Consider the following 229,199-nt stretch of genomic DNA (forward strand, 5'->3'; position numbering starts at 1 on the left):
GCCTCGGCCTTGAAGCGGCGATCGCTGCGCTCCGGGGTGATCACCGGCTCGCTCGGCTGGCCTGCGCTTTTGAGCAGGGTGTGCTGCATCAGCTTGAGCTGATCCTGCCACCAGTTCATCTGGGCCTGGATCAGTTGCCAGGGTTGCTGGCTGCCCTGCTCCAGCACCTGGCCCAGATCGTCCAGATTGGTCTGCAGCAGCGCCTGGGCGGTGCGCTCTGTCTGGGCCTTGGCCATGGCCAGCAGCTTGTCATTGTAGTGGGCCAGGGCCTCGAACAGCGGGCCATAAGATGGTTGGCTCATGTGCTCTCCTTCACCCACACCCGAGGCGGGAGCTAGCCCGTACCGTCGAGTCGTGGGGAGATGTGGCTGCCCGAACGGGCAGCCAGGGGTTATCAGGCCTTGCCCGTGCTCTTCTTGATGCCGTCCGCGGTCAGGACATCCAGCTCTTCCTTGAACTGCTGGCCGAGGGCGCTCAGCTTCTGGATGTCATCCAGCATCTGGCGGGAGAGCTGGCTGGCGGTCTCCAGTTGCACCGTGCCCAGGGCTGCCAGGCTCTGGGTGTCCTGCACCTTGCTCACGGCCTGCAACTGGTTGAGGCCCAGTTCGGCGTAGGCGTTGGCGGAGGCCAGCTGCAACCGGGTCAGCTGTTCGATGTTGCTGGCCAGCAGCTGGTTGTAGCGGGTGAGGGGGGCGGCGAAGCCTTGCATCTGCTCGGTAAAGCTCTTGATCACGTCCATATTCATCATCGGTCTCCAGTTCGGCAGAACAGTGTTGTTGTGGGCCAATCGGCCCTTCTTACGGGTACTGCATGTCATCCCTGTCTACGTGTTGCTTGCTCTGTTCAAACACACGTTTGAGCATTCTGCAACCAAATGCGGTTTGGTGTAAATGACATAAATGTTAATTTCTGTTTGAATTTTTTGTCAGCGACACCCGTCGGGGAGGCGGATCAGACGAGAGGTGACGCACTGGGTCCGGCGCGCCCTCGCCGCACCGGCGCCGCGCTGATAGGCTGGCACGTCATTCAGACTGCCAAGGAATCCCGATGAAACCTCTCGCCCTGCTGCTCGGTTGCTCCGCGCTGGCCCTCGCCGGCGTGGCCCAGGCCAGCACCCCGGTCCAGATCTCCCTGCCCGGCATCAACCTGCCTTCCTCCCACCAGGTGGAAGGGGCGCGCGCCTCCTTCCTGTATGGCCGCACCGGTCAGGTGAAGGGCATAGATCTGCCGGTGTTCGCCCTCTCCGACGTGGATCAGTTCACCGGCTTGCAGCTTGGCATCTTCTTCGGCGCCGCCCGGGTGCGCCATCAGTTCGGCGGGGTCGCCATCAACGCCGTCAACTGGCACGAGGGGCAGGACACCGGGGTCAACCTGGGTTTCGTCAACCTGACCAACAACGTGCAGGGGCTGAACTGGGGGGCGGTCAACATCGCCAAGGGCAATGCCCTGGCCAACCTCGGCTTCGTCAACTATGCCGAGCGCACCACCTTCCAGCTTGGCTTCATCAATGCCACCAAGCACCTCGATGGCCTGCAGATAGGCCTCGCCAACTACGCCGAGAACGGCATCTTCCCCATCTTGCCGCTGATCAACTTCAAGAAATCCTTCTAGGAAGGGCGCCCGGCCTTGCTTTAGGGGGCGCAGCCATTACCCTGTGCTCCATCAATAGTGCGCAGAGGTGACAGGGGCATGACAACGGAACACTTGGATGCCATCGGCATCGGTTGGGATGTAAGGGGCTGGCAGGGCAATGCCCAGGCGGTGGCCGTGGTGGGCTGGCAGGCCCGCACGCAGCAGTTGCACTGGCTCGGGGTCTCCCCCCTGTTTAGGTTGAGCTCCCGGGTGGCGCCGGATCTGGACGCCTTGCTGCGCCCGGCGCTGCAAGACGAGATGGCGCTGATGCAGGTGCTGGCCTGCCCGCGATTGGCGCTCGGCATCGATGCCCCGCTGGCCTTTCCCCGAGCCCTTGGCGACTTGCTGGCTGGGAGGGGAGTCGAGTGCGCCGTGCCCCAGCGGGAGATAGACAACCCCTATGCCTATCGGGACTGCGAGCGCTGGCTGCATCAGCAATACGGCAAGAAGCCGCTGTCGGCCACCTTCGACAGGCTAGGCAACAACGCCACCCTGGCGCTCTCCATCTTGCCGCGCCTCGGGGATCTGCTGCTTGTGCCCAGGCAGCAGCCCCACGCCGATCGCGCCGTGCTGGAGGTCTATCCGGCTCTTGCCAAGGTAGCAGGCAAGGCCTCACCGGCTAGGGCGGAGATAGCCGCCTCCTTGCCAGCTGATGTGGTGGCCGGGACGGATCGTTACGACGCCGCCCTCTGCGCCCTGATGGCGCTGCAATACGCCGCCGGGGGGGCCGTCACCGCCCTGCCAAACCTTGTCTCTGCGCCCTCCGATTTCCCCCTGGACGAAGGCTGGGTCTATCACTTCGTCAGGCCTTAAGCCTTAAGTACGAAACCCGGGGCGTCGGCCCCGGCTTGCCTGCCGCCGCGCCTCGTTGTTCTTCCTCGACGCTTTCTCTCGCCATCCGCCACCTTGTATTAAAAATGCTCTCATATGCCATCAAACAAGAGTGTGAAGAGCCCATATCACACCGACGAGGCCGAGGCGGTCTTGATTCACCAGGTTGAGCAGGCGTGGGGGGAGGTTGGTGTAACACTCCATTGAATGGTCTTTTTGCCGCATAAATGGCGAGGATTGCCGGGAATCGCTGGCAGAGCCCGCTCTGCATCCGATATATTGCCCGCTTTCCTCATGCTTCTTCAGTGGTGGTGTCGATGAAACGCATTCTCTCTATCCAATCCCACGTGGTATTTGGCTGTGCCGGCAACAGCGCCGCCGTCTTCCCCATGCGCCGTCTCGGCATGGAGGTGTGGCCCGTCAATACGGTGCAGTTTTCCAATCACACCCAGTACGCGGCGGGATGGCAGGGGATGGCGATGCCCGCCGGTCATATCAGTGCCCTCTGTCAGGGGCTGATGGATATCGAGGTGCTGGGGCGCTGCGATGCGGTGCTGAGCGGCTACCTGGGATCGGCGGAGCAGGGGAACGAGATCCTGGCTGTGGTTGCGGCCGTCAAGGCGGCCAATCCGGCGGCCATCTATTTTTGCGATCCCGTCATGGGGCACCCGGAGAAGGGGTGCATAGTCGCCCCCGGCGTGACCCGCTTCCTCACCGAGCAGGCGCTGCCGGTGGCGGACATCATGGCCCCCAACCTGCTGGAGCTGGAGACCCTGTGCGGCGTCCACCTGACGACCCTGGCCCAGACTCGCGCAGCCGCTCACCAGCTGCTGGAAAGCGGCGTCAAGATGGTGCTGGTCAAGCACCTGGGGCGCGCCGCCAGTGATCCCGGCCGTTTCGAGATGCTGCTGGCCACCCCGCAGGGGGATTATCTCATCGCCCGGCCGCTCTACCCGTTTGCCCGCCAGCCGGTGGGGGTGGGGGATCTCATCAGCGCCCTGATGCTGGCCAACCTGCAGGCCGGGTTTGATGCGGTGGCCGCCTTCGAGCGCACCAACGCCGCTGTCGATGAAGTGCTGCGCCAGACCTGGCAGGCGGATGCCTACGAGTTGCAGCTGATCGCGGCCCAGGCCGACTTCGCCGAGCCGCGGATCGCACACAGGGCCGAGCGCCTGGCCGATGGTGTGGCGTGATGCCTCAACCCTGATCGGCCAAGTTCATCCTGGGCTGATCAAGGTTGTACGGCCTGAAAGTGCTCCACAGTGGGGAAGGGATCGTAGAAGTGATGGAGCAGTGTCTTCCACTGCTGGTACTGGGGGGAGCCGCGAAAGCCCTGGGTGTGATCCTCTAGCCGTTGCCAGTTGACCAGCAGCAGGTAGCGGTGTGAGTCGGTCAGTGAGCGTTGCAGCTGGTGGCCGGCGTAACCGGGCAGGGTGCTGATGATGCGCTGGGCCTGCTCGAATGCCTGCTCGAAGGCGGCAGCCTGGCCCGGGATGATCTGCAGCGGGGCGACTTCCAATATCATGATGGCTCCTTGCCGTCTCTGGATGAAGGGGCCATTTGAGCAGTGAACGCGCCAATAAACAAGGCCAGCCTGGGGGCTGGCCTTGTTGCGTTGGGCCCTTGGGCTCTCGCCCCTCAGAGCTGCTTGTAGAAGAACTGGGTCGCCGCCAGGGTGCCGTCCGCGTTGCGGGCGAAGTCCGGGATCTGGCCGGCCTCCTGGTAGCCCAGCTGGCGGTAGAGGGTGGAGGCGATGTCGCCGACCCGGGTGTCCAGCACCAGCAGGGTGCGCCCGGCCTCGCGGGCCCCTTGCTCCATGGCCTGCATGAGGGCGCGACCCACCCCCTTGCCGCGAGCCTGGCTGTGTACCATCAGCTTCTCCACCTCGGCCCTGTGACCGCCGTTGGCCTTGGTGCAGAGCGACAGCTGCAGGGCGCCCACCAGATGGTGCTGATCGAAGGCCACCCAGAGCCTGCGCACCCCGTCGGCCAGCTCCCCTTCGATGCCTTGCCAGTACTCCAATCCCCGCTCTTCCTGCAGGGGAGGCAGGAAGCCCACCGAGGCGCCGCTGGCCACGCAATCTTGCAGCAGTGTGATCAACGCAGGCTTGATGCCTCTGGTGCTATCGACCTCAAGGATCTCCATTGAAACTCCTCTTCTTGTATCCAATTGCCAATCCATTCGGGATTAACGGTTCAATCTCGCTCTGTCAGCCAGTCTCACTGCGGCGGAGCTGGAAGCCTGTCCACGAGCCATCTCTGTCAGCCGGTGTTCCTGGGGCGGAGCTGGAAGGCTGTTCACGAGTCAGCTTTCTAGCGGATCAGTCCCTGCTCAGCCAGCCACTGGAACAGCAGGCGGGAGACCGGAGAGATGTCATCCAGATGGCGGCTGTCCAGCCAGCGCAACTCGGCGATCTCCGCCGAGGCGGTGGGGCTGCCGTCAGCCTCCCCTGTGTAGCAGCGCAGCCTGACTTGCACCCCTTGCGGCTTGCCGTCGGCCTGGGCGCTGAACTCGCAGGCGAGGCGCAGTGTCTGTGGTTTGAGGCTGACCGCCAGCTCCTCCCCTATCTCCCGCACCAGGGCGGCCTCGTCGCTCTCCCCCGGCTCACGCTTGCCGCCGGGGATGTAGTAGAGGGCCTTGCCGTGGGAGCGGGCACAGAGCAGTTGCCCCTCCTTGAAGGTGAGCCAGGCGAGTTTGTCGATCATGGGGCTGATTCCTCTTGTTTCCTCTTTTCACAGGTTCGAAGGTGAGCTGACTGCTCGCACAGGGTGCGATAGGAGCGGGTCTCCCGCATCTCGGGGCAGAGCCCCAGCCGGGCGGCCAGCGCCAGCAACTGCTCCCGGTAAGCGGGCAGCGCGGCCTCCTCGTCGGTCATGATGGCGAGCTCGGCAAAATCCCCTATCCCGACCAGGCTATCCAGGGTCAGGTGGAAGGGGCCAAGGAAGTAGATGCTGCGGCGCTTATCGATGGTCAGCACCGGCTGGTAGCCCAGGGTGCGCACCATGCTGATGGCCTTGTCCGCATCCGTGATGTTGACCGCCTCGCAGCGATCGGGCCCCGGTCCCTTGACTATCCAGAGCCGGATGCCGGAGGGCGCCATGGTGCGGATCACCAGGCTCTTCTGCTCCCTCGCCAGGGCGCTGTCCGCCGTGTCGAAGTAGCAGTCCTGCTCATGATTTTCCGCCACCATCAGCTCGGGGCCGAGTGCCTCGAGGGCACGCAGGAAGGCCGCGCTATCCGCCAGGCGGTATTTGAACTCCACCTCGAAGCGACCCTGAAAATGTGTGGTCATGGCTCGGCACCGGCACCCAAACGGAAAATGAATAGGGCAGACTAGCAAAAGCGCGGGGCTCGCCCAAGCACCGGGATCACAGCTTGGCGCTGACTGCTCTCTTTATGACCATATGGTGAGGGAAAATCCGCCCTGGTGCACAGCTTGCGGCGGGGCGACTGGGCGCCGCCAGGGGGCTGTGCTCTAATAAGCTCCCTCTTTGGCGGTAGCCCTGCCGCCCTGAACATAGACAACGAGGCGGCGGCCCGGGCCGCGCCAATGGAGCCACAGATGCAGATCACTGAATTGAGCAACTTCATCGGATTGGGGGTGGCGGGCAACTTCGCCGGCCATCTGGAGCAGGCTGGCGAGGCGGCGGACTTCGTCGCCGTCAAGGTCGAGGACAAGGTTGCCCCCAAGGCGCTGTTCCCCTTCTATGTGCCAGGCCATCCGGGCCAGCTCGGCGTCTTCCCATTGAGCGGCGAGGCCATCTTCCTGCCAGAGGCGGCGGTGAGCGGCGACGAGAAGGTGCAAATCGAACCCGAGGTGGCGCTCTGGTGCGAGCTGGAGTACGCGGGGGAGCAGGTGGTGGCCATCCATCCCAAGGCGTTTGGCGCCTACAACGACTGCTCCATCCGTCGCCCCAATGCCAGGAAGATCAGCGAGAAGAAGAACTGGGGGGAGGAGAGCAAGGGGCTGGCGGCCACTCTGTTGCCCCTTAACCATTTTGCCCCGGGTTGCGAGCTCGACGACTATCGCATCGCCTGCTATCTGGAGCGCGATGGCGAGCTGCACCCCTATGGGGTCGACAGCGCGGCTGTGGATTACAGCTACTTCCATCAACAGCTGCTCGACTGGGCCATCGACAAGTTCAACCATCAGCAGGATGAAGGTCCGGCCGAGCATATCCAGGGGCTGCTGGCCCAGGCGGGGCGTCCGGCCCACGCCCTCATCAGCATAGGCGCCACCCGCTACACCCCCTTTGGCGAGACTCACTTCCTCGCGCCCGGCGACACCGCCTGCGTGGTGGTCTACCCGGCCAGCCGCTACGGCGAAGCGGATATTCGCGAGGCGATCCGCAGCCGCACCTTTGGCCCGGATGTCTCTGCCCTGCTCCAGGCAGTCAGGGTCCGCTGACCCCTCCCTTCCCCCGCACCCGTGGGGGAAGGTTTGCCCTCCCTTCCTCCTGGCCTGTTGCGCCGCCGTGCTTACATAACCCAATGCGTTGTTTTAACATTCAGCCTCTGTCACACCCTAGCTAGAGACCCATGATGCTGGAGTTCAAAACGATCGGGCTGTTCCTGATCACCGCGCTGGCCGAGATCGTCGGCTGCTATCTGCCCTACCTGTGGCTGACCCAGGGGCGGAGCGCCTGGTTGCTGTTGCCGGCGGGCCTGAGTCTCGCCCTCTTTGCCTGGCTGCTCTCCCTGCATCCGACCGCCGCCGGCCGTGTCTATGCCGCCTATGGGGGCGTCTACATCTTCGTGGCCATCCTCTGGCTCTGGGCGGTGGATGGCATCAGACCCACTGTGTGGGACTGGGTCGGTTCCGGGGTCGCCCTGACGGGCATGGCCATCATCATGTTTGCCCCCAGATCCGCATAGGGCGCCGGGGAGCACAGAAGATCAGGAGGGTTGCCATTGTGGTGATCAGAGAGTGCAAGGACGAGGATCTGGCGGGCCTGCTCAGTCTTTACGCCGAGCTCAGGCCCAATGATCCCGTGCTGGCGCCGTCGGTGGCCAGGGAGGCGCTGAGGCGACTGCTGGCCGAGCCCGGAGTACGACTCCTGGTGGCCGAGGTGGAGGGCCAGCTGGCCGCCACCTGCCAGCTCGGGGTGATCCCGACCCTGACCAACGGCGGCAGGCCCTTTGCCATCATAGAGCACGTGGTGACGGCCTCTGCGTTTCGGCGTCAGGGTTTGAGCCAGCAGCTATTGGCGCAGGCCCTGACCCTGGCCTGGGAGCTGGATTGCTACAAGGTGATGCTGCTGTCGGGGGAGGGGCGCGAAGGGGCCCATCGCCTGTACGAAAAGCTGGGCTTCAAGGCCGGCATAGAGAAGGGCTTTGTCATCAAGCAGGCCGAGGCCAGGGCAACCCCTGACGTGGCCCTTTCACCACAGATTGAGTCATGAATCATGAAGATTGAACAAGCGGACGCCGGGGATTACCAGGCTCTGATCGCCCTCTGGGAGGCCTCGGTGCGCGCCACCCATCACTTCCTGCAAGAGACGGACATTACCACCCTCAAGCCCCTGATCCTGGAGCACTATTTTGCGGCCGTGGATCTGGTCTGCGCCAGGGGAGAGGAGAGAGAGATAGCCGGTTTTTGCGGTGTGCACGATGGCAACATCGAGATGCTCTTCATCGCCCCCGAGGCGAGAGGAAGCGGGGTCGGCCGCCTGCTGGTGGCCCACGCCATCCAGCGGCAAGGGGCGAGACGGGTGGACGTCAACGAGCAGAATGCCCAGGCCCTCGGCTTCTATCAGCACCTGGGTTTCGGGGTGACGGGGCGCTCTCCCCTGGATGGCCAGGGCAAGCCCTATCCCCTGCTGCACATGGCCCTGGCCGCCGAGTAGGGGCGTCAGAGAGTAAAAAAAACCGCCCGAAGTGAAGTGGGCGGTTTTTTTGTGTCAGGTCGGCAACAGCTTGCCTTACTCCTCGCTGGAGTTGTCCTGATAGTCATCGCGCTGGGCCTTGGGCAGGCGGCGCATGGGGGTGAAGCCGATGTCTTCCCCCACGACCTCGCGCTTGCGGGCCGGGGCCGGCTTCTTGGGGCCGTCCCCTTTGGCCTTGCCTTTGGCCGCGTCAGGCTTGCCTTTGGCATTGTTGCTCTTGGCGTTGGCATGGCCGCGGTCACGGGGCGGGTTTTGCACCGGCTTGCTGCCTGGCAGGGTCTGGCGGCTCGGCTTGCCGCTCGGCTCGTAGCCTTCCAGGATCTCCACTGTCAGGGATTGGCCGATCAGGGCCTCGATATCCTTGAGCTGGCCCAGCTCGTCCTGGCTCACCAGGGAGATGGCCTCGCCACCACGGCCGGCGCGGCCGGTGCGGCCGATGCGGTGGATGTAATCCTCCGCCATCTGGGGCAGCTCGAAGTTGATCACGTGGGGCAGCTGATCGATGTCCAGGCCGCGAGCGGCGATATCGGTGGCGACCAGCACCCGCACCTTGCCCTCGCGGAAATCGGCCAGCGCCCGGTTGCGGGCACCCTGGCTCTTGTCGCCGTGAATGGCGACGGTATTGAGGCCATCCTTTTGCATCTGCTGGGCGAGGCGGTCGGCGATCTGTTTGGTTCGCACGAACACCAGCACCCGCTGCCAGTTGCCACGGCCGATCATGTGGGAGAGCATCTCGCGGCGGCGTTCCCGGTCGACCTGGATGACGCGCTGGGTCACCTGATCGGCGGCGGTGTTGCTGGGATCCACCTCGATCAGGGTGGGGTCATTGAGCAGATCGTCCGCCAGCGCCTTGATGTCATTCGAGAAGGTGGCGGAGAAGAGCAGGGTCTGCCGCTCATCCGGCAGCGCCTTCATGATGCGGCGAATGTCGGTGATGAAGCCCATGTCGAGCATTCTGTCCGCTTCATCCAGCACCAGCACTTCCAGGGAACTCAGGGTGAGAGCCCCCTGGGTCAGCAGATCCAGCAGGCGGCCCGGGGTGGCGACCAGGATGTCGACCCCGAGCTTGATGGCGTCCAGGTTTGGCTTGATGCTGACGCCGCCATAGGCGATCAGGGTGCGGAACGGCAGATGATGGGCGTACTTGATGATGCTCTCGCCCACCTGGGCGGCGAGCTCCCGGGTCGGGGTCAGCACCAGGGCGCGGACCTGGCGGCGACCGCCACGGCCGTGGTTGGCCAGCAGACGGTGCAACATGGGCAGGGTGAAACCGGCGGTCTTGCCTGTGCCTGTCTGGGCGCCGCCCAGCACGTCCTGACCGGCCAGAATGGCCGGGATGGCTTGCTGCTGTATGGGGGTGGGTTGTTCGTAACCCAGCTCCTTGACGGCCCGCAGTATGTGCGGTGACAGACCCAGTTCATTGAATGACATGTTCGAGAGAAACTCCGAGCCTTGGGCTCAACGGGTGACGACAGCCTGGGCCCGTCACGACATGGAAGAAGGTGGGTAGCGGGTCAGGGCAGGGCCTGATCCCTTCAGGCCCGTCCCGCGGGCGCTACGACACGAAAAAGATAATGGGCGCGTAATATAGCAGAAGTGACGCAGGCACGCAGTAACGGCGTCACGAATGAGGACCCGGAGCACAAAGGGGCTGCGCCGAGTCCGATGGGGGAGGGGCCATGGCCGTCTGTCGCCCGAGGTGCTTGGCTCACAGCAGCCCCTGGATGGCTCCCGCCAGATCCTCGGGTTTGGTCTGGGGAGCGAAGCGGTCCACCACCCGGCCCTCCCGATCGAGCAGGAACTTGGTGAAGTTCCACTTGATGGCCTCGCTCCCGAGCAGCCCGGGCTTTTGCTGCTTGAGCCAGCGATAGAAGGGGTGGGCCTGGTCGCCGTTGACCTCGCACTTGGCCATCAGGGGGAAGCTCACCGGGTAATCCAGCGAGCAGAAACGGGCTATCTCCTCGGCATCCCCGGGCTCCTGGTGGCCGAACTGATCGCAGGGGAAGCCCAGGACCACCAGGCCTTGCTCACCAAACTGGCGATGAAGCGCCTCCAGCCCAGTGTATTGGGGGGTGAAGCCGCAACGGCTGGCCACGTTGACCACCAGCAGGACCTTCCCTTGCAGGGCGTCACCGGGAAACTCGCTGCCATCGAGTCGTTGCAGGGGGATAGTGGGCAAGGGCATGGCGCTCTCCTGAGTCATGGATGCAGAGGGAGACCCGATTCGGGCCTTGTTTTCACGTTAGCGGGCCGGGGGCTGCGGGGCAAGGGGAAATCGGCGCCCGGGGCCGGGCCCTTATTGATGGCGGGACTTCTCAAGAGAAGCAATCCGGTTTGTGCCAAGGGGGGGAAGTCGCTACAAAGCGCACTCTCTCCACTCGCTGCGAGTCAATCTTGGACTATCAAGCCGTCATGGATGCCATTTACACCCGGGGATGGGTGATTGTGGATGATTTCTTAACCGCCTCCGAGGTGGATGCCTTGCGGGCCTGCCTGCCGGGGGAGTGGCAACCTGCGGGGATAGGGCGGGAGGGGCTGCATCAGGGCAATCCGGCGATCCGCCGTGATCAGATCCACTGGCTGGATCCCTCCCTGGGCGCCCCCGTGGCCGACTATCTGGCCCGCATGGAGTCCCTTCGTCTGGCGGCCAATCGCAACCTGATGCTGGGGCTGTTCGACTATGAGGCCCACTTCGCCCGATACCGCAGCGGCGACTTCTATGCGACTCACCGCGACGCCTTTGCCGGGCGCTCCAACCGCCGCCTCACCTCGGTGTTCTACTTGAACAACGGCTGGCGGCCCCAGGCAGGCGGCGTGTTGCGGGTCTATGACAACGACGAGCAGTTTCTGATGGATGTCTCCCCCAAGGGGGGGCGGCTGGTGCTCTTCCTGTCGGAGGAGTTTCCCCACGAGGTGCTGCCCGCGAGCGAGGAGCGCTACAGCATCGCCGGCTGGTTTCGGGTCAATGGCAATGGCGCCGGGCGGGTAGATCCCCCTCGCTGAGTCCGTTTCGTCCCGTTTTTGACACAGGCGCCTCTTTTTACGGGCCAGGATGGGGGGATGGCGGCCCCATCGGCTGACAAGGCTTCCTCTCCCTTGCTACACTGGCCGCACTTATGTTCGTATCTGGCTTCGCCCGTTGTTTGGTGCGCAGGTCGCGCAGCCGGATTTTCCCCGGCCATGACGAAGCCGCTTCTCCCAAGGGATCACATCTAATGAAGAACATGCATGTCTTGCTGCTGTGCGGCGGCGGTGGCGCCGAGCACGAAGTCTCTCTGCGCAGTGCCAATTTCCTCGAACAACAGCTCGGTCTCCTGCCTGGGGTCGAAGTGACCCGGGTCGAGATGTTCGCCGACCGCTGGCTCAGTGCCGACGGCCGCGAGTGCAAGCTGGGGTTGGACAAGCTGCTCTCCTTTGACAGCGTGGCCCGTCCGGTGGACTACGTGGTGCCCTGCATCCACGGCTATCCGGGTGAGACCGGCGATCTGCAATCCTTCCTCGAGCTGGCGGGCCTGCCCTATCTGGGGTGCGATGCCGAGGCGAGCAAGATCTGCTTCAACAAGATCAGCACCAAGCTGTGGCTCTCCGCCATCGGCATCCCCAATACCCCCTATCTGTTCCTGACCGAGCAGAATGACGAGGCGCTCGCCGAGGCGAGAGCCGCGCTGGCCAAGTGGGGCAAGGTGTTTATCAAGGCGGCCTCGCAAGGGTCATCCGTGGGCTGCTACTCCGCCAGCAACGAGGCCGAGCTGGTGCAGGGGATCAAGGATGCCTTCGGTTACTCCGAGCAGGTGCTGATCGAAAAAGCGGTCAAGCCCCGCGAGCTGGAAGTGGCGGTTTACCAGTACGGCGACGAGCTGGTGGCCACCTATCCCGGGGAGATCTGCGTGCCCCAGGACAAGTTCTACACCTATGAAGAGAAGTACAGCAGCGCCAGCCACACCGAGACGGCGCTCAAGGCTGAAGGCTTGACCCAGGCTCAGTCTGACGCCATCCATGCCTACTCCCTCAAGGCCTTCCGTCAGCTGAAGTTGACCCATCTGTCGCGTATCGACTTCTTCCTGACCGAGGATGGCGAGATACTGCTCAACGAGATCAACACCTTCCCGGGCATGACCTCCATCTCCATGTTCCCGAAACTGCTGGAGCATCACGGTCACAGCTTCGCTCGCTTCCTCGAGCAGAATCTGCGCCCCGTCTGAGGGCGCCGACAAGGCATAGCAACAAGCGAGGGGCCCAAGGGCCCCTCTGTCGTTGTTGCGCTGTCATCATGACCCTCAGGGTTGCTGGCAATCCCCGGGGAATAGAAGTGAACAGCCAGATGTGCGCCCCTTGGGGATTGGCAAAGAGCGCCTATCTAGCGCTGTCATCATGACCCTCAGGGTTGCTGGCAATCCCCGGGGAAGGGAGTGAACAGCCAGATGTGCGCCCCTTGCGGATCGGCGATGAGCGCCATGCGCCCGACTGTGGGGACGTCCATGGCGGGCACCACCAGGCTGCCGCCATGCTGGGCCACCCTGGCCAGCCTGGCATCGACGTCATCTACCGCTATGTAGGTCGCCCAGTGGGGCGGCACGCCAGCCATCTGGGGGTTGCCCCGGGTGGATTGCACCCCGGCCACCGGTCGGCCGTTGACCACCAGCATGGGGTAGTTGCCTCCCTCCATCTCCATGAGCTGACTCTCCCAGCCGAGCACCTCGGCGTAGAAGCGGATCCCGGCCTCGCCGTCGGGCACATAGAGCTCGTGCCAGGTAAAGGTGGATCCTTCGGCCAGGGCGTGCTCCCTGGCCATGTCTGGTTCTGCCATCTTCTCCTCCTGTGTCCCATCGGCCTTCCCGTGCGTGGGATGATGGGATGAGGACCAAGTATAGAGCGGCGCGTTGGGCCTGGGCGTCTGGCTGGGCAGATGCCGCGCACCTTGCCCCCGGCAGACCCGCTCGCTACAATCTGCCCCCTTTTTCCCGCAGACCCTGTCGCCGAGCCGCGCCCCATGAAGCCCATCCCTGATCATGCCGTCAACCGCCTGCGCATCTGGCGCAAGAGCATCTCTACTCGTCCCTTTCTCGCCCGTGGTGGCAGCGTGCCCCGCTGCGAGGCCTGCCAGTTGCGTCATGCCTGGTGTGCCTGCGAGTGGCGCCCCGAGCTAAAGGCCGAGGCGGGCTTCTGCCTCTTGATGTATGACAGCGAACCCATGAAGCCTTCCAACACCGGCCGTCTCATCGCCGACGTCTTGCCCCAGACGACCTGGGCCTTTCTCTGGAAGCGCACCCAGCCCCATCCCGAGCTGCTGGCCCTGCTGGCGGATCCCGCCTGGCAGCCCTATGTGGTGTTCCCCGCCTGCGAGAAGAACCCGGCCCGGGTGACCGAGCGGGTTGCCCTGGCCCCTGGCAAGAAGCCGCTCTTCATCCTGCTGGACGGCACCTGGCCCGAAGCGCGCAAGATGTTCAACATGAGCCCCTATCTGGATGGCTTCCCCGTGCTGTCGGTGCGGCCGGACGCGCTCTCCACCTATGGCATGCGGGTCGCCCACTGCGATGAGCACCTGTGCACCGCCGAGGTGGCGGCCTGCGTGCTGGAAGTAGCCGGTGAGCTGCAGGCAGGCCAGGCGTTGCAACATTGGTTCAATCTGTTCAGCAGCCGCTATATGGCGGGCAGAGTGAGTCGGGCGCCCGGTGAGGACGAGACCTCGCTGTTGCAGGCCCTGGAGGCGATCAAGGGGGAGGTTGCCGAGTCTGCCGCTGATCGGGGCGAGGCCAGGGTGGCAACCCTGGTTTAACCGGCTCGGCTGAATGGCGAAGGTAGGGGATGGGCATCATCGGACAAGCTGATCGCCCCAATTGCCGTGCCTGTGATCAGGAATGGATGGAATTGGATTCACCACCTGCCGCTGTTTCGTTCGCTTTGGCGGTCGATGCCAAGGTGGCGACCTCTTGATGAAAATCAGGAATTGAATCGATCGTCTGCCACTGTTTCGTTCGCTTTGGCAGACGATGGCAAGGCAGTGTCCACATTGATGAAAATAAGGAATCAGTTGGCTGCCATTGTTTCGTTAGCCTCATGAGCCCGCCCCCGTTAGGATAGCGACCTGCATTGTGCTCAAACAGGGCACCCGGGGTTGCCGCGGGTGGCCGCATCACACGAGGTTTATGGATGGAACTGGAACTGCTCACCCTGGTTGCCCTGTTCGGGGTCGCCCTTATCGCCGGCTTTATTGACGCCATCGCCGGAGGCGGCGGCCTGCTGACGGTGCCGGCCCTGCTTGCCACCGGCATGCCGCCCGCCCTGGTGCTCGGCACCAACAAGCTGCAGAGCAGTTTCGGCTCCTTCTCGGCCACCTGGTTCTATGCCCGCAAGGGGCTCCTTGAGTGGGCCATCATCTGGCCGGCGGTCATCTGCACCTTCATCGGGGCGGCCATCGGCACCCTGGCGGTGCAGACCATAGACGCCGCCATCCTGGAGCGCCTCCTGCCCTTCCTGCTGATGGCGTTCGCCTGCTACTTCTATTTCTCCCCCAGGGTGAGCGATGCGGAGAGCCAGCGCCGCCTCACCCCCATGCTGTTCGCTTTGCTGGTGGGGGGCGGGGTCGGTTTCTATGACGGCTTCTTCGGCCCCGGCACCGGCTCCTTCTTCGCCATCGGCTTCGTGGCCCTGGCAGGCTTTGGCATGGCCAGAGCCACTGCCCACACCAAGCTGCTCAACTTCACCTCCAACATCGCCTCCCTGCTGTTCTTTGCCCTCGGCGGCAAGGTGGTGTGGAGCGTGGGCTTCTGCATGGCGCTGGGCCAGTTCATCGGGGCCCGTTTCGGTTCCAAGCTGGTGTTGAAGAAGGGGGTGAAGCTCATCAAGCCGCTGCTGGTGACCGTCTCCCTGGTGATGTCCGCCAAGCTGGTGTGGAGTCAGTACCCCGAGCTGTTCAGCTGGCTCGTCTGAGTCATTTCTAGCCTTGGCTCACCCGGGCGAAGTGGGCCCGGATCCCCTCGACCAGGCGCTGGATCCGCGCCCGCTTGAGGCTGCTCGGGCGATAGACCAGGTGCAGCGGGCGCGCCAGCCCAGGCAGGGCGCGCGCCCGTTTCCCCTGATCCCCCACCAGGGCCAGCAGACCGGCCGGCAGCAGCACCGGGCCTATGCCCGCCTTGGCCAGCTCGATCAGCGCCAGGTAGGAGTCGAGCTCCATGGCCGGCACCAGCCCGAGCGCGGCCAGGGGATCCCGCAGATAGCGGTTGGAGGGGTTCTCCAGATCCATGGTCAGGATCTTGCGCACCTTCTCCTGCACCAGGGTTTCCTCACCCAGGTCTCTTTGTGTCAACGGCTTGCCACTCGCCCTGTCTGGCGAGGCAACCCTGTGATCCGGCTGCGCCGCCGTCTCCTGATCGTCCCCCACCAGATAGAAGGGCTCCTCCAGCAGCAGCTCGGCACAGAGGCCGTGGCCGGGGGGCAACCGGCCGGCGCAGATGCCGAGCAGGGCATCGCCACCGCGCACCCGCGTCAGGATCACCGGGGTGTGGTGAGTGGAGAGGGCAAGGTGAGGATCTTGCTCAAGGTAGTCGTGCATGAAACGGGCGAGGTAGCCCGCCAGCAGGGTCTCGGAGCAGGCGACGGGCAGGGGGGTCTGGTCGGTGAGGGTCTGGCTGTCCGCCAGCACCCCCTTCATCTCCGCCAGGCTCGGGGCCACCCGGGCGAGCAGCTCCCGGGCCTGGGGGGTGAGGCGAGTCTGGCGGCCATCCGGCTCGATGAGCCGCTTGCCAAGGCGCTGCTCCAGCTGGGTGATGCGCTTGCTCACCGCCGACTGGCTGATATAGAGGCGGCTCGCGACCTTGGCCATGGTGCCCTCGCTCGCCAGCAGGCAGAGTGTCTCCAGCCCTTCCAGTAACATGCTTCCTCCGTTCAACCTCTGTTGGGAGGGGTTACCTTAGGGGCTGCTGGCATCAGGGGCAAGTACCGTCTGTCACCCGTGACAGCGGCCAGCGCCACGTCTTGACGGGCGGGGCGAAGATCACCAGGTTGCCGATAAGGCTCACCACCACACCCAGGATGGAGACCGTCTGCCAGACGAAGCCCTCATACAGGGTGGAGAGGCTCAGCGCCACCAGGGGAAACAGCACAGTGGCATAGGCCGCCTTGCTGGCGCCGATGCGCCCCACCAGGGTGAGGTAGGCGGTGAAGGCGATGACGGAGCCGAAGATGGCCAGATAGACCATGGCCGCGAGGTAGCGGGGCTCGGTCGGCAGGGTCAGGGACTGACCCAGCACCATGACCCAGCCCAGCAGCAGCACTACCCCGTACACCATGCCCCAGGGCACCATCTGCAACACCTGATAGCCCTGGCGCTGGCCGCGAGCCGAGACAAGGTTCCCGAGGGAGAAGCAGAGGGTCCCCGCACAGGCAAACAGCAGCCCCTTCCAGCCGTTTGCACCCAGTTGCGCATCTGCCAGCACGGGCCAGAACAGCAGCAGTGTGCCCATGAGCCCCAGCAGCGACCCCTGCAACCAGCGCATGCCGGGGCGCTTGCCCTCGAACAGCCAGAGGTTGAGGCCGTTGAAGATGCTGGCGCTGGCGAAGATCACCGCCGACAGGCCGCTCGGGATGTAGAGGGTGGCGTGGTAGAAGCAGAGAAAGTTGGTGGAGAAGAGCAGGGCGCCAAGCAGGGCCGCATAACGCTGACCCGCCCAGGGCAGGCGCGGGAACTTGCCGCTTAACGTGAGCAGGGCAAAGAGCGCCAGCGCCGCCAGGGCGAAGCGGTAGAGCACAGAGACCTCGATGGGAATGGGGCCGAGCTGCCAGGCGATGGCGATCCAGGTACTGCCCCAGATGAGGACGGTGGAAACATACAGCAGGAGGTTCATAAACGGATCCAAGCAAAAGGGGAGTGACATGGGGATCAGCATGGGCCGGACGGCCCGCCCTGGCTTGCACCATCTTGCGGTTTTTTGTAGCAGGGCAGCAGCGCTTGGCGAGCCGCCGCGATAAGATGTCGGCACGGGAACAAGGATGAGGCAGACAGGTGCAGCAGAGGCGACAGGCGGGGGTGTTCGATGCCCTGGTCAGCACGGGGGCGCGGCTGGAGGACTCCTGCTGGCTGGAGCCCGGGCTCGGGGTGGCCAGCTGGCGCAACCGCTACGATCAGACCCGCTACCACAAGCCGGGTCACCACACCATCAGCGTCTATCTGCAGGGGGGCGAGCAGACCGAGCGCCTCGACGGTCCCGGCGGCCACGGTGGCACCGGCAAGGTGTGCATCATGCCGGATCACCACAGATCCGAATGGCTGGTGCGCGAGGAGTTTCGCTTCTTCCACCTCTACTTCACCCCTGAGCACCTCTGCCGCATCGCCGAACAGGTGTGCGACAAGGAGGGGCGCCATCTGGTGTTGCAGGACAAGACCTTCATCGAGGATCCCCAGGCCGCAGCCCTGGTGCAGGCACAGATGATGAAGCTGGACTGGCAGCACGGGGTCGATCGCATGGCGCTCTCCCACGGCGCCTGGATGCTGATGTTACACGCCTATCGTCACCATACCCGGGAGGCGCCTGGGCTCCCCGAGGTGCGGGGCGGCCTGGCCCCCGCGGTGATCCGGCGGGTGCAGGAGTATCTGCTGGCCCACCTGGCCGAGCCCGTCACCCTGAGCGAACTAGCCCGGGAGGCGGGCCTGAGCGAATATCACTTCGCCCGCATGTTCGGCCAGAGCCTGGGTTGCCCGCCCCATCGCTACCTGCAGGGGCTCAGACTCCAGCGGGCCAAGCAGTTGCTGGCGGGAAGCGATCCCCTGGCCAGCATCGCCGCCCAGTGCGGTTTCTCCTCCCAGGCCCATTTTGGCAATCGTTTTCGGGAGGCCTTCGGCCTGAGCCCGGGGCAGTGGCGCGCCCAATTGTCATTCTCTTGTCACAGATAACGCTGAGACTCTGGGCGAAAGAGGTGTACCCTCTACCACTTACCCATAAAAAGGAATGCCCATTGAATCATCGCAAACGTCAGACCCGCACCCGCCACCTCTGGTTCAGCCACTGGAATGCCCCTCAGGATCGCGCCTGCCTGCCCACCCCTCCCGAACCCGTAGTGCCTCACAGTTCCCGCTGAAAACCCCAAGACCCGATAGGATTTTCCCGGCAACTTTGCCACTATTGCGCCATCAGGATGGACTGGATATGGCCGCATGTTTCTGGAACGCATTGAAGTCAAAGGTTTTCGCGGGATAAATCGGCTCTCGCTCGGGCTGGATCACACCACTGTTCTCATCGGTGAGAACGCCTGGGGCAAGTCCAGCCTGCTGCGTGCCCTCTGGTGCCTGCTGGGGGATGCCGAACCCTATCAATTCAGTCGCGATGATTTCCATCAGCCCGAAGACCCTGAGCTGAGCCCATCGCGCACCCTGCAACTGGTGCTCACCTTCAGCGAGTACCGCCCCCAGATGTGCCAGCACTCCCGCCGATTGGCGCGCCTTGGCGCGGCCTGGATCCCCCACAGGGACAAGTTCCACCGTATCCACTATCGCGCCAGCGCCGAGCTGCTGGACGATGGCAGCGTGCAGAGCACCCATGACTTTCTCGACGGCATCGGCAAGAGCCTGGCCATCGACAACAACGCGGAGCTGGTGCGTCTGCTCATCACCATGAACCCGGTGTTCCGGCTGCGGGATGCCCGTACCGCCCGCGACGGCATAGAGCAGCTGCCCTGGGACGATCTCTCCGAGCAGCGGCTCGGGGAGCTCGCCGGCAAGCTGACCGACGAGCCCCAGCGCATCGGTGAGCCCGAGCTCAAGGAGGCGCTGCAGGCGGTGCAGCAGTTGATGGAGCACTACTTCAGCGCCCTGGCCCCCATCAAGCACAAGCCCCGCAGCCAGCGGGAGATAGTCAATCGCCCCATGACCCTGCGCAACCCCGGCAACTTGCAGGTGCTGCTGCGCAGCGCCGACAACCGGGCCCTGCAACTGGCCATGGCAGGCATGGCCGCCATGCTGCTCCATGCCCGCGGCAACCGGGAGCTGGAGGAGGGGGCCAGGCCCATACTGATGCTGGAAGATCCCGAGAGCCGCCTGCACCCCACCATGCTGGCGCTGGCCTGGGGCCTGCTCGAGCAGTTGCCCGGCCAGAAGCTGCTCACCACCAACTCGGGGGATCTGCTCTCTTCCCTGCCGCTCAACCAGGTGCGCCGCCTGGTGCGCCGCCAGCATGACATCCTCTGCCATCAGCTGGGGGGGGAGCGCTACAGCAGCGACGACTTGCGCAAAATCGCCTTTCACGTGCGGATCAACAGACCCATGTCGATGTTTGCCCGCTGCTGGTTGTTGGTGGAGGGGGAGACAGAGATCTGGCTGCTCTCCGAGCTCGCCCAGATCTGCGGCTACAGCCTGCGGGCGGAAGGGGTGCGCATCATAGAGTTCGCCCAGTGTGGCCAGGCCCCCCTCATCAAGGTGGCCCGCGACTTTGGCATTGAGTGGCACCTGCTCACCGACGGCGACGAGGCGGGCGCCAAGTACGCGAGCTCCGCCCGCTCCCTGCTCAAGGGGGAGCGGGAGCGGGACAGGATCACCCAGTTGCCCTCGGCGGACATAGAGCACTACCTCTACCACAACGGATTCGAGGCGGTGTTTCGGCGCGAGGCCGGGGTAGGGGGGCGATCCACCCTCAACGCCGGGCGCATCATCTCCAAGGCCATCCATCACCGCAGCAAGCCCGGCCTGGCCCTGGCCGTGGTGGAGGAGGCGGAGCGCCTTGGCAGCGAACACATCCCCCCCATGCTCAAGCAGATGTTCGCGCGGGTGGTCGCCCTGGCCCGAGGCCAGAGCTAGTCTCGCAGGCGTTGGGGATGGGGGCGGGTTTGGGTATACTCGCCCCTCGTTTTTTGTTGCCGGGGTCCTTGGGCCCTGTCCTCTGTTTGCTGCCGGAGACCCTATGTTCGTCCAACTTCCTTTTTGGCTCTTTTCCCTGACCGGCCTGATGGCCCTGGGGGCCCTGATCGCGCTCGGGATCGTCTTGTGGCGCGGGGATCTCTGCCCGGGCCAGCGCTCGCGGATCACCAATCAGCTCTTCTCCATCTGGGTGATCACCGGCCTTTCCCTGATGCTGGGGATCGAAGCCGGGGTAACCGGCTGGCTGATTTGGTGCGGGGGCGCCGCCCTTATCCTGGGGATAGCGCTGTCCCTGGCCCAGTCCCGCCTCGAGGGCAAGCGCGCCATTCCCGCCAGCCTGCTGTGGCTGCCTGCCATGCCGCTCGCCCTCTATGGCCTGGGTTTGCTGCAGATCCAGGGCTGGCTGAACGGGGCACTGCAGATGGTGCTGCTGGGCTCGGCCTTCGCACACCTGATGCTGCTGCGTGCCCGCCACCGTCTGCAAGCCTTCAACCTGCTGCTGCCGTTGGCGGGGCTGCTGGCCGCCATGCTGAGCCTGATCTGGCTGGCGGTGCTGGTGAGCGGGCAGGACAATGGCGCCGGGCTAGATGCCCTGATCCCCGGGGTGCTGACCCAGGCGGGTTTGCTCATCGCCGCCCTGCTGCTCTGGTTCAGCCCAATCTACCGGCAGCAGGAGACGGCCCCCGTGGTGCTGTCCGTGACCCTGTGCGGTCTCATCATCGCCCAGATAGCGGCAACCAGCGTATTGCACCAGCTGGCCTGAGCCACCCATGGCAAGTCAGGGAGTAAGCCCGCGTCTGTATAGGCGCGGGCTTTTTCATACATAGAGAGGGGGGGGAGTTGCACGCCGGATCCAGCAGCGCAACCTGGCAGGGGAGGGCCCTGAGCGGCAAGGTGATCACCTAGTTGACTGAAAAAGCTACGGTTTGTTGCAAAAGAACACAGCATCTGATGGTTTAATCCCCTGGTAAACTTTTTTTAGGATAATTACTTGCAATCTCAGCGTTGGAGCCTATTATTGGCCACCTCAGACGCGGGGTGGAGCAGCTCGGTAGCTCGTCGGGCTCATAACCCGAAGGTCGTCGGTTCAAATCCGGCCCCCGCAACCATCTGAGTGTCGACATCGACAACACCCACAAGGTGAGAAGTGATGAAGACGATTCGAACTGGCTACTGCTCGGCCACTTCGGAAAAAAATACGGACGCGGGGTGGAGCAGCTCGGTAGCTCGTCGGGCTCATAACCCGAAGGTCGTCAGTTCAAATCTGGCCCCCGCAACCAACTATTTGTCCTCATGGCACGGCTAAGGTCGCTGCGGTGAGACGAAGACGCAAGGTGCTACTGCTCGGTAGCTTGCGGGAAAGGTCCGGCAACGGACACACAATTCGGACGCGGGGTGGAGCAGCTCGGTAGCTCGTCGGGCTCATAACCCGAAGGTCGTCAGTTCAAATCTGGCCCCCGCAACCAACTATTTGTCCTCATGGCTCGGTCTTGCATCGCAGCGGTGAGACGAAGACGCAAGGTGCTACTGCTCGGCAGCTTGTGGGAAAGGTCCGGCAACGGACACACAATTCGGACGCGGGGTGGAGCAGCTCGGTAGCTCGTCGGGCTCATAACCCGAAGGTCGTCAGTTCAAATCTGGCCCCCGCAACCAACTATTTGTCCTCATGGCACGGCTCAGGTCGCTGCGGTGAGACGAAGACGCAAGGTGCCACTGCTCGGCAGCTTGCGGGAAAGGTCCGGCAACGGACACACAATTCGGACGCGGGGTGGAGCAGCTCGGTAGCTCGTCGGGCTCATAACCCGAAGGTCGTCAGTTCAAATCTGGCCCCCGCAACCAACTATTTGTCCTCATGGCTCGGTCTTGCACCGCAGCGGTGAGGCGAAGACGCAAGGTGCTACTGCTCGGCAGCTTGCGGGAAAGGTCCGGTAACGGACACACAATTCGGACGCGGGGTGGAGCAGCTCGGTAGCTCGTCGGGCTCATAACCCGAAGGTCGTCAGTTCAAATCTGGCCCCCGCAACCAACTATTTGTCCTCATGGCTCGGTGTTAGATCGCAGCGGTGAGACGAAGACGCAAGGTGCTACTGCTCGGCAGCTTGCGGGAAAGGTCCGGCAACGGACGCACAATTCGGACGCGGGGTGGAGCAGCTCGGTAGCTCGTCGGGCTCATAACCCGAAGGTCGTCAGTTCAAATCTGGCCCCCGCAACCAACTATTTGTCCTTATGGCACGGCTCAGGTCGCTGCGGTGAGGCGAAGACGCAAGGTGCTACTGCTCGGCAGCTTGCGGGAAAGGTCCGGCAACGGACACACAATTCGGACGCGGGGTGGAGCAGCTCGGTAGCTCGTCGGGCTCATAACCCGAAGGTCGTCGGTTCAAATCCGGCCCCCGCAACCAACTTATTATCTTTTCCCCTTCTCTATATCCATCTCGACTCTCCTGTCTATCACCCTGATCCAGCACATTAATTTATGTGGTGGCGATCCTTTGTCCCATTTGTTCGGTATCATTCTGGCTTCTGTTCATGGATGAGGCCTCTCCCTGTGATGCACGCTTTCAACTACCTTGCCCCCAAGATAACCATGCAGACCAGCACCCTGAACGAGGTGATGGCGAGCGACATTCCCGTCAAACTGCTGCTGGTCGCCGAGACCGGGCGCGACGCCCTGCTGGCGCAACCGGCCTTCGCCGGGGTGGCGGCCCAGATAGCCCTGGGTCTGCAGGCCCCTTACCGGCTGGCGGATGGCCAGGGCCTGCAGCTGGTGCTCTTCGTGGACTCGGCGCCGGTGCTGGATCACCGGCTCTACAAGCAGATCCGCACCTGGACAGCCCCCCTTGCGGGTCTCAAGGTGGCGCAGCTGGCGCTGCACCTGGAGGGCTTCGATGAGGCGCCCCGGGCGCTGCTGGCCGAGCTGGTGCTCGCCACCCTGCTGGCGGCCAATGTGCCGCTGCCCACCCAGAAACGCGCCGACGAGGCGCCCATCGGCTATCAGAGCCTGACCCTGTCTCCCCCCTGCATCCTGGATCTGGCCCGCATCGAGGCCGAGGCTCAGGGCAACGGCCTGGCCCGTCACCTGGCCGTGCTGCCCGCCTCCGAGCTGAGCGCCTGTAGCTACCGCGCCTTCGCGCGGCAGCTGGCGCAAGCGGAGGGGTGGCAATGGGAGGAGTTCGATGAGGCGGCCCTCGCCAAGCTCGGCGCCGGCGCCTTCCTGGCGGTGGCCAGGGGCTCTGAGGACAACCAGGCCGCCATCGTCAGGCTCAGCTATTGCCCGGCCAATCCGGTGCGCCGCATCGCGCTGGTGGGCAAGGGGATCTGTCACGACTCCGGGGGCTATAACCTGAAAGTCGGTGGCAGCATGTATGGCATGCACCTGGACATGGGGGGCAGCGCTGTGGCGCTCGGGACCCTGCATGCCATCAGCCGGGCCAAGTTGCCCTATGAGGTACACTGCTGGCTCGCCATCGCCGAGAACCACATAGGCCCCCGTGCCTACCGACCGGGGGAGGTGGTGACCGCCCTCAATGGCACCACCATAGAAGTGGTGGACACCGACGCCGAGGGGCGCATGGTGCTGGCGGATGCCCTGTCGCTCGCGGCCAAAGGGGAGCCCGATCTGCTGATTGACTACGCGACCCTGACCGGCGCCTGCAAGCGGGCGCTCGGCAGCCGTTACAGCGGCGCCTTCACCAATCGCCCCGACTGGCTTCCCGAGCTGATACGCCTGGGGCAGCAGAGCGGTGAACGCATCTGGCCCTTCCCGCTGGACGAGGATTTCGATGACAACCTCGATAGCGAGTGGGCCGATCTGTTACAGTGCGCGCCGGGAACCTCGCCGGATCACATCGACGCCGCCCGCTTCCTCAGCCGCTTCGTGCCCGGACAGACACCCTGGCTGCACCTCGACTTGAGCGGTTTTCGCAACAAGGGGGGCAACGGCGTGGTCGGCAGCGAAGTGACCGGGTTTGGCGTCAGGCTGTCGCTGATGCTGCTCGCCAGCCCGCTCGGGATGGCCGAGCCCGCCATATGAATCGCCAAGTACAACCAATGAGGACAAGCGTGAAACAAGCAAGCTATGACTGGGTGCTGTTCGATCTGGACGAGACCCTGCTCGATTTCCCGGTCGCGAAGGCACTGGAGCGCACCCTGCAGATCTATGGCGTGACGCCGACGCCCCCCAGGATGGCGGCCTATCACGAGCTGAACCACAGGCTGTGGCAGCAATACAACTCAGGCGAGATAGACGCCACCTGGCTGCAGCAGACCCGTTTTTCGATGTTTGCCGAGCAGGTGGACGTGGCACCCATGGCGATGAATGACACCTTCCTGCAGCAGATCATCGCCCTGAGCGTGCCGCTGGAGGGGGTGGAGGAGACCCTGCTGGCCCTGAAGAGCCGGGTCAGGATGGGGATCATCACCAATGGTTTCAGCCTGCCCCAGCGCGGTCGTCTCGACAAGCTGGGCTGGAATGAGTGGTTTGAGCCCCTCGTTATCTCCGACGAGGTGCAGGTGACCAAGCCGGCCGCCGCCATCTTCCAGCATGCCCTGGATCTGATGGGGCAACCGAGCCCGGCGCGGGTGCTGATGGTGGGGGACAACCCCAAGACCGACATCGCCGGTGCCGCCGCCCAGGGGCTGGCGACCTGCTGGTACAACCCCGCCCGCCAGCAGGGGCCCTGCGAGGCGACTCACGAGATCCATCACTTCGCCCACCTCTCTGACATAGTGCTGGGACGCTGAGCCAGGCGCTAAGCGGATCCGCAAAGACACAAAAGGCAGCCCTCGGGCTGCCTTTTTTCATCTGAGGCGTTCTCAGGTGCCGAGGCGGCTGAGCAGCCAGGCCTCGAGCAGGGCGACGCCGGGGGCCAGCACGGCCTCGTCGAAGTCGAACTCCGGATGGTGATGAGGCGCCGCCAGATTGGCCCCCAGGATCAGGTAGGCGGCCTGGCCGCCATTTTGCTGCACCCGCTCGATGAGAAAACCGGCATCCTCGCTGGCACCGAAACGGCGGCTGTGGATGGTCTCAAGCTTGAGCGCTTCGGCCAGGGGCACTATCTCCTCGAGCAGGGCCGGGCTGTTCTCTATGCCGATGGCTTCCCCCTGCTTGCGAATGAGGTAGCTGGCTCCCTGCATCATGGCGGCCCCTTCCACTATCTGCTGCACCTGGCCGAACATGTAGTCGTTGAGGGCCGGGGTGGCGCCCCGGGTCTCTCCCTGCAGGCGGGCGTGACCCGGGATCACGTTGCGACCACTGCCCCCATTGAGCTGGCCTATGTTGATGCGGGTCATACCGTCCCGGTGGCGGGCAATGCCGAGCATGGCAGTGGTGGCCGTGCAGGCCGCCGCCAGGGCGTTGCTGCCGGCGTTGGGCTCGAGCCCCGCGTGGGCGGCGCGCCCCATAAATTCCACGTCAAATTTTGTTGAACAGAGAAACTCGGTCGGATTGACCACCAGTTCGCCGCTGTTGGCATGAATGCCGATGTGCAGCGCCAGCAGGGCATCCACGTCGTCGAGCTGACCACCGGCCGCCAGCGCCTTGCCGCCGCGACACCCCTCTTCGGCAGGCTGAAAGAACAGCTTGATGCGGCCGTTGAGCCGCTCGGCCAGGGCGCTGATCCGCTCGGCCAGCACCAGCCCGATGGCGGTGTGGCCGTCGTGGGCGCAGGCGTGCATCCAGCCCGGGTTGGCGGAGTGCCACCCCTCCTGGCAGGGCTGGTGCGCCGGATCCCGGCTCTCTTCCACCTCTACCGCATCTATGTCGAAACGAAACCCCAGGGTGGGGCCGGGGCGGCCGCTGTCCCAGACCCCCATCACACCGGTGATCTCGTCGATGCGGGCCAGCCAGTCGGGGTGTGCCCCCTGACGCAGGGCTCGCTCCTTCTGGGCCGCGACGTCGATCTCCCGTCCCATGATGAGGTTGCTGGCCAGCAGCTTGTCCCCCAGCATGACGGAAAAACCGAGTTCGGACAGGTGGTGGGCGATGAGGGCACTGGTGCGAAATTCACACCAGGCGGCTTCGGGGAGACGGTGAAGGTCACGGCGCCAGTGGCGCAGAGCATCCTGAGTCATGGTGATTCCTGCATGGCAAATCCAGCGGACATTGTGACGGGCAGGGGGGCAAGAGTAAATCCCGCAGAGACAGATGCAGCAAGGGGAGCACTGAGGCTCCCCTTGCAAGAACGGCGATCATGACGCCCAGGTCGTTAAATGCTCACAGATAGCCAATAAGTGCTGACTGACATCCTGTTCTTGCGCAAGGCTTCAAAAACCCATCTTTGTGGGTGTTTTTGCGGCCTGATGACGCTATCAAGACCCAGGGCAAGCGGCTTCCTGACCGATTAACCGCCTTAGAGCTGTGCCAGCGAGGGCAGAGAGACGGCAACCAGAGTGAAAAACACGGTAAAAACGGCGGTAACAACGAACTCTTTCATTATTTTGTCTCCCTTGGCTGACTGATGATGAGACCAAGATACCACAATGACAGGGGATAACAATGAAAAATGTATTTATATGACCAATTTCACTTGGTGGCGATGTAGTGCCATGTTTTTGTAATTTTGTGGCTGTTTTATCGTCTTGTCATGGGGAGATCAATTTCATGCATGTCATGGATGCCATTATTCCCTTTATATACAGATAGTTACTGTTTATCGTTTGTGTTTTTTGATGGGTTTTGTACGAAGCTCTTTTAATGATCTTCAACTTTTGTGACGGAAAATGGCAGAGCTATGCGCCTGAAAGTGTCGCCAATGATGGGTTGGCTCGTTGGTAGTGCCATTTCCCTTGTCCCATCACTTTTATCTGCCCGCCATGGGATAAGCCCAGTGGGGGCGGTGCTTTATCGTCATCACCTCCCGGCGGAATTTCAATTCACAGAGGAAAACAGGGCAAAACAGCAGACATTCGGCAGGGGAATGACCCGCAGCAACGCCCGCCAAGCCGCTCTTTTTGGGCTGCGTCATGGTTGGGGGCATGAGCTTGCCTTTACAGGTGCAAAGATAAGCACGCAGAGACAGGCCCTCAGGCATGGGGCAGGGCGAGAGGCGCCCTGAGAAGCACTAAGGTCGGGGCGTACGGGTTCCAGGCCGAGCAAGCCCTATGGCCCAGGGGCAGGCAGAAGTGCAGGCAAGAGGGCGAGCAAGACGAGGGGAGTGAAGGGAGCAAGCGCCTGCTGAAGAGGGGTGAATGAGAGAGGTGAAAAGAGAAAGGGGAGAAAAGAGTGCGCGCCTATCTCGCCAACTTATCTGGCAGAAACGCAGCAGGGTGCGGATCGGCAGGCTGGCTTATGGACGGGGCAGGAAGAGCGGTGGCCTGTGTCTGCCATCAGGGGGCGCTGATGACAGCCGGCAGGCATGAAAAAACCCTCCGATGGAGGGTTTTTGTCACAACAACCTGCATGAAGCACCAGGGGGCTTAGAACAGGGTGGTGGAGAGATCATACAGCTCCTGATCGAAGGGGCGCTTGAGGTTCTCGATGCAGTCGATGATGTCATGGTGCACCATCTCGTTGCCCTGGATACCGACGCAGCGGCCACCCTGACCGGCCAGCAGCTGCTCGACGGCGAAGGCGCCCATGCGGCTGGACATGATGCGATCACGGGCGGTCGGCGAGCCGCCACGCTGGATGTGACCCAGAATGGTGGCGCGAGTTTCGCGGCCTGTCATGGCTTCGATGTCTTTGGCCAGGGCGTTGACGTCGGTGACGTGCTCACAGATGGTGATGATGGCGTGCTTCTTGCCTTTGGCTTCGCCTTCCTTGATCTGTTGCAGCAGCTTCTCTTTGTCAAAAGCCACTTCCGGCACTATCACGTACTCGGCGCCACCGGCAACGGCGGCAGACATGGCCAGATCGCCACAGTGGCGGCCCATGATCTCGACCACAGAGATGCGGTGGTGGGAGCTGCAGGTGTCACGCAGACGGTCGATGGCGTCGACCACCACGTTGAGGGCGGTGTCAAAGCCGATGGTGAAGTCGGTGCCGGCGATGTCGTTGTCTATGGTACCCGGCAGACCTATGCAGGGGAAACCCTCTTCGGTCAGCTTCTTGGCACCCATGTAGGAGCCGTCACCGCCGATCACCACCAAGGCGTCGATGCCGTGTTTTTTCAGGTTCTCGATCGCTTCGGCGCGAACTTTCGGGTCTTTGAAGGCGGGAAAACGGGCGGAACCCAGGAAGGTGCCGCCGCGGTTGACCACGTCGGAGACGCTGTGGCGCTCGAGCTTGACGATCCTGTCCTGATGCAGACCGAGGTAGCCATCATAGATGCCGTAGACTTCCAGGCCATGATGCAGACCGGCGCGCACCACGGCGCGAATGGCTGCGTTCATACCCGGTGCGTCACCACCACTGGTCAAAACACCAATACGTTTGATTTGTTTGGTCATGAGTGCCTCTGGATCTGAGTTGTCGAATATCAATATCTGAAAATGGGGCCAGCCGTTTTTACTATATCGGCTTTCCTATGGAAGAAGGGGACCCATAGGAAAGCGATATCAAGAGAGGGGCCAGGCCCCTCTCTTGCGTCACTTACTGGGCGGCGCCAGCGATGATCTGGGAGAAGTCGTCCACTTTCAGGGACGCACCACCCACCAGGCCACCGTCGATGTCCGGCTGACCGAACAGATCGGCAGCGGTCGCGCCAGTGACGGAGCCACCGTACAGGATCTGTACTTTGGCAGCGACGGCGGCGTCGAAACCGGCCAGGTACTGACGGATGTGAGCGTGAACGGATTGCGCGATTTCCGGGGTGGCAGTCTTGCCGGTGCCGATGGCCCATACCGGCTCGTAAGCCACGACGGCGTTCTCGAAGGAGGCGATGCCGCAACGGTCGATGACGGCTTTGAGCTGGGTCTCGACCACGTTCTTGGTCACGCCGGCTTCGAATTGCTCCAGGGTCTCACCGATGCACAGAACCGGCACCAGGCCGCCTTTCTGGATGGCTTCGTACTTGGCAGCTACTACGTCGTCGGTCTCTGCGTGCAGGGTGCGACGCTCGCTGTGGCCGACCAGGGAGTAGGTGCAACCGAAGGCTTTGAGCATGGAGGGGGCGTTCTCGCCGGTGAAGGCGCCAGACTCGTGAACGTCGGCGTTCTGGGCACCGTAAGCAATCTTGCTGCCAGCGGTCAGCTGTTCAACCAGACCCAAAAAGATAACCGGCGGGCAGACGGCGACTTGCACGGAAGGATGAGCGGCAGCAGCCGGGGTCAGTCCTTTGATCAGAGCTTCGACAGAAGCTTTGGTGCCGTTCAGTTTCCAGTTACCCATTACCAGGTGCTGTCTCATCTTCTCAATCTCCTAGGCATTTGATTGCGCAACATTATATGAATTGAACCGAGCCCAAGATAGCTGACCCGGCGGCAAATGACGTAATTTTTTTTCGCTTTCCTGATCCAAATCAGGAATGCAAGAACCGATCGCTCAATCGTTAACCTGCCCCCGCAAACGGGCCCACCATACCCCAATCCACTCGTGAATGGCAGCCTCGGAATACATCAGATAACGCCCCTTGGGCAGGTAGCTGTAGAGGGGCTGCGCCACCTGACTCTGCTTGGCGGTGTAGTCGGTGGGGGCCGGCACCGCATCGAGTCCCTGGCCGCGATAGAGCGCCATGGCCCTTGGCAGGTGGGTGGCCGAGCTCACCAGCGCCACCCGCTTGCCCTTGAGGTGGGCGCTGATGCTGACCGCCTCGTCGTGAGTGTCTTTGTTGTTTTCAAACAACGTCATTCGGGATCTGTCTACCCCTAAGCTCTGCGCCATGCGGGCGTTGACCTCGGCATTGGACAGCGGATCCCCGGACACATAACCGGAGAAGATTAGTTCGGCTTCTGGATAGGCCTGGGCCAGCCGCACTCCTTCCAGGGTGCGGGCCTGGGCTATGTTGTTCTGCCAACTGCGCATCGGCACCACCGGATCGCTCACATGGCCGTTGCCGAGCACCACTATGGCCTCGATATGGGGATGCTGGCTCACCTCGAAGGGCGGATAGGTCTGCTCCAGTGAACGGGCCAACTCATAGCTGACGGGTCTCATCCCCATCAGGGCGATGATCACCAAGGAGAGGGTCGCCAGCAGCTTGCCGCTCTTCTGAAAGCGGGTGAACCAGAGCAGCGCGAGCGCCAGCAGCAATAAGGAGAGGGAGAAGGGCAGCGGCATCAGCAACTGGCCTAACCATTTTTTAAGCTCAAACACTGTGGTGTCGTCCTTGAGTTTTCAGCGGATCCGGGATGTGACAGAATACCCCTCTTTTTTCCTGTGGCCCAATCCTGTGTGGTTCCTCCTGGGAGCCCCCACAGCGGGGCGGCCGAAGATGAGTGTGTCTTGAAGCAAGATCAGAGTTTTGACGGGCGCGCCGACAAGTTCGCCCGCAACATTTATGACTCCACCAAGGGGCGCATTCGCACCACCGTGGTGTGGAGCGACATCGAAGCCTGCCTGGCGCGCCTTGGCAACAGGCCGCTGCGCATCCTGGATGCCGGCGGCGGCTTTGGCTACTTCGCCCAGAAGCTGGCGGCCATGGGCCACCAGGTGGAGCTGTGCGATCTCTCGGCAGAAATGCTGGAACTGGCCCGCAGCCAGATCGCGGAGAAGGGGCTGGAAGACAGAATCCGTCTCATCCATTGCCCCATTCAGGATCTCAAGCAACATGTGACCGGCACCTTTGATCTGGTGCTCTGCCATGCGGTGCTGGAGTGGCTCGCCGAGCCCCGCCAGACCCTGCTCGGTCTGTTCCCTTTCGTCAATGCAGGGGGCATACTGTCGCTGCTTTTTTACAATCGTCATGGCCTGCTGTTCCAGAGCCTGGTGGTGGGCAATTTCGACTATGTGCGCCAGGGGCTGAACAAGAAGCGTCAGACCGCGCTTACGCCCACCAACCCCCAGTTGCCGGAACAGGTCTATGACTGGATAGGCCGGGGGGGCCTCAAGATCATCGGCAAGACAGGGGTGCGGGTCATTCACGACTACATGCGCCACAAGCAGGAGCAGGTCGAGAAATTCGACGATCTGCTGGCCATGGAGCAGCACTACTGTCGTCAGGAACCCTTTGTTTCCCTCGGGCGCTACATCCATGTGATGGCCCAGAAGCCGGTCGGCTGAGGGTGGTCATGGGGGCCTGAATGGTCGGGATGCAAGGGTTTATGCGGCCGGGATACCGCCGCCGGGGTTGCCCATCCCCGGGTCCAAATCACCACGAGGGGTCTTGTGCCCCCGTTTATAACAACGAGATGATAACGTCATGATGAGTACATCCCGTACCCTGCCAGAGACGGTGGGATGGGTCAGACAGGAGGGCCTCTCCTTGAATCTGCCCACCGACAGGCTGGCCTTTCTGATTGCGATCAAGACCCTGTCCGAGGACGAGTCTGATCTCTCGGAGGCCGCGCTGCACGACGCCTTTGGCTATGTGAGCAGCGCCTTCGGCCAGATGGACGAGACCCTCATCGGTCGCGCCAACAACGCCATCAACGATCTCATTCGCCAGCAGTTGCTGTCGCGCTTCACCACCGACATGGTGGCGGGGGAGAGCCTCTATCGCCTGTCGCGCCTTGGCATGAGCATCGTCGACTTCTTCATGGATCAGCGCCAGGTCGACTCCATCAAGCTCTCCATCCTGCTCGAACACCTGGCATCCGAGCTCGACACCGCCCGCAAGGCGGCGCTTGAGACCAATACCCGCGAACAGTGGGATGCAGAGGTGCTGCCGCGCCTCTCCTTCTCCCTGGAGGAGACGCTCGGGCGCATCGATCTCACCCAGCGCGCCATGGACGAGCAGCAGAATCAGGTCAAGAACGAGATAGCGGCCCTGCTGACCCAGAACTGGATCGACGCCATCCACAGCTGCGAGAAGCTGCTGCGCGAGACCGGCCAGACCCTGCGCGAGTTGCAGGATACCCTGGACGCCGCCGGCCACCGGCTGCAGGCGGGGCTGCTCAACATTCAGGAAGCGGCACAGGGACGTGAGGATCTGTTCCACGTCGAGGAGCTGACCCATGCCCTGCAGGGGCGGCTCGACGTCATCACCTCCTGGGGCCAGCAGTGCATCGAGCTCTGGTCCCGTTATGACAGGCACGTCCACAAGTTCATCCGCAACGCCATCGACATGGACAAGAACCGCGCCTTCAGCCAGCGGCTGCGGGAATCCATTCGCAACTTCGAGCAGCACAACTTCTTGCTCAGAGTCGCCGAGGAGCCGCGCCTGTTGGAGCTGCGGGACGAAACCATCGCCATCCACGACGAGGAGGTGACTGGCGAGGTGCCCCTCGAGATGGAATTCATGGAGATGGTGGACATCAACCAGGCGCTGGCGGAGCGCATCGAGCGCTATCTGGCTCGCTATCCCGAGCAGGGACAGCAGCTGGACCTGGCCGACGTGCTGCGGGAATACCTGCTCGATTTCCCGGCCCACGCCCACTTCGATGTGGCGCGTCTGCTGATAGACCAGGCCGTGCGCCTCGGCCATGCCAGCGGTGAGCGCGAGCTGCACCGCCAACCCGCATGGAAACCCATTAACCAAGCTGGATCCAAGGTTCAGGCCTATGTCATTGATCAATTCTGAGTTTCCCTTGCCCCTGCGGCTCGCAGAGGCCATCGCCAACCCCTTGTTTCCGCGCATCGACACCGCCCTGCGCTCGGGGCGCCACATCAGTGCCGACGATTTCGAACAGCATTCGGCCCTGGTGGAGTTCCATGGCGAGCTCGAGATCTTCTACGGCCGCTATCAGGTCGAACTCATCAAGGCGCCTGAGGGCTTCTTCTACCTGCGTCCACGCCCCAGCGCCGACATCGGCACGACCGTGCTCTCCGAGCTCGATATGCTGGTGGGCAAGGTGCTCTGTTACCTCTATTTGAGCCCGGACAGGCTCGCCTCCGAGGGGGTCTTCACCATGGGCGAGTTGCAGGAGGAGGTGCTCGGTCTGGCCGACGAGAAGCAGTTGCTGCGCATGGTCAACAGCCGCTCCGGCGGCACCGATCTGGACAAGAAGAAGCTGCTCGAGAAGATCCGCACCTCCATGCGCCGTCTCAAGCGCCTCGGGATGATCACCGCCCTTGGCAACAGCGACAAGTTCAGGGTCAACGAATCCGTGTTCCGCTTTGCCGCTGACGTGCGCTCCGACGAGGATCCCCGCGCCGTGCAGCTGCGGATGATCCAGGAAGGGGAGGCCATCTTCCACGACGACGAGATGCCGAGCAGCGATTCGCTGTTTGACGACATCGAGGGAGATTTGGATGAAGAGCAGCTGGAGCTGGAGGTGGAAGATGATCTGCAACGTTAATGTGCTGGCACAGATGGAGTTGGCCGGTTTGATGGAGAGTGCGGCGTGAGAGGCAAATTCAAATCCCTGACCATGGTCAACTGGAACGGCTTCTTCGCCCGAACCTTCGATCTCGACCAGCTGGTCACCACCCTGTCCGGCGGCAACGGGGCGGGCAAGTCCACCACAATGGCGGCCTTTATCGCGGCCCTGATCCCGGATCAGTCCCTGCTGCATTTTCGCAATACCACGGAAGCGGGCTCCAGCAGCGCGTCCCGTGACAAGGGGCTCTACGGCAAGCTGCAGCGCGGCCACTGCTATTCGCTGCTGGAAGTGATGAACAGCCGCGAGCAGCGGATCTGGGTCGGCGTCCACCTGGAGCAGGTGGCGAATCGCGACAACAAGGTCAACATCACCCCCTTCGCCCTGGTGGATGTGCCAGAAAACCTGCAACCCACGGATCTGCTGCTGGAAAAACTCCATGACGGCAAGGGCCGGGTACGCGCCTTCGCCGATCTGAAGGGGGCCGCCGCCGAGCTGGGGGCCATGAAGGTCGCCAAGTTCAATACGGTGACCGATTATCACAACTTCATGTTCGAGTTCGGCATCACCCCGAAAAAGCTGAGGGATCAAAAAGATCGCGGCAAGTTCTATCGCCTGATCGAGGCCTCCCTCTACGGCGGCATCTCTTCGTCCATCAGCCGTTCCTTGCGGGAATACCTGCTGCCGGAGAACTCCGGGGTGCGCAAGGCGTTCCAGGACATGGAGGCGGCCATCTACGAGAACCGCCGCACCCTGGAGGCCATCAAGGAGACCCAGGGCCAGCGGGATCTGTTCAAGAACCTCATTACCGAGACCACCCACTATGTGGCGGCCGAGTATGTGCGGGGCGCCGCCGAGAAGAGCCGTCTCTCCGAGCTGGCCCTGAAGGCGCGCGCCGAGCTGGCCGGCAAGCGTCGCCTGCTGGCGGAAGAGAAGCAGCGCGCCATCTATCTGGCGGACGAGGTGGATCAGCTCACCAACCGCGAGAAGCTGTTGACCGACGAGCTGGAGTCCGCCGCCGAGCACCTCTCGAAGGTGATGGCGGCCGTGGCGCTGCAAAAGAAGATAGAGCTGTATCGCGCCGATCTGCGGGAGCTCAACGACAAGCTCGAGCAGCAGCAGGCGGTGGTGGAAGAGATCCACAGCCAGTTGCTGGAGGTGGAGGAGCGCAAGGAGCTGGCCCAGGCAGAGGTAGACAGCCTCAAGACCCAGCTCGCCGACTATCAGCAGGCACTGGACATTCAGCAGACCCGCGCCATCCAGTACCGTCAGGCGGTGCAGGCGCTGGAGACGGCCCGCACGCAGTGCGAACTGCCGGGACTGACCGCCGAACAGGCGAGCGACACCCTGCATCAGTTCCGCGCCGCCGAGCAGAGCTTAACCAGTCGAGTACTGGGGGCCGAGCAGCAGCTGGCGCTGGCCAAGGCCGCGGTGGCCGAGCATCAGGCCGCCCTGACGCTGCTGCTCAGCATTGCCCCCGAGACCGCCCGCGAGGCCGCCTGGCCAACGGCGCAGGCGCTGCTCAAGCGTCATATCGAAGACAAGGCCCGCATTGCGCAGGGGCAGGGGCTGCGCGTGGCGCTGGCTCGCCTAGAGAAAGAGAGCGACAGCCAGAAGAATCTCTTCAAGTTGCGTGACGAGCTGCAGCAGGCCTCTGGCCAGCTGATCGCGAGCCAAGACGAGCTGGAGCTGTTTCTTGAGGCCCAGCGCAACCGTCAGGAAGAGCTCGCCGATCAGCAGGCGGAGGCGAACCAGCGCCGCGCCAGCCTCGAGCATCAGGGCGCCCAGCTCGGCCGCGATATCACCGAGCTGACCAGGCTGGCGCCGCGCTGGCTCAAGTCGTTCGAGAAGCTCGAACAACTGCGCGAGCAGAGCGGATTGCCGCTGGCCACCGCCGAGGAACTCTCGGCCGGTATGCAGAGCGTGCTCGACAAGGAGCGGGAGTTCGAGCAGGAGAGCAACCGCATCCAGGGCCAGAAGCAGGCCCTGGAGCTGCAAATTCGCAACCTGCAGCTGGGGGCCGGTGAGGCGGATCCGCGCCTGGCCCGCGTTGCCGAGCAGGTGGGGGGCGTGCTGCTCTCCGACGTCTATGACGACATCTCCATCGACGATGCCCCTTACTACTCCGCGCTCTACGGCCCGGCTCGCAGCGCCCTGGTGGTGCTCGACCTTGAGGGCGCCATAGAGCGACTGAAAAAGCTGGAAGATTGCCCGGAGGATATCTACCTCATTCAGGGCAACCCCGACTCCTTTGACGAGGATCTGGTGGAGGCCGACGAGCTGGGGGATGCCGTGCTGGTGCGCACCAGCAAGCGTCAGGTGCGCTTCTCCCGCTACCCCGAGCTGCCGCTCTTTGGCCGCGCTGCGCGGGAAAAACGCATCGAGCAGCTCGATCTCGAGCGCGAAGGTCTCATCGAGGGTTACGCCAAGGCCGCCTTCGAGCAACAGAAGTACCACCGCCTCTACGGGCATTTTCGCGACTTTATCGGCCAGCATCTGGATATCGCCTTCCTGCCGGACCCTGAAAATCAGGTGCAGACCAAACAGGCCGAGCTGCGTACCTTGCAAGGGGCCATGGCCGAGTGCGACAAGCAGCTGAGTGAGGCCAAGGCGGCCGCCGCCCAGCTGACTCGCCATATCCAGCTGGTGCAGGGGATGCTGCCCTTTGCCCATCTGTTTGCCGAGACTGATCTGGCGGCCCGCCTCGAGGCGGCCCACGCCGACGTCGAGGCCCTTAAAACAGCCGAAGCCTTTATCGCCCAGCACGGCAAGGGGCTCGAGAAGCTCGAGACCCTGGTGCAGGTGCTGCGCCAGGATCCCCAGGATCTCTCTGCCCTGCAGGCAGCCTTTGACGAGGCGAGCGAACAGCTGGCCGAGCAGAAGCGCCGTTGCTACGCGCTGGATCAGTTGGTGGCCCGTCTGCCGCACTTTGCCTATCAGGATGCGCAAGACCTGCTCGGCAAGGCCTCGGAGATGAGCGAGCGGCTCAAAGAGAAGCTCAAAGCCGCCGAGCTGGCGGCCCGCACCGCCGGTGAGCAGCACAAGCAGATTGCCCAGCGCCACACCGAAGCGCTGCAACTGCGCACCGCGCTCGATTCCAGCGCCTCGGCCAAGGGCCAGACCCTGGCGGAGTTCGAGCAGGAGCTGGGGGCCATGGGGCTCACCCTGTCCGACGACATGGAGGAGAAATCCCGCGCCCACAAGAAAGAGATCGAGGAGCTGCTCATTCGCACCCGCTCCCGTCGCACCAGCGCCGAGGCCCAGTTGCAGGTGACCAAGCGCGAGATTGAATCCCTCGGGGGGCGTCTCAAGCTGGAGGGCAAGGACTACTTCGGCGCCCGTAAATCCCTGGTGGGCCACAAGGCGAACTGGTCTCGGGTAGTGCGGCTGGCGCGGGAGACCGATGTCGAGAAGCGCCTCAACAAGCGCGAGCTGGCATACCTTGACAGCGACGAGCTGCGCTCCATGTCGGACAAGGCCCTCGGCGCCCTGCGGGTGGCGGTGGCCCACGACGAGGCTCTGCGCGATGCGCTGCGCCTCTCCGAAGGCAACCGCAGCACAGAGCAGAAGGTCGCCTTCTACGTGCAGGTCTACCGTTACCTCAAAGATCGCATCCGCAACGACATCATCCGCTCGGACGATCCGGTGGAGGCCATCGAGGAGATGGAGATCGAGCTGGCGCGGCTCGCCGACGAGCTCAAGCAGCGGGAGAACCATCTGTCCCTCTCCTCCCACGAGGTGGCGGCCAAGATCACCAACATCATCCGCCGGGAGCAGAACCGCATCCGGGTGCTCAACCAGGGCCTGCAGAACATCGCCTTCGGCCTGGTGCGCGGGGTGCGCCTCAACGTCAACATCCGTGAGGCTCACACCCGTCTGCTGACGGCGCTCGCCGATCAGAGCGCCATGCACAACGATCTGTTCGCCGACAAGGAGCTCAGCTTCTCCGAGGCCATGGCCAAGCTGTTCCAGCGCCTGAACCCGCAGATAGAGCAGGGGGAGCGCAACTATCAGGTGATGGGGGATGTGCTGCTGGACTATCGCAACTACCTGGAGCTCGAAATCGAGGTGCAGCGTGGTGCCGATGGCTGGCTGCGTGCCGAGAGCGGGGCCCTCTCCACCGGCGAGGCGATTGGTACAGGTCAGGCCATCCTGCTGATGGTGCTGATCAGCTGGGAGGAGGAGTCCCGCCGTCTGCGCGGCAAGGATATCGCCCCCTGCCGTCTCTTGTTCCTCGACGAAGCGGCGCGCCTGGACGGCAAGTCCATCGCCACCCTGTTCGAGCTGTGCGAGCGCCAGGACATGCAGCTGCTCATCGCTGCACCGGAGAACATCAGTCCCGAGAAGGGCACCACCTACAAGCTCATCCGCAAGGTGCAGGGCAAGCACGAGCACGTGCACGTGGTGGGGCTGCGGGGCTTCGGTTTCGCCGATGACAAGCTGATCGCCTGACCTCTTCCCCTGACAGGGGCTGACGGGTGAACACACAAACGGGAGGCTTGGGCCTCCCGTTTTCCATGGGAAATATGAGAGAGTAGGCGCCTGTTCGCGGGATCCAGACTGGCGATGCAGGGTAACGGCCATGGCACATCAACCTGACATCGCATCGAGGGAATAAAGCATGACGTGGAAATTACAAAAAGGGCTGCTGGCCTCCCTGTGCCTGCTGCTCGCGGCCTGCAGCAGCCAGCCTGATGCGGGCAGTGCGGGCAACTTGCGGGGTTATACCCAGACTGGGCTGGCCTCCTATTATGCCGATCGCTACCACAACAAGCGCACCGCAAGCGGCGAGCCCTACCAGAAGAGCGCCAACACCGCCGCCCATATGACGCTGCCCTTCGGCGCCATGGTGCGGGTGACCAACCTTGCCAACGGCAAGAGTGTGGTGGTGCGGGTCAATGACAGGGGCAACTTCCCGAGGGGGCGAGTGATCGATCTCTCAAGGGCCGCCTTCAGCAGCATAGGCAACACCCGATCCGGTCTTCTCAAGGTCAAGGTCGAGGTGTTGTAGAGGGTCATGAGCCCGGCCCATTGCACAGCGGGAAACGGCAAGGCCCCGGACATTGCATCTCAGCGTTGACAGCCTCCAGCCTCCAGTCGTATCTGTGTTATTGCATGACTGCCACTCAAGGCACTCGGCTTGTCTCTTGCTGCCCCTCGCCAGGGCGCCAATATGGAGGTTGTTGAGATGACGAACCGGACACCTATTCAGGCCATACAGATCCCGGAGAACAAGGCAAAGTCCCTCTATCCGGAGCCCTTCGCCTCCCTGGTCAAACACCGCACCAGACGCAGACTGGGGGACCACTTCGGTCTTGCCAATCTGGGGGTGAACCTGACGACCCTGGCGCCGGGCGCCATCTCGGCGCTCAAGCATCACCACAGCAGGCAGGATGAGTTCATCTATGTGCTCTCGGGCACCCCTATGCTGCGCTACGGGGAGGAGGAGTACCTGATGTCGCCGGGGGAGTGCATCGGCTTCAAGGGTGGCAACGGCCTGGCCCACCAGTTGCTCAACCCTGGGGAGGTGGAGGCGGTTTATCTCGAGCTGGGGGACAGGCTGGCGGGGGACACAGTCCAATACCCTGACGACGATCTGGCCCTGGTTCAGGGCGCCGATGGTGCCTGGGCTGCCAGACATAAGGACGGGACCCCCTATTAGGGGTCCATCACTCTTTGGGAAAGCATGATAAGCCTATGAAATTCATCCCCTTCGGTGAGGTGCGCGCAGAGGATTTTCTGCCCCTGGTCAACGACGAGACGCTGCGAAAGCACCTGATTGACCATCCCTCCTTCGAGCTGGCCACGGTGCGGCGCTGGATGGAGGAGAAGATGGCGATAGATGCGCTGCCCGGTTGCCGCGTGCGCGCCGTCCTCATCGATGGCCGACTTGCGGGGTGGTGCGGCCTCCAGCCCGATGAGGAGGGGATCGAGATAGCCATCGTCATCGCCAGGGCGGGTTGGGGCAGGGGTCTCGCCATCTTCAACGAGATGATGGGGTGGGCGCGCAGCATGGGCCATCAGGAGGTCGTCTTTCATCTGCTTGGCACCCGCCCCTTATACAAGTCCCTCGCCAGGCGCGCCACCAGGGTGACAAAGACGACACTGTCGGGGCACCCCTTCACCACCTATTACTTCAGCGTTTAGATCTGGAGCAGGCCCTGACGGCGAGCCGCGCGCCTGCCTCTGGCCGCGCTTATGTCCCTGCCGCCGTCCTGTTGTTCACCCGGGTGAACACTCTGTCCATCTTGCCCATCTATATCGACCTGGCCGCCATGTTGAGGGAGGCGGCTGCCATGAGAGGGCAGGCACCTCCCGGTCTCTTGATGATGTGACAGTGGAGAAGTAGGGATGAAGAGAGAGTCGGACAAGATAGTGTCGATCGCCGTGCTCAAGGCCAAAGCCGGCATGAGAGAGCGCCTGCGCCACGAGTTGCTCGCGCTGATAGCGCCCACCCGCCGGGAGCCTGGCAATCTCGATTATGTGCTGTTCGAGTTGAAGGACGAACCCGGCACCTTCTACATGCGAGAAGCCTTCGTCAGTCAGGCCGCCCTGGATGCCCACTGCGAGACGGACTATTTCCAGGCCTTCGCCCGCCAGGCGGACGACTTGCTGGCAGAGCCCCTTCGCCTCATCTTCATGGAAGAGGTGAGCCCGCCATCGGCCATGGGGCCGGGCTGAGCGCCTGCCGCTCGCTTGCTCCATGCTCCCACAGGGTGCGGCTTCGCTATGATTGAGATGGCGCAGTGACGGGGACTGAGGGCAGGCAAACCCCGGTTGTCACTAGCCAAAGGTGACACGGGTCCTATCGTCGGCCGTCACGGGAGGCGTCATGAAGAGAACCCTGATCCTGGTGCGTCACGGCAAGTCGAGCTGGGAAGAGCAGGGGCTGCCTGACAGAGCGCGGCCGCTCGCCGAGCGGGGCCTGCGCGACGCGCCCCTGATGGGCAGACGGCTGGCGCACGATAAGGTGCGACCCGATCTCATCCTCTCGAGCCCCGCCTGCCGGGCCTTGTCGACGGCGAACATCATCGCCGAGGTGCTCGGCTACCGGCCAGAGGAGATAATGACGGACGAGCGGCTCTATGGCGCAGATGTGAGGACCCTGATGGAGGTGATGGGTGAGCTTGGTGACGAGTTCAGGTGCGTCATGCTCTTTGGTCACGATCCCGAGTTCACCGACCTTGCCCACCGTTTATCCGGCAGGATCACCCGGATGCCGACCTGCGCCGTCGCCCGCTTCACCTTTGACGCCCCCTCCTGGTCGGCCGCCCTGTCGCAAACGCCGGTGACTGCCGCGCTCGACTATCCGAAAAAGGGGTAAGTGAATAGCAAGAGGAAGCGCAGGGTAGTCGCTCACCGGGGTCTGGTGAAGAAGCCGGCAAGAGATCAAACAAGAAGGGGAGCCTAGGCTCCCCTTCACATTTCCGTCATGTCGCTTATTTGGCGGCGATCGGCCCCTTGGTGCCCGCATCGTTATCGACCCAGCCATCTTCCCCCTTGATGCGACGATCCCCCTGTATGGTGTAGATGACCATGCCGTCCTTGAACACCAGGGCCCCGTCGGATTTCTTGGCACTGACCTTCTTGTCGTTGACCCACACCTGATCCTTGTCGTCGATGCGGATGGTGGCGACGGTGGCGCCCGTCTCGGGGAAGGTGGCGACCCAGTTGCCGGCGTAGGGGCTGGCGCTGGTGGCCGCCGCCGGAGCATCACCAAACCCGGCGGCCGCGTTCTCGGCCTTGGTCTTGTTGATGTCGCAACCACTGAGCTCGCTCACCTGGGTGCAGCCGGAGCGCTCCAGCTTCTGTTCATAGCTCATGTTCAGACCGCTGTCGGCGGCCGGGGCGGCAGCACCGAATCCCGCCTTGGCGTTCTCCGCCTTGGTCTTGTGAATGTCGCAGCCCTGGGCTTCGCTCACCTGGGTGCAACCGGAGCGCTCCAGCTGCTGGGCATATTTTGCGTTGATGGCGTGAGCCGGGGCCATGCCCAGCAGGGTCAGGGTCACGATCAGTGCAGCATTCCTGGACATAATTCATCCCTCAAAATGTGAGTCTTGCCGGTTCATCGCAGCCTTGACTGCCATGAGCAACAGCCTGGGTTCGCGGCAATATCCTGGGTGCGAGGTGGCAGGCCTGTTTCACGTTAGCACCAGGAACGGGACTCGCACAGGGGGGCGAAAAAATAGGTGCCATCCACGGGCTCCCTGAGCCCGCGGACTCAGCTTTGGGGCACTCTTATCCCCTTGTCGAGGTAGAGGCTGCTGTAGTGGGCGCGATGGGTGACGAACATCACCTGGTGGCGGCTGCCGTCAGAGAGGATGACGAAATCTCCGGCCTGGGCCGGGCTTTGCAAGAGGATCTCGTGTTCGGGGGCCGTCAGCTTGTCGACCTCTTCCCTGAAGATGAGGGTGTATGAATACATATGGCACTCCACTGCAGGCGCATATACAGACAGGTTTCCCAACTCTAGCCGCCAGTGCCCGGATCCGCGGCGCTCAAGCGGCACCTGTGCGGCCGTTAATTTTATGGGTAAGCTGACCCCCTAATGGGCTCCCCCGGAAGTGGCCGCAAGGATGAGCCTATGAACCCCATTTTTCGTGAAGCAAGAAGCCAAGGAGTTGTCATGACGGAGCTGGTCACTGAGCTGGTGCGGATCGCCGCCTTTTCCGAAGGATCCCGCGGGGGCAATCCCGCCGGTGTCTGGGTAGGGGCCCAACTGCCGACGGCGGAGGAGATGCAGCGGATCGCCGCCGAGGTTGGATTCTCGGAGACGGCCTTCGCCGCCCCGCTGCACAGGGAGGGGCAAGGCGCAGAGGTGCGCCAATGGCGGGTGCGCTACTTCTCTCCCGAGGCGGAGGTGCCGTTTTGCGGCCATGCCACCATAGCCCTAGGGGTGGCGCTGGCGCGCCGCTTCGGGGCAGGGGACCATGCCTTGCGCCTCAGCCAGACCCAGATTCGGGTCTCGGGCTGGCAGGATGATCAGGGGCAATGGCAGGCGGCGCTGCAATCCCCGCCGACCCACAGCAAACCGGCGCCGGCGGATCTGATGCGCGAAACCCTGGCGCTGTTTGGCTATGACGCGGCCAGCCTTGATCCCCGCATACCCCCGGCGATCATTCACGGTGGCGCCGATCATCTGGTGCTGGCGCTCAAGGATCGCGCAACGCTCTCGGCCATGCACTATTCACAGGCGCAGGGGCGCCTGCTGATGCGCCGCGAGGGCCTGGTGACCATTCTGCTGGTGCATGTGGCCGGGGAGAGGCTGTTCCACACCCGCAATGCCTTCGCCTACGGCGGCGTCTATGAGGACTCGGCCACCGGGGCCGCGACAGCCGCCTTCGCCGGCTACTTGCGCGACCTCCACTGGCCCCACGGGGGCGCCATCGACATAGTGCAGGGGGAAGACATGGGCATGCCGTCGCGGCTGCGCGCCGAGATCCCGGCGGAATCCGGCAGTTCAATTCGGGTGTCAGGCGGGGCACGTCTGATGTGATGGCTTGATGCGAGAGTGAGAGCCCGGCCGCCGTCTTGGCTGAGGAGTGAAGGGGAAGAGCCTCTTGGAGGGCAAGACAGGCCCCTGATCCTGCGCTGATCAGGGGCCTATGGATACGCTTAGGGTCGGCCGCTCAACAAGATGGCGCCGCCCAGAGAGATGAAGATACCCCCTGTGATGCGGCTGAATAGACGCTTGCCGCGCACCGGCTTGAAGTAGCTGCCGGCGCGTCTGGCCAGGGCCACATAGCAGAGGTGCACCAGGCTGACGATGACGCAGATGGTCAGGTACATGGTGAGGAACTGGATGGGTAGCGGGCTCTGGTGATCGAGAAACTGGGGCAGCAGCGCACAGAGGAAGATGATGGTCTTGGGGTTGCTGGCCGACACCAGAAAGGCTTCCCGCAGCAGGGAGCCCTTGCTCCTTGATGGAGGGCTGGCGCCAACCCGTTGCGCCTCCTGACTCCCCGCGTCGGTTGCCCGCAGTGCCTTGTAGCCGAGATAGATCAAGTAGCCACCGCCCGCCAGCTTGAGGGCGAGGAACAGAGGCGGCAAGGTCTGCAGCAGAGCCCCTACACCCATGGCAACCAGACAGATGAAGATGGCCTGACAGAACAGATTCGCGCCTATGGTGAGCAGGGCCGGACGCCAGCCGAGCTGCAAACCGTTCTTGATCACCAGCAGCACATTGGGCCCCGGGGTCAGGGTCGCCAGCAGATAGGCCAGCAGGAACAACATCCATGTATCCAGACTCATGATATCTCCTTCATAAAGAGCACATCATGCTCCGCCCCAGGGGCCGCGTCCAGTGACGACTGTTACCCAGATGTGGCTGTTTTTCAGGTGCTTAACTTAAGTGGTAGCTATAGGGAGAAGGGGCATTTGGGGACTTTGCTGCTTGGCACAATAAAAAACCGCCCTTATGACGTGGGCGGTTTTTTTATGGTGCCGACCCTTATTTCAGGGCTTTCTTCAGCTTCTTGATCTTGCCTTCGTGCTTGGCAATTTTATCCTTGCGGGCGGCGATTTTCTTCTTGATATCTTTCTTGCTGGCTTTGGCCATAGGTAGTGCTCCTTGTGTCAAGAGGACATCATGGGGTCATGATGTTCAGGATCTGTCCATGTCAAGAGCCCAGAGTGCCACATGAATTCCATCCGGGCCAGTGTTTCGCGGTTCCGGGAGCGGGTGCTCCCCTGACATAAACCCGGCGAAGAGGTGGCTCGCTCATCGGGACTGGTTTGCAGGATAGTCCAGTTTCCCGGCGGCGCCACTGTGGCAGCGCCGACATTGTCGGTGGCCAGACAACAAAAAAGCGCCCATGGGGGCGCTTCTTGCATCATCCGAACCACCAGCCAGGGGATCAGGCCTTCTTCAGGTAGGCCGCGACCAGCACTATCTGCACGCCGTTGACCTTGCCTTCGATGTGCAGCGGGTTGTTGGTCAGGCGAATGCCCTTGACCAGGGTGCCACGCTTGGCGGTGAAGCCGCCGCCCTTTACCTCGAGATCCTTGATCAGGGTGACGGAATCCCCCTCCTGCAGCACGGCGCCGTTGGAGTCGACGGTGGGCACGCTGTCGTCATCGTCGCTGGCGCTGCCCGCTTCGGCCCAGGCCTTGGTCTCTTCTTCCATGTACATCATGTCCAGCATGTCCTGGGCCCAGATCTCGCCCCGGGCGGACAGGTTTTTAAGCTGGCGCCATGCCATCACCTGCACTGCCGGCACCTGGCTCCACATGCTGTCACCCAGGCAGCGCCAGTGGTTGACCTCTGTGGTGTCCGGCTGCTCCAGCTGGCCACGGCAGGTGGTGCACAGCGCCACGCTGTGGTCATCGTCACTGGCGGGGGAGTGTGGCACCGGGAAGGCAGTCAGCGCATGTTCTGCTCCACACAGCTCACACTTGGCGTCCGCACGCGCTTGCAGGATGGCATTGATGGTCATGTTTTGGTTCCGTTCATATGGGTAAAACGACCCGCTTGGGCGAGTCGCGCTAATGAGGGGGCGGAATATAGCACAAATCCCTGCTTTTTGTCAGGCTACCAGCAAGGGCGGGGGGCAGGCGCGCTGGCGAGTGCTTTTTGATGGCAGATCGCTAGAATGAGCCTCCCTTTTGGATAGCAGGACAAGCTCACCGTGCTGGCTCACCGTTTTCGACAACTGGATCGCTTGCTGACCGAAGAGAGACGCTGGTGGCAATACCAGCCCTATCATCATCTGAGCCTGGCCTTCGCCGACCAGGCCCCCGAGCTTGCCGCCTGCCTGAGCGGCCTCAGCCTTGACGAGATAGCGCACCTCGACGGCGACATGGGGGCACTGTGCACCCTGCTTGCCCCCTGGATCCCGGCAGGGGCCGAGCTCCATGCCCTGAGCGAGATCGACGCCTTTGTCCCCGAACCCATTCACTGCGCCAGGGCCATGGCGATGTACATGCCGGGGCGCAAGCAGGCGCAGATAGAAGCCTTCACCGGTTGCCTGCCCGCCCATCAGGGCCCCTATCTGGAGTGGTGCGCCGGCAAGGGCCACCTGGGGCGCCTTGTCTCCCTGCATCGGGGGGCCGAGATCCTGAGCCTCGAATTGCAGCGCACGCTCTGCGAGGAGGGGCGGCAGCTTGCGGCGCGGGATGGTGCCCGCATGCAGTTTGTGGAGGCCGACGCCTTCGCCGCCGAGTCGGGGGCGCTCATCGCCCCGCACCATCACGCCATGGCGCTCCATGCCTGCGGCGAGCTGCATACCCATCTGCTGGAGCAGGTGGTCGAGCGCGGTGCCCGGGGCGTGACCCTCTCCCCCTGTTGCTATCACCTGATCCGCACCTCTCATTACCGCCCCCTGTCACAGGCCGCCAAGGCCAGCGCCCTGCACCTTGGCAAGAGTGACTTGAAGCTGCCGCTGCAGGAGACGGTGACCGGCGGTGCCCGCATCTCCCGCCTGCGCGAGCAGGAGGTGATCTGGCGTCTCGCCTTCGATTGCCTGCAACGGGAGGTGCGCGGGGTGGATCAGTACCTGCCGGTGCCCAACCTGCAAAAGAGCCTGCTGGCAGGCAGTTTCGAGGCCTTCTGTGATTGGGCCGCCGAGCGCAAGGGGATGCTGTTGCCTGGGGGGATAGACCATGGCGACTTCCTCGCCAGGGGGGAGCGACGCTTTGGGGACGTCGCCCGCATGGAGCTGGTGCGCCATCTGTTTCGCCGTCCGCTGGAGATCTGGCTCGCCCTAGATCGCGCCTTATTCCTCGAGGAGCAGGGCTATGAGGTAGAGCTGGGGGCGTTTTGCGACAAGCCCATGACCCCTCGCAATCTGCTGATCCGGGCGGTGCGCGTTCAGGTTGCATAAAAACGAGCGTTCCGGGATCAAAATGAGGCCATGGCGAGGTTTCATCTGAGTGCAGAGTGAAATGGCTCACAATTTCGCCAAACTCTTAATTCTTGTCGTGAATTTAGTTGTGGGGGCGCCTATGCTCGCCCTGAACTTCACATTGAGACAAGGATTGTTATCTATGTTCACACTCAAGCGCAGCGCCTGGCTCATCACCCTTGCCTGGGCCTTGCCAAGCCAGGGGGCCATGACGATACAGCCCGATCCGCAGACCAGCGGCGGCTATCTGATAGCGGCGCCGGATCTCGCCGCCGTGGAGCAGGCCAAGACGGCCAATCCCATGTACGGCATCTGGTCAAAGGCATTGGCCACCCGACCCAACACCCTGGTGGAGGCGATTGTGCCGAGGCGAGCCGACAACCCGGACAACGTCAAACGGGTCGAGCGGGTCTTTACCGAATCGGACTGGGATTTTTTGACCCAGATGGCTGCGCCTGAATATACCTATGAGCGCTTCCTGCGGGCGGTCGGCAAGTTCCCCGCCTTCTGCGGCGACTACACGGACGGGCGCAATGCGGACGCCATCTGCAAAAAGTCCATCGTCACCGCCTTCGCCCACTTCGCCCAGGAGACGGGCGGCCATATCGGCAAGGACAATGTGTCCGACAACCCGCTGGGGCTCGAGGAGTGGCAGCAGGCGCTGGTGCATGTGCGCGAGATGGGCTGGGCCGAGGGGCAACTCGGCTATACCACTGGCTGTGGCCAGAATGACTGGCAGAACAGGAAATGGCCCTGCAGCACGGGGCAGGGCTACTTTGGCCGTGGCGCTAAACAGCTCTCCTACCACTTCAACTACGGCGCCTTCTCCGAGGCGATGTTTGACGGCAACGCCTCTGTGCTGCTGAACAACCCCGGCCTGGTGGCCGACTCCTGGCTCAACCTCGCCTCCGCCATCTGGTTCTTCCTGACGCCGCAAGCCCCCAAACCCGCCATGTTGCACGTCATCGACAGAACCTGGGTGCCCTCCCAGCGCGAGATCGCGGCGGGCATCGGCTATGGCTTTGGCACCACCATCAATGTCATCAACGGCGGCATAGAGTGTGGCGAGCAGAACAAGAACAAGGGGCAGCCGGTCAACCGCATCCGCTACTGGGAAGGGCTGGCCGCCCACTACGGGATCCCGCTGCTCCCGGACGAGAAGAACACCTGCTGGCAGCAGACCCCCTATGGCAGCCTCAACCTGAACGGCGCCACCGACGTGCTTTACACCAACTGGGACGGCAACTGGAAATATTATGCCGACAGGCCTGGTGGCTACTCGTTCGAGTGCGAGCTGGTGGGATTCCAGACCGCCTATTCGGCCCTGGTGCCGGGGGATTACGAGAAGTGCGTGACCAACTTCTACGGCTCCCACGCCAACTGGCCCAAGGTGCGGGTGGTGGCCAAGCTCGATCCCGCGCCCGTTGACCCGACCGACCCGCCCGTGGGAGATGTGCCCGCCTGGGTAGCCAGCAAGGTCTACACCGCAGGCAATAAAGTCAGCCACAAGGGCGTGGTGTATCAGGCGAAGTGGTGGACCCAGGGCAACGAGCCGGGCAAGGGAGATCCCTGGGCGCCGGTGAACTGAGCCCGGCAGGGCGCGTCATCAGTCATGATGGGGAAGGGGGGGGATGGGCCTCTCTTCCCCTCTTTCATGGGGATCCGGCGCAAGGGGGCCTCTGATAGGCCCGGCGGGCACTTGCCTGCGCTCTTCATCTATTCGAGGGAGCTTGGGATCTCATCCCACACAGAGGAGTGACACATGAATATCGCCATCCATTTTGAAATTCCGGTGCAGGATCTGACGCGGGCCATCCGCTTCTATGAAGCGCTCTTCGAGATAGCCCTCGAGCGGGCGCAGATAGATGGCAACGAGATGGCGCTGTTTCCGCTCCTTGACGGCATGGCGGGCTGCTCCGGCGCCCTGGCAAAGGGGGAGAGCTATGTGCCGAGCCAGGACGGCACCCGGGTCTATCTGAAGGTCGCGGACATAGAGCGGGCCATGGCCCGGGCGCTGACAGCGGGAGGGGAGTGTCTCTATACCATCACCCGGGTGAGCGAGCACATCCGGGTGGCCGAGCTCAGGGATTGCGAAGGCAACCGCATCGCCCTGCAGGAGGGGCCCTGAGTGTTATTCATCCGGTGCATGGGGGTTATTGAATCATTCGCGTCATGAATGAAGGCGGCGAATGTCCCCTTTTGGAGGGAGGCCAGGGTCGTCAGCCCCGCGGTGTGGCCCCGGGATGGTCAGTTGCCGCCGCCCGGATCCCGTGCTACTTCATCTGGTGCGGCAAGGAGTCAAGATCCACTTAGCCCCGTCTGCCGCTCAGAGCTCAAGGAGGCATCATGGAAGGTCATTGTCTGTGTGGCGGGATCACCGTTTCAAGCGGCGATCACAAGGAGGTCAACCTGTGTCACTGCGCCATGTGCCGGCGCTGGTCCGGCGGGCCCATGTTCGCGGTGCATGGTGGCAAGGGGGTCAGTTTCAAGGGGCTCAGCCCTGTGGCCTACCGCTCGTCCGAGTGGGCGGAGCGCGGCTTCTGCCCCACCTGCGGCACCCACCTTTTCTACCATCTGTTGCCGACGGACGAGTACATCCTCTGTGCCGGGCTGTTTCAGGAACAGGGGTTCGAGCTCACCGGGCAGATCTTTATCGACGAGAAACCGGACTTCTACGAGCTGAAAAACGACACCCCGACCCTGACCGGGCAGCAGGTGTTCGAGCAGTTCGCCCCCAAACCCTGAGCCCGTCGCTGCGCCAGCAGTGTCGGCAAAACCCCAAGGAGACTGTCATGGATGAGCAACAGAAGGTGAGGGGGCCTGCCTCCTATTTTCCCTCCATCGAGAAAACCTATGGGCAGCCGATTGCCCACTGGCTGGCCCTGCTGGCAGGGCGGGAGGAGCGCAAACACATGGCGCTGGTGGCCTGGCTCAAGGCCGAGCACGGCCTGGGCCACGGCCATGCCAATGCCCTGGTGGCCCACCATCTGGCGCAGCACCCCACGCCCTGAAGGCGCAACAGGAGCCGATGCCGTGTCGTTGCGCAGGGGGTCTGCCTGCCGCCGCGCCGGATCAGCAGGTAAATAGAGGAGAAGAGGGATGAAGATAAGCGTCAGCGTCCGGGTCGAGCGGCCACTCGCTCTGGTATGGGAGGGGTGGAACACCCCCGCCAGCATCATGGCATGGAACGCCGCCTCCCCCGAGTGGCACTGCCCCGGCAGCCGGGTGGATCTGCGGGTCGGCGGGCTTTTTTGTCACCGTATGGCCGCCCGGGATGGCAGCATGGAGTTTGATTTCGAGGGCACCTTCACCGAGGTGGTGCCCCTAACCTCCCTGGGTTACGTCATGGACGACGGCCGCGCCGTCAGGGTGACGTTCGTGGAGGAGCAGGGAGGCACCCGGGTGCACGAGGAGTTCGACGCCGAATCCGAACACAGCGGCGAGCAGCAGCGCGCCGGCTGGCAGAGCATACTCGACAACTTCAAACGCTATATGGAAAGCGCGTCCTGAGACGCGCTTTTCGAGCAACCTTCTCCTGCCCGGCGCCGGGCTACTCCTCGATATCCAGCAGCACCAGGATGGCGCTCTCGCCCCCCCATTCCCGCGGGGCCTGATGGAAGGCGCGCACATTGGGGTGCTGGGCCAGCCAGCTCGGAATGCGCTGCTTGAGCACATGTTTGCCGATGCCGTGCATCACGGAGGCGACGTGAATGTTCTCTTTCTGGCACAGGGTGAGCAGGGCGGCCAGCTCCTGCTTGGCCTGGAGCTGACTCATGCCATGAAGATCCAGATAAATCTCCGGCGGATAGAGGCCGCGCTTGAGCTTTTTCAGCTCGAATTTTGACACGTCTTCACGCACAAAACGGGTCGGGCCCTCTTCGTCCAGATGAGGCTGGTACTCGTCGCTGAAAAAGTGGTCAACCCCAAGCTTTTCGCGGCTTTCGCGCAGTTCGCGTTTCTGCTTGACCGGGCTTGAGGAGGCCCTTATGGTATCTTGCTTAATTTTCCGGGTACCTTTGACAGCATCACGAAACAGCAGGCTTTCCTCGTCTGTGGGTGAGGGCGATTTTTTCATCAGGTACTCGTCTTGCTCGCTGTATAGAATTCTCGGGCCGGATATTACTCGACTTGGAGGTGGATTTGGACAAGATATTTATCGACGAGGTGGTTGCCGAGATGCACACCATCCAGGACATGTTGCGCTGGGCCATGAGTCGTTTCAACGACGCCGGGATCTTCTACGGACATGGTACCGACAACGCCTGGGATGAGGCCGTGCAACTGGTGCTGCCCGCGTTACATCTGCCGCCGGACGTGGATCCGGGTATGCGCCACTCCCGCCTGACCACCAGCGAGCGCCACCGCATCGCCGAGCTGATCATCCGCCGGGTACAGGAGCGGGTGCCTGCCGCCTACCTGACCAACAAGGCCTGGTACGCGGGTTGGGAGTTCTACGTGGACGAGCGGGTGCTGATCCCGCGCTCCCCCATCGCCGAGATGGTGGCCAACCGCTTCGCCCCCTTCCTCAAACATGAGCCGACCCGGATCATGGATCTCTGCACCGGCTCGGGTTGCATCGCCATCATCATGGCCCACGAGTTCCCCCATGCGGAAGTGGATGCCATCGACATCAGCGTCGATGCCCTCAACGTGGCCGAGCGCAACATCAACGACCATGGCCTCGAGCAGCAGGTCATCCCGATCCGCTCCGATCTGATGCGCGACCTGCCCGCCGGTGACAAGTACGATCTCATCGTCTCCAACCCGCCCTATGTGGACTCCGAGGACATGTCGGACTTGCCTGAGGAGTTTCGTCACGAGCCGGAGCTGGCGCTGGCATCGGGCTCCGACGGCCTCAAGCTCACCAAGCGCATCCTGGCCAATGCCGCGGACTTCCTCAAGGATGACGGCGTGCTGGTGGTCGAGGTGGGCAACAGCATGATCCACCTGGAAGCCCAATTCCCCGAGGTGCCCTTTACCTGGGTCGAGTTCGAGAACGGCGGTCACGGTGTCTTCGTGATGACCCGCGCCGAGCTGGTGCAGTACCAGGCCCATTTCGCGATTTACAAGAGCTAAGCAGCAAGGAGCACCCATGGCAGGGAACAGTTTTGGCCAACTCTTTCGGGTCACCACCTTTGGCGAGAGCCACGGCCTCGCGCTCGGCGCCGTGGTCGACGGCTGCCCCCCGGGGCTTGAGATAAGCGAAGCGGATCTGCAAATCGATCTGGACAGGCGCAAGCCCGGCACCTCCCGCTACACCACCCAGCGCCGCGAAGCGGACGAGGTGAAGATCCTGGCCGGGGTGTTCGAGGGACGCACCACGGGCACTTCCATAGGGCTCTTAATCGAGAACACCGATCAGCGCTCCAAGGACTACTCCGAGATCAAGGATCTGTTCCGTCCGGGCCACGCCGACTACACCTATCACCAGAAGTACGGCCAGCGTGACTACCGCGGCGGTGGCCGCTCCTCGGCGCGCGAGACCGCCATGCGGGTGGCGGCGGGGGCCATCGCCAAGAAGTACCTCAAGCAGATGCACGGCATCGAGATAGTGGGCTTTCTCTCCCAGCTCGGTCCCATCAAGGCCGAGGCCTTCGATGCGAGCCAGATCGAGCAGAACCCCTTCTTCTTCCCCGATGCGGGCAAGCTGGAGGCTCTCGACGAGTACATGCGGGCGCTCAAGAAAGAGGGCAACAGCATAGGCGCCAAGGTGGCTGTCATTGCGCGCAACGTGCCTGTGGGACTGGGTGAGCCGGTGTTCGACCGGCTCGACGCCGACATCGCCCACGCCATGATGGGCATCAATGCGGTGAAAGGGGTCGAGATAGGTGACGGTTTCGCCGTGGTGGAGCAAAAAGGCTCGGAGCATCGCGACGAGATGACCCCGGCAGGCTTTGCCAGCAACCATGCGGGCGGCATCCTCGGCGGCATCTCCTCCGGCCAGGACATAGTGGTGAGCATGGCGCTCAAGCCCACCTCCAGCATCACTGTGCCGGGCAAGACCATCAACACCAGCGGCGAGGCTACCGAGATGATCACCAAGGGGCGCCACGATCCTTGTGTCGGCATCCGTGCCGTGCCCATCGCCGAGGCCATGCTGGCCCTGGTGCTGATGGATCACCTGCTGCGCCACCGTGCCCAGAACCAGGGCGTGCATACCCAGACCCCGCTGCTGCGCTGATCTGCAAGCAGCGCTGTTAGCTGATCATCATGCTCTGCAAAAAAGGCGACCCCAGGGTCGCCTTTCTCGTTTGTGCGGTGTCGTCAGGGTCAGCCCTGAGTGCCTTCCTCCCGGGGCTGGCTGCCATCGAGGCGGCACACCGGCGGGGCAAACGCCGCGTCCGGCGCCGGGAGGTCGGCGATGACGGCATCGATGCGGGCGAGCTCTGCGTCGCTCACCGCCTGGCTGGCAAACATCAGGCTGACCGGCTGCTGGTGCAACAGCACCTGACACAGGGTGAACTCCTCTGCCCCCAGCTGGGCCAGCCGATGGCGGGCATATTGCCACTCTATGATGACCCCATCGAGTCGCCGCGCCAGCAGGAGGGCGATCAGCCTGTCATCCGAGTTGTATTCGCTCGCCTGCCGAAGGGAGGGGCAGGCGTCGCTGAGGGGGAGGGGACGGGTGCCTCGCAGCTTGCCAAGGCGTAGCCCCGTCTGCTGGCATAGATCCGCTAGGCCCCTTATCCCCTGCCAGCGATCTGGGTTCCCGGGGGCCGCCTTGTGGCTGAGCAGCACGAAGCTGGCACGTCTGTAGGGGGCCGAGAAGCGGGCGAAGCGCGCCCGCTCCGGGGTCTTCAGGGCTCCCATGGCGACATCCAGCTGCTGGCGCGCCATCAGGTGCAAGGCCCGGGCCCAGGGGAGGTTGCGAAACTCGGGCTCAAGATTGGCGCCGCGGAGGATCTGGCGGGTCAGGGTCACGTCCAGCCCGCCGAGCTCACCGTCGGCCTCGATCTCGCTGAAGGGGGGCCAGTGGCTCCAGGCCACCGACAGTGTCTCCCTGGCGCCCAGAGGCAGGCTCAGTGTGAGCAGCAGGCCCAGGCTCGATGCAGAGCGGATGGCGGCCTGGATATGTCTTCTGATCAAGCAGAACCTCCCTGTTCTGTGTCGTGAGTGTATGAATACGCACCCCAGGATGGGCATGGGCTAGCCCTGGCGAGCGTCATCATCGCCATTCTGCCCCGCCATAGCGGGCTTTTCCACCCGTGCTGGGAGGCATATCACATTTTCCTCGTCTAAGTGCGCCAACTCCGTTAGACTGCGCCTCTATTCTTTCCCCTTTGCTCTGCTCCCCGGGGAAATCGTTGTTTTCTCTATAGGCCCAGATCCTGTGAGATGGCATCGGCTCAGCAGAGGAGCCCCACCACAGATCCCCGGCGCCCCTATCCCTAGCAGGTAATTATGAGTTTTACTTCCCTCGGTCTGGCCGAACCCTTGTTGCGTGCCGTTGCCGAGCAAGGCTACGACACCCCGTCTCCCATCCAGCAACAAGCGATCCCGGCCGTCCTGGCTGGCCGTGACCTGATGGCCGCCGCCCAGACCGGGACCGGCAAGACCGCAGGCTTTACCCTGCCGATGCTGCAGCGCCTCACCGAGAGCAAGCGCAAAGTATCCCCGAACCGCATTCGTGCCCTGGTGCTGACTCCGACCCGCGAGCTGGCTGCCCAGGTGGGCGAGAGCGTGCGTAACTACGGCAAGCACCTGCCGATCCGCAGCCACGTCGTCTTCGGCGGCGTCAGCATCAACCCGCAGATGATGGCAACCCGCCGTGGTTTGGACGTGCTGGTGGCCTGCCCGGGCCGCCTGATGGATCTCTACAACCAGAACGCCGTGAAATTCGACGAAGTCGAGATCCTGGTGCTGGACGAAGCGGACCGCATGCTCGACATGGGCTTCATCCGCGACATCCGCAAGATCCTCGCCCTGATGCCGAAGAAGCGCCAGAACCTGCTCTTCTCCGCCACCTTCGCCGACGAGATCCGCGAGCTGGCCACCGGTCTGCTGGACAACCCGGCGGTGATCGAAGTAGCCCCGCGCAACAGCACCGCCGAGCGTATCGAGCAGCTGGTGCACCCCTGTGACAAGGCCAACAAGATCGCGCTCTTGAGCCACCTGGTCACCAGCAACGACTGGCAGCAGGTACTGGTGTTCACCCGTACCAAGCACATGGCCAACCGTGTTGCCGAGACCCTCGACAAGAATGGCGTCAGCGCCGCCGCCATCCACGGCAACAAGAGCCAGGGTGCCCGTACCCGTGCCCTGGCCGGTTTCAAGGAAGGCAGTGTCAAGGTGCTGGTGGCGACCGACATCGCCGCCCGTGGTCTGGACATCGACAAGTTGCCGCAAGTGGTCAACTTCGAGCTGCCCAACGTGGCGGAAGACTACGTGCACCGTATCGGCCGTACCGGCCGTGCCGGCGCCGCTGGTCACGCCATCTCTTTGGTGGCGGCCGATGAAGGCAAGCTCATCAAGGCGATCGAGCGTCTGACCAAGCAGAACATCAAGTGCGAGCAGGTAGCTGGCTTTGAAGCCTCCCGTGAGACGCTGGACAACATCGCCCGTGGCATTGGCGCGCCGCTGCGCAAAGAGCCGCGCGATCCGAGCGAAGAGCGCCGTGCGCCGCGCCCGCAGGGTCAGCGTCAGGGGGCCGGTCGCTCCGGCAATGCTGGCGGTGCGCGCACCGGTGGCAACGCGGGCAAGCCAAAGCCGCAAGGTGGCCAGCGTCCCGCCGAGGGTGCCGCCAAACCGGCCCAGGCCCGTCGTCCCCGCCGCGCCAGCCACAACCAGTAAGCGGCTCGGGAGCCAGGCTCCCCGGCTGTTCGGTTGCTAAAAAAGCCCGCACCATCTGGTGCGGGCTTTTTGTTTGTGGCCAGCAGTGAAATGGTCAGGGGATGAGCACGGTGATCAAGATATGGGCCGCGCTCACCAGGATCACGCTGAAGGTCAGTCCCATCCCCACCACCCGATAGCGGAAGTTCTCCGGCGTTCGGCTCATGCCAAAGGCGTGGCAGAGGCGGCCGCACAGCAAGCTGGCTCCCAGCAGATGAACAAGCCAGGGGGTCTGGCTGGAGGTTTCGACAAAATAGATGAGCAGCAGGGCCAGGGGAACATACTCGGCAAAGTTGGCGTGCACCCGCATGGCCCGCAGCATGGCGGGATCTTCCCCGTGCCCCAGCGCCACCCCGCGGCTGTGGCGGGTGCGAATGGTGCGCACGCTGAGCAAGACAAAGAGCAGGGCGAGCAGGGCTGCGTAGATGGGCGCTATGGTCATGGTATCTGGCTCTCGAGTGGATGTGTTTGCTTTGATATTGCTTGGCGCCTCAATGGCTTGCCTCTGAGGGTAGCAGCAAGATGTGGCGAATTGGCGAACCAGGGCGCAACCAGTGGCCGAGAGCGCCTGGACCCAAAGAATAAAAAGCCCCGCCAACTTATGCTGGCGGGGCTTTTCAATATGGGGCATTCAAAGCCGGTAGGATCAGAGCGCGGGCAACATGCCGAGGCTGACGCTCACCTGGACGCCAACGATCAGCACCCCCATGGCGCCGGCCAGGCCCAGGGCCAGCACGCCGCCCGGGACACGGTAGTGGTGCGCCTCGGCCTGCTTGCGGCTCTGCCACACCAGGGCCACCGGCAGCAGCACCGCCAGCACCGCCAGGGCAATGGCGGCGTAACCCAGCGCCATGATGAAGCCTTGCGGGAAGTAGAGGGCAAACAGCAGAGGAGGCACGAAGGTGATCATGCCGGTCTGGCTGCGGCCCTGCCAGTTGTCCTTGCGGCGGGTCACCTTGGCCATGAAGTCAAAGAGCCCGAGCGTCACCCCGAGGAAGGAGGTGGCGAGCGCCAGATCTGCGAACAGGTGCATCGCCTGATTGAAGGCGGGCCAGTTCACCAGGTTGCCGACGCTGGCGAGCAGGCTGTCGAGCGCCCCGCCGGTCTGGATCAAGGTCTGCTGACCGAGCAGGCCGAGGATGGCTACCTGCCACAGCACATAGAGGATGAGCGGCAGGGCAGAGCCCCACACAAACACCCTGCGCAGCTGCTTGGGGCAGTCGCCGAGATAGAGCATGACGCTCGGGATGGAGCCGTGGAAGCCGAACGAGGTGAAGATGACCGGCAGGCCCGCCAGCAGCAAGCCTTGACCGAGGGGCATGGAGAGCAGATGTTGCCCCTCGGCGCGGGGCAGCAGCAGTGCCAGCACCCCTACCATGATCACCAGTTTGACGGTGAACATCAGGCGGTTGAGGTAATCCACCTGTTTGGTGCCGACGCACACCATGCCGCCAAACAGCAGGGTGAAGGCCCAGGCCGCCTGCTCCTGGCTGACGGTGGTGCCCGCATCCGCCAGCGCCTGTGCCAACAGGCTGCTGCCGCCGCTGATGTAGGCGGAGGCCAGGGAGTAGAACAGCATCAGTATGCAGAAAGAGGCGATGCGCTTGCCCCAGGGGCCGAGCAGGTGATCCGCCAACTGGTGCAGGTACCACTTGCCGGTATTGAGGCTGGCCTCCACCTGCAGCATGGCGGTGAAGGCCATCAGGGCCCAGAGCCCGACCATCAGCAGCAGGGTGGCGGGGCCGCCCAGCGACGAGGAGGCCAGCGGCAGGGCCAGCATGCCGGCGCCTATGGTGGTGCCGGCAATCAACAGGGTGCAACCCAGAGTTTTGGTATTCATGGTGTCCATCCAGATAGAGAAACTGCGTATTCAAAAAAGCGTGTCAGTGGCGCTGTCGGCCGGGTGCCTCCGGGGGCGGGACCGGAGGCTAGCAATATCGGAGTGGACGCATCGTTACGAAAACCCTGTGGGTTGTAAAATATGGTTGCCACGTTAACGGATCAAAATAGTGGAAACAAGCCTGAAAAGGCGGATTTTGTACTGTGAGGTGGCAGTGAGTGGAAATAAAAGATGACAGCAAGCGGTCTTGACTGGTGGAAAAGCGCGCCGGTGTGGCAGGAGGCCGCCGGCGCGTGAGGGGGCGTCAGCGGCGACGCTTGAGGGTGCGGCTCACATAATGCAGACCAGAGCGGTAGTGGCCGTTGATGGCCTCGAAGGCGAGGGCAAGGGCCTGGGCAGCCAGGGCGTCGTGCTGCTGGGGCAGTGAGTTGATGCCAAAGGGGAGGAAGTCCAGCAGCCTATCGTCCCCGAAGGTGGCCATGGCAATCCGGCTCATGTCGGCTTCCTGCTCCAGCAGATAGTCGAGCACCCCCTCCATCAATATGTAGGAGGTGGCGACCAGCGCCTCGGGCAACTGGCCGAGCCGCTGGTGCAGCTCCTTGATCAGGCGATAGCCCTCGGCACGGGAGAAGTGGGCCCCCTCGCAGACATGGGGTGTCAGCAGGGCGGCGCTGGCGTGGCTGCTCAACGCCTGCTCGAAACCGGCGCGGCGCTCCTGGCTGATCGTGAGACCCGGCAGCGCTGTGATCAGGGCCACGTGGCGAAGGGCGGGGGTGAGCAGGGAGGCGGTGAGATCGCAGCTCGCCTTCTGGTTTTCACTCGCCACGGTAATGAAGTGATCGGCGGCCAGGGCCCGGTCTATGGCCAGGATCTGCACGCCATGGGTCTGCTGCTCCCGATAGAAAGGATCCGCCGGCGGCAGGCAGCTCGCCACCAGCAGCGCATCCACATGGCGGCTGACCAGCATCCGGGCCAGCTCCTTCTCGGTGTCCGGTTCGTCTTCCGAGCAGACGATCAGCAGCTGATAGCCCTGAGCCCGGGCGCCTTGCTCGAGACGCTTGGCGAGCTTGGCGTAACTGGCGTTCTCAAGGTCCGGCAGGATGAAGCCCAGGGTCCTGGTCTGGCCGCCGCGCAGGGAGGCGGCGCGGCTGTCCGGCTGATAGTTGTGGGCCAGGACCACGGCCATCACCTTGTCACGGGTGGCCTGGCTGATGCGATATTGATCCGCCTTGCCGTTGATCACATAGCTGGCGGTGGTACGCGAGACACCCGCCAGGGCGGCGATTTCATCCAGTTTCATCATATTGGCTCTGTTTGAGTTGCAAGGCCCGCGACGGTTTCAGGTGGGGGCACCGAAAAGTGTGCGCGGGATCATATCATTGAAAAGCACTCTCAGTGGGATCTTGAACAATTGGCTGAAACGATTCAGTCTGAGTGTAAGTGAAACGATTCAGCTTGTCAGTAAGCGATGAATGTTTGACCAGGAAATGCCGCAGCGGCCTACCTGGGGGAAGATTCCCGTCTATTGTCAGCAGGCAAATTACCCGAAATCCAAGTTGAGTTGAGCCGGTGTGCCGCGAGGCGAAGCCGGACCTGATGGAGAATCTCTATGTTGAAGTTGGCGCGACAGCAAATCCTGCTGGGACAATCGGTGGCGACCAAGGCGGACGCCATCGCCCTGCTGGCAGGCAAACTGACCGAAGCCGGTCTGGTGGAAGCAGGTTATGTGGACGGCATGCTGGCGCGGGAAGCCCAGCACGCCACCTACCTTGGCAGCGGCATCGCCATTCCTCACGGCACTACTGACACCCGCCATCTGGTCAAGAGCACAGGTGTCATGGTGGCCCAGTTCCCCCAGGGCATCGAGTGGGATGAGGGGCAGACTGCCTACGTCGCCATCGGCATCGCCGCCAAGTCCGACGAGCATCTGGGCATCTTGCGCCAGCTCACCCATGTACTGGGTGACGATCAGGCCGCCGGGCAATTGAGAGAGGCCACAGATGAAGAGACCATCATCAACATCCTCACCGGCGCGACAGCTGCCAAAGAGGTGCAATACCTGACCCTGGCGGACTTCCCGGCCGACGATCGCGACCAGCTGCTGCTGGGCGCTGCCGCCCGTGCCAAATCCGCCGGTTGGGGGGAGGCCGCCATGGTCACTTCACTGTTGGCAAGTGACCCTGCCTATCTGGGGGATGGCGTCTGGCTGGCCCGTACGCAAGCGGCCCAGACCGGCTGGGTGTTGGCTACCCCGAGCAGTGCGCTCAGCGCAGGGGATCTGCCCGTCAGCGCCCTCTTGCTGCTGTGCGCCGCAGACAGCAGCCATCTGCCCCAGCTAGAGAACCTGGCCAAGTTGGCTGCCGCAGGTCAGCTCGGGACGCTCGCGGGCAGCGACGGATTGGCCATGCTGCAGGCAGGTCCGGCGAGCGGTCTGTCCGAGACCTTCACCATCATCAACCCCCATGGCCTGCACGCCCGTCCGGGCGCCATGCTGGTCAAGGTGGCCAAGGAGTTTGCATCCGACATTCGGGTGGCGAATCTGGATGGCAGCGGCGAAGCCGTCTCCGCCAAGAGCCTGATGAAGGTCATCGGCCTTGGGGTCAAGTGTGGTCACCGTCTCGCCTTCCGTGCCGAAGGGGCGGATGCCGAGGCGGCCCTCAAGGGCATAGGCGAGGCCATTGCCGCCGGTCTGGGCGAGGGGGCACTCTCATGACACTAATGACCATCACCCTCAACCCAGCGCTGGATCTCACCGCCCGCCTCGAGGCCATGACCCTGGGCGAGGTGAACCTGGTGAGCGACGCCAATTTGCGCGCTGCGGGCAAGGGGATCAACGTCGCCATGGTCCTGAAAGATCTCGGCCGTGACGTGGGCCTGACCGGCTGGCTCGGCGAGGATAACCAGCAGAGCTTCGTCTCTCTGTTTGCCGAACGCTCACTGGCCGATCACTTCGTGCGCGTGCCGGGCAGTACCCGCATCAACGTCAAGATCTCCGAGCAATCGGGGCGGGTCACGGATCTCAATCTGCCGGGGCTTGACGTGCACCAGGCGGAAGTGGCCGCGCTGGAGGCCGAGATAGAGAAACTGGCGCCGCGCGCCGACTGGTTCGTGCTGGCGGGCAGCCTGCCCAAGGGGGTCGAGCCTGGCTACTGCGCCAAGCTTATCAGCCTGCTCAAGGCCAAGGGCAAGCAGGTGATCTTCGATTGCAGCGGCGCGGCCCTGAGCGAGGGCATCAAGGCGGCGCCGACCCTGGTCAAGCCCAACCTGGAAGAACTCAGCCAGTGGGCAGGTCGCCCCATCAAGACCCTGAGCGATCAGGCTGACTGTGCCCGCGCCCTGCAGGCCGCCGGTATCCCCCATGTGGTGATCTCCAATGGTGCCGACGGCCTCATCTGGTTTGGCCCCGATGCCGTCTGGCAGGCCATTCCGCCGCGCATGAATGTCGTCAGCACTGTGGGTGCCGGTGACTCCCTGGTGGCTGGGCTGGCCCATGGCTTGAGCCTTGGCTGGGCGCCGGAGCAGACCCTGCGCCTGGCCACCGCCGTCTCTGCCTTGGCGGTGAGTCAGGTGGCGGTCGGCTTTGACGATATCAAGGTACTCACCCCCTTACTCGAGCAGGTGCGCGTGCAGCGTCTGGATGACCTGGCACCGGCTCAATCCAATCCCCTTTCGATGACACACTCAGGAGATGCCCAATGAAAGCAATTCTGGTTACGGCTTGCCCGGCGGGCATTGCCACCAGCTTTCTCGCTGCAAAACGGATAGAACAGCAGGCCAAGCTGGCGGGCTGGGAGCTCACCCTCGACGTCGGCTCAAGCGTGCAGCCCCGCCAGGTTCCCTCGAAAGAGCAGATTGCCGCCGCCGACCTGGTGCTGGTAGTCGCTAGTGCCCCTGTGGATCTCGCCGCCTATGACGGCAAGCGCCTCTATCAGGGCAGCATGGATCTGGCGCTGCAGGATCCGGCCGCCCTGCTGGAAGCCGCCGCGAGCGGTGCCAGCCTCTATCGCCATCAGGCCGCGCCCGTGGTTGCCACTGCCGCTCTCAAGGCGACCACAGGTGCCAAGCGCATCGTTGCCGTCACCGCCTGCCCGACCGGCGTGGCCCACACCTTTATGTCGGCGGAAGCGCTGGAGACCATGGCAAAGCAGCTGGGCCATCAGATCCGTGTCGAGACCCAGGGCTCGGTCGGTGCCCAGAATGCCCTGACCGCCGATGAGATAGCCGCCGCCGATCTGGTGTTCCTCGCCACCGACATCGAGGTGGACATGGCCCGCTTCGATGGCAAGCCCGTCTATCGCACCAGCACGGGGGCGGCGCTCAAGAAGACCCGCGCCGAGCTCGACAAGGCGTGGACAGAGGCGAAGACCTATCGCCATAGCGGCGCCGCCGCGGCCAAGAAAGAGGAGAAGGCCGGCCCCTACAAGCACCTGCTGACCGGTGTATCCTTCATGCTGCCCATGGTGGTGGCCGGTGGCCTCATCATCGCGCTCTCCTTCATCTTCGGCATAGAGGCGTTCAAGGAAGAGGGTACCCTGGCGGCTGCCCTGATGAAGATTGGCGGCGGCTCCGCCTTCGCCCTGATGATCCCTGTACTGGCCGGTTACATCGCCTACTCCATCGCCGACCGTCCGGGTCTCGCCCCCGGCATGATTGGCGGTATGCTGGCCAGCTCCCTCGGTGCCGGTTTCCTCGGCGGCATAGTCGCCGGTTTCCTCGCCGGTTACAGTGCCAAGTACCTGAGTGACAAGGTGCGCCTGCCGGTGACCCTGGAAGCGCTCAAGCCCATCCTCATCATTCCGCTCTTTGCCAGCCTGTTCACCGGCCTCGTCATGATCTATGTGGTGGGCGGCCCGGTGGCCGGCATCATGAATGCCATGACAGAGTTCCTGAACAACATGGGCTCCGCCAACGCCGTGCTGCTGGGTGTCATCATAGGCGCCATGATGTGCTTCGACATGGGGGGGCCGGTCAACAAGGCGGCCTACGCCTTCGGGGTCGGCCTGCTCGCCTCCAAGACCTATGCCCCCATGGCTGCCGTGATGGCAGCCGGCATGGTGCCGGCCCTGGGGATGGGGATAGCCACCTTCCTGGCCAGCAAGAAGTTCATCAAGGCGGAGCAGGAAGCGGGCAAGGCCTCCTTCGTGCTGGGTCTGTGCTTCATCTCCGAGGGGGCCATTCCCTTCGCGGCCAAGGATCCGATGCGGGTCATCCCGGCCTGCATGGTGGGCGGCGCCCTGACAGGTGCGCTCTCCATGCTGTTCGGCTGCGAACTGGTGGCGCCCCACGGCGGCCTGTTCGTGCTCTTCATCCCGAACGCCATCAGCCACGTGATGATGTACATACTGGCCATCGCGGCAGGCTCGCTCCTGACCGGCGTCTCCTACGCCATGCTCAAGCGCGGCGAGGAACAGGCCAAGCTGGCAACGGCCTGACGGGCATCCCTCCGATGAATGACAAGGCGGCCTGCGGGCCGCCTTTTGTTTTGGTGGGCAGAAGGAGGGCAGGGAAGGGAAGGGGTCAGAAATCCCAGCCGGGTTGCGATGGCGGCTCGACGGGGTCACCCTCTCTGGCCTTGCGGCGGGCGGCGTCGACCCGCGCCTTGCGGTTACGGCACAGGCGCATCACCTCCTGCTGCTGGGTCGGGGTCATGACGAGCCAGTTGAATCGCTCTTCCCGGCTGCGCAGGCACCCCTTGCAATATCCCTTGTTGTTCACTTCGCAGACCCCGACGCAGGGGCTTGTCAGGGGGAAGATTTCGAGCTGTTCCATCCACGACCTCTCACATCTTGTCACCTTGTTATAACCCAGAAGATCCCCTTTGGAGAAATAGGGCGTCCGGGGGCGGATGGCGTTTGCTTTCCCCCGGCAAATTTGGCATCTTCCCCGCCGAACATGATGCTCGGTGTTATATGAGGACATATGAATAAACATGCGTACTGGCTGGCCGCCGCCGTCGTGGGGCTGGCCGGTTGTGCGGGCAACCCTGAACCCGCCAAGGTGCCCCAGAAGAAGGCGGAAACCAGATGTTTTCTGAACTGCGAGGTGCCGGAAAATCTGGGCAAGCAGTATCTGGATGGTGCCCTGCCCGGGGATCTGGTGCGGGTGGAGCGGGTCAACAGCCGTCAGGCGTCGGATTTTCGCAAGTTCGGCCCCCAGAGCCGCCTGGTGCTGGAGCGCTCCGGCAAGATGACCCGCCGCTATGGCGAGCTCTATCGCCAGCTCTCCCGCTGGGTGGCCAATGGCGGTGATCCTGCCCATATCACCCAGTACGGCATCAGCCTGGCCCAGCTCGGCGGCGCCGATCGCATGGGCAACGTGCTCTTCACCGGCTACTACTCGCCGGTGTTGGAGGTGCGCCACCGCCCGGATGCCAAGTACAAGTACCCCATCTATGCCATGCCCAAGTGCGGTGGCCGTTGCCCGAGTCGGGCCGAGATCCATCAAGGGGCCCTGGCCAACCGTGGGCTGGAGCTGGGTTATAGCAAGTCCCTCATCGACAACTTCCTGATGGACGTACAGGGCTCCGGCTTCGTGCACTACGGCGATGACGACAGGTTGCAATACCTCGGCTACAGCGGCAAGAACGGCCACGGCTATGTCAGCATCGGTCGGGTGCTGATCGATCGGGGCGAGGTGCCCAAGGAGCAGATGTCCATGAAGGCCATCAAGGAGTGGGCGAACCGCCAGCCGGAGGCGAACGTCAAGGAGCTGGTGGAGCAGAACCCCTCCTACGTCTTCTTCGAGCGTCGCCCCACCAACGACGTGGTGGGCGCCGCTGGCATTCCGCTGCTGCCCATGGCGGCAGTGGCCGCCGACAAGACGCTGCTGCCCATGGGGACACCTATCCTCGCGGAAGTGCCCTTGCTCGACAAAGCCGGCAACTGGACCGGCAAACACCAGCTGCGCCTGCTCATCGCGCTGGATGTGGGCGGCGCCGTGAAGAAGGGTCACCTCGATCTCTATCACGGCATGGGAGAGAAGGCCGGTGTGGCCGCCGGTCACTACAAGCACTTTGGCCGGGTCTGGAAGCTGGGCCTGCACCAGGGGCCGACCGCCGCTCCCTGGTTATGACCCTGTGAGGGTTCGGGCGCCTGCGCAGGGCGCCCTGATCAGATGACGCAACAAAAAGCCGCCGGATTGCTCCGGCGGCTTTTTGTTGGGTGCGATTCCACCTTGGGTGGGGTCAATCCTTCTGGATATCCAGCCGGATGGCACCGACCGGTTTGCAGCAGCAGGGCAGGCACTCCCCTGGGGAGACAAACGCCAGCGGCACGCTGGGGTAGTGCACTCTGCCTGCCAGCAGCGGGGTGCGGCAGGCGCCGCAATAGCCGCTGCGGCACTGGAACTCCACCCTGTGACCGTGGCGCTCCAGGGTATCCAACAGGCTCTCGCCGGGATGGGCGTGCAGGACGCCATCCTGGGTATGCACCCGTGGCGAACCCGCCTCGCTCTGCGCGGAGGCAGAGCAGGGGACCGGGGTCAGCATGTTGGTGGCGTCACTCACGGCGCTACGTCACCGAGGTCATCAGGGTAAACCTCATCACAGCTCGAAGTCACCGAGATCGTCTGCGTGCACTTCGCTGTCGATCTGGCCGACCAGGTAGGAGCTCACCTCCACTTCCTGGGGGGCGACCTGCACGTTGTCGGACGACAACCAGGTGTTGATCCAGGGGATGGGGTTTTGCTTGGCGCCGGCGAAGGCTGGCTGCAGACCGACCGCACTCATGCGCAGGTTGGTGATGTACTCCACGTACTGGCAGAGGATGTCCTTGTTCAGGCCTATCATGGAGCCATCCTGGAACAGGTACTCGGCCCACTCCTTCTCCTGAATGGCGGCTTCCTTGAAGATCTCGAAGCAAGCCTGTTCGCACTCGGCGGCGATCTCGGCCATCTCGGGGTCGTCCTGGCCGGTGCGCATCAGGTTCAGCATATGCTGCGTCCCCGTGAGATGAAGCGCCTCGTCGCGGGCGATCATCTTGATGATCTTGGCGTTGCCTTCCATCAGCTCGCGCTCGGCGAAGGCAAAGGAGCAGGCGAAGCTGACGTAGAAGCGGATCGCCTCCAGGGCATTGACGCTCATCAGGCACAGATAGAGCTTCTTCTTCAGCCCCCGCAGGGTGATGGTCAGCTCGCGCTCACCCACCCTGTGGGTGCCTTCACCGTGCAGGTGGTAGAGGGCGGTCGCCTCGATCAGATCGTCGTAGTAGTGGCTGATGGAGCCGGCACGCTTCAAGATCTGCTCGTTGGTGATGATGTCGTCGAACACCTGCCCCGGATTGTTGACGATGTTGCGGATGATGTGGGTATAGGAGCGAGAGTGGATGGTCTCGGAGAAGGCCCAGGTCTCGATCCAGGTCTCCAGCTCCGGGATGGAGACCAGCGGCAGCAGCGCCACGTTCGGGCTGCGACCCTGGATGGAATCCAGCAGGGTCTGGTACTTCAGGTTGGAGATGAAGATATGCTGCTCGTGGGGCGGCAGGGCCTGGTAGTCGATGCGATCGTGGGACACATCCACCTCTTCCGGACGCCAGAAGAAGGAGAGTTGCTTCTCGATCAGCCGCTCGAAGATGTCGTGCTTTTGCTGATCATAACGGGCCACGTTGACCGACTGGCCGAAGAACATCGGCTCCTTGAGCTGGTCGTTCTGGGTCTGGCAGAAAGTTGAATAAGCCATGGTGATTTGAATGTCTTGAATGAGAGGAAACAGGAGGGCGGGAGCTTCATGCTCCCGCCCGGTTCATCAGATCGTGCTGCGACTTATATTTTACAAGCCCCGCCGGCGCAACCGTCGTCTTGCAGATCGGTCTGGGCATCGTCCGCACCATCACGGGTGTTGTGATAGTAGAGGGTCTTGAGGCCGTATTTGTAGGCGGTCAGCAAGTCCTTGAGCAGCTGCTTCATCGGGACCTTGTTGCCTTCGAAACGGGCCGGGTCGTAGTTGGTGTTGGCGGAGATCGCCTGATCCACAAACTTCTGCATGATACCGACCAGCTGCAGGTAACCGTCGACGCTCGGCTGCTTCCACAGCAGTTCGTACTGATCCTTCAGGCGATGGTACTCGGGCACCACCTGCTTCAGGATACCGTCCTTGGAGGCCTTGACCGACACCAGGCCGCGCGGCGGCTCTATGCCGTTGGTGGCATTGGAGATCTGGCTGGAGGTCTCGCTCGGCATCAGGGCGGTCAGGGTGGAGTTGCGCAGACCCACCGTCTTTATCTCTTCACGCAAGGACTCCCAGTCCAGATGCAGCGGCTCGTTGCACAGCACATCCAGATCCTTTTTATAGGTATCTATGGGCAGGATACCCTGGGCGTAGGTGGTCTCGTTGAAGGCCGGGCAGGGGCCGAACTCGCGGGCCAGCTGCACGGATGCCTTCAGCAGGTAGTACTGGATCGCCTCGAAGGTGCGGTGAGTCAGGGCCAGACCTGAGCCGTCGGAGTAGCGGGCGCCGTTCTTGGCTAGGTAGTAGGCGTAGTTGATGACGCCTATCCCCAGGGTGCGGCGGTTCATGCTGCCCTTCATCGCGGCTTTGAGCGGGTAATCCTGATAGTCGAGCAGGGCATCCAGGGCGCGCACCGCCAGATCCGCCATCTCTTCCAGGTCTTCCAGCTTCTCGATGGCGCCGAGGTTGAAGGCCGACAGGGTGCACAGGGCAATCTCGCCCTCTTCGTCATCCACGTTGTTGAGCGGCTTGGTGGGCAGCGCAATCTCGAGACAGAGGTTGGACTGGCGCACCGGGGCCACGCTCGGATCGAAGGGGCTGTGGGTGTTGCAGTGATCCACGTTCTGGATGTAGATGCGACCGGTACCGGCGCGCTCCTGCATCATCAGGGAGAAGAGATCCACCGCCTTGAGGGTCTTCTTGCGAATGGACGGATCCTGCTCGTACTTGACGTAGAGCTGCTCGAACTTGTCCTGATCCGCGAAGAAGGCGTCGTACAGACCCGGCGCATCGGACGGGGAGAACAATGTGATGTCGCCGCCCTTGATGAGGCGCTGGTACATCAGCTTGTTGATCTGTACCCCGTAGTCCATGTGACGGACCCGGTTCTCTTCCACGCCGCGGTTGTTCTTCAGGACCAGCAGGCTCTCCACCTCGGTGTGCCACAGGGGGTAGAAGAGGGTGGCGGCACCGCCGCGCACGCCGCCCTGGGAGCAGCACTTCACGGCAGTCTGGAAGTACTTGTAGAAGGGGATGCAGCCGGTGTGGAAGGCTTCGCCGCCACGGATGGGGCTGCCCAGGCCACGGATGCGGCCGGCGTTGATGCCGATGCCCGCGCGCTGGGAGACGTAGCGGACTATGGCGCTGGCGGTGGCATTGATGGAATCCAGGCTGTCATCGCACTCGATCAGCACGCAGGAGCTGAACTGACGAGTCGGGGTGCGCACGCCGCTCATGATGGGGGTGGGCAGGGAGATCTTGAAGGTCGAGACCGCATCGTAGAAACGCTTGATGTAGTCCAGACGGGTATCTTTCGGATACTTGGAGAAGAGGCAGGCCGCCACCAGTATGTAGAGGAACTGCGGGCTCTCGTAGATCTCGCCGGTGACGCGGTTCTGCACCAGGTACTTGCCTTCGAGCTGCTTGACGGCAGCGTAGGAGAAGTCCATGTCACGCCAGTGGTCTAGGTAGCCGTTGAGCTCCTCGAATTCGGCCTGGGTATAGTCGGTCAGCAGGTGCTTGTCGTACTTGCCCATGTCTACCAGACGGGCGACGTGCTGGTAGAGGTGGGGCGGCTCGAACTGGCCGTAGGCCTTCTTGCGCAGGTGGAAGATGGCCAGGCGGGCGGCCATGTACTGGTAATCCGGGCTCTGTTCGGAGATCAGGTCAGCAGCGGCCTTGATGACGGTTTCGTGGATATCGGCGGTACGGATACCGTCATAGAACTGGATGTGGGACTTGAGCTCCACCTGGGAGACCGACACGTTGTCGAGCTTCTCGGCAGCCCAGTCGAGCACGCGGTGAATTTTATCCAGATCGATGGGTTCTTTGTGGCCGTTACGCTTCGTCACAAACAAGTTCATTGGCTGATGACCTTTAGTTGATTCCCGAAAAACCATGGCGCCACGCATCCAGGGTTCCCTTCTCTAGGGTGGCCTGGGGGCGAAGTGCGCCATGAATCACAAGATATAGTGTTATTTTAAATTCGAACTACAAGATAGTGAGGTCGGCACGGCATTGCAATCTGTGGATAACGCATTAGCTGTGGATAAATTGTGGGTGTTCGGGCTCGAGTTAGTGACTGCTCACAGTGAGTGGGTTTTCATCCGTCCGATCCGGCAAATGCAAGTCCGATGATCGAAGATGGAAAATTTAAATAACTTTTTTTGCTTGCGAAAAGAGGGTGTTTTTACTAGCAAATTCAGCCTGGTTATCCCTTGTGCAGCCAGGGTCAAAAGCTGTCCTGTCCCCGCAGGCACGCACTTGTCATCCCCTCAAAACAGGGGGCGCATCTGCGCCCCCTGTCATTGCCATTGTGCGGCTCGGTGAATGAGCTCGGTGCTCATCTGGGAACCCTCTGACGCTAAAGCTGCCCGGATGATCCATCTATAGCGTTATGTTGTGCTGGCTCAGCTCAGCTCGTAGCGCAGCCAATGGTGGAGGGCCTGCACGGTGTCGAACTGCAGATCGGCACCCCAGTCGGCGGTATCCTCGTCATCGCTCAGATAGCCCCAGCCCGCCACAGCGGTACGCATGCCGGCGTTGCGTCCCGCCTCTATATCACGCACATGATCCCCCACGTAGAGGCAGTGGCTCGCCTCGACCCCGAGCCGCTCGCAGGCATAGAACATGGGGGCGGGGTCGGGCTTGCGCACCGGCAGGGTATCGGCACTGACGGTGACGCCACAGCTGGCCAGCGCCGGCAGGGCCGCCAAGAGCGGCTCGGTGAGAAAGCCCGGCTTGTTGGTGACTATGCCCCAGGGCAGCTTCTTCTCATCGAGCCACTCGATGAGATCCAGCATCCCCTCATAGGGGCGGGTGCCGACGCAGAGGTTGGCCGCGTAATGGTCGAGCAGGGCGGTGCGAAGGCGCGTGGCCCCCAGCTCTTCCAGCAGTTCGTCGCCGAGGCCCGCCCTGAGCAGCCCGAGGGCCCCGTGGGAGGTGGTCTGGCGGATGATGGCCTCGGGCAGCGGGGCAAAGCCCTCGCTTATCAACACATGGTTGACGGCGGCACCCAGATCCGGGGCCGTGTCGAGCAGGGTGCCGTCGAGATCGAACAGCACGCAGCGCAGGGGCGCCTTGTCGGTGCTCATCAGATTGACTCCGGGCGCACGAAGGCCACCATGTAGTTGACGTCGACGTTCTTGCCGAGCTTGAAGCTGTTGGAGAGCGGTGCGTAGTGCACCCCGCTCATATCCCGCACCAAGAGGCCCGCGGCTTCACCCATGCGACACAGCTCGGCGGGAGTGATGAATTTTTTGTGGTCGTGGGTGCCCTTGGGGACCATCTTCAGCAGGTACTCGGCCCCCAGGATCATCATCAGGTAGGCTTTCGGGTTGCGATTGATGGTGGAGACGAACACCTTGCCCCCCGGGCGCACCAGGGTGGCGATGGCGCGCAGCACGGACGCGGGATCCGGCACGTGCTCCAGCATCTCCATGCAGGTGACCACATCATACTGGCCAGGGGCCTCGTCCGCGTGGGCCTCGGCGGTCATCTGGCGGTATTCGAGCTCCACCCCCTGTTCCAGGGCGTGCAGACGGGCGACCCCGAGGGGCTCCTTGCCCATGTCGATGCCGGTCACGCGAGCACCACGGCGGGCCATGCTCTCGGAGAGGATGCCGCCACCGCAGCCGATGTCGAGCACGCGTTTGCCAAACAGGCCGCCGCTCTTGTCGGTGATCCAGTCAAGGCGCACCGGGTTGATTTGATGCAGGGGTTTGAACTCGCCCTCCATGTCCCACCAGCGGGAGGCGATGGCTTCAAATTTGGCGATTTCTGTCAGATCGACATTGGCATCACTGTTCATTTTTTGATGATCCTGTGGCAGGGCGCGCAGCGGGCAGGGCGCGCGCAATCTATTGTCCTGGCGGGCATTATAACGGACGGACTTGGTCACACCAGCCCGACGTGTTACCCGGATTTGTGGCTTAAGGTATTTGGCTCAGTGTGTTACCATGTCGCGCTGTTTAAGCCAAAGAACAACTAATTAGGGATTAAGGCTTTCTATGAGCGATCTGGCCAGAGAGATCACGCCGGTCAACATCGAAGAAGAGCTCAAGAGTTCCTATCTGGATTACGCCATGAGCGTGATCGTAGGACGAGCTCTGCCGGATGTGCGTGATGGCTTGAAACCGGTTCACCGCCGCGTTCTGTTTGCTATGAACGAGTTGGGGAACGACTGGAACAAGCCCTATAAGAAATCGGCCCGTGTGGTCGGTGACGTAATCGGTAAATATCACCCGCACGGCGACAGCGCCGTGTATGACACCATTGTCCGGATGGCGCAGGATTTCTCCATGCGTTACATGCTGGTCGATGGTCAGGGCAACTTCGGCTCGGTCGATGGCGACAACGCTGCGGCCATGCGTTACACCGAAGTGCGGATGGCGCGCATCTCCCACGAGTTGCTGGCCGATCTGGACAAAGAGACTGTGGACTGGGTGCCGAACTACGACGGCACCGAGATGATCCCGGCTGTCATGCCCACCAAGGTACCCACCCTGTTGATCAACGGCTCCTCCGGTATCGCGGTGGGCATGGCGACCAACATTCCTCCTCATAACCTCACCGAGATAGTCAACGGCTGTCTGGCGTTGATCGAGAATGGCGCCCTCACCATTGACGAGCTGATGACCTATGTCACCGGGCCCGATTTCCCCACCGGCGGCATCATCAACGGGCGTTCCGGCATCATACAGGCCTACCGCACCGGTCGCGGCTCCGTCTATGTGCGGGCCAAGGCCGAGGTGGAAGTGGACGAGAAGACGAGTCGCGAGACCATCATCGTTCACGAGATCCCCTATCAGGTGAACAAGGCGCGGCTGATCGAGAAGATCGCCGAGCTGGTCAAAGAGAAAAAGGTCGAGGGCATCAGTGCCCTGCGCGATGAGTCTGACAAAGACGGCATGCGCATCGTTATCGAGATCAAACGCGGCGAGTCCGGCGAGATTGTGCTGAACAATCTCTACAAGCACACCCAGATGCAGACCACGTTCGGCATCAACATGGTGGCGCTCGATAACAACCAGCCCAAGGTGATGAATCTCAAAGAGATCCTGGATGCCTTCCTGCTGCACCGCCGTGAGGTGGTGACTCGCCGGACTGTGTTCGAACTGCGCAAGGCGCGGGATCGGGCCCACATCCTGGAAGGTCTGGCGGTGGCGCTGGCCAACATAGACCCTATCATCGAGCTGATCCGCCACAGTGCGACCCCGGCGGATGCGAAAGCGGGCCTGGTTGCCAAGGGCTGGGAACTCGGCAACGTGGCCGCCATGCTGGAAAAAGCGGGCGACGACGCGGCACGGCCGGAGTGGCTGGAGCCGGAATTCGGTATCCGTGAAGGGCAGTACTTCCTGACCGAGATCCAGGCACAGGCCATCCTTGACCTGCGTCTGCACAAGCTGACCGGCCTCGAGCACGAGAAGATCCTGGAAGAGTACCAATCTCTGCTGGATCTCATCGCCGAGCTGCTGTTCATCCTGGCAAGCCCGGAACGCCTGATGGAAGTGATCCGCGATGAACTGCTGGCCGTGCGCGAGCAGTATGGCGACGAGCGTCGCACCGAGATCAGCATGTCCAGTGCCGAGATCAACATCGAAGATCTGATCACCCCGGAAGACGTGGTAGTCACCCTGTCTCACCAGGGCTATGTGAAGTATCAGCCGCTCTCCGACTACGAGGCCCAGCGCCGCGGTGGTCGTGGCAAGTCGGCCACCCGGATCAAGGAAGAGGACTTTGTGGAGCGTCTGCTGGTGGCCAACACCCACGACACCATTCTGTGCTTCTCCACCCGTGGCAAGGTCTACTGGCTCAAGGTCTATCAGCTGCCGGAAGCGTCCCGTGGCGCCCGTGGTCGTCCCATCATCAACCTGCTGCCGCTGGAAGAGGGTGAGCGCATCACCGCCATACTGCCGGTGAAGGAATATGATGCCGACAAGTACGTCTTCTTCGCCACCGCCAACGGTACCGTGAAGAAGACCAGCCTGTCCGACTTCAGCCGTCCGCTCTCCTCCGGTATTCGCGCCATCAACCTCAAAGAGGGTGATGAGCTGATCGGGGTGGACATCACCGACGGCAGCAACGAGATCATGCTGTTCTCCGACGCGGGCAAGGTGGTTCGCTTCGCTGAAGGCAGCGGTCGCGCCGATGTAGCCGATGCGGATGCCAGCGATGACGTCGAGACCGACGACGACGCCGGCAACGACGATGATGGCAGCGACAACGGCGAAGGCACTGAAGGCACCGAAAGCAAGGGCACCTTCAAGGGCGTACGTCCCATGGGTCGTACCGCCGCCGGTGTCCGCGGCATCAAGCTGGCCGCTGGCGACAAGGTGGTTTCCCTTATCGTTCCGCGCGGGATCGGGGCCATCCTCACCGCCACCGAGAACGGTTACGGCAAGCGTACCGCACTCGAAGAGTACCCGACCAAGAGCCGTGGTACCCAGGGCGTTCGCTCCATCAAGGTGGACGAGCGCAACGGCAAGGTGATCGATGCGATCCAGGTCGAAGATACCGACCAGATCATGCTGATCACCAACGGCGGCACCCTGGTCCGTACTCGCGTTGCCGAGGTGAGCGTCATTGGCCGCAACACCGGCGGTGTCCGTCTGATCCGTACCGGTGAAGACGAGACAGTGGTCGGCCTGCAGCGCATCGCCGAGAGCGACGAGGAAGAAAACGACGCTCTGGTCACTGAGGGCATGGCCATCGACGGCGAGCAGGTGGAAGGGGCAGAGACTGCGCCAGACGCCGGTGCTGCCGAGGATGCTGGCTCCAGCGAAGAGGGTGTGGCTGACGACGAATAATCGTTACCTGCCTCGATAAAAAAGAGCGGCCCTTGGGTCGCTCTTTTTATTTGTCCTGCCCTTGTCGCCGTTCGCTCCCGCCGTGGCGATCCACCCGAATTCTTCCGAGCCACATCGACGTGAGGGCGCCACTCTGCCCAAGTCTGGGCGCCAGTTCATTCTCATACCCATACCCATACCCAATCCTTCATCCCGACGTCATCTGGCTGTCATCCCGGCGGGACAGACTGCGGCTGTTCAGGTGGGGGCATGACCATGCCCGAGCCCGGTATTGGCAATATCATCCAGAAGGAGCAGGGGATGACCAGTTGGAGCATGTGGGAGATCTGGTGGAGCCGGATGTGGGGAGAGGATGCCAAGGCATTGGCGCACAGCGAGCAGGAGGAGGTCGCTTATGAGCCATCGCGCCTGCCCGCCGAGCTGATAGCACAGGGCAAGCCGGTGCGCCCTCATCCGCCCAGGCCCAGGGGCTGATCAGAGATAGCCGCAACCATCAGAACAGGCGCAACTGCTCGTTGGGGCGCAAGAAGTGCTCCACATTGAGCTGCACGTGGCGCTTGCCCAAACCAAGGCGCTTGCTGATGAGGCGAAAGCGCTGGGCGAGCAAGTCGGCGAACTGCCCCTCTCCGCGCATGCGGGTACCGAAGGCGGGGCTGTTGAGCGTCCCCCCTCTGCTTGCCCGCAATTGGTTCAGGATGGCCTCCTTTTGGCCAGGGTAGTGCTCCTCCAGCCAGTCGCAAAACAAGGTGGTCAGCTCGTGGGGCAGTCTCAGCAGGATATAGTCGGCGCAGCCGGCGCCTGCCTCCACGGCGCCCTTGATGATCTGCTCCAGCTCGGGCTCGTTGAGCCTCGGGATCATGGGGGCCGCCAGCACCCCCACAGGTATCCCGGCCTGGGCCAGCTTCTCTATGACCTTGAGCCGACCCGCGCCCGTGCTGGCGCGGGGCTCCAGCTGTCGCCTCAGCGTCTCGTTCAGGGTGGTGACAGACACCATTACCTGGCACAGCCCCTCCCGGGCCAGCTCGGCCAGCAGATCGAGATCGCGCAATATCATGGCGCTCTTGGTGATGATCCCCACCGGGTGGCGATGGGCCAGCATCACCTCCAGCAGCTCGCGGGTGAGGCGATAGTGGTGCTCTATGGGCTGGTAGGGATCGGTATTGGCCCCGAGCACTATGGTCTGCGGTTGATAACTGGGCTTGGCAAACTCCCGGCGCAGCAGCGCGGCGGCATTGAGCTTGGCGAACAGCCGGGTCTCGAAATCCAGGCCGGGGGAGAGCTCGAGGTAGGCGTGGCTGGGTCTGGCATAGCAGTAGATGCAGCCGTGCTCGCACCCCTGATAGGGATTGATGGAGCGACCGAAGGGGACATCCGGCGAGAGGTTGTGGCTGATGATGCTCTTGGCCTGGATCTCCCGCACCTCGGTTCGGGGCTGGGACGCACGAAATGCCGCCTCCCATTCCACGGCTTGCCAGCCATCCTCGACGGCATCGATCTGCGGGCCGCTGAAACGGTGTTCGATATTGTGGGTGCTGCCTCGTCCTGCCATCTCATCACACCATGCACTGTTTATATATACAGTCATTCTGCTCGGGATAGTGCCAAACATCAAGTCCGGCCAGTCTTCCCTTATTTCACTCGGCCAAAGAACGGGATCTCTTGCTTGATCTGTCGCTACATTTCGTTTACATAAACAAAATGCGAACTGGATCACGGAAATCGTCATGAACCCCACCACTTACCGCTGGCTGTTTATCTGCGTCATTGCCCTAGTCGCCTGGCGTCTGCTCCCGCTCTCTACCGAGCAGGAGCTGGCAGCGGCCAACCGCGCCTGGCGGGTAGGTCACTTCGAGCAGGCGACCGGCATCTGGCAGCCATTGGCCGAGCAGGGTCAACCCAGGGCGCAGGCGCTGATGGGGTGGAGTCATGAGCTGGGGCAGGGGAGCGAACAGGATCTGGCGCAGGCCATCCGACTCTATCGTCAGTCCGCCGAGGCGGGGGATTCGTTTGGCCAGTACCGGCTGGCGGAGCTCTATCTGCGCGGGGTCGGTGTGCCACGGGATCTGCGTATCGCCTTTCACTGGATGGAGCGGGCTGCCCGCAACGGGGACGTACCCGCCATGCTCAAGGTGGGGGTGCTGCATCTGATGGGGGCCAACGGCCGGGTCGACATGGCCGAGGCCAAGCAGTGGCTCTATCAGACCTCGCAAAAGGGCAACAAGCTGGCGTTGACGGTATTGCAGGAGCTGGCGCTGGCCGAAGAGGGTCGCAGCGCCTTCGATTTCAATGGCCAGTCACTGCTGGGGGAGGGTTAGCCCCTCAGCGGCTGGCGGTGATCTTGCCCGGTGTTACGTCGGTGACATAGAGGGTACTGCGATCGGCGCTGTGCACTATGCTGCATACCTCTCGCTTGCTGCCATCGCTCAGGATCACCAGCTCCCCGAGATGGACGGGGCAGTGTGTCGTCAGCAGGTGGTCCGGGTGGACAATCTTCTCCGCATGCTCCGGAAACGAAATCTCATAGGTGTACATCATGCTCTCCTTGCTCAGGCAGACGCCTCACTGGAACCCTAGCACAGAGAGGGCGCCACGGGACCCGCATCGCATGTGCACCGTCCCGATTGCCTCTGTGACACCAGGCAAATCAGCTGATGACGGCGCACCTCGCTTTCCCCTTCCATGGTATACAAAATCGGCAAGGCAACTTGTCTGAGTCGTGACGTCTGATACAATCCTCCGCTGTACCTGTCAATTGATGGCCTTGCACACCCAAGAGGGTGTGTACCACTGCTGTGTACCAACCGTATTGTGAACGGTGAAACTCAGGAGTGAACTGCTTGAAATGAAAGGTTTTCTCCAACCTGCATGTGCCCTTTGGTAGGGGGCACCACTGTATAAGGAAACACCTAATGCCAATCATTACTCTGCCTGACGGCAGCCAACGTCAATTTCCCCACGCCGTTTCCGTCATGGACGTCGCCGCCGACATAGGTCCCGGTCTCGCCAAGGCGTGCATTGCCGGCCGGGTGAACGGTGAACTTGTGGATGCGTGCGAGCTGATCGAAGCCGATGCCTCCCTGGCCATCATCACCGCCAAAGACGAAGACGGTCTGGACATTCTGCGCCACTCCTGTGCCCACCTGCTGGGTCATGCCATCAAGCAACTCTGGCCCCAGACCAAGATGGCCATAGGTCCTGTGATCGACAACGGTTTTTACTACGACGTTGATCTCGACCGCACCCTGACCGATGAAGATCTGGCTGCCCTGGAAGAGCGCATGCTGGCGCTGGCCGCCAAGGATTACGACGTCGTCAAGAAGAAGGTCTCCTGGCAGGAGGCGCGCGACGTGTTCGAGGCCCGCGGCGAGACCTACAAGGTCGAGATCCTGGATCAGAACATCGCCCGTGATGACCAGCCCGGTCTCTATCACCACGAAGAGTACGTCGACATGTGTCGCGGCCCCCACGTGCCGAACATGCGTCACTGCCACCACTTCAAGCTGCAGAAGATGTCCGGCGCCTACTGGCGCGGCGACTCCAACAACAAGATGCTGCAGCGCATCTACGGCACCGCCTGGGCCGACAAGAAGCAGCTCAAGGCCTACCTTCAGCGTCTCGAAGAGGCCGCCAAGCGCGACCACCGCAAGATCGGCAAGCAGCTCGACCTGTACCACATGCAGGAAGAGGCCCCCGGCATGGTGTTCTGGCACAATGATGGCTGGACCATCTTCCGTGAGCTGGAAACCTTCATCCGCGGCAAGCTCAAGGAGTACGACTATCAGGAGGTGAAAGGCCCCTTCATGATGGATCGCGTGCTGTGGGAACGCTCCGGCCACTGGGAGAAGTATGCCCAGGCCATGTTCACCACCCAGTCCGAGAACCGCGAGTACGCCATCAAGCCGATGAACTGCCCGGGTCACGTGCAGATCTTCAACCAGGGTCTGAAGTCCTACCGGGACTTGCCCCTGCGCATGGCCGAGTTCGGCTCCTGCCACCGCAACGAACCCTCTGGCTCCCTGCATGGTCTGATGCGGGTGCGTGGCTTCACCCAGGATGACGCGCACATCTTCTGTACCGAAGATCAGATCATGGAAGAGGTCTCGGCCTGTATTCGCATGGTCTATGACGTCTACGGCACCTTTGGCTTCGAAAACATCGTGGTCAAGCTCTCCACCCGTCCGGAGCAGCGCATCGGTTCCGATGAAGCCTGGGATCGCGCGGAAGCCGCCCTGGCTGAAGCCCTGGTGCTAAACGGTCTGAAGTACGATCTGCAGCCGGGGGAGGGGGCGTTCTACGGTCCCAAGATCGAATTCACCCTGCACGATTGTCTTGATCGTGCGTGGCAGTGTGGTACCGTGCAGCTCGATTTTGCCTTGCCGGGCCGTCTTGGCGCCACTTATGTGGGCGAAGACAACGAACGTCACGTACCCGTGATGATCCACCGGGCCATTCTCGGGTCCCTCGAGCGTTTCATCGGTATCCTGACCGAAGAGTACGCCGGACTGTTCCCGACCTGGCTGGCACCGACTCAGGCCGTGGTCATGAATATCACGGATAATCAGGCCGATTATGCGGTGAAAGTTGCCAAGGCATTGAATGATGCGGGCCTTCGCGCAAAAGCGGACTTGAGAAATGAGAAGATTGGCTTTAAAATCCGCGAGCATACTTTGAAGCGAGTGCCTTTCATGCTGGTCTGCGGCGATAAAGAAGTAGAAGCCGGCAAGATTGCAGTACGGACTCGTAAAGGGGCTGACCTGGGTTCTTATCCTGTTGAAGAGCTGATAGCTCTGTTAACCCAGGAAGTTCAGACCCGCGGACAAAAGAAAGTGGAGGAATAAGCTATAAAAGGCGGAAAAAAACTGGGCAAGCAACCGCAAGCCCGCGCTCACCGGATCAATGAAGAGATCCGTCTGAAAGAAGTTCGTCTGACTGGTTTGGACGGTGAGGCCATTGGCATCACTACCATTCAGGATGCACTGAACTTGGCCCTTGAAGCCGGAGTGGATCTGGTCGAGATCAGTCCTAACGCTGAGCCGCCCGTTTGCCGAATCATGGATTACGGCAAATTCCTCTACGAAAAGAGCAAAACCACCAAAGAACAGAAGAAAAAGCAGAAAGTCGTCCAGGTAAAGGAAATCAAATTCCGTCCTGGCACTGACGAAGGCGACTATCAGGTAAAACTACGCAACCTGGTTCGCTTTCTGGAAGACGGGGACAAGGCGAAGGTCACCCTGCGCTTCCGTGGTCGTGAAATGGCCCACCAGGATCTTGGTATCAAGGTTCTGGAGCGAGTCAAGAACGATCTGGAAGAGTTGGCCGTAGTCGAGTCGTTCCCGAAAGTCGAAGGCCGTCAAGCTGTGATGGTCCTCGCACCCAAGAAGAAATCTTAAGGCCCACAAGAAATTGACTCATGGGTTCGCCCCATGAGTCGGTTCGCCTTGCGATTTTGTTGTCACTCACAATGCGGAGTATGAAATGCCGAAGATGAAAACCAACCGGGGTGCTGCAAAGCGCTTCAAGAAGACTGGCTCAGGTCGCTTCAAGTGCAAGCATAACCACCTGCGTCACATCCTGACCAAGAAGAGCAGTAAGCGTAAGCGTAAGCTGGGGCCGAAGTTCATGGTTTCTGCTGCCGACCACAAACGTGTTGTCGCTTGTCTGCCGTACGCATAAGGGGGATGTGAAAAATGCCAAGAGTTAAACGTGGTGTGACTGCTCGCGCTCGTCACAAGAAAGTAATGAAAGCCGCCAAGGGTTACTACGGCGCCCGTTCCCGTGTCTACCGCGTAGCGGTACAAGCGGTAACCAAAGCTGGTCAGTATGCCTACCGTGACCGTCGCCAGAAGAAGCGTCAGTTCCGTCAGCTGTGGATTGCGCGTATCAACGCTGCAGCCCGTCAGAACGGTCTGTCCTACAGCCGTCTGATCGACGGTCTGAAGAAGGCTTCTATCGAGATCGATCGCAAGATCCTGTCCGATATCGCCGTTCACGACAAGCTGGCTTTCACCGCCCTGGTTGAAAAGGCCAAAGCAGCTCTGGTTTAATCCGGTTCTGTTATGAAAGATAAAAGGAGGCTCAGGCCTCCTTTTTTGTTGCCCGTTTTTTGCTTTCAGGATGTTGTGCCGTATAGCGGCATCCGTCTTGGTGGCTGATGCGAAAATGTCTGATATGCCAACAAACCAAGGTCGAACATCAGAAATTGAAGCGGGCGGGGGAGAGCTTGAGACTCGCTTGATATAACAAAATGATTTATAGGGAGAAAAGCCCGCCATAACTATGGTCAGCCAAGGGGCTTTTTTTGTATTATTCCCCTCTTGACCTTATTTAGCCTAAAGGCTCCTGTATCGGGAGTGGTGACGAGGAAGACATGCAACAGCTTGAAGAAGTAGTCGGCCAGGCCAAGGCCGAAATTGAGGGCGTAAGCGACATCGCCGCCCTCGACGAAATCCGGGTCAAATATCTGGGTAAAAAGGGCTTTTTCACCGAGCAGATGAAGGGCCTCGGCGCCCTTTCGCCTGAGGAGCGTCCCGCCGCAGGCGCCGTGATCAACCAGGCCAAGCAGCTGGTTCAGGATGCCTTGAACGCGCGTCGTGAAGCCCTCGAAGTTGCCGTGCTGAACCAGAAGCTGGCCGCCGAGACCATCGACATCAGCCTGCCGGGTCGCCGCATCGAGAACGGTGGCCTGCACCCGGTGACCCGTACCATTGAACGCATCGAGCGCCTGTTTGGCGAGATGGGTTTCAAGGTCGAGCGCGGTCCCGAGATTGAAGATGGCTTCCACAACTTCGATGCGCTGAACATTCCGGCTCATCACCCGGCGCGGACCGATCACGATACCTTCTACTTCAATCCCGATCTGATGCTGCGTACCCACACCTCAGGTGTGCAGATCCGCACCATGCAGCAGCAACAGCCGCCAATTCGCATCATTGCGCCGGGTCGCGTCTATCGTAACGACTACGACATGACCCACACCCCGATGTTCCATCAGGTCGAAGGTCTGCTGGTGGACGAGAATGCCAGCTTTACCGAGCTGAAGGGCATACTGCACGACTTCCTGCGCAACTACTTCGAGGAAGACTTGACCATTCGCTTCCGTCCTTCCTACTTCCCGTTCACCGAGCCGAGTGCCGAAGTGGACGTGATGGGCAAGAACGGCAAGTGGCTGGAAGTGCTGGGCTGCGGCATGGTGCACCCGAACGTGCTGCGTTCGGTCGGCATAGATCCGGAAAAATACTCCGGTTTTGCCTTCGGCATGGGCGTCGAGCGCCTGACCATGCTGCGCTACGGGGTCAATGACCTGCGTGCCTTCTTCGAAAACGATCTGCGCTTCCTCAAGCAGTTCAAGTAAGGGCGAGAGAACATGAAATTCAGTAAATCCTGGGTGATGGAGTGGGTCCGCACCGAGTTGAGTGACAACGCACTGGCCGAGCAGATCACCATGGCCGGCCTGGAAGTGGACGCCGTGGAAGCGGTGGCTGGCCAGTTCAACAACGTGGTTGTGGGTGAAGTGGTCGAGTGTGCCCAGCATCCGGACGCCGACAAGCTGCGGGTGACCAAGGTCAACGTGGGCGAAAGCGATCTGCTGGACATCGTCTGCGGCGCGCCGAACTGCCGCACCGGCCTGAAAGTCTGCGTGGCCAAGGTGGGGGCGACCCTGCCGGGTGATTTCACCATCAAGAAAGCCAAGCTGCGTGGCCAGCCGTCTCACGGCATGCTCTGCTCCTTCAGCGAGCTGGGTATCGAGGTGGAAGCGGACGGCATCATAGAGCTGCCACTTGATGCCCCCATCGGCACCGACATTCGCGACTACCTCAATCTGAACGACGTCGCCATCGACGTGGATCTGACTCCGAACCGGGCCGATTGCCTGGGTATCGCCGGGCTTGCCCGCGAGATTGGCGTGCTCAACAGCGTGGACGTGGTCGAGCCGACCTGGGCGCCAGCTGTTGCCACTATCGACGCCAGCTTCCCGATCCGGGTTGAAGCGCCAGCCGATTGCCCGCGCTACCTCGGCCGCGTCATCAAGGGGCTGAACTTGCAAGCGCAGAGCCCGCTCTGGATGCAAGAGAAGCTGCGCCGTGGCGGCATTCGCTCCATCGACGCCATCGTCGACATCACCAACTTCCTGCTGCTGGAATTCGGTCAGCCGATGCACGCCTTCGATCTGGCCAAGCTGGAAGGGGAGCTGGTGGTGCGCCGCGCCAAGGCTGATGAGCCCATGACTCTGCTCGACGGTACCGAGGTGAAGCTCAAAGACAACACCCTGGTGATTGCCGATACACAAGGCCCTGCCTGCATGGCCGGTATCTTCGGCGGCGATCGCACCGGTGTGTCCGAGACCACCACCGACATCCTGCTGGAGTGCGCCTTCTTCGCGCCGCTCTCCATCACCGGTCGTGCCCGTGCCTACGGTCTGCACACCGACTCTTCCCACCGCTTCGAGCGCGGGGTCGATCCCGAGCTGCAAGCCAAGGTGATGGACAGAGCCACCCGCCTGCTGCTGGATATCTGCGGCGGCGAAGCGGGTCCGGTCATCGAAGTCAAATCCGATGCCCATCTGCCCAAGGCTGCCCCCATCAAGCTGCGCCGCACCAAGCTCGACAAGGTGATCGGCATCAGCGTGGCCGACGCCCAGGTGCTCGAGATCCTGACTCGCCTCGGCATGCAGGTGACGGTGGACGCCGACGGCTGGACCGCACTGGCCCCCTCCTGGCGTTTCGACATCGCCATCGAGGAAGATCTCATCGAGGAAGTGGCCCGCATCTACGGCTACAACAAGATCCCGAACCTGAAACCCGCCGCCTCCCTGGCGATGGTGGAGCAGGCCGAAGGCCAGGTGACCCTCAAGCGGGTGCGTGACCTGCTGGTCGACAGAGGCTTCCAGGAAGCGATCACCTACAGCTTCGTGGATCCCAAGGCCCAGCAGACCCTGTTCCCCCAGAGCGATGCCATCGTGCTGCCGAACCCCATCTCGGTCGAGATGTCCGCCATGCGGGTGTCGCTCTTCCCGGGTCTGGTGCAGGCTGTGGTCTACAACCAGAACCGCCAGCAGGGCCGTGTGCGTCTGTTCGAGCAGGGTCTGCGTTTCATCAAGGACGCGAGCGCCGAGAACGGCATCCGTCAGGAGCCCATGCTGGCCGGCATCATCACCGGCAACCAGAGCGACGAGCACTGGGACGTCAAGAGCCGTGGCAGCGACTTCTTTGATTTGAAAGGGGATCTGGAAGCAGTGCTGGATCTCACCGCCGAAGGGGCTACTTTCAGCTTCGAGCGCACCGAGCACAGCGCCCTGCATCCTGGTCAGAGCGCGGCCATACTGCGCAATGGCGCCGTCATCGGCCACATCGGCGTGATCCACCCGAGCCTCGAGAAGAAGCTGGGTCTCAAGAGCCGTGCCGTGATGTTCGAGCTGGAACTGGACAAGCTGACCCCTGCCAAGGTGCCGGTTGCGGCCGAAGTTTCCCGCTTCCCGGCCAATCGCCGTGACATCGCCGTGGTGGTCGACGTTGCGGTTCTGGCCGGTGACGTCCTGGCAGTAATTAAAAAAGTTGGCGGAAATCAGTTAGTTGGAATAAACTTGTTCGACGTATACCAGGGTGCTGGTATGGCAGAGGACAAGAAGAGCCTGGCCATCAGTCTAGTGTTGCAAGACACCCAGCGCACCCTGGAGGAGAAAGAGATTGCCGAGACCGTAGACAATGTCGTGCGGGCCCTTGGTGAAGAGTTGAATGCATCCTTGAGGGATTGATCTATGGCGCTTACCAAAGCCGACATTGCAGAGCACCTGTTCACCCAGCTCGGGATGAGCAAGCGTGAAGCCAAAGACATGGTGGAAGCCTTCTTTGAGGAAATCAGACAGGCGCTCGAGCGCGGTGAACAAGTCAAGATTTCAGGCTTCGGTAACTTTGATCTTCGTGAGAAGAACCAGCGTCCCGGACGTAACCCCAAGACGGGCGAGGATATTCCCATCAGCGCCCGTCGCGTGGTGACCTTCCGGCCTGGCCAGAAGCTCAAGGCCAGGGTAGAAAATGTTGAACCCAATGAGTGATGAAAAGCCAGGCAACCGCCTGGCTTTTGCGTTTCGATGATAAAGACCCTCTTCCTGTTTGGTGCGCTGCTGGCCTTGCCGCTGCGTGCCGCCACGCTTCCCCTGTCAGCCGAGACCCAGGCCTATGCCGATACGCTCACCGGGCTGACTTTCTGCTACCCGGCCCTGCAGCGCCCCCCCTATCTGGAAGCGCAGGGGGGCCTGCTCATCGATCAGATGAAACGACTGGCCCTGCAACTGCCGGTGCCGCTGCGTTTCGAAAAATTGCCCAACTGGGCGGCGACCCTGCAGGGTTTGCAGCGCGGGCAGTGCGATCTCATCCCCCATGTGGGCCCAACCCGGGAGACCATGCATGGCACGGCCTTGAGCCGGGCCATGCTGGAGGCGGAGTCCGCCATCCTCTATCGGGGGGAGCTCGAGCAGGCGACCTTCCTGGTCTCGCCCATCTGGCAGGCAGAGGAGACCCTGCGGCGGCTCTATCCCCACTCGTCCCAGCTGCTCCTGACCGATGCCGAAAACTGGTACGGGGCCCTGGTGGCGGGCAGGGGCAGCGCCTACCTCGGTGACTATCTGCAACTGCGTTACCTGATGCGGGAGTTCCCGGACGAGGGGCTTCGCCTGCGGCGGATGCGCAGCGACGATCTGGTGATCAGCTACCGGTTGATGATGGCTGACAAGCCGCAGTTGCAGGAGCTGATAGACACGGCGATCCGCTTCCTGCCGCCGGGCAGCCTCTATCGGGATCTGGGGCGCTATCTGCCCCAGAGCGAGCAGGACATCAACCCCTTGCACTTTACCGACAAGGAGCAGGCCTGGCTCGTTGGCAGCGCGCGCACCATCAAGCTGGTGGCGGATCCCGGCTTCATGCCCTATAGCGGCGTCAACCAGCAGGGTGAGCTCATCGGCTGGAGCGGCGATGTGCTGCGGGAGGTGAGCCGCCAGACGGGGCTGAATTTCGAACTTATCCCCGTTGCCAGCAAGGAGGAGGCGCTTGCCAGGCTGCGCAGCGGGGAGGCTGCCATGATGGCCGGTCTGCTGGAGTCCCCGACGCTGCACGAGGAGTTCGAGTTCACCCGTGCGGTGGCAACCAGTCGCTATGCCCTGGTCAGCCGCAAGGGGGGGGCTTATCACGCCCTTGCCGAGGTCAAGGGCAAGGTGGTCGTGCCCCGCATGCTGTACGACACCAGCCTGCTGGCCCGGTTCGGGCAACACGACTGGGGGGTGACCGACAACCTGCTGCAAGGGCTGGCGGCGGTGCAGAGCGGTGAGGCCGATGCCATGCTGGCCGAGCTCTATCAACTGCAATACCCGCTGCGCAACAACCAGCTGAGCGAGCTGAGCATCACGGAGCTGCCTGAGGTGTTTGGCCTCGGCTTTGCCATCAGGCGGGATCAGCCAAGGCTCGCCGGGGTGCTGGAGCAGAGCCTGACGACAATCAACGATCGCCAGGTGAGCGAACTGGTCCAGCGTTGGCGGCGCCTCGTCCTGAACCAGCAAGAGGGGGTCAGTTACGGCTTCTGGCTTGGCTCCATTTTGCTGGCACTCCTGATCAGCGCGGGGGTGATCTGGTCAATCTGGCGCTCCCGCCAGCAGCTGGCCCAGGAGGCGCGTGAGCGCCAGAAGGCGGAGCAGGCGCTGGCGCTGGAGAGCAAGTTCAGGGAGTCCCTGTTCCAGGCGCTGCCCGTGCCCGTGTTCTTGCGCAATGACAAGGGGGAGGTGATCAAGCGCAACAAGCGTGCCAAACGGATGGAGGCGCGCTACGCCACCGATCTCGTCCTGCCGTCCCCGCAGCTGCAAGGGGCTGAGGGGGAGATAGCCTTGCGGGATCAGGTCTACTCCTATGCCCAGATCCCGCTGCGCCTGGGGCCCCAGGCCCCGGCCGGGGATCTCATCGCCCTGTCAGACATCAGCGCCCTGCGCGAGCGCACCCGCTTGCTGCGCCAGGCGGAGCGACGCCTGCGGGCCCTCACTAATACGGTGCCCGGAGTGGTGCTGCAGTTCACCCTGCAAGGCGGCGCCATCACCCGGGTGGAGTTCGTCAGCCGCGGCAGCCATGAGCTGCTGGGGCTGGCCAGCCAGCAGATCCGTCTCAATCCCAACGAGACCCTCACCCGCATCTCGCACCAGGACAGGCGGGAGATGCGCGCCCCCATGCTGACCATGTTGCAGGCAGGACGCCCCTTCTCCCATCTGCTGCGCTACCAGCATCCGACCAAGGGCTCGCGCTGGCTGCAGTTCTCCGGCAGGGGGCGCCGTCAGGGGGAGGGGTGGCGCGTCTTTGGGGTGGTGCAAGATGTGACCAACCGGGTCGAGCAGGAGCACTCTCTGCAACTCTCCCACGAGCAGGCCCAGCAGGCCGTGCTCGCCAAGGGGCGCTTCCTCGCCGCCGTGAGCCACGAGATACGCACCCCCATGAACGCCATCCTGGGCTTGCTGGAGTGGCTGGATCAGACCGAACTCTCCGCGGAGCAGGCCTCGGTGCTGGCGCACGTCAGGCAGGCGGGCAACGAGTTGCTCGGGCTGCTCAACGACGTGCTCGATTTCAGCCGCAACGAGAACCGCCAGCTGCGGCTCACCCTGCAGCCGACCGATCTGGTGGAGCTGTGCGAGCATGTGGCGGCGGTGCACTGGTCCAAGGCGCGCTCCAAACACCTGCAGATGCGCCTCAACCTGGACCCGGCCCTGCCTGCCCTGATGGCGCTCGATCCCCACAGGGTGCAGCAGGTGTTGCACAACCTGCTCTCCAACGCCATCAAGTTCAGCGAGCATGGCGAGGTGGTGCTCTGGGCCCGCCGGCACGGGGACTGGGTCTGGTGCGGGGTGGACGATCAGGGGCCCGGCATCAGTGCCGAGCTGCTGCCCCGGTTGTTCCAGCCCTTCGAGCAAGGGGAGGAGCTGGGTCAGCTCAGGGCCCAGGGCACCGGCTTGGGGCTGGCCATCTGTCGCCAGCTGATGGAGCAGATGGGAGGGGAGATCCGGGTCGAGCCGGTGGCCACTGGCGGCAGCCGCTTCATCTGCGCATGGCCCCTCAAAGAGACGCAGGAGAAGGCGCCCTGGCAGCCAAGGTTCAAACAGATTTCCCTGCAGCTCCCCCCCGAGGAGCTGGCGTACGTGCGGGCCTGGCTCGCCGAGTTTGGCGTGACCGAGGAGGCGACGGCGCCCGGCCTTGCCGCCACCCAGGATGAACAGGGACTGCGTGCCTGGTCCTGGCAGGGGGAGCCCTGGATCCCGGGCGCCGTGGTGAGCCTGCTGCAACCCAGGCTGGTTCAGGGGAGCGGGGAGGTCGCTGATCTGCCGGGCACCGGCATGCGGGTCCTCCTGGTGGAAGATCACGAGGTGAACCGGGTGCTGATCAGTATGCAGCTGAGTCAGCTGGGCGCCCGGGTGCTGAGCGCCGCCAATGGCCGTCTGGCCCTCGAGATCCTGGGGCGGGAATCTGTCGATCTGGTGCTGACCGACCTGCAGATGCCGGTGATGGACGGTGCCGAGCTCTGCAAGCAGTTGCGGGCCTCGGCGCGCTGGCAGCAGTTGCCCGTCTATGTGATCACCGCCGATCTCAGTGAGCAGGCGGCCCAGCGTCTGGCCGACTGCGGCTGCCAGGGCCATCTGGACAAACCCGTCCTGCTGAAGGAGCTGGCCATCTTGCTGCGCTCCGTCTCCGGTCGCAGCAGTGCGCCCCTGGTGGAGACCTCGGTCAAGGCCAGCCCCATGACGACACTGCTCAACCCGGCGCTCATCAACCTCTATCTGGTGTCGGCTCGTCAGGATCTGGCCGACATTGAGGGGTGCGTCACGGCAGGGAATGAAGGTGCCCTCAATACGGCTTTACACAAGATGAAGGGGGCCGCCAAAATGGTGGGGGCCGCCGCCCTGGTACAGGTGATAGAGCGCTGGCAGCGCACCCCCGGGCACCCCTTGGTGGAAGAATTGCAGCAGGCCGTGGAAGACGTCTGCCGGCAACTGGGCGAGAGAGCATGAGATGATCATCACAGATGAAGAGTTGTTGGCCTTGCTGGAGTCAGATGTCAGCCAGGAACCCGTATTTCACCCCGTCAGCATCTATGCCCTGGACGCCGTCTCCCATCAGGCGGCAAAGGAGGCGGGCCTGCCGGCCTATGCCAGCCTGCACCGTACCCGGCCGGACACAAGCTGGCAGTGGGAGGGATTGTTCGCCGCCGGGGCCATTGCCCTGTTCGATCCCGCCTCCCACGGGGGGGCCGACTATCTGCCCCATCTGCAGACCCCGGGGGTGGGGATCTACCGCCTGACGGATCCCTGGCTTGAGGGGTTGCAGGCGCGGGAACAGGGGTGGCGGGACTGGCTAGCCCGGCTCCAGATCCTGCTGCTCGAGGATCACCCCTTCCAGGGGGCCTGCATCCAGCAGGAGATCCAGATGCTGGGACTTCCCTGCCACTGGGTGCAGGATGGCGACGGCTGCCTGCAGGCGCTGGAAGAGGGGGGCGTGGGGCTGCTGATCTGCGATCTCAGCCTGGCGGAACAGGATGCCATCAGTCTCCTGATGAGCCATCCCCAGTACCGTCACAGCGGCCTGCCCATCATACTGCTGTCCGCCCACGATCAGACCCTGATCGATGGCGCCAGACGCCTGCTGCACGACGCCGGCTTCAATGTGCTGGCTGCCCTGGCCAAGCCACTGCAGAGCGACGATCTGCTGCGCCTGCTCAAGGCGCTCTATCTGGGGCCGCAGCGCCAGCGCAGGCTGGGTGGCCTGAAACGCACCATTCGCAGCTGGCAGGGAGGGGCGCGGGGTCAGCTTGGCCTGCAGGCGGATGCGGCCTCCAGCCCCCTGCCAATCTGGCTGGCCGTGAGCAGCCTGACCCCTCACTGGGAGCCCCTCAAGGCATGGCTGGAGCAGCATGGCAGGCAGGCGAGCGAGCTGACCCTGGTCATCCATCGGCGGGATAACTTGCTGAACCAGGCGGATCGCTTCGCCCTGGTGCTGCAGGCGAGTCTTGCCGGGGCCAGGCTGGCCCTGCTGCTGGACAATGCCCAGCACCTGCCTTTCGATCAGCTGGAGCGGCTGCCGATCCAGAGCCTGCTGCTGGGGCAGCATCTGCTGCCGGAGCTGGAGGCCATGGCCGCCGACTCTCTGCTCGCCCGCTTCATCCAGCGTGCTCGCGAGCTCGGCATGGCCCTCTATCTCGACGATCCCTTCAACCTCCAGGATCCTGCCCAGTGGCAGGATCTCGGCATGGCGGGGCGCTGGTAGCCCGTGCCGCGCTACCTTTGCTGGCCTCCCGACGAGTCGCGTCTGCAACGGGCGCTGGCGGGCTGGGTACACCCCGACTCGCGGGCCTCTCTGCCCCTGATGATGGAGGTGGGTGGCATCCCCTGCCGACTGCAGGAGCTGGCAGGATCCGATCCCGAGCGGCTGAAGGCGGCCTACGAGGCGCTGAGCGAGCAGAGTGTCTACCTGCGATTCATGCGCGCCAAGCAGCCTGCCACCGCCGATCAGCTCGCCTTCTTTCTCGACTACCCCAGAGCGCCCCAGATAGGGCTGCTGCTCACCGACGAACAAGGGGCACCGCTGGCCATGGCTCAGTCCATCCGGCGGCGTCTGCACCCGGACAGGGCGGAGTTCTCCTGCATAGTTGCGGATCATTTTCAGCATAGGGGGGCCGGGCGCCGCATCCTGCTGGCGCTGGCATTGCTGGCGCACGGGGAGGGGATCCGCGAGTGGACCGCCGAGGTGCTCGGCCAGAATCGCCCCATGCTGGCCCTGCTGAAGGGGCTGGGGCTGCCGCTGACCCTGGTGACGGGGCGGGAGATGGTCTTTGTCAGGCTGGACTTGAGCATACTGGGCACCCTGGTGCCCCGGCATTCCTAAGACCAAGGGCGAATGTGCCGGGCCAGCCGGCTGTGCTAAGGTCAGCCTGTGATCCGTTGGAGGAAGTCAACCATGGTGCAGTCAGCCAAACATATCGTGATCCTCACAGGTGCCGGCATCTCGGCCGAATCCGGTATCAAGACCTTCAGGGCCTGCGACGGTCTGTGGGAGGAGCACAGGGTGGAAGACGTGGCCACTCCGGAGGGTTACGCCCGGGATCCCGAACTGGTTCAGCGCTTTTACAACGCGCGGCGCCATCAGTTGCAACGCGCCGAGATCCACCCCAATCCTGCCCACTATGCCCTGGCGCGCCTCGATCGCCTGTTGCCGGGGCGAGTGACCCTGGTCACCCAGAACATCGACAACCTGCACGAGAGTGCAGGCAGCAAGCACCTCATCCACATGCACGGCGAGCTGCTCAAGGCGCGCTGCCCGGGCTCGGGACAGGTGATCGAGTGGCGCGGGGATCTGCACCAGCACGAGCTCTGCTCCTGCTGCCAGTTGCCGCAGCCGCTGCGGCCTCATGTGGTCTGGTTTGGCGAGATGCCCCTCGGACTGGATCGCATCTACTCGGCCCTGGCGCAATGCGATCTCTTCATCTCCATAGGGACCTCGGGGGCCGTCTATCCCGCGGCAGGCTTCGTCCATGAGGCGGGCCTCAATGGTGCGCACACCGTCGAACTCAACCTGGAGCCAAGCGAAGTGGGTAGCCAGTTTGACGAGAAGCGCTATGGCCCGGCCTCCCTGCTGGTGCCCGCCTTCGTGGACGAATTGCTGCAAAGCTGCGGGGTGCATCAGCCCAAGCAGATAGACGGTCATAACTGGATGGAGATGCGTGGGCCATAACTATTGAGTAACAACATAGTTGCATTGACTCAATGAAGCCGCCAAACTGACCCGTAAAATAGAAGATGCAGCTGGCGCAAGGGATATGGACATTTTCAAGCATGGAATCGCGTTTCTTCTGCTGGTGCTGACGGCGTTCGGCACTCAGGCAACCGCTTCTTCACCACTGTTGCACTTGATCCTGCCAGACAAGCGGGAGATCCCCCTGGATGAGGCGGCGCTGGCCGCCTTGCCACAGACCGAGTTCGAGACCGCGACTCCCTGGACCGCCGGGGTTCATCGCTATCGTGGCCCGACCCTGAAGGCGATGCTGGCGGCGCAGGGGCTCAAGGATGTCACTCATGTCAGGGTGACTGGCCTCAATGGCTATCAGCAGCAGTTCGATCTCGCCCCGTTTGCCCAGGTGCCGCTGACCCTGGTGCGCTATCAGGATGACAAGCCGCTGACCCGTCGCAACAAGGGACCCGTCTGGCTGCTGATGCCCTTCTCCGAATACCCTGAATTCGATGTCTCCCCCATTCACAGCTTCATGGTGTGGCAACTGGTGCGCATCGAGGTCATCCCGTGACTCGTCGCCACCGTCATAACCTGCTGCTGGCGGCCATCTCCCTGCTGTTTCTGTTCTCCTCCGTCTGGGGGCTGCTGCTGCAGAGTCGGCACGAGCAGCTGGTCGATATCTTCTATCGCAACACCCACTGGAACATCAGCCAGGTCATGCTGGAGTCCCAGCGCTTCCTCTATGGCTTGCGCCTCTATCGGGCGGGGGGCCTCGAGATGGAGGCCCTGAGCCTGGATTACGATCTGCTGTGGAATCGACTGGATGTGTTCCTGATCAGCAGCGAGACCGCAGATGCCCGCGCCCGCCATGGCCTGGGGACTGTGCTGGCCGGGCTGTTTGACGAGATCAAGGCGCTCGAGCCCCAGATACAGGCCGGTGCGCTGCAGGAGGGGGAGGCCCTCGATCGTGCCCAGGCCCGGATTGCCGAGCTGACCCGCCAGGTGGAGCAGATAGGGGATCAGATCCTCTCCGGACAGGAGCGGGAAGCCTCGCTCAATCAGCTGCGCCAGAGCCTGTTCTGGATCCAGATCTGGCAACTCATCCTGCTGGTGATGGGGGGCGTGCTGGTGTTTGCCCTGATCCGCACCAATCTGCAGAATCGCCGTCTCTCCCTGCTCGACCCCATGACCCGGCTGGGCAATCGCCGCGCCTTGCAGGGCCAGCTCAGGCAATCCCTGCAGCGTGGCCGTGTCCAGGCCCTGGTGGTGCTGGATCTGAAGCGGTTCAAGCAGGTCAATGATCTGCTCGGCTACCAGGTCGGTGATCGCCTGCTGCAGGCGGTGGCCGCAAGGCTGCGGCAAGCCTATCCAGGTCGGGCCTACCGGCTGGGGGGAGATGAATTTGCCGTGGTCCTGGCCGGCGAGCAGCCCGGTCTCGAAGCCGAGATGGAGGCCATGGTGAGCCTGCTGCAGTTCGAGTTCGTGACCCGGGAGAGCAGCTTCGATCTGGCCTGCCGCTTCGGGGTGGCCAGGGCCATTGAGGGAGAGGATGCGGATCAGTTGCTGGAGCAGGCCATATTGGCGCTGAACCAGGCCAAGCGGGACAACGCAACCCTGATCTGGTACCAGCCGGCGATGAAGGCCTCCCTGAGCATGGGCCAGCGCCAGCTGCACCAGCTGCGGGAGTGGTTGGCGGGGGCGGCGCCCTCGCCACTGGAGACCATCTCAGAGACCCTGGAAGACGAGCGGGGGCAACAGGTGCTGGGCATCAGCCTGCGCTGGCGGGTGGGGCAGCAGGTGTGCGACATGGACTGGATGCAGGAGCGCGGTATCCTGGGCCCTGTGGTGGCGCGGCTGCTGACGGACGCCGAACAGCGGCTGCCGCTGCTCTTGATGCTCCATCAGCAGTCCCAGCTGGCCCATGTGCTGGCCTATCTGCCGCCCCTGGGAGAGCGAACGCTGATCCTGGCGCTGCCGACCCTGACGGAGGATGCCCTGCTGCTGGAGAAACTGAGCCAGCGCGGCTGCGTGCTGGCATTGCGTGAGCTGGGCAGTCGGGTCCCCGTACTCTTGCGAGCGGGCTGGCCGGTGCGCTACTGGTTGCCCGATCCCTCGGATCACGATGTCTTGCTGCAGCCCCTGGCGCAGCAACTGGGGCTGCTGCGGCTGGGCCGTCCGGCAGAGGTGCAGGAAGGGGAGATAAGAAGACAGGGGGAGCCCCGTTGACCTGGTAGTGACGGATAGAGAATGACAAGGGCGGCCTCGGCCGCCCTTGTCATTGTGCGAAAATCAATGCTGCTGGGGGCCGGTGGAGGACGACAAGGGGGCGCAGGAGTCTCTGATCACCAGGTCAGGGTCGACGGTGATCATGCGATTATCAATCTGCTCGCCATTGATCCGTGCCAGCAGCCGGGTGACGGCGAGGCGACCCAGCTCCTCCTTGGGTTGATTGATGGTGGTCAGCGGCGGGGACATATACTGGGCCAGTGCCACGTTGTCATAGCCGACCAGGGAGAGATCCCGCGGGATCTGAAGCCCGGCGCGATGGGCGGCGCTGATGACCCCCATGGCCATCATATCGTTGCACACAAACAGGGCGCTGGGGCGTGCAGGCAGGGCAAGCAGCCGCTCCATGGCGCTGAAACCACTGGCGCAATCGAAATCCCCCTCCTGGATCCAGCCGGGATTGACGGTGAGCCCCGCCTCCTGCATCGCCTGCTCGAAGCCCGCCAGGCGCTGGTTGGCGGGGGCGCGGCTGTGGGGCCCTGTGATGCAGCCGATATCGGTGTGGCCCAGCGCCAGCAGATGACGGGTAGCCAGATAGCCGCCGCGATGGGAGTTGTCGGCGATGAGATCCACCTCCTTGCTCTCCATGCCCCAGTCCATCACCACCACCGGCAGGCTCTTGAGCCAGTCGAGCTGGTTGAACACCTCCTGCTGCCCCTCGCTGCACATGATCAGCAGGCCATCCACTCGTTTTCTGAGCATCATCTTGAGGTAGGAGAGGGCGGTTTCGGCCTGCCCCTCTGTGTTGCCCAGCATCAGGTTGTAGCCCTGCTCGAAGCAGTAGCGTTCCACCCCGCGCACCACCTCGGCGAAGAAGGGGTTGCTGGAGGTGGTGACCAGCATGCCGATGCTGTTGGTCTCCTTCACCTTGAGGCTGCGGGCCACCAGGCTGGGGGCGTAGTTGAGATCGCGCATGGCACTGAAGACCCGCTCCCGGGTCTCTTCTGCGACGAAGCGGGTTTCGTTGATGACGTGGGAGACGGTAGTGGTAGAGACCCCCGCCCGCGCCGCCACTTCCTTGATGTTGGCCATCAGTGCCCCTGCGCCGTTTGGGACTGGAGGAAGGTGTCGACCTCCTGCTTGCCCGGGATCGAGCTCTGGGCCCCGAAACGAGTCACCGAGAGGGCCGCCGCCCCGTGGGCGAAGCGCACAGCACTGTGGAAATCGGCGCCAGCCAGCTCGGCGGCCAGCAGGGCGCCATTGAAGGTGTCGCCTGCGGCCGTGGTGTCCACCGCCTCGACCCGAAAGCCCGGAATGAGCGCCTGCTGCTTGGCGTTGCTGCAATAGACCCCCTGGGAGCCTAAGGTGATCATCACGTCCGCTATCCCCATCTGGTGGAAACGGGCCGACGCCTGCGCCGCGCTCGCCTCGTCGCTCACCTTGACCCCGGTCAGCAACTCGGCTTCGGTCTGGTTGGGGGTGATGAGATCCACCAGCGCCAGCAGATCGGCCGAGAGCGGCTGGGCGGGTGCCGGATTGAGCACCACCCGGGTGCCGTGGGCACGGGCCAGTCGGGCCGCCTCGAAGACGCTGTCGAGCGGCACTTCCAGTTGCAGCAGCAGGGTGTGGGCGCCCGCGATCATGGCCTCATGGCGTTTGACCATGGCGGTGTCGAGGGCGCCGTTGGCCTCGGTGGAGAGGCCTATGCTGTTCTCCCCCTCGTCGCTCACATAGATGATGGCGATGCCGGTGGGGAGCTTGTCATCGAGTTCGACGGCGCTGACGTCAATGCCGTCGTTGGCAAAACCGGTTTTCATCTGCTGGCCGATGGCGTCATCGCCGATGCGGGCGATAAAGGAGACGGCGGCTCCAAGGCGGGCGGCGGCCACCGCCTGGTTGGCCCCCTTGCCACCTGGGACCACCTGGTAACTGTGACCGGTCAGGGTTTCACCGGGACGGGGAAAGTGGGGGACGCGCAGCACATGATCCGCATTGACGCTGCCGAGAACTACGAGACGATTCATATCGATCACCCTTGATTGAGAACATCTTGGCTTGAGTGAGCCCAAGCCGGGAGGCTCTGCCTGCGCACAGGAGACAAAGGGGGAGGCGAACCTCCCCCGTCCTGCTTACTTGCTGACGATTTGCAGCGGTACCGGGATGGATTTCTCCACCGGCTGGCCCTTGAGCACCTTGTCGGCGGTTTCCACGCCGATGGCACCGATCAGCGCCGGCTGCTGAGCTACTGTGGCGGCCAGTTTACCCTTGGCTACCGCCGCCTTGCCATCGTCGGTGCCGTCGAAGCCGACTATCATCACCTCTTTGCCGGCCGCCTGCACGGCGCGGATGGCACCCAGCGCCATCTCGTCGTTCTGGGCGAACACCGCCTGCACGGTCGGGTGGGCCGCCAGCAGGTTCTCCATGACGTTCAGACCCTTGGTGCGGTCGAAGTCGGCGGGCTGGGAAGCCAGCACCTGCAGCTTGTTGGCGGCAACGGCCAGGGCAAACCCTTCGCCACGATCACGGGCGGCGGAGGTACCGGCTATCCCTTCGAGCTGGATCACCTTGGTGCCGGCCCCCAGCTTCTCGGTGATGAAGTCACCGGCCAGCTTGCCACCGGCCACGTTGTCGGAGGCGATGTGGGCCTTGACCTCACCCTGGGCCGCGCCGCGGTCCAGGGTCAGCACCGGGATATTGGCCTTGTTGGCCAGCCGGATGGCGTTGCCCACGGCTTCGGAGTCGGTGGGGTTGATCAGGATGGCATTGACCTTGCGCACGGTGAGATCTTCCACGTTGGAGAGCTCCTTGGCCGGGTCATTCTGGGAGTCCAGCACCACCAACTCGTAACCAAGCTCCTTGGCCTTGGCTTCGGCACCCTCCTTCATGGTGACGAAGAAGGGGTTGTTGAGGGTGGAGACCACCATGGCCAGTGTCTGATCGGCGGCCTGGGCGGTACCCAGCACGGACATGATGGCGGCAGCGAGCAGGGTATTGAGCTTTTTCATCATTTCATTCCTTGTGTGTGCATGGCTTACGTTATTAACGATTGCTTTTGTTATCGATCATCACGGCAAGCAAGATCACGCTGGCCTTGGCGATCATCTGGTAATAGGACGAGACGTCGAGCAGGTTGAGGGCGTTGTTGAGGAAACCTATGATGAGGGCCCCGATCAGGGTCCCCATGATGCGGCCCTTGCCCCCCATCAGGCTGGTGCCACCCAGTACCACGGCGGCGATGGCATCCAGCTCGTAACCCATGCCGGCGGTCGGCTGGGCCGAAGAGAGGCGGGAGGTGACGATGAGCCCGGCCAGGGCCGACAGCATGCCGCACAGGCCGTAGACAGCGAGCTTAACCCGGGCCACGTTGATGCCGGAGAGGCGGGTGGCCGACTCGTTGCCGCCCAGGGCATAGATATAACGGCCGAGGCGGGTGTGGTTGAGCAGGTACCAGGCCAGCAGGAAGACGATGGCCATCAGCCAGATGGGCACAGGCAGGCCGAACAGGTAGCCGGTCCCCAGCCAGGCGAAGTGATCGGCGCCGTCGCTGAAGCCGGTGGAGATGGGACGTCCCTCGGTGTAGACCATGGTCACGCCGCGCAGGGCCGTCATGGTCACCAGGGTGGCGATGAAGGCCTGCACCTTGCCCTTGGCGATGATGAGGCCGCTGACGCCGCCGAGCAGGGCGCCGGCACCCAGGGTGAGGGGCACCACCAGCCAGATCGGCAGCTCCATGGCCACCATGGTCGCCGCCAGGGCGCCGCACAGGGCCAGCACGGAGCCGACCGACAGATCGATGCCGGCGGTGAGGATGACCAGCGTCATGCCGACCGCCATGATGGCGTTGACCGAAGTCTGGCGCAGTATGTTGAGCAGGTTGTCGGCGGTGAAGAAGTTGGGGCTCAGGAAGGAGACCACGCCGATCAGCACCAGCAGCGCCACCAGGGATTTGTTCTCGATCCACCAGGCCTTGCTCATGACGCCACGGCGGGGAAGGGTTTGGGTTGTCATTGTGCTGCCTCTTGCTCTGCTTGCCACTGTTTGCCGACTGCCGCCGCCATCAGTTTCTCCTGATTGGCCTCGCGGGTGTTGAACTCTGCGCTGATGCGCCCTTCGTGCATCACCATGATGCGATCACTCATGCCGAGCACTTCCGGCATCTCGGAGGAGACCAGGATGATGCTCATCCCCTCCTTCTTGAACTGGTTGATGAGCTGGTAGATCTCCTTCTTGGCCCCCACGTCGACGCCCCGGGTCGGCTCGTCCAGGATCAGCACCTTGGGCCTTGTCAGCAGCCCCTTGGCGATGGCCACCTTCTGCTGGTTGCCGCCTGAGAGCAGCTTTATCAGCTGATCCTGACTCGGGGTCTTGATGTTGAACAGGCGCACATAGTCGCTCACCGCCTGGCGCTCGGCCTTGCCATCTATCTTGCCGTGACTGATGAACTCGCCGAGGGCGCAGAGGCTCATGTTTTCACGCACCGAGAGCTCCAGCACCAGGCCATCCCCCTTGCGATCCTCGGAGATATAGGCGATGCCGGCGGCCAATCCGTCGGCCGGGGTGCGCGGCACCAGCACCTTGCCATCGACCTTGACAGCGCCGCTGCTGATGGGGCTGGCGCCATAGATGAGCTTCATCAGCTCGGTGCGCCCGGACCCCATGAGGCCGCTGAAGCCGAGGATCTCCCCCTGACGCAGGGAGAAGCTCACCCCGCGCACGCCGGGACCGGCCAGATCTTTGACTTGCAGGCTGACGGGGCCAAGCTCGCGCACGAGGCGCGGGTACTGCTCCTCCAGCCGGCGGCCCACCATCATCTCGATGATCCTGTCTTCGTCCAGCTCGCTCACCGCCTGCTCGCCGATCCACTTGCCGTCCCGCAGCACGGTAACGCTGTCGCAGATCTGGAAGATCTCCTTGAGGCGGTGGGAGATGTAGACGATGCCGCAGCCCTGCTGGCGCAGCTCGCGGATGACCACGAACAGCTGCTCCGTCTCGGTGTCGGTCAGGGCATCGGTCGGCTCGTCCATGATGATGACGCTGGCATCGAACGACAGCGCCTTGGCGATCTCCACCATCTGCTGTTCGCCGATGGAGAGGTCCCCGAGCCGGGTGTCCGGTCCGTGCTTGACGCCGAGACGGGCCAGCAGGGTGCTTGCCCGCTCACGCAACTGCTTGTGATCTATGTTGCCAAAGCGGGTGCGCGGCTCGCGGCCGAGGAAGATGTTGGCGGCAATCGACAACTCCGGCAGCAGGTTCAGCTCCTGGTGGATGATGCTGATCCCCTGATCCTGGGAGTCGCGCGGGCCCTTGAAGTGGACCGGCTGGCCGCGATAGCTGATAGTGCCCGCATCGGCCTGATAGATGCCGGTCAGCACCTTCATCAGGGTGGATTTGCCGGCGCCATTTTCACCGAGCAGAGCCATCACCTGGCCCGGATAGACTCGCAGACCTGCTTCGTCGAGGGCGCGCACACCGGGGAAGGTCTTGACGATCCCGGTGAGCTCGAGAATGGGTGAGGGGGAGGAGGTTGTGCTCATTTGCAGCTTCCTTGAAGAGGCTTAAAACGCCACACCGGCGCAGAGAATAATGTTGGCGTAGGGAGTCACCTCGCCGCTGCGTACCACAGCCTTGCTCTGGCGGGAGCGGGTCTTGAACGCCTCGTGAAGGCAATATTCGATGGTGATGGGCTTGCCCTGGGCCAAGGCATGGGCCTCTAGCTGCGCAACCAGTGCCTGATGGGCATCCGGGCTGATCAATTTTATTTCGCTTGCCATGATCACCTTCTCCACCACCAGATCGGTGAGCAGGGCGGTCAGCACGGTTTCAAGGCTGGGAGTGCCCGCCATCAGCGCCAGATCGATCCGCTCAGGCCCTGTCGCAATGGGCAGGCCCGCATCGCAGACGGTGATCTCGTCGGTGTGGCCCATCTGTGCCACCAGGGCACTCAGGGGAGCATTGAGCAGCTTGCCTCGTTTCATACAACACCTCGGCGGCATGGGGACCGCATGTCGATATTTATCTGGGCAACCGGTTACGCAACCGGTTGCGTCGTTGAGGCGAAAGATAGGCGCTAACCGTTAACGGGTCTAGGAACAGATGACGAAAATGTGAAAACGATCTCAGTGATCCGGCCGTCGGAGGGAAAAACGGGTGCCAGAAGAGCACCCGTACCACGGAAAGAAGGGGTCAGAGGAGGAGGGCTTGCTGCACGGCGGGGCGCGCCTGCATGCGCCTGGTATGGGCCGCCACCTTGGGAAACTCGTCGATGGCGACCCCGTCGCTCTCGAGCCAGCTGGCCACCACGAACAGGTAGATGTCGGCCAGGCTGAAACGTTCCCCCAGCACCCAGGGACCGGCCAGATAGTGGTGCTCTATCTCGGCAAACCCTTCGCGCATGTTCTGCGGCATCCTGGCCTGCATGGCGGCGATGGCCTGTTCGTCGTCGGCCCAGCGACTGGCGCGCCGGCCGTGGGCATGAGAGACGTGTACCGTCGAGGCGAGGAAGCTGTTGACCTCCTGCATGCGGGCCAGCAGGAAGGGATCGTCCAGGGGGGCGAGCCCGGCATCGGGGAAACGCTGGGCCACGTAGAGCAGCAGGGCCGGGGTTTCGGTCAGCACGCCGCGCTCCGTCACCAGGGCCGGCACCCGCCCCTTGGGGTTGATGGCAAGGTAGGCGGGGGTACGTTGCTCCCCGGCGGCGAGATCGAGGCGCTTGATCTGGTGCGGGGCACCGGCTTCCACCAGGGCGATGCGCACCGCCATGGCACAGGTACCGGGGGCGAGATAGAGCGTCAGTTCGGACATTGCAGCTTTCCTTGTGTGGGTGATCCGGGATGAAGTGCGCGAGACTGTCGAGTCTTGGCCATCCATCCTACGCCCATGGCGGGCCAGGGCCAAGCCAGGCGACCGGGGCACAAACAGAGGGCAGGGTAACAGCGCGCTTGTCAGTGAAATCAATGGCTTTCTGAACGGAAGATAACAGGAAAAACGACTACGCATGCCCGGTCAAACCGCTATAATGTGCCACCTTGGAACAGTCGCTTTTGAATGTTGGATAGTCAATTGAGTAATAGAATGCGGATCGGTGGAACCCTCGAACAGTCCCTCAGCCAGGGATACCGTCTGGACCTGCAAGGGGTGTTGAAAGAGGCCTGGCAACAGACCCGCCGCACCGGTTTCGGTCTGACGCTTGCCATCGCCGGGGTCATGGCAATCTGGATCCTGCTGAGCAACACCCTGCTGGCCCCCTATGTCAGCCAGGAAGGGGGTGACATGGACATGGCCCTGATATTGAGCCTGCTTATCACCGTCATCATGTCTCCCATGACCTCTTCCCTCGACATGTTGGGGTTGCAGCAGTCGGTGGGCGTGCGGGCCCGCCCGAACCAGGTGTTCGACTTCTTCCGTCACTTCCTGCGTCTGGGCTCCCTGAGCCTGCTCGGCAGCCTCATCACCAGCCTGTTTGGCCCCCTGTTTGAGCTGCTGGGCTTGCCGGTGATGTTGGCCTTCATTCCTTCTGCCCTGGTGGGCATGGGGCTGGTGTTCACCGTGCCCCTGGTGCTGGAGCGCGGCCTGTCGCCGGCCCAGGCCATCCTGGTCTCCCTCAAGTTGTTCGCCCGCGGCTGGCCCAGCATAGTGCTGCTGCATGGCGTCATGCTGGCGCTGTTTTTCCTGGCCATCATCCCCATGGGCATAGGCCTTATCTGGGTGGCCCCCCTCTATTTCAACCTCAAAGGGATCCTCTATCGGGATCTGTGCGGGGTCGCCGTGGAGGTGACCGAAGTGGCGGACAATGCCGCCACCGGGCAAGGGCCCGATCATTTCAACGCGTGATGCAAAAGGATGGCATATGAAGCTGGTTCGACATGGCATGGCGGCAAGTCTGCTGATAGTGCCGGTGCTGTGCGCGGCGGCGCCCTCGCTGGATCTGCAATACAGCACCTTCTACAGCCAGATGAAGACCTTTGCCAAGGGCGAGTTTGGTGATGCCAGGTTGGGGTTTTATCTGACCGATCCGCAAAGTGGCCAGCGCTGCGGGCTCGCCTCGGCCCGGGTCTCGACCCTGGACAGGGACGTTGCCGCCGAGGTGACCATAGACAGCGAGCTGCGCCTGCCCTATGACGACGATCTCAATCTCGACAAGGCAACCGTAGTGGTGGAGCTGACCGAACCACACGCCGCCTGCGACATGTCGGTGCAGGTGATGGCCGATGCGCCCCCTGCGTCGGATGGCCCGGCGTTCAGGGTGAGCGAGGTGGTGGCACGTCAGCAAGAGATGCAGTCGCTGCTGGACAAGCTGGCAGGCATGGTCGGCAAGCACTTCCTGCCGGACATGGCGGGGGTACGGGTGACGCTGGTGCAGCCGAGCGGCACCGCCTACCTCATTGACGGTGCCCGTCAGCAGCCTCTCCCCTGGCAGGATGGTCAGCTGCTGCTTCGCAACGAGCAACTCGCGGACTTCGCGGCGGGCAAGTTGCAGCTTGAGGGAGATATACTGCGACTGACTCCCTGGTTGCACAAGGGCTGAAGACAGCAGCTGCCAGACAGATAAAGAAAAGGAGCGCATGGCGCTCCTTTTTCGTGGTGGCAGGCAGGGCGCTCAGCGCACTTCTATCACATCCAGCACGTCCATCTCATCGATGTTGAGCAGGGGCGCGGTCGGCAGTTGGGGGGGATCGAACGCCTTGTCGCCGCCATCTATGATGCCGGAGTCGCGGTTGATGCTCTTGAAGTCAAACAGCTTGTGATCCAGCAGGTGGCTCGGGATCACGTCCTGAATGGCGGTAAACATGGTCTCTATCCGGCCCGGGAAGCGGCGATCCCAGTCCTGCATCATCTGCTTGATGGCCTTGCGCTGCAGGTTCTCCTGCGAGCCACAGAGGTTGCACGGGATGATGGGGAAGGCCTTGACCTCCGCATAGCGCACCAGATCCTTCTCCTTGCAGTAGGCCAGCGGGCGGATCACCACGTTCTTGCCATCGTCGCTCACCAGCTTGGGGGGCATGGACTTTAGCTTGCCGCCGTAGAACATGTTGAGGAACAGGGTCTCGAGGATGTCATCCCTGTGGTGGCCGAGGGCAATCTTGGTGCAGCCCAGCTCCTGGGCGGTGCGGTAGAGAATGCCGCGGCGCAGGCGGGAGCAGAGGGCGCAGGTGGTCTTGCCTTCCGGTACCTTGTCCTTGACGATGGAGTAGGTGTCTTCCTCGACGATCTTGAAGTCGACGCCGAGGGCGGCCAGGTATTCCGGCAGCACGTGCTCGGGGAAGCCGGGTTGCTTCTGATCCAGGTTGACGGCCACGAGATCGAAATGGATGGGGGCGCTGGCCTTCAGGCTCATCAGGATGTCGAGCATGGCGAAGCTGTCTTTGCCGCCAGACAGGCACACCATGATCTTGTCACCCTCTTCAATCATGTTGAAGTCGGCGATGGCCTGACCCACGTTGCGCCGCAGGCGTTTCTGCAGCTTGTTGAAACTGTATTTCTCTTTGGCGTTAAGCTCTTCTAGCATGGCCTCAAACCCGGGACAAAAATAAGCGGCTTATTATAGCCATGTCCCGGGGGAGGGCAAGAAACGCTTATGCAGGATGACGCCTGTCATCTACTGGGCAGCTGTAATCATCGGGTTTGAGGATCAGGATGTCGCAGTTGAGCCTGTCCACCACATGTTCAGCCGTGTTGCCGAGCAGAGCGGCGGAGAGGCCGGTGCGACCGACGCACCCCATGATCATCAGGGTGGACTTGAGTTCGTCCGCCATGTCCGGCAACACTTCCTCCGGCAACCCTTCCGCCACCTTGGTCCACATGTGATTGATGCCGAATTGATCGGCATGCTCTCGCAGTAGATCTTCGTGATGCTTGCGGATGGCGTCGTTGTAGGCGTTAGGGTCGAACTCGGGCAGCTCGATGGCCACATTCACCGGCGTGCCGGGGTAGGTGTTGACCAGATAGAGGTTGGAGCCGAGCAGATCGGCGATGGCGACACCCTCGCGAGTGATGCGCTCATTGAGGACTTTTTGCTCCAGATCGTCGCTCGAGCAGTTGATGGCGGCAATGATGTTGCCGCCCCGCTGCCAATGACCCTCCTTGACCAGCAGGACGGGGCAGGGGCATTTGCGCAGCAGGTGCCAGTCGGTGGGGGTGAAGATGAAGGTTTGCAGGAAGGAGTGCTTGTGGGTCGCCTTGACCACCAGATCGTGGCGATGCTCCAGCACTTCCTGGATGACGCACTCAAAGGGGCGGTTGTGCCACAGCACCTTGATCTCGCACTCCAGCCCTCTGGCGCGATAGGGTTGCAGTATCTCGTCCAGCCACTCCCGGCGCTGGGCAATGACGCCGTGGCGCATCTCTTCCCGCTCATCCACGGACAGCATGGCGGTCATCTCGTACGAGAAGTCGTAAATCGTCAGGAGCAGGGTCAGCTGGGCGCCCTCGTCCAGCTCGGCGACCTTGACCGCGCGCTCGAGCGCGATCTGGCGCTCCTCTTCCGGGTTGATCACCACCAGAATGTTTCGGTACTTGACCATGTTCTCCTCCTTGGCAAAAACGCCAATGATGGCAACTCTTTAGCCATTACAGCTTAGTCCAAGGGGGGAGACGGGAAGGTGTGCCGGATCAAATTTCAGGGTGAACCGATCCGGCAACAGAGGGGAAAGGGGGTGATCAGCCGCAGGCAGGGCGAGTGGCACCGGCCATGACGCCGAGGGCCACGTGATCCAGCACTGTAATGTATTTGCCCTTGACGCTGATGAGGCCGGACTTCTGGAAACGACCGAGCAGGCGGCTGATGGTCTCGACGGTGAGGCCGAGGTAGTTGCCTATGTCACCCCGGGTCATGGAGAGACGGAACTCTTTGGCGGAGAAGCCGCGCTCGGAGAAGCGTACCGAGAGATTGTGCAGGAAGGCGGCGAGGCGCTCTTCCGCATTCTTCTTGGAGAGCAGCAGTATCATCTCCTGATCTCCCATGATCTCGTTGCTCATCAGGCGCATGATCTGCTGGCGGAGCTTGGGCATCTTGCCGGAGAGATCGTCGAGCACATCGAACGGGATCTCGCACACCATGGCGGTTTCCAGCGCCTGGGCGAAGGAGGGGTGTGCCTGCTTGTGGATGGCATCGAAACCGACCAGATCCCCCGCGAGGTGGAAGGCGGTGATCTGCTCGTCACCCTGTTCGGTGATGGTGTATGACTTGATGGTCCCGGAGCGGATGGCGTAGAGCGATTTCAGTTCATCGCCGGCCTTGAACAATTCCTCACCCTTCTGGATCGGCTTTTTGCGCTCTATGATGCTGTCCAGCTGATCGAGCTCACTGTCGTTCAGGGTGAAGGGAATGCAGAGCTGACTGATGCTGCAATCCTGGCAATGAATTGCACAGCCACCGCTCTGAATACGTCTGCCAGGTTTCTTGTCCGGGATCATAGGCTCATATGAATAATTGATTTATATCAAACAAGTTTACCACCAACTCATCCGTTTTGGATAGGGTTTCAAAAGGATGCCAGCCCGATCCAGAGGGTATGCAGGCCATAGGCAATGAGCAGCAGGGCACCGCCGAGGCGCAGGCTGCGCAGGGTCAACCAGTAGCGCAATCTGTCTGCCAGCCCCCCCAGGGCGAACAGTGTCGGCAGGGTGCCCAGACCAAAGCTCAGCATGATGAGCGCGCCGCCACTGGCGGAGCCTGCCGCCGCGCTCCAGGTCAACATGGAGTAGACCAGACCGCAGGGCAGCCAGCCCCACACCATGCCAAAGGGAAGCGCCTGCCAGGCCGAGGTGAAGGGGATGAACTTGCCGGCAAGCGGCTTGATGAGAGGCCAGAGCTTGGCGCCGAGCCGCTCCAGCAGCAGTATCCCCTGCCACCAGCCAGCGAGATAGAGGCCCAGCGCTATCATCAGCAGGGCCGCAAGAAGGCGCAAGCCAGCGATGGCGTGTTTGCCGGCCCCGAGCTCGCTGGTGGTGGCCAGCAATCCGCCCACCAGGGCGCCAGCCAGCACATAGCTCAGGATCCGCCCCAGGTTGTAGTTGAGCAGGTAACCGAGTCGCCCCCAGAAGTGCTGTTTCCCGGCGGGGATGGCCATGGAGAGGGCGGCGGAGACGCCACCGCACATGGCGATGCAGTGGCCTGAGCCTGCCAGTCCTACCAGCAGGGCGCCCATCAGATCAAGGCTGTTTGTCATCGCTCGGCTGAACCTTGCCCTTGGTGACGGGTTGCTCCTCGTCAAACAGTATGTTGGAGCCCTGGCGGTCGAGATCCTCGAACTGCTCCGAGCGAATGGCCCAGAAGAAGACGGCTCCCGCTATGATGACGAACAGGATGGCGATGGGGATCAGGACAAAAATGATGTTCATGGGAGCTACCTTGCATTCATCCGTGGCAATCGACCCCTATGGTAACCCTGTTCGGGCAGGGGGCCAGCCGCTATCAGCGAGAAATGTGGCCTGCATCGGAGGCAGGCCACATTTTCAGCTTATTTCCCAGCCTGCTCATCGATTGAGGCGCATGGAGTTGGTGACGACTATGAGTGAGCTCAGGGACATGCCCGCCGCCGCCAGATAGGGGGGCAGCCAGCCGCTGGCCGCGAGTGGCAACACCAGCAGGTTGTAACCGATGGACCAGGCGAAGTTCTCCTGGATGATCCTGCGGGTGCGCAGCGCCAGGGCGCGGGCAGTCAGCAGGCGGGAGAGATCGTCGGCCAGCAGAATGGCGTCGGCGCTGTTTTTCGCCAGATCCGTGCCGCCCGCCATGGCGAAGGAGGCGTGGGCTCCGGCCAGCACGGGGGCGTCGTTGATGCCATCCCCCACCATGATGCTGATGTCTCCCGCCGCTTCACGGGCCTTGAGGTAGGCCAGCTTGCCGTCGGGGGTGACCCCTTTCACCAGCTCATCGACCCCGAGTTCACGGGCCACGGCGTCGGCCTGAGGGGAGCTGTCGCCGGTGAGGATGGTGGTCTGCAGCCCGGCCGCCTTGAAGGCCTGGATCAGGGCACCGGCATCCGCCCGCACCGTATCGGCCAGGGTGAAGCGGGCGAGCGGTCCTGTCTCGTCGGCCAGATAGATGGCCAGCCCCTGGGTCGCCTCTTGTTCGTCAGCCAGCGCTAGCCAGCGGGGGCTGCCGATGCGGTAATGCTTGCCTGCGATCCTGCCCTGGATGCCGTGGCCGATGACGGGTGTCACCTCGCTTGCCGGCAGCATGGCATCCTCTGCCCCCTGGCTGCGAAACGCGCGGGCAATGGGGTGTTCGGAGTAGGCTTCCAGCGCGCGGGCGATTGCCAGGCACTCGTCTTTGCCAAGCCCCGCCAGGGGCTGGACGCCCACCAGGCTGATGTTGCCCGTGGTCAGGGTGCCTGTCTTGTCCATCACTATGCGGTTGGCCCGGGTCAGCACGTCCAGCACGTGGCCGCGGCGCAGCAGTATGCCGCTGCGGGTCAGGTGGGCGGTGGCCGAGGTGAGCGCCGTCGGGGTCGCCAGCGACAGGGCGCAGGGGCAGGTGGCCACCAGCACCGACAGGGTGACCCAGAAGGCCCGCTCCGGGTCATGGAAGTGCCAGAAGGTCCAGACCCCGGCGGCGATAAGCAGCAGTACCAGGATGAAATGGCGGGAGAGCACATCCGCCAGCTGGGCGATGGCGGGTTTGTCATCCAGCGCATGATCCTGCAACCGCATGATCTGGGCGAGGCGCGACTCTTCGATGGGGTGGCTGACCCGGATCTCCAGCGGCGCATCCGTGTTGATGGTACCGGCGAAGACGGGATCCCCCGCCTGCTTGAGCAGGGGCAGCTGCTCGCCGGTCAGCATGGCTTCGTTGAGGCTGGCCTGCCCCAAAGTGATGATGCCGTCTGCCGGCAGGGTAGCACCGGCCAGCACCCGGACCCTGTCCCCCACCCGCAGCGTCTTGGCGGCCACCTCGTGCTCGCCATCTGTGTCGATGCGGGTGGCCATGATGGGCACCAGGCGCGCCAGGTTGGAGCTTGACTCGGATGCCTTGCGTCTGGCCCTCAGCTCGAGCAGGCGCCCCAGCAGCAGGAAGAAGACGAACATGGTGATGGAGTCGTAATAGACCTCACCCGTGTTGAAGACGGTGGCCCAGATGGAGGCGACGAAGGCGCCGATGAGGGCCAGCGACACAGAGACATCCATGGAGAGGTGACCCTGTCTCAGGCTGCGCCAGGCGCCTGCGTAAAACGGCTGGGCCGAGTAGATCATGATGGGGGTGGAGAGCAGCAGGCTTATCCACTTGAAGTAGATCATGAACTCCTCTTCCACGCTGATTAAGAGATCCATGTAGAGCGCCACGGCGCACATCATTACCTGCATGGAGCCGAGACCGGCCAGCGCCATGCGGAACATGTAGCTGCGCACCTCGCGGGCGTAGAGGGCTTCCTGGCTGTGGGTCTGGAAGGGGTAGGCGCGGTAGCCTATCTTGGCGAACCCCTTGAGGATGTCGCTTAACGAGAGCCTGTCCGGATCCCACTTGATGCGGGCGCGGTGGGTGGTGGTGTTGACGTTGACATAGTGCAGGCCCGGCAACCCCATCAGGTGGCGCTCGATGAGCCAGGCGCAGGCGGCGCAGGTCAACCCCTCCACACTGAGCTGGATCTCCCGCAGGGTACCCGTCTCGGTGACGAACTCCTGCTGTACCTCGGCCAGATCGTAGTGGGTGAGGGCTGCCAGCTCGCTGGGTACCAGCTCCCCCTTGATGCCGGGGGCGGTGCGGTGCTCGTAGTAACTGGCAAGGCCGCATTCGAGAATGGTCTGTGCCACGGCCTGGCAACCAGGGCAGCACATGGGTTGCACTATCCCCTTGATCTCCAGGGTAAAGTCACTGCCAGTGGAAACCGGTTCACCACAGTGAAAACAGCCGGTCATGGTCATTATCCCTCTTGGAAGCTGCCCGCGTGGGCGAGATAAGGGAGGACGCCGTCATGTCTGGATGAACGCAGCCGCTCATCCAGGGTTCAGCGTCCCTTGGGATCGAGTTCCACCGGGGCCTTGGTCGGCAACTGCGCCGTCTCTTGCAGGCGCCACTCGTGGTTGAAGGCATCGACCCGGATGTGCCACTTGCCGGTGAGGGGCTTGTCCAGCATCAGGCGATAGACCCCCTTGCCATCGGCAGTGAGCAGATGATCGCTGTCCAGCCCCGCCAGGGTCGGGTGGAACAGGGAGAGGTGCAGCGCCTGACCGGCGGGGATCTCCCCCGACAGGGGCTTCAGGGTCAGCTCCTTGTCGCTGACCGAGAGCTCGACGCGGATGCCGAGGGCCTCGGCGCGATCGAACTTGCTGAGATCCTGATTAATCTCCTTGCCTTGTTTGTAATAGTCTTCCGCCACCAGGTTGACCCCATCCTGGCTGGCGATGATGGCGGTGGCGATGCTGCCTATCACGGCGGCGCAGGGGAGGGCGATGATGAACCAGGGCCAGAATTGGCGATACCAGGGTTGAGTCATGGTGCTACCGAAACATATGGTTAACGAAATGGAGGGATTTTAGCCAACACAAGATAACAAAAAGCCTCGAAGAGTCGAGGCTTTTTGCTGCGTAATCACGTGCTTATCACATGTTACTGCTTATTTTACTGCGCCTGGTGGGACAAACTATAGACATAGGATGCCAGCAGGTGGACCTTGTCTTCTCCCAGGATATCCTTCCAGGCCGGCATCACGCCGTGACGACCGTGGGTGATGGTCTGCTCGACCACTTGACGGGAGCCACCATACAACCAGGTGTTGTTGGTGAGATCCGGCGCGCCGAAGGCGATGCCGCCCTTGGCATCCGGGCCGTGACAGGCGGCGCACATGGCGAAACGGGCTTCCCCCTTCTTGGCCTCAACCAAGTCGACCTTGCGGCCGGAGAGGCTCAGCACATAGGAGGCCACCTCCTTGACTCCGTCCTGACCCAGGATCTCGCCCCAGGCGGCCATGATACCCTGGCGACCGCCCATGATGGTGGTCTTGATCTGGGAAGGCTCTCCGCCCCATTGCCATTCGCTGTCGGTCAGGTTCGGGAAACCGCGACCACCGCGGGCATCGGAGCCGTGGCACTGGGAGCAGTTCTGCAGGAACAGGCGCTGGCCCACTTTCAGGGCTTCCGGGTCCTTGGCGATCTCGGTGATCTCCTTGTAGCTCTTGCCGTCGGCCTGGTAGGTCAGCTCGCGGAACTTGGCGCCATAGACCTCGTCGGCCTTGGCCAGTTCCCTATCGTATTCCACCGCGCGCCCTTCGTCCTTGGCGGAGGCTGCCGCCGCCTTGGATTCTGCCAGGGAGCGAACGTCCTGGTTGGAGCTCTGCCAGCCCAGCAGACCCTTCCAGTTGCCCAGACCCGGGAAGGCGAGCAGGTAGATGAGACCGGTGACGATGAAGAAGAGGAACATATAGGACCACCACTTCGGCAGCGGGTTGTTGATCTCCTCTATGCCGTCGAAGGTGTGCCCCATGGGCTTGCCCTCTTCGGTCCCCATCTTGTCCTTCATGCACCACATCAGCAGCAGGAAGCAGCCGAGTATGGTGCCCAGACTTATGACGGTCACAAAAATGCTAAACAAAGTGCTCATTATTGCTTCGCTCCTGCGTTCTTGTTATCAGCACTGGGTTGCTCGTCATCGGCAAAAACCAGGTTGGCAGCCTCATCGAAGGAGGCCTTGCGGCGCTTGCTGTATGCCCAGACGATGATGCCGATCATGATGATCATCAGCAGCAGGGTGTACAGGCCGCGAAATGTGCCGTAATCCATATCCCGACTCCTTATTTCAGGGCATGACCCAGTGATTGCAGATAAGCCACCAGGGCATCCAGCTCGGTCTTGCCCTTGACTGCCTCGGCCGCACCTTCGATGTCGGCGTCGGTATAGGGCACCCCGAAGTGATCCCGGAACAGCGCCAGTTTCTTGCCGGTCAGCTCACCGGTCAGGACATTGGTCTCGAGCCAGGGGAAGGCGGGCATGTTGGACTCGGGCACCACGTCGCGCGGGTTGATGAGGTGGGCGCGATGCCAGTCGTCGGAGTAGCGGCCGCCGACCCGGGCCAGATCCGGACCCGTACGCTTGGAGCCCCACAGGAAGGGGTGCTCCCACACGCTCTCACCGGCGACCGAGTAGTGGCCATAGCGCTCGGTCTCGGCGCGGAACGGGCGGATCATCTGGCTGTGACAGACGGTGCAGCCCTCGCGGATGTAGATGTCGCGTCCTTCCATCTGCAGGGCTGTGTAGGCCTTGAGGCCCTCCACCGGTTCGTTGGTCTGCTTCTGGAAGAACAGCGGCGTGATCTCGACCAGGCCCCCCAGGCTGATGGCAAAGATGATGCCTATCACCAGCATGGGGACGCTCTTTTCAAAAATTTCGTGACGGTTGTTGTTGCTCATGCTTTAAACCCCTTCAGATCAGGCTGGCTGTGCGACGGGTTCCAGGGAACCCTTGGGCGCAGTGACGGTGCGATAGGCGTTGTAGGCCATCAGCAACATGCCGGTGACGAAGAAGCAGCCACCCAGGAAGCGCACGAAATAGAAGGGATAGGAAGCTTGCAGCGCCTCCACGAAGCTGTAGGTCAGGGTGCCGTCATCGTTGACCGCACGCCACATCAGACCCTGCATCACCCCGGAAATCCACATGGAGACGATGTAGAGCACAGTGCCCACGGTCGCCAGCCAGAAGTGAACGTTGATCAGGCGGATGCTGTACATGCGGCCCTGATCGAACAGGTTAGGGATCAGGTGATACACGGCGCCGATAGAGACCATGGCAACCCAGCCCAGGGCACCGGAGTGAACGTGACCTATGGTCCAGTCGGTGTAGTGGGAGAGGGCGTTGACCGTCTTGATCGCCATCATGGGGCCTTCGAAAGTGGACATGCCGTAGAACGACAGGGACACGATCAGGAAGCGCAGTATGGGGTCATAGCGCAGCTTGTGCCAGGCACCGGACAGGGTCATGATGCCGTTGATCATGCCGCCCCAGGAGGGGACGAACAGGATGAGGGACATCACCATGCCAAGGGACTGGGCCCAGTCGGGCAGGGCGGTGTAGTGCAGATGGTGCGGACCGGCCCAGATATAGAGGGAGATCAGCGCCCAGAAGTGCACTATGGAGAGGCGGTAGGAGTAGACCGGGCGACCCGCCTGCTTGGGCACGAAGTAGTACATCATCCCCAGGAAGCCGGCGGTGAGCAGGAAGCCGACCGCGTTGTGGCCATACCACCACTGCACCATGGCATCCATGGCGCCTGAGTACATGGAGTAGGACTTCATGCCGGAGAGCGGCACTTCCATGTTGTTGACGATGTGCAGCACGGCCACAGTGATGATGAAGGCACCGAAGAACCAGTTCGCCACATAGATGTGGGAGGTGGTGCGCTTGACCAGGGTGCCGAAGAAGACGATGGCATAGCTCACCCAGACCACGGCGATGGCGATGTCAATGGGCCACTCCAGCTCGGCATACTCCTTGGAAGTGGTGTATCCCAGCGGCAGTGTGATGGCGGCGGCGAGTATGATTGCCTGCCAGCCCCAGAACACGAAGGCGGCGAGCGGGCCGCCAAACAGCCTGACCTGGCAGGTACGTTGTACCACGTAGAAGGAGGTAGCCATCAGCGCACTGCAGCCAAATGCAAAGATGACCGCATTGGTGTGCAGGGGACGCAGGCGGCTGTAGGTCAGCCAGGGGGTATCAAAGTTGAGGGCAGGCCAGATTAACTGGGCTGCGATCAGTACACCAACCGACATACCGACAATTCCCCAGACAATCGTCATGACGGTGAACTGGCGCACAACGGTGTAGTTGTACTCAGGGTGGTTTGTTGTATGGCTCATCGTTGTATTCCGCTTCCGATGCTGTTGTTTGTTTTTCGCCCGGTAATCGGGGCCATTTTCACCCCTGATTTGCAAAATCCTCTCGTTAACATCTGTTAATAAAAGGAAAAGCAAAAGGTGGTTAAATGAAAATTCATTGAGAATGATACTGAACTGACCGGTAAAATAACAGTACAAACAGTGATATATTTGGCTCCAGCGGGTCTCGTGCCCGCCAGTTTTTACCTTGCGCAAGATCACGAAAATCGCATTTTTAAAGTACCTTACAAGGCTGTTTTTTCATGAAAGAGAGACTCACTTCACGCAAAATCGTGCACTTGACCATAGTGCTGGCCATTTTGCTCTCCCTGATGGCCTATCGGACCTGGTTTTCGGGCCCGCCGAGGGGGGAGGCGACAGGAACAAATGATCAGATTTGTGATCTGTCCCACAGCAGTTGCTCCCTTCTGGTCGGTGACATGCCCCTGACGGCCAGCATAGAGGGCTTGCCGATCCGCCCTGAACATGACTTTGTATTGCGCCTTCAGGGGGGATCCCCCGCCATCATCCCCACCAAGGCCTGGCTGGAGGGCAAGACCATGTTCATGGGGGTCATCCCGGTGCAACTCGAGGCGAAGGACGGGGGCTGGCAGGGGGCCGCTCAGGTAGGAAGTTGCACCACTGAGGCCATGGAGTGGCTGCTCAATATCGAGTGGAGCAATGGCCAGCGCCAGCAACTGGCGCTGGGGGTTTCCCCCTGACAGGGGGCCGTTGTTTATGGCCCAGGAGGGGGGAGAAGTGAAATTTGATTTGAATTTTTCAGGCAGGTCGGTACCTTGCATTCATTATCAAGGAGTGAAGTTCATTTAATCATGATTGAAAAACAAGCATTTTATCGCACCCTCAACCAACAGGCCCAGGCTCTGCTGGAGGGTGAACCCGACCTGATTGCCAACCTGGCGAACCTGTCTGCCCTGCTCAATCAGGAGCTGGCTGACATCAACTGGGTCGGTTTTTATCTGTTGCAAGGGGAGACCCTGGTGCTCGGCCCCTTCCAGGGCAAGCCGGCCTGCGTGCGCATTCCGGTGGGCCGGGGCGTCTGCGGCACTGCGGTGGCCGAGGGCAAGACCCAGCTGGTGGACGACGTACATCAGTTCACGGGTCACATCGCCTGCGACGGCGCCAGCAATTCTGAAATCGTGATTCCGCTGCGTCGCGGTGGTGAGATCATCGGGGTGCTGGACGTGGATAGTCCGATTTTTAACCGTTTCGACCAGGAGGACCGCATTGGCCTCGAAGAAACGGTGCAAATTTTGGAAAGCATGCTCTAAGTCATTGCTAGATGGTTCGCAAAAGGTCCCAAGCTCTCTATAATAGGGCCTTTGTTGTGTTCGGGCATGCCCGTGCGTCTATATGAAAGCCAAGGTTATACATGGAAAACACTGAAAAGCTGAAGAACAGTAAAGAGATCGTTGCCTACCTGGTCGAGAAATTCCCGGCCTGCTTCATCGCTGAAGGAGAGGCCAAGCCACTCAAGATTGGCATCTTCCAGGATCTGGCCGCGCGTCTTGCTGATGACGAGAGAGTCTCCAAGACCATGCTGCGCTCTGCTCTGCGTCAATACACCTCCAGCTGGCGTTACCTGCATGGCCTCAAGGCTGGCCAGGCCCGTGTCGATCTGGATGGCAACCCCGGTGAGCTGCTGACCGAAGAGCACATCGAACATGCCAAACAGGCCCTCAAGGAGAGCAAAGAGCGTGTCTTTGCCAGCCGCCGCACCAACACCAAGGAGAAGGAAGACAAGCCCAAGCAGCCGCGCCGCAACGCGCCGCGCAAGGCCGATGCTCCTCGCTCCGACAAGCCCAAGTCCGCCCCCAAGGCCGCGCCTGTAGCCGATGCTCCCCTGGTCAAGGTGGATGCCGCCACCCTGAAAGTGGATCAAGGCGTGCGCGTCATGCTGGGCAAGTCTCCCCTGCCTGCGACCATCAAGGAAGTGACCAAGGATGACGTACAGGTTCAATTGCAGACCGGCATGATGTTGCGGGTCAAGTTCGAGCATCTGGTTCTCTAAGGAGACGAATGTTGAAGCATGGCGTGATTCGTTTTTCCCTCGTTGCCTGTAGCCTGGCGCTTGCCGGGCTCGCGCAGGCCATCGAGCCGGTGCTCAAGGAAAGTGATTTGCCTGTGTTGGCTCAAGAGAGCCAACATGCTACGGCCAGCAAGCGAATTGCCAATCTGTTTACCCGCTCTCACTACAAACAGTTCAAGTTGGACGATGCCTTTTCCTCCGTGATATTTGACAAGTATCTGGAGAATCTGGACTACAGCCGCAACCTGTTTCTGGCCTCTGACATCAGCCGTTTTGAAAAGTACCGTACCGGTTTTGACACCGACCTCGAGAGAGGGCGTCTGGCTCCGGCCTACGAGATGTTCAACCTGAGTCAGCAGCGGCGTTACGAGCGGTTCGAATACGCCCTCAAACTGCTCGACACTCCCCTGGATTTCACCCAGCCTGACAATTACATCTTCGATCGGGAAGGGGCTCCCTGGCCCAAAGACGAGGCCGAGCTCAACGAGCTGTGGCGTCAACGGGTCAAGTTCGATGCCCTGAGCCTCAAGCTCAGCGGCAAGGAGTGGCCCGAGATCAAGGAGCTGCTCGGCAAGCGTTACAACAACGCCATCAAGCGGATGTCCCAGACCGAGAGCGAAGATGTGTTCCAGCTCTTCATGAACTCCTTCGCCCGTGCCATCGAGCCCCACACCAGCTACCTCTCGCCGCGCAGCGCCGATCGCTTCAACACCGAGATGAACCTCTCGCTGGAGGGCATAGGTGCCGTGCTGCAGGCGGAAGATGACTTCACCGTCATCCGCTCCCTGGTGCCCGGCGGCCCGGCGGCCAAGTCCAACCACCTCAAACCCGATGACAAGATCACCGGGGTGGGGCAGGACGACGGCAAGATTGTCGATGTGATCGGCTGGCGTCTCGACGACGTGGTCGAACTCATCAAGGGGCCCAAGGGCAGCAAGGTGAAGCTGGAGATCCAGCGCGGCAAAGGCGCGACCGCCAAGACCGAGCTGGTGGAGCTGACCCGCGACAAGGTGCGCCTGGAAGACAGGGCCGCCAAGTCCAAGGTGATCAACGCCGAAGGCAAGAAGATAGGGGTACTCGAGATCCCGAGCTTCTATGTCAATCTTCATGACGACGTCATCAAGGAACTCTCCAGCCTCAACAAGCAGAAGATAGATGGTCTCATCGTCGACCTGCGCGGCAACGGTGGCGGCGCCCTGACGGAAGCCTCGGCCCTGAGCGGTCTCTTCTTCGCCAGCGGTCCCGTGGTGCAGATCCGTGATCACATGGGTCGTATCACCGTCAATGGCGACGATGATGGCAACGTCTACTACGGCGGCCCCATGTCGGTGATGATCGACCGCTACAGCGCCTCGGCCTCCGAGATCTTTGCCGCCGCCATGCAGGATTACGGCCGCGCCCTGATCCTCGGTGAAAACTCGTTCGGCAAGGGCACTGTGCAGCAGCATCGCAGCCTCGCCAAGGTCTACGACTTCTACGAGCAGCCGCTGGGTCACGTGCAGTACACCATCGCCAAGTTCTACCGGATCGATGGCGGCAGCACCCAGAACAAGGGGGTGGCGCCGGACATCAACTTCCCGACCGCCGTCTCGCCTGACGAGACCGGGGAGAGCCGGGAGTTCAACGCTCTGCCCTGGGACAAGATAGCCTCGGCCAGTTATGACAAGCTGGGGGACTTCTCCGGTCTGCTGTCCAAGTTGAAGTCGGCTCACGAGGCGCGGATCGCCAAGGATCCTGAATTTGCCTACGTGATGCAGGACATCAAGGAGTATCAGGCGGACAAGGACAAGAAGTCGGTCTCCCTGAACGAAGCCGAGCGACTGGCGGATCAGGCCAAGCAGGACGAGAAGGCGCTGGCGCGAGCCAACGAGCGACTGACCCGCCTTGGCAAGCCGACGGTGAAGAGCCTGGATGAACTGCCTGCCGATTTCGAGGCCCCTGACGAGTATCAAATCGAAGCCGCGAACATCACGGCGGATCTGGCGAAACTCAGCAAGGGTTGAGTGTCCTGGGTGACATCCGCATGAATACAAGGGCGACTCAGGTCGCCCTCTCTTTTGGCTGAATGCAAACTATTTGACCCTGCGGGACCGTTGTGACAGCCTCTGACACGTTGATAACAACGCGTGGAAGCACACAATAATGACCGATCACTCCCAGGCCATGACGGCCAAGTATCGCCAGGATTACCAGGCGCCCCTCTACTGGATCGACAGCATCGATCTCGATTTTCAGCTGCAGAAGCCCCTGACCCGGGTGACCGCCATCTCCCGGCTGCGCCGCAGCGGCGAGCACAACGAGCCCCTGGTGCTGGATGGGGAAGGATTGGTCTTGCACAGCGTCAGCGTGGACGGTGTCCCCTACACCCGGTTCGAGCAGGGGGAGAGCAGCCTGACCCTGTTCAACCTGCCCGCCGAGTGCGTGCTGACCATAGTCACGGATCTGGATCCCGCCGCCAACACGGCGCTGGAGGGGCTCTACAAGTCCGGCGATGCCTACTGCACCCAGTGTGAAGCTGAAGGGTTCCGCCGCATCACCTATTACCTGGACCGCCCCGACATTCTGGCCCGTTACAGCACCCGGATCACCGCCGACAAGGCCAAATACCCTTATTTGCTCTCCAACGGCAACAAGGTCGACAGCGGCGAGCTGGACGGCGGTCGCCACTTCGTGCAGTGGCAGGATCCCTTCCCCAAGCCGAGCTACCTGTTTGCCCTGGTGGCCGGTGACTTCGATGTGGAGCGGGGTAGCTACGCTACCCGTAGTGGCCGCAAGGTGGCCCTCGAGATCTTCGTCGACAAGGGCAATCTGGACAGAGCCGGTTTCGCCATGGAGAGCCTCATTAACGCCATGCGCTGGGACGAGCAGCGTTTCGGCCTCGAGTATGACCTCGACATCTACATGATCGTCGCGGTGGACTTCTTCAACATGGGCGCCATGGAGAACAAGGGGCTCAACATCTTCAACTCCAAGTTCGTGCTGGCCAACCCGGCCACCGCCACCGACGGCGACTACCACGGCATAGAGCGGGTCATCGCCCACGAATACTTCCACAACTGGACCGGCAACCGGGTCACCTGCCGCGACTGGTTCCAGCTCAGCCTCAAAGAGGGGCTGACGGTGTTCCGGGATCAGGAGTTCTCCTCGGATCTGGGCTCGCGCGGGGTCAACCGCATCAACAACGTGCGCACAGTGCGCGGCCCGCAGTTTGCCGAAGATGCTGGCCCCATGGCCCACCCCATCCGCCCGGACGTGGTGATCGAGATGAACAACTTCTACACCCTGACCGTCTACGAGAAGGGGTCGGAAGTGATCCGCATGCTGCACACCCTGCTGGGTGAGGATAATTTCCAGGCCGGCATGCGCCTCTACTTCGAGCGTCACGACGGCTCGGCCGCCACCTGCGATGACTTCGTGCAGGCGATGGAAGATGCCTCCGGTGTGGATCTCGGCCGTTTCCGCCGCTGGTACAGCCAGTCCGGCACCCCCGAGCTGACCGTGACCGACGACTATGATGCCGCCAGCGGCGTCTATCGCCTCCACGTGCGCCAGCACACCCCGCCGACCCAGGATCAGCCGCAAAAACTGCCGCTGCATATCCCCCTCGACATCGAACTCTATGACGAGCAGGGTGCCGCCATTGCGCTGCAATACCAGGGCAAGGCCATCGGCAACGTGCTCGACGTGCTGGAAGCAGAGCAGACCTTCGTCTTCGATCGGGTGCCGGTCAAGCCGGTTCCCTCCCTGCTGCGGGACTTCTCCGCCCCGGTCAAGCTGCACTATGACTACAGCGACGAGGCGCTGGCCTTCCTGATGCGCTTTGCCCGCAACGAGTTTGCCCGCTGGGATGCGGCCCAGATGCTGATCAACAAGGCGGTCATCGATGGGGTGGCGCGGGTGCAGCAAGGGCAGGGGGTTGAGCTCTCCCCAACCTTGCTGGCGGCCTTTGTCGCCATTCTGGACGAAGCCGAGCTGGATTTGGCCCTCAAGGCGGAGATCCTGGCGCTGCCCGGTGAGGCGACCCTGGCCGAGCTGTTCGAAGTGGCCGATATCGATGCCATCCATCGGGTGCGCAACGAGATCCACACCTCGCTGGCCCACGCCTTTGGTGCCCGGCTGGCCAGCACCTATGAGGGGCTGCGGCTGACGGGCTATAGGGTGATCCATGCTGACACCGCCAAGCGCGCCCTCAAGGCCGTGGTGCTCGGTTATCTGGCGGCCCTGGATGCGGAGCAGGCCGATGTGCTGGTGCGCGAGCAGTATGCAACTGCCGACAACATGACCGACACCCTGGCGGCGCTGCAGGTGGCAAACGACTATCTGCTGCCATGTCGCGCCGCACTGCTGGCCGATTTTGAGGGCAAGTGGGCCCATGACGGCCTGGTGCTGGACAACTGGCTGCGCCTGGTGGGCAGCAAGCCTGCCGCCGACGTGCTGGATGAGGTGAAGCAGGCGATGGCCCATCCCACCTTCAGCATCCGCAACCCGAACCGGCTGCGGGCCCTGGTCGGCAGCTTTGCCATGAACAACCAGGTGCAGTTCCACGCGGTGGATGGCAGCGGCTATCGCTTCCTGACCGATCTCTTGATCGCGCTCAACGAGGTCAATCCCCAGGTGGCGTCCCGCCTCATCACGCCGCTCATCCAGTTCAAGCGACTGGATGAGGGGCGCAAGACGCTGATCCGGGCCGAGCTGACCCGTCTGGCCAACCTCGAGGGGCTGGCACGGGATCTGTTCGAGAAGGTAAGCAAGGCGCTGGCGCAGTAAGCGTGCTGGTCACGGGCAGGGGAGCCAGGCTCTCCTGCCCGTTTTTCATCAAGAGGAGGGGGAATGAGGCAGTACACCTTTCGGCTGGCCCTTGGCCGCGACGAGATCATGCTGATGTACCAGGGCCAGGCCAGACGCCTGGTGGTGCGCACCGAGCAGGGGTTGACCATAGAGCTGGGCCTGGAAAAGATCCGCTCCTTTGTCAGCGTCAACGGGGTGCACGGTCACTTTCGGCTGGTGACCCAGGAGGATCACCGCTTTGTTCGCCTGGAGAGGATCTCCTGAGGGTTGCTCACCATCCAAGAGAGCGCCGTTCATCCCGGTGGCCTTTGCCTCGAAAGGGTAACTTGCCGTAGTCGAACCGCTCGTGTGAGCGTCCTACTATAGGGGAATACCCCTGCTTGCGGTGTCAAATGCAGGACGATGAGCGCCCCGATAGCCCAAAACGCATAAATTAACAAAACATGAACATTATTCCGGGTAAATATCTGCTTTAAGTCACTATCTATCCGGTAAATCGACTGACAACCAGTGCGATTTTCTAAATTTTAGCGACTTGGCAAAATTTATCACAACCCAAGCCGTGATCTGCCCCTTGTTTTTAACATCCCGTTATCACCTTTGCTCGCCTTCCGCGATCCAAGTCATTACACTTCGCAGCAACTCTGTACCGGCGCGCATCCTGGGTGGATGTCGCCGTGTCTGTGATGTCGTCCGATAAGGAAACTAGCAATGGCATTGAAAGACGCCCCTACCTCAGTTCTGCTCGAAAACGTTCTCAGCCTGATCCATCAGAAATTGCCCAAGAACAGCGCCTCCCTGGTCGAATGCTTCGTCGCCAAGTTCTACGGCAACATGGCGAGCACCGACCTGCACGATCGCAATGACAGCGATCTCTACGGGGCGGCGCTCAGCCTGTGGAATGCGCTCAACCAGCGCACGAGCACAGAGCCCTATATCCGGGTCTACAACCCCGAGCTGACCCGCCACGGATGGCAGTCTCCCCATACCATCGTCGAGATCATCCTGCAGGACTCTCCCTTCCTGGTGGACTCCATCCGCATGGCCCTCAAGCGCCGGGGTATCACGGCCCACATGATGCTGCACCAGCCGCTGCACCTCATTCGCGGCAGCGATGGCAAGATAGGCGCCATCCTGGATCTGGACAACACGGCCTCCCAGACCTCAGTCGAGACCGCTTTCCTCATCGAGATCGATCATCTTACGGATGAGGAACAGATGGATGCCCTGACCGCCGAGCTCAACTCGGTTGCAAGGGAAGTGGCCCTGGCGGTGGGGGACTGGCAGCCCATGCTGGGTCGCCTCAACGAGATCATCGAGGAGCTGCCCAAGCGCAAGAACCCGGTCGGCCAGGCAGAGGTCGACTCTTGTGTGGCCTTCCTCAAGTGGGTCGCCGCCCACAACTTCACCCTGATGGGCTATCGCCGTTATGACGTGAAAGCGGTGGAGGGGGATCACGAGATCCTGCCGCTGCCGGAGTCCAGCCTCGGCCTGATGAAGAACTCCATCAAGGACGAGGGGCAGCGCCTTGGCAACATGCCCGCCAGCGCCCGTCACGCGGCCCTGAGCTCTGATTTGCTGATCCTCACCAAGTCCAACTCCAAGTCCCGGGTACACCGCCCGGCCTATGTGGACTACATCGGCATCAAGCGCTTCGACGAACACGGCAAGGTGGTGGGGGAAGATCGCTTCATCGGTCTCTACGCTTCCTCCATCTACAACACCAGCGCCACCCAGATCCCCCTCATCAGCCATCGCCTCGAGCGCATCATGGCCGCCTCCGGCCACGAGAAGGGTTCCCACGCCTACAAGGCGCTGCTGAACGTGCTGGAAACCTATCCCCGCGACGAGCTGATCCAGGCCCGGGAAGAGGAGTTGCTGGCCACAGGTCTTGGCGTGCTGGAGATGCAGGAGCGCGACATGCTGCGCCTGTTCGTGCGCCGGGATGTCTACGGCCGCTTCTTCTCCTGCATGGTCTATGTCACCAAGGAGCGCTACAACACGGCGCTGCGGGTCAAGACCCAACAGATTTTGCAGAAGTATTTTGGCAGCAGCGAAGAGGTGGAGTTCAACGTCTACTTCACCGAGGGCGTGCTGGCACGGACCCACTACATAGTGCGGGTCAACAACAACAACGTGGATGTGGATGTGAACGAAGTACAGAACAACCTGATTGAAGCGGCCCGCAGCTGGGACGACCGCCTGGATTCCGTGTTGCTCTCCCATTATGGGGAGGCCCGTGGCAACGAGCTGCGCCGCCGTTTCAGCACCGCCTTCCCCCGCGCCTATAAAGAGGACGTGCTGCCGGGCTCTGCGGTCGCCGACATCATGGCCCTCGATGGTCTGAGTGAAGCCGAGCCCCTGGGCATGCTGTTCTACCGCGCCCAGGAAGAAGAGAACGATCGCCGGGTGCGCCTAAAGCTGTTCCACCGCACCGAGCCCATCCACCTCTCCGACGTGCTGCCCATGCTGGAAAACATGGGACTGCGCGTCATCGGCGAGACCCCGTACCAGGTACGCACCCCGAGCGGCGAGATCTTCTGGATCCTCGACTTCTCCATGCTGCTGCGCGGCACCCAGCCATTCGATCTGGCCCAGAGCCAGCAGCGCTTCCAGCAGGCTTTCGCCGCCATCTGGAACAAGACCCTGGAAGATGACGGCTTCAACCGTCTGGTGCTGGGGGCCGGCCTCACCGGTCGTCAGGTCTCTGTGCTGCGCGCCTATGCGAAATACATGCGCCAGACCGGTGTCTCCTTCAGCCAGTCCTATATCGAGGAGACCCTGACCCGTTACCCCGACATCGCAGAGCTGCTGTTCACCCTGTTCGAGCAGCGCCTCAATCCCGTCATCAAGCAGGATGCCAAGGTACAGGCCAAGCTGCACGAGCAGCTCGCCGCCAAGCTGGATCAGGTGGCGAACCTGGACGACGATCGCATCATCCGCCGCTACATGGAGATGATCGACGCCACCCTGCGCACCAACTACTACCAGCCGGATCAGGAGGGTCAAGCCAAGCCCTACATCTCCTTCAAGCTGGCCCCGGCCAGCATCACCGACATGCCGCTGCCGCTGCCCAAATTCGAGATCTTCGTCTACTCGCCGCGGGTGGAAGGGGTGCATCTGCGCTGGGGCAAGGTGGCCCGTGGCGGCCTGCGCTGGTCCGATCGCAAGGAGGACTTCCGTACCGAGGTGCTGGGTCTGGTCAAGGCGCAGCAGGTGAAGAACACCGTCATAGTGCCGGTTGGCGCCAAGGGCGGCTTCTATTGCAAGCAGATGCCGGTGGGGGCGCCCCGCGCCGTCATCCAGGAAGAGGGCAAGGCCTGCTATCGCCTCTTCATTCGCGGCCTGCTCGATGTCACTGACAACATCATCAAGGGGGAGGTGATCCCGCCCAAATCCGTGGTACGCCACGACGAGGATGACTACTACTTGGTCGTGGCCGCCGACAAGGGCACCGCCACCTTCTCCGACATCGCCAACGAGATAAGCCAGGAGTATGGCCACTGGCTCGGGGATGCCTTCGCCTCCGGCGGTTCGGTCGGTTATGACCACAAGAAGATGGGCATCACGGCGCGCGGCGCCTGGGAATCGGTCAAGCGTCACTTCCGCGAGATCGGCGTCAACTGCCAGACCACCGACTTCACCTGCGTGGGGATAGGTGACATGGCCGGCGACGTGTTTGGCAACGGCATGCTGCTCTCCGAGCACACCCAGCTGGTGGGCGCCTTCAACCACATGCACATCTTCATCGACCCGACTCCCGATGCGGCCAAGAGCTTCGTCGAGCGGCAGCGGCTGTTCGAGCTACCGGGCTCGAGCTGGGATGACTACAACCGTGAGCTCATCTCCGTAGGGGGCGGCATCTTCCTGCGCTCCGCCAAGTCCATCAAGCTGAGCCCGCAAATTCAGACCCTGCTCGGCACCGACAAGGCCAGCATGGCCCCGAACGAGCTGATCAAGGCGCTGCTCTGCCTGAACGTGGATCTGCTCTGGAACGGCGGCATAGGCACTTACGTGAAGAGCGCCCGCGAGAGCGACGCCGACGTGGGGGATCGCAGCAACGACGTGCTGCGGGTCAATGGCCGTGATCTGCGTGCCCGCATCGTGGGCGAGGGTGGCAACCTTGGCTTCACCCAGCTTGGCCGGGTGGAGTACGCCAGCCAGGGCGGTCATATCAACACCGACTTTACCGACAACGTGGGCGGGGTGGATTGCTCCGACAACGAGGTCAACATCAAGATACTGCTGAACCAGCTGGTGGCCGCAGGTGACATGACTCTCAAGCAGCGCAACCAGATGCTGTACGAGATGACCGATGATGTGGCGCAGATCGTCATCACCAACGCCTATCGCCAGTCCCAGTCCATCTCGGTCACCGCCTTCCGTGGCGCCGAGCAGTTGAAAGAGCAGCAGCGTTTCATCCAGGGGCTGGAGCGTGAAGGCAAGCTGGACCGCGCGCTGGAGTTCCTGCCCTCCGACGAGGAGCTCTCAGAGCGGATGGCGGCAGGGCAGGGGCTGACTCGTCCCGAGCTGGCCGTGCTGGTGGCCTACGGCAAGATGGTACTGAAAGAGCAGCTCAACTGCCCGGAAGTGACCGAGGAGCCCTTCCTCGCCAACATGCTGGTCACCAGCTTCCCGGCCCAGTTGCAGCAGCAGTTCGGTGCCGAGTTGGCCCAGCACCCGCTGCGCGGCGAAATCATCGCGACCCGGGTGGCCAACATGCTGGTCAACGACATGGGGCTCAACTTCGCCAGCCGGATGAAAGACGAAACCGGTGCCTCGGTCGCCGAAGTTGCTTGCTGCTTCGCCATGGCCCGTGAGGTGTTCGGTCTTGGGACCCTGTGGCGTGACATCGAAGGCTGTGACAACCTGGTGGATGCCAACACCCAGCTCGAGCTGATGTTCTACAGCCGCCGCATAGTGCGCCGTGCCACCCGTTGGTTCCTGCGTGCCCGCAACCGCAGCTGGAGCATAGGGGAGAACATCGCCTTCTTCCGTCCGGCCTTCGAGACCCTGGGGGAGCACCTCTACGAGGTGATGGACGAGAGCGAAGTGGCTGAGCATCAGCAGAAAGTCGCGGAGTTGGTGGCCAAACAGGTGCCGGAAGCCATCGCCCGTCAGGTCGCCCACATGAGCAGCCTGTTCTCCAGCCTGGATCTGGCGCAGATTGCCGCGGAGCACAAGACCGACATAGTGCGCGCCGCCAACGTCTACTACCGCCTCGGCGCCAAGCTGGATCTGCACTGGTTCCTCGAGCAGATCAACCATCAGCCGGTGGGCAACCATTGGCAGGCGATGGCCAGGGCCTCCTTCCGCGAGGATCTGGACTGGCAGCAACGCAGCCTCACCTCAGTGGTACTGGAAGGGTGCAAAGAGCAGGGGGAATGCGCTACCATACTGGCCGACTGGATTTCGGAGCATGAGCAACTCTTGTCCCGTTGGACCCATATGTTGGCCGACTTCAAGACCACGAGCACTCACGAGTTCGCCAAGTTCTCGGTGGCCTTGCGAGAGTTGAACCTGCTCCAGTTGAATTGCCGAACCTCGGCATAACCCCAAAAGCCCCGGCCAGTTGCCGGGGCTTTTTTAAGGAGCAAACATGCTGTACCCCCTCGCCAGGCATTTTCTGTTCAAACTCAATCCGGAACAGGCACACGATCTCTCCATCAAGTATTTGCCCCGCCTTCTCGGTACACCGCTCGATTGTTTCTTCCGTCATTCACTCCCCCAACGCCCCGTCACTGTCATGGGGCTTAATTTTGCCAATCCGGTGGGACTGGCTGCCGGCCTCGATAAAGACGGGGAGTGTATCGACGCATTTGGTGCCATGGGGTTCGGCTTTATTGAAGTAGGCACTGTGACCCCCAAGCCCCAGAACGGAAATGACAAGCCGCGGTTGTTCCGGGTAATTCCGGCGGAAGGGATCATCAACCGGATGGGATTCAACAACAAGGGTGTCGATCATCTGGTGGCCAAGGTGAAAGAGGCCAAATATCAGGGAGTGATCGGCATCAATATCGGCAAAAACAAGGACACCCCCATAGAGCAGGGCAAGGACGATTATCTGATCTGCATGGACAAGGTTTATGATCATGCCGGTTATATCGCCGTCAATATCTCCTCTCCCAACACCCCGGGGTTGCGTTCGCTGCAATATGGCGAGGCGCTCGATGAGTTGCTGGCTGCCCTCAAGGTTCGGCAGCAGGAGCTGGCCGCACAATATAAGAAGTACGTTCCCCTTGCCGTTAAAATTGCCCCGGACCTCAGCCTGGATGAAATTAATCAGGTTGCCGCCTCCTTGATCAAAAACGGGATCGATGGCGTCATCGCCACCAATACCACCCTGGAGCGTGACATGATTTATGACATGCCCCATGCCGGTGAAGCTGGTGGTCTCAGTGGCCGTCCGCTCCAGCACAAGAGCACAGAGGTGATCCGCCAGCTGGCCAAGGCCCTCAATGGGGCCCTGCCTATCATAGGGGTGGGTGGTATTGACAGCGCCATGGCTGCCCGGGAGAAATTGGCAGCGGGTGCCAGTCTGGTCCAGATTTACAGTGGCTTTATTTATAAGGGCCCGAGTCTGGTCAAAGAGATAGTTACCCATATTTAAAAGATAACCGCTTGCCCTTATTTAAAGTTGCTCAAATTCTCGACATGGAATAAAGTCGAGGGACGGCTTAAGTAAGGGCAACTCCATGTGTATCCAACCCAATGACAATTGGCAGTGGCATTATGATGCTCAGGATGATCGTCTGATGCTGGATTTATCCGATCGCATGATATTCGCCACCGAATATAAGGGGCGACAACTCGTCCCCAGCTCCTTCACGACCCAGCCCTTTTGTGTCGACGATGCCGCCCTCTATTATCAATTGATGGACAAGGCCGCCGAACTCGATTGGAGTGTTCCCCATCAGGTTCAGCTGGTACTCAATGCCATCGCCGTCAGCCGCTTTTATAAACCCCTGATGCCACAAAGCTGGTTCTTTCATGAACAGCAGACTCATTGCTCGCCGGAAATGGGCTCCCTGGTGTGGATGCAGACATCCCATGGCAGGGGAGAGTTCATGGTCATCGAGGCCGGGGAACAGGCGAGCGTCTGCCTGAACCTGACCGAGGAATTGGTGCTGACCGCCAGCAAGATCCTGCCAAGGTTCGCGGTGATCAAGGTGATGAATAACCGGATGCAGACCAGGACCCGTGCCCAGGCACAATATCGACAGGTCAGCTGATACTGCCTCTGCACGTTATTTTTGGTTGATATTCATACGCCCTCGGAATAACCGACGCCGATTATTTATCGCTCGTCTCTCCCATGCCATTGCGGCACCTTCCTTGAGTCAATTCGTCGTCGCTCGGCGCACACCCTTCTGCACTGGATATTGAGTTGCCTCATCGAGCCCGCGCCCTCTGTGCCGGTGACAAGAGCAAAAAATGGTAGCCATTGCGCCAGCCAGCCCCTTTATATTCGCGCGAACCCCAAGGTTCGGATGCCGAGTGCGGGCCGATAAGGTATAATGCGGCACTATTTTTATGGCATCCCCGTGAGCGTGATGAAAGAATTTTTTGCAACCTGCCCCAAGGGGCTGGAAAACCTGCTGGCCGTCGAGCTGACCACCCTGGGCGCGGAGCAGGTCCGTGAGACCGTGGCCGGCGTCCACTTCAAAGGCGAACTGGCCATCGGCTACAAGGCCTGCCTGTGGAGCCGTTTTGCCTCCCGCATCGTGCTGGTGCTCTCCGAATTCCAGATGAACGACGATCTTGATCTCTATCTCGGTGCCCACACCATACCCTGGGAAGAGCACTTCCCCGGTACCGCCACCATAGCCGTGGACTTCACCGGTACCAACCCGGCCATTCGCAACACCCAGTACGGCGCGCTGAAGATCAAGGATGCCATCGTTGACCGCTTCACCAAGCGCGGCCATGTGCGCCCGGACGTCGACAAGAAGTCGCCGGACATTCGCATCATGGCGCATCTGGGCAAGGGCAAGGCCAATATTACCCTGGACCTGTCCGGCCCGGCGCTGCATCAGCGCTTCTACCGTCAGGGCACAGGCGAAGCGCCCCTTAAAGAGAACCTGGCCTGCGCCATGATTGCGCGCAGCGGCTGGACCGGCGAGCCCATGATGGACCCCATGTGCGGCTCCGGCACCCTGTTGATTGAAGCGGCCTTCATCGCCGCCGACATGGCGCCGGCCCTGCGCCGGGAGCGCTTCGGTTTCGATCGCTGGCTGCAACACGATGGCGATCTGTGGCAGAGCCTGATGATGGAAGCCCAGGTGCGCGCCAAGCGTGGCATGCAGCGCTGCGAAGTGAAGCTGTTTGGCTGCGATGCCGACCCCCGCGTGCTGATGAAGGCCCGCGACAATGCCAAGGCGGCCGGCGTGGCCCACCTCATCACCTTCAAGCAGGCCGACGTGACCGCGCTTGAGAACCCGCTGCCGCAAGCCGCCGCAGAAGGGGAGGCCCGCGAAGTCGGCATGCTGATCTCCAACCCGCCCTATGGCGAGCGTCTGGGGGAGTTCCCGGCCCTGCTGGAAGTGCACCAGGCCCTGGGCGATGCCCTGCGCCGCAGCTTCCAGGGCTGGAAGGTCACCATTCTGTCTGCCTCGCCTGAGCTGCTGAGCTGCCTGCGCCTGCGGGCCGACAAGCAATATCGCCTGTTCAACGGGGCGCTGGAGTGTCAGCTGCGCAACTACCAGATAGCACTCGACTCCGTGGCCTCCCAGAAAGAGGTGGCCCAGGACTTCGCAAACCGTCTGCGCAAGAATCTGAAGACCCTCGAGAAGTGGGCCAGCAAGGAGGGGATCGACTGCTATCGCCTCTATGACGCCGACTTGCCGGAATACAACGCCGCCATCGACCGCTATCGGGATTACCTGGTGGTGCAGGAGTACGCCGCGCCCAAGGACATTCCCGCCCAGAAGACCCGTCAGCGTCTGCTCGACATGGTGCAGGCCGCCATCAAGGTGACCGGCATGGACGGCGAGAAGGTGATCCTGAAGGTGCGCGAGCGTCAGGAAGGCAAGCAGCAGTACCAGAAGCTCTCCGAAGAGCAGCACCGGATGGAGGTGCAGGAGTACGGCGCCCGTCTGTGGGTCAACCTCTACGACTACCTGGATACCGGCCTCTTCCTCGACCATCGTCAGACCCGTCGCATGCTGGGTCAGATGGCCCGCGGCAAGCGCTTCCTGAACCTGTTCGCCTATACCGGCAGTGCCACCGTGCACGCGGGCCTTGGCGGGGCGAGCGAAACCACGACTGTGGACATGTCCCACACCTACCTCAACTGGGCGCAGGACAACATGCGGCTCAACTCGCTGGTGGGCCGTCAGCACAAGTTCGTCCAGGCCGATTGCCTGAAGTGGCTCTCCGAGGCCGAGGATCAGTACGATCTCATCTTCATCGATCCGCCCACCTTCTCCAACTCCAAGCGGATGGACGAGAGCTTCGACGTGCAGCGGGATCACCTGCTGCTGATGCAGCACCTCAAACGCCTGCTGGCGGCGGACGGCACCCTGGTGTTCTCCAACAACAAGCGCCACTTCAAGATGGATCTGGCCGGTCTCGAGGCCGCTGGCCTCAAGGCCCAGAACATCACCGGCAAGACCCGGCCCAAGGATTTTGAGCGCAACCAGCATATCCACAACTGCTGGATCATCACCCACGCCGAGACGCAGGCCTGATGCTGACCCTGTTTCACACCGACGGCTGCCACCTGTGCGAACAGGCCTGGGCGCTGGTGGAGGAGGCTGGCCTTGCCGCCAGTACTCGCCAGTGTGACATCATGGAGAACGAGCAGTGGCTTGCGGCCTACCGGGTGCGCATCCCTGTGCTGCGGGATGACGCCGGCCGCGAACTGGGCTGGCCCTTCACCCTGGCACAGCTCAAGGGCTGGCTTGCCCGTCAGGGGTGAGGCTGATTTGACGATGAAACGGGGGCAGAGTCTGCCGCCCGTTTTTTCATAAGTAACAAGGAACAAACATGGCACTTTTGACATTGCACGGCGCTTGTCTGTCGTTCAGTGATTTCCCGCTGCTCGACAACGCCGAGCTGACCATAGAGCGCGGCGAGCGCCTCTGTCTGGTGGGGCGCAACGGGGCGGGCAAGTCCACCCTGATGAAGGTCATCGCCGGTGAGCTCTCCCTGGATGATGGCCGTCTGGTGTTGCAGCAGGACTTGAAGGTGACCCGTCTCGAGCAGGATCCTCCCGCCTCGAGCGAGCTGACCGTGTTCGACTATGCCGCCGAAGGGCTGGCCGGGGTGGGGGAGCTGCTCAAGCAGTATCACCACATCTCCCTGGAACTGGGCCACGATCCCTCCGATGCCAACATCCGCAAGATGAGCGAGTTGCAGGAGCAGCTCGATTATCAGAACGGCTGGCAGCTCGAGACTCGCATCAACCAGGTGCTGACCCTGCTGGGGCTGGATCCCGACGTGACCCTCGACAGTTTGTCCGGTGGCTGGCTACGCAAGGTGGCCCTGGCCCGTGCGCTCGCCTGTGACCCGGATCTGCTGCTGCTGGACGAGCCGACCAACCACCTGGACATAGACGCCATCAACTGGCTGGAAGAGTTCCTCAAGGATTTTCGCGGCGCCATCGTCTTCATCTCCCACGATCGGGAATTCATTCACAAGCTGGCGACCCGGATCATCGATCTCGATCGGGGCGCCATCACCTCCTGGCCCGGCAATTACGATCAGTACCTGCAAGGGAAGGAGGAGTGGCTGCGGGTCGAGGAGCTGAAAAACGCCGAGTTCGACCGCAAGCTGGCCCAGGAAGAGGTGTGGGTGCGTCAGGGCATCAAGGCCCGCCGTACCCGCAACGAAGGCCGGGTGCGCGCCCTCGAGGCGATGCGCATGGAGCGCAGCCAGCGCCGCGAGCTGCAGGGCAAGGCCAAGCTGCAGATGGACGACGTCAACCGCTCCGGCAAGCTGGTGTTCGAAACCGAAGGGCTCGGCCTGGACTTTGGCGATCGCACCCTGTTCCAGGGGCTGGATCTGCAAGTGCTGCGGGGCGACAAGATTGCCCTGGTCGGCCCCAACGGCTGCGGCAAATCGACCCTCATCAAGCTCTTGCTGGGTCAGCTCGAGCCGAGCCGCGGGCTGGTCAAGGGCGGCACCAACCTGGAAGTCGCCTATTTCGATCAGTACCGCGAACAGCTCGATCCCGAGCAGACAGTGGTGGACAACGTGGGGGAGGGCAAGCAGGAAGTGATGGTGCGCGGCCGCTCCCGCCATATCCTCGGCTACCTGCAGGACTTCCTGTTTGAACCCAAACGGGCGCGGACCCCGGTCAAGGCCTTGTCAGGGGGCGAGAAAAACCGTCTACTGTTGGCCAAGCTGTTCCTCAAACCCAGTAACTTGTTGATTTTGGATGAACCAACCAACGACCTGGATGTCGAAACGCTGGAACTTTTGGAAGAACTGCTGACCGATTATCCGGGCACCCTGCTGCTGGTCAGCCACGATCGCCGTTTCATCGACAATACGGTGACCGGCTGCTGGCTGTTTGAAGGGGATGGGCGGATCAGCGATTATGTGGGCGGCTATGCCGAGATGATGGCCACCCGGGCCCAGCAGAGTCAGCAACAGGCGACCAGGGCGGCCGCGGCCAAGGTGGCAGAGCCTGTCGCGTTGACTGCTGAGCCGGCGAAAAAAACACGCAAACTCTCTTACAAGTTGCAACTGGAGCTGGATAATCTGCCAGCCCGGCTGGAGCAGCTGGAAACGGAACTCGATGCCCTGCAGGCGGAGATCAACCATCCCGGCTTCTTCTCCCTGCCGGCGGAGCAGACCCAGTCCAAACTGGATGCATTGCATGCGGCAGAGTCCGCATTGGAACACGCCTTCTCCCGTTGGGAGGAGTTGGAAGCGTTGAAACATCAAGACTAAGGAAGTAGATGAAAAAGCAATTATCCATGCTGGCCATCCTGGTCGGCGCCAGCCTCAACGCGCAGGCGGCACAAAGCTCCTTCTTCACCATTGTCGATGACGAAGTCAAAGGATATGCCAGCGGGATCAGTACCGATGGCAGCGGACTCATCGGGATCAATACCAAGAACAACATGGCCGAGTACTTCTCGACCGTGCGCTCTGCAGACTTCCTGGTCGATCGTTTCCGCTTCGAGCAGGGTTGCTTCCTTTCAAGCTCCGTCTGTGACTCCTTCTGGGACGAGAATCCGGGCTTTGCCTACCAGTGGCGCCGCGATTTCCTCGATGGTGTCGATCAGCGCAGCGGCATCGGCTATGTTGCCACCACTCAGACCGATGGCCTGGTAACGGCCCTGGGCGAGACGCCGGACACCCAGGTGGGCTACAAGATGAATGGCAAGCTGCGCACCGCCTTTGCCATCGCGGGGGATGGTAAAACCGTCGAGTTGAAAGATGCCGCCGGCACCCACAGCCTGAGCGTCCCGACCAGCATCAAGAAGCTGGACAACGGTCAGTACCTGGTGACAGGGACAGCCGCCAGCGGCAAGTACCGCCACAACGTGGGTGGTGACTTCTATAACTGGTGTTTCGCCGGCAATGACGATGAGTATGGTGACTTCCGTTACTGCCCCGGGGTCGATACCCAGGCCAGCTTCTGGCTGCTCAATGACTCAGGTGGTTTCAGCAAGCTGATGCAGGCCAGCGACTATGGCCGTCAGCGCGACGAAGTGCTGCAGACTGCGTCTGCATTCGGTGCGGCGACATTCAACGGCACCCTGTACGGTGTGGGCTACAGCTCCACCGGTGAGGTAGGGTCGGGGGATCTCGACGGTCGTAACTTGGCCAGCTACTGGACCCTGGACCTCGACGCCGGCAAAGTGGGTGCCACCAAGATCATCCCGCTGCCCGATGGCGAGCCGGGCAAGGATGACAGCGTGCTGCAAAATAGCTGGGCTGTGTCTGTCAACGAGAATGGCTATGTGATCGGTAACCAGCGTTACAGCATTAACAAGGGTCAGAACCGGCCGACCGAGATGTTCCTGTTCAATCTGAACAATCCGAGCTCTGCGGCCAGCATCCCCCTGCAGGACAAGCCGCTCTCCGGCTCCGGCTCCGAGGGCGCGGCCATCAACGATCACAACATGGTGGTCGGCTGGCGTGACTCCCGTCATCAGACCCAGCCTGTGGCCAACGGCACCAACCGCATGCAGGAAGCCTTCCTGCTCAATGCGGCGTCCCCGAGCAACAACTGGTACCTGAACGATCTGATCTGTGGTCTGGATGATGCCGGTGCCAAGCAGTGTGCCCAGAATGGCAAGTATTACCACATCGCCTACGCCAGCGGCATCAGCAGTGATGGCACCATAGCCGCCACCGCCTATCGCTACAACAGCGAGAGCGATCTGAACCTGCGCACCAACGCGACCGTGGTCGCCGTCAAGCTGAAACCGGCCGTGGCGGACTATCAGGGCAACAAGCCCGCTGAATATGTGGTGAGCAATGCCCCGGTCAACAACCAGACCGGTCAGGATGGTGAAGATGGTGGTGGTGGCAGCCTGTTCTGGTTGACTCTGCTGGCCTTGCCCTTCGCCTGGCTGCGCCGTTACCAGCGATAAAAAATGTGTCATCAAAAATTAATGCAGTTCAGTATCTTGTGTCACAACGTCTGAATAGCATGGAATTTTTTGTTTGACCCTGCTTCCCCCCTGGGGTAAAGATGAAAGCGACCCGGTGAAAACTTGGTCGCTTTTTTGTTCCACGAAGAGGGTCGTAGATGATGAAGAGACAGAAACGGGACCGTCTGGAAAGAGCTCGTGCTCGTGGTTATCAGGCTGGCGTAGTCGGCAAACAGAAAGAAGCGTGTCCGTACCAATGCCTGGATGCCAGAGGGCACTGGCTTGGTGGTTGGCGCGACGCCATGGAGGGGCGAGGCTCAGGCCTCTTCATGAAGTAACCGAGACTTCATCACTCATTGCAAAAAGGAAAGGGGCCATGGCGGCCCCTTTACGTTGTCACTCTCTGACCGTGTCAGAGCAGATCAGAATGCGGTGGTGTCTTTGAACAAGCCCACTTTCAGGTCGGTCGCGCTGTAGATGGGACGACCATCCACCTCGACCACGCCGTCGGCAATGCCCATCACCAGCTTGCGGTTGATGACGCGCTTGAAGGTGATCTTGTAGGTCACTTTCTTGGCGGTCGGCAGGATCTGACCGGTGAATTTCACCTCGCCCACGCCCAGAGCGCGTCCCTTGCCGGGACCGCCTTTCCAGCCCAGGAAGAAACCGACCAGCTGCCACATGGCATCCAGACCCAGACAGCCCGGCATGACGGGATCGCCAGGGAAATGGCAGTCGAAGAACCAGAGATCCGGAGTGATATCGAGTTCGGCCAGGATTTCGCCTTTGCCGTGCTCGCCACCGTTGTCAGTGATCTTGACGATGCGATCCATCATCAGCATGTTGGGGGCGGGCAGTTGGCTGTTACCCTCACCAAATAATTCGCCACGGCTGCAGGCAAGCAGCTCTTCGCGGGTAAACGACTCTTTACCTTGTTCACACAGGGAGAGGTGGGTATTAGTGGTGTCGTTATCTAGGGTCACGCTGTTTATCCTTCATATGGGTCAAAGCCGGGCCAATTTAGCTTACAGTTGTTCGCTAAACAACTCCGATCACTTTATTTAGAGGCCGAATAGACGGCCCAGCAGGTTGCGCAGCACGCCACTCTTGGGTGCAGTGCCATTGAGTTCATCCAGTCTGTCCTGGATCCGGCCAAACAGGGTGTCCGGCATGTCAGGCTCGCCGGCCACACAGCCGGTCAGCAATTCGATGGCCTCTTCCACATGATCCACCGGGTGGATATGGAACTGGCCCGCTTCGACGGCGGCAATCACCTCATCGGAGAGGTTGAGCTGCTGGGCGTTGGTACCGGGCAAAATGATGCCTTGCTTGCCGGTAATGCCGTGGATCTTGCACACCCGGAAGAAGCCTTCGATCTTCTCGTTCACGCCACCCACAGCCTGCACGTTGCCGAACTGATCGACCGCACCGGTCACCGCAAAGCGCTGGGAGATGGGTTGGCGGGCGAGGGCAGAGAGCAGGGCGCACAGACCTGTCAGGGAGGCGCTGTCGCCGTCAATCTCGTGATAGGACTGCTCGAACACCAGGTTTGCCGAGAGCGGCGAGGGGTTCTCTGCGCCGAACTTGTTGGAGAGATAGCCGTGGATGATCATCATCGCCTTGGCATGAATGTGGCCGGCGAGCTCTGCCTTGCGCTCGATATCGGCCACGTCGCCATCCCCCAGGTGTACTGTGGCGGTCAATCGCACCGGTTCACCAAAGTCATAGGGATGACCGGCTACCTGGATGACAGAAAGGCCGTTGATCTGGCCGACCTCTTCACCGTCGGTCTGTAGCAGGATCTGGCCATCGATGACCCCCTGATCGGATTGCTCCACCAGGTAGTTGAGGCGGTAATCCTGCTCCTCCAGGGCGAGCAGTATGTGCTCGTCGGTCACCTTCTCGGCCTCCAGCTCGCGGGCCAGGCTGTCGGCCATGCGCATGATGGCGCTGAGTTGCACCTCCGAGAGGGAGAGCCATTCCTGATGGTCACAGAGACGACTGGCATGGCGACACAGGGCGAGGAGGGCACCCGGAGTGAAGTCCAGCAGGTTCCAGCGCAGCCGCAGCCAGGCCAGGTATTGCAGGAACTCGGGCAAATCCTCTTCGATGTTCACCTCGGACACCAGATCGGCGCGCAGAAAGATGCGCTCGGACATGTCTCTGTCCAGCATCTGGAACTCGGCCACTTCCAGCCGGTCGCCCACCAGGATCAGTTTGAACCGGATAGGCGTGGCCTCAGGGGTGAAGAAGGGGGTCAGGGTCTTGCCTTCCTGATAGGCATTCCAGTCCAGCTCGCCTTTTTGCATGGCGTTCTTGAGCTTGAACCAGAGATGGGGCTGATCGAGCAGCTCGTCGAGTTGCAAGATGAGATAGCCGCCGTTGGCTTCCCGCAGCAGGCCCGGCTCAAGCAAGTGCTGGTTGGCATAGACCGAGCCTTGCTCCGTCTGGTAGTTGATGGAGCCAAACAGGGTGTCCCAGTTCAAGTCCCGGCCATAGATGACGGGGGCTTGCTGCTCTTCGTGATGGATCAGCAGGTTGATGAGCACCGGGTGCTGGAATTCGAGACCCTGGGCCACGTGCGCCGCCAGATCGGAGAGAAAGTCCACGATCTTGGGGTCATTTTCCTGCTTGCGGATGATGCGGGTGACCAGGCGCTCGGCATCCAGGTGATGGCTCATCAGCTTGAGCAGCTCGCCAACCATCTCGCAGAATTCGAACCCGGTACCGGGTTGCAGGCGCAGCCAGATAGGCTTGAACGGGTTGTTGAGGTTCTCGGTGTAGCAGAGATCGAAAAGGTCGCCATCCTTGCCATTGGAAGAGGCGATCAAGGTCTGGCAGACACTCTCATAATCCGCACCCGGGAAGCCGTTGAGCAGCATGACCGGGCAGTCACCATCAAAACTGGCCAGTCGCTTGATGCCGGAAATGGCTCTGGGTTGCAGGGCGGCAAAAGGGATGGGTTCGAGCTCGCTGAGCGTGGGGAACTGCTCAATCGTGAAAGCGGGTTTTAATTGTTCTGGTGTTAATTCAGCCACTTAAGACATCCGGTCGGGGATAGGATCAATTATTTCCATTATACACAGTTCAATTGGCGGTAACAGGAAACAAGCATACATCATTTAACTAATATCTACTGGATTTTAACTACACGGGAGCGGTGTGGGTGTAAAATTCATAATTACAATTACTTAGAATTGATTTCATTTGAAATCAATTCAGCATGATTCATGTACTTGCTAGTTGCAGCGTGTTTTTATCCTAAAATCTCCGTCGAACTACATAACTTTATACAAAAAATTTTTTTAAACATCCTATTGCTAGGAAGGTCAGTGTGATGATGCGCTGTATAGCAGTCCTATCGAGAGGCTAAAGATAAGTATTAGTGTGGCGTAAACCTGTGGGAGAGCTGGTAGTGGGGGAATGAAGGCCTGTGTTCTAGGCCTGTAGAGCAATAAGTGTCTAGAGAAACCGGGGCGATTCACACCTCAAGTCATGGTGGCGACTGTACCACCTAAAATGGTGTCCGGGATGATTAGACCACTACAGGATTATGTTTATCCTATCGGGTTTATTGAACCTTGATTAACCGATACCCGATAGAAGACGGCCCATCTCTTCTTCAGGATCATATTTTTTGGCTGAGTCTTGGGTCTTTAGTGTGTGGTTTATCTTACGAGTGAAACCAAGATACGTATTGTCAAAGTCTTGCTGGCAACGATCAAGAGCTCGTTCTATTGCGATCTGTGCCATCAGCAAGTCCTTGCCAGTTAGTATTTTTTCTACCTTTCTTAACACACTTTCATACATTATATCAAGGGTCTCTTCTGATTTAGCTCGTTTGAAACGAATTACTAGGTCGTCATATTTAAATGATATGATACTTATTTCTTCGGGAGACGCTGCTTTACTATTAGTGGTTTCGGGTGTTTTCATAGCAATAAAATCTTATATGTTGAGGCTATAAACAGCCTATTTACTGTCTTCAAGTCACACATCAATAAAACTCTAAAAATTGCATGACGCCTGACTCATTAGAAGTTCAATTACAAGAAATGGCATCCATCATCTATTTTGTAATTTAAATGTATTTTTCGTAAGCTATACTTTATAAGTATAAAGTTAACGTTTCAATCAGTTTAATTCCTTTATGAAATAACACCATGTTTAATTTGACCGATAAGATCCATAACAGCCTCAACTCCAGGAGGGGTGCTCAACATTAGTATGGGACTCTCATCACCTAAGGCTCGGGAAGGAGACTTAAGCCACTGAATTGCGGCTGAAACATCTCCATCAAAAAGCTGCAAAGCCGCATCCAATGTCCTTATGAATACGTATAGCCTCATGCTTTGCTCTGATGATAAAACGTTCTTTCTTTGTATTTTTCTCTTGGTAAGGGTGACATAGCTGATGCTCGCTAATTGGCAAATCGTGATTTCATCGATCTGCGTCATGATGGATAGTTTTTTCACAATCTCATATGAAAACCCAGCTAGAGTCTCTTTGTGTGCATCAACAGGCTGCTTAGGCAATGACAATGTGGCCAGAAGGCCATCTGGCTTTCCAACTAGATTCTTGGAGGGGTTGTAAGAGGTTCCAATATTCATAGCTGCCTCGTGTGTATCACAAAATTCATATTATATAGACAGTGGATTACCACCCTATTCTAGGCAAACTTCCTGTTCAGGTTGTTTAAGCGACTTCCCCATCAGGTAATGTGCCACATTGAGCGTAGATGGCAACATTGCCGCTATCCTATACGAAATATCAACCTAGCGAAGATTTTCCGTTGATATGAGCAAGGCGCAGCTCCTCGGCACCGAGCACGAACTCCGGGCTGTCAGTGAGACGCTCGACTGCCAGATCGATGAAACGACGTACCCGGGCGGGCTGGGCAGCGCAGGCTGTACATGTCTGTCATGTGGTCGAGCAGAAGGGGAACCAGACGACCGGCCCGGATGTGCGCCGCCGTCGGCTTGGTGGATCTGGTCAACCAACTGGAGCAGGAGAAGGCGGCAGGCAAAGCCGGACAGCTTGCCAACCGGCTGGTCAATGTCGATGCGGTGGTCCTGGACGAACTGGGCTACCTGCCGTTTGCCGAAAGCGGTGGGGCCCTGCTGTTTCACCTGATCAGCAAGCTGTACGAGCGCACCAGCCAGATCTTGACCACCAACCTGGCCTTCAGCGAATGGAGCAAGGTATTTACGGATGAGAAGATGACGACGGCGATGCTGGATAGGATCACCCATCACTGCGAGATCATCGAGACCGGAAACGACTCCTACCGCTTCAAACAGAGGATGAAATCAGCCAGCTAGCCCTGGTCAATTTTGGACGCTGATCCCTGGTCATTTTTCGATGCTGATTGACACCGTGCATAATCCCATTCACGTAACGCTGTCTGAATGAAGCGCTCTGCTTTGCCATTCGTTTGGGGTGTGTAAGGTTTGGAGCATAGGTGCTTGAGCCCCAAGCGACGACACAGCGTCTGGAAGCGTTTCGACCGATAACAGGCGCCATTTTCCGTGAGTAGCCGACCGAAACGAATGCCGAGCCCGGCGTAGTAGCGAAGTGCCTGTAAAACAGCGCAAGACAGGCACTGCGTCCTGTTTCATCAGGATACAGGCGCTGAATGCCACACGGGAGTGGTCATCAATCGCCACATGCGCATACTCCTATCCCGCCCCCGGAGCATCCTGGCGGTGGTCACCTATTACTTGATGGCCGGGACCTGGGGAAACGCCCCAACTTTTTGATGTCCAAATGCAGCAAGTAACCCAGTTTCTCATGTTCATAGCGTTGTACCGGAGCGGCAGGTTCCAGATTAGCGAGTAGATTCTGTCCCTTTCGTTGCAAGATACGAACGACTGAACTGTGCCCTATGCCCAGAGATTGGCTGATGTGCCGATAGGTCTGTCGCTGCTTGCGCAGTTCGATAATCCTCTGTTGGCGCTGGTCATCAATGGCATGGGGGTAGGATGCGGGTTGAGAAGAGCGATTGTACAAGCCATCAGGCCCCTCCTGGCGATATCGAGTGAGCCACTTGTAAGCGGTTCGGGTACTGACCCCGGCAGCGTGAGCGGCCTCTTCAACGCGCAGGCCCTGCTCAAGGACACGCTGGACAAGAAGCTGTCGACCAAAGACGGTTAATCGGGCATTTTAATGGTTGTTCACTGGGGCACCTCAGATGATTGGTTTGGTTGGCGCCTCCAATTCTCCGGGAATGCCCCGAGTGAACAACCAACAGAGAGATCACAGCTAGGGCCAGTTGAATCAAGATTCAGAACCGTATTAGAGATAACTGTTGCGCGTCATGGGAGCCACTCTGTGACAAACTGCTCGATGGGAAGCGGGCGACTGAACAGGTATCCCTGCAACAGATCTACCCCTTGTGAGCGCAAGTAGTCGCGCTGTGCTTCAGTTTCTATCCCTTCTGCGACAAGTCGCATATTCAGTGATTTGCTGAGGGTAATCAGCATGTCGAGAATGGGCGCCGAGACGGAATCAGAGTTGATCATAGATACGAAACGCTGGTCAATTTTCAGAAAATCAAAGTTGAATTGCTGAATATACGCCAGGCTGGATTGACCTGTACCAAAATCATCAAGTGCCAATGGGATGCCCATCTTCTTTATTGTATGGAAGAATGCCTGATTGGCATCGGTATCGTCCAATAACACGCGTTCGGTCAGTTCCAATAGCAAAATGCTATTGCTGGATGGAAAACTGTCAATAAATGAAAGACAGTCAGCAATTAATGTGTCGTCCGAACATTGTTGTGCGCTGATATTAAAACCAAAATGAAAGTTATCTGGCAGCTGGGAGGCGTATGGTTGCATCATTTTCGCTACCTGCTGCATCAGGCTGGTGGTGATAGGTGCGATCAAGTGTGACTCTTCCGCGATAGAAATAAAGGAATCAGGAGGGATCATTCCGAGTTCAGGGTGTTGCCAGCGAACCAGTATTTCTGCGCCAAGCATGCGTCCAGATTGGCTATCTATCAAGGGTTGCAAATAGGGCACTAGCTCATTATTTTTCAGCGCCCGAGATAACTCAGACAAGAGCAATTTTGGCTTGCGCACCATAAACCAGGTATAAGTACTCGCGAGAAGGGATAGCAAAATGACAACGCCAGCCAAGATGGGTTTTTTCATAAAAAGAGTTGCTGTGCGGTCAATATTGACATAACCAGAATAGATAATGTACGGGTATTTTTTCGATTCAATAGTATAGCCTCCTATATTGGCCAGTACCGGCTTGTTTTTTAGGAACACGCCGTTTGAATCAACCCATAGATCTCCCACGTTCATATATAGGTCATTGCTTATTTTGGCCATATCGAACAGTATTCGAATATATAATTCATCAATGACACTGAATGCGGCACTTTTCGCGATATTGTTTCTGACGATTAATCCACCTCTGGTTGGCATGATTGGGGTGCCCGTAATCAGTTTTAATGTGTAATTACCAGGGCTGTATAAAAAAGTATCATCAGAGAATGAGGTACAATAGATAAAATTATCTTTGACTAAATTTATAGTCCGAACAAATGGTGTGGATGCAACATGTTTTTTAAGGGTCTTGCTGATCTCAGCACAAGCCTTGTCATTTAACGATATGATTTTTTCGTTGGTTTTACTCGAATAGTCAATGGCGTTGTCTAACAATTCAATGGTGTGCTGTGCGGAATGTTGTGACTGCATAGCAAGATCATGGAGTTGTTGAATTGAGACTACAGCTACACCAAAGATAAGACAAGTGGCCCCGGTTAGCAGCGGCAATATGAGTTGCTTATAATGCCATGATTCTTTGCTAGGGAATAAAATGGCAGGCGATTTTTTAGCATGCTCTGTGGTCTTTCGGTTATCCAAGGGTGTCATATGGGCGCATCATCTTCAATATATTTAATGAGTATTGGTTTTCATATTAAATAGTAAGTTATCGAAGAGATGGATTTTTGATGTAATTGGCATGAAGTTTGTCAAATGGCGAACCACGTGGTTGTTGAATGACAATATTTTTATAACTTTCTGATTTGATGATGTTTATTGTTTTCTAACCAAGGGGAGGATGACAAAGGTGGTTGATGGTTTTTCGCAAAAAGTCAAGGCGATTGCGCGCATTGGCAGTTTTTTGTTCTGTCTGCAGCATATAATAGTGACTGTGATGATTTCGCCTCGCTATGAAATCTTGATAGCACATCTTGTTGGTGCCATATGGTAGTGATGATGATAAGCAAGAGTCGTTGGCTAAATCATATGACATATATTTACGCGATGATGTGTCTGTTTTATAAAGCAGAAGTACCGCCATCATAACGGTATGAATGACATATGGTTTTGTTAATGTTGACGCAAAAAGTCAAAACACAGTCGCATTTTGTAAAGAATTGCACGGTGAATTCCATAGAATAGCGACATGGAAAATGATGTATGTTAATGACATTTTTCAGTGCATCGATTGAATGCAAACAATTATATAAACCAAGAGGATATAAAAAATGAAAAAGAGCATGATTGTTGTGGCTTCCGCCCTGGTGTTGATGTCTGCTGCAGCCAATGCTGCCCTGCCTGCAAACCAGGCTGCAGAGACCCTGACCTGGAAAGGTCTGGTGCCGTTTACTGTTACCAGTGATGACATCGTGATTACCGGTGATCTGGGCGGCCCGATCCGTGCCGGTTTCCTGAACGTTGAGCAAGATGGCACCTTCAGCTCTACCGCCATCAACGTAGAAGCGCATGACAACACTGGTGATGCGGCAGCTCCAGTGACTGGTGATCCTATTGCGGGTGATGTTGTGTGGGGTCTGGCTTCCTATGCTATCGACGCTTCTACTACCGATATGAGTGGTGCCAATGTCAAGTTTATTGCTGACGGCCAGCCTCTCGATATTGGCACTCCGCTGACCGAAGATTACGCTCTGGCTGTCAACGTCTCCAATGATCTGGCGATTGCCGATATTGCTCCGGGTGAGCGTATCCAAGTTAGTGCCGTTGTGACTGCTGAACTGCCGATTGTTACCCCATAATCTACGTTTCGTAGTCTTGGTCTGATCTATTTATCACGCCTTCATATGAAGGCGTGATATTCATCATGAAGAGAGTTTTTTATGAGATGGTTAACTCCGGTAGTGAGTCTGTTATTATCCGGTTCGGTGTGTGCAGTAGGAATTAATCATAACTTCAGGCCTTTAACACATCTAAACAAGCTGGCATTTTATGACTATACGATCACTCGATTTGAACTTGATGAACACTTTATTGTTCTTGATTTTGATAAAGTTGAACAAAAATTCAAAGATCAATCTGTCAATTTGGTGATTGAAACCAATATTCCGGAAGCAGAAACAGATATCGGTTATATATTGCATCTTGATAGCAATGAATCTGTCTGTAAACGAGATAGTGTCATCATGCAGCAAGATTTTATCGATATACTGATCGATGATAAACCATTTGTAAAAAATAAAATGACGTTTGATTCATTTCCATCGGTCACCGATGGCGGGTATTTGAAGAGTAGTAATGTGATGACATTGACTAGCCAAACTATCAATCATCAAGGTTTATTGTGTCAGGGAAGTGTGACATTACTTGCGGAGTTGAGTTTATGAAGTTGTCTGCCATTGCTGTTGCTATTTCTTTGGCTATCGTGAGTACTCATAGCCTGGCCGCAGCTTCCGATATCAAACCCCCGGTTGGTTTTGAAGATCTGTATGAAAAGCAGTCGATGATCACTAAGTTCTATATGAATGACAGTGATTTTATCGAGCTGGTGACCGAGGGTACCTTCGATGAAATTTTCTTGGATGCCGATGAGCAGGATAAACTGATAGATTTTTTGAAAATGCATTTTGTTGATGAAAACAACGCCAATGAATTTGCAAAAAATCTGGTTAGTGGTATGCAATCATCGGATAGATGTATTGGCAATGTTGAGTCGTGCCAGTTTGTCAGTCAGCAATTCGATGTTGTTTATAGTCAGGAAGATCGCTTTGTCAGAATGTTTTTCGCACCTGACTTGATGAATAGCCAGAGTGGGAAAAAGCAATATATTTCCAACAAAGTTGGTCGTTCGGCGCTGATCTCAAGCAGTGATCTCTATGCAACCGTTGACAGCGAAGCAAATAGCAGTTTGTCATGGAATAACATCAGTACACTGCATGTATTGGGTGGTCAATTTAACAGCGATATCTCTACTGCAACCACAGGTGAAGACAAGTTTGATTATAATGAATTGAGCTATACCTATGCCATGCCTGCTACGAATATCCAGCTTGGCTATTTCAATGACACCAAACCCTATTCATTCAATAGTACCGACATTCTTGCTGATGACAGTAACTATAGCGAGATTGCGTTCCGTATTGGTTCATCGAGTGACCTGGAAAAGGTAAACAAAGAGAACAGCAAGCGCTTGTATTTTTCATCTCCTGCAGCTGGTCGAGTGCAAATCATCAAGGATGATAAAATTGTTTTGAGTGAAAATGCACAATCCGGGCAAAATTTCATTCCTTACTATAAATTACCAAAAGGTAATTATGATGCCATTATCCGGGTTTACAACGGTGAGCAGATAGCATTCGAAGAGCACCGGAAAATTTTCAACTCGGATAAGCACAACCTGGCAGTTGGCGACATGGACTACCAGTTTTCACTGGGCAAGTTTATGGAGCTGAATAATGAATCATTTTCTGATAACGCCATTAACAGCCTCAGTCGGGAGTTTGATGAACGGATGTTTGCTCGTTCTGAACTCTCATACAAGGCCATTGATGAGTTGACTTTGGCGGCAGGGGTGTTGAATACCAAAGATTCCTGGTATGCCAAAACAGCTGTCAATTTTGATTTCAGCGACCAGATTTCTACTCGATTGCTCTATGGAAAATTTAGTAATCAGAGTGATTATCGTCAATTTGGTATGACGCTGTTTAATGCCTCAGTCGACTGGTCAAGATACAATGACCGTGGTGACAACACCAAGGATGAACTGGATGACTATCTTTTTGGCTTTGGTTCCTATACTGATCTGTCAGTAAGTTATTATCAGCAAATCGGAGTCGGCAATGCCTATATCAACTACTCGAAAGGGCGCGATGTTTCTACTGAGGATTATATTTTCTCCAGTGATGGAGGCTTGCTGAAGAGTTATGAGAACTATAGTGCCGGATACACCTTTCCATGGCTCTATGACAGCATCATTGATGTTAACCTTGGCTATAACAAAAATGAAGATGTTGATAGTGACTACACGGTTGGCATCAATATTTCTGTACCATTGAGCATTAATGATTCTGTCACTGTGAGCTCTTATACCGATAATCCGGGCAAAACGTCATTCAGAACGGCTTATGGACGTGATGATCTGCTCTCGAGCAAAAATGGCTCTCTCTCTGGTGAGGTCGGTGTCGGGTATGATGGTTATCAGGAGCAGACCATGTCTACGGATCTCACTATGAGCGGCACCTATAGCAATGATGCGTTCAGCAGTAGTGCCTATGCTCATGTGGATAGTCGGGGTGATATGGGGCTGAATGGCAGTTTGCATACCACGCAAGTGGTAACCACAGATAATATCTATTCAACACCGACCCGCGCAGACTCTTATCTGGTGGTAAGTAATATGTCGGATGACCCATCATTGGCTGAGCAACGGGATGATATTTTTAATTCTACGGTCAAGGTCAAGCGAAATGGTGATCCGGAACGAGATCTTACGATTGATAATAATGTCAAGCTCTATCCACTGAAACGTTACAAGGAGTATCAGGTGACGCTGGATGTCGATAGCTCAGATTACTATAACAATGGTAGCAATGGCGCTATCGCCAGCAGTTATCCTGGTACTATTGTTGATTTGAATGTCGATCTGCATGAAGTGCGCTCATATATCTCTATTTTTAATGATTTGGATGGCCGGGATATTGATACCGTTACCTGTCGTGGTATTGGCTGTGTCAGTGTCGAAGAGTTGTCAGATGGGGTATTCAAATTCAAGGTTCGTATGGGGATGCCTTACGAGTTACAAGCGAACAACCAACGTTGTTTGATTCCGGATTTGAATAGCATCGAAAATCGTAACCTGGGTGAAAACTTCTGTATGCCGCAGTTTGATATTGATGATGATGGTTATCAAATTGCTAAAGGGGCACATGGCACAGATAAAAATCTTTACTATGTGGGGGAATTTGATGACACCACCATGATGAAGAAGCTCATTGACAGCACCAAGGATGAACCATTCGAGTTCATCAATAAAACGGTGGGCAAGCGAGAGTTTCTCTTTATCAAACTGGATGGTTTCTTGACTGCTGAGCAGGGCTCAAAGCTCGATGCGATGAAGGCGTATGCCGTAGAGTCAAGAACCACAGACACATATGTTAGTAATTAAGAGGTTTTCATGAAAATTAAACTGATTTCGACTCTGTTTACATTGCTGGCTTGCAGCCAAGCCAATGCATTTGCCATCAGTGATATGCTGCTGGTGGGTAATAAGGCTGGTAATGGCATTTTTACCCTGTCCAATAATGATAACCGTGAGCCTATTTTTGTGCTGGCCAACGTCAGTCAGGTAAAGATTGCCAATAACAAGTTGCAAAAGGTGCCGCTGACCAAGGCTAACTTCCCGATGTGGGATCTCGCCGTTAGCCCGGGTCGAACGGTATTGAAGTCCAATGAATCAAAAAATTTTTCTATCAAGAGTTTGTGTGAAAAAAATTGTGATGTAGCCGTTGATAAGGTGTATCAGGTCAATTTTATTCCTCAGCCTTATACTCGCAAGGATGCTGAGCAGGGCAAAGAGAACAAGGTAAACTTTCTATTCGGCTTTTCACCTTATTACATCATTCCGGCGACTGTATCCAATGTGAAATATGACATTGATTATCGCGGGGGAAAAATTAATGTGAAAAATGAGGGTAACACCTTCCTGAAGTTGCATATCGATCGTTGCAATTTCATTGCCAACAAGAAGGATTGCCGCATCACCAATTATGCTCTTGCGGGTGTTGATCGGGAATTTGCGTTGCCGGCAACGTTGGCAACCGAGTCAATCAAACTGTTGGTGGTCAATCATGACGAGAGCTATCGCAAGGAGATAACACTGCATGATGGCACTAAAAAGTAAGCGTATTCTACTGCTGGCAACCCTGTTTGTTGCCAGCTATGCCCAGGCCTTTACCCTGAATGGCAATTTGAAAGGGGATACACTGCGCTGGCGTAATGGTATTGCTCAGGGTGAGTATTTGACCACCAGCTATTGGCAGCCGATCAGTAATCTGACACCCACCAGTGGCTGGATCCCGGGTTTATTTCGTGGCGCAACTCCTGACAAAATCACCTTGACCAGCAGAGCGGGGGAGTCAGTCACCGTGGCACTGTCGGTGGAGGGGATGGAATATAACCTGGGCTCGTCGAGCACCCTGTTTGATGCCAAGCCCAAACCCTCCTGGATCAGTTATGACAGCTGTTTGACCCAGCAAATGGGCAGTGTGGTCCGATTGTTGAAGTCGGGTAGTGGTTTCTGTGTCTCAGACACTGCCTTTTACAGCAGTGGTACCAGTTCTACGCCATTCAGCTTTTTACGGCCGATCATCAAGCTACCAGATCTGGTGGCTGCCTTTACGTCTGCCGATGTGGGTGAGGGGACTTACCGTGGTGGGGTGATGGTTAACGGTATTTATGGCTATTTAAGTCCATCTGGTAGTGTGACCTATCGCAATGGCATGGTGCCGCTGGATGTCGAGATCCAGTACAACCCGGCAAAGTTGACCTCGATCACCGTCAATGGCTCTGGATATATCAATCCGGTATATGATAAAAGTGCGCTTACTGTCTCTGGGTCGACCCGCTATACGGTGACGGCTAATGGCTATTTCAGCAATGGTCTGCATATGGTTTTTGATAACCACTCGACGGATGATGACTATTATCTGGAGCAGCTTGATGGTAGCGCCCGTATTCCGTATTCGATCGAGTGTCCTGATTGTACTATTGCCAGTATTGTAGATAGTGGCAGTCTGAAGGCCAAAGAAAACGTTGTACCCGGAAAGTCAGTCAAAACGATAGTATTCGACCTTAACGTTGGATATGAAAACATTGAAGCAGACAGTATTGAGACCGGTAGCTATACCGATGTATTTACCGTTATGTTTGAGCCAAATCTATGAATAAATGTATATTTCGAGCCATTGGCTGCATATGTGGTTTGATCTCATTGGTGGCTCATGCTGACACATGGTCATTATCGCCTGCCATATATACAAATCACGAGACAGCGCTTGGTTTGACACTGCAATATCAAGCGGAGGAGAGTCTGTTATGGTGGGGGGCAGGCATCCGTACCCTTTCGGAAGAACATGATGATGCTAATCCTGCACTTGATCTTTCACTGTCTCGTGCATTTAGCATTACCGATAGCATTGCTTTTGTTATGAGTGGTGGTGTCAGTGATTTTAATCCTTTTGTAGAATACGCCTCATCGCTGTCGCTGACTCCGACCAGTGCCGTCATGCTGGGTGGGCGAACGACTTTTTTCGAAAATCATAATAAAAATGAGTTGCTGGTGAGTTTTAAAAAAACACTATAAAGATTACTCGATAAATGGCTGAAATCAGAATGCATTGGCAATGGCCGCTAATTCACTATGGTGTGATAGACGGAAGTTGATTCTGGGTGATTTCAGCCGTCTATTGAAATAAACATCTCATCAGTGGCTAACGCCGTGTTTATCGCGGCGTAGCATACTGTTTATTCCACTTTTGCTCGAACTATTCGAGCGTGTCGATTGTATCTCATTTCGTTAAATGTCAATTCTTGTTCGTGATGAGGCGCGCATGCTTTTCGCTATTGCTGCATGATTGCATCACTCATTTAACATCTCTTTATTGTACGTCGTGCAAGAGAATACAACAGCGTATCTCCTTGCATATGCACATGTCTTCAATGCGGTGTTGTGTCAATTCACAATGTTATGGATGTAGGATCAAACACTATATGAAATATCGTGTCTTCTTATTATTGACATTGTCACTCTTGCTATCCGCCTGTGGTGGCGGTGATGGTGACAGTTCAGATGGCGGCAGTGCACCGGCCACTGTCGAGGTATTGGCGCCTCAGGCACGGGATAGCTATGACCAGTTGCTGACCGCCAATCAGCCCAATGCCAGCAATGATGTCTCTTTACGTGGTCGTGTCAGCGATCCGCAAGGGTTGGCGCTGCGACTGGTCTCGGTGCAGCCCTTGACCAGCCAGTGTCAACCACCGGTGGTCAACAGCGAGGCCCTCTCGTTTCGGGTCGATAACGGCAGCGCAGATGCCTGTACCTATGCCTATACCATCGAAAATGTGCCGACCAATGGGGCCACCCCCAAGCGGACCCAGGCCACTAGTTATGTGGTGGTCTCTGCCGCCTCTTCTCCTGCCATGTTGCCCATTCTCTCCCACACCGCAGTGGTCAACGAGACGATCGCCATCGATCTGGCCAGCGAGCTGGGCGGTTACTTCCCGGCGGGCTTTACCCTGCAACCGGAGGTGATTGTGCTGGGTAGCGGCACGACTGTGGCCGATCCCGCCAGCAATACCATCAGCTACACGGCGGCGGCAGTGCCCGACATCACCCGGTTGGTTTACAGCTACCTCAGTGCAGATGGCACCGAGGTGCGTGCCGGCGCCATTGATGTCTCTGTTTCCAAGTCGGCCGATGGCATGCCACTGGCCGAGAACTTCCCCGGGCCGGAAGATGTATTGCCGGGCGCCGTGGTGACGGTGGATGTCAAAGACCATATCAGCGATCCGAATGGTGATCCGCTACAACTGACCGATGCCTACGCCTTCGATGCGACCGTGTCAGCCACGGATGCCATATCACTGACCAACACCCGCTTTGACTTTGTCGCTGACAAGCCGGGCAGTTATGACGTTTCCTATTATGTGACCGATCACAACGGGGGTTATGCCATCGGGGTGGTGCGCATTACCGTCAAGGCAAAGAGCCTGTGGAGCGACATCGTTTTAAGCGATGGCACCCGCTATACCGCCCCCTGGGAGAAGAACCTGGCTGATGGTCTCGGCATTCCCTATCAGGATTTCTATGAAGAGACCAACGCCACCGACACCTATCAGGTTGCGCTGTTTAACTATGAAGCGGCACTGACCCTGTGTGCCGCCCGGGGCATGGTGTTGCCCACCATTGCCGAGATGAACCAGTTGCACGATGAAAAACCGGATCCCTCTGGCAGTGACAACTGGCCGGTGGAGCAATCCTACTGGACAGGGGAGGCGCTGGACAGCTCAAACAATGGTCAGGTTTACGATCTGGTGTCGGGCAGTTCCGCCCTCAATCCGATGATGACGCCAGCGGGGGTGACCTGTGTTTACTCTGGCCTGCTGACGGGGTTGGAGACCACAGTGGATAACCAGTATCTGAGCGGCGGCCCGACCAGCAGCACTCACGATGAAGTGGAGGCGCTGGTGACGAGCGGAAATGGCAGTCCGCTGGCCTTGAAGAAGGTCTACTTCTACTCAAGCGATGCCAACCTGAGTTTTAGCCAGAAGCAGGTGATGACGGATGCCGATGGCAAGGCAAAGATCAGCGTGGATTCACCGGTTGCGGGCCCTTTTACGGTCTACGCCAACTACCTGAGCCAAACCCTCAACACGGCGGTGACCTTTATTGAAAACCTGGTCAGCAACCTGACCATCAGCGGGACCAATAAGGTGCGGATGGGGGATAGCATCAACCTGACCGCATCCGCCACCTATGACTCGAGCGATGTGGTCGATGTGAGCGCGGAAGCGAGCTGGGCCTCGTCAGAGCCGGCAATGGCCACTGTTGCCTCCGGCGTGGTGACCGGTGTTGTTCCCGGCAGTGTCGATATCAGCGCCAGCTTCTCCGGCGCCGATGCCGCCGCCCATCCGGTGACGGTGTTTTCCGGGTTGAGCAGTCTGGTGGTGACGCCAGACAGCGCAACATTAGATGTCGGGGCTACCCTGGATCTGATCGCGACGGCTCACTATGATGACGGTGCGAGTGAAGATGTCACGGCGGCGGCCAGCTGGTCATCGAGCAATACGACAGTCGCGAGTGTGGTGGGGGGCGAAGTCACGGCCAAGGCCAGCGGCTCGGCGGCGATTCAGGCGAGCTATACCGATAGCCACGGTATTAGCCAGGTAGCGAGTGCCGCGATTACTGTGCATGCGCCCACAGTGACCGCTTTGCATATAACGCCGGAAGCGTCGACAGTAGAAGCTGGGAAAACAATTCAGTTTACAGCTATCGCGGATATGTCGGATGGCAGTACAAAAAATGTCACAAATGATCTCTGGATGACCTGGTCAAGCGCTGATGATAACGTGGCCACTATCACCTACTACGGCCTGGCGAGCGGCGTGAGTGGTGGCGCAACCACCATCCAGGCCAAGTATTTTGACGGTACCGGCCCCTCGATCAGCACCACGACGTCGTTGACCGTGAATGATAAAGGGATATCTTCATTCACGACTCCTGACGAGACCATGCGTACGTTGAAAGATGCCGATTCCTATTGTAGAGGACTGTCTCCCGCCGCGCACTTGCCAACCGCAGCCGAGCTGCAGGCTCTGTATCGTCAGACCGGCAATGTCTCTAATAGCATCGGGTGGTCCGTCGGCAGACCCTACTGGAGCAGCACTACTACGAACGTTCCGGGGTATCACCAGGGCGTCGCGATGAATACCGGCGGAATAGGCAACTACGTCGACGGTGACTACCTCTTCGTGACCTGTATTCGTTAAGGTTTACGCCTCGGCTGACCACTTTAATCCATAATAAGGTTCGTCCACTTGAACGCATCACTCTAACAGCAAATAACGCACAACATTGCCAGGCGTTAATATAAGAAAGCCCCCAAAATATTACTTTATTTTGGGGGCTTTTATATATTATTAACATGGCTTGCTTTATGGTTATTGATAGACGGTGTGGCTAATTTCTATGTGGTTATTTCGTAAAAAACAAACCCTTATTCGCAACTGATCAAATATGTGTTTGGTTTTGTTGTATCATTAGATAGGTATGATTTGAACAGGCTTTTCACAAAGCAGAGAGGGGGGCACAAAGAGAGTTCCTTATTTAATGCTTGGTTAGTGAGATTCTTCGACTATGTACTTAGTAAGTAACGTGACTTTGACAGGATATGAGCAACTTGTTCATACATTGGGCGGACATTATGAAGAAATATTGAGCGAGGTGGGGTTATTACCTGTCAATATATCCGATTCCGCAGGGTTTGTTTCATATCTACGTTATGCAGAATTGCTGGAAGCAACTGCCAAGACTTTGAATATGCCGCTTTTTGGTTTGAAGTTGGCCAGTAGTCATGGCCCGGACTTGTTGGGGCCGCTCTCGCTAGGCTTTTGTCTGCAAAAACATCTAAAGCAGGCACTCGATTATCTGTTGTCCCATGCTTATCTGTTTGCCAATGGCCAGATCCTGACAGTGAAACAGAGTAATGGCTGGGTGCAAGTGAGCATTGAATATGAATTTTGTGATGAAAGTCCGCTAAACCAGCTCCGTCAGTCATCCTGCCAGCATCTCTATAACTATCTGACCTCGGTCCAGGTAGACAATATCGGCGCAATGAGGATCCATCTGCGCCAGCCCAGACCGCCGATTCATGAACGGCATTACAGCCATGTCTGTTTTTCCGCGGATTTTGACGGGGTCAGTTTTCCTGCAGAGTGGCTAACGGCCTCCTTATCGGCAGGGCGAGAGCAGATGCTGCAATTTGTCGATAGATATATGGATGAGTTGATCAGTAATTTTCCGCACTCTTATTCCGAGCAGGTATCCTCTGTAGTTAACCGGCTGCTGCGAGAAGGGCAATGTACCATGACTCAAGTCGCGAGCGTGTTGGGCTGCGGGGTCCGTTCACTGCAACTGAAATTGCAGGAGGAGGGGCGATCTTACAGCCTGATCTTGCAGGAGTGCCGGGTCGCGCTGGCCTATCAATTGTTGCGAAGAAAGCATATGCGAGTAACCGATGTGGCCTTTGAGCTGGGGTTTTCGGATGTGTCGACCTTTAGTCGAAAGTTTAAAAGCTGGACCGGTGTTTCCCCCTTGCAGTGGCAAAAAGAGCAACAGGAACCATGGTAGACAGTGGGGATGACGATATTGCCCAACCAGCGGTCACTCGACAAATATTCTGTGTGAGATGAGTATGCAACTCATGCCCAGATACTTCTGGGTTGCTCAGTGATTATATGAACATCAGGGCTTTATGAGTGCCAGCGAATTGGCCCCGCTGTTCAATGTGGAGGCCAAACAGATCACCGATGATTTTACGCGCATCCGCAAGTATCATCATATTATCAAGGCAGAAGAGCAGAAGACCCCTATTCCGGGCGGCTACAAGTATCGGGTGCGAGTCTTGTATATTTCCCCCTTCCGTATGGATGGCCGTAATGCCCCGATATTGCTGAAACAATATGCCAGTCAGGGTGATAGGCGGCCCAGTCGAGTGATCACCTGGGCCGATTTGCTCTCATCTCGGTGGCGGGATCTTGGATTACGGATTAACTGTTACTGATGATGTCATCCTGACTTTTTTCAGCTTTTTTCCATTGGGTAGGGGAGAGCCCAGTCCACTCTTTGAAGTTTCGGCTAAAGGTCGATACATCGGAATAGCCGAGATGCAAGGCCATATCTGTCATGCTGGTATTTTGTTCCTTGAGATAGTTCAAGGCCAATTGCAGACGGCTCTCTTTCAGGATGGCGTTATAGCTGGTATTCAGCTCCTTGAGTTTTAGTTGCAAAACCCGTGGGTGCATATCGAGGATATTGGCGATGCGTTCGACACTGCACTCACCACTGGGTAATAGTTCGTTGATGAGATGTGAAATCATCGAGACCAGATTATCCGGGTATGCCTGTTTCAAACCATCTAACTGTGAATCGATAAATTTTAGTACATGCTGTCGTTCGAATTTGAATTCGGCGTTAAGCCAAGAGAGGGGAAAGGAAACGCCATTGAACTCTGCATTGAATTTGATGTGCTTCATGGCAGCATATGTTTCATTAGGCGCTGATTGGGTCAAATGAATCATTGCTTTGTTGGTATCTCCCAAGAGTTTCGCTACGATCAGGTCATGGGTCCGTTGTACTGCCAGCTGACATATCTGTTTATATTTTCCCTCTTTATTGAACAGGTGGGCAAGGGAGAGCTGTTGACGGCCATTCTGTTCACTGGTGATAAAAATGGTGCCATTAGCATGGATATAATGATTGGCTTTCACATATTGGATGGCATCCCTGACTGTGGGCTGTAAAAAGATGGCCAGTTCCAGTGCATCCAACTCATTGAGGGATTGTTTTTTTGCCAGTTTGAAACCAAATGCAGCCTCGTTTGTTACCTCAGCACTCTCTTCAAGCAACTGACATACGCTTTCGTGGGATAAGTAGCTATTACCATCACGGATCTGTGCGGAGCTCATTCCTTGGGCCAGCAGAGCCTGCTGTGGGTTGCCTTTGAGGGATCTCATCAGAGTCTCGTAGCCGAAGAGAATGGTACTGCGGACTATGTACATTGGGTGTCATCCTTGTTGTTTGAGCGGATTTTTTGATTCTATGTGAAAAATCTTTCCCTGCCATCCCTCGGTGATCGCCCTGCATATGAACACATTGGCATAGAGGCAAGGTGAACTCAACATGGTAGTGGTCTCTATTTACGGCCGAGGATGGATTGGTGAAAATGACGGAATTTAATTAATTACAGCCGGTCATGCAATTATTTAAGTATGAATTTTTTAATTTCTTTATAAATCGTGCAATAAAAATACATCTTTGTGCGATTTGCAAATTTTTTTTCGCAATAAGTCAATGTTGCTGGTGTGAATTAAATTATCACATATATGAATAAAGAGGTTCTGTGCAGTGTGTTGATTTATTTTCATTATTGCTTTGTAGTGATTTTCTCTTGAATGTGAGCACATGAGTCCTATGTGCCAGTAGAGCCCGCCACAGTGGGCGATTATCGAATGTTGGGCTGCATAATTCGGCATCTTTAAATGAAGTGGATATATTTAGTTTTACCATTTGAGACTAATATCATTGCAGATGTTTATCGGGAGGAATGATGGACGATAAGCCAGCATTAAATTTAATTGGCGCTGCATTATATCGATATGCATATTTTCTGACTCAGAATCAGGATTTGTCAAAGAGCATGGTTTTTCTGGTTCAGGAACGAGCAATATTGATGTTGTCACATACTTGGCATCAGATGCCACTTTCCTGGTTGGCAAAAATGCTAAGGGAATATTGTCAGCATCATCAGCTGGATGAGGGGGTGAATACAGAGAGAAGGAGATATAGTTATCTAACGGAGAGTGATCCGAGTGCATCGGTCAATCATCTGATTGATAAAATGATGGGTGAGATCATTCAATTACCACTTTATCTAAGAGAGCCATTGGTATTGAAAGTTGTTCTTGGTATGAGTATTGAAAATATCGCATGGTTAGTGGGGGCAACTACCTTGGAAATTGAAAAGCGAATATTTGATGCTAAAAACATAATTTTCCATAAAAGCGTAGTCACTCATTGATACATGCATGTTATTGGTATGTTATAAATTTTTTCCTTATCTACCATTACTATTAAGTGTGTTGTAGTTGTTTCGTATAAAAGCATTGGTTATGCGCCATTGCTCAAGACTAGGGCGGTTTTTTTTGTATGATATGAGTATTGCTATATATGAGTAAACAGAGGAAGAAAAATGAAAAAAAGTAGAATTGTGATGACATCTCTGCTGATGGCTCTGTCTGCCGGTGCCCATGCTGCACTGCCTGCGACTCAGGCTGCCGAGACCCTGACCTGGAAAGGGCTGGTTCCTTTTTCCGTGGCCAGCGATGATATCGTTATTACCGGCGATTTGGGTGGCCCTATCCGTGCCGGCTTTTTGAACGTCAAGACTGATGGTACGTTCACCTCCACGGCGATCAATGTCGAAGCCCACGATAATACCGGGGATGCCGCGGCACCTGTTGTGGGTGATCCTGTCTCTGGCAAGGTGAAGTGGGGGCTGGCTTCCTATGCAGTTGATGCTTCTACCACCGATATGAGTGGTGCCAATTTGAAATTTATCGCGGATGGCCAGCCGCTGGATATTGGTTCCACACTAAAGGAGGATTATGCACTGGCCGTCAACGTTTCCAATGATCAAATCATTACCGATATTGCTCCGGGTGAGCGCATTCAGGTCAGCGCAGTGATCACTGCCGAACTGGGTGGTATCTTCCCTTAAAGATCCATCAAGATAAAGTTAATCAAAAGCCGCACAATACTTCACCTTGCTCGGCTTTTTGTTACCTATCATTTGTTCGTCACTTAACCTCATGTTGATCAGAAAAAACCTTAACCATGGTGAAGGCGATAAAAAAATGAATATCCTTGGTTTACCTGTTGGCTCGCAAAGTTGCTACCTTTAGAAATAATGCTTTAAATTAAACGCCTTCTCAAGGTGATTTTTAATTGATTGTCGTTGAATGGAATGGTTTTTATTGATTTTTGAATGCAGTCAGCATCTAATCAGTATGCTACTTTTATCATGCTTGTTTTATCTTGAAATAATATGGATGGATGCTTTTTAATAAACAAGGGAGTTTTAATTCGATGAAAAAAAGTAAAGCTTATATAGTCCTATCTATTTCATTGCCATTGTGCGCTCATGCTGAAACACCCTCTGATGTTGATTCCCGTTGGAGGCAGTCCGCGACGATCACACACCCAGAGCATTCGTTTTATCCAAATCAAAATGTAGATATTCAAGCGACAAGGAAAAATATATTTGATTGGCGAACGCAGCATTTCCAAATTGGAATGGCAAATTGGCAAGGCAGTGAGGAGCTGGCCGTAAGTCCATTTTATATTTGCGAAGTAGAGTCGTTATATAATATCCCCGGTGGAAAGCTACTAACTAGCGACATTATGGGGCCAGGAAACATGCTTCCTCCATCGACAACCTGTGCGCGAAATTATAAAACCAAGTCCTATTTAAATAAAATCCCGGATATGAGCCCAGATGAGGGTTGGGAGATAGTGAAATTCAATTTGGGATATAAAATGTCTCATTATAAAAATGCTAAGACCTCTTGGTCAGCAGATGGGAGCGATTCGTTTACCACAAATCAATATCCCTACATCATATTGTATAACAGAATGACCGCAAAACTAAGGGTAATGGGGTTCTTTCCTGGCTATGCTCTAGGTACTGGCATGTCTGTTATTCTTGCCACATCGGGAAAGACCAAGATATTTAATGGTACTAAAGCTGTTGATGCAAAATTTTTCAATAGTAATAAAACAGGTTTTGGTGCAATTAATAATTCGCAAGATGGTGCTTGGGGAATTGCAGATTTTAACCTTGATTTAGATCCATGCTCTCCCGGGATGGATATTGATTTAACTGTTTCTATCAAGCCTGAGGCGGTTGCAGATGTCGAGTTGTATGGGCATTCTATAGGTATATCCCAGAATATCACCGATGAAAATATAGGTGATCCATCAAGATATTTAATGGATGTGTCTGGTGATTTACAAGACAACTTAGATCAAGCTGGTAGCTATACAGTAAGTAGTCTTAATGATTTAAATGAACTATTTAATGGCGTTAATGATTCAGCTACTTCAAATGCGGTAGCTAGCGATGCACTCGGCGCAGCATCAGCATTCCTGGGAGGGTTGATGGAGCTTGCTCCAGGTGGTTCAACGGTGACAGCGGGATTAAAAGCTATGTCTGGCGTGCTTGGCGGTGCTGGTTCAATCATGGGGACCCAAGCTGCAGCAGTACAGAACTTCAGTCCAATTATCCCTCAAATAACATTTTCTGAGATATATTTGAGAGGTACATCAACGTTATCAGATAATGGTATTAATGTTAAACTGAGGCTGCCCGGAAGTTTGAATACTGCATGGAAAAACTTCGATGAGAACGCAGTAACAAACCTATCATATCCATTGTATGATGAACCTATGGGGTTGTTTACATTATTGACAACACCAAAGGTAAGAGTTACAAAAACTTATTCTGAACGAGATAGTACACAAGGATATAAGGTAGTAACGAAATTCAACCCAGCGAATGTTATATTAGCATCTAATTATAAATCAGGTCTTTCTATTAGCGGGTTTGCGGCTGTAGAAGAGAATGGTCTGAACGTTACTGGGCGGCTTAAAGTAAGATATCTAGTCGATAGTAACATAACTCCTACGTTTACAAATCTTCATGATATTGATGGCGATGATAATTCGTTTAGCTATGTTAAAAACACAACCAATGGTAGAGATACTAAGTTATATACAGTTGTAACAGATGAAGTTCCTTTAATGCATCTGAATAGAATTCTTGGCACTAAAACTATACCATCAATTACCATTAAAGGCGGGACTGCCGTTGTAGATAATGTGAGTCTGGTTGTTACGGCTAAGAACAATAGCGATACACTCCATGATAACATCCTCAACCAAGATATTAAGATGGCGAACGGGGAGGACTCTAGCGGAGATTTTGTTCCTTACTATATTTCCATGAAAGAGTATCCAACAATATTTAATGAGTCTGGAAATAGCACATTCTCTCCTAATGAAGATATTAACAGATTGATAAATACTCAGCAGATTGGTATATCTGAAACAAATTCAGCGCTAGGTCTCGATATTCGGTTAGGGAAGGGTAATTCTCCATCTATAAAAGGATATTGTTCTGCATCAGGAGAGTATAATAAACCACAGATTAATACTTATTACAGTGACGGTACGTATTCAATGGTTTCTGATGAGGATATGGCGTATTATGCATACGAACCCAAACAGGTATCTGCACCTAGCACTACAAGGATTCAATTGGCAAAAGACGATTGTTCGTTTTGTGCAAACTCAAAAACATTTTCATTTATTTCTTTTAACTTGAATGAATATATCGGGCTTTATGGCTTCAGAGATCCCAAAAACGTCAGTGTTCGAATATATAAGCATGGTGGTGGAGCATTTAGTTTATTGGACTACCAAAGTAAGTACTATTTAAGTGCAAATAAGTCAACCCCTGCAATGATATCGACTGAATGGGGTGATTCTCAACCGGAATTCTCCACTATGTTGAAATATAATATTCATGATTCACCTTATTCTTTTAATGTCACCCAGCAATTTAAAGCTGCCCTTGCTAGAGTTAAAAATAGCGATGGGAAGTACGAGCAACCTAGGTTGTCTTTCGCATTAAGTCCAGAAAGTACATTTGACACATATCCTCAGATAAATAGTTCTGAAGGGAGCTCTAGTGTGGCACCTAGGTTGATTATTAATTTCTAACTTTAACGTGTTTTAATAATGTGGTGTCAAGATTAGTGGCGCCACATTATTATAATGTAGTGGTCTAATTGTAGTGATGTGATGGACGCCCCCACCCAGCGCGGTCAGTTTCATGCTTAGGCTGACTGCGTTCAACTTGGGATAGCACCGGCGTTGTTGCCCAAATCAGCCATTAGGCCACAACTTCCCCAGCCCCAGGTGATAGCTACACTTGGGGCTTTCTAACCGGCAGACCAAGAGCATTCAGTTTGTTCATCGCACACACGTAGGCCATGATCTCTCCCATTTGTCCGTTGTAGTTACGTAGACTGATTTTTCCCGTCATCAATTGTTTGAACCGATACATCGCCGTCTCGGCCAATGAGCGCCGATGATACCCGGACTGCTGCTTCCAGTGAGTCAGCCCCTCCTTACGCATCACCAAAACCGCTTCATTACGTGGATGCCCCTCTTCCCATAAACCGGCATTCTTGCGCGGCGGAATACAAGCCTTGGCTCCTTTGCGCTTTATCAGTTCATGGCAGGCCTTGGTGTCATATGCGTCATCGGCATACACGGTCCCAAGGGCTCGGCGTAGCGGATTGCACAGGTCGGCAACACCTCGGCATCATGAACATTTTCCAACGAGGCCTCGGCTGCCACGATGTCGTGGGTCGCCGGGTCCACCGCCAGATGCAATTTGCGCCAGACCCGGCGCTTGTCATGGCCATGCTTTCTGACCTTCCATTCGCCCTTGCCAAACACTTTCAAGCCGGTGGAATCGATAACCAAATCGGTAACCTTGCCCTTGGGTGGCTGGAGGTATGCCACCTTCACAGTGCTGGCGCGCTTGCTGACACAGCTGTAGTCAGGGGCACACAGCGGCACATTCATCAGCTCAAACAGCGAGTCGAGCAGGCCCTGTGTCGCCCGCAGGGAGAGGTTGAAAATGCCCTTGAGTATCAGGAAGGTATAGATGGTCTGGTCAGTGTAAAGCGGACTGCGCCCCCGCCGCCCATGATGACTGCGGCTGGAGGTTCAGCTCTCTTTTCGCCAGATCAGTGTCTGTACCAAGGTCAGTGTCGGCTCCATCCAGAAACTCCTCAAAAGTGCCCAGGCGCTCGGCCTGACCTGGCTCTTGCCCACCGAGCTTGATGATGGCCAACTGGCGGCCCTGTTCTATCCGCAGGCCGATACCACCATCTTGGCCCGCCATGTGTATGGTCTAATAATCCCGGACACCATTTTAGGTGGTACAGTCGCTACCATTACCAAGTCGCTAAACCTACCAGGGCTTAACCATGAGTTATCAGATCTTCTCTGCCACTGTGGCCAGTATTTTCGAACTGAAACGCAACCCGATGGGGACACTAAAGAAAGGCCATGGTTCAGCTGTTGCCATCCTCAACAACAATGAACCAGCCTTTTACTGTGTGCCACCAGAACTCTTTGCCTACTATGTCGAGCTGGCCGAAGATGCCGAGCTAAACCGTATAGCTGATGAGCGAATCGCCTCACTCGACAGGGTCAGCATTTCGCTGGATGACCTATAATCTATATCCTGCTCTTCGCCCGCTGGGCACAGAAGGTGACGAAACTGGCGCAACCTTAAAGTTAGGTGTCCAGGAAACAGGGAGCGATTCCAAAGCCGGATTATGGCGCTTTGCTGGGATGCTAGGAATCCTAAAAAGGTACGAACCAATCTGATTCAGCAGTCCTACAGGTTGTGGGTGGGAGTGCTGATGTTCGGCAGACGCCAATGCTGACAGCTCTTGAAGTTACGGAAGAAGGTCACGAATATCACATTGCAGTATCTCGCAAAGGCGATAGGCTTTTTCAAGCGTGATATTAACCGTTCCTCGTTCGATACGTCCCACATAGCTCTGATCGATATCAGCCATTAAGGCTAGCTGTTCTTGGGTGATGCCGAGATCAGTTCGTTTTGCTCGCAACTTATTCCCAAATTTCTTCGCTATATCATGCATTTATCGCCTCTCTTGAGGCGAAAACTATCTCTGGTTGCTGAACACATGTGAAGGGACTATAATCCCTATTTGTTGATTTTTTACTTGTTGTTTCTGAAGTCAATGGAGAATATCTAATCAATGTCGACTATCTATTTACCAACACCAATATACATAGCTCTTGAAGCTAAAGGGCTTAATGATTTTTCAGTGGTTGAATGTTTAAAGGCTGGGTATGGTAATGAAAACACTTCTTATACAAATGCGACAGGGTATAGTTATATATATTTGCAAATAATGAAGTTGGTAGATAAAGGTTTACTTTCAAAAAAATCCAATGGACGTAAAATGACTTTTATTAAAACGAGGGGATATTGTGATGCGACCATTGCGGTTTGTATTTCACAAGAGGATGAAACGTCTCCTTTAAAGAGGGGCGCGCTACCTCAACTAAATAAAAGATATAGCCATTATGAGAATCAAATACAATCTCTATGGGGAGAGCAGGGGGAGTATGATGAATTAGCTAATTTGTATCCACAGTTTGAAGAGGTTATTGGTGTTGCTTCTAACCAGGTTTATGAGAAAATAAATTCAACCATGGGAAAACTACGGGCTGTCAAAGTTGTCATTGAGGCGTTGGCAGAAAATAAAACCTATAATTTAAAATGAAATCTATTTTTGTTAGGACGTGTTATGCCACTGATGTTTGTAATTCACTGCATCTCCTTATAGAAAATATTGATATCTGTAACAAGTAATCTTGATAACTTGGATGAGCATCTTAAAAAAATTAATGTCTATTTTTCTCATGATTTTGTAATTCCCTGATTAAGAAAGGGCTCAAGAATCGTTCAATGTTTTTATGAATACCCTCAGCTTTTATTGCTTGAACAATATCTATAAGCACATTTGTATTCTGAGTAACCATGTTCTTTGCCTCTTCAACTTGAATTCTAAGTGAAGCATTAGATTTTATTAATTCCGCTCTGCTTTTTGTCGCTCCAGAGCGAGCACTTTTACCAAATGTGCCTCCTATCTCATCAAGTTGCATTTTTTTATAATGTTCAATAATGCTTTTTCGACTTGTTAGTGTGCTTATAGCCCCAGTGATGACACCTTTTGCTTTTAATCTTAAGTGTAGAGCCTTATTAGAAATAGGTGATACATGATACCCCTCGCGTACCATCGCACGTAATTCAGATTCAATTGCCTCATTAAGAGCTTCACCTGACAATTTTTTATGCATTATTGACATTCTCCAGTTTCTTCTGCTCGACAGCAAAGATTGTAGCTAAAGTTTTTGGTTTTTTATCAACATCAAAGTCAATCAATCTTATGGTCATCTTGGTGGACTCAATATTTATAGAGTCTTTCTTAATTCGTTTTAAATTTTCAGAACGATAAGAAAAATCGTTTATTATTTCATCATATTCATCCTGAGTTAATACTCCTGACATAAATAAATTATCAAGTTCATGGATTTGCTGTTGAAGCAATAACACTTTTTGCTCTAATTTTACTCTATCGTCTGCTCTTCCTATAACTGTAAAATAAGGGCATGTGGAACCATCTTGGCATTTCATCGAATACGGACATGACCATGCCTGTAGCTTCCGCATGCAACTCCCAAAGTCCAGAGGATGCAAATCTGCATGCCTATTTAGTAACGATCTTTTTTCTGATTTTGATTCTTCCAGGCTCCATACCTCACCAAGACCGGCCATTAAATCTAATGAGCAGGATTCAAATACATCATCAAGGAATGATATTTTATCTTCTTTAGTGGTAAATGAGTGAGTGTTTTGTGCTATGGCATTGCCAATATTCAATTTGTGGTTAATTGAAATTTCAGTTGTTGTTTTAATCAAATCTAAGGCATTTGATACAGGTAAACAGTCTTGTTTAGGTTCATCAGCAAATAGAGCTAACTGTGTGCCAGAAGAGATCACTTCACTTGCTAATGCTCTTTGTTCAATTGCTAGATGCTGATATGCAGCATTCTGACTAATATCGACGCGACCCATCATGACTGCTTGCAAGTGATCGGTTATTCCAGCAATAGCCAAAAATGTATTTATGGTATGACGAGGCATGTGTGTTGTTAGTTCGGGAAAATTGCCATTCTCATCAATCAAATTATATTTACTGAATAGTGAAACGCCGCCTTGACCATTGTTTGAACCGACAAACTTCAACATGTCGGACATAGATACCCTGACTGGCAAAGGCTTAGTTACTGATGATCTTGCTAAAGAGGCAGAACCTTCAGATACAATGAATAGCATATCTTCAATATTATAAGAAACCTGTGCGCCTGTTTTTGAATCTATGAAGTTATAGATGAACTTTGTATTAAGTTCTTTGTTGGAAGTGATTTTTTTCTTCAAGAAAATCTCAATGCTTTCGGAAGAGTAATAAAAGTTTTTTTGTCGACCACTTATCACTTCAATTCGTGAAGGCTCAATGCCTGATTGAGACAGTGTCTTTTTGGCATAATCTCTTTGCGAAGACATCCCTCTAATTTGTGCAGTCTTTGATGATGATTCTGAAATATAAGAAACTATTTCATTCAATGAAATTTCATCTTTACCATATAGCTCGAGTGGTAATAGTGAGTTAAAATTATTATTCCGACAGTGGACTATATGGTTTCTTATAGCCTTTGTAAGGCTTAGCGTGTCCTCGAAAATTGTTTCGACTAAATCTATAGCTAATGGTTCAACCCAATGCGTTCTGTGTCCAGCCTTCTTTTCACCTACATAGACAATACCCAGATAGTAATGTTTCAGCCCCTTTTTTTTGAGTAGAGTTACCACTTCAGAATCTTCAACTTCAAGCTTCTTCAACGCATCAACTTTAAGCCTCTCTAATTCTCCAAATCTAAACCCCGTGACCATCAGTAGCATCAGCATATTGAGCAATATTTTTTCACCATCTGACGTCACCATACTGCGAACAGCCGCTATATTTAAAAAAACTTGTATAGTGATAAGCTTTTTACTTTCATCATCATCAGTTTCTTCAGCAAATTCTGCGTTATGGAAAGCTTTTATTTTGGCTTGTTCTGCGGCCTTGGTGGATTTAGAGGAAGGGCGTTTTTGGGTAACACTAAACATAACTGGATTGAATGTGATACCAAGTATATTTATATATTCGCAAAGCTTCCGCATCGCAGTTTGGCTATCAGCGATATTACTCAGATTCCCCATGACTGAACAGTGTGCCAGCATTGTCTGTGAAATAATCTCATTGCTGATCGTCTGAATCTTTGGAATTTGTTCACCGTTAATCAGCATGCGAATATAAATCCGTTTTAGCAGTAATGCGTCACGATTCAAGGCAGATAATGATATTTTTTGGTTGCTTAATTTAATAAGTAATACGATGAACGACTTCATGAAATCACGATACTCACCGTTTACCTCATGGTCTAAATCTATCTGTTTGTCTCCATCTAGGTATATTCCTTTTTTTAGCTTTTTAATGTTTTTAAATTCAAGATGACCTGAACTTCTTCCAGAGAAAACTCCTTTTTGCTCAGCGTCTGGGTGCCAACTATCATCTTCCCAGCTAAAATTAACATCTGGTTTGATATTTTCATTGAAGTATGCCTTGTGTTCCGCAATGAATAGTTTTAAATTTTCAAGTTTATCTCTCATTAATTAAACCCTCCTTCAATGCGGTTAATGATCATCTGTATTTCTCCTTTCAGATTAGCAAGAACATCCAAAGCAGGATTTCGAATGTTACCCGACTTTTCGCTGACTTCTAAGGTGTCCGCAAGCTCCTTATTTATACAGTGAAGGACAGAGTAATGTTTATTTAAATTGGTGAAAGGTCTGAAATAAAAGCAACCGTAACAGGAGCGAACCTTCGCGAGAGTACATTTTTCATCCGGTCTTTCGCACCCTCCAATTTTAATATGAAGTTGACCTCCTAGAGTGCCAGATACCGTTCGTTTGATCCAGGTAGCCTCCTCGGCAGCATAACCCGTGAGCAATAGATTAAGCATGTTCTGCCATACTGGATTATCACCAAGCGCTTTGCTTTTCAGCATCGCCAGTTCAGGGGTAGCTGAAATATAGAATGCCGCAGCTACTAATGAACTATGGCCCATCATATATGCAATCTCATCAGCACTTGCTCCTGCAAGAGCTAATGAATGACCGACATTATGTCGAAAATCATATGTAGTCAATCGAGGTAAAAAAATGTTTCCATTTGCAATATTTTCTTGAACAGCTTTTGGTTGAATTGCAAATAGCATATGTTGCAAAACATCATTTAAGTAATTAACAATATATTCATCCACTAGTATAAATCGATCTTTCAAGCTTAAATTATTTCTTTTGATGTATTCATCAACCAGCATGCCAATCTCTGCTGGTAAAGCTATTTTAACTTTATCGTTAGTAATTTTAGTTTGTTTTCCATATGGCATGTTCAAACTATAGCGATATAGGCCTGAGGCCTGACTGCTTGTATCCTTTTGAAAATCGCCTGCCGATATCTTTGAAAACTGGATGGGACGCATGCCGGTGTAGTATGACAAACCAAATAATGTGAATTTTATAAGTTTATCATCAGAAAGCGATTCTTTTTTTTCACTAGCAGAAAGAATTGAACGAGCAATTAATCCTTTTAGAGGGGAGGGGAATGCATTCTCTAGGTCTTGATATTTAAGGAATGGATTTACTGTGTTTGGTGTTGGAATAAGAATGAAATCATCTAAATTCTCTATAGAAAATCTAGGGAAATTTAGTTGGCACAAAAGTCTCAACAGAGCTTTTATGGCGGTATATTTTTCTGGAGTTTCTAATATTCTACTTGAACTCAGTTCGGCCTTAAATCCATCATAGGAAAAATCTTTGAAGTCAAAAGCTTCTTTCAATTGATGCCAACGAGATCCGCGAAAGGGACTGCCACCATTGATAAACGAGACGCAGCAAAATTTGGCAAGTTTCCTCATTGAGGTATGACTGACAGTAGTGAAGTTAAGTACAGTCTTCTCCCCGCCAATAACAAATCGCCATAAATCATCATCTGTTTTTGCTGTTACCGAATCGAACCTGGAATCGGTTTGAATTGTTACCTGTGAAGGAAGTTTTAATTTCTCTATAAATATTATTTGTTCAGAAGAGAGAGTCAGGCTGTCACTAAATTGTGGGATGTGTTCAGTGGTCATCATAGTACCTTAAATCGCTGTGAACTCAATTTTTTCGAGAGCTAAATATGAACTGTCACTAAACATCTTCATATTGATTTCATTTGCTTTCTCGGCAATGAATCGCTTAGCATAATAACTTGGCATCATCGAGTTTTCCGACCAACCACCTAGTTCGCGCAAACTATCTTTTGCAGCGCTCATTATTCCTTTCGCATTTGCCGCGCCAGCATTAATAAATATAACCTCATGTTTGTGATACAACTCCTTTAACTTCAAATAGGCCCAGGTATGCCTAAGCATGTGAGGGTGCACATTCTCCAAAAACTCTGCATAAATAGAGTTGAAATGTTCTGGAAATTTTTCTTTCATAGCATCGCTAGCATCATTAATTATTTTGTAAGCGGCTTTATAGGATAGGGGAGGGCACTCTCCTATTGATGAGGTGAAAAGAAAGTTATGTGTTGTTCTTAATCTCACTTGTGCCATGAGAGATTGTATATTGTAGTAATCCTTTTGAGATATTTTTAATTCTCTTGTACTTTGCTTGGTTTTTATTAAAGGTTTTGTTTTTCGTGGATCAGTGCCGTCATCCAGATTGGCAACAAGCATATAAAATGAGGTTTCAGCTTTGTTTGGCTTGAATGATGTCTCACGTAGAAGTAGGGCCTCACCAATCCGTAGCCCATACTGAACTAATAGCTTAACAAGAATTATATTTCTGAAACCAACATATGTAGATGGAGTGACTCTTCCGTCCCTATCCTTTTCAATTCTTGATGGGAGGGCGAATAGCGATGCAAAATCCCTGAGTTGCTCTTGAGTTAAGCTTTTATATACGTTTGTACTTTTTTGCTGGTTAGAATGGTATTTTGAGTATTTTTTCGCTTCAGCATTCAAGTAAGAATGCAGTGCTTTTTTATGAGAATGAATATCGTCAATACATTCGGTGATAAAATGCGGCGTGATGTACGAGTCAATGAGCCATGAGATGAAGCGGCAAACAGTCTGATACCTTAACACTTGAGTTTGAATCGATTGAAATAAATCTTTTTGGCCGTTTAGGGGCAGGGCTGCAACGTTACTCGCATAAATTCTGGAATTGCCAAGGTATAGCCAGAAACCATCTAGTTCTGAGATTATTTTCGTTATCACCAAACCAGAAAACTCTCCCTTATACATTGAATAGTCCAGCGTACAACCGAACTTAGCAAACCAATATGCATGGAAGTACATGATGTTTGTCAGTGTGCTGATCTGGTAGTTAACTGACCGCTGGTGAAGCTGTTCAATGCAAAGCTTTAGTGACAAGAAAGTGGGTTGCATTATCTCGCTGTCGAAGAGGCACGCCTTCTTATCATCGATCCTCATAACCTTATACATGTACGCACTCCATGGTAGAGAGTCCTTAGCTGTGTACATTTTAGTGTATAGACATTACGCTAATCAAACGCTACAGCGAAAAAGTTGACGATTTCAAGAAAGCATCTGATTTTTTAGATTTTTATGATATGCGTACTGACCTTGTGTGTAGTAGATAACAGGTGGTCATGATTTAACATAATATACATTATGCGCGGTTGTGGCTTGGTGTGTGGCTCATGGGGGGAATGCGTCTGGTTGACGCCGATAATTCTGTTTATCGGCAACAACGGCGCCGGGCCGCTGGCCCTCGTCCGCTCAGCCCGCTACCGCGGGCCGCGCGGCCCGGCGCCGCAGTTGTTGATTAGATCAGCTCGCAACGTTGGTCAGACTCGCCAACTGGACGACACTCTCAGGGATGGCAGCCTTCTCAGGCATAGCTGGCTGATTGTTGTAGATCCTCGGCGCACAATTCACAGTCATGGCACGGCCATCCCGGTCAGTCACCACCGAATAGCAGTCCCCCAAGTAATCAACCTTGTAACCCATGTTCATCAGGTCATCAGAGTTAAACGCCAGTTCCTGATTGCCACGAACGCCAGAGAAGATCACCAGTCCCTCAAACCGCCCCGCATAGATAGCCCCACTAGCCCCAGTCATAAACAGTTCAGTCACCCGGAACGGCATCAGAAAAGGCTCAGCACTCCGGTCAGCAACGGCACCAGCAGCAGGCGCATCAGGAACAGGCACGCCCACAGTACCAGCAGGCGCAACAACACTTTGCGAAGCACCCACATCAGCAGCTGTCTGAGCAACTGCAACGGGCGGTTTAAGGAAGTGATACAGGTTGTAACCAAACCAACAAAGAGATAACGGAAGGACGCCAAACAAGACGACGCGCAGCTTGAGAGACGAGAACGGCCCTTTGGACTGTCCTGATTTGGTAATGTTTCCAGTCTGTGTGGATTTATATAAACGGTGTACAGCCACAGGCACATGCCTTTTAAACGTGACACTCTTTTGCGTAGGGATTCCATTTTCAAGTGGGTTATGTTCATAAATGCGAGGTTTCCGTTTTGAGAGGAAAAAGCTGTCCTTGCTGTTATAGGCAAATGCAGTTTCACAGCAGGCCCGAACAGGCCGAGGGATAGATGTAATATCAGGAGTGGCAAGAACAACGTCCCAGTTATAATGACGATGCCGCATGAATGACTCTTTTGGCGTGGTGGGATAAATAATCCTCCCCTCCCCGTCAAACACTACCCGGCCAGTATCATCCATATCACACTCTTCCAAGTGGTCAGGGCGATATGTATCTAACCTCTCTCTATATAGCGATATAAAGTCAGCGGGCAATATGGAGTCGTAATATTCAATGGGTTGAATATCATATTCACTCTTGCCGCTGAATACATCACGGTCGTATATATCCTGACATTCATCAATAAACACAAATGCACCAATAGGCATCCAGTGATGCCAGACCCGCCAAAGTTTCTGATACCTCGGGTCTTGAGATGACATTCTAAATAGTCGTGCTGTCTCAGGGAATTTTTCACCCAAGAACTCCTCTATTTTATGCAGAGGATACATACCCGCCACGTTCGTCACCACAAGACGCCCCTGCCTTAATGCAGGCAAAAGCCGATACCAAATAACAGATGAACTTTTGTAAGATCCATTGTGACCGTGTTCAATGACGATTGCCATTTACCACCCCATGAAGTTCAAAACAAAACGAGTAACATAGGCATTAATTATTAAATTAAGCCCATTTACAAAATTAAGCTGTTCAAGTGCCCATTTCACACCCGACGGCAATTGGGATATAGAAGCAAGCAGATAGCCACTCAAATTAATGTCAGTGGTTATCTGTTTTGCAACTAGGTAAGCAAACTTCAACATTTCAAGCTTTGCGGTAATAACACACAAGGTATAGAACTCAATGCCCCATGCAGTGAAGCGATGGAAGAGGCCGGGCACCTCCTCCGTCACCGTATAGTGAATGTCATTAAGCCTATTCCCTATGTAGTCAAGAAACGAGGAATCATCCGCCATAGCCAGCGCCGGAACGAACATCAAACAAAGAACCAAGATATTACGCATCACGCCTACCCCCTAACAAGATGCCAAAAGCTATTAGAACCGCCAAGAACCAAATAACTTGTGCAGGCCCAGAAGAGAAAAATAATTCAATATTTGATTTGCCACTCAAGTCAACCCGAGCGCCATTAATATCGTGATAATCATTTTCATAATTGCCCGACACCTCAAGTTTTCCAGGTGAAAACACCCCCTTGATTTCGTCCATCTGGGCTTGAATCTCGACCTGCTTATCAGTGACTTGCTGCTTAACACCCGCGATGGCCACCTCACCAAACACGTCTGAAAGGCCATTGCCGGGCACAGAACCAGAAGGCGAGAACGTACAAAGCGGCCCGGTGCAAGGCTTATCACCACCCTCACCACCATCACCACCATCACCATCACCATCACCACCATCACCGCCCTGCCCTCCGCCAGAATTTCCCCAGCCTGATTGTAACGCCTGTTGCGTCATGCCCTTGATAGCCGCAAGGCTGCCTTGCATATCTCCCAACTGAGATGAATTTGTGCTATTCATCGTGCTAAGCGTGCTATCTATAGACCCCAGCTTCCCAGACATATTGCGAAGGTTGGAATCCATTGACCTAGTATTGCCACTAATAGAACCCATAGTAGACATATTAGACTGCATCATTGCCTGTATAGCAGCCAGCTCCCCACCACCCGAACCACCACCACTAGAACCGCCGCCACTTCTAAGAATATCAGTTATGTATTGAAGTTCCCCACCCAAATAAGATATGTCCTGCCTCATATCAGAAAGCTGTTTAGTTCGCGCAATATCCTTATCATTCCAAAAGTTAGGTTCAAATACCGACTTTTCGCTTAGAGATTTTAAATGCGCAGTCATTTCAAAAAACAAGGAGCCATAACTCCCTACCCCGCCATTCATGCCAGTCGTGTTTTGAGCAATCTTAGCAATATCCTTGGCAATAAATTTTAATTCATAACGCTTTGCGTATTCAGTTGACTCATACGAATTTTTGAAGCGCTCAATATTAGTCGAAACAGCATCAAATCCATGTGCCAAATTAACACTTCCGCCATCATACACCCACAATGGAGGCGAACGATGCATAAACGGATCCCCGCCGCCATTATCCCCGCCGCCATTATCCCCACCGCCATTATCACCACCGCCATTATCACCACCGCCGTCACCACCACCGGATAAGGTGCACTCATTTCCATCGGAGAAATAAGGGCCTTTTATTGGAGGGGTAGCAGCAGGCAATTCAACGCAAACAGTACCACCCCCACCACCTCCGCAATATGCAGAACAGCCGCCAAGGGTCGAGCCGGAATAAGCTATACAAACAGGGCTTGGGGTGGATATATCAAGAGAGCCATAATTTACGCCCGGGGCGCAAGCAGCGTATGCGAGAGACGGTGAAAGCAGGAAGATAGATAAGTAACGCATGGTGACACCAAATAAAAAAGGGGGCTAAGCCCCCCTTGGTTTAGGAGGTGAACACCCCCGATAAGAAAGCCATCCCGAACACAAGCGCCCCTGTACAGGCAAGGGCGATAGCCAGGATCACTTACGCAGCCAGCCCACAATCATGGCGACACCGAACCCGAGGGCGGCCATGGTGATGACACCAGCAGTCACCAGCGCGTAGTTCGTCTGACCGGAGGTCAGCGCCGCTTTGATGGTGTCGGTCAGAGTTGCATCTACCGCGAACGCAGCGGGGGAGCTGAGAGCCACAGAACCAGCAACAACTACAACACCGTATTTTTTAGCCTGCTTGAAAAAAGTCATTTATTACACTCCACTGTATTTAAAGTTATCGACTTAATTTTCGGGCTATAAGCCCGGCCACATAGCCAGAAATAAATAACAGGATTAAATAACCCGATATTTGAATAAACTGGCCGCTATCGAAAACCAGCAAATCAGCGAGACCTGACACCTTGTCATAATCAGTCTGTGTCATCAGGATATAACCCGTGCAGGGAGTTATATCGCTGATCACATACTGCGACCCATTTAAGACAAGGCAAGAGGCCATCAGAATTTCGCTGGTTTTTCAGATTCTTGGGGGAGTTTCCCGCCTTCGCTGGCCTGTTTGATGGCCTCAGCAAGGGGGAGTTTCTTGCCGTTCGGCACGAAGCCAATGACGGTCGGTTTAGAGCCCTTGAGGCTAAAGGAGAGTTGGAACTCAAACTCTGCATTGCCGGGCACCAGCTCGCCAGAGCGGACGGCAGCATGGATGGCCTTCGCCAGCTTGTTACCATCGGAAGTGTCGACGGTGATCTTACCCAGGTCACACCCGGCGAACCCGTCACGAACGTCGATAGCGTCCTCAATGACATGGATATGAGCCCAGACGTTGCCGCCGTCGCTCTCATCCATCTGTCCAAAGCGGACGTTCACGAAGTTCACCATTTGCTTCATACCTGACATTGAATTTCCCCTTGCTTGATGTTGCGGCCACGGGAATCGGTGGCCTTGTGAGCCCAGTACCAAAGACGGTCTAACCGGGCCTTGGTGTGGGAGATTCGTTCACGGAGCTGGATGGCCTTGGCGATCATGTCCGGGTCTTGTTCGGCGTCGGCCAGTTGACAACGCAGTGAATCGAGGATGATCGAGAGCTTGCGGTGTTCAGTATCCGCATATGACCGGGCATCAAATTCAGGAGCCGAAGTGGTGCCGAGATAGGCAGCAAAATCATCCATCAGCTCTTCATCAGAGCCATAGTTGGGACGCTCTGGCAGCGGGATCTTGTAGTCGTCGTGATACTGGAAAATGTCCCCACGGATAAGCTCAAACGAGCCATCATCAAACACCGCAAGGTGCAGCTGCTCGTTGTCGTTGATGCGGAGCGGACGGCCAGCAATGAGGTGCTGTAAAGACGCCTCGGCAGCGGCGAGATCCACATAGGATCCAACGGCCTGCTGTATGAGCTGTTCACGGGACTGGCCGAACGACTGGACGAAGCCACGCCCGAACTTGTCGCCAATGCTCAGGATGTCGCCCTGCTTATCAAGCACGGTGCCCACGGGTTCAACGTAGTTCGCCGGGCGTTGAGCGGAGAAGTCCACCTTGATCAGGTGCAAAAGCTTGAGGGTCTGGCGCTTCTTCAGGTTCTGAAGTTGGGCCTTAGTCAGGCCGATAGCCATCAAGCAGTTCACGGCATCATAGAAGGTGCTGGAAGCGGTCAAGCGCTTGGTCTTGTCCCACCCGTCCGTTGCCAGACTGCGATAGAACAACATCAAGCGATCCGCACGGGCATAGCTCCATTTTTCGGTAGTAGAGCCATCGGGGTTGTTGATCACCTTGCAGCGCCCGTAATGCTTGCGCAGTTGCTCTTGAACCCGGCTGTTCTGGGTAAGGGAAACCTTGGTTGCCCCCAGTGCCTGGAACATGTCAGAGAAGAGATCACGCCATGCCCATTCGCAGAACGTCATGCCCTGATTGTCCGGGTTGCTCTCGAACTGACCAACAAACGTCAGGAACTGCCACACATTGCGGGGGATCTTGTTGCGCTCAAACCACCGGGTCAGCGCCCTACCCTCGAACCGCAGACGGTTAGCCGCGAAGGCGTTCAACTCTGGGCTCTCAAGATTCTGGATCACCGAGTCATAGCGGCTGGTCTTTTCGGTGCGCTTGGCCCGTTTCAGCTGCTCCAGCTGGTGCTGCATTTCGTTGTGCTTGGCGTAGACGACAAGAACCTTGGTTCGCCCGGCATCCTGCTGATCTTGGCTGCGCTTGTTGAAGTAGATGGTGCTTTCGTAATCGGACTCTTTGGCGGCCCGAAGGTGACGGTGTGAGAGATTGCCAATGGCGGAAAGGCAGTTAGCAAGCGTCTCAGCGTCGGGAAGCTGGATAGAGTTGGTAACGTCTACCCGGCGAATGTGGGCATTGCCCCAGTCGAGCATTTCAGCGACTCGGGGAAGGGCTCGAGCGAAGGCTGCGAGTAGTTCGAGGATACCAGCAGCAGCATTGTCCGGCCCGTAGACGTTGTGACCTTGCAGCAGCTTAGCCGGTGATGCCTTGAGAGCAATGCAAGGCCAACTGCGCTTGAGATGGGCCTGATGGAGCTTGACCGCGAGGTCAGTGAAGCTTGAAGGGAGAGACTCCCAGGGGTGATACAGATCATGAATGGTGCCCTCTCTATCAATGGCAAAGTCGACACGTCTTGAACCCAACGTGAGCCCACGGCGACCGCATTCCTCAAGGTCTACCATCCCTACAATGTCGGCGGACCCTGCGCCTATGCGCTGGGTAGTGCACCACCTATCTGAAAAGGGTATATGGATTTCCCAAAAGTCGTACATGGTCGTTCCGTGGCGTGTAAGTGTATACAAGTGTATCTAGGACTCGGATTGTACATATACGTATGAGCGTATACAAGCATCGGCGGGTAAGAGTATGCACGTATGAGTTATGATGTAGATCATCACTCAGAGGGGGTTACATGAAAGAGAGAAGAACAACCATGGGCGTGACCTTGGATCGAAAGCAGATCCTTCAAAAGGCCGTGCTGGATATAGCGAAGAAGAGCGGAACGGTCGTTAAGTGGACGGACGTTGTGAACTACATGATCGACGAGTACACGCAGGAAGCCGCTAAAGACCTCATAGACAAGATCAAGCAAGATCCCCAGCTATAGCCCCTTCAAGTTTTTACCACCCCGTTTCAAAGCTAACACACTAAAAAACAACAAGAATTAGCCCGAGTCCTAGTCCGGCTCCCGGAGTCAAAGCCACAGTTAGAGTACGTGGCTTGCTCCAACCCCACCCGGCCCCCTTCGGGGGCCAAAGTTCATGCCCTTACGTGAAAATTTTGACGTAGCCAGAGAGCGCAGCCCTTAGCCCGTTGCCCGCAGGGCCCACCCTCTCCGCAGGTGGACGAACGTGCAGGGGCCGCAAAGACGGCTTAGCAGGAAGGAGGGGGGTCACAGCCTCGGGGAAGCACTCTAAAGACGTTTCGGCGGGCCTAACACTTTCCCCAACATGAGCAACTGGGGGCCGCCTTATACTCGCTTGCACTTCGTGCGCTCGTTTGCAGCAGTGGATCACATGGGGAACGGGGGATAACCGGAAATGATAGCAGGCGGACGAGCTGCAGGACGCTGGCCAAGGCCGAACGCGCGAGAAGGTGATAGCAAAAAAACGCCCCGGGTTTATCCAGGGCGATGTGTTTTGCTACAGGTTGTTGAAGTCTTGCTGGGCCGCCTTGTACCGCTCGACAACCTGCCGATACTCGGCGAACTCACGGCGCAGGCTCTCCAGTTCGCCCCGCTGCCGCTCGACGGTCTGGCTTAACTGGACGAACGAGCCCGCAGCCATCATCACAGCCTTGGAGGCGGCACTCTGCCCGGTGGCCTGCTTCAGCTGCTCAACCACTTGATCCTCTTCCGGGGTCAATCGCAGGGTAAGAATCATGCCTTTCCCCTCACGTATTCGCGGATGATGGTTTTAACCTGCCCCACGGTGGCAGCAGCGGGGACAGTCAGGTTGTCCTGCTCTCTCTCGTCCAGGTAGACCAGCAACTGCTGATCGCCTTTGAACCAGAAGAACTCAAGCTGACGTTCGACCCATGCAGCATCGAGAACGCCTGAACGGTAATCAAAATTGATGGTCGGCTTAGCCATTTGGTATCACTCCCTTGACGGGCAACAGCGCCCCACTGAGGTAATGATAGCAAAATGCAGATGCCTGGTCGAGCTCGATGTGCGTTTTTGATAGCAAATAGTTGTCCAGGTAGCGCGCCGGCGACGAGATTTTGATAGCAATCCACAGTCGCGCATAACACAGATTATGTTACGGGCGCTCTGGCGTTGCGACGATGCCAGCGAGCTGGCCCACGTAGCGGCCTTGTCGCGTCCCCCTGCCCCTTACAGGAGCCTGGCAGGGGGCAGACCCTCAACATAATGCTGAACGACATTATGCGCGGTTGTGGCTTGGTGTGTGGCTCATGGGGGGAATGCGTCTGGTTGACGCCGATAATTCTGTTTATCGGCAACAACGGCGCCGGGCCGCTGGCCCTCGTCCGCTCAGCCCGCTACCGCGGGCCGCGCGGCCCGGCGCCGCAGTTGTTGATTAGATCAGCTCGCAACGTTGGTCAGACTCGCCAACTGGACGACACTCTCAGGGATGGCAGCCTTCTCAGGCATAGCTGGCTGATTGTTGTAGATCCTCGGCGCACAATTCACAGTCATGGCACGGCCATCCCGGTCAGTCACCACCGAATAGCAGTCCCCCAAGTAATCAACCTTGTAACCCATGTTCATCAGGTCATCAGAGTTAAACGCCAGTTCCTGATTGCCACGAACGCCAGAGAAGATCACCAGTCCCTCAAACCGCCCCGCATAGATAGCCCCACTAGCCCCAGTCATAAACAGTTCAGTCACCCGGAACGGCATCAGAAAAGGCTCAGCACTCCGGTCAGCAACGGCACCAGCAGCAGGCGCATCAGGAACAGGCACGCCCACAGTACCAGCAGGCGCAACAACACTTTGCGAAGCACCCACATCAGCAGCTGTCTGAGCAACTGCAACGGGCGGTTTAAGGAAGTGATACAGGTTGTAACCAAACCAACAAAGAGATAACGGAAGGACGCCAAACAAGACGACGCGCAGCTTGAGAGACGAGAACGGCCCTTTGGACTGTCCTGATTTGGTAATGTTTCCAGTCTGTGTGGATTTATATAAACGGTGTACAGCCACAGGCACATGCCTTTTAAACGTGACACTCTTTTGCGTAGGGATTCCATTTTCAAGTGGGTTATGTTCATAAATGCGAGGTTTCCGTTTTGAGAGGAAAAAGCTGTCCTTGCTGTTATAGGCAAATGCAGTTTCACAGCAGGCCCGAACAGGCCGAGGGATAGATGTAATATCAGGAGTGGCAAGAACAACGTCCCAGTTATAATGACGATGCCGCATGAATGACTCTTTTGGCGTGGTGGGATAAATAATCCTCCCCTCCCCGTCAAACACTACCCGGCCAGTATCATCCATATCACACTCTTCCAAGTGGTCAGGGCGATATGTATCTAACCTCTCTCTATATAGCGATATAAAGTCAGCGGGCAATATGGAGTCGTAATATTCAATGGGTTGAATATCATATTCACTCTTGCCGCTGAATACATCACGGTCGTATATATCCTGACATTCATCAATAAACACAAATGCACCAATAGGCATCCAGTGATGCCAGACCCGCCAAAGTTTCTGATACCTCGGGTCTTGAGATGACATTCTAAATAGTCGTGCTGTCTCAGGGAATTTTTCACCCAAGAACTCCTCTATTTTATGCAGAGGATACATACCCGCCACGTTCGTCACCACAAGACGCCCCTGCCTTAATGCAGGCAAAAGCCGATACCAAATAACAGATGAACTTTTGTAAGATCCATTGTGACCGTGTTCAATGACGATTGCCATTTACCACCCCATGAAGTTCAAAACAAAACGAGTAACATAGGCATTAATTATTAAATTAAGCCCATTTACAAAATTAAGCTGTTCAAGTGCCCATTTCACACCCGACGGCAATTGGGATATAGAAGCAAGCAGATAGCCACTCAAATTAATGTCAGTGGTTATCTGTTTTGCAACTAGGTAAGCAAACTTCAACATTTCAAGCTTTGCGGTAATAACACACAAGGTATAGAACTCAATGCCCCATGCAGTGAAGCGATGGAAGAGGCCGGGCACCTCCTCCGTCACCGTATAGTGAATGTCATTAAGCCTATTCCCTATGTAGTCAAGAAACGAGGAATCATCCGCCATAGCCAGCGCCGGAACGAACATCAAACAAAGAACCAAGATATTACGCATCACGCCTACCCCCTAACAAGATGCCAAAAGCTATTAGAACCGCCAAGAACCAAATAACTTGTGCAGGCCCAGAAGAGAAAAATAATTCAATATTTGATTTGCCACTCAAGTCAACCCGAGCGCCATTAATATCGTGATAATCATTTTCATAATTGCCCGACACCTCAAGTTTTCCAGGTGAAAACACCCCCTTGATTTCGTCCATCTGGGCTTGAATCTCGACCTGCTTATCAGTGACTTGCTGCTTAACACCCGCGATGGCCACCTCACCAAACACGTCTGAAAGGCCATTGCCGGGCACAGAACCAGAAGGCGAGAACGTACAAAGCGGCCCGGTGCAAGGCTTATCACCACCCTCACCACCATCACCACCATCACCATCACCATCACCACCATCACCGCCCTGCCCTCCGCCAGAATTTCCCCAGCCTGATTGTAACGCCTGTTGCGTCATGCCCTTGATAGCCGCAAGGCTGCCTTGCATATCTCCCAACTGAGATGAATTTGTGCTATTCATCGTGCTAAGCGTGCTATCTATAGACCCCAGCTTCCCAGACATATTGCGAAGGTTGGAATCCATTGACCTAGTATTGCCACTAATAGAACCCATAGTAGACATATTAGACTGCATCATTGCCTGTATAGCAGCCAGCTCCCCACCACCCGAACCACCACCACTAGAACCGCCGCCACTTCTAAGAATATCAGTTATGTATTGAAGTTCCCCACCCAAATAAGATATGTCCTGCCTCATATCAGAAAGCTGTTTAGTTCGCGCAATATCCTTATCATTCCAAAAGTTAGGTTCAAATACCGACTTTTCGCTTAGAGATTTTAAATGCGCAGTCATTTCAAAAAACAAGGAGCCATAACTCCCTACCCCGCCATTCATGCCAGTCGTGTTTTGAGCAATCTTAGCAATATCCTTGGCAATAAATTTTAATTCATAACGCTTTGCGTATTCAGTTGACTCATACGAATTTTTGAAGCGCTCAATATTAGTCGAAACAGCATCAAATCCATGTGCCAAATTAACACTTCCGCCATCATACACCCACAATGGAGGCGAACGATGCATAAACGGATCCCCGCCGCCATTATCCCCGCCGCCATTATCCCCACCGCCATTATCACCACCGCCATTATCACCACCGCCGTCACCACCACCGGATAAGGTGCACTCATTTCCATCGGAGAAATAAGGGCCTTTTATTGGAGGGGTAGCAGCAGGCAATTCAACGCAAACAGTACCACCCCCACCACCTCCGCAATATGCAGAACAGCCGCCAAGGGTCGAGCCGGAATAAGCTATACAAACAGGGCTTGGGGTGGATATATCAAGAGAGCCATAATTTACGCCCGGGGCGCAAGCAGCGTATGCGAGAGACGGTGAAAGCAGGAAGATAGATAAGTAACGCATGGTGACACCAAATAAAAAAGGGGGCTAAGCCCCCCTTGGTTTAGGAGGTGAACACCCCCGATAAGAAAGCCATCCCGAACACAAGCGCCCCTGTACAGGCAAGGGCGATAGCCAGGATCACTTACGCAGCCAGCCCACAATCATGGCGACACCGAACCCGAGGGCGGCCATGGTGATGACACCAGCAGTCACCAGCGCGTAGTTCGTCTGACCGGAGGTCAGCGCCGCTTTGATGGTGTCGGTCAGAGTTGCATCTACCGCGAACGCAGCGGGGGAGCTGAGAGCCACAGAACCAGCAACAACTACAACACCGTATTTTTTAGCCTGCTTGAAAAAAGTCATTTATTACACTCCACTGTATTTAAAGTTATCGACTTAATTTTCGGGCTATAAGCCCGGCCACATAGCCAGAAATAAATAACAGGATTAAATAACCCGATATTTGAATAAACTGGCCGCTATCGAAAACCAGCAAATCAGCGAGACCTGACACCTTGTCATAATCAGTCTGTGTCATCAGGATATAACCCGTGCAGGGAGTTATATCGCTGATCACATACTGCGACCCATTTAAGACAAGGCAAGAGGCCATCAGAATTTCGCTGGTTTTTCAGATTCTTGGGGGAGTTTCCCGCCTTCGCTGGCCTGTTTGATGGCCTCAGCAAGGGGGAGTTTCTTGCCGTTCGGCACGAAGCCAATGACGGTCGGTTTAGAGCCCTTGAGGCTAAAGGAGAGTTGGAACTCAAACTCTGCATTGCCGGGCACCAGCTCGCCAGAGCGGACGGCAGCATGGATGGCCTTCGCCAGCTTGTTACCATCGGAAGTGTCGACGGTGATCTTACCCAGGTCACACCCGGCGAACCCGTCACGAACGTCGATAGCGTCCTCAATGACATGGATATGAGCCCAGACGTTGCCGCCGTCGCTCTCATCCATCTGTCCAAAGCGGACGTTCACGAAGTTCACCATTTGCTTCATACCTGACATTGAATTTCCCCTTGCTTGATGTTGCGGCCACGGGAATCGGTGGCCTTGTGAGCCCAGTACCAAAGACGGTCTAACCGGGCCTTGGTGTGGGAGATTCGTTCACGGAGCTGGATGGCCTTGGCGATCATGTCCGGGTCTTGTTCGGCGTCGGCCAGTTGACAACGCAGTGAATCGAGGATGATCGAGAGCTTGCGGTGTTCAGTATCCGCATATGACCGGGCATCAAATTCAGGAGCCGAAGTGGTGCCGAGATAGGCAGCAAAATCATCCATCAGCTCTTCATCAGAGCCATAGTTGGGACGCTCTGGCAGCGGGATCTTGTAGTCGTCGTGATACTGGAAAATGTCCCCACGGATAAGCTCAAACGAGCCATCATCAAACACCGCAAGGTGCAGCTGCTCGTTGTCGTTGATGCGGAGCGGACGGCCAGCAATGAGGTGCTGTAAAGACGCCTCGGCAGCGGCGAGATCCACATAGGATCCAACGGCCTGCTGTATGAGCTGTTCACGGGACTGGCCGAACGACTGGACGAAGCCACGCCCGAACTTGTCGCCAATGCTCAGGATGTCGCCCTGCTTATCAAGCACGGTGCCCACGGGTTCAACGTAGTTCGCCGGGCGTTGAGCGGAGAAGTCCACCTTGATCAGGTGCAAAAGCTTGAGGGTCTGGCGCTTCTTCAGGTTCTGAAGTTGGGCCTTAGTCAGGCCGATAGCCATCAAGCAGTTCACGGCATCATAGAAGGTGCTGGAAGCGGTCAAGCGCTTGGTCTTGTCCCACCCGTCCGTTGCCAGACTGCGATAGAACAACATCAAGCGATCCGCACGGGCATAGCTCCATTTTTCGGTAGTAGAGCCATCGGGGTTGTTGATCACCTTGCAGCGCCCGTAATGCTTGCGCAGTTGCTCTTGAACCCGGCTGTTCTGGGTAAGGGAAACCTTGGTTGCCCCCAGTGCCTGGAACATGTCAGAGAAGAGATCACGCCATGCCCATTCGCAGAACGTCATGCCCTGATTGTCCGGGTTGCTCTCGAACTGACCAACAAACGTCAGGAACTGCCACACATTGCGGGGGATCTTGTTGCGCTCAAACCACCGGGTCAGCGCCCTACCCTCGAACCGCAGACGGTTAGCCGCGAAGGCGTTCAACTCTGGGCTCTCAAGATTCTGGATCACCGAGTCATAGCGGCTGGTCTTTTCGGTGCGCTTGGCCCGTTTCAGCTGCTCCAGCTGGTGCTGCATTTCGTTGTGCTTGGCGTAGACGACAAGAACCTTGGTTCGCCCGGCATCCTGCTGATCTTGGCTGCGCTTGTTGAAGTAGATGGTGCTTTCGTAATCGGACTCTTTGGCGGCCCGAAGGTGACGGTGTGAGAGATTGCCAATGGCGGAAAGGCAGTTAGCAAGCGTCTCAGCGTCGGGAAGCTGGATAGAGTTGGTAACGTCTACCCGGCGAATGTGGGCATTGCCCCAGTCGAGCATTTCAGCGACTCGGGGAAGGGCTCGAGCGAAGGCTGCGAGTAGTTCGAGGATACCAGCAGCAGCATTGTCCGGCCCGTAGACGTTGTGACCTTGCAGCAGCTTAGCCGGTGATGCCTTGAGAGCAATGCAAGGCCAACTGCGCTTGAGATGGGCCTGATGGAGCTTGACCGCGAGGTCAGTGAAGCTTGAAGGGAGAGACTCCCAGGGGTGATACAGATCATGAATGGTGCCCTCTCTATCAATGGCAAAGTCGACACGTCTTGAACCCAACGTGAGCCCACGGCGACCGCATTCCTCAAGGTCTACCATCCCTACAATGTCGGCGGACCCTGCGCCTATGCGCTGGGTAGTGCACCACCTATCTGAAAAGGGTATATGGATTTCCCAAAAGTCGTACATGGTCGTTCCGTGGCGTGTAAGTGTATACAAGTGTATCTAGGACTCGGATTGTACATATACGTATGAGCGTATACAAGCATCGGCGGGTAAGAGTATGCACGTATGAGTTATGATGTAGATCATCACTCAGAGGGGGTTACATGAAAGAGAGAAGAACAACCATGGGCGTGACCTTGGATCGAAAGCAGATCCTTCAAAAGGCCGTGCTGGATATAGCGAAGAAGAGCGGAACGGTCGTTAAGTGGACGGACGTTGTGAACTACATGATCGACGAGTACACGCAGGAAGCCGCTAAAGACCTCATAGACAAGATCAAGCAAGATCCCCAGCTATAGCCCCTTCAAGTTTTTACCACCCCGTTTCAAAGCTAACACACTAAAAAACAACAAGAATTAGCCCGAGTCCTAGTCCGGCTCCCGGAGTCAAAGCCACAGTTAGAGTACGTGGCTTGCTCCAACCCCACCCGGCCCCCTTCGGGGGCCAAAGTTCATGCCCTTACGTGAAAATTTTGACGTAGCCAGAGAGCGCAGCCCTTAGCCCGTTGCCCGCAGGGCCCACCCTCTCCGCAGGTGGACGAACGTGCAGGGGCCGCAAAGACGGCTTAGCAGGAAGGAGGGGGGTCACAGCCTCGGGGAAGCACTCTAAAGACGTTTCGGCGGGCCTAACACTTTCCCCAACATGAGCAACTGGGGGCCGCCTTATACTCGCTTGCACTTCGTGCGCTCGTTTGCAGCAGTGGATCACATGGGGAACGGGGGATAACCGGAAATGATAGCAGGCGGACGAGCTGCAGGACGCTGGCCAAGGCCGAACGCGCGAGAAGGTGATAGCAAAAAAACGCCCCGGGTTTATCCAGGGCGATGTGTTTTGCTACAGGTTGTTGAAGTCTTGCTGGGCCGCCTTGTACCGCTCGACAACCTGCCGATACTCGGCGAACTCACGGCGCAGGCTCTCCAGTTCGCCCCGCTGCCGCTCGACGGTCTGGCTTAACTGGACGAACGAGCCCGCAGCCATCATCACAGCCTTGGAGGCGGCACTCTGCCCGGTGGCCTGCTTCAGCTGCTCAACCACTTGATCCTCTTCCGGGGTCAATCGCAGGGTAAGAATCATGCCTTTCCCCTCACGTATTCGCGGATGATGGTTTTAACCTGCCCCACGGTGGCAGCAGCGGGGACAGTCAGGTTGTCCTGCTCTCTCTCGTCCAGGTAGACCAGCAACTGCTGATCGCCTTTGAACCAGAAGAACTCAAGCTGACGTTCGACCCATGCAGCATCGAGAACGCCTGAACGGTAATCAAAATTGATGGTCGGCTTAGCCATTTGGTATCACTCCCTTGACGGGCAACAGCGCCCCACTGAGGTAATGATAGCAAAATGCAGATGCCTGGTCGAGCTCGATGTGCGTTTTTGATAGCAAATAGTTGTCCAGGTAGCGCGCCGGCGACGAGATTTTGATAGCAATCCACAGTCGCGCATAACACAGATTATGTTACGGGCGCTCTGGCGTTGCGACGATGCCAGCGAGCTGGCCCACGTAGCGGCCTTGTCGCGTCCCCCTGCCCCTTACAGGAGCCTGGCAGGGGGCAGACCCTCAACATAATGCTGAACGACATTATGCGCGGTTATATATGAAGGCGACTGGCGGGCATATTTTCCCGCCATATAACGTTTGGCAGATACGCTGGGTAGCAACTTTGCGCAGTCTGCACACGGGCACTCATTCATGCAGGCGATCCAACGGCTTATGGTTGGCACTCTCGTGGCGTTCGCTGTTGCCGGTGTGCAGGTATTTGGAGGTGGTGTCTATGCTGTCGTGTCCCGCGTCTGCCTGTACGTGTGACAGTGGCCGGCCATGCAGGTTGATGTCGTGGGTGATACCGGTATGGCGGATGGAATGCGGCGTCAGATTGCGCATCTCGGCGGCATCCTGGGCAAAGCCATCCTGCTCGGCCAGGTTGGCCGCTTGCTCGAAGACTGCCATCACCAGATCCCGCAGTTGGCGGATGCCGAGATTGGCATTGAGCTCGCCTTGCTCCCGGCCATGAGCCGCCGCCCTGTGGCGCACGAAGAGCGGCGTCTGTTCGCCCGGGGCTGGCAGCGGCGAGAGCCCAAGAAAGGTGCGATAGCGTGCCAAGGCATCCAGCAGCGCCTGGGAGACGGCCACGGTGCGACGTTTGCCGCCTTTGCTGCGTGGAATGTCATAGCCCCAGACCCCAGTCTTGCTGTCGCGGCGAAACTGGCTCATGACGGGGCTGAAGCCCGGTCTGGCCGCCACCTCGGAGATACGCAGATAGCAGGCGTACATGAGGCAGATGAGAAACCGGCTGCGCTCATGCTGGGCCGGGCATTCGGTTGCCAGCCGCTCGGCGGCCTGCATCACATAGGACCATTGCAATTCGGTAAAGGACTGGGCCTCTTCACCGGCATCCTGGCTGTCTGGCCGCTTCACCCGTTGCAGCAAGAGTGCCGGATTGCGGTCCATGTACTCCTCCTGGATCAGGAACTGGAAGAAGGCCGACAGTATGGCGAGCTTGGTCTTCATCGCCTGCTCGCTCAGACGGTATGGCAGCTCGCGGCCCAGTTCCCGCTTGCCGAGAAACGGTCGCCACAAGGGGTTGGGCAACCGCTCTCCCCACTCCTTGTCGAGCACGAACTGGGCCACGTTTCGGTATGCGATAAGCCCTTGTGGCGGAGCCTGGCAGTAGTCGAGGTAGCGCATCATGATGCGCCTGGTGAGATCCTTGGGACTGATGGCCACCTCGCAGAAACACCAATGCAGGAAGGTGGTCAGCTCGCTTCGGTAGGTCTTGTAGTTGTTCTCGCTGTGGCGTTGCTCCAGCAGCCAGTCGACGGCCAGCTCATAGACGAGGCCGGCATCGGGGACATTGCCCAGGCTGAGAGTGGCCAGATACTGGTTGACCTGGGGGTTGCCCGCCTCCAGATGGAGCAGATTATCGAACAACGGCATGGCGGGTGGCAGTGACGGATGAGTCATGATGGTGCTTGTGAGTCTTGTTGAGTGAAGCTGGCTCGGCGCCGCGCAATCCTGATGCCGATAAATGGGGTTATCGGCATCAGGGGATGCCAGATGGCCCGGGTATGAGTCGTCAAGGCTTACCTGGCGGACCGCGGACACTATGGTATATGGTGTTTATTCAATGACTATGCAGTCTTGTTGGAAATTTCTCGGGGTAAATAGCGACAAAAATGACTGGAAATGGACTCTTCTTGAATATTGTGGGGCGGGAGCCAGGGCTGGACGCCCTGCCCCGCCCTTATTCTGTCAGGCCACGCTCTTGAGGGATTTTCCCTTGGGCTTCTCGGTATCCACCTTCTCTTCCTTGGGGCTGATCCCCTGCCCCTTGCCACCGCGCAGCACGTTTTGCAGCAGATCCCGCTGCTCGGCCAGGTAAAAGGCGAGGCTCTCCTGCTGCTCGGGTGCCAGCTGAACCGGTGCCCCGGCCAGCAGCGTCATCAGTTCATCGGCGGTATCCAGCAGCTTGTCATAGGCATCCGCCTCTTTCTTGCTGGCAAAGGTCATCTTCTCCACTCCCCCACGCACGACAACATACTTGATCTCAACGGCCATAGTGGCGTCCTCCTCATGATAGTGACTGCAAGTATATGTATGAATATACAGTGTTGCAAATAACACTCAGGATCCGCCACCGCGCCCATCACTGCATCATCTCCCCCTGGTCCGGCAACCGTGTACAGTGTTTCTCTCTATGGCCCAGCTGGTTGCCCGGCCGGGCCATCTTTTCTTGGCCAGAGGTTTCGCTCCGGCAAGACAGCGAGGGCGTTTTAGGGTAAATTTTATCAATTCCTTCAACAGGTTGAATCGTATGTCGGATCCCCACTCCGTGATCGTCTGCCCGGCGTGTGACTTGCTGATCGAACGCAAGCTGCTGCCCCTGCGTCGTCACGCCCATTGTCCGCGCTGTCACCAGCATCTCTATGGGCGCTATGCTTTTCGTCCTTCCCAGCTGATGGCCCTCACCATCACCGGCTTCCTGCTGCTCCCCTCCGCCTTCTTCGAGCCCCTGCTCTACCTGCGCCTGGCCGGAGTCAACTCTGATGCCAACCTGCTCAAAGGCATTCTGATGCTGTTTGAGGAGGGGGAACTCTGGGTGGCGAGCCTGGTGCTCTGGTGCGCCGTGCTGGCGCCGGCGGGGTTGCTGCTCGGTATCTTTGCGCTTGCCTCCGGCCTTGCCAAACGCTGGCACATGCTGGCCCCGACGCTCAAAGCCGTGGAGGTGTTCCGGCACTGGGCCATGCTGGAGGTCTACATCGTCAGCCTGATGGTCGCCCTGTTCAAGCTCATCGACATCGCCGACGTGCGTCTGGGGGGCGGTCTGCTTAGCCTCGGGATATTGATGCTGCTCAACATGACACTGCTCATTCTCTTTGACCCCGCCCCCTACTGGGAGCGGATACCGCTGCACAACGCCTCGCAGGAGCCTGATCATGATACCGACCAGCGCCCGTGAACTCGGGCTCTGCCGCTGCCACACCTGCGGCCTGCTGGTGCGCTACCAAAGTGCCATGAGCTGCCCTCGCTGCCACAGCCCCCTGCAGATGCGGATCCCCCGTTCGCTCGCCTGGTCATGGGGCCTGCTGGCGCTCGCCACCTTCATGCTGTTGCCCGCCAATCTGCTGCCCATCACCCACTTCTACAACAAGGGATTACTGCAGTCCGATACCATTTTCAGCGGTATCATGGCGCTCTATCGCAGCAAGATGTCGGGCATCGCCACCATAGTGCTGACCGCGAGCATCATAGTCCCCATCGGCAAGATACTGGGACTGGGCTGGATCTGCTGGCAGTTGCAGCGCAGCAAGCCGGTACGGCGCAAGCGTCAGCTCATCATGTATCGCATCATCGATTTCATCGGTCGCTGGTCCATGCTGGACCTGTTCGTGATCTCGCTGATGGTGGCCCTGGTGGATCGCGGTGTCTTGCTCAACGTGCGGGCAGGGCCAGGGGCAACCGCCTTCGCCGGCGTGGTGATCCTCACCATGATGTCGGCCCGGATGCTCGACACCCGCCTGCTGTGGGACAAGGCGGCCCGTTAATGCATTTTTTCTGTATCGGATGTGCTGTGCATCACAGCCAATTTAAGGAGTCGCTATGATCGGGGCTGAACCCGTCATTGAGAAACATCGCTGGTTATCCCCAGTCTGGTTGTTGCCCTTCATCGCCCTCTTGCTGGCGGGTGGTTTCATCTACCAGCAGTGGACGAGCAGCGGTCAACTCATTCGCATCAACTTTGCCCAGGGCAACGGCATCTTGCCGGGCAAGACCCAGCTGCGTTATCAGGGGGTGGCCATAGGGGTGGTCCAGGATCTGGAGCTGGCACAGGACGGTCGCAAGATAGCCGTGCTCGCCAAGGTCGACAGCCGCGCCCGCCCGCTCATCCGCAAGGGATCCGACTTCTGGCTGGTGAGCCCCAAGGCCTCCCTCACCGAGATCTCCGGCCTAGATACCCTGGTCTCCGGCAACTACATCAACCTGCAACCCGGTCGGGACAACAACCCGCTGGAGGACGAGTTCGATGCCCTGGACGGCCCTCCCCCCGGCTATCAGGCCCAGGGGCGCACCTTGCACCTGACCGCCGACTCTCTGGGATCGGTCGGCATCGGTGCCAGGATCTACTTCCGCGGGCTCGAGGTCGGCAGCGTCATCAATACCCGCCTGGGGGAGGATAACCAGAATGTGATCCTGGACCTGGTGATAGAGCCGCGCTTCGAGCACCTGGTCAAGGTGGATACCCGCTTCTGGAACATCAGCGGCATCAAGGGCTCCTTCAGCCTGGCCGGTGTCAGTGTGGAGGCTGGCAGCCTCACCTCCATACTGAGCGGCGGCATAGCGTTCGACTCCCCCAAGGAGTCGCCCGTCGCGCAGAAGGGGCTCAATTTCACCCTCTATAAAGGGCTGGCCGAGGCGGCCCGGGGCGAGCGCATCAGCATCCAGGCGGGAGATCTGCCAGTCAAGGAAGGCATGCCCATCCTCTATGAAGGGATAGAGATTGGCAGGATAGACCCCATTCGCCTGACCGAGCAGGGCCGGGTCGTCACGGCGCTGATCAACCCCGAGCAGGCATTTCGAATGACCGGCAAGAGCCGTCTGGTCTGGGAGACTGTCTCCCTCTCCCCCACCGGGGTCAAGCACGCGGATCGCCTGCTGGCCGGACCGGCCATTCGTCTCGACTATGTGGCAGGTGAAAAGGTCAGCACCATGACGCTGGCGAGCCAGGAGCAGCGCGATGGCATCAAGCTGACCCTGCAGGCGGACGATCTCGCCGGCTTGAACGAGGGCGCCCCGCTCTGGTTCAAGGGGTTGCAGATAGGCCAACTGGGCGCACTGACCCTGGATGGCAGCGGCAATGCCAGCGTCAGCCTGGTGGTGAACGAGGGTTATCAGCATCTGCTGAAGCGGGCCCGCTTCTATCGTGCCGCCCCCTTGCAGGTGCAGGCCGATCTGAGCGGCCTCAAGGTGGAGACCAGCCCGGCGAGTGCCTGGCTGGCAGGCGGGATCAAGCTGGTCCAGGCCACCGGGGGGGAGCGTATCGACCGCCTCTACCCCAGCCAGGAGCTGGCCCTGCTCGGCAGCCGTGATGCAAGACCCGAGCGCTGGACACTGCGCGCCGAGCAAGCTGACGGGATAGGCGTAGGCTCCCCCGTCCTCTATCTGGGGCTGGAGGCGGGCAAGGTCAAGGCGTTGAAAGCCGAGGAGCGCGGGGTGGCTATCACCCTGGAGATAGACGCCGTCTATGCCCCCCTGCTCAAGCAGCAGCCCCAGTTCTGGAAGAAGGCGGCCATCGACGGCAAGATCCGGCTCGACGGGGTGCAGGTCAAGATGGGCAACCTCGCCACCCTGCTTCGCGGCGCCATCGAATTTGACCGGCTCGGCACCGGCCGCAGCAGTCATCAGCTATTTGACAGCAAGGAGCAGGCCAGCACCCAGGTGCGGACCCTGACCCTGACCGCCGACAGCAATCCCGGGCTCGGGGTGGGCAGTCCCATCCGTTATCGCGGGGTGGACATCGGCAAGGTGGAGCAGATTGAACTGGATCCCTCCCTGGGTCAGGTGAGCTTCAGGGCCGAGCTGGATGGGCAGTACGCCGCCCGTTTCCTGCAGAGCGGAGCACGCTACACCCTGGTGCAGGCCAAGCTCGGGCTGGGGGGCGTCTCCCACCTCGACACCCTGATCAAGGGCGCCTTCGTGGAGGCAAGCCCGGGTCAGGGCGCGGGCAAGGAGCGCTTCCCTCTGAGTCAGAGCACCCCCATCGGATTGGCCCTGACCCTCAAGAGCCCCTCCGTCAGCGGCATCAGCGTCGGCAGTCCCCTGCTGTTTCGCAAGATGGTGGTGGGCAGCGTCAGCGGGGTGGCGCTGGCCCGGGATGGCAGCGAGGTGCTGATCGAGGTGAACGTCGCTCAGGAATATGCCCACCTGGTACGCGCCAACAGCCGCTTCTGGAACGTGTCCGGGGTCAAGGCCGACATCGGCCTGACCGGCGGCACCATAGAGGTGGAAACAGTGCAGAGTCTGCTGACCGGCGGCATCGCCTTCAACACCCCGGAGCGGGAGATGGGGCCGACCGTCAAGGCCGGCCACCACTACCCGCTCTATGGCAAGGCGGAGAAGGAGTGGCTGGAGTGGAGCCCCCGCATCCAGCCCTGATGTTCCCTGACCCTTTGACTCAAGCCCGGCCCAGCGCCGGGCTTGCTCGTTTTGCCCATCGCCCATTCAGAATATTCCGCCCCCTGTGGTACTATGTCGCCCCTCTTTTGGGTCAGCGAGACGGCACTGTGCACGACAATACCTACCTTCCCGAACACTTCCTGCGTCATATCGCGGACATCATGCCGGCCCATCTCTCCATGGATGCGTTCGTGGCGAGCTGTCGGCGGCCGCTGCGGCGCAGCATCCGGGTCAACACCCTCAAGATCTCTGTGCCCGACTTCGTGACACGCATGGCGCCACTGGGCTGGCAGCTGGATCCCGTGCCCTGGTGCGAGACCGGCTTCTGGCTGACCCGTGCCGACGAGAGCGTGCCCCTTGGCAACAGCGCCGAGCACCTGTGCGGCCTCTTCTACATCCAGGAAGCGAGCTCCATGCTGCCGGTGACGGCGCTCTTTGCCAGCGAGCGGATAAAGCACGATGGCATGCTGCTGGATGCGGCGGCGGCGCCCGGCTCAAAGACCACCCAGGTAGCGGCCCTGATGGACAACCAGGGCATGCTGGTCGCCAATGAGTTTTCCAGCAGCCGGCTCAAGGTGCTGAGCGCCAATATCCAGCGCTGTGGCGTGACCAATGTGGGCATGACCCATTTCGATGCCAAGGTGTTTGGCCAGTGGTTGCCGGAAACCTTCGATGCCATCCTGCTTGATGCCCCCTGCTCGGGGGAAGGCACAGTGCGCAAGGATGAAGATGCCCTGCGCAACTGGAGTCTCGAGAGCATCGAGGAGATTGCCGCTGTGCAACAAGGCCTGCTGGAGAGTGCCTTCCACGCCCTCAAGCCTGGCGGCGTGCTGGTCTACTCCACCTGTACCCTGAGCCTGCAGGAGAACCAGGCCGTCTGTCAGTCGCTGCAAGACAAGTTCGGCGACGCCCTGAGTATCGACTCCCTGGCTGACCTCTTCCCCGGTGCCGGGCAGGCCTGTACCCCTGAGGGTTACCTGCATGTCTGGCCCCAGATCTTCGACAGCGAGGGCTTCTTCGTTGCCAGGATCAGCAAGCATCACTCAGTGCCCAATACCATGTTCAAGCCGGGCAAGCTCGGCAAATTCCCCTTCTCCCCGCTGCCGGCGAAAGAGGCCGAGCCCATGTTGCGGGAGATAGAGGCGAGCTTCGGGATAGTTCCGCGCGGCCAGCTGTGTGGCCGCAATGACGAGATCTGGCTCTTCCCTCACGCCTTTGAGCAGGTGCAGGGCAAGCTGCGCTTCGATCGCATCGGCATCAAGCTGGCGGAAACCTTCAAGAAGGGTTATCGCCTCACCCATGAATGGGCGCTGGCTTACGGCAGCCTGGCCACCCGGGGATGTGTCGAGCTGGATGCCGCCAACGGGCGTGAATTCATGATGGGACGGGATGTCTGGCCCGAGCTGGCTCCGGGAACGGGGGAAGTGATCGTCCGCTATCAGGGGCATCCGCTTGGTATGGGGAAATGGGTGGGGAGTCGCATCAAGAATGCCCTGCCCCGTGAGTTGGTGCGGGACAACAACTTGTTCAATGAGTGAGATGTCGGCGGCCATGTCAAGGACAGACACCTGTTCGAGTCTGGAAAACCCACACTCTGGTTGAACTTTTAGTCACTTCTTGAAATGCCTCGCGCCTTGTCTAAGCTTAAGGCAATCCGCATATCAATTAGCGCACGGCTCTGCAAGGAGCCAATTCCCCTATGCCAGGTACAAGGAATTCGTACCTGGCTTTTTTTATTCCCACGATTTGCTCACTCTGCTCAATCTATGGTGTCCGCCCGAGATTGCTCTTCATGGTGAGCGTGCTGGTCACTGTGCTCTTCAACATATTGCGGCACCAGCTCGTGCTGATAGAGCAAGTCGATCGCCTGCTCGATGAGGGAGGCCTGGTTGTCTTCCAGATGCTGACCGAGCTCCTGCAACCGCTCGGCGTGGCGATTGCTGATCCAGCATTGCAGCCTGCTGTGGGTTTCCTGCTTGCGTTTCACGTGTTGGCGTTGCCGCTCGGCATTGTCTTGCGCCACATTCATCTTCATTTCCTGGCTCATACGACCTTGCTAACTAAGAGAGTGGAGCTTGTTATCTCTCACCTCTGCTCGACCAGAGGCGCCGGAATGACACTCCCCTGCAAAGGGGTGAGAGCCGCCGCTTGTGCCTGGCTCTTTTCCCTTCATGGTACTGACGCTTCACCGGCACTGCGTCGGGGGGCGATAAATATATCATCAAATCAATCAGATGGTATTTAACATAAAAAATGCCGTGGCGCGGTTATCTTACAGCAAGCCTGCGAGGGCATGATCGGAGAACTTGTGCGCATCGTCGAAATACTCCTGCAGGGTACGCATGTCCTTGTGCCGTGTCACCTCGATGATCTTGTTCATGGGCTTGCCCGCGGTCACCGCCGAGGTGATGAAGCCTCGGCGCAGGCTGTGGCCACTGACATAGAGATCATCGATGACCTGGCCTGTTCGCCGCTTGATCATCAGGTTGATGCCTTGTGGGCCCAGGGGCTCAGCGGTGAGCTGCCCCCAGCGCGTCATGCGGCGAAACAGCGGCCCCTGGCTTATGCGGCTTGCTTTCAACCAGCGGCTGAGGGCGGTCACAGGGCAATACTGCTTGCAGGGAATCAGCGCTATCTCGGTTTCATGGAGTTGATGCTTGCTCGGTTTTAGGCGAAGGCGGATCCCCTGCCCCACGAAGTCGAGATCGCTCACCTCGATGCGAGCCGCCTCCGAACGGCGTAGGGCGCCGCTGAACATCAAGAGCAGCAAGGTGTGATCCCGTAGCCCCGCCAGGGTGGAGGTGTCTATCTCGTCGAGCACCCGGGTCAGGGGTTGCAGGGTCAGGGCTCCCGTCTTGCGCTTGCGGTTATCACCGAGGCGCACTATGCCCCGCATCATCTCCTTTATTTCCGCATGCTCGGTTGGCATGGGATGAATGCCCTTCTGCTTGAAGGCATAGCGGATACCGGCGAGCCGCCTCACCAGGGTGGCCGGTTTTCGAGGCTCCCCGTTACGCAGCTCCCCCTTCCCCTCCTCTTTATCCAGCCATACCCAGTCCGCCAATATGCCGTCGGCCTGATCCGCCAGAAAGTTCATGATATCGTGATGACTGGTTTGCAGCGGATCCAGCCCATGCAACTGGCACCAGAATACGAAGATACGGGTATCTGCCTGATAGGCATTGAGGGTGGAATCCGCTTTTGCACTGCGCAGGAAACGCCGGGCACGACTATTGAGCGCAGGATCGAACACAGTCTGCAATGACTGCTGAGCAGGTGGTGAAATGGTTGGATAGGCCACGTAAGTCTATGATTCGATATGGAGTTTAGCAGGATCTTACAGGATCTTTCAGATCCATCAAGTATCGATAATGAATATTATCGATACTTATAGAGTATTGATTTAATACCTCCAACCTCCCGGGATTATGAGCAGGATCACTTCGTATCCGTCACTGGCGTTTTCCAGAAGATGAGTCCGAACCTGATATTTCAGTGAGAGATAACGATGTGGGGAATTGATATTGGCCGGGGCAATCAGGCTGATGATTTAAATAAAGAGCCTCGACAGACGGGGCTCTTTATGATCATTTCTTCGCCAGCTTGAATAGCTCAAAGAAATTGTGGCTGGTGGCTTCTGCCAATTCGGCCAGCGATATCTGCCGCAGATCCGCAATAAATTGCGCGACGTCTCGCACGAAGGCGGGCTCGTTCTCCCTCCCCCGGTGAGGAACAGGGGCGAGATAAGGGGAGTCCGTCTCGATCAGCAATCGCTCCAGTGGCAATGCCTTGACCACGGCCTGCAGTGCAGAGGCATTCTTGAAGGTGGCTATTCCCGAGATGGAGATGTAAAAGCCCATCTCCATGGCGGCCTGAGCCATCTCGAGAGACTCGGTGAAACAGTGCAGCACGCCCCCCACCTGATCGGCCCCCTCTTCACGCATGATCTGCAAGGTGTCTTGTTGGGCATCCCGGGTGTGAATGATAAGGGGCTTGTTCAGGGCCCGGGCCACCCGGATGTGTTCCCGGAAGGAGGCTTGCTGCACCTCCTTGTTTTCCAGCGAATAGAAGTAGTCGAGCCCGGTTTCGCCTATGGCCACCACTCTTTCATCCGCCGCCTGCGTCAGCAGCAAGGGGGCATCCACACCGGGATCCTGATTGAGCGGGTGGACGCCACAGGAGGCAAACACCTGGGGATAAGGGGCGATCGCCGCCAGCATGGTCGGGAACTGTGCCTGGGTCACGCTGACGCAGAGAAAATATCCCACATTCAGTTTCGCGGCCTTGGCCAGGACATCGGCCATGTCGGTCTGCTTGCTGCCATAGCTGAGGCGGTCGAGATGGCAGTGGGAATCAACGAGTAACATAGATGACCTTGTAACTTGTCATAACCAGCGATTGAGCCAGTTCATCAGATGGATGGTGGGATTGGAAAGTTGACCCGGCTGGCAGGCGGCCTTGAGCGTCACCAGCTGCTGCTCCGCCTCCAGCAATCTTTCGCTGGAGTGGCGCTCGGCCAGTTGCTCGCTGAGGGCAGCCAAGTCCGGCATCGCCAGCTGATGATGGCCACAGCCCGCCTGGATCTTGAGGGCATCGCACAAGAAGAGTTGCAACCAGTGCAACCTGATCTGACTCTCCTCCGCCAGCTGGGAACAGACACTCGCCGCCCGGGTCGGCGTCTGTGACAGGGAGATGAAGCTCTCGAGCAGCATGCGTCTGGCCCCATCCTGCTGCTCTTCGATGTAACTGAGCACACGAAGCGGTGCCCCCTGACAGATCCGCACCTGGGCCTGAGTTGCCTGATGACCCTGTTCACTCAGCCAGCGCAGTGTCTCCCCCTCAGTCGGCAGCTGACAGACATGCTTGTGACAACGGCTGAGGATGGTGGGCAGCAGGCGGGAAACCCTGGAGGCGATCAGCAACAGCAGACTGTCACCGGCCGGCTCTTCCAGGGTTTTCAGCAGGGCATTGGCGGCGGACTCCGTCATCCGCTCGGCATCCGGAATGATCACCACCTTGCCGCGCCCCAGCTGGGAGGTGCTCTGCAGGCGGCCGCAGATCTCGCGGATGGTCTCTACCCCTATGCTCTTGCTGTCGGCACCTATGGTGCCGAGATCCGGGTGATGACCCTTGTCCAGCAGCTGACAGGCGTGGCAGTGACCGCAGGGTTCACCGCGATCCGGTTGCTGGCAGAGGTGCAGGCGCGCCAATCGTTCTGCAAGCTGCTCCTTGCCAAGGCCGGGATCCCCGAGCAGCAGCCAGGCGTGACCCAGGCGACCGGCCTGGGCGGTCTGGCTCAGGGCCTGCCAATCCGGGATCAGCCAGGGATACATAGGCGCTCGTTCGACAGGTATTGGTCCAGTGCTGCTTCGATGGAGGCCTTGACCCTATCCGGCGTCTGGCTCGCATCGATCACCAGGATGCTGTCATCCTTGGCCGCGAGTTCCAGGTAACGGGCGCGGGTGCGCTCGAAGAAGCTGAGCTGTTCCAGCTCGATGCGATCCAGCTCGCCGCGATGGCGGGCACGTTGCAGACCGAGGGCGGGATCGATATCGAGGTAGAGGGTCAAATCCGGCTTGAAGTTGCCGAGCACCGCCTGCTTGATGGCGCCGATGAGCTGGGCATCGATACCGCGACCGCCCCCCTGATAGGCCTGGGAGGAGAGATCATGGCGATCACCCACCACCCAGATGCCCTCGGCCAGGGCCGGCTTGATCCGGGTCTCCACGAGTTGCACCCGGGAGGCATACATCAGCAGCAACTCGGCTTCTATGGTGAGGCGCTCGTCGTGCACCTCCTTGACGATGGCGCGCATCCGCTCCGCCAGGGGGGTGCCACCCGGCTCACGAGTGCACTCGATCCTGTCGATGCCATGGGCATGCAGATAGTCGGTCACATAACGCACCGCGGAGCTCTTCCCTGCCCCTTCCAGTCCTTCAATCACGATAAATTTAGACATTAGGGTTTCTTCAATATGAATTCGCGAACCGCTCTATTGTGTTCATCGAGGGTCCTGGAGAAATAGTGGGCCCCGCCCCCCTTGGCGACGAAATAGAGATAGTCGGTCGACTTGGGGTTGAGCGCCGCCTCGATGGAGGCCTTGCCCGGCATGGCGATGGGGGTGGGCGGCAAGCCATCGATCACATAGGTGTTGTAGGGATTCACATCGGTGAGATCGCTGCGGCGAATGTTGCCATCGTACCTGTCCTTCACCCCGTAGATGACGGTGGGATCTGTCTGCAGCTTCATGCCAAGGCGCAGCCGATTGACGAACACAGAAGCGATCTGCGCCCGTTCGTCCGGCTGGCCCGTCTCTTTCTCGATGATGGAGGCCATGATGAGCGCCTCATAAGGCGTTTTGTAGGGCAGATTGGCCTGCCGCTTCTCCCAGCGCTCCTGCAGGAAGGCCTTCATGTCCTGATAGGCGCGGCGCAGAATGGAGATGTCGCTGGCATGGGTGGTATAGGCGTAGGTTTCCGGCAGGAACCAACCTTCCAGCTTGCCGTTGTCGATGCCAAGCTCCTGCGCCAGCTCAGTCTCGCTCTGCTCCACGGTCAGCCGCTCAAGGTAAGGGGCGCTCGAGAGCTGCTTCAACCAGTCCTCGAAACGGGAACCCTCGACAAAGGTCAGGCTGAAATGAAACTCCTTGCCGGAGGCAAACAGGGAGAGGGTCTCCTTGAGCGGGGCCCCTTCCTTGATCTCATAGGTACCCGACTTGATGGCGACCAGCTCGGGGTGACCACGCAGCCAGAGCCGCACCGCCCAGGGGCTGGTTTCCCCCTCCCCCAGTTCGGCAATCAGGCGCGCCGCATGGGCGCCTTTTTCGACGGTAAAGAGGCGCGTCGGCCCCTTGTTGGTGAGCGTCTCCACCTGCTGCCATTTGTAATACACATAACCCCCGGCGACGGCAACGGTCAGGGCTGCCCCCGCGAGCAGGGTGTAGAGCCGATTAAACTTCAATGACCAAACGCTCCTGTAAACGGCGGATCAATACCGGGCTGGGATAATGCACATCCCCAATGCTGGTGACCGGCACTATGCCCATCAGGGTATTGGTCAACCAGACTTCTTCGGCCTGCCACAGTGACTCCAGCGGAGCCTCCACGACACGCAGCTCAATGCCCATCTGTTTAAGCATCATGATCACGCGCTTGCGCATGATGCCATCTATCCCTGCGCGGGAGAGATCCGGTGTGAACACCGTCTTGCCACGACGCCAAAACAGATTCGCGCTGACTCCTTCTACCAGAAATCCACGGCTGTTCAATACTATACCTTCGACTCCACCCCGCGCGGCAAGTTCGCTTTTGAGCAGAACTTGTTCCAGACGACCCAGGGTCTTGAGCCCTGCCAGCATGGGAGCATCGCCGAGCTGTTGCTGGCAGATCAGGGCGGCGATGCCGTTTTGCTGCCAGCCAAGGTAGTGGGCCGGGTATGGTGCCAGGGAGACGATGCGGGTGGGCGTGTTGCATCCCGCGCCATCATAGCCTCGTCCCCCACTGCCACGGGTCAGCACTATCTTGGCGACAGCCTGCGTCTGCCCTGCTGCCAATTGCGCCACCTCGGCGGCCAGACTATCCCAGGGAAGTTCCGCAAACCCGAGTCTGGCGCAGGCATGCTGCAACCTGGCCAGGTGTGCCGGCCACCAGATCACCTGCCCCTGCTTCACCAGCATGGTGGTGAAATGGCCGTCCCCGTATGCCAGCCCTCTATCCCTGGCGGACACTGCTTCTGTCGGTATTCCATTAATCAGCAAGGGGGTCCCTCCGATAAAAAAGGCCCGATACGGTCGTATCGGGCCTTAGCATTTCGCCCAAAGCGAATTATACGCGTTTGAAGATCAGGGAGCCATTGGTGCCGCCGAAACCAAACGAATTGGAGAGGGCATATTCAAACTGGCCGGGTTTGGCCACATGGGGCACCAGATCCAGATCGCACTCCTCATCCGGGTTGTCCAGGTTGATGGTGGGCGGTGCCACCTGATCGCGCAGGGCCAACACAGTGATGATCGCCTCGATGGCCCCCGCCGCACCCAGCAGGTGGCCGGTCATCGACTTGGTGGAGCTGATCATCAGGGCGCTGGCATGTTCGCCAAACACCTCTTTCATGCCACGCAGTTCGGCCACATCACCCAGCGGGGTGGAGGTACCGTGGGCATTGATGTAACCGATCGCCTCCGGCGCTATGCCGGCATCCTTGATGGCATTCTTCATGGCGCGAGCGCCACCGTTGCCATCAGAGGGGGGCGCAGTCATGTGGTAGGCGTCGCCGCTCATGCCAAAGCCAACCAGCTCGGCATAGATCTTGGCGCCACGGGCCTTGGCGTGTTCGTACTCTTCCAGCACCAGTACCCCGGCGCCATCACCCAGCACGAAACCGTCGCGATCCTTGTCCCAGGGACGGCTCGCCTTTTGCGGTTCGTCGTTGCGGGTAGAGAGCGCCTTGGCCGCCGCAAAACCACCCATCCCCATGGGGGTGGAGGCTTTCTCGGTGCCGCCGGCGACCATCACATCCGCATCACCGTAGGCGATCATCCGGCCAGCCATGCCGATGGCGTGGGTGCCCGTGGTGCAGGCCGTGGTCACGGCGATGTTCGGGCCTTGCAGCCCCTTCATGATAGAGAGATGACCGGACACCATATTGATGATGGTGGATGGCACGAAGAAGGGGCTCAGCTTGCGCGGGCCGCCGTTGACGAGGCTGCTGTGGTTCTGCTCGATGAGACCCAGGCCGCCGATGCCGGAGCCGATGGCCACGCCGACCCGCTCCGCATTCTCTTCGTTGATGACGAGGCCGGAATCATCCAGTGCCTGCACCCCCGCCGCCACGCCGTACTGGATGAAGAGATCCATCTTGCGGGCTTCTTTGCGGTTGATGCCGTATTGTTCGGGATCGAACTCTTTGACCAGGCCTGCGAAACGGGTCGCAAACTCGCTGGCATCAAAGTGATCGATGAGAGAAATGCCGCTCTGCCCGTTGAGCAGGGCTTGCCAGCTGGATTCGGCAGTGTTGCCCACAGGGGAAAGCATCCCCAGGCCGGTTACCACGACTCTGCGTTTTGACACTGAGCTAGTCTCCGAGAGGTATTTTGAAAGGGAGTAAACATAAAAGAAGCGGCCCTTGGGCCGCTTCTTTCAGAACAGGAACTTATTCCTGATTAGCGGTGATGTAGTCGATAGCCGCTTGAACAGTGGTGATCTTCTCGGCTTCTTCATCAGGAATTTCGGTATCGAATTCTTCTTCCAGCGCCATTACCAGTTCAACGGTATCCAAAGAGTCAGCGCCCAGGTCGTCGACGAAGGAGGCAGCGTTCTTGACGTCTTCCTCTTTAACACCCAGTTGTTCGATGATGATTTTCTTTACGCGTTCTTCGATGTTGCTCATGACCTGAATTTTCCTTTAAAAATACGCTATTGCGTCTGGTTGGGGTAGTGTATTCAATTGACGTGAGTTTGCAAGTGACTTGCCGCTGGTCAAACCACGAAATTCGCCAAACTTCGGCGTACTATCGCAAATTTGAACAGATCTCACGACAAATTGATTACACCATGTACATCCCGCCATTAACATGCAGGGTTTCGCCGGTGATATAGGCAGCGTCGTCAGACGCCAAGAATACCACAGCGGCAGCAATTTCTTTCGGATCACCCAAACGGGCGGCAGGCACCTGATTCATGATGCCGGCACGCTGCTCTTCGTTGAGCGCCTTGGTCATGTCGGTCTCGATGAAACCGGGGGCCACCGCATTCACCGTGATGCCACGGGAAGCCACTTCACGGGCCAATGACTTGGTAAAGCCCACCAGACCCGCCTTGGCGGCAGCATAGTTGACCTGACCGGCGTTGCCCATGGTACCGACCACGGAACCTATGCTGATGATGCGACCATGACGCTTCTTCATCATGGCGCGCAGCACCGGCTTGCTCAGACGGTACAGGGAGGTGAGATTGGTGTCGATGATCTCGTTCCACTCGTCATCTTTCATCCGCATCAACAGGTTATCGCGGGTGATACCGGCGTTGTTGATCAGGATGTCGATGTCGCCAAAGCGTGCCTTGATGGCGGCAAAGACGGTTTCGATGGATTCCTGGCTGGTCACGTTCAGTGCCATGCCGCAGCCCTGCTCGCCCAGATAGGCGCTGATGGCCTCGGCACCGCTCTCGCTGGTCGCGGTTCCCACCACTTTCGCGCCACGGGCCGCAAAAGTTTCGGCAATCGCACGGCCTATGCCGCGGCTGGCGCCGGTGACCAGCACAACTTTATCGGTAAAACTCATGACTTGCTCCTGTTTATTTGACTTGGGCCAGCGCCAGCTCGAAAGAGGCGGCATCGTTGGCGTGAATACCTTCCACGCGCGGGTCGATGCGCTTGGCCAGCCCGGTCAACACCTTGCCCGGTCCCATCTCGATCTCGAGGGTGATGCCGTCGTTTGCCATCCGCTCTACCGTCTCGGTCCAACGGACCGGGCTGAACAGCTGGCGCACCAGGGCTTGCTTGATGGCGGCCGGATCCTGTTCACAGGAGACGTCGACATTATTGATGACTGCGATGGTTGGAACCTTGATCTCGATCCCATCCAGCGCGGCGGCCAGCTTTTCGGCGGCGGGTTTCATCAGGGCGCAATGGGACGGCACTGAGACCGGCAGCGGCAGTGCACGCTTGGCGCCGGACTCTTTCATCAGCACGTTGGCGCGCTCGACCGCTTCCTTGTGACCGGCGATGACCACCTGGCCCGGGGAGTTGAAGTTGACCGGAGAGACCACCTGTCCTTGCGCCGCTTTCTCGCAGTTGGCGGCGATGGCGTCGTTGTTCAGACCGATAATGGCGGCCATGGCACCTGTGCCTTCCGGTACAGCTTCCTGCATGGCCAGACCACGCAGCTCAACCAACTTGACCGCATCGGCAAACGCCAAGGCACCGCTGCACACCAGGGCGGAATATTCGCCCAGGCTGTGACCGGCCATGACGGCGGGGGTTGCCCCGCCCTGCTGTTGCCACAGGCGCCACAGGGCAACGGATGCGGTCAGCAGTGCCGGCTGGGTGCGCCAGGTCTTGTTCAGATCCTCGGCGGGACCGTTCAGCACCAGGGCACACAGGTCATAACCCAGCACCTGGCTCGCCTCGGCGAAGGTCTCTTTAATCACGGCGTGTTGCTCGGCGAGTTCCGCCAGCATGCCGACGCTCTGGGAGCCTTGTCCCGGGAAGGCAATGGCAAATCGGGTCATCATTGATTCCTTTAAGGTAAGACGAAATCGGTAAGCGGGCGCCTAAGACTCGCGGCGCCGCTTGGTATCAGAGGCGAACCAGCGCCGAGCCCCAGGCAAAACCGCCGCCGAAGGCTTCCAGCAATACTAGCTGGCCCGGTTTGATACGGCCGTCACGTACCCCTTCATCGAAGGCGATGGGCACGGAGGCGGCGGAGGTGTTGCCGTGGCGATCCAGGGTCAGTATCACCTTGTCGAGCCCCATGCCGAGTTTCTTGGCGGTGGCGTTGATGATACGGAAGTTGGCTTGATGCGGGACCAGCCAGTCCAGCTCGCTCGGAGCTATGTTGGCGGCAGCCAGGGTCTCGGTCACTATCTCGCTCAGGCGCGTCACCGCAACCTTGAAGACATCGTTGCCCTTCATATACATGTAGGCTTCGAGCTCGGCACCCGGCATGCCACGACGAGGCTGCGGCAACTTGAGGAGTTCGCCATAACGGCCGTCGGCATGGAGGTGGGTGGAGAGGATACCGGGGGTCTCGCTCGCCCCGATCACCACGGCACCGGCCCCATCCCCGAACAGTATGATGGTGCCCCTGTCTTCCGGATCGCACATGCGAGAGAGCACGTCGGCACCGACCACCAGGACGTGGCGAGCGGCGCCGGACTTGACGAACTGATCGGCAATGGAGAGCGCATAGGTGAAACCGGCGCAGGCCGCCGCCACGTCAAAGGCCGGGATCCCCGGTACCTCGAGCAGCCCCTGCAGTTCGCAGGCCGCGGCCGGGAAGGCGTTCTCGGCGCTGGTGGTCGCCAGCACTATCATGTCCAGATCGGCAGCGGTCAGGCCCGCGGCATCCAGCGCCCGCAAGGCCGCCTGATGAGACAGGGTCGCGACGCTCTCGTCGCTCCCGGCGATGCGGCGTTCACGGATCCCGGTACGTTCCACGATCCACTCGTCACTGGTTTCAACCATCTGCTCAAGATCGGCGTTGGTACGAACCGAACTCGGCAGATAACTGCCAGTACCCAGAATTTTGCTATGCATAGAGTTTTATAAATCCCTGTCGGAAAAGACAGATTCAAGGCGATCTGCAATTTGCAATGGAAGTTGGTGTTTGGCTTCTTGTGCGGCCAGCAGAATCGCATGACACAGAGCGCGGCGCTCGGCCCGCCCATGGCTTTTTACCACAATGCCGCGCAATCCTAACAGACTCGCGCCATTATACTGGTCGGGGTTCAGGTAAGAAAAACGCCGTTTGAACATAAATCCGGCGAGTCGACCAAGAAAACTGCGTTTTTTGCGAGGATATCCGGCCAGTTCGGCCATCATCCGCACCACGCCCTCGGCGGTCTTGAGCGCCACATTGCCGACGAAACCGTCACAGACGATGACGTCGCTGTCACCGCTGAAGATCCTGTCCCCCTCGATGAAACCGACAAAATTGAGCGCGGCGCACTGGCGCAACAACTCGGCGCTGTGGCGTACCAGGTCGTTGCCCTTGATCTCCTCCTCCCCCACGTTGAGCAGCGCCACCCGGGGGGAAGCTATCCCCTCGACCTGCTCGGCCACCACTGAGCCCATCACCGCAAATTGCAGCAAGGTGTCCGCATCGCAGCTCACGTTCGCCCCCAGATCCAGCATCACGGTACGCTTGCCGCTCAGTGTCGGCAGCGCCTTGATGAGGGCGGGTCTGTCGACCCCCGGCAGGGATTTGAGCACGCATTTGGCCATGGCCATCAGGGCGCCGGTATTGCCGGCACTGACGCAGGCATCGGCCTCACCGGCTTTCACCAGATTGAGCACAACCCGCATGGAGGAGTCTTTCAGGGTACGCAGCGCCACGATCGGCTTTTCGCCCATGCCCACGACCTGGGATGCATGTACGAGACGAACGCGGGGATGATTCAGCAAGCCATGTTGCTGCAACAGAGGGGCGATCAGGTGTTGGTCACCGACCAGAACAAGATTTAGTTGAGGCAGAAGAGACAGTGCCTGCACGGCGGCAGGCACTGTTTCAGAGGGGCCAAAATCTCCCCCCATTATGTCTAGCGCGACAGTTTGCGTAGACAAAGGCAATCCTTAAGCGATTACCTTTTTACCGCGGTAGAAACCATCGGCAGTCACGTGGTGACGACGATGAATTTCGCCACTGGTCTGATCAACAGTCAGGGCTGCAGTGGTCAGTGCATCGTGGGAACGACGCATGCCACGCTTGGCGCGGGTTTTACGGTTCTGTTGTACGGCCATGGTAGGCTAACTCCTAAAATTCACTTACGTTTGAGCTCTTCAAGAACTGCAAAGGGATTCGGCCGCTCATCAGCAGGCTCGATGTCACCCCAAGTCATTTCCATGTTTCCTCTGGGGCAGACATCCATGGGATGCATGGCCACCTGAGGCAACGAGAGGATGAGTTCATCCTCCAGGATTTGATGAAGATCTATCTCGCCGTTTTCGTCCAACTCAATGGGCTCATAAGCTTCCGGCAGCTCTTCCTCGTTTGTTCTCTCGAACAGCGGAGTGTAAATAAAACTAGCTTCACAAAGGTGCTCGAAAGCCTCTCCACAACGCTGGCAAACCAGGTCAACCTTGGCATGGGCAGTGCCTTTCATAACGGTCAACTTCTGGACATCTTTGCCAAACTGCAGAGTGACGTCCACATCACTTCGCAAGCCTTCGGTTGATGCTTCCAGTCTGGGCATCTGCGACTTTTCCACTATCCCGACATAATCGAGTAGCTTCAAGGCATTACGGACTGGATCAACCTTAACGGGCAACTTCACCTTTTGCATAGGGCGCGAATATTATAGGTCCAACAAGGGATAGTCAAAGGAAAAAGTCCTTACCGCCGATGATTTTACCTGCACAAGCCCCTGCATGCAGTAACTTGTGTTCATCGGTGGCCGATTATGCCATAAACCGCGGGATCCCGCACAGGATCCTGTGTGGACATCCCCCTTGGCCAGGATCTCGGGGTCAGTGAGCCCTTTATGCCGTTGCACGCCCCTCCCCCATCAAGCGCCCCACTCACCAGGCACCCGGCTTGGCTGCCCGTTCCCGAGAGCCACCATTGCCGGATTCAGGGCGCGGCAGGGCAGCCCCCACCACCGAGCAACAGTTGTTGAGGCGCGGCTCTAGGTTGGGCCTCCATCAACCGGCGTATGGCCTGAAAACTGCCCAGCGCCGCCTTGATGGTCATCGAATTGACCAGCCAGCCCGGCAAATGGCTGCCCGGGTTGGTATAGCTTTCGAGCCTGACCAATGTGGTGCCATCGGGTTGTGGCAGCGCTTCCCAGCGGCCGGCACTCTCCCGGATCCGGTACAGACCCGGGCGGGGTGCCAGGGCGTCCGGCTCGGCCCATACCTCCAGCACCAGCGCGCAGTCGGCCCGCCTGATCAGATGCGAACGGGTGATGAGTTCCCTGTCCTGCACCGGCCAAGGGGACGCCAAGCGGGTGTAAACCAGATCGTCATCCGGGCCGGATTTTGCCAGCAGCCGCACCTCGCGACTGGACGGCAACCACTCCCGATGACGCGCGGTGTCTCGCAGCACGGTCAGCAACGCCATGGGATCCGACTTGACCCGCATCTCCAGGCGCAAGGCAAGGAAGGGGGATGGTGGGCGGGCCTGAGTCCAGAGCTGTACGCCGCCCTCCTCCTTCTCGGGCTGCCACTCCTGCCCCCAGCTCGCGAGGGAGAGCAGCATCAGGGCCAGCACACCGTATCTTGTCATGTCGCACTCCTGCCGCATCAACTGGGGTTACGCCGTTCTCGGGCCGCCAGCATGCATGTTGTTGTAAGCCAACACCGGCGCGCTGGCACTCGGGGTAGTTTACGTGGGCCTTCTGCCACAGTTAGAATCAACCAATTGATTTATAAATGGATATCATCAACATATGCACACGCCCTTGATCCTCGCCTCCACTTCCCGTTATCGCAAGGCGCTGCTGGAAAAACTCGGCCTGCCGTTCCAATGCGCCTCCCCCGAGGTTGATGAAGCTCCGCTGTCAGGGGAGTCGGCCGAGGCACTGGTCAGCCGCCTGGCCCATGCCAAGGCGAGCGCCATCGCCCGCCAACATGATCAGGGGTTGATCATAGGCTCGGATCAGGTGTGTGTCTGTGACGGCCGCATCCTCGGCAAGCCGGGCACTGTGGATAACGCGGTGGCGCAGCTGATGATGGCTCAGGGCAAGAGCGTCACCTTTTATACCGGCCTGTGCGTACTCAATGCCGCAAACGGCCGGACCGAGCAGCTCGTGGAACCCTTCACCGTGCATTTTCGCTCCCTGGATGAGGCAGCCCTGCGCCGTTATGTGACGGCAGAGCTGCCCCTCGATTGCGCCGGCAGCTTCAAGTGTGAAGGCATGGGGATCATGTTGTTCAAGGGGCTGGAAGGGCGGGATCCCAACGCCCTGATCGGCCTGCCCCTCATCGGCCTGATCGAATTGCTCGCGCGCCACGGCCTCAATCTGCCTTGAGCCTGAACAGGCCATAGAGACAACAATGGGAGCCCTTGGCTCCCATTGTTGTCTTGGTGTTCATCAACTCAGGCGACGATCCGCCCCACCGAATCCATCAGGGTACAATCCCAATCGTAAATGGCGTGTCGGATGCGCTGCATCAGCGTGCCAGCTTGTTCAGGAAGGCATCCAGCTCGGGGGCGAGGGGCGCTTCCACCTGCATCTCGCGATCATCCGCCGGATGGGTGAAGCTCAGCTTCCAGGCGTGCAAGAAGAGGCGCTTGAGCCCCATGGTCCGCATCTTCTCATCAAAGGCCGCCTCACCGTATTTGTCATCACAGGCGATAGGGTGACCTGCGTGCTGGGTATGAACCCGGATCTGGTGGGTGCGACCTGTGATCGGGCTGCACTCTACCAGGGTAGCTTCGGCAAATTGACGGGCAATCCGGAAACGGGTCTCGGAGGGCTTGCCGTCACTGCTGACCCGCACCACACGCTCGCCGGATTGCAGATCGTTCTTGCGCAGCGGCGCATTGACCACCTTGACGTGGGACTGCCACTGACCGCGCACCAACGCCAGGTATTGCTTGCGCATTGTCTTAACACGCAGCTGCTCGTGCAGGCTGCGCAGGGCACTACGCTTCTTGGCGACCAGCAGCACGCCGGAAGTGTCGCGGTCGAGCCGGTGTACCAGCTCCAGGAAGCGGGCTTCCGGGCGCAGGGCGCGCAGCCCCTCGATGACGCCAAAGCTCAAGCCGCTGCCGCCGTGCACCGCCATGCCGGACGGCTTGTTCAGCACTATCATGGCCTCGTCTTCAAACAGGATCTGGCTCTCCAGACGCTGGATGCTGCCGAGGTTGGCAGAGGGCAATTCGTTCTTCTCGGCCACGCGCACGGGGGGTACCCGCACCTCGTCGCCTGCGCAGAGTTTGTATTCCGGTTTGATGCGTTTCTTGTTGACGCGCACCTCTCCTTTGCGAAGGATGCGATAGATCAGGCTCTTGGGGACGCCCTTTAACTGAGTCTTGAGAAAATTGTCGATGCGCTGCCCTTCATGCTCAGCTTCGATGGTGAGCAGCTGCACTTGTTGATGTATCTGTGTCATGGCGCGGATTTTAACACCGCCGGCAGCCCTTGGCTGCATGCTTTGTTAAAAAATGGCGTCTTGCTATAAAAGTGGTTTAAATGGGATAATAAACAAGGTTTTGTCATTGTGTTCAAGCCTTGTACTAAGTGGCCAAAAAGTATGCCACCCAATCCCGAAACACCGTGTATACAAGAACATGACGGTTCCCGGGTGCGAGGTACAACGCATGGAGAACGCAAACAGAACCGATTTAATTGTCTCCACACCGGTATCCTTAATTCATGCCTTCTCGAGAAGGCTGAACCAGAGTGCCCTTAGTTTGCGCCTCATGCATGTCCCAGCCGGGAGGTTGCCCAAGCATGCTGAAGACCCGAGGCCGGCACCGGCAGGATCCTGTGGAGGAATCAAAATGACAAAATAATGAGAACTCAATGAAAAGAATGCTAATCAACGCGACTCAGGAAGAGGAGTTGCGCGTAGCGCTGGTTGACGGACAACAGCTCTACGATTTGGATATTGAAAGTCCGGGACACGAGCAGAAGAAAGCGAACATTTACAAGGGTAAAATCACCCGCGTAGAACCCAGTCTTGAAGCTGCTTTTGTTGACTATGGCGCCGAGCGCCACGGTTTCCTGCCGTTAAAGGAAATCGCCCGCAATTACTTCCCCTCCGGTTACTCCTATCAGGGTCGTCCCAACATCAAAGAAGTGGTCCGCGAAGGCCAGGAAGTGATCGTCCAGATTGACAAGGAAGAGCGTGGCACCAAGGGTGCGGCCCTCACCACCTTCATCAGTCTGGCCGGTAGCTACCTGGTGCTGATGCCGAACAACCCCCGTGCTGGCGGTATTTCCCGTCGTATCGAGGGTGACGAGCGGACCGAGTTGAAAGAAGCCCTGAGCGGACTGACAGTGCCAGACGGCATGGGCCTCATCGTGCGTACCGCCGGTGTGGGCAAATCCCCGGAAGAGCTGGAATGGGATCTGAACGTCCTGCTCAACCACTGGGACTCCATCCACAAGGCATCACAGAATCGCTCCGCGCCCGTGCTCATCCACCAGGAGAGCAACGTCATAGTGCGCGCCATTCGTGACTATCTGCGTCGCGATGTGGGCGAGATCCTGATCGACAATCCGGTCATCTTCGAGCGTGCCAAGTCGCACATCGAGCTGGTTCGCCCCGATTTCCTCAATCGTGTGAAGCTGTACAAGGGTGATGTCGCCCTGTTCAACCACTTCCAGATCGAGAGCCAAATCGAGTCTGCCTTCCAGCGTGAAGTGCGCCTGCCCTCCGGCGGCAGCATCGTCATCGATCCGACCGAAGCGCTGACCTCCATCGATATCAACTCCTCCCGCGCCACCAAGGGCGGCGATATCGAAGAGACGGCGCTGCAGACCAACCTGGAAGCAGCCGACGAAATTGCCCGTCAATTGCGTCTGCGCGACCTAGGGGGCCTGATTGTCATCGACTTCATCGACATGACCCCGGTTCGCCATCAGCGCGAAGTGGAAAACCGTCTGCGTGAAGCTGTCCACCAGGACAGGGCACGCATCCAGCTGGGCCGGATCTCCCGTTTCGGTTTGCTGGAGATGTCTCGCCAACGTCTGCGTCCCTCCCTCAACGAGTCCAGCAGCCACATCTGCCCCCGTTGCCAGGGCCAGGGTGTCATCCGTGACAACGAATCCCTCGCCCTGTCCATCCTGCGTCTCATCGAAGAAGAGGCCATGAAGGACAACACAGAGCAGGTTCACGGCCAGGTGCCGGTCGATGTTGCCGCCTATCTGCTTAACGAGAAGCGTGCCTCCATCGCCAGTCTGGAACAGCGCAATGATGTCCGTGTTTACATCATTCCGAACCAGCATCTGGAAACCCCGCACTACGAAGTGACCCGCATCCGTCAGAACGAGATCCCGGAAGCGGCAAGCTACGAGCTGAAAACCGAGATTGCCAAGCCGGTCTACCAGCCCAAGCAAGCTCAGGTCATCGAGCGTGAGCAGCCGCTGCTGCAAGGCTTCGTCCAGGCGCCTCAACCGGCCGCCCCTGTTGCCGCCCCGGCCCCCGTCGCAGCACCGACACCGGTCGCCGCCGAAGCGGGTCTGTTTGGCAAGCTGTTCAAGGCCATCTCAGGTCTGTTCGGCTCAGACGCAGCCCCGGCTGAAACGAAAGCTGCTGCCGAGAAGCCGGCCGCACAACGGGAAGCGCGCAAGGATGAGGGTCACCGTCATCAACGTGACGAAACCCGCAGCCGTGGCCAGCGTGGTCGTCGCGACGACAACCGCAGCAACCGCAACCCGGCCGACGCCGGCGAGAAGCGTGAAGGCGCAGCCAACCGCGAGGGTGGCGAGAGCCGCAACCGTCGTCCGCGTAAAGAGCGCGAGCCCCGTCAGGAGCGTGAACCCCGTGGTGAAGTGCGCAGCGAACAACGCATGGAACGTGAGCCCCGCGAAGCACGCAACGAGCCGCGTGCGGATCGCGAACCCCGTGAGCCCCGTCAGGAACGTGAACCCCGCGCCCCGCGCCCGGCTCGCGAACCCCGTGCTCCGCGCGAGCCCCGTGCCGAGGTCGTGGTTGAAGCGGTAGAAACCGTCGAGACTACTGCCGTCAGCGCCGAACCGCGTCAGGAAAAAGAGCAGAAAGTGGCCGAGCGCCGCGAACGTCGCCAACTGCGCAAGCAGGTTCGGGTCGATGTCGCCGCCACCGACACCCCTGCCCTGCCGGTAGACGAGCAGGCCCATGATCTGGTCGAGACTGCGGCCGTGGTCGGTGAGCAAGAGGAGCAGACCGACGGTCAGCGCCGCTCTCGCCGTACTCCGCGCAGTCAGCGGATCGAAGGCCAGCGTCGCAAGCGCATCAACGAAGATGCCCGTGGCCAGCGTGATGATGAACCTCAGGCCGAAGTGCAACTGACCACAGCCGCCCAGGCGGATGCTGCTCAGGTGAAGGTGGAAGAGCCCGCCGTGCCTGTCATCACCATCCCGAGTGCCGAGGCCGTTGCCGCCGCGCTGCAAGCCTCTGCCGCCCTGACCGAGCACGTGGTCGCCGAAGCCGTGGCCGAAGAGGCCCATGAGCAGGCTCAAGCGGCTGTGGCCGAGGTCGCCGCCCCTGTGGTCGCCGAGGTGGTTGAAGCACCCGTTGTCGTCGAAGCGGCTCCTGCCGCCGTCGAGCCGGCCCCGGTGGCCATCGAAGCAGCTCCTGTCGCTGCCGAGCCGGTAGCCGAGGTGGTTATCGAGGAAGCTCCGGTCGTGGTCGAGGCCAGCATCGCTGACCAGGCTGTGGTAGAAGCCGCCCCGGTTGTGGTGGAGGCGGCTCCTGCCCCGCAAGCCGAGGAAGTGATTCCTGCCGCCGAGCCTGCCGCCGAGCCTGTCGCCCCTGTGGTTGCACAGCCCGAGCCTGTCGTCGCCCCGGCCACCAAGCCGGTTGCCAAAGGCGCTGGCGTACTGGCCCGTGCCCGCAAGGCTTCTGCGCCCATGGCAACGCCGGCAGCAGTGCCCGCCCCGGCCCCCCGTGAGCCGGTTGAGCAGGCCCCGCTGGAGCGTAGCGAAGTCGCGAGCTCAGGCCGCCACGGTGGCAGCACTGCCGCCGTCAATGTAGCAACCAGCCCGGCGGGTCGTCCCTGATCCCCTAGCTTGTCTGGTCTGATAAAAGAGCCACACCTTGTGTGGCTCTTTTTTTGCCTGACAGTTTGGTCTGCCCCTTCAATCCCCTGTCCGATCCCCTTCCTCTTCTTCCTCATCTGCAGGGACAGAAACGGCATGCCCAAGGCAGACTAGGGAGCCGGCACTATCTGTCAGCCTCTCCTCTTCGTATATTGCATTGCCGCAATTAGACCCCAGGAACCATGCCAGGGAGCGTCGCCCTTGCTCCCGCCCCCATACAGGCCCTCTTGCTTATCGTGAAAAGCTCAGCCCGTCACGGGACAAACAAGGCGCCCGTAACACGGCCAGGAATCATGGCCAGTCACACCGGTGCCGAGCGGCGAGCGTCACTAGCGGGGCTGGATTCAAGGAATGAAGGGCGAGAGCTGAACCCGTGATAAGAGGATGAGACGATGGCTTAGTAGCCTCTGCCCCTGACAGGCGGGATGGGCTGCGGTCAGGCTGCTCTGCTGACAAGGGGGTTGAATGAGGAAGATGCAGGCTGGCGGGATCTATCAGTGAATAAACACTCTTGTTTGATGGCATATAAGGCGTGTTTCTACCGGTTGCCGCGCATGACGGCTAGCCACGGCCGGATCCCAGTCATGAAAAAAGGGCCCGCAGGCCCTTTGTCATTGATGTTATGCGTTGGCTGTCAGCCACCAAACAGATTGTTGCTGATCAGGAAGAGTCCCCCGGAGAGCAGCATGGTAAGCGGCAGGGTCAGGACCCAGGCCAGCAAGATGGTCTTGATGGTCTGACTCTGCAGGCCCGACTTGTTCGCCACCATGGTCCCCGCCACCGCGGAAGAGAGGATATGGGTGGTGGATACCGGCATGCCGGTCATGCTGGCCACCCCGATGGAGGCAGCAGCCGTGATCTGGGCGGCAATGCCCTGGCTATAGGTCATGCCGGAAGAGCCTATCTTCTCGCCCACTGTGTAGACGATACGACGCCAACCCACCATGGTGCCGCAACCCAGCGCCAGCGCAATGGAGACGATGACCCAGGTCGGCGCGTATTCGGCCGTGGCGGTCAGGTCCTTGCGCCATTTGGCGAGATCGGTCAGCTCCTTGGCCGGCAGCGGCAGCTTGGAGACCTTGCGGGCAGTGTCGTCGATACAGAGCAGCAGACGGCGCACCTCGCGGCGATCGGTCAGGCTCATCTGCTCGTAGGTACGCACCTGGCCCAGACGGTTGTCCAGGGTGGCCATGGCCTCGAGGGCCTCACCGGCCTCGCAATGAGTCATCAACTCTTCCTGGGCATGGGCAGGAACGCTGAAGTTCACGACAGTGGACACCTGCTCCTGGTTGCGCTGGTAGATCTCCATGATGCGCTGGTTGGCATCCTGGGTTCTGTCCAGATCGTAGGAGCGGCTGTTCATGTCCAGTGCGAAGTAGGCGGGCGCCATGCAGATCAGCACCAGCATCACCAGACCTATGCCCTTCTGACCATCGTTGGAGCCGTGTACGAAGCTCACCCCCATGGCAGAACAAATCAAGGTCACACGAGCCCAGAACGGCGGATGCTTCTTGCCGTCCACCAGCAGTCGCTCTTCCGGGGTTTTGTGGATCTTGCTGCCAAGCCAGACTCGCTTCATCGCGAACAGCAGCAAGGCGGCAATGATGAAGCCCACTGTGGGAGAGATGATGAGGGAGAGCATGATGTCGATGGCTTTGCCGACGTTGATGCCCTCATTCAGAGGTTGATCGCTGATCAGGGCATAGGCACCGCCTACCCCCAGAATGGAGCCGATCAGCGTGTGAGAGCTGGACGCCGGGATGCCGAAGTACCAGGTTCCCAGGTTCCAGACAATGGCTGAAAACAGCAGGGAGAACACCATGATCAGACCCTGGGTCGAATCCATGCCGAGCAGCAGATCGATGGGCAACAGATGGACAATGGCATAGGCCACCCCCAATCCCCCCATCATGACCCCGGCAAAGTTGAACAGACCGGAAGCCACTACCGCGGTGTGCGCGGGCATGGCCTTGGTATAGATAACCGTTGCTACCGCATTGGCGGTATCGTGAAAGCCATTGATGAACTCATAGGCCAGCACAAAAAAAACGGCCAATACCAAACCTATTGACCACCACAAACCCAAACCACTAAACATTTCAAACATAAAAACGAACCTGTTTATGAGTTGCGGCGGATTATGCCAGAAGGCTAGGTGCGCCATACCCGTTGTTGAAATATTTCAGTAAGAAAAAAAAAGGGCTTTCCGTCAGAAAATGTCTTAGGCCCTGCTGGAATGGGACTTGTCATGGATTAATTAAAGCCCGTTTACACCTCATGGGTAGGTGTCAATCAACGCCAAGCATCCCTCAACTCACAACCAAGTTGGCGATTTTTCACGCGTTTTACCATCAGATTCCCACGTCACTGGCCCCCGTACCGCACGCGCCCTCCCCTTCGCAGAAAAGCAAAAGGGTGCCGAAGCACCCTCTATATAAGCAGCATGAAGGCGGACATCAGTCCTGGTTGATGCGGCTGGCCACCGCACCTTGCTGGCTCTTGTACTTGGCGTTTTCCCGCTTGTTGTAGGGACGGGCCGCGGCGCCGGAGAGCATCTCGAAGTTCAGCGCCCCTATCTTCATCTTGGGACGCAACGCCAACGGCAGTTTGCCGCCGTTGTAGAACTCCAGCACGATGCGACCGGACCAGCCCGGATCGATGCGGTGCGCGGTCACGTGCACCATGAGGCCGAGCCGTGCCAGGGAGGAGCGCCCGTCCAGCCAGCCGACGATGTCCGCAGGCAGGGTCACGGACTCGTAGGTCACCGCCAGCGCCAGTTGACCCGGGTGCAGATAGAAGGCTTCGCCGTCCGGGATGTGGATCTCGTCGCTCATTACCCGATCGATGGCATCGGCCATCTCGCTGCTCGGACCGCTCAGATCGATATAGGGGGCGGTATGATCGCGAAACACGCGAAACTCGTTGCCGAGCAGCACATCGACGCTGACGCCACTGATCCGCTCAACACCGGGCCTCGGCTCAATGACGATCTTGCCTTCATCCAGATGGCGTTCGATATCGGTATCACAAAGACGCATTCGGCGACTCTCCTGACAAAAGTTTCATTTAAAAAAGCCGGGCATCACCCGGCTTGTTTCATATCAACCAATCAACATGTGGCGGATGCGCGCCTTGAGCATGTCGATGGCGATGCGGTTCTTGCCGCCACGGGGCACTATCACGTCTGCATACTGCTTGGACGGGTCGATGAACTGCATGAACATGGGGCGAACCGTCTTCTGATACTGCTTGAGGACGGAGTCCATGGTGCGGCCACGCTCTTGCACATCACGCACCAGACGGCGCAGCAGACAGATGTCCAGCGGGGTATCCATGAAGATGGAGGCATCCATCAGCTCACGCAGACGACTGTCGGTCAGCAGCAGTATGCCTTCCAGAATGATGACCCGGCGCGGCGCGAAGGCGGTGACTTCGCTCAAGCGCGTGTGTTCGGTATAGGAGTACTGGGGGATATTGACGGCATCCCCTTGCACCAGCTGGGTCAGATGCTGCACCAGCAGATCGTGATCCAGGGCATTGGGATGGTCATAGTTGGTCTTGACCCGCTCTTCCATGGTCAGGTGGGTCTGATCACGGTAGTAGCAATCCTCGGTGATCACACCAATCTGACCTGCGCCCAGTTCGGCCACCAGCTCTTCGTAGATGGTTTGAGCGATAAGACTCTTGCCGGATGCGGACGCACCAGCAATACCGATGATCACACACGAATGTTGAGTATCAGACATTGAAAATACCTAAAGAGAAGAGCACTGGGGATTGTTTAAACCGATCCATTATATAAAAAAGGGTGGTTCATGCCCACCCCAAATCCATTGCAACCGGCCGACAGCCGATTATTCGTCCAGCGCCACCGTGTAGAGCGGGGTCGCAATCGGTTTACCGCTGAAATAGAGCTCGGCCCCCACCCGACGGGCCAGTTTCAGATAGGCCTCAGCCAGTCCTCCTTCCGGTGATCCGAACACGGTGGGACAGCCATCGTCCATGTGCTGGCGGATGTCGATGTGCAGCGGCAACTGACCAAGCAGTGCCACTTGATACTGCTCTGCCATCTTCTTGCCGCCGCCGGTACCGAACAGCGCCTCGTGATGACCGCAGGCACTGCAGACGTGATAACTCATGTTCTCGACGATGCCGAGCACCGGCACATTGACCTTGTTGAACATGGCGATCCCCTTGCGGGCATCCGCCAGCGCCACATCCTGCGGTGTGGTGACGATCAGGGCGGCCGTGGTCGGCACCTGCTGGGCCAGGGTGAGCTGGATGTCCCCTGTGCCTGGGGGCATGTCCACCACCAGGTAATCCACCTCTCCCCAGCGAGTCTCATGGAGGATCTGCGCCAGCGCCTTGCTCGCCATGGGACCGCGCCAGATGGTGGCATCCTGCTCCGCCACCAGGTAGCCGATGCTGTTGGTCTTGAGACCACAAGCCATGACAGGCTCCATCAACTTGCCATCCAGGCTGTGGGGGCGCTCCTTGAGGGTCCCCATCATGGTCGGAATGGAGGGGCCATAGATGTCCGCATCCAGAATGGCGACCCGCGCCCCCTCCTTTTGCAGGGCCAGCGCCAGGTTGACGGCCGTGGTGGACTTGCCCACCCCCCCCTTGCCGGAGGCCACCACCAGGATGTTGCGAATGCCCTGTACCGCCGCCAGTTGCTGGGCGCGAGGCATACTCGCCACCTCGATGTCGCACTGCCAGTCGACGATGGCGGCCCCCGTGGCGGCCCTGATATGGGCATCGAAGGCTTCTTTCATCTGTTCAAACAGGGTCTGGCCGGCAAAGGGCAGCACCAGCTTGATGGTCAGGGTCTGCCCATGCTGCTCGATGGCACGCACAAAACCGGCCGCCACCAGATCCTGGCCCCATCCAGCCGGCTTAAATTCGGCAAGGATCTGTTTTACTGAATCAATCACCATTAACTCCCCATTATGTTGTCGTTATCCTGAGGTGAAGGGTTACCGCACACAAATCAGTGGCTTGCCGACGTTCTCATGATGCCGTCCGCTGCGGGCCTGCGGGCCACAACCCTAGGCAGGCCGCCCCCAATTCGGGTAACATGCTCGGCACTGTATCATCCCAACAGGCACATCAAGAACGTATTATGGCAACTGATCCTCGTAGAATGCTGGTAACCTGCGCCCTCCCCTATGCCAACGGCTCCATCCATCTTGGCCACATGCTGGAACACATCCAGGCCGATATCTGGGTTCGTTATCAGCGAATGCGTGGCCATCAGGTGCATTTTGTCTGTGCCGATGACGCGCACGGTACCCCCATCATGCTCAAGGCGCAGCAGATGGGGATCACTCCCGAGGAGATGATCGCTGCCGTATCCCAGGAGCATCAGGGGGATTTTGCCGGCTTCAACATCAGCTTCGACAACTATCACTCGACCCACAGCGACGAGAACCGCGAGCTGGCCGGGCTTATCTATGGCCGCCTCAAAGAGTCCGGCAAGATAAAAATCCGCACCATCTCCCAGCTGTTCGATCCGGAAAAGTCCATGTTCCTGCCGGATCGCTTCGTCAAGGGTACCTGCCCCAAGTGCAAGTCCCCGGAGCAATACGGTGACAACTGCGACGCCTGCGGCGCGACCTACAGCCCGACCGAGCTGATCGATCCGAAATCCGCCGTCTCCGGTGCGACCCCGGTGATGAAGGACTCCGAGCACTTCTTCTTCGATCTGCCCCAGTTCGAAGCCTGGCTCGCCGACTGGGTGCGCGGCTCAGGTGCCATCCAGGAAGAGATGGCCAACAAGATGCAAGAGTGGTTCGAATCCGGCCTGCAGCAGTGGGACATCACCCGCGACGCCCCCTACTTCGGGTTCGAGATCCCGGGCGCCCCGGGCAAGTACTTCTACGTCTGGCTAGATGCCCCCATCGGCTATATGGCGTCGTTCAAGAACCTGTGCGACAAGCGCGGCGACATCGACTTCGACAGCTACTGGAAGGCGGACTCCGAGGCAGAGCTCTATCACTTCATCGGCAAGGACATCGCCTACTTCCACTGCCTGTTCTGGCCGGCCATGCTGGAAGGGGCGGGTTTCCGCAAGCCGACCAAGGTCAACGTGCACGGCTATGTGACCGTCAACGGCGCCAAGATGTCCAAGTCCAAGGGCACCTTCATCAAGGCGTCCACCTACTTGAAGCACCTGGATCCCGAGTGCCTGCGTTACTACTACGCCGCCAAGCTCAACAGCCGCATCGACGATCTGGACTTGAACCTTGAAGACTTTGTCTCCCGGGTCAATGCCGACGTGGTCAACAAGCTGGTCAATCTGGCCTCCCGCAATGCCGGCTTTATCGCCAAGCGTTTCGACGGCAAATTGGCCGACAGCTGCAGCGAACCCGAGCTCTACAACGAGTTCGCGAGCGCCCGCACCTCTATTGCCGATGCCTACGAGGCTCGCGAGTTCAGCCGCGCCATCCGCGAGATCATGGCGCTCGCCGACAAGGCCAACCGCTATGTGGATGACAAGGCTCCCTGGGTCATCGCCAAGCAGGAAGGGGCGGATGCCCAGCTGCAGGACGTCTGCTCCGTGGGCATCAACCTGTTCCGGGTGCTGATGGCTTACTTGAAGCCCGTCATGCCGCACCTGGCCGAGCGCGCCGAAGCCTTCCTGGGTGAGACCCTCTCCTGGGATGGCGTGGCCCAGCCACTGACTAACCACCAGCTGGCCCCCTTCAAGGCGCTCTTCTCCCGCATCGAGCCCGCCAAGGTGGAAGCCATGGTGGAAGCCTCCAAGGAAGACCTGGCCAAGGAGCAGGCGCCAAAAGCGACAGGCCCGCTGGCAGACGACCCCATCAGCGAAACCATCAGCTACGAGGATTTTGCCAAGATTGATCTGCGGGTGGCCCTCATCAAGAAGGCAGAAACCGTGCCGGAAGCCGAGAAGCTGCTGAAACTTCAGCTCGACATCGGCGGTGAGACTCGTCAGGTGTTCGCCGGCATCAAGTCCGCCTATAACCCGGAAGATCTGGAAGGCAAGCTGACCGTGATGGTGGCCAACCTGGCCCCGCGCAAGATGCGCTTTGGCATGTCCGAAGGCATGGTGCTGGCCGCAGGCCCGGGCGGCAAGGATCTCTGGATCCTGGAGCCCCAGGAAGGCGCCCAGCCAGGCATGCGCGTCCAGTAGCGCAGCCGACACCCAAATGAAAAGAGAGGCCCAGCGCCTCTCTTTTTTTATCCCCATTTCTTAGCGCTAATCTTGGCGCTGCAACGCCATCCGCAGACCAACAAGCTCCGCCTGCCGGCAGTCCAGCTGGTGCAACTGGCAGCGTATCGCCTCCCGCAGGGCCCGCACTTGCTTGTTCCGCCCCGTCTGGCGACGCAGCCGCCTGTGCCATTGTCGGGCGTCCTGCAACTGACCCAGCCTGTCCTGCCACTCGATCAGCATGGAGAGCCAGGCCGGATCGCCCTCCCCCTGCCCCACCAGCAGCTCCACCCCATAACGGGTCTGCTTCAGGACCAGCCGCAACCTGTGCCAGTGACGCAACCGCAGCCTGTTGCCGGCAGAGTGCTCCAGCCCGGGCTCGGCCAGACAATCCGCCAGACCAAGCGCCAGATGCATCTGAAAAAGCGGCAGGGGATTGAAGTCGGCAGGGACTAGCAACAATCGATCCAGCCAGCGCGCCAGTCGCACCGTCAGCATGGGCACCCGGGGGGCGGCCTCAGGGAGGGGCTTGCCGCCAAAGTGCGCCGCATAGACCTGGGCATCCCGCAGGGCGGAGAGTCTGCCCACCGCGCGCATCAGTCGCCGCTCCAGCCCGGGTTCATGGATCAGGGGACGCCAGAGCGCGAGCAGGGCCAGCAGGCGACGGGTCGCAATCCGGTAGCCATGGACCTCCTCCGATCCCGCCCGCTGGCGCAGGGCCAGGGTGGCGGCCCAGTATTGACCCATGAGACGTCGTGCCTGCTCTAGCCCCTTGCCCTGATCCATCATCTGCCGGCCTCCTGCCTGCTCAGTTGGTATGAAAACCGGAGCCCGTGGGGGGCAATGCCCGGGTGCACTCCATTCGGGTCACCGTGGCCGTTCGGGGCCCGTGCTCCAGCCAGCCCAGCATCATCTGCACCTTCTGCTCAGGGCCGGCGATCAGGATCTCCACAGAGCCATCTTCCAGGTTGTAGGCATGCCCCCTGAGCCCCAGCTGCAGTGCCCGCTCCCGGGTGAAGTAGCGAAACCCCACCCCCTGTACCTGACCCCACACCCGCACGACAAACGATTGCTCTCCCATTTATCACACCTTCCCCTTAAGAAATTTTCCCCCAGGGCGATAATGAGCACGACACTCTCTCCCCCTTGCAGGACGCAATACCATTATGAAAGAAGTTAAATTCCGGTGGGTTGACCGTTATCTCATTCACCTCACGATCAGCGAAAAATTTCTCATCACCTTCTGGTGCCCCTTGTTGTTCATCGCCTTTCTCACCTGGTACCTGCTGGCAGACGGCCATGATCAGCAGATGCAGATCCGGCTGGATCAACTCAAGCAACGGGTAGAGACCACGGCCCAGCTGATCACCCAGCAGCCCACCCTCACCCTGCCGGCCGAGCTCACCCTGGCGCCTACCGGCAGCACCGGTCTGACCCAGCAGGGAGATCGCTTTCAATATAGTGCCCAGGCCGGTCAGGCCGGTTTCGTCAGCGGCACCCTGGACGCCGGCAATTTTTCCATGTGGGATGGACAGGGGACGACCCTCACCATCATAGCCGTGCTGGCCGCCCTGCTTGCCCTCATCACCCACTATCTGATGACTTTCGTCTCCGGGGCCCTCTACTCCACCAACAAGGCGCTGCAGACGGTGGCGAACGGGGATCTCACCTTCCGCCTCAACTTCTTCCCGGTGCGGGACGAGTTCTCCATCCTCGCCGGCAGCATAGACAGATTCACCGATCGCCAGCACAAGATAGTGCAACTGGTGGAGGAGTCCGCCGAGGCGCTCACCATGGCCGCCGACGAGTTCCGCGAGCACGCCAGTGACGGAGAGACTCTGGCCCGCGCCCAGCGCCAGCACATGGACTCCCTGGCCGCCGCCATGGAGCAGATGTCTGCGGCGATCCGCGAAGTGGCCCGCAATGCCAACGACACCCTGCTGCAGACCCGCCAATCCAGCGAAGAGGCGGCCAACGGCGCCCAGCGGGTAGCTCGCACCATTGCCGCCATCCGTACCCTGGCAGACGAGATAGGCAACGCCTCCGGCGCCGTCGAGCGGCTGACCCACAATGCCAACCGCATCAACGAGGTGGTCAACGTCATCAACGCCATCTCCCAGCAGACCAACCTGCTGGCGCTCAACGCCGCCATCGAGGCCGCCCGGGCCGGCGAGCAGGGACGCGGCTTTGCCGTGGTGGCAGACGAGGTACGCACCCTCGCCAGCCGCACCCAGCAGGCCACTGTGGAGATCCAGCAGATGATTGAAGAGCTGCAGGCCGGCACAGGGGCGCTTAACGACATCATGGAGAAGACGGTCGGGCGCGCCGCCAGCAGCCAGCAGCTCATCACCGAGGTGGGCCAGGACATCGACAAGCTGAGCAGCCACAGCGACGCCGTGCTGGAGATGAGCACCCAGATCGCCACCTCCAGCGAAGAGCAGAGCTCGGTAGCAGAAGAGATCACCCGCAACCTGGATCAGGTGCGCCACGAGGCCAGCCGGGTGGAAGAGTCCGCCAGCGCCTCGGTGGCCGGCACCACAGGCCTCAAGGCCACCGCCACCGAGCTCGGCCAGGCCATGACGGGCCTGCGGATCTGACGCCAGCCCAGTGTCACAGAAAGGCCATCTCGCGGATGGCCTTTTTTTCACCCCCTTTCCAGCATCCCGTCGGGGCGATATAAGGCGTTTCTGCACAGGACGCCCGGCGCCACAACAGCTGCACCTGTGCATTTATCGCTGCGACGCGGCTTGCGCACTAACCGCAACAGCCCCTACTATATGCCCCCTTCTCTTTTTAGCATCGGCAACTACCCATGAGCGCTTCCATCTATCTCGTCAAAGGCCGCGAAAAATCCCTGCTGCGCCGTCACCCCTGGATCTTCTCCAAGGGGATCGACAAGGTGCAGGGCAACCCCATCGATGGCGATACCGTCGAGATCTACTCAAACGATGGCAAGTGGCTCGCCCGGGGCGCCTGGTCAGGCAGCTCCCAGATCCGTGCCCGGGTCTGGACCTTCGACAAGGACGAAACCATCGATCTCGACTTCTTCATCCGTCGCCTCAAATATGCCCAGGAGTCCCGGGATCCGCTGATCAAGCGTCAGGGTCTCACCGGCTATCGCCTCTGCGCCGCCGAATCCGACGGCCTGCCGGGTCTGACCATAGACCGTTACGCCAACTTCCTGGTGTGCCAGATCCTCTCCGCCGGGGCCGAGTTCCAGCGCGAGCTGATAACCCAAGCCCTGCGTACCCTCTACCCCGAGTGCAGCATCTATGAGCGCTCCGACGTGGCCGTACGCAAGAAGGAGGGGCTCAAAGAGCGCACCGGCGTCATCCATGGCGAGACCCCGACCGAGCCTGTGGTGATCGAGGAGAACGGCGGCGTCAAGATCCTGGTGGACATTCGCAACGGCCACAAGACCGGCTTCTATCTGGATCAGCGTGACAACCGCCAGGCCGCCGCCAAGTACACCGAAGGCAAGCGGGTGCTCAACTGCTTCTGCTACACCGGCGGCTTTGGCGTCTACGCCCTCAAGGGCGGCGCCCGTGAGGTGGTCAACGTCGATCTCTCCCAGAATGCCCTGGACATAGCCCGCCAGAACGCCGAGCTCAATGGTCTGGATACCAGCACCACCCAGTTCGTGCGCCACGATGTGTTCAAGCTGCTGCGGGAATACCGCGAGAAGGGCGAGAAGTTCGATGTCATCGTGCTGGATCCGCCCAAGTTTGCCGAGAGCAAGGCCCAGCTGCTGGGTGCCTGCCGCGGCTACAAGGACATCAACATGCTGGCGTTCCAGCTGTTGGCGCCGGGTGGTGTGCTCTTGACCTACTCCTGCTCCGGCCTAATGGAGCAGAGCCTGTTCCAGAAGATAGTGGCCGATGCGGCCCTCGATGCTGGTCGCGATGCCCAGATCCTGGAGCTGCTCTCCCAGGCTTCCGATCACCCCATCGGCACCGCCTATCCGGAAGGCTTCTACCTCAAGGGGCTGGTGGTGCGCGCCCGCTAGGAGGCGCCAACCAGCGCTGCCCCGGTGCCAGGCCGGGGCCGATGCCAAGCCACAGAGAAGGCCCGCTAGCGATAGCGGGCCTTCTCTGTTTTGCGTTCCCAAGAGATAACGCTCACTCCGCCTGCCTCCTCCTCAACTTGCTGTCATTCCTCTGCGTTGCCTCGCCATTAGCCAATGGTCCATGCTCACCGGCAGATGACCCTCACCAGGGGTGAGGACGGCCGATGTTTTTATGCATAAACATGAAAATAAAATCACACATCTTGGAAGATACTCGGGAAAATATCGGACAAAACCGCATCGACACTCATTTTTCTGCATAAAACGTCCTTCCCCCTCTTCCATCTCCCTTGTGGTGTGCGGCAGCAGTTCTGGGTCGCAACCCCCTGTCGGGATCACGCCGCCCGGCTCAATCGCGAGCCGGCGCCCCCAGGGGGAAGTAGTGACGATAGGGCCGGGCTTCATCCACCACCCTGACTATGGAGGGGTGACCCAGCAGACGGGCGCGGTAGGCACACAGCCTGGTGAGTGAGTGCGGGATCTCATGGGCCCAGTCAGCATAGAAGAGCGAAGGGGCGGCGGCGCAATCGGCCAGGGTGAACACCTCCCCTGCCGCCCAGGTGCGTCCGGCGAGGCGCTGGTCCAGCCAGGGGTAGATCTTGTCCAGCAGCTCCCTGGCCTGGGCAACGCCATAGCCGTCGTGATCCCCCGCCGGGCGCATCCTGTCCAGCACCACCTTCTGCATCGGCGTCATCACATAGTTGTCGAACAGGCGATCGAGCATGTGAACCTCGATCCCCGCCTCCCCCTCAGGCACCAGGCAATGGGGGCCGGGATGCGCCCATTGGAGATATTCGATGATGGTGCTGCTTTCTATCAGGGTGCGTCCCTGATCCACCAGCACAGGAAAGCGCTTGAGAGGCCAGAGGTTGGCGAGTTCGGCCTTCACCGTCGCCGCCTCCAGGTTGAGGTAATCAAACGTGACGTCATTCTCGTAGAGGGCGATCAGCACCTTCTGGCTGTAGGACGAAAAAGGGTGGGCATAGAGTTTCATCGGGAGTGCTCCTTGAGATCAGATGGACGACATCCCTAGTCTAGATCCCCACGCCAGTCCCTGACCGCACCTTCAGACAGCCGGCTGATGTTGCGTGATAAGCGCACATTCATGACGAAAATCACATCCGTATGGATCTCTTTTGGGTAGGGTGATCCCGCCTGTGACCAGCATGAGTCCAGGCTGCGGGGGCATCAGCTTGGTGCCCCCCGTACAACAACAAAATCGATGTCAGGCCAAGCTGAACATCGCAAGGGATACCGTCATGAATCAATCATTGCCGCTGTTAACGCCGCTGCGGGGCATCGCTGCCCTGATGGTGGTGTTGTTCCATGCCCGCCTGTTGCTCTTTCCCCAGTGGATGGAGTCCATCGCAGGCCACACCCAACTCATCGAGAACGGCTACCTCTGGGTCGATCTCTTCTTTATTTTAAGCGGGCTGGTGCTGGCCCATGTCTACGGGGAGGCCTTCACAAGCCCTCGCCGCATAGGCTATGGCCGCTTTCTCTGGCTGCGGCTGACCCGCGTCTACCCCCTCTATTTCATGACCCTGGTGCTGCTGGTCGGCTGGGAGCTTTACAAGGCCAAGCACGGGGTGGGCTTCTATGCCGGCCCCTTGTTCAAGATGTGGGAGTGGGAAGGCATGCCGCCCTTCGGCTCCCCCTTCACCCCGGCCGAGGCGCTGCCAAGCGCCCTGTTGCTGATGCAGGTGGTGACGGATCAGGGACTGACCTGGAACTTCGCCGCCTGGTCCCTGAGCGTGGAGTGGATAAGCTATCTGCTGTTCCCGCTGCTTATCCCGCTTGCCGTGACCCGCAGTCGCTGGAGCCATCTCGCGCCCCTGCTGGCACTGACGGTGCTGGCCTCTATCGTGCACAGCCGGGGCACCCTGGATGTCACCAGCGGGGCACTTGCGGTGGGACGGGGGGTGAGTGAATTCGTGCTCGGGCTCTGGCTGCTGCCCAGGGTCAGAGCCGCGCAACGCCTGCCCATGATGCAACGGGATCTGCCGCTCTTGATCGCCTTTGTGCTGCCCTTCCTGTTGATGCAGTTCACCATGACGCCGCAGCGGACCCTGCTGCTGATCGGCGCCTACGTGCTGCTGATCTGGATTGCCGCCGCCCAGGGGGAGCGCCAGAGTCCGCTGCTGCGCCTCTTGGATAACCGCTTCACCAACTGGCTGGGGGATTTATCCTACTCCATCTACCTGCTCCATGCGCTGGTGCAGCTCACCGGGTGCGAGCTTGCCCACTATCTGGCACCTGGGCTCACCGATTGGTGGTTCGCCCAGACCAATCCGCTGCTGGGAGTAGTGGCGACCCTGCTGATGCTGGCGGTGCTGATCGGCCTATCGGCCTTGAGCTACAACCTGCTGGAGCGGCCGCTGCAACGGCGTCTGCGCCGCATTGGCAAGGTTCGTCAACCTGTGATGGAGCAGGCAGGTTGAGGGGAGAGCCGCAAAGCGCTCATTTCTGCCAGCCGGAAGCGCGCTGGCAGAAATTCCCATTCGAACCAAAGGGGGCGATTGTGGCATAATGCCCCGTCCTGTGGCCCTTGGCGGGGCTTCTCTGGCGCACCATGTCGCTCCTCCTCCCCCGTCCTGTCCGGCAGCCCTGCGTGACTGTCTGGCATCGCTGCCTCCTGAGGCAGCCAAGGCCATCCCTATTCAGCGCTCCTGAGGCGCGCATTTGACGGCTCCACCGAGCCTCTGCACAAGGTGCACAAACAAGGGGTAAGTATGTCTTCCATTCGTCTGACCCAGTACAGCCACGGCGCTGGCTGTGGGTGCAAAATCTCCCCCAAGGTGCTCGACACCATTTTGAAGAGCCAGATCCCGGGCTTTGACGATCCGACCCTGATCGTCGGCAACAGCAGCAAGGATGACGCCGCCGTGGTGGACATCGGCAACGGTCAGGGCATAGTCTCCACCACCGACTTCTTCATGCCCATCGTCGACGATCCCTTCACCTTCGGTCGCATCGCCGCCACCAACGCCATCAGCGACATCTACGCCATGGGCGGCAAACCCATAGTCGCCATCGCCATCCTCGGCTGGCCCATCAACACGCTGGCGCCTGAGATTGCCCAGCAAGTGATCGACGGTGGTCGTCAGGTGTGTCACGAGGCGGGCATCTCGCTCGCCGGTGGCCACAGTATCGATACCCCCGAGCCCATCTTCGGCCTGGCGGTGACCGGCATAGTACCGCTCGATGCCATCAAGCAGAACGACACCGCCAAGGTGGGTGATGTGCTCTATCTCACCAAGCCCCTTGGCATCGGCATCCTCACCACGGCCCAGAAGAAGGGCAAGCTCAAACCCGAGCACGAGCAACTGGCCCCCGACGCCATGTGCACCCTCAACAAGATTGGCCAGCAGTTTGCGGCCCTGCCCGGCGTGCACGCCATGACGGACGTCACCGGCTTCGGGCTGGCCGGCCACCTGCTGGAGATGTGCGAAGGTTCAGGGGTATGCGCTCGCCTCGACTTCAAGGCGCTGCCCCTGCTGGACGAGGTGGATCACTACCTGTCCGAAGGCTGCGTGCCGGGCGGTACCCTGCGTAACCACGACTCCTACGGCCACAAGCTCGATGCCATGGACGATCACACCCGCAACATACTGTGCGATCCCCAGACCAGTGGCGGCCTGCTGGTGGCCGTCGGCCAGGAAACCGAGGCCGAATTCCTCGCCATTGCCGAGCAGGCCGGGTTGAGCCTCTCCCCCATTGGCCGCTTGCAGGCACTGGATGGCGCGCGCTTTATCGAGGTCATCCAATGATTTCATCGCGATTTGCCGCCAACACCGATCTGGCCCAGGCCTTGCGAGGTGATGCGCGATGAGTGAACTGCCACTGGCCAGGGATCTCGCCGCCATCTTCCTGGAGGATATTCCCCTCATCGATCTGCGCGCCCCCGTCGAATTCCAGGAAGGGGCCTTTCCCAACGCCGTCAGTCTGCCGCTGATGACGGATGACGAACGTGCCCAGGTGGGCACCTGTTACAAGCGGCAGGGCCAGGCGGCGGCCATTGAACTCGGCCACAAGCTGGTGGGGGGAGCCGTGCGCGCCGCCCGTATCGAAGGATGGCTGGCGCAGTTGCGCCAGCAGCCCGATGCCCTGCTCTACTGTTTTCGCGGCGGCCTGCGCTCGCAGACGGTGCAGCAGTGGCTGTCCGAGGCGGGGGTCATCCGCCCGCGGGTGGCCGGCGGCTACAAGGAGCTGCGCCGCTTTCTCATCGATACCCAGGAGAGCGCCAGCGCCCAGTGCCACTGGCACGTGCTGACCGGCATGACAGGCTCCGGCAAGACCCACATGCTGGCCAACATTGCCCAGTCGGTGGATCTGGAAGGGCACGCCCATCACAGGGGATCCTCCTTTGGCCAGTTGCCGGGAGGCCAGCCCAGCAACATCAACTTCGAAAACCGGCTGGCCATAGAGCTGCTCAAGCGCCGCCACAAGGGCGAGCATGCCTTCGTGGTGGAAGACGAAAGCCGCCTCATCGGTCGCTGCGCCCTGCCTCTTAACCTCTATGAGGCCATGTGCCAGGCCCCCCTGGTGGTGGTAGAAGTGCCCCAGGAGGAGCGAGCCGAGCAGATCCGGGTGGATTACGTGCAGGATCTCTGGCAACGCTATCTGGAGATGTACGGCAGCGAGGCTGGCTGGCCGCTGTTTGCCGGCTACCTGACCGATGCCCTGGCCCGGCTCAAGCGCCGCCTTGGGGACAAGGATCACCGGGAGCTGGATGGCTTGATGCAGGCCGCCCTCAAGGAGCAGGCCAGCACGGGGGATACGGCGCTGCACCTCGCCTGGATCCGCCTGCTGCTGACCCGCTACTACGACCCCATGTACCTCTATCAGCTGAACAACAAGCGCGAGCGGATCCAGTTTCGCGGTGACAAGCAGGCCTGCCTCGCCTACTTCGCCGAGCAACACGCCCGTCAGCCCCCTCAGGAGAGTCCCACATGTTGAAGTTCGAGGTGATACCGGTCACCCCTTTCGCCCAGAATTGTTCCCTCATCTGGTGTGACGAGACACATCAGGCGGCGCTGATCGACCCGGGTGGCGAGGCGGACAAACTGCTGGCGGCCATCGCCAAACGAGGGCTGACCCTGACCCATATACTGCTGACCCACGGTCATCTGGATCACGTGGGGGCCGCCAACCAGCTGCGCGAGCAGACCGGCGTATCCATCACCGGGCCCCACAAGGAAGATGCCTTCTGGCTCGACATGCTGCCCCAGCAGAGCCAGATGTTCGGCTTCGCCCATGCTCCGGCCTTTACACCGGATGGCTGGCTTGAGCAAGGCGACAAGGTGCAGCTGGGCCACTGCGAGCTGGAGGTCTATTTCTGCCCGGGCCATACCCCGGGGCACATAGTGCTGCTCTGCCAGGCCGAGCGACTCGCCTGGGTGGGAGACGTGCTCTTTGCCGGCAGCATAGGCCGCACCGATTTCCCCCGCGGGGATCACGCCACCCTGATCAAGTCGATCACCGAGACCCTGCTGCCCCTTGGGGATGACATCGTCTTCGTGCCCGGCCACGGCCCCAGCTCCACCTTGGGTCGCGAGAAGGCGAGCAATCCCTACCTCAGCCAGCCGGTCTGGTAGAGAGGAAAAAGACGAGAGGGCGACCCGGGGTCGCCCTCTTTCATGGCTGCGGCATGAACGCCAGAATGCAAAAAGCCACTCCGAGGAGTGGCTTTTCATTCAACCGGACTGACGCAATTAGATGCGTACGAAGTCCAGGTGAACCAGCTTGTAACGTACCGGGTGACGTTGGATCGCCTTGACGTTTACTTTTACTTCTTCGCCGTTGATGACCAGGGTCAGCTCGGAGGAGTAGAACTCCGGCTTCTCTTGGGCCAGGATCAGCTTTTTGTGATCCAGGGTAACGGACACGGCTTCTTTGCCTGCACCGTAAACGATGGCAGGAACTTGGTCAGCATGACGCAGGCGGCGGCTCGCACCTTTCCCCAGGTCAGAACGGACTTCAGCTTGGAATACGAAAGACATAGTGGTTATCTCTTTTAAGATGAATATATGGTGTTGACTGCGACCGGTCAGCACCTCGCAAAACGAGCGCGAATACTAGCATGGGCCCGGGGTGGATACAAGGGACGCGCGACTCGCCATCTGCCCCTCCCCACAGCCGCATCAGATCTTATCCGAACGCGGCTCAGCGCCCCTGCTCCAGACGGGCAAACTGCTGCTGGCGCTGGGCCGGGCTCATGGCGTCAAACTGGGCCAGGGTCTCGGCCTTGGGGCAGTAAAGGCGCTGGCCTCTCTGTACCCTTATCCCCTTGCCCATTCCGGGGCGATTTTCCTCCACCAGCGCCAGCAGATAGCTGTAGGTATCAGACCCGCTGCCCAGCTGTGCCTGGAGCTGGCTGGCGATGCGCCAGAGCGTCTCCCCCGCCGCCACCTGATGACAGACTCGCGATGCCCCTCCCGCCGCGGTCGCGGACAGGGTGAGAGTGGTCCCCTCGGCTCCCTGGCCCAGGGCGGCGATCTGCACGGCCCCGACCTGAACGGGAGTCCCCTTAGGGATGGACGCCGCCCGCCCCATCAAGTTGGCCAGCAGCGGCTCGCTCTGCGGCATACGCCCTCTCCCCGCACTCGCTCCCGGCAAGGAGAACTCGGCGATAAAAGCCGCCCCGCCCTGATCCTCGGGGGAGAGAGAGCCGCTGGCGACGGGCTGCACGGCCGAATGCGGGGCCATGCCATAGGCCATCTCATCGATGCGCTTGAGCCTGGCCAGATAGGCCTTGGAGAGCTGGGCCTCCCCTTCGAACAGATCGAAGGGGGGCACCAGACGGGCGGGAAACAGGATCTGCCAGTGGCCGTTCTTCTTCTTCTGTTCGAGCGGCGGGAACTGGTTGCCCCGCCAGGCCACGAAGATGGGAGGCACGGCCCTGTGCACCGGATAGTACTCCGGGTTGAGCTGCACCCAGGTTTGCTCCGCAATGGGCTGATAGCCGCTGATGTTGACCAGCGCAACCCCCAACCAGATCCCCAGCATGTGATGGCCTCCCTTCCTGCGCTTCCCTGGCTCTTATCGCCACACTCTTCGTCGCACTCTTCGCCACGTTCTTCATCACACTATGGCTCAGAAAACAGATAGATAGCAGCTTAGCACTGGGCTATGGCGCTCTGCACCCGTTTATCCGAGATGGGGTACGGCGTCCCCAGCTGCTGGGCGAAGAAGGAGACCCGCAGCTCCTCAATCATCCAGCGGATATTGGCCACCTCGGGGGGGATCGGCTGGGATTTGGGGATCTTGGCGAGCAGCGCCTTGTAGTCACTCTCCACGCTCTGCACCTTGAGCATATGGACCCTGTCCCGGTTGGGATCGATGGCCAGCTTCTCGAGGCGCCGCTCGATGGCGCGCAGGTAGCGCAACAAGTCAGGCAGGCGCTGCCAGCCGGTTTCGGTCACGAACCCCTTGTGAATGAGGTTGCCCAGTTGCAGCTGGATGTCCGACATGGCAAAGGCGGTGTCGAGCTGCATCTTGCCCTTGAGCCGCTTCTTGATCTCATGGGAGAGGGTCAGCACGGCTTCTACCTGTTTGGCCACCTCCACCACGGCGTCATTGAGCTCGGCACGGACAAACTCCTTGAGCGACTCGAAACCGGCCTCGTCCCAGGCCAGGCCGCCGTGCTGCTCCATGAGCTTGTCACAGCCACAGGCGATGCAGTCGTCGATGAGCTCGGCCACCTTGCCGAAGGGGTTGAAGTAAAGCCCCAGCTTGGCCTTGTTCGGCAGCTTCTCCTGCAGATACTTGATGGGGGACGGCACGTTGAGCAGCACCAGTCGGCGTTGGCCCGCCCACATCAGCTGCTGCTGGGCCACCGGGCTCTCTACCAGCTGGATGGCGACCGAGTCCTTCTGATCCACCAGGGTCGGATAGGCCTTCACCTCGAAGCCGCTGCGCTTCTGGCTGTACTCCTGGGGCAGCTCGCCAAAGCTCCACAGGGTGAGGCCCGACTGCTCTATGTCGTCGTCCGCCACCTGGGAGAGGGTCTCCTGCACCTTGCCGCGCAGGGATTCCTTCAGCGCCTCCAGATCCTTGCCTTCCGCGATGAGCTTGTGCTTGTCGTCCACCACCCGGAAGGTGAGTTTCAGGTGATCGGGCACCGATGCCCAGTCCCAGGCTTCACGGGGCACTGTGACCCCGGTCATGCGGCGCAGCTGACGCTCCATCTCGTCCAGCAGCGGCCCCTGCTCGGGATTGAGGGTGGCGAGCAGCGCATCGGCGAAGTTCGGGGCCGGCACGAAGTTCTTGCGCATCGGCTTGGGCATCGACTTGATGAGGGCCACCAGCAGTTCATGGCGCAGCCCGGGGATCAGCCATTCGAACCCCTTCACCTCCACCTGGTTGAGCAGCGGCAACGGAATATGCAGGGTGACGCCATCGGCGGCCTCCCCCGGCTCGAACTGGTAAGTCAGCTTGAGCTTGAGGCGCCCCTGCTGCCAGAAGTTGGGGTAGTCGAGATCGCTGATGTGGGCCGCATCCCCCTTCATCAGCATCTCTTTCTCGAAGTTCAGCAGCTCGGGATCCTGCTTTTGCGCCTCCTTCCACCACTTGTCGAAGTGACGGGCGGAGATCACCTCCTCCGGCAGGCGGGCGTCGTAGAAGCGGAACAGATCCTCGTCATCCACCAGGATGTCGCGCCGGCGCGACTTGTGTTCCAGCGCCTCCACCTCGGCCAAGAGCTTGCGGTTCTCGCCAAAGAAGCGGTGGCGGGTCTCGAAGTCCCCCTCCACCAGGGCGCGGCGGATGAAGAGCTCGCGGCACTGAGCCGGATCGATGCGGCTGAAGTTGATGGTGCGCTCGTTGACCAGGGTCAGGCCATAGAGGGTCACCTTCTCCTTGGCCATGACGGCGCCGTTTTTCTTCGACCAGTGGGGGTCGCTGTGGTGCAGCTTGATGAGGTGCGCCGCCAGGGGCTCTACCCATTCCGGCTCGATCTTGGCGTTGATGCGGGCGTAGAGGCGGGAAGTCTCCACCAATTCTGCGGCCATCACCCATTTGGGCGGCTTCTTGAACAGGCCCGAGGCCGGGAAGAGGTGGAAACGGCCGTTGCGGGCGCCGAGAAACTCCGGTTTTTCCAGATCCTTGTTGCCGATATGGCTGAGCAGCCCCGTCAGCAGGGCGCAGTGCACAGTCTTGAAATCGGCAGGCTCATGGTTGGCTTTGAAGCCCAGCTCTTTCACCGTCTGGCGTAGCTGGAAATGAATGTCCTGCCATTCGCGCACCCGCAGGTAGGAGAGAAACTCCTTCTGGCACATGCGGCGGAAGGGGTTGCTGCCGAGGAGATCCTGCTGCTCTTTGAGGTAATTCCACAGATTGACGAAGGCGAAGAAATCGGAATCCTTGTCCTCGAAGCGTCTGTGCTGCTCGTCGGCGGCCTGCTTCTTCTCCATGGGCCGCTCGCGGGGATCCTGGATGCTGAGGCCGGCGGTGATCACCATCACCTCGCTCAGACAGCCGGTTTGCGCCGCCGTGATCACCATCCTGGCGAGCCGCGGATCGAGAGGAATGCGGGACAGCTGACGACCGATTTCGGTCAGCTGCAACTTGGGTTCCTGCTCCCGGGTGCCGGGCAGCTCTTTGACCGCCTCGAGCTCTTTCAAGAGAGTCAAACCATCCTTGATATGGCGCGACTCTGGCGGCTCGACGAAGGGGAAGGCCTCCATGTTGCCAAGGCCGAGCGCCAGCATCTGCAAGATGACGGAGGCCAGGTTGGTGCGCAGGATCTCGGGATCGGTAAAAGCCGGACGGCCATTGAAATCCTCTTCCGAGTAGAGGCGGATACAGATACCGTCCGCCACCCGGCCGCAGCGACCTTTACGCTGGTTGGCACTGGCCTGGGAGACAGGCTCTATGGGCAGACGCTGCACCTTGGTGCGCCAGGAGTAACGGCTGATGCGGGCGGTACCCGGATCGATGACGTAGCGAATACCCGGCACCGTCAGCGAGGTTTCCGCCACGTTGGTGGCCAGCACTATGCGCCGTCCGGCATGTTGCTGGAACACCTTGTTCTGCTCGGCATTGGAGAGGCGGGCGTAGAGCGGCAGCACCTCTGTGTCACGCAGATTGAGCTTGCGCAGGGCGTCGGCGGTGTCGCGAATTTCCCGCTCGCCGTTCATGAAGATGAGGATGTCCCCCAGCCCCTCTCGGGCCAGCTCTTCGACCGCATCGAAGATACCCTGCAGCTCGTCGCGCTCCTCCAGCCCCTCACTCTTGTCGCTGCTTTTTTTATCAACAAACAGGGGGCGGTAGCGGACCTCCACCGGATAGGTACGGCCTGAGACTTCGATGATGGGCGCCTGGTTGAAATGGCGGGAGAAGCGCTGGGGATCTATGGTGGCCGAGGTGATGATCACCTTGAGATCCGGGCGCCTTGGCAGCAGCTGCTTGAGATAGCCCAGGATGAAGTCGATGTTGAGGCTGCGCTCGTGGGCCTCATCGATGATGATGGTGTCGTACTGGGTGAGCATGCGGTCGTGCTGGATCTCCGCCAGCAGGATACCGTCTGTCATCAGCTTGATGTGGGTCTGCTCGCTCACCTGATCGGTGAAGCGCACCTTGTAGCCCACGTACTGGCCGAGCTCTGACTCCATCTCTTCCGCAATACGGGCCGCTACCGTGCGGGCCGCGAGGCGCCGCGGCTGGGTGTGGCCTATATAGCCCTTGATCCCGCGCCCGAGCGAGAGACAAATCTTGGGGATCTGGG

General features: G+C 58.7%; 207 protein-coding genes, 8 tRNA genes and 4 pseudogenes (2 of these 219 cut by a window edge). 111 read left to right on the forward strand and 108 right to left on the reverse strand.

Annotated features, from left to right (window positions below):
* Positions 1 to 302 carry the 5' end (the start) of a class I poly(R)-hydroxyalkanoic acid synthase gene (locus tag ACFWHB_RS09940; RefSeq protein WP_395950078.1) on the reverse strand. Its footprint begins 1,483 nt before the window's first position, so the window shows 302 of its 1,785 coding nt (coding positions 1-302); the start codon lies at positions 300 to 302; the stop codon falls past the left edge of the window.
* A 92-nt stretch (positions 303 to 394) separates the two neighbouring features.
* Positions 395 to 745, reverse strand: a complete 351-nt coding sequence (locus ACFWHB_RS09945; protein ID WP_025327108.1) for a phasin family protein — start codon at positions 743 to 745, stop codon at positions 395 to 397.
* A 302-nt stretch (positions 746 to 1,047) separates the two neighbouring features.
* On the opposite strand from ACFWHB_RS09945, the gene ACFWHB_RS09950 reads away from it, so the two are divergent.
* The 3 genes from ACFWHB_RS09950 (at position 1,048) to pdxY (ending at position 3,656) form a co-directional block, all read left to right on the forward strand.
* On the forward strand, positions 1,048 to 1,611 hold the full coding sequence (locus ACFWHB_RS09950) for a VC2662 family protein (protein ID WP_234690855.1): 564 nt from the start codon (positions 1,048 to 1,050) through the stop codon (positions 1,609 to 1,611).
* Between the two features lie 78 nt (positions 1,612 to 1,689).
* The gene (locus tag ACFWHB_RS09955) at positions 1,690 to 2,445 is read left to right on the forward strand and encodes a DUF429 domain-containing protein (RefSeq protein ID WP_395950079.1); all 756 of its coding nucleotides are present in this window, start codon (positions 1,690 to 1,692) and stop codon (positions 2,443 to 2,445) included.
* A gap of 335 nt (positions 2,446 to 2,780) precedes the next feature.
* Positions 2,781 to 3,656, forward strand: a complete 876-nt coding sequence (gene pdxY, locus ACFWHB_RS09960; RefSeq protein WP_290029854.1) for a pyridoxal kinase PdxY — start codon at positions 2,781 to 2,783, stop codon at positions 3,654 to 3,656.
* 38 nt (positions 3,657 to 3,694) lie between these two features.
* Here the strand turns inward: pdxY and ACFWHB_RS09965 are convergent, their stop codons facing one another.
* The 4 genes from ACFWHB_RS09965 to ACFWHB_RS09980 all read right to left on the reverse strand — a co-directional run bounded on the left by ACFWHB_RS09965 (position 3,695) and on the right by ACFWHB_RS09980 (position 5,755).
* Complete coding sequence (locus ACFWHB_RS09965) at positions 3,695 to 3,988, reverse strand: antibiotic biosynthesis monooxygenase family protein (protein ID WP_395950080.1); 294 nt, start codon at positions 3,986 to 3,988, stop codon at positions 3,695 to 3,697.
* Between the two features lie 113 nt (positions 3,989 to 4,101).
* Complete coding sequence (locus tag ACFWHB_RS09970) at positions 4,102 to 4,608, reverse strand: GNAT family N-acetyltransferase (protein WP_139745335.1); 507 nt, start codon at positions 4,606 to 4,608, stop codon at positions 4,102 to 4,104.
* Between the two features lie 167 nt (positions 4,609 to 4,775).
* The gene (locus ACFWHB_RS09975; RefSeq protein ID WP_395950081.1) at positions 4,776 to 5,168 is read right to left on the reverse strand and encodes an NUDIX hydrolase; all 393 of its coding nucleotides are present in this window, start codon (positions 5,166 to 5,168) and stop codon (positions 4,776 to 4,778) included.
* Entirely contained in the window at positions 5,165 to 5,755 is a 591-nt protein-coding gene (locus tag ACFWHB_RS09980) for a class IV adenylate cyclase (RefSeq protein ID WP_395950082.1), read from the reverse strand. Before ACFWHB_RS09980 ends, ACFWHB_RS09975 begins: the two co-directional genes overlap by 4 nt.
* A 270-nt stretch (positions 5,756 to 6,025) precedes the next feature.
* Here ACFWHB_RS09980 and ACFWHB_RS09985 point away from each other — a divergent pair, with 270 nt between their 5' ends.
* From ACFWHB_RS09985 to ACFWHB_RS10000, 4 genes are all read left to right on the forward strand, one after another.
* Positions 6,026 to 6,871: a DUF5718 family protein gene (locus tag ACFWHB_RS09985; protein ID WP_395950083.1), complete on the forward strand. Its 846-nt coding sequence runs from the start codon at positions 6,026 to 6,028 to the stop codon at positions 6,869 to 6,871.
* 134 nt (positions 6,872 to 7,005) lie between these two features.
* Positions 7,006 to 7,338: a YnfA family protein gene (locus tag ACFWHB_RS09990; protein ID WP_139745331.1), complete on the forward strand. Its 333-nt coding sequence runs from the start codon at positions 7,006 to 7,008 to the stop codon at positions 7,336 to 7,338.
* 35 nt (positions 7,339 to 7,373) lie between these two features.
* Positions 7,374 to 7,865 (forward strand): GNAT family N-acetyltransferase, encoded by a 492-nt coding sequence (locus ACFWHB_RS09995; RefSeq protein ID WP_395950193.1) that lies wholly within the window; start codon positions 7,374 to 7,376, stop codon positions 7,863 to 7,865.
* A 3-nt stretch (positions 7,866 to 7,868) separates the two neighbouring features.
* Entirely contained in the window at positions 7,869 to 8,309 is a 441-nt protein-coding gene (locus tag ACFWHB_RS10000) for an acetyltransferase (protein ID WP_395950084.1), read from the forward strand.
* A gap of 75 nt (positions 8,310 to 8,384) precedes the next feature.
* Here ACFWHB_RS10000 and ACFWHB_RS10005 read toward each other — a convergent pair whose 3' ends face one another.
* Together ACFWHB_RS10005 and ACFWHB_RS10010 are read right to left on the reverse strand one after the other, a co-directional pair.
* Positions 8,385 to 9,779, reverse strand: a complete 1,395-nt coding sequence (locus ACFWHB_RS10005) for a DEAD/DEAH box helicase (protein ID WP_163157384.1) — start codon at positions 9,777 to 9,779, stop codon at positions 8,385 to 8,387.
* Between the two features lie 277 nt (positions 9,780 to 10,056).
* Positions 10,057 to 10,533, reverse strand: a complete 477-nt coding sequence (locus ACFWHB_RS10010) for a glutathione peroxidase (RefSeq protein WP_392417346.1) — start codon at positions 10,531 to 10,533, stop codon at positions 10,057 to 10,059.
* A gap of 209 nt (positions 10,534 to 10,742) precedes the next feature.
* Between ACFWHB_RS10010 and ACFWHB_RS10015 the strand changes: the two genes are divergently transcribed.
* Entirely contained in the window at positions 10,743 to 11,351 is a 609-nt protein-coding gene (locus ACFWHB_RS10015; protein ID WP_395950085.1) for a 2OG-Fe(II) oxygenase, read from the forward strand.
* A gap of 212 nt (positions 11,352 to 11,563) precedes the next feature.
* Entirely contained in the window at positions 11,564 to 12,550 is a 987-nt protein-coding gene (locus ACFWHB_RS10020; protein ID WP_395950086.1) for a D-alanine--D-alanine ligase, read from the forward strand.
* A 176-nt stretch (positions 12,551 to 12,726) separates the two neighbouring features.
* Here ACFWHB_RS10020 and ACFWHB_RS10025 read toward each other — a convergent pair whose 3' ends face one another.
* A complete protein-coding gene (locus ACFWHB_RS10025) occupies positions 12,727 to 13,155 on the reverse strand; it encodes a VOC family protein (RefSeq protein WP_395950087.1) in 429 nt (142 codons plus the stop codon).
* 183 nt (positions 13,156 to 13,338) lie between these two features.
* Here ACFWHB_RS10025 and ACFWHB_RS10030 point away from each other — a divergent pair, with 183 nt between their 5' ends.
* Complete coding sequence (locus tag ACFWHB_RS10030) at positions 13,339 to 14,124, forward strand: tRNA-uridine aminocarboxypropyltransferase (protein ID WP_395950088.1); 786 nt, start codon at positions 13,339 to 13,341, stop codon at positions 14,122 to 14,124.
* A gap of 374 nt (positions 14,125 to 14,498) precedes the next feature.
* A complete protein-coding gene (locus ACFWHB_RS10035; RefSeq protein ID WP_025327090.1) occupies positions 14,499 to 15,278 on the forward strand; it encodes a TSUP family transporter in 780 nt (259 codons plus the stop codon).
* Positions 15,279 to 15,285: 7 nt separating this feature from the next.
* Here the strand turns inward: ACFWHB_RS10035 and ACFWHB_RS10040 are convergent, their stop codons facing one another.
* Both ACFWHB_RS10040 and ACFWHB_RS10045 read right to left on the reverse strand, forming a co-directional pair.
* A complete protein-coding gene (locus ACFWHB_RS10040) occupies positions 15,286 to 16,221 on the reverse strand; it encodes a LysR family transcriptional regulator (RefSeq protein ID WP_395950089.1) in 936 nt (311 codons plus the stop codon).
* A 52-nt stretch (positions 16,222 to 16,273) separates the two neighbouring features.
* The gene (locus ACFWHB_RS10045; protein WP_163157399.1) at positions 16,274 to 17,191 is read right to left on the reverse strand and encodes a DMT family transporter; all 918 of its coding nucleotides are present in this window, start codon (positions 17,189 to 17,191) and stop codon (positions 16,274 to 16,276) included.
* 158 nt (positions 17,192 to 17,349) lie between these two features.
* Here ACFWHB_RS10045 and ACFWHB_RS10050 point away from each other — a divergent pair, with 158 nt between their 5' ends.
* From ACFWHB_RS10050 to yjjG, 14 genes are all read left to right on the forward strand, one after another.
* On the forward strand, positions 17,350 to 18,237 hold the full coding sequence (locus tag ACFWHB_RS10050) for a helix-turn-helix domain-containing protein (RefSeq protein WP_392417337.1): 888 nt from the start codon (positions 17,350 to 17,352) through the stop codon (positions 18,235 to 18,237).
* A 62-nt stretch (positions 18,238 to 18,299) separates the two neighbouring features.
* Positions 18,300 to 18,422: a hypothetical protein gene (locus ACFWHB_RS10055; RefSeq protein WP_262110571.1), complete on the forward strand. Its 123-nt coding sequence runs from the start codon at positions 18,300 to 18,302 to the stop codon at positions 18,420 to 18,422.
* Positions 18,423 to 18,498: 76 nt separating this feature from the next.
* The gene (locus tag ACFWHB_RS10060) at positions 18,499 to 20,133 is read left to right on the forward strand and encodes an ATP-dependent endonuclease (protein ID WP_106886689.1); all 1,635 of its coding nucleotides are present in this window, start codon (positions 18,499 to 18,501) and stop codon (positions 20,131 to 20,133) included.
* 103 nt (positions 20,134 to 20,236) lie between these two features.
* The gene (locus tag ACFWHB_RS10065; RefSeq protein ID WP_392417333.1) at positions 20,237 to 20,956 is read left to right on the forward strand and encodes a hypothetical protein; all 720 of its coding nucleotides are present in this window, start codon (positions 20,237 to 20,239) and stop codon (positions 20,954 to 20,956) included.
* A gap of 269 nt (positions 20,957 to 21,225) precedes the next feature.
* A tRNA-Met gene (locus ACFWHB_RS10070) sits at positions 21,226 to 21,302 on the forward strand.
* Positions 21,303 to 21,396: 94 nt separating this feature from the next.
* Positions 21,397 to 21,473: transfer RNA gene (locus ACFWHB_RS10075), tRNA-Met, on the forward strand.
* Positions 21,474 to 21,582: 109 nt separating this feature from the next.
* Positions 21,583 to 21,659: transfer RNA gene (locus ACFWHB_RS10080), tRNA-Met, on the forward strand.
* A 110-nt stretch (positions 21,660 to 21,769) separates the two neighbouring features.
* Positions 21,770 to 21,846, forward strand: a tRNA-Met gene (locus ACFWHB_RS10085).
* A 109-nt stretch (positions 21,847 to 21,955) separates the two neighbouring features.
* Positions 21,956 to 22,032, forward strand: a tRNA-Met gene (locus ACFWHB_RS10090).
* Between the two features lie 110 nt (positions 22,033 to 22,142).
* A tRNA-Met gene (locus ACFWHB_RS10095) sits at positions 22,143 to 22,219 on the forward strand.
* Between the two features lie 110 nt (positions 22,220 to 22,329).
* A tRNA-Met gene (locus ACFWHB_RS10100) sits at positions 22,330 to 22,406 on the forward strand.
* Positions 22,407 to 22,515: 109 nt separating this feature from the next.
* Positions 22,516 to 22,592: transfer RNA gene (locus ACFWHB_RS10105), tRNA-Met, on the forward strand.
* A 146-nt stretch (positions 22,593 to 22,738) separates the two neighbouring features.
* Positions 22,739 to 24,223 (forward strand): M17 family metallopeptidase, encoded by a 1,485-nt coding sequence (locus tag ACFWHB_RS10110; RefSeq protein WP_395950090.1) that lies wholly within the window; start codon positions 22,739 to 22,741, stop codon positions 24,221 to 24,223.
* Between the two features lie 29 nt (positions 24,224 to 24,252).
* Positions 24,253 to 24,933, forward strand: a complete 681-nt coding sequence (yjjG, locus tag ACFWHB_RS10115; protein WP_111911892.1) for a pyrimidine 5'-nucleotidase — start codon at positions 24,253 to 24,255, stop codon at positions 24,931 to 24,933.
* A 72-nt stretch (positions 24,934 to 25,005) separates the two neighbouring features.
* Here yjjG and ACFWHB_RS10120 read toward each other — a convergent pair whose 3' ends face one another.
* The 4 genes from ACFWHB_RS10120 to elyC form a co-directional block, all read right to left on the reverse strand.
* Complete coding sequence (locus ACFWHB_RS10120) at positions 25,006 to 26,262, reverse strand: amidohydrolase (protein WP_106886693.1); 1,257 nt, start codon at positions 26,260 to 26,262, stop codon at positions 25,006 to 25,008.
* Positions 26,263 to 27,606: 1,344 nt separating this feature from the next.
* Complete coding sequence (gene pfkA / locus ACFWHB_RS10125) at positions 27,607 to 28,578, reverse strand: 6-phosphofructokinase (protein ID WP_005326082.1); 972 nt, start codon at positions 28,576 to 28,578, stop codon at positions 27,607 to 27,609.
* Positions 28,579 to 28,720: 142 nt separating this feature from the next.
* Positions 28,721 to 29,476, reverse strand: a complete 756-nt coding sequence (tpiA, locus tag ACFWHB_RS10130) for a triose-phosphate isomerase (RefSeq protein ID WP_111911896.1) — start codon at positions 29,474 to 29,476, stop codon at positions 28,721 to 28,723.
* Between the two features lie 135 nt (positions 29,477 to 29,611).
* Entirely contained in the window at positions 29,612 to 30,382 is a 771-nt protein-coding gene (elyC, locus tag ACFWHB_RS10135; RefSeq protein ID WP_139743827.1) for an envelope biogenesis factor ElyC, read from the reverse strand.
* Between the two features lie 129 nt (positions 30,383 to 30,511).
* Here elyC and cmoM point away from each other — a divergent pair, with 129 nt between their 5' ends.
* The 9 genes from cmoM (at position 30,512) to ACFWHB_RS10180 (ending at position 40,810) form a co-directional block, all read left to right on the forward strand.
* Positions 30,512 to 31,288: a tRNA uridine 5-oxyacetic acid(34) methyltransferase CmoM gene (cmoM, locus tag ACFWHB_RS10140; protein ID WP_106886696.1), complete on the forward strand. Its 777-nt coding sequence runs from the start codon at positions 30,512 to 30,514 to the stop codon at positions 31,286 to 31,288.
* A 139-nt stretch (positions 31,289 to 31,427) separates the two neighbouring features.
* Positions 31,428 to 32,747, forward strand: coding sequence for a chromosome partition protein MukF (gene mukF / locus ACFWHB_RS10145; protein ID WP_163156949.1), 1,320 nt, complete (start codon positions 31,428 to 31,430; stop codon positions 32,745 to 32,747).
* Positions 32,728 to 33,465, forward strand: a complete 738-nt coding sequence (gene mukE / locus ACFWHB_RS10150; protein WP_041205837.1) for a chromosome partition protein MukE — start codon at positions 32,728 to 32,730, stop codon at positions 33,463 to 33,465. Before mukF ends, mukE begins: the two co-directional genes overlap by 20 nt.
* Before the next feature lie 45 nt (positions 33,466 to 33,510).
* Entirely contained in the window at positions 33,511 to 37,938 is a 4,428-nt protein-coding gene (mukB, locus tag ACFWHB_RS10155) for a chromosome partition protein MukB (RefSeq protein ID WP_395950091.1), read from the forward strand.
* Positions 37,939 to 38,107: 169 nt separating this feature from the next.
* Positions 38,108 to 38,497, forward strand: coding sequence for a septal ring lytic transglycosylase RlpA family protein (locus tag ACFWHB_RS10160; protein ID WP_139743831.1), 390 nt, complete (start codon positions 38,108 to 38,110; stop codon positions 38,495 to 38,497).
* Positions 38,498 to 38,674: 177 nt separating this feature from the next.
* The gene (locus tag ACFWHB_RS10165) at positions 38,675 to 39,148 is read left to right on the forward strand and encodes a cupin domain-containing protein (protein WP_290071131.1); all 474 of its coding nucleotides are present in this window, start codon (positions 38,675 to 38,677) and stop codon (positions 39,146 to 39,148) included.
* A 35-nt stretch (positions 39,149 to 39,183) separates the two neighbouring features.
* Positions 39,184 to 39,633, forward strand: coding sequence for a GNAT family N-acetyltransferase (locus tag ACFWHB_RS10170; RefSeq protein WP_395950092.1), 450 nt, complete (start codon positions 39,184 to 39,186; stop codon positions 39,631 to 39,633).
* 204 nt (positions 39,634 to 39,837) lie between these two features.
* Entirely contained in the window at positions 39,838 to 40,167 is a 330-nt protein-coding gene (locus tag ACFWHB_RS10175) for a putative quinol monooxygenase (RefSeq protein WP_393938256.1), read from the forward strand.
* Positions 40,168 to 40,318: 151 nt separating this feature from the next.
* A complete protein-coding gene (locus ACFWHB_RS10180; protein ID WP_395950093.1) occupies positions 40,319 to 40,810 on the forward strand; it encodes a SixA phosphatase family protein in 492 nt (163 codons plus the stop codon).
* A gap of 115 nt (positions 40,811 to 40,925) precedes the next feature.
* On the opposite strand, the gene ACFWHB_RS10185 is transcribed toward ACFWHB_RS10180, so the two are convergent.
* Complete coding sequence (locus ACFWHB_RS10185) at positions 40,926 to 41,519, reverse strand: hypothetical protein (RefSeq protein WP_290028125.1); 594 nt, start codon at positions 41,517 to 41,519, stop codon at positions 40,926 to 40,928.
* A 188-nt stretch (positions 41,520 to 41,707) separates the two neighbouring features.
* Positions 41,708 to 41,911, reverse strand: a complete 204-nt coding sequence (locus tag ACFWHB_RS10190) for a hypothetical protein (protein WP_106886705.1) — start codon at positions 41,909 to 41,911, stop codon at positions 41,708 to 41,710.
* Positions 41,912 to 42,112: 201 nt separating this feature from the next.
* On the opposite strand from ACFWHB_RS10190, the gene ACFWHB_RS10195 reads away from it, so the two are divergent.
* Positions 42,113 to 42,982, forward strand: coding sequence for a PhzF family phenazine biosynthesis protein (locus ACFWHB_RS10195; RefSeq protein WP_395950094.1), 870 nt, complete (start codon positions 42,113 to 42,115; stop codon positions 42,980 to 42,982).
* 119 nt (positions 42,983 to 43,101) lie between these two features.
* On the opposite strand, the gene ACFWHB_RS10200 is transcribed toward ACFWHB_RS10195, so the two are convergent.
* Both ACFWHB_RS10200 and ACFWHB_RS10205 read right to left on the reverse strand, forming a co-directional pair.
* Positions 43,102 to 43,737 carry a LysE family translocator gene (locus ACFWHB_RS10200; protein WP_393938249.1) on the reverse strand — a complete coding sequence of 212 codons (636 nt, stop codon included), beginning with the start codon at positions 43,735 to 43,737 and terminating at the stop codon, positions 43,102 to 43,104.
* A gap of 605 nt (positions 43,738 to 44,342) precedes the next feature.
* On the reverse strand, positions 44,343 to 44,921 hold the full coding sequence (locus ACFWHB_RS10205; protein WP_025327068.1) for a PhnA domain-containing protein: 579 nt from the start codon (positions 44,919 to 44,921) through the stop codon (positions 44,343 to 44,345).
* A gap of 192 nt (positions 44,922 to 45,113) precedes the next feature.
* Between ACFWHB_RS10205 and ACFWHB_RS10210 the strand changes: the two genes are divergently transcribed.
* The 6 genes from ACFWHB_RS10210 (at position 45,114) to ACFWHB_RS10235 (ending at position 49,838) form a co-directional block, all read left to right on the forward strand.
* A complete protein-coding gene (locus tag ACFWHB_RS10210) occupies positions 45,114 to 46,307 on the forward strand; it encodes a methyltransferase (RefSeq protein WP_395950096.1) in 1,194 nt (397 codons plus the stop codon).
* Positions 46,308 to 46,470: 163 nt separating this feature from the next.
* Complete coding sequence (locus ACFWHB_RS10215; protein WP_395950098.1) at positions 46,471 to 47,916, forward strand: chitinase; 1,446 nt, start codon at positions 46,471 to 46,473, stop codon at positions 47,914 to 47,916.
* 174 nt (positions 47,917 to 48,090) lie between these two features.
* Complete coding sequence (locus ACFWHB_RS10220) at positions 48,091 to 48,456, forward strand: VOC family protein (RefSeq protein WP_262110485.1); 366 nt, start codon at positions 48,091 to 48,093, stop codon at positions 48,454 to 48,456.
* Between the two features lie 218 nt (positions 48,457 to 48,674).
* Positions 48,675 to 49,073 carry a GFA family protein gene (locus tag ACFWHB_RS10225; RefSeq protein WP_290028131.1) on the forward strand — a complete coding sequence of 133 codons (399 nt, stop codon included), beginning with the start codon at positions 48,675 to 48,677 and terminating at the stop codon, positions 49,071 to 49,073.
* A 47-nt stretch (positions 49,074 to 49,120) separates the two neighbouring features.
* Entirely contained in the window at positions 49,121 to 49,339 is a 219-nt protein-coding gene (locus ACFWHB_RS10230; protein WP_270824282.1) for a DUF4287 domain-containing protein, read from the forward strand.
* Between the two features lie 88 nt (positions 49,340 to 49,427).
* The gene (locus ACFWHB_RS10235; RefSeq protein ID WP_290028132.1) at positions 49,428 to 49,838 is read left to right on the forward strand and encodes an SRPBCC family protein; all 411 of its coding nucleotides are present in this window, start codon (positions 49,428 to 49,430) and stop codon (positions 49,836 to 49,838) included.
* A 40-nt stretch (positions 49,839 to 49,878) separates the two neighbouring features.
* Here ACFWHB_RS10235 and smrB read toward each other — a convergent pair whose 3' ends face one another.
* A complete protein-coding gene (gene smrB, locus ACFWHB_RS10240) occupies positions 49,879 to 50,403 on the reverse strand; it encodes an endonuclease SmrB (protein ID WP_025327061.1) in 525 nt (174 codons plus the stop codon).
* Between the two features lie 65 nt (positions 50,404 to 50,468).
* Between smrB and prmB the strand changes: the two genes are divergently transcribed.
* Complete coding sequence (gene prmB / locus ACFWHB_RS10245; RefSeq protein ID WP_106887942.1) at positions 50,469 to 51,404, forward strand: 50S ribosomal protein L3 N(5)-glutamine methyltransferase; 936 nt, start codon at positions 50,469 to 50,471, stop codon at positions 51,402 to 51,404.
* Between the two features lie 16 nt (positions 51,405 to 51,420).
* Complete coding sequence (aroC, locus tag ACFWHB_RS10250; protein ID WP_025327059.1) at positions 51,421 to 52,509, forward strand: chorismate synthase; 1,089 nt, start codon at positions 51,421 to 51,423, stop codon at positions 52,507 to 52,509.
* Between the two features lie 89 nt (positions 52,510 to 52,598).
* On the opposite strand, the gene ACFWHB_RS10255 is transcribed toward aroC, so the two are convergent.
* Positions 52,599 to 53,411: a substrate-binding periplasmic protein gene (locus ACFWHB_RS10255; RefSeq protein WP_395950194.1), complete on the reverse strand. Its 813-nt coding sequence runs from the start codon at positions 53,409 to 53,411 to the stop codon at positions 52,599 to 52,601.
* Between the two features lie 318 nt (positions 53,412 to 53,729).
* On the opposite strand from ACFWHB_RS10255, the gene ACFWHB_RS10260 reads away from it, so the two are divergent.
* Entirely contained in the window at positions 53,730 to 55,118 is a 1,389-nt protein-coding gene (locus tag ACFWHB_RS10260) for a DEAD/DEAH box helicase (RefSeq protein ID WP_111910662.1), read from the forward strand.
* A 94-nt stretch (positions 55,119 to 55,212) separates the two neighbouring features.
* Here ACFWHB_RS10260 and ACFWHB_RS10265 read toward each other — a convergent pair whose 3' ends face one another.
* From ACFWHB_RS10265 to cra, 3 genes are all read right to left on the reverse strand, one after another.
* Positions 55,213 to 55,599, reverse strand: a complete 387-nt coding sequence (locus tag ACFWHB_RS10265) for an MAPEG family protein (RefSeq protein ID WP_395950099.1) — start codon at positions 55,597 to 55,599, stop codon at positions 55,213 to 55,215.
* Between the two features lie 204 nt (positions 55,600 to 55,803).
* Positions 55,804 to 56,997, reverse strand: a complete 1,194-nt coding sequence (locus tag ACFWHB_RS10270) for an aromatic amino acid transport family protein (protein ID WP_303804029.1) — start codon at positions 56,995 to 56,997, stop codon at positions 55,804 to 55,806.
* Positions 56,998 to 57,301: 304 nt separating this feature from the next.
* Positions 57,302 to 58,300: a catabolite repressor/activator gene (cra, locus tag ACFWHB_RS10275; protein WP_303804031.1), complete on the reverse strand. Its 999-nt coding sequence runs from the start codon at positions 58,298 to 58,300 to the stop codon at positions 57,302 to 57,304.
* Positions 58,301 to 58,606: 306 nt separating this feature from the next.
* On the opposite strand from cra, the gene fruB reads away from it, so the two are divergent.
* From fruB to fruA, 3 genes are read left to right on the forward strand one after another with little or no spacing between them, the layout of a single operon-like run.
* On the forward strand, positions 58,607 to 59,710 hold the full coding sequence (gene fruB / locus ACFWHB_RS10280) for a fused PTS fructose transporter subunit IIA/HPr protein (protein WP_395950100.1): 1,104 nt from the start codon (positions 58,607 to 58,609) through the stop codon (positions 59,708 to 59,710).
* Positions 59,707 to 60,696 carry a 1-phosphofructokinase gene (gene pfkB, locus ACFWHB_RS10285; protein WP_395950101.1) on the forward strand — a complete coding sequence of 330 codons (990 nt, stop codon included), beginning with the start codon at positions 59,707 to 59,709 and terminating at the stop codon, positions 60,694 to 60,696. Before fruB ends, pfkB begins: the two co-directional genes overlap by 4 nt.
* Entirely contained in the window at positions 60,693 to 62,429 is a 1,737-nt protein-coding gene (fruA, locus tag ACFWHB_RS10290) for a PTS fructose transporter subunit IIBC (protein WP_395950102.1), read from the forward strand. The genes pfkB and fruA overlap by 4 nt, the downstream gene beginning before the upstream one ends.
* A gap of 85 nt (positions 62,430 to 62,514) precedes the next feature.
* Here fruA and ACFWHB_RS10295 read toward each other — a convergent pair whose 3' ends face one another.
* Positions 62,515 to 62,766 carry a DUF1289 domain-containing protein gene (locus ACFWHB_RS10295; RefSeq protein WP_395950104.1) on the reverse strand — a complete coding sequence of 84 codons (252 nt, stop codon included), beginning with the start codon at positions 62,764 to 62,766 and terminating at the stop codon, positions 62,515 to 62,517.
* A 150-nt stretch (positions 62,767 to 62,916) separates the two neighbouring features.
* On the opposite strand from ACFWHB_RS10295, the gene mltA reads away from it, so the two are divergent.
* Positions 62,917 to 64,068 (forward strand): murein transglycosylase A, encoded by a 1,152-nt coding sequence (gene mltA, locus ACFWHB_RS10300; protein ID WP_395950106.1) that lies wholly within the window; start codon positions 62,917 to 62,919, stop codon positions 64,066 to 64,068.
* Positions 64,069 to 64,180: 112 nt separating this feature from the next.
* On the opposite strand, the gene yfaE is transcribed toward mltA, so the two are convergent.
* From yfaE to ubiG, 5 genes are all read right to left on the reverse strand, one after another.
* Positions 64,181 to 64,501 carry a class I ribonucleotide reductase maintenance protein YfaE gene (gene yfaE, locus ACFWHB_RS10305; RefSeq protein WP_395950107.1) on the reverse strand — a complete coding sequence of 107 codons (321 nt, stop codon included), beginning with the start codon at positions 64,499 to 64,501 and terminating at the stop codon, positions 64,181 to 64,183.
* Between the two features lie 36 nt (positions 64,502 to 64,537).
* Complete coding sequence (nrdB, locus tag ACFWHB_RS10310) at positions 64,538 to 65,671, reverse strand: class Ia ribonucleoside-diphosphate reductase subunit beta (protein ID WP_033130037.1); 1,134 nt, start codon at positions 65,669 to 65,671, stop codon at positions 64,538 to 64,540.
* A gap of 83 nt (positions 65,672 to 65,754) precedes the next feature.
* Positions 65,755 to 68,022 (reverse strand): class 1a ribonucleoside-diphosphate reductase subunit alpha, encoded by a 2,268-nt coding sequence (nrdA, locus tag ACFWHB_RS10315; RefSeq protein WP_005329715.1) that lies wholly within the window; start codon positions 68,020 to 68,022, stop codon positions 65,755 to 65,757.
* A gap of 546 nt (positions 68,023 to 68,568) precedes the next feature.
* Positions 68,569 to 69,252, reverse strand: a complete 684-nt coding sequence (locus tag ACFWHB_RS10320; protein ID WP_395950108.1) for an HAD family hydrolase — start codon at positions 69,250 to 69,252, stop codon at positions 68,569 to 68,571.
* Complete coding sequence (gene ubiG / locus ACFWHB_RS10325; RefSeq protein WP_163148837.1) at positions 69,252 to 69,968, reverse strand: bifunctional 2-polyprenyl-6-hydroxyphenol methylase/3-demethylubiquinol 3-O-methyltransferase UbiG; 717 nt, start codon at positions 69,966 to 69,968, stop codon at positions 69,252 to 69,254. The genes ACFWHB_RS10320 and ubiG overlap by 1 nt, the downstream gene beginning before the upstream one ends.
* Positions 69,969 to 70,167: 199 nt before the next feature.
* Here ubiG and gyrA point away from each other — a divergent pair, with 199 nt between their 5' ends.
* Positions 70,168 to 72,966 carry a DNA topoisomerase (ATP-hydrolyzing) subunit A gene (gene gyrA, locus ACFWHB_RS10330; protein ID WP_395950109.1) on the forward strand — a complete coding sequence of 933 codons (2,799 nt, stop codon included), beginning with the start codon at positions 70,168 to 70,170 and terminating at the stop codon, positions 72,964 to 72,966.
* A 249-nt stretch (positions 72,967 to 73,215) separates the two neighbouring features.
* Positions 73,216 to 73,440 (forward strand): hypothetical protein, encoded by a 225-nt coding sequence (locus ACFWHB_RS10335; RefSeq protein ID WP_395950110.1) that lies wholly within the window; start codon positions 73,216 to 73,218, stop codon positions 73,438 to 73,440.
* A 19-nt stretch (positions 73,441 to 73,459) separates the two neighbouring features.
* Here the strand turns inward: ACFWHB_RS10335 and ACFWHB_RS10340 are convergent, their stop codons facing one another.
* On the reverse strand, positions 73,460 to 74,515 hold the full coding sequence (locus ACFWHB_RS10340) for a PA0069 family radical SAM protein (protein WP_395950111.1): 1,056 nt from the start codon (positions 74,513 to 74,515) through the stop codon (positions 73,460 to 73,462).
* A 175-nt stretch (positions 74,516 to 74,690) separates the two neighbouring features.
* On the opposite strand from ACFWHB_RS10340, the gene ACFWHB_RS10345 reads away from it, so the two are divergent.
* Complete coding sequence (locus ACFWHB_RS10345; RefSeq protein ID WP_395950112.1) at positions 74,691 to 75,281, forward strand: tetratricopeptide repeat protein; 591 nt, start codon at positions 74,691 to 74,693, stop codon at positions 75,279 to 75,281.
* Between the two features lie 4 nt (positions 75,282 to 75,285).
* Here ACFWHB_RS10345 and ACFWHB_RS10350 read toward each other — a convergent pair whose 3' ends face one another.
* A complete protein-coding gene (locus tag ACFWHB_RS10350; RefSeq protein WP_139743859.1) occupies positions 75,286 to 75,501 on the reverse strand; it encodes a hypothetical protein in 216 nt (71 codons plus the stop codon).
* Between the two features lie 374 nt (positions 75,502 to 75,875).
* Between ACFWHB_RS10350 and thrS the strand changes: the two genes are divergently transcribed.
* The 13 genes from thrS to ACFWHB_RS10415 all read left to right on the forward strand — a co-directional run bounded on the left by thrS (position 75,876) and on the right by ACFWHB_RS10415 (position 91,934).
* Positions 75,876 to 77,804, forward strand: a complete 1,929-nt coding sequence (gene thrS / locus ACFWHB_RS10355) for a threonine--tRNA ligase (protein WP_043131783.1) — start codon at positions 75,876 to 75,878, stop codon at positions 77,802 to 77,804.
* Between the two features lie 21 nt (positions 77,805 to 77,825).
* Positions 77,826 to 78,356: a translation initiation factor IF-3 gene (gene infC, locus ACFWHB_RS10360; RefSeq protein WP_205597183.1), complete on the forward strand. Its 531-nt coding sequence runs from the start codon at positions 77,826 to 77,828 to the stop codon at positions 78,354 to 78,356.
* Positions 78,357 to 78,441: 85 nt separating this feature from the next.
* Entirely contained in the window at positions 78,442 to 78,639 is a 198-nt protein-coding gene (gene rpmI / locus ACFWHB_RS10365; RefSeq protein WP_005315535.1) for a 50S ribosomal protein L35, read from the forward strand.
* 14 nt (positions 78,640 to 78,653) lie between these two features.
* On the forward strand, positions 78,654 to 79,010 hold the full coding sequence (gene rplT, locus ACFWHB_RS10370) for a 50S ribosomal protein L20 (protein ID WP_010674800.1): 357 nt from the start codon (positions 78,654 to 78,656) through the stop codon (positions 79,008 to 79,010).
* Between the two features lie 323 nt (positions 79,011 to 79,333).
* On the forward strand, positions 79,334 to 80,317 hold the full coding sequence (gene pheS / locus ACFWHB_RS10375; RefSeq protein WP_395950113.1) for a phenylalanine--tRNA ligase subunit alpha: 984 nt from the start codon (positions 79,334 to 79,336) through the stop codon (positions 80,315 to 80,317).
* Positions 80,318 to 80,329: 12 nt separating this feature from the next.
* Entirely contained in the window at positions 80,330 to 82,717 is a 2,388-nt protein-coding gene (gene pheT, locus ACFWHB_RS10380; protein ID WP_395950114.1) for a phenylalanine--tRNA ligase subunit beta, read from the forward strand.
* 3 nt (positions 82,718 to 82,720) lie between these two features.
* Positions 82,721 to 83,017, forward strand: coding sequence for an integration host factor subunit alpha (gene ihfA / locus ACFWHB_RS10385; protein ID WP_005300715.1), 297 nt, complete (start codon positions 82,721 to 82,723; stop codon positions 83,015 to 83,017).
* Positions 83,018 to 83,071: 54 nt separating this feature from the next.
* The gene (locus ACFWHB_RS10390; protein WP_395950195.1) at positions 83,072 to 86,995 is read left to right on the forward strand and encodes an ATP-binding protein; all 3,924 of its coding nucleotides are present in this window, start codon (positions 83,072 to 83,074) and stop codon (positions 86,993 to 86,995) included.
* A gap of 1 nt (position 86,996) precedes the next feature.
* Complete coding sequence (locus tag ACFWHB_RS10395; RefSeq protein ID WP_395950115.1) at positions 86,997 to 88,247, forward strand: response regulator; 1,251 nt, start codon at positions 86,997 to 86,999, stop codon at positions 88,245 to 88,247.
* 3 nt (positions 88,248 to 88,250) lie between these two features.
* Positions 88,251 to 88,865 carry a GNAT family N-acetyltransferase gene (locus ACFWHB_RS10400; RefSeq protein ID WP_395950116.1) on the forward strand — a complete coding sequence of 205 codons (615 nt, stop codon included), beginning with the start codon at positions 88,251 to 88,253 and terminating at the stop codon, positions 88,863 to 88,865.
* 72 nt (positions 88,866 to 88,937) lie between these two features.
* Positions 88,938 to 89,711: a Sir2 family NAD+-dependent deacetylase gene (gene cobB, locus ACFWHB_RS10405; protein WP_395950117.1), complete on the forward strand. Its 774-nt coding sequence runs from the start codon at positions 88,938 to 88,940 to the stop codon at positions 89,709 to 89,711.
* Between the two features lie 85 nt (positions 89,712 to 89,796).
* Positions 89,797 to 90,279: a hypothetical protein gene (locus ACFWHB_RS10410; RefSeq protein ID WP_139743864.1), complete on the forward strand. Its 483-nt coding sequence runs from the start codon at positions 89,797 to 89,799 to the stop codon at positions 90,277 to 90,279.
* Complete coding sequence (locus tag ACFWHB_RS10415) at positions 90,276 to 91,934, forward strand: GGDEF domain-containing protein (protein ID WP_395950118.1); 1,659 nt, start codon at positions 90,276 to 90,278, stop codon at positions 91,932 to 91,934. Before ACFWHB_RS10410 ends, ACFWHB_RS10415 begins: the two co-directional genes overlap by 4 nt.
* Before the next feature lie 63 nt (positions 91,935 to 91,997).
* On the opposite strand, the gene ACFWHB_RS10420 is transcribed toward ACFWHB_RS10415, so the two are convergent.
* The 7 genes from ACFWHB_RS10420 to ACFWHB_RS10450 form a co-directional block, all read right to left on the reverse strand.
* The gene (locus tag ACFWHB_RS10420) at positions 91,998 to 93,026 is read right to left on the reverse strand and encodes a substrate-binding domain-containing protein (RefSeq protein WP_395950119.1); all 1,029 of its coding nucleotides are present in this window, start codon (positions 93,024 to 93,026) and stop codon (positions 91,998 to 92,000) included.
* Positions 93,026 to 93,958, reverse strand: a complete 933-nt coding sequence (gene rbsK, locus ACFWHB_RS10425) for a ribokinase (protein ID WP_395950120.1) — start codon at positions 93,956 to 93,958, stop codon at positions 93,026 to 93,028. The genes ACFWHB_RS10420 and rbsK overlap by 1 nt, the downstream gene beginning before the upstream one ends.
* A gap of 105 nt (positions 93,959 to 94,063) precedes the next feature.
* Positions 94,064 to 94,939: a ribose ABC transporter substrate-binding protein RbsB gene (gene rbsB, locus ACFWHB_RS10430; protein ID WP_106886740.1), complete on the reverse strand. Its 876-nt coding sequence runs from the start codon at positions 94,937 to 94,939 to the stop codon at positions 94,064 to 94,066.
* 34 nt (positions 94,940 to 94,973) lie between these two features.
* Entirely contained in the window at positions 94,974 to 95,942 is a 969-nt protein-coding gene (gene rbsC / locus ACFWHB_RS10435) for a ribose ABC transporter permease (protein WP_043131801.1), read from the reverse strand.
* On the reverse strand, positions 95,939 to 97,468 hold the full coding sequence (gene rbsA, locus ACFWHB_RS10440; protein WP_395950121.1) for a ribose ABC transporter ATP-binding protein RbsA: 1,530 nt from the start codon (positions 97,466 to 97,468) through the stop codon (positions 95,939 to 95,941). Before rbsA ends, rbsC begins: the two co-directional genes overlap by 4 nt.
* Before the next feature lie 21 nt (positions 97,469 to 97,489).
* Positions 97,490 to 97,909 carry a D-ribose pyranase gene (rbsD, locus tag ACFWHB_RS10445; RefSeq protein WP_394293087.1) on the reverse strand — a complete coding sequence of 140 codons (420 nt, stop codon included), beginning with the start codon at positions 97,907 to 97,909 and terminating at the stop codon, positions 97,490 to 97,492.
* A 208-nt stretch (positions 97,910 to 98,117) separates the two neighbouring features.
* Complete coding sequence (locus ACFWHB_RS10450) at positions 98,118 to 98,735, reverse strand: glutathione S-transferase family protein (protein ID WP_171276187.1); 618 nt, start codon at positions 98,733 to 98,735, stop codon at positions 98,118 to 98,120.
* Between the two features lie 270 nt (positions 98,736 to 99,005).
* On the opposite strand from ACFWHB_RS10450, the gene ACFWHB_RS10455 reads away from it, so the two are divergent.
* Together ACFWHB_RS10455 and ACFWHB_RS10460 are read left to right on the forward strand one after the other, a co-directional pair.
* Positions 99,006 to 99,764, forward strand: a complete 759-nt coding sequence (locus ACFWHB_RS10455) for a hypothetical protein (RefSeq protein WP_162520020.1) — start codon at positions 99,006 to 99,008, stop codon at positions 99,762 to 99,764.
* A 16-nt stretch (positions 99,765 to 99,780) separates the two neighbouring features.
* Positions 99,781 to 100,458 carry a DUF2987 domain-containing protein gene (locus tag ACFWHB_RS10460; protein ID WP_139743872.1) on the forward strand — a complete coding sequence of 226 codons (678 nt, stop codon included), beginning with the start codon at positions 99,781 to 99,783 and terminating at the stop codon, positions 100,456 to 100,458.
* 72 nt (positions 100,459 to 100,530) lie between these two features.
* On the opposite strand, the gene ttcA is transcribed toward ACFWHB_RS10460, so the two are convergent.
* The 11 genes from ttcA to ccoN form a co-directional block, all read right to left on the reverse strand.
* Positions 100,531 to 101,439: a tRNA 2-thiocytidine(32) synthetase TtcA gene (ttcA, locus tag ACFWHB_RS10465; RefSeq protein ID WP_395950122.1), complete on the reverse strand. Its 909-nt coding sequence runs from the start codon at positions 101,437 to 101,439 to the stop codon at positions 100,531 to 100,533.
* Between the two features lie 67 nt (positions 101,440 to 101,506).
* Positions 101,507 to 102,454, reverse strand: a complete 948-nt coding sequence (gene uspE / locus ACFWHB_RS10470; RefSeq protein WP_025327017.1) for a universal stress protein UspE — start codon at positions 102,452 to 102,454, stop codon at positions 101,507 to 101,509.
* Between the two features lie 136 nt (positions 102,455 to 102,590).
* Positions 102,591 to 103,346: an FNR family transcription factor gene (locus ACFWHB_RS10475; protein WP_025327016.1), complete on the reverse strand. Its 756-nt coding sequence runs from the start codon at positions 103,344 to 103,346 to the stop codon at positions 102,591 to 102,593.
* A gap of 68 nt (positions 103,347 to 103,414) precedes the next feature.
* Positions 103,415 to 104,101, reverse strand: a complete 687-nt coding sequence (locus ACFWHB_RS10480) for a sulfite exporter TauE/SafE family protein (protein WP_395950123.1) — start codon at positions 104,099 to 104,101, stop codon at positions 103,415 to 103,417.
* Positions 104,085 to 104,273 carry a cbb3-type cytochrome oxidase assembly protein CcoS gene (gene ccoS / locus ACFWHB_RS10485; protein WP_395950124.1) on the reverse strand — a complete coding sequence of 63 codons (189 nt, stop codon included), beginning with the start codon at positions 104,271 to 104,273 and terminating at the stop codon, positions 104,085 to 104,087. Before ccoS ends, ACFWHB_RS10480 begins: the two co-directional genes overlap by 17 nt.
* A gap of 135 nt (positions 104,274 to 104,408) precedes the next feature.
* Positions 104,409 to 106,790: a heavy metal translocating P-type ATPase gene (locus tag ACFWHB_RS10490; protein WP_395950125.1), complete on the reverse strand. Its 2,382-nt coding sequence runs from the start codon at positions 106,788 to 106,790 to the stop codon at positions 104,409 to 104,411.
* Between the two features lie 89 nt (positions 106,791 to 106,879).
* Positions 106,880 to 107,368 carry a FixH family protein gene (locus ACFWHB_RS10495; protein ID WP_106886748.1) on the reverse strand — a complete coding sequence of 163 codons (489 nt, stop codon included), beginning with the start codon at positions 107,366 to 107,368 and terminating at the stop codon, positions 106,880 to 106,882.
* Between the two features lie 125 nt (positions 107,369 to 107,493).
* Complete coding sequence (gene ccoP / locus ACFWHB_RS10500; RefSeq protein WP_106886749.1) at positions 107,494 to 108,471, reverse strand: cytochrome-c oxidase, cbb3-type subunit III; 978 nt, start codon at positions 108,469 to 108,471, stop codon at positions 107,494 to 107,496.
* Entirely contained in the window at positions 108,471 to 108,650 is a 180-nt protein-coding gene (locus ACFWHB_RS10505; RefSeq protein ID WP_005329633.1) for a cbb3-type cytochrome oxidase subunit 3, read from the reverse strand. The genes ccoP and ACFWHB_RS10505 overlap by 1 nt, the downstream gene beginning before the upstream one ends.
* 11 nt (positions 108,651 to 108,661) lie before the next feature.
* The gene (ccoO, locus tag ACFWHB_RS10510; protein ID WP_106886750.1) at positions 108,662 to 109,276 is read right to left on the reverse strand and encodes a cytochrome-c oxidase, cbb3-type subunit II; all 615 of its coding nucleotides are present in this window, start codon (positions 109,274 to 109,276) and stop codon (positions 108,662 to 108,664) included.
* 18 nt (positions 109,277 to 109,294) lie between these two features.
* A complete protein-coding gene (gene ccoN, locus ACFWHB_RS10515) occupies positions 109,295 to 110,719 on the reverse strand; it encodes a cytochrome-c oxidase, cbb3-type subunit I (protein WP_111910628.1) in 1,425 nt (474 codons plus the stop codon).
* Between the two features lie 281 nt (positions 110,720 to 111,000).
* On the opposite strand from ccoN, the gene ACFWHB_RS10520 reads away from it, so the two are divergent.
* The 14 genes from ACFWHB_RS10520 to rmf all read left to right on the forward strand — a co-directional run bounded on the left by ACFWHB_RS10520 (position 111,001) and on the right by rmf (position 131,466).
* Positions 111,001 to 111,459, forward strand: coding sequence for a hypothetical protein (locus ACFWHB_RS10520; RefSeq protein WP_395950126.1), 459 nt, complete (start codon positions 111,001 to 111,003; stop codon positions 111,457 to 111,459).
* A 111-nt stretch (positions 111,460 to 111,570) separates the two neighbouring features.
* Positions 111,571 to 112,029 carry a GAF domain-containing protein gene (locus tag ACFWHB_RS10525; RefSeq protein WP_005329612.1) on the forward strand — a complete coding sequence of 153 codons (459 nt, stop codon included), beginning with the start codon at positions 111,571 to 111,573 and terminating at the stop codon, positions 112,027 to 112,029.
* Between the two features lie 101 nt (positions 112,030 to 112,130).
* Entirely contained in the window at positions 112,131 to 112,769 is a 639-nt protein-coding gene (proQ, locus tag ACFWHB_RS10530) for an RNA chaperone ProQ (RefSeq protein WP_106886753.1), read from the forward strand.
* Between the two features lie 8 nt (positions 112,770 to 112,777).
* Entirely contained in the window at positions 112,778 to 114,790 is a 2,013-nt protein-coding gene (prc, locus tag ACFWHB_RS10535) for a carboxy terminal-processing peptidase (protein WP_106886754.1), read from the forward strand.
* A 139-nt stretch (positions 114,791 to 114,929) separates the two neighbouring features.
* A complete protein-coding gene (gene pepN, locus ACFWHB_RS10540) occupies positions 114,930 to 117,554 on the forward strand; it encodes an aminopeptidase N (protein ID WP_395950127.1) in 2,625 nt (874 codons plus the stop codon).
* 63 nt (positions 117,555 to 117,617) lie between these two features.
* Positions 117,618 to 117,839, forward strand: coding sequence for a DUF2835 family protein (locus ACFWHB_RS10545; protein WP_106886756.1), 222 nt, complete (start codon positions 117,618 to 117,620; stop codon positions 117,837 to 117,839).
* Between the two features lie 447 nt (positions 117,840 to 118,286).
* Complete coding sequence (locus ACFWHB_RS10550; protein WP_111910625.1) at positions 118,287 to 123,128, forward strand: NAD-glutamate dehydrogenase; 4,842 nt, start codon at positions 118,287 to 118,289, stop codon at positions 123,126 to 123,128.
* A 46-nt stretch (positions 123,129 to 123,174) separates the two neighbouring features.
* The gene (gene pyrD, locus ACFWHB_RS10555) at positions 123,175 to 124,185 is read left to right on the forward strand and encodes a quinone-dependent dihydroorotate dehydrogenase (protein ID WP_395950128.1); all 1,011 of its coding nucleotides are present in this window, start codon (positions 123,175 to 123,177) and stop codon (positions 124,183 to 124,185) included.
* Between the two features lie 85 nt (positions 124,186 to 124,270).
* Positions 124,271 to 124,807 (forward strand): cell division protein ZapC, encoded by a 537-nt coding sequence (locus ACFWHB_RS10560; protein WP_395950129.1) that lies wholly within the window; start codon positions 124,271 to 124,273, stop codon positions 124,805 to 124,807.
* Positions 124,808 to 125,092: 285 nt separating this feature from the next.
* Positions 125,093 to 127,264, forward strand: a complete 2,172-nt coding sequence (gene rlmKL / locus ACFWHB_RS10565) for a bifunctional 23S rRNA (guanine(2069)-N(7))-methyltransferase RlmK/23S rRNA (guanine(2445)-N(2))-methyltransferase RlmL (RefSeq protein WP_262110379.1) — start codon at positions 125,093 to 125,095, stop codon at positions 127,262 to 127,264.
* Positions 127,264 to 127,494 (forward strand): glutaredoxin family protein, encoded by a 231-nt coding sequence (locus tag ACFWHB_RS10570; protein WP_163148860.1) that lies wholly within the window; start codon positions 127,264 to 127,266, stop codon positions 127,492 to 127,494. The genes rlmKL and ACFWHB_RS10570 overlap by 1 nt, the downstream gene beginning before the upstream one ends.
* A gap of 68 nt (positions 127,495 to 127,562) precedes the next feature.
* Entirely contained in the window at positions 127,563 to 129,473 is a 1,911-nt protein-coding gene (locus tag ACFWHB_RS10575) for an ATP-binding cassette ATPase Uup (protein ID WP_395950130.1), read from the forward strand.
* Positions 129,474 to 129,481: 8 nt separating this feature from the next.
* Entirely contained in the window at positions 129,482 to 131,128 is a 1,647-nt protein-coding gene (locus ACFWHB_RS10580) for a DUF3466 family protein (RefSeq protein WP_395950132.1), read from the forward strand.
* Positions 131,129 to 131,286: 158 nt separating this feature from the next.
* On the forward strand, positions 131,287 to 131,466 hold the full coding sequence (gene rmf / locus ACFWHB_RS10585) for a ribosome modulation factor (protein WP_005315693.1): 180 nt from the start codon (positions 131,287 to 131,289) through the stop codon (positions 131,464 to 131,466).
* A gap of 84 nt (positions 131,467 to 131,550) precedes the next feature.
* On the opposite strand, the gene fabA is transcribed toward rmf, so the two are convergent.
* The 4 genes from fabA to ACFWHB_RS10605 all read right to left on the reverse strand — a co-directional run bounded on the left by fabA (position 131,551) and on the right by ACFWHB_RS10605 (position 135,738).
* Positions 131,551 to 132,111: a 3-hydroxyacyl-[acyl-carrier-protein] dehydratase FabA gene (gene fabA / locus ACFWHB_RS10590; protein ID WP_106886764.1), complete on the reverse strand. Its 561-nt coding sequence runs from the start codon at positions 132,109 to 132,111 to the stop codon at positions 131,551 to 131,553.
* A gap of 78 nt (positions 132,112 to 132,189) precedes the next feature.
* Entirely contained in the window at positions 132,190 to 134,166 is a 1,977-nt protein-coding gene (locus ACFWHB_RS10595) for a Lon protease family protein (RefSeq protein ID WP_395950133.1), read from the reverse strand.
* Between the two features lie 547 nt (positions 134,167 to 134,713).
* Positions 134,714 to 135,064 carry a hypothetical protein gene (locus ACFWHB_RS10600; protein ID WP_395950134.1) on the reverse strand — a complete coding sequence of 117 codons (351 nt, stop codon included), beginning with the start codon at positions 135,062 to 135,064 and terminating at the stop codon, positions 134,714 to 134,716.
* Positions 135,065 to 135,276: 212 nt separating this feature from the next.
* Positions 135,277 to 135,738 (reverse strand): antitoxin Xre/MbcA/ParS toxin-binding domain-containing protein, encoded by a 462-nt coding sequence (locus tag ACFWHB_RS10605; protein WP_395950135.1) that lies wholly within the window; start codon positions 135,736 to 135,738, stop codon positions 135,277 to 135,279.
* A 372-nt stretch (positions 135,739 to 136,110) separates the two neighbouring features.
* Between ACFWHB_RS10605 and ACFWHB_RS10610 the strand changes: the two are divergent.
* A pseudogene (locus ACFWHB_RS10610) lies at positions 136,111 to 136,449 on the forward strand (ATP-binding protein); the annotation flags it as partial.
* A gap of 38 nt (positions 136,450 to 136,487) precedes the next feature.
* Here ACFWHB_RS10610 and ACFWHB_RS10615 read toward each other — a convergent pair.
* Together ACFWHB_RS10615 and ACFWHB_RS10620 are read right to left on the reverse strand one after the other, a co-directional pair.
* Positions 136,488 to 137,305 (reverse strand): annotated as a pseudogene (locus tag ACFWHB_RS10615) (IS481 family transposase); the annotation flags it as partial.
* A gap of 137 nt (positions 137,306 to 137,442) precedes the next feature.
* Positions 137,443 to 139,014: an EAL domain-containing protein gene (locus tag ACFWHB_RS10620; RefSeq protein WP_395950136.1), complete on the reverse strand. Its 1,572-nt coding sequence runs from the start codon at positions 139,012 to 139,014 to the stop codon at positions 137,443 to 137,445.
* A gap of 620 nt (positions 139,015 to 139,634) precedes the next feature.
* Between ACFWHB_RS10620 and ACFWHB_RS10625 the strand changes: the two genes are divergently transcribed.
* The 9 genes from ACFWHB_RS10625 to ACFWHB_RS10665 all read left to right on the forward strand — a co-directional run bounded on the left by ACFWHB_RS10625 (position 139,635) and on the right by ACFWHB_RS10665 (position 150,698).
* On the forward strand, positions 139,635 to 140,162 hold the full coding sequence (locus tag ACFWHB_RS10625; protein WP_395950137.1) for a hypothetical protein: 528 nt from the start codon (positions 139,635 to 139,637) through the stop codon (positions 140,160 to 140,162).
* An 81-nt stretch (positions 140,163 to 140,243) separates the two neighbouring features.
* Entirely contained in the window at positions 140,244 to 140,747 is a 504-nt protein-coding gene (locus ACFWHB_RS10630) for a hypothetical protein (RefSeq protein ID WP_395950138.1), read from the forward strand.
* Entirely contained in the window at positions 140,744 to 143,524 is a 2,781-nt protein-coding gene (locus ACFWHB_RS10635; RefSeq protein ID WP_395950139.1) for a CS1-pili formation C-terminal domain-containing protein, read from the forward strand. Before ACFWHB_RS10630 ends, ACFWHB_RS10635 begins: the two co-directional genes overlap by 4 nt.
* A gap of 9 nt (positions 143,525 to 143,533) precedes the next feature.
* A complete protein-coding gene (locus ACFWHB_RS10640; RefSeq protein ID WP_395950140.1) occupies positions 143,534 to 144,259 on the forward strand; it encodes a hypothetical protein in 726 nt (241 codons plus the stop codon).
* Positions 144,240 to 145,301 carry a hypothetical protein gene (locus ACFWHB_RS10645; protein WP_395950141.1) on the forward strand — a complete coding sequence of 354 codons (1,062 nt, stop codon included), beginning with the start codon at positions 144,240 to 144,242 and terminating at the stop codon, positions 145,299 to 145,301. Before ACFWHB_RS10640 ends, ACFWHB_RS10645 begins: the two co-directional genes overlap by 20 nt.
* Positions 145,298 to 145,720 carry a hypothetical protein gene (locus tag ACFWHB_RS10650; protein ID WP_395950142.1) on the forward strand — a complete coding sequence of 141 codons (423 nt, stop codon included), beginning with the start codon at positions 145,298 to 145,300 and terminating at the stop codon, positions 145,718 to 145,720. Before ACFWHB_RS10645 ends, ACFWHB_RS10650 begins: the two co-directional genes overlap by 4 nt.
* 407 nt (positions 145,721 to 146,127) lie before the next feature.
* Complete coding sequence (locus ACFWHB_RS10655) at positions 146,128 to 148,905, forward strand: Ig-like domain-containing protein (protein ID WP_395950143.1); 2,778 nt, start codon at positions 146,128 to 146,130, stop codon at positions 148,903 to 148,905.
* A 367-nt stretch (positions 148,906 to 149,272) separates the two neighbouring features.
* Positions 149,273 to 150,265, forward strand: coding sequence for a helix-turn-helix domain-containing protein (locus tag ACFWHB_RS10660; RefSeq protein ID WP_395950144.1), 993 nt, complete (start codon positions 149,273 to 149,275; stop codon positions 150,263 to 150,265).
* 124 nt (positions 150,266 to 150,389) lie between these two features.
* Positions 150,390 to 150,698, forward strand: a complete 309-nt coding sequence (locus ACFWHB_RS10665; protein WP_395950145.1) for a hypothetical protein — start codon at positions 150,390 to 150,392, stop codon at positions 150,696 to 150,698.
* On the opposite strand, the gene ACFWHB_RS10670 is transcribed toward ACFWHB_RS10665, so the two are convergent.
* Positions 150,685 to 151,650: an AraC family transcriptional regulator gene (locus ACFWHB_RS10670; protein ID WP_395950146.1), complete on the reverse strand. Its 966-nt coding sequence runs from the start codon at positions 151,648 to 151,650 to the stop codon at positions 150,685 to 150,687. The two genes, ACFWHB_RS10665 and ACFWHB_RS10670, sit on opposite strands and share 14 nt — an antisense overlap.
* A gap of 593 nt (positions 151,651 to 152,243) precedes the next feature.
* Between ACFWHB_RS10670 and ACFWHB_RS10675 the strand changes: the two genes are divergently transcribed.
* The 3 genes from ACFWHB_RS10675 to ACFWHB_RS10685 all read left to right on the forward strand — a co-directional run bounded on the left by ACFWHB_RS10675 (position 152,244) and on the right by ACFWHB_RS10685 (position 156,475).
* A complete protein-coding gene (locus tag ACFWHB_RS10675; protein WP_395950147.1) occupies positions 152,244 to 152,714 on the forward strand; it encodes a hypothetical protein in 471 nt (156 codons plus the stop codon).
* 171 nt (positions 152,715 to 152,885) lie between these two features.
* Positions 152,886 to 153,413 carry a hypothetical protein gene (locus ACFWHB_RS10680; protein WP_395950148.1) on the forward strand — a complete coding sequence of 176 codons (528 nt, stop codon included), beginning with the start codon at positions 152,886 to 152,888 and terminating at the stop codon, positions 153,411 to 153,413.
* Between the two features lie 368 nt (positions 153,414 to 153,781).
* A complete protein-coding gene (locus tag ACFWHB_RS10685; protein ID WP_395950149.1) occupies positions 153,782 to 156,475 on the forward strand; it encodes a hypothetical protein in 2,694 nt (897 codons plus the stop codon).
* Positions 156,476 to 156,680: 205 nt separating this feature from the next.
* Here the strand turns inward: ACFWHB_RS10685 and ACFWHB_RS10690 are convergent.
* Positions 156,681 to 157,477, reverse strand: a pseudogene (locus tag ACFWHB_RS10690) (IS5 family transposase); the annotation flags it as partial.
* A gap of 1 nt (position 157,478) precedes the next feature.
* On the opposite strand from ACFWHB_RS10690, the pseudogene ACFWHB_RS10695 reads away from it, so the two are divergent.
* Together ACFWHB_RS10695 and ACFWHB_RS10700 are read left to right on the forward strand one after the other, a co-directional pair.
* Positions 157,479 to 157,694, forward strand: a pseudogene (locus ACFWHB_RS10695) (IS21 family transposase); the annotation flags it as partial.
* 61 nt (positions 157,695 to 157,755) lie between these two features.
* Positions 157,756 to 158,007 (forward strand): plasmid stabilization protein, encoded by a 252-nt coding sequence (locus ACFWHB_RS10700; RefSeq protein ID WP_395950150.1) that lies wholly within the window; start codon positions 157,756 to 157,758, stop codon positions 158,005 to 158,007.
* Between the two features lie 225 nt (positions 158,008 to 158,232).
* Here ACFWHB_RS10700 and ACFWHB_RS10705 read toward each other — a convergent pair whose 3' ends face one another.
* Positions 158,233 to 158,439: a helix-turn-helix domain-containing protein gene (locus ACFWHB_RS10705; protein ID WP_043555730.1), complete on the reverse strand. Its 207-nt coding sequence runs from the start codon at positions 158,437 to 158,439 to the stop codon at positions 158,233 to 158,235.
* A gap of 120 nt (positions 158,440 to 158,559) precedes the next feature.
* On the opposite strand from ACFWHB_RS10705, the gene ACFWHB_RS10710 reads away from it, so the two are divergent.
* Positions 158,560 to 159,090 carry a hypothetical protein gene (locus ACFWHB_RS10710; RefSeq protein WP_395950151.1) on the forward strand — a complete coding sequence of 177 codons (531 nt, stop codon included), beginning with the start codon at positions 158,560 to 158,562 and terminating at the stop codon, positions 159,088 to 159,090.
* Between the two features lie 121 nt (positions 159,091 to 159,211).
* On the opposite strand, the gene ACFWHB_RS10715 is transcribed toward ACFWHB_RS10710, so the two are convergent.
* The 10 genes from ACFWHB_RS10715 to ACFWHB_RS10760 all read right to left on the reverse strand — a co-directional run bounded on the left by ACFWHB_RS10715 (position 159,212) and on the right by ACFWHB_RS10760 (position 171,334).
* Positions 159,212 to 159,667 (reverse strand): hypothetical protein, encoded by a 456-nt coding sequence (locus ACFWHB_RS10715; protein ID WP_395950152.1) that lies wholly within the window; start codon positions 159,665 to 159,667, stop codon positions 159,212 to 159,214.
* Positions 159,660 to 162,080: a hypothetical protein gene (locus ACFWHB_RS10720; protein ID WP_395950153.1), complete on the reverse strand. Its 2,421-nt coding sequence runs from the start codon at positions 162,078 to 162,080 to the stop codon at positions 159,660 to 159,662. Before ACFWHB_RS10720 ends, ACFWHB_RS10715 begins: the two co-directional genes overlap by 8 nt.
* Positions 162,080 to 163,606 carry a site-specific integrase gene (locus ACFWHB_RS10725; RefSeq protein WP_395950154.1) on the reverse strand — a complete coding sequence of 509 codons (1,527 nt, stop codon included), beginning with the start codon at positions 163,604 to 163,606 and terminating at the stop codon, positions 162,080 to 162,082. The genes ACFWHB_RS10720 and ACFWHB_RS10725 overlap by 1 nt, the downstream gene beginning before the upstream one ends.
* A 9-nt stretch (positions 163,607 to 163,615) precedes the next feature.
* Positions 163,616 to 164,968 (reverse strand): hypothetical protein, encoded by a 1,353-nt coding sequence (locus tag ACFWHB_RS10730; RefSeq protein ID WP_395950155.1) that lies wholly within the window; start codon positions 164,966 to 164,968, stop codon positions 163,616 to 163,618.
* Between the two features lie 348 nt (positions 164,969 to 165,316).
* Positions 165,317 to 166,657, reverse strand: coding sequence for a zonular occludens toxin domain-containing protein (locus ACFWHB_RS10735; protein ID WP_395950156.1), 1,341 nt, complete (start codon positions 166,655 to 166,657; stop codon positions 165,317 to 165,319).
* A complete protein-coding gene (locus tag ACFWHB_RS10740) occupies positions 166,658 to 167,053 on the reverse strand; it encodes a DUF2523 family protein (RefSeq protein ID WP_395950157.1) in 396 nt (131 codons plus the stop codon).
* Entirely contained in the window at positions 167,046 to 168,473 is a 1,428-nt protein-coding gene (locus tag ACFWHB_RS10745) for a hypothetical protein (RefSeq protein WP_395950158.1), read from the reverse strand. Before ACFWHB_RS10745 ends, ACFWHB_RS10740 begins: the two co-directional genes overlap by 8 nt.
* Before the next feature lie 117 nt (positions 168,474 to 168,590).
* Positions 168,591 to 168,815, reverse strand: coding sequence for a hypothetical protein (locus ACFWHB_RS10750; RefSeq protein WP_395948352.1), 225 nt, complete (start codon positions 168,813 to 168,815; stop codon positions 168,591 to 168,593).
* Positions 168,816 to 169,064: 249 nt separating this feature from the next.
* Positions 169,065 to 169,460 (reverse strand): hypothetical protein, encoded by a 396-nt coding sequence (locus tag ACFWHB_RS10755; protein WP_395948353.1) that lies wholly within the window; start codon positions 169,458 to 169,460, stop codon positions 169,065 to 169,067.
* Positions 169,448 to 171,334, reverse strand: coding sequence for a phage/plasmid replication protein, II/X family (locus ACFWHB_RS10760; RefSeq protein WP_395948354.1), 1,887 nt, complete (start codon positions 171,332 to 171,334; stop codon positions 169,448 to 169,450). The genes ACFWHB_RS10755 and ACFWHB_RS10760 overlap by 13 nt, the downstream gene beginning before the upstream one ends.
* A 140-nt stretch (positions 171,335 to 171,474) precedes the next feature.
* Here ACFWHB_RS10760 and ACFWHB_RS10765 point away from each other — a divergent pair, with 140 nt between their 5' ends.
* On the forward strand, positions 171,475 to 171,669 hold the full coding sequence (locus tag ACFWHB_RS10765) for a hypothetical protein (protein WP_268436239.1): 195 nt from the start codon (positions 171,475 to 171,477) through the stop codon (positions 171,667 to 171,669).
* Between the two features lie 535 nt (positions 171,670 to 172,204).
* Here the strand turns inward: ACFWHB_RS10765 and ACFWHB_RS10770 are convergent.
* The 8 genes from ACFWHB_RS10770 to ACFWHB_RS10805 form a co-directional block, all read right to left on the reverse strand.
* Positions 172,205 to 172,444 carry a hypothetical protein gene (locus tag ACFWHB_RS10770; protein ID WP_395948355.1) on the reverse strand — a complete coding sequence of 80 codons (240 nt, stop codon included), beginning with the start codon at positions 172,442 to 172,444 and terminating at the stop codon, positions 172,205 to 172,207.
* Complete coding sequence (locus tag ACFWHB_RS10775) at positions 172,441 to 172,653, reverse strand: hypothetical protein (protein WP_395948356.1); 213 nt, start codon at positions 172,651 to 172,653, stop codon at positions 172,441 to 172,443. The genes ACFWHB_RS10770 and ACFWHB_RS10775 overlap by 4 nt, the downstream gene beginning before the upstream one ends.
* Before the next feature lie 453 nt (positions 172,654 to 173,106).
* Entirely contained in the window at positions 173,107 to 174,447 is a 1,341-nt protein-coding gene (locus ACFWHB_RS10780; protein WP_395950156.1) for a zonular occludens toxin domain-containing protein, read from the reverse strand.
* Positions 174,448 to 174,843 (reverse strand): DUF2523 family protein, encoded by a 396-nt coding sequence (locus ACFWHB_RS10785; protein ID WP_395950157.1) that lies wholly within the window; start codon positions 174,841 to 174,843, stop codon positions 174,448 to 174,450.
* Complete coding sequence (locus tag ACFWHB_RS10790) at positions 174,836 to 176,263, reverse strand: hypothetical protein (RefSeq protein ID WP_395950158.1); 1,428 nt, start codon at positions 176,261 to 176,263, stop codon at positions 174,836 to 174,838. Before ACFWHB_RS10790 ends, ACFWHB_RS10785 begins: the two co-directional genes overlap by 8 nt.
* 117 nt (positions 176,264 to 176,380) lie before the next feature.
* A complete protein-coding gene (locus ACFWHB_RS10795) occupies positions 176,381 to 176,605 on the reverse strand; it encodes a hypothetical protein (RefSeq protein WP_395948352.1) in 225 nt (74 codons plus the stop codon).
* 249 nt (positions 176,606 to 176,854) lie between these two features.
* Positions 176,855 to 177,250 carry a hypothetical protein gene (locus ACFWHB_RS10800; RefSeq protein ID WP_395948353.1) on the reverse strand — a complete coding sequence of 132 codons (396 nt, stop codon included), beginning with the start codon at positions 177,248 to 177,250 and terminating at the stop codon, positions 176,855 to 176,857.
* On the reverse strand, positions 177,238 to 179,124 hold the full coding sequence (locus tag ACFWHB_RS10805) for a phage/plasmid replication protein, II/X family (RefSeq protein WP_395948354.1): 1,887 nt from the start codon (positions 179,122 to 179,124) through the stop codon (positions 177,238 to 177,240). Before ACFWHB_RS10805 ends, ACFWHB_RS10800 begins: the two co-directional genes overlap by 13 nt.
* Before the next feature lie 140 nt (positions 179,125 to 179,264).
* On the opposite strand from ACFWHB_RS10805, the gene ACFWHB_RS10810 reads away from it, so the two are divergent.
* Entirely contained in the window at positions 179,265 to 179,459 is a 195-nt protein-coding gene (locus tag ACFWHB_RS10810) for a hypothetical protein (RefSeq protein ID WP_268436239.1), read from the forward strand.
* 535 nt (positions 179,460 to 179,994) lie between these two features.
* On the opposite strand, the gene ACFWHB_RS10815 is transcribed toward ACFWHB_RS10810, so the two are convergent.
* The 4 genes from ACFWHB_RS10815 to ACFWHB_RS10830 all read right to left on the reverse strand — a co-directional run bounded on the left by ACFWHB_RS10815 (position 179,995) and on the right by ACFWHB_RS10830 (position 182,712).
* Positions 179,995 to 180,234: a hypothetical protein gene (locus ACFWHB_RS10815; RefSeq protein WP_395948355.1), complete on the reverse strand. Its 240-nt coding sequence runs from the start codon at positions 180,232 to 180,234 to the stop codon at positions 179,995 to 179,997.
* Positions 180,231 to 180,443 carry a hypothetical protein gene (locus ACFWHB_RS10820; RefSeq protein WP_395948356.1) on the reverse strand — a complete coding sequence of 71 codons (213 nt, stop codon included), beginning with the start codon at positions 180,441 to 180,443 and terminating at the stop codon, positions 180,231 to 180,233. Before ACFWHB_RS10820 ends, ACFWHB_RS10815 begins: the two co-directional genes overlap by 4 nt.
* 397 nt (positions 180,444 to 180,840) lie before the next feature.
* Positions 180,841 to 182,118 carry a tyrosine-type recombinase/integrase gene (locus ACFWHB_RS10825; RefSeq protein ID WP_395948357.1) on the reverse strand — a complete coding sequence of 426 codons (1,278 nt, stop codon included), beginning with the start codon at positions 182,116 to 182,118 and terminating at the stop codon, positions 180,841 to 180,843.
* 288 nt (positions 182,119 to 182,406) lie between these two features.
* Complete coding sequence (locus ACFWHB_RS10830; RefSeq protein ID WP_139743885.1) at positions 182,407 to 182,712, reverse strand: YebG family protein; 306 nt, start codon at positions 182,710 to 182,712, stop codon at positions 182,407 to 182,409.
* Between the two features lie 256 nt (positions 182,713 to 182,968).
* Here ACFWHB_RS10830 and ACFWHB_RS10835 point away from each other — a divergent pair, with 256 nt between their 5' ends.
* From ACFWHB_RS10835 to rsmF, 4 genes are all read left to right on the forward strand, one after another.
* A complete protein-coding gene (locus tag ACFWHB_RS10835) occupies positions 182,969 to 183,613 on the forward strand; it encodes a paraquat-inducible protein A (RefSeq protein WP_106886778.1) in 645 nt (214 codons plus the stop codon).
* Complete coding sequence (locus ACFWHB_RS10840; RefSeq protein ID WP_025326992.1) at positions 183,591 to 184,199, forward strand: paraquat-inducible protein A; 609 nt, start codon at positions 183,591 to 183,593, stop codon at positions 184,197 to 184,199. The genes ACFWHB_RS10835 and ACFWHB_RS10840 overlap by 23 nt, the downstream gene beginning before the upstream one ends.
* A 55-nt stretch (positions 184,200 to 184,254) precedes the next feature.
* A complete protein-coding gene (locus ACFWHB_RS10845; RefSeq protein WP_395948358.1) occupies positions 184,255 to 186,807 on the forward strand; it encodes an MlaD family protein in 2,553 nt (850 codons plus the stop codon).
* A 128-nt stretch (positions 186,808 to 186,935) separates the two neighbouring features.
* A complete protein-coding gene (gene rsmF, locus ACFWHB_RS10850) occupies positions 186,936 to 188,366 on the forward strand; it encodes a 16S rRNA (cytosine(1407)-C(5))-methyltransferase RsmF (RefSeq protein ID WP_395948359.1) in 1,431 nt (476 codons plus the stop codon).
* A gap of 221 nt (positions 188,367 to 188,587) precedes the next feature.
* Here rsmF and ACFWHB_RS10855 read toward each other — a convergent pair whose 3' ends face one another.
* The 16 genes from ACFWHB_RS10855 to ACFWHB_RS10930 all read right to left on the reverse strand — a co-directional run bounded on the left by ACFWHB_RS10855 (position 188,588) and on the right by ACFWHB_RS10930 (position 201,766).
* Positions 188,588 to 188,875 (reverse strand): RepB family protein, encoded by a 288-nt coding sequence (locus ACFWHB_RS10855; protein WP_234678119.1) that lies wholly within the window; start codon positions 188,873 to 188,875, stop codon positions 188,588 to 188,590.
* Between the two features lie 225 nt (positions 188,876 to 189,100).
* Positions 189,101 to 190,129 (reverse strand): site-specific integrase, encoded by a 1,029-nt coding sequence (locus ACFWHB_RS10860; RefSeq protein WP_395948360.1) that lies wholly within the window; start codon positions 190,127 to 190,129, stop codon positions 189,101 to 189,103.
* Between the two features lie 286 nt (positions 190,130 to 190,415).
* Complete coding sequence (locus tag ACFWHB_RS10865) at positions 190,416 to 191,195, reverse strand: TatD family hydrolase (protein ID WP_395948361.1); 780 nt, start codon at positions 191,193 to 191,195, stop codon at positions 190,416 to 190,418.
* 18 nt (positions 191,196 to 191,213) lie between these two features.
* Positions 191,214 to 192,161 (reverse strand): DNA polymerase III subunit delta', encoded by a 948-nt coding sequence (gene holB / locus ACFWHB_RS10870; protein ID WP_395948362.1) that lies wholly within the window; start codon positions 192,159 to 192,161, stop codon positions 191,214 to 191,216.
* A complete protein-coding gene (tmk, locus tag ACFWHB_RS10875) occupies positions 192,146 to 192,787 on the reverse strand; it encodes a dTMP kinase (RefSeq protein ID WP_395948363.1) in 642 nt (213 codons plus the stop codon). The genes holB and tmk overlap by 16 nt, the downstream gene beginning before the upstream one ends.
* Positions 192,787 to 193,788, reverse strand: a complete 1,002-nt coding sequence (gene mltG / locus ACFWHB_RS10880) for an endolytic transglycosylase MltG (RefSeq protein ID WP_162520022.1) — start codon at positions 193,786 to 193,788, stop codon at positions 192,787 to 192,789. The genes tmk and mltG overlap by 1 nt, the downstream gene beginning before the upstream one ends.
* Positions 193,778 to 194,584 carry an aminodeoxychorismate lyase gene (gene pabC, locus ACFWHB_RS10885; protein WP_368169616.1) on the reverse strand — a complete coding sequence of 269 codons (807 nt, stop codon included), beginning with the start codon at positions 194,582 to 194,584 and terminating at the stop codon, positions 193,778 to 193,780. The genes mltG and pabC overlap by 11 nt, the downstream gene beginning before the upstream one ends.
* Positions 194,585 to 194,651: 67 nt before the next feature.
* Entirely contained in the window at positions 194,652 to 195,893 is a 1,242-nt protein-coding gene (fabF, locus tag ACFWHB_RS10890) for a beta-ketoacyl-ACP synthase II (RefSeq protein ID WP_025326982.1), read from the reverse strand.
* 82 nt (positions 195,894 to 195,975) lie between these two features.
* Positions 195,976 to 196,212, reverse strand: a complete 237-nt coding sequence (gene acpP / locus ACFWHB_RS10895) for an acyl carrier protein (RefSeq protein ID WP_005300909.1) — start codon at positions 196,210 to 196,212, stop codon at positions 195,976 to 195,978.
* Between the two features lie 157 nt (positions 196,213 to 196,369).
* Positions 196,370 to 197,104 (reverse strand): 3-oxoacyl-ACP reductase FabG, encoded by a 735-nt coding sequence (gene fabG, locus ACFWHB_RS10900; protein WP_043131873.1) that lies wholly within the window; start codon positions 197,102 to 197,104, stop codon positions 196,370 to 196,372.
* Between the two features lie 13 nt (positions 197,105 to 197,117).
* On the reverse strand, positions 197,118 to 198,053 hold the full coding sequence (gene fabD / locus ACFWHB_RS10905) for an ACP S-malonyltransferase (protein WP_395948365.1): 936 nt from the start codon (positions 198,051 to 198,053) through the stop codon (positions 197,118 to 197,120).
* 67 nt (positions 198,054 to 198,120) lie between these two features.
* Positions 198,121 to 199,080, reverse strand: coding sequence for a beta-ketoacyl-ACP synthase III (locus ACFWHB_RS10910; protein ID WP_139434511.1), 960 nt, complete (start codon positions 199,078 to 199,080; stop codon positions 198,121 to 198,123).
* Between the two features lie 6 nt (positions 199,081 to 199,086).
* Entirely contained in the window at positions 199,087 to 200,106 is a 1,020-nt protein-coding gene (gene plsX / locus ACFWHB_RS10915; RefSeq protein ID WP_025326978.1) for a phosphate acyltransferase PlsX, read from the reverse strand.
* A 9-nt stretch (positions 200,107 to 200,115) separates the two neighbouring features.
* The gene (gene rpmF, locus ACFWHB_RS10920; protein WP_005300935.1) at positions 200,116 to 200,283 is read right to left on the reverse strand and encodes a 50S ribosomal protein L32; all 168 of its coding nucleotides are present in this window, start codon (positions 200,281 to 200,283) and stop codon (positions 200,116 to 200,118) included.
* A gap of 20 nt (positions 200,284 to 200,303) precedes the next feature.
* Positions 200,304 to 200,825 (reverse strand): 23S rRNA accumulation protein YceD, encoded by a 522-nt coding sequence (gene yceD / locus ACFWHB_RS10925; protein ID WP_025326977.1) that lies wholly within the window; start codon positions 200,823 to 200,825, stop codon positions 200,304 to 200,306.
* A gap of 287 nt (positions 200,826 to 201,112) precedes the next feature.
* Positions 201,113 to 201,766 (reverse strand): START domain-containing protein, encoded by a 654-nt coding sequence (locus tag ACFWHB_RS10930; RefSeq protein WP_395948366.1) that lies wholly within the window; start codon positions 201,764 to 201,766, stop codon positions 201,113 to 201,115.
* Positions 201,767 to 201,929: 163 nt separating this feature from the next.
* Here ACFWHB_RS10930 and ACFWHB_RS10935 point away from each other — a divergent pair, with 163 nt between their 5' ends.
* Complete coding sequence (locus ACFWHB_RS10935) at positions 201,930 to 202,511, forward strand: Maf family protein (RefSeq protein WP_395948367.1); 582 nt, start codon at positions 201,930 to 201,932, stop codon at positions 202,509 to 202,511.
* 142 nt (positions 202,512 to 202,653) lie between these two features.
* Here ACFWHB_RS10935 and rluC read toward each other — a convergent pair whose 3' ends face one another.
* Entirely contained in the window at positions 202,654 to 203,598 is a 945-nt protein-coding gene (gene rluC, locus ACFWHB_RS10940; protein WP_394293114.1) for a 23S rRNA pseudouridine(955/2504/2580) synthase RluC, read from the reverse strand.
* A gap of 413 nt (positions 203,599 to 204,011) precedes the next feature.
* Between rluC and rne the strand changes: the two genes are divergently transcribed.
* Positions 204,012 to 207,194: a ribonuclease E gene (rne, locus tag ACFWHB_RS10945; RefSeq protein WP_395948368.1), complete on the forward strand. Its 3,183-nt coding sequence runs from the start codon at positions 204,012 to 204,014 to the stop codon at positions 207,192 to 207,194.
* A 673-nt stretch (positions 207,195 to 207,867) separates the two neighbouring features.
* On the opposite strand, the gene ACFWHB_RS10950 is transcribed toward rne, so the two are convergent.
* The 4 genes from ACFWHB_RS10950 to apbC all read right to left on the reverse strand — a co-directional run bounded on the left by ACFWHB_RS10950 (position 207,868) and on the right by apbC (position 212,170).
* On the reverse strand, positions 207,868 to 209,340 hold the full coding sequence (locus ACFWHB_RS10950) for an inorganic phosphate transporter (RefSeq protein ID WP_106886792.1): 1,473 nt from the start codon (positions 209,338 to 209,340) through the stop codon (positions 207,868 to 207,870).
* A gap of 349 nt (positions 209,341 to 209,689) precedes the next feature.
* Positions 209,690 to 210,271: a dCTP deaminase gene (gene dcd / locus ACFWHB_RS10955; RefSeq protein WP_025326971.1), complete on the reverse strand. Its 582-nt coding sequence runs from the start codon at positions 210,269 to 210,271 to the stop codon at positions 209,690 to 209,692.
* A gap of 63 nt (positions 210,272 to 210,334) precedes the next feature.
* Entirely contained in the window at positions 210,335 to 210,979 is a 645-nt protein-coding gene (gene udk / locus ACFWHB_RS10960) for a uridine kinase (RefSeq protein ID WP_025326970.1), read from the reverse strand.
* A gap of 108 nt (positions 210,980 to 211,087) precedes the next feature.
* The gene (gene apbC, locus ACFWHB_RS10965; protein WP_106886793.1) at positions 211,088 to 212,170 is read right to left on the reverse strand and encodes an iron-sulfur cluster carrier protein ApbC; all 1,083 of its coding nucleotides are present in this window, start codon (positions 212,168 to 212,170) and stop codon (positions 211,088 to 211,090) included.
* Positions 212,171 to 212,355: 185 nt separating this feature from the next.
* Between apbC and metG the strand changes: the two genes are divergently transcribed.
* Positions 212,356 to 214,389, forward strand: a complete 2,034-nt coding sequence (metG, locus tag ACFWHB_RS10970; protein WP_395948369.1) for a methionine--tRNA ligase — start codon at positions 212,356 to 212,358, stop codon at positions 214,387 to 214,389.
* 66 nt (positions 214,390 to 214,455) lie between these two features.
* On the opposite strand, the gene ACFWHB_RS10975 is transcribed toward metG, so the two are convergent.
* Positions 214,456 to 215,196 carry a CHAD domain-containing protein gene (locus ACFWHB_RS10975; RefSeq protein ID WP_395948370.1) on the reverse strand — a complete coding sequence of 247 codons (741 nt, stop codon included), beginning with the start codon at positions 215,194 to 215,196 and terminating at the stop codon, positions 214,456 to 214,458.
* Between the two features lie 19 nt (positions 215,197 to 215,215).
* A complete protein-coding gene (locus ACFWHB_RS10980; RefSeq protein ID WP_106886796.1) occupies positions 215,216 to 215,488 on the reverse strand; it encodes an acylphosphatase in 273 nt (90 codons plus the stop codon).
* An 85-nt stretch (positions 215,489 to 215,573) separates the two neighbouring features.
* Here ACFWHB_RS10980 and ACFWHB_RS10985 point away from each other — a divergent pair, with 85 nt between their 5' ends.
* The gene (locus ACFWHB_RS10985; RefSeq protein ID WP_106886797.1) at positions 215,574 to 217,004 is read left to right on the forward strand and encodes a methyl-accepting chemotaxis protein; all 1,431 of its coding nucleotides are present in this window, start codon (positions 215,574 to 215,576) and stop codon (positions 217,002 to 217,004) included.
* 215 nt (positions 217,005 to 217,219) lie between these two features.
* Complete coding sequence (locus ACFWHB_RS10990) at positions 217,220 to 218,413, forward strand: class I SAM-dependent methyltransferase (RefSeq protein WP_162627222.1); 1,194 nt, start codon at positions 217,220 to 217,222, stop codon at positions 218,411 to 218,413.
* Positions 218,414 to 218,822: 409 nt separating this feature from the next.
* Here the strand turns inward: ACFWHB_RS10990 and ACFWHB_RS10995 are convergent, their stop codons facing one another.
* Positions 218,823 to 219,467, reverse strand: a complete 645-nt coding sequence (locus ACFWHB_RS10995) for a glutathione S-transferase family protein (RefSeq protein ID WP_395948371.1) — start codon at positions 219,465 to 219,467, stop codon at positions 218,823 to 218,825.
* A 265-nt stretch (positions 219,468 to 219,732) separates the two neighbouring features.
* Between ACFWHB_RS10995 and ACFWHB_RS11000 the strand changes: the two genes are divergently transcribed.
* The 4 genes from ACFWHB_RS11000 to ACFWHB_RS11015 all read left to right on the forward strand — a co-directional run bounded on the left by ACFWHB_RS11000 (position 219,733) and on the right by ACFWHB_RS11015 (position 224,070).
* The gene (locus ACFWHB_RS11000) at positions 219,733 to 220,914 is read left to right on the forward strand and encodes an acyltransferase family protein (RefSeq protein WP_395948372.1); all 1,182 of its coding nucleotides are present in this window, start codon (positions 219,733 to 219,735) and stop codon (positions 220,912 to 220,914) included.
* A gap of 291 nt (positions 220,915 to 221,205) precedes the next feature.
* Positions 221,206 to 222,243, forward strand: coding sequence for a selenide, water dikinase SelD (selD, locus tag ACFWHB_RS11005; protein WP_395948373.1), 1,038 nt, complete (start codon positions 221,206 to 221,208; stop codon positions 222,241 to 222,243).
* 58 nt (positions 222,244 to 222,301) lie between these two features.
* Positions 222,302 to 223,432 (forward strand): tRNA 2-selenouridine(34) synthase MnmH, encoded by a 1,131-nt coding sequence (gene mnmH, locus ACFWHB_RS11010; RefSeq protein ID WP_395948374.1) that lies wholly within the window; start codon positions 222,302 to 222,304, stop codon positions 223,430 to 223,432.
* Positions 223,426 to 224,070 (forward strand): MBL fold metallo-hydrolase, encoded by a 645-nt coding sequence (locus ACFWHB_RS11015; RefSeq protein WP_395948375.1) that lies wholly within the window; start codon positions 223,426 to 223,428, stop codon positions 224,068 to 224,070. The genes mnmH and ACFWHB_RS11015 overlap by 7 nt, the downstream gene beginning before the upstream one ends.
* A gap of 117 nt (positions 224,071 to 224,187) precedes the next feature.
* Here the strand turns inward: ACFWHB_RS11015 and rplY are convergent, their stop codons facing one another.
* The 3 genes from rplY to hrpA all read right to left on the reverse strand — a co-directional run.
* Complete coding sequence (gene rplY, locus ACFWHB_RS11020) at positions 224,188 to 224,475, reverse strand: 50S ribosomal protein L25 (RefSeq protein ID WP_025326956.1); 288 nt, start codon at positions 224,473 to 224,475, stop codon at positions 224,188 to 224,190.
* 163 nt (positions 224,476 to 224,638) lie between these two features.
* Complete coding sequence (locus ACFWHB_RS11025) at positions 224,639 to 225,481, reverse strand: hypothetical protein (RefSeq protein ID WP_395948376.1); 843 nt, start codon at positions 225,479 to 225,481, stop codon at positions 224,639 to 224,641.
* Between the two features lie 110 nt (positions 225,482 to 225,591).
* Positions 225,592 to 229,199, reverse strand: partial view of an ATP-dependent RNA helicase HrpA gene (hrpA, locus tag ACFWHB_RS11030; RefSeq protein WP_395948377.1) — the 3' portion only. It continues 307 nt past the right edge of the window; 3,608 of the gene's 3,915 nt are visible here — the last part of the coding sequence; the start codon falls outside the window, past its right edge; it ends in the stop codon at positions 225,592 to 225,594.

It is taken from the genome of Aeromonas mytilicola subsp. aquatica, assembly GCF_044336385.1.
In the GTDB taxonomy this organism is placed as follows: Bacteria; Pseudomonadota; Gammaproteobacteria; order Enterobacterales; family Aeromonadaceae; genus Aeromonas; species Aeromonas rivipollensis.

Bases quoted from the DNA above. Each gene is read 5' to 3' on its own strand.
- ACFWHB_RS10700 (WP_395950150.1), top strand. From the start codon at position 157,756: ATGAGTTATCAGATCTTCTCTGCCACTGTGGCCAGTATTTTCGAACTG.
- ACFWHB_RS09945 (WP_025327108.1), bottom strand. From the start codon at position 745: ATGAATATGGACGTGATCAAGAGCTTTACCGAGCAGATGCAAGGCTTC.
- ACFWHB_RS10765 (WP_268436239.1), top strand. From the start codon at position 171,475: ATGAAAGAGAGAAGAACAACCATGGGCGTGACCTTGGATCGAAAGCAG.
- ACFWHB_RS10620 (WP_395950136.1), bottom strand. From the start codon at position 139,014: ATGACACCCTTGGATAACCGAAAGACCACAGAGCATGCTAAAAAATCG.
- ACFWHB_RS09985 (WP_395950083.1), top strand. From the start codon at position 6,026: ATGCAGATCACTGAATTGAGCAACTTCATCGGATTGGGGGTGGCGGGC.
- pheS (WP_395950113.1), top strand. From the start codon at position 79,334: ATGCAACAGCTTGAAGAAGTAGTCGGCCAGGCCAAGGCCGAAATTGAG.
- ACFWHB_RS10715 (WP_395950152.1), bottom strand. From the start codon at position 159,667: ATGCATAAAAAATTGTCAGGTGAAGCTCTTAATGAGGCAATTGAATCT.
- ACFWHB_RS10775 (WP_395948356.1), bottom strand. From the start codon at position 172,653: ATGGCTAAGCCGACCATCAATTTTGATTACCGTTCAGGCGTTCTCGAT.
- ACFWHB_RS10575 (WP_395950130.1), top strand. From the start codon at position 127,563: ATGGCACTTTTGACATTGCACGGCGCTTGTCTGTCGTTCAGTGATTTC.
- rbsD (WP_394293087.1), bottom strand. From the start codon at position 97,909: ATGAAACGAGGCAAGCTGCTCAATGCTCCCCTGAGTGCCCTGGTGGCA.
- rbsK (WP_395950120.1), bottom strand. From the start codon at position 93,958: ATGAATCGTCTCGTAGTTCTCGGCAGCGTCAATGCGGATCATGTGCTG.
- ACFWHB_RS10580 (WP_395950132.1), top strand. From the start codon at position 129,482: ATGAAAAAGCAATTATCCATGCTGGCCATCCTGGTCGGCGCCAGCCTC.
- ACFWHB_RS10785 (WP_395950157.1), bottom strand. From the start codon at position 174,843: ATGCGTAATATCTTGGTTCTTTGTTTGATGTTCGTTCCGGCGCTGGCT.
- holB (WP_395948362.1), bottom strand. From the start codon at position 192,161: ATGTATCCCTGGCTGATCCCGGATTGGCAGGCCCTGAGCCAGACCGCC.
- gyrA (WP_395950109.1), top strand. From the start codon at position 70,168: ATGAGCGATCTGGCCAGAGAGATCACGCCGGTCAACATCGAAGAAGAG.
- ACFWHB_RS10705 (WP_043555730.1), bottom strand. From the start codon at position 158,439: ATGCATGATATAGCGAAGAAATTTGGGAATAAGTTGCGAGCAAAACGA.
- ACFWHB_RS10820 (WP_395948356.1), bottom strand. From the start codon at position 180,443: ATGGCTAAGCCGACCATCAATTTTGATTACCGTTCAGGCGTTCTCGAT.
- ACFWHB_RS09950 (WP_234690855.1), top strand. From the start codon at position 1,048: ATGAAACCTCTCGCCCTGCTGCTCGGTTGCTCCGCGCTGGCCCTCGCC.
- fruA (WP_395950102.1), top strand. From the start codon at position 60,693: ATGAAAGCAATTCTGGTTACGGCTTGCCCGGCGGGCATTGCCACCAGC.
- ACFWHB_RS10985 (WP_106886797.1), top strand. From the start codon at position 215,574: ATGAAAGAAGTTAAATTCCGGTGGGTTGACCGTTATCTCATTCACCTC.
- ACFWHB_RS10420 (WP_395950119.1), bottom strand. From the start codon at position 93,026: ATGGCCAACATCAAGGAAGTGGCGGCGCGGGCGGGGGTCTCTACCACT.
- rplT (WP_010674800.1), top strand. From the start codon at position 78,654: ATGCCAAGAGTTAAACGTGGTGTGACTGCTCGCGCTCGTCACAAGAAA.
- ACFWHB_RS09965 (WP_395950080.1), bottom strand. From the start codon at position 3,988: ATGATATTGGAAGTCGCCCCGCTGCAGATCATCCCGGGCCAGGCTGCC.
- ACFWHB_RS10670 (WP_395950146.1), bottom strand. From the start codon at position 151,650: ATGAGATCCCTCAAAGGCAACCCACAGCAGGCTCTGCTGGCCCAAGGA.
- ACFWHB_RS10840 (WP_025326992.1), top strand. From the start codon at position 183,591: ATGATACCGACCAGCGCCCGTGAACTCGGGCTCTGCCGCTGCCACACC.
- ACFWHB_RS10600 (WP_395950134.1), bottom strand. From the start codon at position 135,064: ATGAAAACACCCGAAACCACTAATAGTAAAGCAGCGTCTCCCGAAGAA.
- ACFWHB_RS10910 (WP_139434511.1), bottom strand. From the start codon at position 199,080: ATGCATAGCAAAATTCTGGGTACTGGCAGTTATCTGCCGAGTTCGGTT.
- ACFWHB_RS10720 (WP_395950153.1), bottom strand. From the start codon at position 162,080: ATGAGAGATAAACTTGAAAATTTAAAACTATTCATTGCGGAACACAAG.
- tmk (WP_395948363.1), bottom strand. From the start codon at position 192,787: ATGTCTAAATTTATCGTGATTGAAGGACTGGAAGGGGCAGGGAAGAGC.
- ACFWHB_RS10170 (WP_395950092.1), top strand. From the start codon at position 39,184: ATGAAATTCATCCCCTTCGGTGAGGTGCGCGCAGAGGATTTTCTGCCC.
- ACFWHB_RS10825 (WP_395948357.1), bottom strand. From the start codon at position 182,118: ATGACTCATCCGTCACTGCCACCCGCCATGCCGTTGTTCGATAATCTG.
- ACFWHB_RS10760 (WP_395948354.1), bottom strand. From the start codon at position 171,334: ATGTACGACTTTTGGGAAATCCATATACCCTTTTCAGATAGGTGGTGC.
- rpmF (WP_005300935.1), bottom strand. From the start codon at position 200,283: ATGGCCGTACAACAGAACCGTAAAACCCGCGCCAAGCGTGGCATGCGT.
- ACFWHB_RS10320 (WP_395950108.1), bottom strand. From the start codon at position 69,252: ATGAGCACCGACAAGGCGCCCCTGCGCTGCGTGCTGTTCGATCTCGAC.
- ACFWHB_RS10490 (WP_395950125.1), bottom strand. From the start codon at position 106,790: ATGACCGGCTGTTTTCACTGTGGTGAACCGGTTTCCACTGGCAGTGAC.
- ACFWHB_RS10265 (WP_395950099.1), bottom strand. From the start codon at position 55,599: ATGACCATAGCGCCCATCTACGCAGCCCTGCTCGCCCTGCTCTTTGTC.
- ACFWHB_RS10525 (WP_005329612.1), top strand. From the start codon at position 111,571: ATGATTGAAAAACAAGCATTTTATCGCACCCTCAACCAACAGGCCCAG.
- udk (WP_025326970.1), bottom strand. From the start codon at position 210,979: ATGTCTGATACTCAACATTCGTGTGTGATCATCGGTATTGCTGGTGCG.
- ACFWHB_RS10795 (WP_395948352.1), bottom strand. From the start codon at position 176,605: ATGACTTTTTTCAAGCAGGCTAAAAAATACGGTGTTGTAGTTGTTGCT.
- ACFWHB_RS10710 (WP_395950151.1), top strand. From the start codon at position 158,560: ATGTCGACTATCTATTTACCAACACCAATATACATAGCTCTTGAAGCT.
- ACFWHB_RS10345 (WP_395950112.1), top strand. From the start codon at position 74,691: ATGAACCCCACCACTTACCGCTGGCTGTTTATCTGCGTCATTGCCCTA.
- ACFWHB_RS10550 (WP_111910625.1), top strand. From the start codon at position 118,287: ATGGCATTGAAAGACGCCCCTACCTCAGTTCTGCTCGAAAACGTTCTC.
- ccoN (WP_111910628.1), bottom strand. From the start codon at position 110,719: ATGAGCCATACAACAAACCACCCTGAGTACAACTACACCGTTGTGCGC.
- ACFWHB_RS10270 (WP_303804029.1), bottom strand. From the start codon at position 56,997: ATGAATACCAAAACTCTGGGTTGCACCCTGTTGATTGCCGGCACCACC.
- ACFWHB_RS10680 (WP_395950148.1), top strand. From the start codon at position 152,886: ATGAAAAAAAGTAGAATTGTGATGACATCTCTGCTGATGGCTCTGTCT.
- acpP (WP_005300909.1), bottom strand. From the start codon at position 196,212: ATGAGCAACATCGAAGAACGCGTAAAGAAAATCATCATCGAACAACTG.
- ACFWHB_RS10180 (WP_395950093.1), top strand. From the start codon at position 40,319: ATGAAGAGAACCCTGATCCTGGTGCGTCACGGCAAGTCGAGCTGGGAA.
- ACFWHB_RS10865 (WP_395948361.1), bottom strand. From the start codon at position 191,195: ATGTTACTCGTTGATTCCCACTGCCATCTCGACCGCCTCAGCTATGGC.
- ACFWHB_RS10185 (WP_290028125.1), bottom strand. From the start codon at position 41,519: ATGTCCAGGAATGCTGCACTGATCGTGACCCTGACCCTGCTGGGCATG.
- ACFWHB_RS09990 (WP_139745331.1), top strand. From the start codon at position 7,006: ATGCTGGAGTTCAAAACGATCGGGCTGTTCCTGATCACCGCGCTGGCC.
- ACFWHB_RS10495 (WP_106886748.1), bottom strand. From the start codon at position 107,368: ATGACTCAACCCTGGTATCGCCAATTCTGGCCCTGGTTCATCATCGCC.
- mnmH (WP_395948374.1), top strand. From the start codon at position 222,302: ATGAGTGAACTGCCACTGGCCAGGGATCTCGCCGCCATCTTCCTGGAG.
- ACFWHB_RS10660 (WP_395950144.1), top strand. From the start codon at position 149,273: ATGTACTTAGTAAGTAACGTGACTTTGACAGGATATGAGCAACTTGTT.
- ACFWHB_RS10295 (WP_395950104.1), bottom strand. From the start codon at position 62,766: ATGGAACAGCTCGAAATCTTCCCCCTGACAAGCCCCTGCGTCGGGGTC.
- nrdB (WP_033130037.1), bottom strand. From the start codon at position 65,671: ATGGCTTATTCAACTTTCTGCCAGACCCAGAACGACCAGCTCAAGGAG.
- ACFWHB_RS10665 (WP_395950145.1), top strand. From the start codon at position 150,390: ATGAGTGCCAGCGAATTGGCCCCGCTGTTCAATGTGGAGGCCAAACAG.
- ACFWHB_RS10650 (WP_395950142.1), top strand. From the start codon at position 145,298: ATGAATAAATGTATATTTCGAGCCATTGGCTGCATATGTGGTTTGATC.
- ACFWHB_RS10735 (WP_395950156.1), bottom strand. From the start codon at position 166,657: ATGGCAATCGTCATTGAACACGGTCACAATGGATCTTACAAAAGTTCA.
- mukE (WP_041205837.1), top strand. From the start codon at position 32,728: ATGTCATTGATCAATTCTGAGTTTCCCTTGCCCCTGCGGCTCGCAGAG.
- ACFWHB_RS10630 (WP_395950138.1), top strand. From the start codon at position 140,244: ATGAGATGGTTAACTCCGGTAGTGAGTCTGTTATTATCCGGTTCGGTG.
- ACFWHB_RS10815 (WP_395948355.1), bottom strand. From the start codon at position 180,234: ATGATTCTTACCCTGCGATTGACCCCGGAAGAGGATCAAGTGGTTGAG.
- ACFWHB_RS10010 (WP_392417346.1), bottom strand. From the start codon at position 10,533: ATGCCCTTGCCCACTATCCCCCTGCAACGACTCGATGGCAGCGAGTTT.
- ACFWHB_RS10640 (WP_395950140.1), top strand. From the start codon at position 143,534: ATGAAAATTAAACTGATTTCGACTCTGTTTACATTGCTGGCTTGCAGC.
- ACFWHB_RS10745 (WP_395950158.1), bottom strand. From the start codon at position 168,473: ATGCGTTACTTATCTATCTTCCTGCTTTCACCGTCTCTCGCATACGCT.
- rbsA (WP_395950121.1), bottom strand. From the start codon at position 97,468: ATGAGCACAACCTCCTCCCCCTCACCCATTCTCGAGCTCACCGGGATC.
- rpmI (WP_005315535.1), top strand. From the start codon at position 78,442: ATGCCGAAGATGAAAACCAACCGGGGTGCTGCAAAGCGCTTCAAGAAG.
- ACFWHB_RS10480 (WP_395950123.1), bottom strand. From the start codon at position 104,101: ATGACAAACAGCCTTGATCTGATGGGCGCCCTGCTGGTAGGACTGGCA.
- ACFWHB_RS10220 (WP_262110485.1), top strand. From the start codon at position 48,091: ATGAATATCGCCATCCATTTTGAAATTCCGGTGCAGGATCTGACGCGG.
- ACFWHB_RS10990 (WP_162627222.1), top strand. From the start codon at position 217,220: ATGAGCGCTTCCATCTATCTCGTCAAAGGCCGCGAAAAATCCCTGCTG.
- ACFWHB_RS10935 (WP_395948367.1), top strand. From the start codon at position 201,930: ATGCACACGCCCTTGATCCTCGCCTCCACTTCCCGTTATCGCAAGGCG.
- cobB (WP_395950117.1), top strand. From the start codon at position 88,938: ATGGTGCAGTCAGCCAAACATATCGTGATCCTCACAGGTGCCGGCATC.
- pheT (WP_395950114.1), top strand. From the start codon at position 80,330: ATGAAATTCAGTAAATCCTGGGTGATGGAGTGGGTCCGCACCGAGTTG.
- rbsC (WP_043131801.1), bottom strand. From the start codon at position 95,942: ATGACAACCCAAACCCTTCCCCGCCGTGGCGTCATGAGCAAGGCCTGG.
- cra (WP_303804031.1), bottom strand. From the start codon at position 58,300: ATGATGAAACTGGATGAAATCGCCGCCCTGGCGGGTGTCTCGCGTACC.
- selD (WP_395948373.1), top strand. From the start codon at position 221,206: ATGTCTTCCATTCGTCTGACCCAGTACAGCCACGGCGCTGGCTGTGGG.
- ACFWHB_RS10845 (WP_395948358.1), top strand. From the start codon at position 184,255: ATGATCGGGGCTGAACCCGTCATTGAGAAACATCGCTGGTTATCCCCA.
- pfkB (WP_395950101.1), top strand. From the start codon at position 59,707: ATGACACTAATGACCATCACCCTCAACCCAGCGCTGGATCTCACCGCC.
- fabD (WP_395948365.1), bottom strand. From the start codon at position 198,053: ATGACCCGATTTGCCATTGCCTTCCCGGGACAAGGCTCCCAGAGCGTC.
- pyrD (WP_395950128.1), top strand. From the start codon at position 123,175: ATGCTGTACCCCCTCGCCAGGCATTTTCTGTTCAAACTCAATCCGGAA.
- ACFWHB_RS09980 (WP_395950082.1), bottom strand. From the start codon at position 5,755: ATGACCACACATTTTCAGGGTCGCTTCGAGGTGGAGTTCAAATACCGC.
- proQ (WP_106886753.1), top strand. From the start codon at position 112,131: ATGGAAAACACTGAAAAGCTGAAGAACAGTAAAGAGATCGTTGCCTAC.
- ACFWHB_RS10790 (WP_395950158.1), bottom strand. From the start codon at position 176,263: ATGCGTTACTTATCTATCTTCCTGCTTTCACCGTCTCTCGCATACGCT.
- ACFWHB_RS10020 (WP_395950086.1), top strand. From the start codon at position 11,564: ATGAAGAACATGCATGTCTTGCTGCTGTGCGGCGGCGGTGGCGCCGAG.
- ACFWHB_RS11000 (WP_395948372.1), top strand. From the start codon at position 219,733: ATGAATCAATCATTGCCGCTGTTAACGCCGCTGCGGGGCATCGCTGCC.
- pdxY (WP_290029854.1), top strand. From the start codon at position 2,781: ATGAAACGCATTCTCTCTATCCAATCCCACGTGGTATTTGGCTGTGCC.
- smrB (WP_025327061.1), bottom strand. From the start codon at position 50,403: ATGAAAAAATCGCCCTCACCCACAGACGAGGAAAGCCTGCTGTTTCGT.
- ACFWHB_RS10800 (WP_395948353.1), bottom strand. From the start codon at position 177,250: ATGTCAGGTATGAAGCAAATGGTGAACTTCGTGAACGTCCGCTTTGGA.
- ACFWHB_RS10980 (WP_106886796.1), bottom strand. From the start codon at position 215,488: ATGGGAGAGCAATCGTTTGTCGTGCGGGTGTGGGGTCAGGTACAGGGG.
- fabG (WP_043131873.1), bottom strand. From the start codon at position 197,104: ATGAGTTTTACCGATAAAGTTGTGCTGGTCACCGGCGCCAGCCGCGGC.
- ACFWHB_RS10200 (WP_393938249.1), bottom strand. From the start codon at position 43,737: ATGAGTCTGGATACATGGATGTTGTTCCTGCTGGCCTATCTGCTGGCG.
- aroC (WP_025327059.1), top strand. From the start codon at position 51,421: ATGGCAGGGAACAGTTTTGGCCAACTCTTTCGGGTCACCACCTTTGGC.
- rmf (WP_005315693.1), top strand. From the start codon at position 131,287: ATGATGAAGAGACAGAAACGGGACCGTCTGGAAAGAGCTCGTGCTCGT.
- mukF (WP_163156949.1), top strand. From the start codon at position 31,428: ATGATGAGTACATCCCGTACCCTGCCAGAGACGGTGGGATGGGTCAGA.
- thrS (WP_043131783.1), top strand. From the start codon at position 75,876: ATGCCAATCATTACTCTGCCTGACGGCAGCCAACGTCAATTTCCCCAC.
- ACFWHB_RS10450 (WP_171276187.1), bottom strand. From the start codon at position 98,735: ATGTCCGAACTGACGCTCTATCTCGCCCCCGGTACCTGTGCCATGGCG.
- ACFWHB_RS10035 (WP_025327090.1), top strand. From the start codon at position 14,499: ATGGAACTGGAACTGCTCACCCTGGTTGCCCTGTTCGGGGTCGCCCTT.
- ACFWHB_RS10545 (WP_106886756.1), top strand. From the start codon at position 117,618: ATGAGGCAGTACACCTTTCGGCTGGCCCTTGGCCGCGACGAGATCATG.
- nrdA (WP_005329715.1), bottom strand. From the start codon at position 68,022: ATGAACTTGTTTGTGACGAAGCGTAACGGCCACAAAGAACCCATCGAT.
- ACFWHB_RS10350 (WP_139743859.1), bottom strand. From the start codon at position 75,501: ATGATGTACACCTATGAGATTTCGTTTCCGGAGCATGCGGAGAAGATT.
- apbC (WP_106886793.1), bottom strand. From the start codon at position 212,170: ATGGTGATTGATTCAGTAAAACAGATCCTTGCCGAATTTAAGCCGGCT.
- ACFWHB_RS10835 (WP_106886778.1), top strand. From the start codon at position 182,969: ATGTCGGATCCCCACTCCGTGATCGTCTGCCCGGCGTGTGACTTGCTG.
- ACFWHB_RS10975 (WP_395948370.1), bottom strand. From the start codon at position 215,196: ATGATGGATCAGGGCAAGGGGCTAGAGCAGGCACGACGTCTCATGGGT.
- ACFWHB_RS10225 (WP_290028131.1), top strand. From the start codon at position 48,675: ATGGAAGGTCATTGTCTGTGTGGCGGGATCACCGTTTCAAGCGGCGAT.
- ACFWHB_RS10460 (WP_139743872.1), top strand. From the start codon at position 99,781: ATGAAGCTGGTTCGACATGGCATGGCGGCAAGTCTGCTGATAGTGCCG.
- ACFWHB_RS10605 (WP_395950135.1), bottom strand. From the start codon at position 135,738: ATGAATATTGGAACCTCTTACAACCCCTCCAAGAATCTAGTTGGAAAG.
- yceD (WP_025326977.1), bottom strand. From the start codon at position 200,825: ATGCAAAAGGTGAAGTTGCCCGTTAAGGTTGATCCAGTCCGTAATGCC.
- ACFWHB_RS10625 (WP_395950137.1), top strand. From the start codon at position 139,635: ATGAAAAAGAGCATGATTGTTGTGGCTTCCGCCCTGGTGTTGATGTCT.
- ubiG (WP_163148837.1), bottom strand. From the start codon at position 69,968: ATGAACAGTGATGCCAATGTCGATCTGACAGAAATCGCCAAATTTGAA.
- ACFWHB_RS10335 (WP_395950110.1), top strand. From the start codon at position 73,216: ATGACCATGCCCGAGCCCGGTATTGGCAATATCATCCAGAAGGAGCAG.
- ACFWHB_RS10560 (WP_395950129.1), top strand. From the start codon at position 124,271: ATGTGTATCCAACCCAATGACAATTGGCAGTGGCATTATGATGCTCAG.
- ACFWHB_RS10570 (WP_163148860.1), top strand. From the start codon at position 127,264: ATGCTGACCCTGTTTCACACCGACGGCTGCCACCTGTGCGAACAGGCC.
- ACFWHB_RS10040 (WP_395950089.1), bottom strand. From the start codon at position 16,221: ATGTTACTGGAAGGGCTGGAGACACTCTGCCTGCTGGCGAGCGAGGGC.
- ACFWHB_RS10205 (WP_025327068.1), bottom strand. From the start codon at position 44,921: ATGACCATCAATGCCATCCTGCAAGCGCGTGCGGACGCCAAGTGTGAG.
- ACFWHB_RS10780 (WP_395950156.1), bottom strand. From the start codon at position 174,447: ATGGCAATCGTCATTGAACACGGTCACAATGGATCTTACAAAAGTTCA.
- ACFWHB_RS10805 (WP_395948354.1), bottom strand. From the start codon at position 179,124: ATGTACGACTTTTGGGAAATCCATATACCCTTTTCAGATAGGTGGTGC.
- ACFWHB_RS10750 (WP_395948352.1), bottom strand. From the start codon at position 168,815: ATGACTTTTTTCAAGCAGGCTAAAAAATACGGTGTTGTAGTTGTTGCT.
- ACFWHB_RS09970 (WP_139745335.1), bottom strand. From the start codon at position 4,608: ATGGAGATCCTTGAGGTCGATAGCACCAGAGGCATCAAGCCTGCGTTG.
- ACFWHB_RS10060 (WP_106886689.1), top strand. From the start codon at position 18,499: ATGTTTCTGGAACGCATTGAAGTCAAAGGTTTTCGCGGGATAAATCGG.
- prc (WP_106886754.1), top strand. From the start codon at position 112,778: ATGTTGAAGCATGGCGTGATTCGTTTTTCCCTCGTTGCCTGTAGCCTG.
- ACFWHB_RS10645 (WP_395950141.1), top strand. From the start codon at position 144,240: ATGATGGCACTAAAAAGTAAGCGTATTCTACTGCTGGCAACCCTGTTT.
- ACFWHB_RS10740 (WP_395950157.1), bottom strand. From the start codon at position 167,053: ATGCGTAATATCTTGGTTCTTTGTTTGATGTTCGTTCCGGCGCTGGCT.
- dcd (WP_025326971.1), bottom strand. From the start codon at position 210,271: ATGCGTCTTTGTGATACCGATATCGAACGCCATCTGGATGAAGGCAAG.
- ACFWHB_RS10455 (WP_162520020.1), top strand. From the start codon at position 99,006: ATGCGGATCGGTGGAACCCTCGAACAGTCCCTCAGCCAGGGATACCGT.
- ACFWHB_RS10725 (WP_395950154.1), bottom strand. From the start codon at position 163,606: ATGACCACTGAACACATCCCACAATTTAGTGACAGCCTGACTCTCTCT.
- ACFWHB_RS10160 (WP_139743831.1), top strand. From the start codon at position 38,108: ATGACGTGGAAATTACAAAAAGGGCTGCTGGCCTCCCTGTGCCTGCTG.
- mltA (WP_395950106.1), top strand. From the start codon at position 62,917: ATGAATAAACATGCGTACTGGCTGGCCGCCGCCGTCGTGGGGCTGGCC.
- pfkA (WP_005326082.1), bottom strand. From the start codon at position 28,578: ATGACCAAACAAATCAAACGTATTGGTGTTTTGACCAGTGGTGGTGAC.
- ACFWHB_RS10770 (WP_395948355.1), bottom strand. From the start codon at position 172,444: ATGATTCTTACCCTGCGATTGACCCCGGAAGAGGATCAAGTGGTTGAG.
- ACFWHB_RS10730 (WP_395950155.1), bottom strand. From the start codon at position 164,968: ATGTATAAGGTTATGAGGATCGATGATAAGAAGGCGTGCCTCTTCGAC.
- ttcA (WP_395950122.1), bottom strand. From the start codon at position 101,439: ATGCTAGAAGAGCTTAACGCCAAAGAGAAATACAGTTTCAACAAGCTG.
- ACFWHB_RS11025 (WP_395948376.1), bottom strand. From the start codon at position 225,481: ATGCTGGGGATCTGGTTGGGGGTTGCGCTGGTCAACATCAGCGGCTAT.
- ACFWHB_RS10120 (WP_106886693.1), bottom strand. From the start codon at position 26,262: ATGACTCAGGATGCTCTGCGCCACTGGCGCCGTGACCTTCACCGTCTC.
- ihfA (WP_005300715.1), top strand. From the start codon at position 82,721: ATGGCGCTTACCAAAGCCGACATTGCAGAGCACCTGTTCACCCAGCTC.
- rbsB (WP_106886740.1), bottom strand. From the start codon at position 94,939: ATGAAAAAGCTCAATACCCTGCTCGCTGCCGCCATCATGTCCGTGCTG.
- ACFWHB_RS10000 (WP_395950084.1), top strand. From the start codon at position 7,869: ATGAAGATTGAACAAGCGGACGCCGGGGATTACCAGGCTCTGATCGCC.
- fruB (WP_395950100.1), top strand. From the start codon at position 58,607: ATGTTGAAGTTGGCGCGACAGCAAATCCTGCTGGGACAATCGGTGGCG.
- ACFWHB_RS11015 (WP_395948375.1), top strand. From the start codon at position 223,426: ATGTTGAAGTTCGAGGTGATACCGGTCACCCCTTTCGCCCAGAATTGT.
- ccoS (WP_395950124.1), bottom strand. From the start codon at position 104,273: ATGAACATCATTTTTGTCCTGATCCCCATCGCCATCCTGTTCGTCATC.
- ACFWHB_RS10520 (WP_395950126.1), top strand. From the start codon at position 111,001: ATGAAAGAGAGACTCACTTCACGCAAAATCGTGCACTTGACCATAGTG.
- rlmKL (WP_262110379.1), top strand. From the start codon at position 125,093: ATGCGGCACTATTTTTATGGCATCCCCGTGAGCGTGATGAAAGAATTT.
- ACFWHB_RS10635 (WP_395950139.1), top strand. From the start codon at position 140,744: ATGAAGTTGTCTGCCATTGCTGTTGCTATTTCTTTGGCTATCGTGAGT.
- ACFWHB_RS10190 (WP_106886705.1), bottom strand. From the start codon at position 41,911: ATGTATTCATACACCCTCATCTTCAGGGAAGAGGTCGACAAGCTGACG.
- ACFWHB_RS10195 (WP_395950094.1), top strand. From the start codon at position 42,113: ATGACGGAGCTGGTCACTGAGCTGGTGCGGATCGCCGCCTTTTCCGAA.
- ACFWHB_RS10830 (WP_139743885.1), bottom strand. From the start codon at position 182,712: ATGGCCGTTGAGATCAAGTATGTTGTCGTGCGTGGGGGAGTGGAGAAG.
- ACFWHB_RS10755 (WP_395948353.1), bottom strand. From the start codon at position 169,460: ATGTCAGGTATGAAGCAAATGGTGAACTTCGTGAACGTCCGCTTTGGA.
- rne (WP_395948368.1), top strand. From the start codon at position 204,012: ATGAAAAGAATGCTAATCAACGCGACTCAGGAAGAGGAGTTGCGCGTA.
- uspE (WP_025327017.1), bottom strand. From the start codon at position 102,454: ATGGTCAAGTACCGAAACATTCTGGTGGTGATCAACCCGGAAGAGGAG.
- ACFWHB_RS10505 (WP_005329633.1), bottom strand. From the start codon at position 108,650: ATGGATTACGGCACATTTCGCGGCCTGTACACCCTGCTGCTGATGATC.
- ACFWHB_RS10995 (WP_395948371.1), bottom strand. From the start codon at position 219,467: ATGAAACTCTATGCCCACCCTTTTTCGTCCTACAGCCAGAAGGTGCTG.
- ACFWHB_RS10165 (WP_290071131.1), top strand. From the start codon at position 38,675: ATGACGAACCGGACACCTATTCAGGCCATACAGATCCCGGAGAACAAG.
- ccoO (WP_106886750.1), bottom strand. From the start codon at position 109,276: ATGAGCAACAACAACCGTCACGAAATTTTTGAAAAGAGCGTCCCCATG.
- ACFWHB_RS10340 (WP_395950111.1), bottom strand. From the start codon at position 74,515: ATGGCAGGACGAGGCAGCACCCACAATATCGAACACCGTTTCAGCGGC.
- ACFWHB_RS10410 (WP_139743864.1), top strand. From the start codon at position 89,797: ATGGACATTTTCAAGCATGGAATCGCGTTTCTTCTGCTGGTGCTGACG.
- tpiA (WP_111911896.1), bottom strand. From the start codon at position 29,476: ATGAGACAGCACCTGGTAATGGGTAACTGGAAACTGAACGGCACCAAA.
- ACFWHB_RS10930 (WP_395948366.1), bottom strand. From the start codon at position 201,766: ATGACAAGATACGGTGTGCTGGCCCTGATGCTGCTCTCCCTCGCGAGC.
- pepN (WP_395950127.1), top strand. From the start codon at position 114,930: ATGACCGATCACTCCCAGGCCATGACGGCCAAGTATCGCCAGGATTAC.
- ACFWHB_RS09955 (WP_395950079.1), top strand. From the start codon at position 1,690: ATGACAACGGAACACTTGGATGCCATCGGCATCGGTTGGGATGTAAGG.
- ACFWHB_RS10025 (WP_395950087.1), bottom strand. From the start codon at position 13,155: ATGGCAGAACCAGACATGGCCAGGGAGCACGCCCTGGCCGAAGGATCC.
- ACFWHB_RS10655 (WP_395950143.1), top strand. From the start codon at position 146,128: ATGAAATATCGTGTCTTCTTATTATTGACATTGTCACTCTTGCTATCC.
- ACFWHB_RS10045 (WP_163157399.1), bottom strand. From the start codon at position 17,191: ATGAACCTCCTGCTGTATGTTTCCACCGTCCTCATCTGGGGCAGTACC.
- ACFWHB_RS10235 (WP_290028132.1), top strand. From the start codon at position 49,428: ATGAAGATAAGCGTCAGCGTCCGGGTCGAGCGGCCACTCGCTCTGGTA.
- rluC (WP_394293114.1), bottom strand. From the start codon at position 203,598: ATGACACAGATACATCAACAAGTGCAGCTGCTCACCATCGAAGCTGAG.
- ACFWHB_RS10030 (WP_395950088.1), top strand. From the start codon at position 13,339: ATGAAGCCCATCCCTGATCATGCCGTCAACCGCCTGCGCATCTGGCGC.
- ACFWHB_RS10810 (WP_268436239.1), top strand. From the start codon at position 179,265: ATGAAAGAGAGAAGAACAACCATGGGCGTGACCTTGGATCGAAAGCAG.
- ACFWHB_RS09975 (WP_395950081.1), bottom strand. From the start codon at position 5,168: ATGATCGACAAACTCGCCTGGCTCACCTTCAAGGAGGGGCAACTGCTC.
- ACFWHB_RS10215 (WP_395950098.1), top strand. From the start codon at position 46,471: ATGTTCACACTCAAGCGCAGCGCCTGGCTCATCACCCTTGCCTGGGCC.
- ACFWHB_RS10395 (WP_395950115.1), top strand. From the start codon at position 86,997: ATGATCATCACAGATGAAGAGTTGTTGGCCTTGCTGGAGTCAGATGTC.
- rplY (WP_025326956.1), bottom strand. From the start codon at position 224,475: ATGTCTTTCGTATTCCAAGCTGAAGTCCGTTCTGACCTGGGGAAAGGT.
- ACFWHB_RS10260 (WP_111910662.1), top strand. From the start codon at position 53,730: ATGAGTTTTACTTCCCTCGGTCTGGCCGAACCCTTGTTGCGTGCCGTT.
- ACFWHB_RS10950 (WP_106886792.1), bottom strand. From the start codon at position 209,340: ATGTTTGAAATGTTTAGTGGTTTGGGTTTGTGGTGGTCAATAGGTTTG.
- ACFWHB_RS10230 (WP_270824282.1), top strand. From the start codon at position 49,121: ATGGATGAGCAACAGAAGGTGAGGGGGCCTGCCTCCTATTTTCCCTCC.
- ACFWHB_RS10005 (WP_163157384.1), bottom strand. From the start codon at position 9,779: ATGTCATTCAATGAACTGGGTCTGTCACCGCACATACTGCGGGCCGTC.
- ACFWHB_RS10175 (WP_393938256.1), top strand. From the start codon at position 39,838: ATGAAGAGAGAGTCGGACAAGATAGTGTCGATCGCCGTGCTCAAGGCC.
- ACFWHB_RS10855 (WP_234678119.1), bottom strand. From the start codon at position 188,875: ATGAGCCAGGAAATGAAGATGAATGTGGCGCAAGACAATGCCGAGCGG.
- ACFWHB_RS10675 (WP_395950147.1), top strand. From the start codon at position 152,244: ATGGACGATAAGCCAGCATTAAATTTAATTGGCGCTGCATTATATCGA.
- ACFWHB_RS10475 (WP_025327016.1), bottom strand. From the start codon at position 103,346: ATGATCCCGGACAAGAAACCTGGCAGACGTATTCAGAGCGGTGGCTGT.
- ccoP (WP_106886749.1), bottom strand. From the start codon at position 108,471: ATGAGCACTTTGTTTAGCATTTTTGTGACCGTCATAAGTCTGGGCACC.
- metG (WP_395948369.1), top strand. From the start codon at position 212,356: ATGGCAACTGATCCTCGTAGAATGCTGGTAACCTGCGCCCTCCCCTAT.
- ACFWHB_RS10685 (WP_395950149.1), top strand. From the start codon at position 153,782: ATGAAAAAAAGTAAAGCTTATATAGTCCTATCTATTTCATTGCCATTG.
- ACFWHB_RS10065 (WP_392417333.1), top strand. From the start codon at position 20,237: ATGTTCGTCCAACTTCCTTTTTGGCTCTTTTCCCTGACCGGCCTGATG.